Below are 227,075 nucleotides of genomic sequence, written 5' to 3'. Positions count from 1 at the left end.
AGCCAGTCGTGCACCGCCTCCAGCCAGCGCAGCTTGTAGGCGTACTTTTCCGTGCCCACGTCCTGGCCGTTGACCACGTACAGGTTGACGACGCGCACCTCGCCCACGGTCGCCGCGATCACCCGTTTCTGTTCGTCCTCGAATCCGGGAATGCCCACCTGCACGTCGCCGATGGACTCGCGCGATAGGAGCGCCACGCCGTTGTAGGTCTTCTGTCCGGCGAACACGCTGCGGTAGCCCAGCTCCGCCAGCGCCGTGTCCGGGAAGCGGTGGTCCTCCAGTTTTGTTTCCTGCAGGCCCACGATGTCCGGCGCGAACGCGCCCAGCCACTGGGTGAGGTGCGGCAGGCGCACGTTGAGCGAATTGACGTTCCAGCTGGCGATCTTCATGGCGGCGATTCTAAGCCAGGTCCGCCGATCAGGCGCCCGAAGCTTCGTCGGCCAGCGCGGCGCCGTGCGCTTCGCCCTCGCCATCGCGCATCAGCCGCGCGGCCATCCAGGCGGCCAGCAGCATCATCGCCATGCCGAACACGGCGATCGCACGCATCGCGCCGGTGAACGCGGTCCGCGCGGTGTCGACGACGGTCGCGCCGGCGGCCCCGCCGAGTTCGCCACCCACCGTCACCGCACCGCCCAGCGTGGACAGCGCGCGTGTCGTATCGGCGGCGCCGATTGTCGCCGGCAAGGCGGGGTCCAGCCACAGGCGATACGCCAGCATGCCGGCGCTGCCGAGCACGGCGATGCCGAGCGCGCCGCTGAGTTCGGCGCTGGTCTCGGCCAGTGCGGAGGCCGCGCCCGCGCGTTCCGGCGGCGCGGTGGTGATGATGAGTTCGTTGCCGACGGTGAACACCGGCGCCATGCCCAGGCTCATCGCCAGCATCCCGGCGATCAGGATCCACAGCCCGTACGGCGGCACCACCCATGCGGTGATCCCGAAACCGACGGCAGCGAGCAGAAGGCCGCGCACCATCACCCGGCGCGCCCCCCAATGCCGCGCCAGTCTTGGCGCCAGCAGCGAGCCGAAAGTGAAGCAGAGCGACCACGGCACCGTCGCGATGCCGGCCTGCAGCGGGGTCAGGCCCAGCACCAGTTGCAGGTACTGGGTCATGAAGATGTACACCCCCATCATCGACAGGCCGGCGAGCGCATAGGCCACGATGGCCGCCGAGAACGCCGGCCGCCGGAACAGGGTCACGTCGAGGAACGGATAGGCCAGATGTTTCTGCCGGCGCACGAACAGCATGCCCAGCAAGAGGCCGACCAGCAGCACCACGATCCCGCGCATATCGGCGCCGTACTCGGCGATGCGCTTCAGTCCGTAGACCACGGCCAGCACCGCGAACAGCGACTGCACCATGCTCAGCGGATCGAGCGCGCCGGCGTCCGGGTCGCGGTATTCGGGAAGCAGCTTCGGCCCCAGCACCAGCAGCAGCACCATCACCGGCACCGCCGCCAGGAACGCCGCGCCCCACCACCACCATTGCAGCAGCAGGCCGCCGACGAGCGGGCCGATCGCACCGCCGACCGAGAAGGCCGCGATCCACACGCCGATCGCGAACTGGCGCTCGTGTTCGTCATGGAACATGTTGCGGATCAGCGACATCGTCGACGGCGCCAGCGTCGCGCCCGCCACGCCGAGCAGGGCGCGCATCGCGATGAGCATCTCCGCGCTGCGCGAGAACGCCGCGATCACCGAGGCCGCGGCGAATGCCGCCGCGCCGATCAACAGCAGCTTGCGCCGGCCGATCCGGTCGCCCAGCGTGCCCATCGTGATCAGGAAGCCGGCGACGAGGAAGCCGTACACGTCGACGATCCACAGCAACTGGCTGGCGCTGGGGTCCAGTTCGGCGCTGATCGCCGGCAGCGCGAGGTTCAGCACGGTCAGGTCCATCGCATAGACCATGCAGGGCAGGGCGATGATGGCCAGCCCGATCCATTCGCGGCGGGTGGCTCTGGCAGGCGGGTTCGGGGTCGACATGGCGGTCCGTCAGGTGGGCGTCTTCCCGTCCGACGAACGGGAAGGGCGATTCTCGACGAGGTCGCGGACAGTCGCCGCCCGCGATGTCCGCGATGCGGTCAGCGGATGATGAAGTCGATGAACCGGGCGACCTTCGAGTACGGCGGCTTCAGCAGGTCGCTGCCCGCGCGCCGCGGTTGCCACAGCACCGGCAGCGCCTTGCTCATCGCATCGAAGCCCGCCCGCCCGTGGTAGGCGCCCATGCCGCTGGGACCGATGCCGCCGAACGGCAGCGCATTGATACCGAAGTGCAGCACGGTGTCGTTGACGGTCACGCCGCCGGCGAGCGTGGTCTGCAGGATCTTCTCGATCCGCGCGCGGTCGTGGCTGAACGGGTACAGCGCCAGCGGGCGATCGTGCGCGTTGACGTAGGCGAGGGCCTCGTCCAGCGAGCCGACCGTGCGGATGGGCAGGATCGGGCCGAAGATCTCGTCCTGCATCACCTTCGCATCGTCGCCGGGCTCCAGCACCAGCGCGGGGGCGAACAGTCGCTGCGCGCGGTCGTGGGTGGCGGCCAGCGGGATCACCTCGTGGCCGCGCTGGCGGGCGTCGTCCAGGTAGCTTTCGAGCCGGGCGAACTGGCCGTCGTTGATGATGCGGGTGTAGTCGCCGGCATCGGACAGGTCGCCGTAGCGCGCCGCCACTTGCTCGCGCAACGCCTGCACCAGCGCATCGCGCCGGCTGCGGCCCACCAGCAGTACGTAGTCCGGGGCGATGCAGGTCTGGCCGCCGTTGAACCACTTGCCGGTGGCCAACCGCGCGGCGGCCTGTTCCACGGGGAAATCGTCGCAGACGATGGCGGGCGATTTGCCACCCAGTTCCAGCGTCAACGGCGTGAGATTCGGCGCCGCGGCCGCCATCACCTTGCGGCCCACGGCGGTGGAGCCGGTGAATACCAGGTGGTCGAACGGCAGTGCGGCGAATGCTGCGGCTACCTCGGCACCGCCGGCGGCCACGGCGACGCGTTCCCGCGGGAATACCTCCGCCAGCAGCGAGCGCAGGAACTCGGTCGTGCGCGGCGTGTGCTCCGACGGCTTCAGGTAGACGTGGTTGCCAGCCGCGATCGCGGTGGCCAGCGGGATCAGCGCCAGATTGACCGGATAGTTCCAGGGCGAGATCACCCCGACCACACCGACCGGCGCCTGCCGCACTTCGGCGCGTGCCGGCCAGAAGCGCCAGCCCACGCCCACGCGGCGCGGCTTCATCCAGCGGCGCAGGTGCGAAGCCAGGTGGTCGATCTCGTTGAGCACCGTCATGCCGTCGGCGATCAGCGACTCGTGGCGCGAACGGTGGCCGAAATCGGCGGCGACGGTGTCGGCCATCTCCGGCAGCCGGCGCTTCAGTGCATCGCGCAGCCGCTGCAGGTCGTCGCGACGCTGCGCGTAGTCGGGCTTGCGGGCCTGCCAGGCCTGGCGCAACCGGTCCAGCGTCGGCGCGAGGTCGGCCGCGGGCGTGTCGCGCGCGGGCTCGCCGCCTTGCGATGGCGACGCGTGGGCGGGCTGCTCGCCCGCCGCAGCGGCCGTGATCGCGGCATTGGCGGCGGTGATGGCGGCGTTCGCGGCGGTGGTGGCGGCATGCGGGAAGGTCGTCATGGCCCGAGTGTATGCCTTCCCTTGCGAGCGGGCGCACTACAATCCGGGCATGACCGACACTCTGACCGCCCTGCGCCCCTATCTTGGCCGCTTTCCCGTCCTCGGCCCGCGGGTCTACGTCGATCCGGCCGCCACCGTGATCGGCGATGTCGAACTGGCCGAGGATGCTTCGGTCTGGCCCGGCACGATCCTGCGCGGCGACGTCAACTTCATCCGTGTCGGCGCGCGCACCAACGTGCAGGACGGCACCATCGTCCATGTCAGCCACCACAGCCCGTACAACAAGGCCGGCTATCCCACGCTGATCGGCGCCGACGTCACCATCGGCCACGGCACCATCATCCATGCCTGCACCATCGAAGACCTGTGCCTGATCGGCATGGGCGCCTGCATCCTCGACGGCGCCAAGGTGAAGAAGTACGGCTTCCTCGGCGCCGGCGCGGTGCTCGGCCCCGGCAAGGTGGTGGGCGAGGGCGAGCTGTGGCTGGGCAATCCGGCCCGCTTCGCCCGCATGCTGACCGAGAAGGAAATCGAGAGCCTGCATTATTCGGCAGGCCACTACGTCCGGCTGAAGGACCAGTACCTGCAGCCGCCGCCCATCGCCTGAGCATCACCGGCGCCTGTCGCGCCGCGGGAGAATCCACATGGCCTGGAAACCGCAGGGCTACACCTCGGCCGCACCGTACCTGGTCGTCGATGGCGCGCAGCGCACGATCGATTTCCTCGTCGCCGTCTTTGGCGCCGAACCCTTGCGCATGCATCCGATGGGCGATCGCCTCGGCCACGCCGAAGTGCGCATCGACGACACCGTGCTGATGCTGGCCGACGGCATGGAAGGCTGGCCCGCCATCGCCAGCCATGTGCACATCTACGTCCCCGATGTGGACGCCACCTGGGGGCGCGCGCTGGCCGCCGGTGCCGAACCGGTGCAGGCGCCCGAGGAGAAGGGCGATGGCGATCGACGCGGCGGCTTTCGCGATGCCGGCGGCACCACCTGGTGGATTTCCACGCAGGTGGCGTGAGCGGCAGCGGTCAGCGCGTCGGCGGCAGCCAGCGCTCGATGGTTCGCAGCAAGAAGGCGGTGGCGAGCGCGGCGCCCAAGATCACCACCAGGGTGATGCCCACCTGGCCGTACCCAAGCTTGTCCGCATTGAGGAAGGGGTAGGGATACCAGCCCGTCAGCGCGCCATGCGCCATCGTGTACGCCAGCCACGCCACCGGCCACGCGAAGGCCCAGCCGAGGGTACGCAGGTCGATGCGTGGCCGAGGGCCCAGCAGCAGCCAGCCCACCAGCGTCCACACCGGCGAAAACTGGTGGAAGCCGGCGTTGATCCACACGCCGATGCCGACATGCTGCACCAGCCCTGCCAGCAACGTGGCCGACACCACGCCCGTGACCGCGATGCCGAGCAGCGCATCCAGCCTGAGCACCCGCCACACCGCGCCGTCGCGCCGGGGGTCGATGGCCAGGCTGATCGCGGCGGCCAGCACCAGCAGATTGCTCTGCACGGTGAAGTAGCTGAAGAACCGCAGCAGCCGGGTCGGCAGCGCGACCGGGGCCGCCGCCGATGCGGTGTTCACGTCCTGGCCGCCGGACAGGAGCACCACGAGCTGGGCGACGATCGTCGCGCCGACGACCAACGCCAGGATCAGGTTCCAGGTCCGCTGCATGCAGTGTCTCCGTGGGGAGGGGTGTGTGCGGCGGGTGCGGTCGCGCGTTCGAGCGCCGCCAGCAATGCCATCGCGTCCTGCCGGCTGGCGCCGCACATGTCGGGTCCGGGCTTCAGCGTGCCGCAGAACGCCGGGCGCTCCGGATGCCCGAACAACCGGCAGCGCAGCGCTTCATCCAACTGCACGCACGGCACGCCCGCCGGCTTGCCCTGCGGCATGCCGGGGATCGGCGAGGTGATCGACGGCGCGGTACAGCACGCTGCGCAGCCCGATCGGCAGGAAAAGGCCGTGTCCACGAGGGCGGAGTGTAGTGCGGCTGGGCAAGCGTGGCGCGTCCGGCTAAAGTCGGCGGGTACAGGGGATCACGCATGGAAAGCGCCGACGAGCAAGGCAATCCGTATGCCGCGCCCGCGACCGTCGCCGAGACGATCGTGGACACGTTGCCGCGCGTGCTCGCTGGCCGAGCGGAGCGCTTGGGAGCGGTCATCGTGGACAACCTCATGGTCGGCAGCCTGTTGTTGCCGGGGTACATGCTGTTGCTGGAGCCGACGCCCCCCTGGGTGCGCTGGCTGGCGCCCGTGGCCTGGGTGACCACGCCGCTCGCCGTCGCACTGATTGGCTTCAACATCTTCCTGCTGGTCAGGGACGGACAGACGCTGGCCAAACGATGGTTCGGCGTGCGGGTGGTCCGCGCCGACGGCTCGCACTGCGCCGCCGCGCGCCTGCTGGGACTGCGCTACGTGCTGCCGACGCTGATCGGCGCGCTGCCCTGCATCGGCCCATTGTTCTCGTTAGTGGATGCGCTGACGATCTTCCGCGACGGGCGGCGCTGTCTGCACGACGATATGGCCGACACGATCGTGGTGCGCGCCTGATGCTGGACACCTACCGTGAAGTCGTCACGCCCGAGGGCGTTCCCCTCCACCTGCCCGCCGCCGGTCCGGTGCCGCGCGCGCTGGCGTGGAGCATCGACCTGATGGTGCGCTTCGGCCTGCTGAGCGTGCTGGGCATGGTGCTGGCGCTGCTGGGCAAGACCGGCGAAGGCCTCTACCTGATCGGGCTGTTCCTGCTGTTCTGGGCCTATCCCATCGTCCTCGAGGCGGTGTGGCAGGGGCAGACCGTCGGCAAGAAGGCGCTGGGGCTTCGGGTGGTGGCGGCCGACGGTGCGCCGGTGGGCTGGCTGGCGGCGATTACCCGCAACCTGCTGCGCACTGTGGACATGCTGCCCTTCGGCTATGCCGCCGGGCTGGTGTCGTGCCTGGCCGACACGCATGCACGCCGCCTCGGCGACATGGTCGCCGGCACGCTGGTGGTGCATGCGACCGGCGAGCGCGAGCACGCGCCGGCGCCGGCGAACGACGTCTTCGCGCCACCGGCCGGCCTGCGGCCGGAAGAGCAGGGTGCGGTCGTCGCCTTCGGTGAGCGTGCGCCGCACCTGACGCCGTCGCGGCAGGAGGAACTCGCCAACCTCGTGGCGCCGGTCACCGGCGCGCGCGGCCAGGTCGGTGTGCAGCGCCTGTACGGCATGGCCAACTGGTTGCTGGGGCGGCGATGAGGCAGGAACAGTTCGTCGCCCGCCACCAGGCCGAATGGGTGGCGTTCGAATCCTGGCTGCTGGCCCGCGGCGAAAGCGCGCGGCGCGCGCGCAAGGAGCGCAACACCGGCACGCTGACCGACGACGACGTGCCCGCGCGCTACCGCCGCATCTGCCAGCAGCTGGCGCTGGCCCGTGCGCGCGGCTACAGCCCGGTGGTGGTGGATCGCCTGCAGGCGTTGATGCAGCAGGGCCACGGCGTGCTGTACCGCACGCCCGCGCCGCGCTGGCAGCGGGCCGCACGCTTCCTGCTGGCGGACTTCCCGCGGTTGGTGCGCAGCGAAGCCGGGTGCATGGCCGTGGCCGCGGTGGCGTTCGTGTTCCCGCTGGTGCTGATGTTCGTGCTGCTGCAGCTGCGCCCGGAACTGGTGTACAGCCTCGCATCGCCCGAACAGGTCGCGATGTACGAGCGCATGTACGACCCGAGCGATCCGCGCCACGCGCTGGGCCGCGAGAGCGGCTCGGACTGGCAAATGTTCGGCGTCTACATCTGGAACAACATCAGCATCGGCCTGAAGACGTTCGCCGGCGGGCTGGTGGCGGGCGTCGGTGCGTTGTTCGTGCTGATCGCCAACGGCATCGGCATCGGTACCGTGTTCGGCCACCTGCAGCAGATCGGGTACGGCGATCCGCTGTGGCGCTTCGTCTGCGGGCACGCGCCGTTCGAACTCACCGCGCTGGTGCTGGCCGGTGGCGCCGGCCTGCGGCTGGGACTGGCGCTGATCGCGCCCGGCCGCCACCGGCGCATCGACGCGCTGGCCATCGCCGGCACGAAGGGCGCGCGGCTGTGCCTGGGCGTGGCCTTCATGCTGCTGGTCGCGGCCTTCATCGAGGCGTTCTGGTCCTCGACGCAATCCATCCCGGCGGTGGTGAAGTACAGCGTGTCCGGCGTGCTGTGGACGCTGGTGGCGCTGTGGCTGTCCCTCGGCGGGCGCGGGGTGGCCGATGAGGATTGAGGAACTCACCGTCCGCCTGCGTGCGCGCTCGGGCTGGGAGGCCATCGAGCTGGGCATGGCGCTGGTGCGGCGCCACGCCGGTGCGATCTGGGCACCCTGGTTGTGGCTGACGATGCCGGTCTTCGTCGTGCTCAACCTGGGCGCGTGGCTGATCGACGCGTTCTGGCTGGCCGCGCTGCTGATGTGGTGGCTGAAGCCCGCGTTCGACCGCGTGCCGCTCTACGTCATCTCGCGCGCGGTGTTCGGCAGCGTGCCCGGCACGCGCGAGACGTTGCGCGCGCAGCGCCAGTGGGGCGTGCGCACGCTGCTGCATCTGCTGACCTGGCGCCGGCTGAGCCCGGTGCGTTCCCTGTACATGCCCATCGACCTGCTGGAAGGCGTGCAGGGCGAGCGCCTGGGGCAGCGCCGCCGCGTGCTCGGCGGGCAGGCGTACGGCACGGCGTTCCTGCTGACGCTGATCTGCCAGTTGTTCACCGTCGCGCTGGTGCTCGGCGGCGTGGTGGCGGTGCTGGTCTACCTGCCGCAGGACCTGCTGCCGGACAGCATGCAGGCGGCGTTCCGCATCATGGCCATCGAGTGGCCCGTGTGGCTGCACGTGGCGTGGAACGCCTTGTTGTGGGCGGCGATCAGCGTGACCGAGCCCTTCTTCGTCGGCGCAGGCTTCGGGCTGTACCTCAATCGCCGCACCGAGATCGAAGCCTGGGACGTGGAGATCGTGTTCCGCAAGCTGCGCGCGCGGCTCGCTGCCGCCGTGCCGGTGCTACTCGCCGCGGTGCTGCTGGCAGGCCTGCCCGGTCACGCGGGCGCGCAGGAACGTCACGGCGGGCCGCCGCCGACGGTGCCGGCGAAGGAAGCGCCCGCCCCCGAGAAACCGACACCGCCCACGCTGCCGATCGTGTTCGGCGAGCAGCGTGTCGATGATCGCGCATTCCGCGATGCCGCCGACCGCGCCTACAAGGACCCGCTGCTGGATCGCAAGCGGACCGAGGGCAGCTGGGAACGGCGGAAGAAGCAGGAGCGGAAGAAGAGCGACTTCTCACTGAACGGCAACCCGTTCCTGATGGCCCTGGCCAACGTGTTCGCCTTCATCGGCGAGTGGGGCCTGTGGCTGGTGGCCGGCGTGCTCGTCGTCGCGCTGCTGGCCACCGCACGCTATTGGTGGCCGTGGATGCGCGGCATGTCGCGCGCACCCGCGCCGCACCGGGACAGCCCGCAGGTCGATGCGCTGGTGTTGCCGGAGACCTTGCCCGACGACATCGCCGCCGCCGCCCGCGCGCTGTGGCGCGACGGGCGTCCGCGCCACGCGCTGGCGCTGCTCTACCGTGCGAGCGTGGAGAGCATGAGCGCGCGCGCCGAGATCGCCTTGCCGCCGGGCGCGACGGAAGCCGAATGCCTGCGGGCGTCGCGGCGCATGCCCCGGGCCGAGGACCGGCAGGCGTTCGCGCTGATGGTCCGCGTGTGGCAGTACGCGGCCTACGGACAGCGCCTTCCGGCCCACAACGAATTCGATGCGCTGGTGGGCGAACTGCAGCAGCGCTACGGGTGGGCGGCATGACCGCCGCGCGTCGCAACGGGCGCATCGTCGGCGGCGGCCTGGTCGTGGCGTTCGTCGTGCTGGCGTTGGTCGTGGCGTGGTTCCACCACACCTATGTCCGCGTGGAGAAGACGTTGTACCTCCCGCCGAACGGCGAAGCCGCGTACAACCCGCTGTATGCGCTGGCACGAACGCTCGAAGCCGACGGCGTGAAGGTGAATGCGCGCCAGCGCCTCATGCTGGACGACAACGCCCTGGGCGCGCGCGACACGTTGCTGCTCTTCAACGACCCGCGTGCGTTGTCGCCGCCGGAGGCGGAGGCGCTGCTGGCGTGGGTGGAGCGCGGCGGGCACCTGATCGTGCGTACGCCGCTGCGCACCAACGACGAGGCCCTCGTCGAGGAAGAGTCGCCGCACGCCGAGCTGCTGGACCGTCTCTCCGTCTGGTTGGTAGAGGAAACCCCCGACTGCGAGGCGTTCCAGGTCGAAGGCGAGGACCACCACGTCGAGTTCTGCCGCGGGCGTCGCTTCGCCTTCGACGGCGTCGTGCCCGATCTGTCGTGGGGCGACCTGCAGGCCGGCTTCGTCTACGCGCGGCTGTCGCAGGGGCGCGGGCACGTCGACGTGCTGGCCGACGTCGATTTCCTGATGAATGCGGAGCAACGCCCGCCGCTCGGCGACGCGCTCGGCGCCGCGCCGAAAGGCGGCCTGCGCGACGGTCCGCATCGCGCGCTGGCGCGGCAGGTGCTGGCGCCCAACTACGGCCACGGCACGGTGCACCTCGTGTACGCGGCGGAGATGCCCACGCTGTGGCGCACCCTGCTGGTCCGCGGCTGGATGGTATGGATTCCGCTGGTGCTCGCGCTGGCCGCCTGGTTGTGGATGCGCATGCAGCGCTTCGGCCCGCCGGTACCTGCGCCGGCCGGCGAACGGCGTTCGTTGCTCGAACACGTGCGCGCCAGCGGCGAACACCTCTACCGCTACGGGCGCGGCGTCATGCTGTATTCCGCGGTGCGCCAGGCGTTCCTGGCCCGGTTGCGCCGCCGCGACCCGGTCGCCGCGGCCCTGTCGGGCGAACCCCAGGTCGCCGCCATCGCTGCGCGCACCGGCGTGCCTGCCGAACGCATCCGTACCGCGCTCAACGCGCCTGCTTCGCACGACCGGCCGGCGTTCCGCGACCGCATCTCCCTGCTGATCCAACTGAGAAACCGCCTATGAACGACGAGACCGCCGCCGCGCCCCCCGCGCTCCCGCCGACGCCCGGCAATGCGTTGTCGGCCCGCGCCGATGCCGTGCGCGACGAGGTATCCAAGGCCTTCATCGGCCAGGCCGACGTGCTGGACCAGATCCTGATCGCGCTGCTCGCCGGCGGCCATGTGTTGATCGAGGGCGTGCCCGGCCTCGGCAAGACGCTACTGGTGCGCGCGCTGGCGCAGGCGCTGGAACTGACCTACGCGCGCGTCCAGTTCACCCCCGACCTGATGCCGAGCGATGTCAGCGGGCACGCGGTCTACGATCCGAAGACGGAGAGCTTCAAGATCCGCCGCGGCCCGGTGTTCACCAACATCCTGCTCGCCGACGAGATCAACCGCGCGCCGGCGAAGACCCAGGCGGCCTTGCTGGAAGTGATGCAGGAGGGTCAGGTGACCATCGAGGGCAAGTCCTTCGAACTCTCGCCGCCCTTCATCACCCTGGCCACGCAGAACCCGGTGGAACAGGAGGGTACGTACCCACTGCCCGAAGCGCAGCTGGACCGCTTCCTGCTGAAGGTGCTGATCGACTACCCCGCGCTGGAGGACGAGAAGCGCATGGTCGACGCGATCACCACCGGCCGCACCGCCGCCGACTTCGACCTGTCGAAGGTGAAGCGCGTGCTGGGGCCGGACGACATCATGGCGATGCAGCGCGACACCGCCGCCGTGCAGGTGGACGAACAGGTGATCGATTACGCCGTGCGCATCGTCGCGGCGACGCGCAAATGGCCGGGTATCGCGCTCGGCGCGGGTCCGCGCGGCAGCCTCGCGCTGGTCCGTGCGGCACGTGCGCAGGCGGTGCTCCAGGGGCGCGATTTCGTCACCCCGGACGATGTGCGCGACATCGCCCGGCCGGCGCTGCGCCATCGCATCACCCTGGCGCCGGAACTGCAGATCGAAGGCCAGTCGCCCGATGACGCACTACGCGCGTTGTTGGCGAAAGTGGATGCGCCCCGCAAATGATCCTGCCGTGCGCCCCTGACGCCGCACCGCGCGCACCGGAGGAATCGCGCGCGTGAGGCCTGCACCGCTCCTGATCCTGCTGCTCGCGGCCTGGGGCCTGGCCGGGCTCGCCGTGCCGTTCCTGGCCTGGCCGCTGTGGCAGTGGCAGTTGGTGGGCGCGTCGATCGCGGCGATGGCCGTTCTGGACGGCGTGGGGTTGCATCGGCGGCCGACGCCCGACGTGGTGCGCGAAGTACCGGACGCCTTGCCGCTGGGGATCGAGCGCGAGGTCGGGTTGCAACTCGAGTCGCGGGTGAAGCAGCGAGTGGAGGTGTTCGACCTGCACCCCGGCGGATGGCCCTCGTCGGGCCTGCCGCGCCGCCTGCACCTGGCGACGCTGTCGGCCACGCGCTTCACTTACCGCTTGCAGCCCATCGCACGCGGCGATGCCACGTTCGAGGGCGTGCACCTGCGGCTGCGTTCGCGGCTGTGGCTGTGGCGGCAGGCGCGCGTGGCCGGCGTGCCGCAGCGCGTGCGCGTCTATCCGAATTTCGCCCCGCTGACGCGCTTCGCGCTGTTCAGTGCGGAACAGGCCTCGCGCCTGGTCGGCGCGCACCTGAAGCGGCGCCGCGGCGAAGGCACCGACTTCCACCAGATGCGCGAATACCGCGTCGGCGACAGCCTGCGCCAGATCGACTGGAAGGCGACCGCGCGCTCGCGGAAGCTGATCTCGCGCGAGTACCAGGACGAGAAGAACCAGCAGTTGGTGATGCTGATCGACACCGGCCGCCGGATGATGGCGCGCGAGGACGCGCTCGGCCACTTCGACCACGTGCTCAACGCCTCGCTGGTGGTGTCCTACCTGGCGCTGCGGCAGGGCGACGGCGTCGGCCTGCTGGCTGCCGGCGGCGACCGTCGCTGGGTGGCGCCGCAGCGCGGCATGGGCGCCATCGACACGCTGCTGCGCGCCAGTTACGACCTGCAGCCGCGCGCCGTCGCTACGGATTACCTGGCCGCTGCGACCGAGCTGAGCCTGCGCCAGCGTCGCCGCGCGCTGGTGATGCTGGTGACCAACGTGCGCGACGAGGACATCGAAGACCTGCTGGCGGCCGTGCGATTGCTGCAGCGTCGCCATCTGGTCTGCGTGGCCAGCCTGCGCGAGACCTCGCTGGACGATGCCCTCGGCCACGACGTGCGCGATCTGCAGGGCGCGATCCACGCCGGTGCGGTCGCCCGCTACCTGGAGCAGCGCACGGCGGCGCACGAAGCCCTGCGCAGCCATCGCGTCATGGTGCTGGACGTGACCACCGACGAGCTGCCGGGCGCGCTGGTGGAGCGCTATCTGGCCGTGAAGCGGGACGGCGCGCTGTAGCGCCGCGCATGCGCACGCACGCGACCCTCGCCGTGATGCTGGCGCTGTGCCTGGACGCGTCCGGCGCCCGCGCCGCCGAGGTCGAACGCATCCGCCTGCATTCGCGCGAGGCAGCGGTCGAGATCACCCCCGCGCTCGGCGGCCGCGTGCTGGCGTTCGGCCGGATCGGCCATCCGAACCTCATCAAGATCGGCGACCCGGTCGCGTCCCAGCCGACCCCGGCTGTGTCGGCGACGGCCGACGACATCGGCTACCTCGGCCACGACGTGTGGCTGGGTCCGCAGGGTGGCTGGTGGTCGGATCAACACGTCAATCCTGCGCGTCGCGACACGAAGGCTGTGTGGCCGCCGGACCCCTACCTGGCGTTCGCGCAGACGCGCGTGGTGGCGCGGACGCCGGACCGGCTGGTGCTGGAAGGCGTGGACAGTCCGGTCACCGGCGTGCGGCTGCTGAAGTCGTTCGCCTTCGATCCTGCGGATCCCGCCACCCTGGAGGTGACCGCGCTGGCCCGCAACATCCGCGAACGCCCGGTCGCGCGCGACCTATGGTTCAACACGCGCACCTCGGCCACCACGCGCGTGTACGTGCCGGTCGCCCACGCACGCGATGTGCGCATCGACGGGGTACAAGGCCAGACGCCCGCGTGGCACATCGTGGACGGTGTGTTCGCGTTCCTGCCGGCGGACGGCACCACGACCCGACGCGGCAAGGCGTTCCTGCAGCCGTCGGCAGGGTGGATGGCCGGCTTCGCGCAGGGCCAGGCATTCGTGATCCGTTTCGATCACCAGCCGCGCGCGGCGATCCATCCCGATCAGGGCCAGGTGGAGCTCTATCTCGACCATGGCACCGATGTCGACGCCGGCCTGCTGGAGATGGAGGTGCACGCGCCGTTCCGCACGTTGGCGCCGGGCGAAGCGATGCAGGCACGCGAGCGCTGGACGGTACTGCCTTACGGCGGCGCGGATACCCCACAGGCGCATATGGCCTTCCTCTGCGCGGAGCTGAGGTTGTGCGCCACGTCGACGACGGACTGACGCGTCAGCGCGGGGTGTCGATGCCCTTGCCGGTCGCGGTCCACCACAGGCCGCCATACAGGTGTTCGAGGTAGAGCGGTTCGTCGTACAGCGCGGGCGTGTGGCCCAGCGCGGTCACGAATACGCGACCGCCGTCGTACGCGTGGTACCACGCCACTGGATGGTGCTCGCCCATGCCGTTCGCGGTCTGACCCGGCCAGATGCGCGTCGGGTCGTACGTGCGTTCGTCCACGCTGAGCACGGTGCGCAGGCCGCGCGTGACCGGGGCGTTGAACTCGTACCACTCATCCGTCCATACCCAGTTCGCCGGCAGGCCGAACGCCGCGGGAAACGCGGCGTCCTCCACGCGCACCGTGGCCGTCTGCACCATCGGATGAATGCGGAACGTGCGTCCGATCAGGCGCTCGAACCAGGGCCACTCGCCGGGCGGGTTGAAGATCAAGGCGCGATGCACCGCGACCACGCCGCCGCCCTTGCGCACGTACGCTTCGAAATTCGTGCGCTGCGCGCCTTTCAGTTCGTCGCCCGGCGTGTTGAGCAGGACGATGGCGGCGTACGGCGACAGGTCGCCATCGAATGGCGTGCTGTTCCATGACCAGGTCAGGTCGAAGCCATGCCGCTGCGCCATGCGTTCGAACTGCGGCTTGGCGACCACGGCGTAGTCGTGGTGATAGCGGTTGGGAATGGCGACCACCAGCACCTTAAACTGGCCCTGCGCGAGGGCGATACCCGGCAGCAGGGTTGCGAGGCAGAAAAACAGGATCAGCAGGCGTCGGGTCATGCCGCGATGCTACCGGTCGGCATCGCGCGCGGCACGCGTGGAGCTATTCCGATTCACGCCGCGGGTATGCGGTTATCGCCTACGCGGTCGCGCGCGCCGCCTGCATCGCCTTGCTGGCGCCCCAGGCCAGCATCACCAGGCCGGCGGCGGACACTATGCCGAGCAGCATGCCGACCGCGCCGAACAGCGACATCATCCCGCTGATCGACGCGTAGCCGTCGGCGGCGCTGTTGATCAGCCAGGCCTGCCAGACGCTCATCGCGGCGCGCAGCACCGTGGCGGCCAGCATCAGCCCCGTGCCGGTCAACGCAAGCGAGCGGCCGGGGGCCGCGGGCGCCCACATCGCCAGCATGGCGACGCCGGCCACGCAGGCCAGCAGTTCGGGCAGCTGGTAGCCCAGCATCGTCAGCAGTTGGGTGAGGAAGCCGTCCATGGATCGCTCCGTTCGGTGATGAGGGAAGGGTATCGCGCGCGATGCATGGGTGGCCTCAATCCGCCGTCACCAGCACCTTGTCCTTGTCGCGCAGCGCGGCGTAGACCGCGTCGGTTTCCGGGCGCACGCCGTGCCAGTGTTCGAAGGCTTCGGCGGCCTGCTCGACCAGCATGCCCAGGCCGTCGACCGCGTCGTGGCAGCCGGCGGCGCGCGCCCAGGCGAGAAAGGGGATCGCGGCTTCGCCGTAGTTGAGGTCCACCGCCAGCGTGCGTGGCGTGGCCAGGGTGAAGGGCAGGGTGAACTCGCCCTGGTCTTGGCGGGCGGCGGACGTCGCATTGATGATCAGCGAGAAATCGCCGAGGTTGCGCAGGTCGTCCCAGTAGCGCGAGTGCGCGCGGTCCGGTTCGCCTAGCGCATCGGCGAGTGCGTCGGCGCGCTCCGGCGTGCGATTGACGATGATCAGTTCGCTGACGCCGGCATCGAGCAGGGCGGGTGCGACGCCGCGCGCTGCACCCCCGGCGCCGATCATCACCGCGCGCCGCGCACGCAGGTCCAGGCCGTGGCGGCCGGTGAGGTCGCGCACCAGGCCGGCGCCATCGGTGTTGTCGCCGTGCCACTGGCCGTCGTTGCGGGTGAGCGTGTTGACCGCCCCGGCGCGGCGCGCGCGGTCGGTCGCCTGCGCGCAGATCGCGAACGCGGCTTCCTTCAGCGGCAGGGTGACGTTGGCGCCGGCGCCACCCTCGCCGGCGAACCGGTCCAGCGTGGCGACGAAGTCGTGCGGCGCGGTGTCGATCGCCGTGTATTCCAGCGCGATGCCGACCTGCCGCGCGAAGGCCGCATGGATGCGCGGCGATAGCGAATGGGCGACGGGATGGCCGAATACGGCATAGCGATGGCTGGACATGGCGCAGGACCCCGTCGACAGGAAGAAAGGAATGCCGCTTCGTCCCGAGTCTACCGCGCACGGCTGCCGGCTTGACAGGCGGTGCCTCCGGCCTTCACTGTGCCGCCGCCGAAAGGGGGCGCCAGGGATCAGGCGACAAGCAGGCCGGACTGGGGGGTCGGGCCGCCATCCATCGAAACCTGCTGCTGCACGGGTGCTCGCCGACCGCGAACCGGTCGGATCGGGCACCACGCGTGCGTCTCCGTCCGGTTGCTTCCGCACCACACCATCGCCCCGCCGGTACCGCAAGGACGCGGGGACATCACCATCACCGAAAGGGGAAACTCGATGAAACCGTTGTTCCGTTGCCTGCCGTTGGCGCTGATCGCTTTCGCGCTGCACGCCCAGGCCCAGTCCGTCTCGCCCGCCTACGACGCCTTCCGCAAGAAGGAAACGCCGGCGCCCGCACCCGCCCAGCCCGCGCCATCGCCGACGCAGGCCACGACTGCACCGCCGGCCCCCGCGCCGGTCGCTGCGCCGGCACCGGCGCCTTACGTCGCGCCGGCCGCGCCCGCACGCGAGCAGGACAACGGGGGCTTCTTCGTGGGCGCACAGGTCGGCCAGGGCTGGATCTATGACGACGTCGAACAGGACGCGTTGGCCGTGAATGCGGGCTACCGCTGGCAGGCGGGTCCGTGGGCGCAGGTGGGCGTGGAACTGTCCAGCGGCCGACTGGACGAAACGACCGATGGCGGCTTCCGCTTCCCGAAGGCGACCTACAAGGCCGCGGGCGCCAACGCGCGCATGAACTTCGGCGATAGCCCCTGGTTCGCCGTGGTCCGCGGTGGTTACTTCGATGCGGAGCAGGACTTCCCCGGCGGCGGCGACTTCTCCACCGACGGCGGTTATGCGGGCCTGGCCATCGGCGTGGACATCAACCGCCACTTCAATGTCAGCCTGGGCTACACGGCCTTCATCTACGCCGACGAGTACTACTACGACGACTGCGATGACTACAGCGACTGCGAGTTCAACCGGGCCGACACGGTGATGCTCGGCGTGGAAGCGCGATTCTGACCCTGGAACGAAAACGGGAGCCCGCAGGCTCCCGTTGCTTCATGCGGCCGGCGCGCGTCAGCCGCCACGGAGCCAGCGCGCCGCGTCCAGCGCGAAGTAGGTCAGCACACCGTCGGCACCGGCGCGCTTGAATGCGGTCAACGCTTCCAGCGCGCACGCCTTCTCGTCCAGCCAGCCGTTCGCGGCAGCGGCCTTGATCATCGCGTACTCGCCACTGACCTGATAGGCGAAGGTCGGTACGCCGAACTCGTCCTTCACCCGGCGGATCACGTCCAGGTACGGCAGGCCGGGCTTCACCATCACCATGTCCGCGCCTTCGTCCAGGTCCAGTGCGATCTCGTGCAGGGCTTCGTTCGAGTTCGCCGGATCCATCTGGTAGGTGAACTTGTTGCCCTTGCCCAGGTTGCCGGCGCTGCCCACCGCGCTGCGGAACGGGCCGTAGAACGCGCTGGCGTACTTGGCCGCGTACGACATGATGCGCGTGTTGATGAAGCCGGCTTTCTCCAGCGCCTCGCGGATCGCGCCGATGCGGCCATCCATCATGTCGCTGGGCGAGAGGATGTCGACGCCCGCGGCGGCATGCGCCAGCGATTGCTTGACCAGGGCCTCGATCGTCTCGTCGTTGAGGATGTAGCCGGTGTCGTCGATCAGTCCGTCCTGGCCGTGCGTGGTGTACGGGTCCAGCGCCTGGTCGCTCATCACGCCCAGTTCGGGGAAGCGCGCCTTCAGGGCGCGGATCGCACGCGGGATGATGCCGTCCTCGTCCCAGGCGATGCGGCCGTCGGCGGTCTTCGCCGACGGGTCCGGCACGCCGAACAGGTCCAGCACCGGCACGCCCAGTTCCAGCGCCTCTTCGCCGACACGCAGCAACTCGTCGATCGAGAGGCGCTCCACGCCCGGCATCGAGGCCACCGGCGCCCGGCCCTTCTCCTCGTGCACGAACACGGGATAGATCAGGTCGTTGCTGGTCAGCACGTTCTCGCGCATCAGGCGGCGGGAGAATTCGTCGCGGCGCATGCGGCGCGGGCGGGTGTAGGGGTAGGCCATCGCGGGCTCCTGGCAGAGCGCCGCATGATACGCCCGTGGGGCCGGGCCCGGCCTGCGACCGGCGGTCGCAGCGCGGAACGCAGCGTCCGATGGGCCTTTAGACGACTCCGCCGCCCAGCGACAGGCGGACGATACCGACGATGATCACGATGCCGTTGAGCACCAGCCCCGCCTTCGCGCGGCCGCGGTTCTCCGTGCGGGTGAACAGGATGCCGATCGCCGCGATGACCGCGCCGACGGCGGCGAAGGGAATCAGGAACCAGTTGCCCCATCCCAGCAGGGGAATCAGCGCCAGCACCATCCACAGCATCGCCACGATGCCCCACAGCAGGCTGATCAGTCCCATCGAACGTCCTCCGCAACGGGGCGCGCGATGCGGCGCCTCATGCCCCCACTATGCGGATGCGGCGTCGGTGCTTCAAGCGCCGACGCCGTGCATGCCCTCGATCTCCACCAGCAATTCGCGGCGGCAGACGTCGGCATGCAGCATCAGCCACGGCACGCGGGTGCCCAGGCGGGCTTCCAGCTGCGCGGCGACCGCGTCGGCATCCGCCGCGTCGCGCACGTAGATCTTGAGCCGCGACGTGGCGTCCAGGTGCGGCGGCAGCGTCGACGCGCGCTCACGCGCGGCGCCAAGCAGGCTGTCGAGGTTGGTCAGCGTTTCGTCCAGCTGGGCGCGCAGCGAATCGGCGTGCTGCGAGGCGTGCCCGACGATGCTGGCCGTGCCCGACAGCAACAGCGGCACCTGCGGCGAAGGCGGCAGCAGGGCTCGCGCGAAACTCGGCGATTGCGGGCCGTACTCGCGCGGATAGCGGTAGGCGCTGACCTGGCGCGGATTCTCCAGCGGGATGCCGGGCTCGCGCGCGGCCAGCCAGTACACCTGCAGTACACGGCGACCGTCGCGGCTTCCTATCGCGGTCGCGGCGGGCAGCGTGCGCGTATCGACATCGCCCAATCCCTGCACGCGGCCGACGCAGAACTGCCGGTAGCGCTCGGTGTCGCCGTCGCCCAGGGTGATGGCATCGAAGTAGTTCCAGATGCGCAGCAGGTGCGGATAGCCGCAGTCGCGCCAGAACGCCACCATGGCCGCGTAGGCATGGGCGCTGGCATGCAGGATGCCGCCTTCCGGCTCTTCCCATTCCAGCACGCCGAACAGCAGCGCGCCGTCATGGCTGTAGCGGATGGCGCCTTCGCGCCCGGTCGACACCGGCCCCGCCGACCGCCACACCTCGTAGGGTGCCGCAGCCTCGCGCAATGGCGACAGGGGCACGTGCAGATAGCGGGCGTCGTCGATGGCGGCCGAAGAAGGCGCCAGCGTGCCGAAACCGAACACGGCCAGCGTCTCGGGCATGCCGAGCAGCGCCTGGGGGCCGGGCGCATGGATGTAGTCGACCGCCAGCCGCTGCGGCGCGGGCGGGAGGTCGGGGGCGGCGCTCATCGTGCGGGAAACAGATGCATGGTCAGGGTGAAATGATAACCCGCCGTCCCGTGACGCCGCCGTGCTACGGGATATGCCAGTATTCAGCCGGTGCGGCGGAAGATCGCTGCAGGCCACCGGAGAAGCCGCCATGTCGTTCCGCATCGCCGCCATCGTGTTCGCCGTCCTGCTCGTCGCCGGGTGTGCCGGCAGTTCCAAGGTCATGCTGGGCCAGGCGCGTGCGCCGATCGATCCTGCCCAGGTGCAGGTCTATCGCACTCCGCCCGCAGGCGCGCTGGAAATCGCCCAGCTGGAGTCCAAGAGCGCGGTCGGCTTCGGCACCCAGGGCCAGACCGATGCCGCCGTGGCGCGCCTGAAGCGCGAAGCCGCCGCCCTCGGCGCCAACGGCGTCGTGTTGCTCGGCGTGGGCTCCAGCGGCTCGCCGGTAGGCATGTCCGTGGGCGCAGGCAGCTACGGCCGCCACTCGGGCGGCGGCCTGAGCATGGGCATTCCGACCACCCAGAAGCAGGCCGCAGGCGTGGCGATCTACGTACCGCCGGGCACGCCGGTCGATCCGTCCATCGTGGTACCGGAACCGGCGCCGAAGAAATGAGCGCGCGGTCGTCCTGACCTGCTCAGAAGGCGGCCGTCGACCGCCTTCTCCGTCACGGACTCAAGGAGAGGCGGAGGTGCCGTCCTCCTCCAGCACGATCCGCTCGCCACCGTCCACGTTCACTGCCAGCGTCTCGTAGCGCCATTCGCCTGCGTGCTTCTTCGCCACCACGAACAGCGTGCCGTCTGCCTTCGCGCCGTCCAGCGGGATGGCCAGGTTGGCTTCGCCGTCGGGGCCGTTGCTGCTGAAGTTTCCCTGCACCAGCCAGCCGGCCCGGACCGGCGTGCCGAGCGCCGCGTTCACCGCAGGGTCGGCCTGGGCTTCCCGCATCGCATGCAGGTAGGGTTCCGAGGATTTCATCGCACCAAAGACCAGCGCCAGGATCCCGAAGATGAAGGCGGCGAACAGGGCGAGCAGCAGCGCCGCCACGACCGGCACGCACCACTTCCAATTGCGGCTTAGCCAGGTAGAAGAGGCTGAGGTCGTCGAGTGCATGCGCGGGCTCCGGTCGTTCCCCGTTGAACGCTTACGGCTTCAGGCAGCGGCCAAAGAAATCCTCGGTCAGGCGGTAGCGATGCAGCAGGTCGCTGCCGCGCAGGCCGTGCTTGGCGCCGGGATAGGTCATCAGCTCGAACGGCGTGCCGCGCTTCTGCAGCTCGCTCATCAGCTTGGTGGAGTTGGTGAACAGCACGTTGTCGTCGGCCATGCCGTGGATCAGCAGCAGCTTGCCCGCACCGACGCCGTCGACGTGGGTGAACACGCTGGCTTCGCGGTAGCCTGCCTCGTTCGCCTTGGGGAGGTCCATGTAGCGTTCGGTGTAGTGGGTGTCGTACAGCGCCCAGTCGGTGACCGGTGCGCCCGCCACGCCGCAGGCATAAGCCTCGTCGTGCTTGGCCAGCAGCATCAGCGTCATGTAGCCGCCGTTGGACCAGCCGTACACGCCGATGCGCGCCGGATCGACGAAGGGCTGCGACTTCAGCCACGCGACGCCGCGCAGCTGGTCGTCTACTTCCACGGTGCCCTGCCTGCCGTACAACGCGCCGCCGAAGGCCGCGCCGCGGCGCGGCGTGCCGCGGTTGTCCAGCGAGAACACCACGTAGCCCTGCTGGGCCAGGTACTGGTTGAAGAAGGCATCGCTGCGGCCGGGCCAGGCGCGGGTGACGGTCTGCGCGGCGGGGCCGCCGTAGACGAACACGACGACGGGATACTTTTTCTTCGGATCGAAATTGGCGGGCTTGATCAGGCTGTAATGCAGTGGCGTGGTGCCGTCGGCCGCCGTCAGCGTGCCGTAGGTCGTGGTCTGATGCGCCGCGCGATACTTCGCGTAAGGGTGCGAGGCGCTGGTTACGTCATTGGCGAGCAGGGTCGCCAGCTTCGTGCCATCGGCCTTGAACAGCTCGATCTGCGGGAGGGTGGTGTCGCTGGACCAGCTGTCTACATAGACGCTGGCGTTGCGCGCGAAGGCGGCGGCATGCATGCCGGGCGCCTGCGTCAGCCGGCGCGGTTCGCCACCGGCCAACGGCACAGCGTAGACGTGCGTCTCGGTGGCGCCGTCGCGGGTGCCGCTCACGTAGGCCAGACCGGCGGCTTCATCGATCGCCAGCAGGCCGTCGACGACCCATTCACCCTGCGTCAGCGCGGTCAGCTTCGCCCCGTCTTCCGACGCGATGTACAGGTGCTCGAACCCGCTGCGCTCCGACGACCACAGGAAGCGGCCGTCTTTCAGGAAGCGCAGGTCGCTGTGCAGCGGCACCCAGGTCTTCGAGGTTTCGGTCACCAGCGTGCGCTGCTGGCCCGTCGCCAGCGTGGCCTCGATCAACTCGAGCGTCTTCTGGTCACGCGACTGGCGCTGGAAGGTCAGGCGCTGCGGATCACGCCAGTCCACCCGGGCCAGGTAGATATCCGGATTCTTGCCGAGGTCGATCCAGCGCGGCGTGGCGCCGGTCTTCGGCGCGATCACGCCCAGTTGCACCAGCACGTTGTGGTCGCCGGCCGCCGGATAGCGCTGTTCCACCACGTCCGTGCGGTCGGGATAGACCTCGTAGCGCTTCTGCACCGGCACCGGGGTTTCATCGATGCGGGAGAAGGCGATGGCCGAATCGTCCGGCGCCCACCAGTAGCCGGTGTGGCGGTCCATTTCCTCGTCGGCGACGAACTCGGCCACGCCGTTGCCGATCGTGTCGCTGCCGTCGCGGGTCAGCTGCACTTCCTTCCCGTCGGCCAGGGCGATGACCCACAGGTTGCGGTCGCGGATGAAGCTGACGTAGCCGCCCTTCGGCGAGAGCTTCGGGTCGGTGGCGAAGCCGCCACCGTTCGTGAGCTTGCGCACGGCGGCCTTGCCGGTCTTCGCCAGGTCGTAGACGTACAGCTCGCCGCCGAGCGGGAACAGCAGTGCCTTGCCATCGGGCGACCACTGGTAGTCGACGATGCCGGACAGCGCAGCGATGCGCTGGCGTTCGCGGCGTGCCTTTTCCTCGTCGCTCAGCACTTCCTCGCCGGGCAGCACCACCGAGGAGTCCACCAGCAGGCGGGTCTGTCCGCTGGCGACGTCGTATTCCCACAGGTCCAGCCGGTTGCGGTCGCTGTCCTTGCCGCGCAGGAAGGTCACCCTTGTGCCGTCCGGTGCGATCTGCGGCTTGGTCAGCGTGGGACCCGACAGCGGCGCGCTGCCGGTGATGGCTTCCAGGGTGAGCTTCTCGGCGTGGGCGGGCAGGGCGGTGGCGACGGTCATCAGGGCAAGCAGGGCAAGGCGCATGGGACTTCTCGGGCGGCAGGGCCGGTCAGTCCCGGATTATGACGCGAACGCCGCCGGTTCTCAGGCCTTCGGCGCGCCCTGCCCGAACAGGTGCTTGCGTTCCTCGTCGCTGAGCGGCTGGCCCGCGTTCGGATTGACTTCCGACTTCAGCGCGTACGCGCGCTGCACGGCCGGGCGCGCCGCGATCTCGGCGTGCCAGCGCTGCAGGGCGGGATAGGGCGACAGGTCGAGCGGCGACTTGTCGTAGGCGTTGATCCAGGGATGCGTGGCCATGTCGGCGATGCTGTAGTCCTCGCCGGCGATATGGGCGTGCTTCGCCAACTGCTTGTCCAGCACGCCGAGCAGGCGCTGCACCTCGCGGGTGTAGCGATCGATCGCGTACGGAATCTTCTCCGGCGCGTAGACGGTGAAGTGGCCGTACTGCCCCGTCATCGGTCCCAGGCCGCCCATCTGCCACATCAGCCACTGGTTGACCGCCACTTTCTGGCGCGTGTCCGTGCCGAAGAAGCGGCCGGTCTTGTTGGCCAGGTACAGCAGGATGGCGCCGGATTCGAACACGCTTATCGGCTCACCGCCGTCGGCGGGGGCGTGGTCGATGATCGCCGGCATCTTGTTGTTCGGCGAAAACGCGAGGTACTCGGGCTTGAACTGGTCGCCCTTGCCGATGTTGACCGGGACGATGCGGTAGTCCTGCTTCGCGCCTGCCTCCGCCAGCTCTTCGAGCATCAGGGTGATCTTGTGGCCGTTCGGCGTAGGCCAGTAGTACAGGTCGATCATGGGAGTTCCTCGCGGGGGAGAGCCGCAGTCTAGCGGCGGCCACGGACTTGGCAGCGTCAAATTCGGCCGTTACCCTGCGCCATCCTTGGAAAACACTGTTCCCGGCCCATGTCGCAGCCCTCCAACGCCCGTATCGGCTTCCTGCCCAACCTGATCTTCGCTTCGCGCTGGCTGCAGCTGCCGCTCTACCTGGGCCTGATCGTGGCGCAGTGCGTGTACGTGTTCCTGTTCGGCAAGGAGCTGTGGCACCTGATCCATCGCGCCCCCGGCCTGGGTGAGCAGGAGATCATGCTGATCGTGCTGGGCCTGATCGACGTGGTGATGATCTCGAACCTGCTGGTCATGGTGATCGTCGGCGGTTACGAGACCTTCGTCTCGCGCCTGCGCCTGGAAGGCCACCCGGACCAACCGGAGTGGTTGAGCCACGTCAATGCGTCGGTGCTGAAGGTGAAGCTGGCGATGGCGATCATCGGCATCTCCTCGATCCACCTGCTGAAGACGTTCATCGCCGCCGGTGCGCTGACCGGACTGCCGTTCTGCAAGCCCGAACAATTGGCGCAGATGAAGGCCGAGATGGCGATCACCAGCACGCAGTGCACGCAGATGACGCCGGATGGCGTGCTGTGGCAGACCATCATCCACTGCGTGTTCATCCTGTCGGCCATCGGCATCGCCTGGACCGACAAACTGATGAACGGCGGCCACGCGTCGAAGCACGCCGCGCACTGACGCCATGGCGGCGGTCGTGCCCGTGATCCGCGATGCGGTCGAGGCCGACATCGCGGACATCGTCGCCCTGAACGCGGCCGAAGTCCGCCACACCAGCCCGATGGATGCGGACAGGACGCGCCAACTGGCGTCCCTGGCGGCTTACCACCGCGTGGCCGTGATCGACGACCGCGTCGTGGCCTTCCTGCTGGCGATGCGCGCCGGCGCGGACTACCGCAACGACAACTTCGGTTGGTTCGCCGCGCGCTACCCCGATTTCCTGTACGTCGACCGCATCGTCGTCGATGCCGCCGCGCAGGGGCACCGGCTGGGGTCCGCGCTGTACGGGGACCTGTTCGGGTTCGCCCGCCGGCAGGGCATCCCGCGCATCACCTGCGAGTTCAACGTGGTGCCGCCGAACGAGCCCTCGCGCCTGTTCCACGCCCGCCACGGCTTCGTCGAAGCGGGCAGCCAGTGGCTCGACGAGGGCCGCAAGCAGGTCTCGATGCAGGTGGCGGAGCTGGGCTGAGCCGCACGCCGTCTCAGGGCCTGGGCGGCGCAGGCCGTAAAATGGGCGGATGGATGTCTCCCACCTGCTCGACCACCTGAATCCGGCCCAGCGCGAAGCCGTCTCCGCCCCGCCCGGCCACTACCTCGTCCTCGCCGGTGCCGGTTCCGGCAAGACCCGCGTGCTGACCCACCGCATCGCCTGGCTGAACGAAGTGCACGGCGTGCCCGCGCACGGCATCCTCGCGGTGACCTTCACCAACAAGGCCGCCGGTGAGATGCGCGCGCGCGCCGACACGCAGCTGCGCACCGGCAGCCGCGGCATGTGGATCGGCACCTTCCACGGCCTGGCGCACCGCCTGCTGCGGCTGCACTGGCAGGAAGCGAAGCTGCCGGAGACCTTCCAGGTCCTGGACAGCGACGACCAGCAGCGGCTGGTCAAGCGCGTGGTGCAGGCGATGGAACTGGACGAGGGCAAGTACCCGCCCAAGCAGATCGCTTGGTGGATCAACGAGCAGAAGGACGAAGGGCGTCGCCCGGAACACCTGCAGCCCGCGCCGAACGACGACTGGCTGGACGTGCGCCGGCAGGTCTACGCCGGCTACCAGGAACGCTGCGACCGCGCCGGCCTGGTGGATTTCGCCGAACTGCTGCTGCGCGCCCACGAAGTGCTGCGCGACACGCCGGCGCTGCTGGCGCACTACCGCGCGCGCTTCCGCCAGATCCTGGTGGACGAGTTCCAGGACACCAACGCCATCCAGTACGCCTTCATCCGCGTGCTGGCCGGCGACACCGGTCAGGTGTTCGTGGTGGGCGACGACGACCAGAGCATTTACGGCTGGCGCGGCGCGAAGGTCGAGAACATGCAGCAGTTCCTGCGCGATTATCCAGCGGCGCAGACCATCCGTCTGGAACAGAACTACCGCTCCAGCGCCAACATCCTCGGTGCGGCGAACGCGGTGATCGCGCACAACCCGGGACGGATTGGCAAGCAGCTGTGGACCGACACGGGCGACGGCGAGCCGATCGACCTGTACGCGGCCTACAACGAGATGGACGAGGCGCGCTTCGTCGTCGAGCGCATCCGCCAGTGGGTGCGCGAAGGCGGCAGCCTGGGCGACGCCTCCATCCTCTACCGCAGCAACGCGCAGTCGCGCGCGTTCGAAGAAGCGCTCTTGTCCGAACAACTGCCGTACCGCGTCTACGGCGGCATGCGCTTCTTCGAACGTGCCGAAATCAAGGATGCGCTGGCTTACCTGCGCTTGGTGGCGAATCGCGCGGACGACGCCGCATTCGAACGTGCGGTCAACACACCGGCGCGCGGTATCGGCGAACGCACGCTGGACGAAGTGCGCCGCATGGCGCGCGGCGCGCGCGTGTCGCTCTGGGGTGCGGCGATGCTGGCCACGCAGGGCACGGAACTGGCCGGGCGCGCGCGTAACGCGCTGGCCGCGTTCCTGTCGCTGGTGGAACAGTTGGCGGGCGAGACCGCCGAGATGGACCTGGCCGAACGCGTGGACCACGTGCTGGTCCGCTCGGGTCTGCGCGAGCACTGGGCGAAGGAAAGTCGCGGTGGGCTGGATTCCGAATCCCGCACCGAGAACCTGGATGAACTCGTCTCGGTGGCCTCGCGCTTCGTGCGCCGCATCGACGACGACGAGACCACAGAGGGCATGAGCGAACTGGTCGCCTTTCTGTCCTACGCCGCGCTGGAGGCCGGCGAGGGCCAGGTGGAGGCCGGCGAGGACGGCGTGCAGCTGATGACGCTGCATTCGGCCAAGGGCCTGGAGTTCCCGCTGGTATTCCTGGTGGGGCTGGAAGAAGGCCTGTTCCCGAGCAACCGGTCGCTGGACGAGAGCGGCCGGCTGGAAGAGGAGCGCCGCCTGGCGTACGTGGGCATCACCCGTGCGCGGCAGAAGCTGGTGCTGACGTTCGCGGAGGCGCGCCGGCTGCACGGCCAGGACATGTACGGCATCCCGTCGCGGTTCCTGCGCGAGATCCCGGCGTCGCTGGTCAACGAAGTGCGTCCGCGCGTGCAGGTCAGCCGCGCGGCCTCCGGGTTCGCCACGCGGCCCGTGGCGGGCCATGCCAGTCTGGAAACCCCCGGGCTCAAGCTGGGCCAGACGGTCACCCATGCCAAGTTCGGGCATGGCGTGGTCACCGACTACGAAGGCAGCGGCGCGCATGCGCGCGTGCAGGTGAATTTCGACAACGAAGGCAGCAAGTGGCTGGTGCTGGCCTACGCGAACCTGCAGGCGGTGTAGCGCGGCCGATTGATCCAGATCACGGCGTACTAAGCCCGCCGCGCGTGTAATGGACGCATCCCATCGTCATGAGGTGCGGCATGTACCGACATATCCTGATCGCGACCGACGGCTCCGAGCTCGCCGGCAAGGGCGTGGAGCACGGCCTGACGCTCGCGGCGCGCCTCCAGGCGCGCGCCACCGTGCTGACCGTCAGCGAGCCCATCAACACCGGTTTCGACGATGCGCTGGGCTGGAGCGCGGTGGGCACGTCGCTGCCGGAGTTCCAGACCGCCCGCGAAGAAGCCGCGCGCAAGGTGCTGGCCGGCGCATCCGTCCAGGCCGGCACCATCGGCGTCGACGCGGCCACGCTGCACGTGGCCGACCGCTATGCCGCCGAGGCCATAGTGGAGGCGGCGGAACGCGAGGGCTGCGATCTGATCGTGATGGCGTCGCATGGACGGCGCGCACTCGGGCGCCTGCTGCTGGGCAGCCAGACCAGCGAGGTGCTGGCCCGTTGCGGCGTACCGGTGCTGGTGATCCGCTGAAGGCGGCGCCTCACCAGCCGTAGAGCTTCCAGTACACCGGCGAGATGTCGCTGTTGTCCTTGCTCTTGTCCAGGCGGCCGTCGCCGTCGGAGTCGTACAGGTAATACGGCGCGCCGCGCGACGGCGTGACCTTGACCATGCGCAGGTTGCCCGCCACCCGGTACTCCTCGATGGTGTCGCCGTTCTTCTCGGTGCGCACGGCCACCTGGGCGCTGGCGAGATCCACGCCGGGCGGCGCGCTGGCGCCGCCGGTCGAGGCGCAGCCGGCCACGGTGATCACGCAGGACAGCAGCAGGGCGCGTTTCAGCGAGCGGGTCATGGTGGAGTCCTGGCGGGGGCAGTGGCCGGATTATGCGCCCAACGCGTAGTGCGCGCGTGACGCCGTTCCCGGGGCGCGGCGTAGAATGCGGGCATGACACGACTCGTACTGATCGACGGTTCCAGCTACCTGTTCCGCGCGTTCCACGCGCTGCCTCCGCTCACCAACGCGCAGGGCGAGCCCACCGGTGCGCTGTTCGGCGTGGTGAACATGCTGCGCGCGACGCTGAAGGAGAAACCGGACTACGTCGCCTTCGTCCTGGACGCCAGCGGCCCGACGTTCCGCGACGATCTCTATCCCGACTACAAGGCGAACCGGCCGCCCATGCCGGAGGAGCTGCGGGCACAGGTCGAGCCGATGCGGCGCATCGTGCAGGCGCTCGGCTTCCCGTTGCTGTGCGTGGATGGCGTGGAGGCCGATGACGTGATCGGCACGCTGGCGCTGCAAGGTGCGGCCAAGGGGATGGAGGTGACGATCTCCACCAGCGACAAGGACTTCGCCCAGCTCGTGCGTCCCGGCGTGGCGCTGGTCAACACGATGAGCGGGAGCCGGCTGGATTCCACCGAATCGGTGATGGAAAAGTTCGGCGTGCGGCCGGACCAGATCGTCGATTTCCTCGCCCTGATGGGCGACACCGTGGACAACGTGCCCGGCGTTGAGAAATGCGGACCCAAGACCGCGGCGAAGTGGCTGGGCGAATACGGCACGCTCGCTGCGATCATCGACAGGGCCGGCGAGATCAAGGGCAAGATCGGCGACAACCTGCGGGCCGCGCTGCCGCGCCTGCCGTTGAACCGCACGCTGGTGACGATCAAGACGGACGTGGCGCTGGAGGGCGGCCCCGAGACGCTGCCGTTGCGGGATCGCCATGTCGACGAGTTGCGCGAACTCTACGCGCGCTACGGCTTCAACCAGGCCTTGAAGGAGCTAGACGGCGGCGTGTCCGACGCGACCTCCATCGCCGAGAAGGAGCCGGGCCGGGCCCGAGGCACCGGGCGCGTGACGGCGGCATCGGTCGACGAAGGTCCCGTGGATGCGTCGCTGGGCGTCGCCGGCGAGTACGCCGCCGTGACTGAATCCGCGCAGCTCGAGGCGCTGGTCGCGCAGCTGCACGCAGCGGATGAGTTCGCGTTCGACACCGAAACCGACAGCCTGGATCCGATGCAGGCCCGTCTGGTCGGCCTGAGTTTCGCGACCGAAACAGGCAAGGCCGTCTACGTGCCGGTCGGGCACGACTATCCGGGCGCGCCGCAGCAACTCGAACGTATCCACGTGCTGGACGCACTCGCGCCCGTCCTGGCCGATCCGGCGAAGCGCAAGCTGGGCCAGCACGGCAAGTACGACTTGCACGTGCTGCGCCGTCATGGCGTGGACGTGCAGGGCTACGCCGACGACACGATGCTGGAGAGCTTCGTGCTGAATTCGGGCAGCAACCGCCACGACATGGACAGCCTGGCCAAGCGCTTCCTCGGCTACGACACGGTCAAGTACGAAGACGTGGCGGGCAAGGGCGCCAAGCAGATCCCGTTCTCGCAGGTGGCCATCGACGACGCCACCCGCTACGCCGCCGAAGATGCCGACATCACCCTGCGCCTGCATCGCGCGATCGCGCCGAGGCTGGCCGCGGAACCAGGCCTGGAGAGCGTGTACCGCGAGATCGAGATGCCGCTGGTGCCGGTGCTGGCGCGCATCGAGGCCAATGGCGTGATGATCGACGGCGACGAACTGCGCCGGCAGAGCGCCGACCTGTCCAAGCGCATGCTGGCCGCGCAGCAGAAAGCCACGGAGCTTGCCGGGCGCACCTTCAATCTGGATTCGCCGAAGCAGCTGCAGGCGTTGCTGTTCGACGAACTCAAGCTGCCGGTGCTGGTGAAGACGCCGACCGGCCAGCCCAGCACGAACGAGGAGGCGCTGGAGGCCATCGCCGACCAGCACGAGCTGCCGCGCGTGATCCTGGAATACCGCGGACTGGCCAAGTTGCGCAGCACCTACACCGACAAGCTGCCGGAGATGGTGAATGCCGACACCGGTCGCGTGCACACCAGCTACCACCAGGCCGGTGCGGCCACCGGGCGTCTGTCTTCGACCGACCCCAACCTGCAGAACATCCCGATCCGCACCGAGGACGGCCGCCGCATCCGCAAGGCCTTCGTCGCGCCGCCGGGCCGCAAGCTGGTGGCCTGCGACTACTCGCAGATCGAGCTCCGCATCATGGCCCACCTGTCGCAGGATCCCGGGCTGGTGCGCGCGTTCGAATCCGGTGCCGACATCCACAAGGCGACGGCGGCGGAAGTGTTCGGCCGCGCGCTCGACGAGGTGACCGGCAACGAACGTCGCGCGGCGAAGGCGATCAACTTCGGGCTGATGTACGGCATGAGCGCGTTCGGGCTCGCGCGCCAGCTGGGCATCGGACGCGGCGAGGCGCAGGACTACATCGCCCTGTACTTCAGTCGCTACCCCGGCGTGCGTGACTACATGGAGCGCACGCGCCAGCAGGCGCGCGAGCTGGGCTATGTGGAGACCGTGTTCGGGCGCCGGCTGTACCTGGAGTACATCAATAAAGGCACCCAGGGGCAGCGCGCAGGCGCGGAGCGCGCGGCGATCAACGCGCCGATGCAGGGCACCGCGGCGGACATCATCAAGCGCGCGATGATCGGCGTGGATGCCTGGCTGGCCGGGCACCGCGACCAGGCGCTGATGATCCTGCAGGTGCACGACGAACTGGTGTTCGAGGCCGATGCGGACTTCGTGCCCACCCTCCTGCAGGAAGCGACCGCCCGAATGGCGGCGGCGGCGCAATTGAGCGTTCCGCTGGTGGTCGACAGCGGGGTCGGCGACAACTGGGAAGAGGCCCATTAGCGCGGCCTGAAAACGTTTTCCCTTCCGGAACATGGGCTTGCGGAACGTTCAGGGAAATCCTGTCAGGTATATTTGTATACCGACGAGTTCAATAAACTGAATTCCTCCTGAATCTTACGGTTTTTTAACCGGAATCTTCACGAACCATCCATGTGCAGAGTGGTCATATAGCTCGCGACAGATGCAACGTCTGTCGCTGATCTCTCCCATCCCCTGGAGCGATCTCCCCCGGAGCGACGACCCCTCCCCAGGTCCCGCTCCCCTGGCCCCGCCGATCTCCCCCTGGTCTGCGGGGCTTTTTATTGCCTGTCGTTTGCCCCGGCGTGCGCTACCGTGCGCGCACTCCCTCCTGCCGGGTGACGCATGAGCGCTCCGTTCGACCAGATGTTCCAGCTGGCCATGCCCTGGTGGGCCTTCGTGCTCCGCGCGTGCGTGGTGTACTTCATCCTGCTGGGGATGATCCGTCTGTCGGGCAAGCGGACGATGGGCCAGTTCACCCCGTTCGACATGCTGCTGGTCGTGCTGCTCGGCAACGCGGTGCAGAACGCACTGCTGGGCGAGGACACGTCGGTGGGCGGTGGCCTGTTGCTGGCGGCGACCCTGATCGCGCTGAACTGGCTGGTCGGCCTGCTGTCCGCGCGTTCGCCGCGGGTGGAGCGCTGGGTGGAAGGTGCGCCGGTATTGCTGGCGCGCGACGGACAGGTCTATCGCGACGTGTTGCGGCGCGAGCTGATCAGCCATGAGGACTTCGAGAAGGCCATGCGCGAGTCCGGATGCCTGGACATGGCGGACATCCAACTGGCGGTGCTGGAGAACACGGGGCACATCACGCTGGTGCCGCGCCAGAAGCCTTCACCTTAGGGGCGACGTCAGGCGGATTCGGCCAGCCAGTCGCGCGGCCGCAGGTAGTCGGACAGGCGCTGCTCGTCGCTGCCGTCCTCCGGCGCATAGCCGTATTCCCAGCGGACCAGCGGCGGCAGGCTCATCAGGATCGACTCGGCGCGTCCGCCGCTCTGCAGGCCGAACAGCGTGCCGCGGTCGTACACCAGGTTGAACTCGACGTAGCGCCCGCGCCGGTACAGCTGGAAATCACGCTCGCGTTCACCGTAGGGCGCGTCCTTGCGGCGCGCGACGATGGGCAGGTAGGCATCGAGGAAGCCATCGCCGACAGCGCGCAGGTAGCCGAAGTCGCGCTCGAAATCCTCGCTCAGGTCGTCGAAGAACAGGCCGCCGACGCCACGCGTCTCGTTGCGGTGCTTGAGGAAGAAGTACTCGTCGCACCAGCGCTTGTGCGCGTCGTAACGCGCCTGGCCGCCGAACGGTTCGCACAGATCGCGGGCGGTGTGGTGCCAGTGGCGGACATCCTCGTCGACCGGGTAGAACGGAGTGAGGTCGAAGCCGCCGCCGAACCACCACGCCACCGTTTCGCCATCGCGCTCGGCGCGGAAATGGCGGACATTCGCGTGCGTGGTGGGCAGGTGGGGGTTGCGCGGATGGAACACGAGCGACACGCCGACCGCGCGCCAGGACGCGCCCGCGAGTTCCGGACGATGCGCGGAGGCGGACGGGGGCAGGCGATCGCCGGACACGTCGGAGAAGCCGATGCCGGCCTGCTCGAACACGGCGCCGTCGCGGAGGATGCGGGTGCGCCCGCCGCCGCGGATCGGCGACGCATCGCCCGGCGGGCGGCTCCATGCATCTTCGCGGAACCGGGCCGTGCCGTCGGCCGCTTCGATGGCGGCGCAGATGCGGTCCTGCAGGTCGGTGAGGTAGTCGCGGACGGGCGAGATGTCGTTCATGCCGCGCATTCTACCGGGGCGGCTGCGCCCATCCGAATTCGGCGCGCACGTTCGGCCGACACAGTTGCCACACGATCAGCGCGTGCAGCGCGCCGAACACCACCGCCGTCGCCCAGGCCAGGGCCAACGACAGCGAACGCAGCGTGGCCAGTTCGGCCAGCAGGGGCGCGGTGTCGGGCGTCTGCGGCAGACGGTCGACCCAGGCGAACAGCGCATCGATCACCGCGATGCCGGCGAAGTTGGCCAGCGCGCCCAGCACCATGAACGCGACGAAGCCCCACCAGCCCCAGGCGCGACGACGCAGCAGGCCCACCGACACCGCCAGGAACGCCGCGCTCACCAGCAGGAAGCCGACGGCGATCGCGGTCAGGTGCGACAACATCCACACCAGGCCCGCTGGCACCGACTGCGCCGCGACGAAGTCGATGAAACGCGATACCTCCTCGCCCCGCAGGATGACCAGCGCCGCCAGCACCTGCAGTGCGGCATAGAGCGTGGCGCCGATGCCCACGACGATCGACACCTTCGCCGTCACGGTGACGAAGGCGGCGCCGCTCGCAGTGGGCGAAGAAGCGCGCACGGCTTACTTCAGGTTCTGCTCGAACAGCTTCAGCACGCGCTTGTACTCGTCCAGCCAGGAATCCGAGCGCGTGAAGCCGTGCCGTTCCAGCGGATACGCCGCCAGCTCCCAGTTGTCCTTGCGCAGTTCGATCAGCTTCTGCGAAAGCACCACCGAGTCCTTGAAGAACACGTTGTCGTCGATCATGCCGTGTGCGATCAGCAGGTGGTCCTGAAGGCCGTCGGCGTATTCGATCGGCGAGGAGGCCAGGTAGGCCTGCGGGTCGAGCTCCGGAGTGTTGAGGATGTTGCTGGTGTACTCGTGGTTGTACTGCGTCCAGTCGACCACCGGACGCAGCGCGGCGCCGGCCTTGAACACACCCGGTGCGCGGAACAGCGCCATGAACGTCATGAAGCCGCCATAGCTGCCGCCGTAGATGCCGGCGCGGTCGCGGTCGCCCTGCTTCTGCGCGACCAGCCATTCCAGACCGTCCAGGTAGTCTTCCAGCTCCGGGTGGCCCATGTTGCGGTAGATGGCCGTGCGCCAGTCGCGGCCGTAGCCTTCGCTGGCGCGGTAGTCCAGGTCGAGCACGATGTAGCCGCGGTCCACCAGCAACTGGTGGAACATCTGTTCGCGGAAGTAGTTGGGATAGCGCGCGGTGACGTTCTGCAGGTAGCCCGCCCCGTGCACGAACATGACGATGGGATAGCGCTTGCCGGCCTCCATCGTCTTCGGCCCGTAGTACTTGCCCCAGACCACGCCGGCGCCGTGCTTCGACGGTACCTGCACGTACTCCGGTTCGATCCATGCGCGCGCCTTGAACGCCGCGGTACGGGTGTCGGTGAGGGCGCGCGCGTCGCCGCCGTCCACGCCCGTCACCGAGAGCTGGACCGGCGTGTAGCTGCGCGAATGGCGCACCAGCAGCTGGCGTCCGTCCGGCGACAGGCTGAAGTCCTCCACGCCGTCCAGCGCGGTGACTTCCTTCAGCTGGTTGCTGGCCAGGTCGAGCTTGCAGACCTCGTAATCGCCCGGCCATGCGCGGTTGCACAGGAACAGGAAGCCGTTGCCATCGGCGGTGACGTCCGCCGCGGACACTTCCCACTTGCCGGAGGTGCGCGCGCGCGGCTTTTCGTTGCCGGTGGCGGTGTACAGGTGCGAGTAGCCGGATTCTTCCGAGAGCAGCCACAGCGTGCGGTTGTCGGGCAGCCAGCCGAACTGGTTGAAGCCCCAGTTGATCCACGCGTCGTCGGTCAGCCGGTGGCGGGGCTGCAGGCGCGCCGCCGGCAGGTCGACGGTGGCGATCCAGCGGTCCTTGTTGTCGACGGCGTGCACCTGCACGGCGACCTGGGTGCCGTCGTTCGTCCAGGCGATCGCGTTGCCATCGCTGTCGTTCTCCACGCGCACGTCGCGCGGTCCCTTCAGCGGATCCTTGCCTGCCTGTTTGCGCAGCGCGGCGAGCGGATCCTTGTCGATGCCGGGCAGGCCTTCGAACGGGATTTCCTTGACGCTGCCGTCGGCCATGTCGACACGCCACAGGGCGTGCGGCACCGGCGCATTGCGGCCGACGCGCGTGCGGACTTCCTGGAATTCCTCGTACCCGGATTCGGTCACGTACTTCGGCATCTTGCCGGCCTGGCCGGCATCGGCGCCTTTCTTGCGCGTCACCACCAGCAGCCAACGGCCGTTCGGCGACAGCGAGCTGCCTTCGATCTCCACCTCCGTGCCGAGGTAGATCGGTGCGGGTGCGCGGCTCGGGTCGGCCTTGCGCCAGGCTTCCGCCTGCTTCTGCGCGGCTTCGCGCTGGGCGCGGTCGTCGGCCAGGGTGCGGATCGTGCGCATCTGCTGGTCGCGCAGCGCATCCGCCTTGGGCGGCGCCAGCGGATCGCGCTCGGCCTTCAGTTCGGCCACGGTGACCGCACCGGTGCCGGAGGTCCAGCGATTCCACGTGGCGCCAGTGCGCCAGATCACCGCGCCGTCCTGGGCGAAGCGGGCCTGCTGCTCGGCCTCGTTGGTGCGCGTGATCTGGGCCAGCGTGCCGCTGCGAAGGTCACGCACGAAGAGGTCGCCGTTGCGCGAGAGCAGCATGCGCTGGCGGGTCGCGTCGTAGACGGGGTTGATGGCGTCCAGGCGGGCGCGCTGGTCGTCGCCGACGCGGCGCGCCGCGGCGCCATCGATGCTCTGTTCGAAGGTGTCGCGGACCACGCTGCCGTCGCGCTTCAGTTCGTACTGCACCTGCTTGCCGTCCCATGCCCACCAGGCGCGCTCGACCGGCGGACCGATCCAGTCCGGCTCGGCCATCACCTGCTCCAGCGTGAGCGGTGCGGGCGTCTGGGCGTGCGCGGCCGGCGCGAGGGCGAGCGGCAGCAGCAGGGCGAACAGGGCAGGGCGCATCGGAGGTCCGTTAGTGCGAGGTGAAGAGGCCAAGGGTACCAGCCCCTTCCGATGCATCCCGCCGCCGATCGTCATGCCCGGCGTGATCGCGATGCGGGTTTCGCGCATGGGGCATTTCCCGCACAATCCCCGCTTGTCCACTGGCAGGGCGCAACGCGCGCGGATGCAAGCCTACGTCTACAAGAGCCAGCGCAAGGCCGACACGTTCGTCTACCTGGCGGCGCGCGATGATTTCGCCCGACTGCCCGAACCGCTGCGCACCCAACTGGGTGACCTGTCGTTCGTCCTTGAGGTCGCCCTGACGCCCGAGCGGAAACTCGCCCGCGAGGATGCCGACGTCGTCCGCACCAATCTCGCCTCGCGCGGGTTCCACATCCAGTTCCCGCCGCAGCCCGATCCCGCCATCCGTCCCGATGCCTGAGCCCCGGCTGCAGACCCGCCATGTCGCCCTGATCGCCCTGCTGGCAGGCCTCCTGCTGGCCGGCGTCGGTGCGTGGCTCGGTGGCGTGGCGGCAGCCCTCGGTGCCTGGCTGGCCCAGCCGGCCGCCGCGATGGGCGTGTCGTGGCTGCGCGGCACCCGCGTGCTGGCGCCCGGCCGGGCCTGGCGCGAAGACCTGCCGGCCTTGGCGCTGGCCTGGGCGGCGGCGTTCGCGGGCAGTGCGTTGCTGCTGGCCTGGCCGCTGGCCTCGCTGCATGACAGCGGCAGCCTGCTGGCGGCGCTGGGCGTGAGTGCGGTGATCGGCGCGGTGATCGTCGGCCTGTGGCGAACGTGGCCCCTGTGGCATGGCCTCGAGCGCGACGGCGGCGGGCTCGCGGCCCATTGGCGCGGCCTGCTCGAACACGACTTCCACGCCTGGCGCGGCCTGGCCGTCGCCACGGCGCTTGCGGTCGCCATCGGCGGTGGCCTGTGCCTGGCGTGGCCGGGACTGGTGCCCGCGTCGGCCCGGACCGCCCTGGCGATCGCGTACGCCCTGCTGCTGCCGGTGCTGCACCTGGGCGTGCAACGTGTGGCGGGCGCCGGCGTGCTGCCGGTGGTGGAGATGCCGGAACGCGAGGTGGACGCTTTCGACCCACCGGCCGTCGAAGCCGACGCGGTAGCCGATGTCGATCTGGAGCAGGCGCTGTTCGAGGCCGCACGCGCCGGGCGCGTCGATCGCGCGCTGTCATTGCTCGAAGCCGGTGCGGATGCGCATGCGCTGCCGGCGGACGGCTCGCGCGACCAGCGCAGCCTGGGCGCATTGGCGGCGGTGCTGCCGGATCTGCGCCTGCTGCGCACGCTGATCGCGCACGGCGTGGACCTCAACCACGCCCATGCCGGCGTCACGCCGCTGCTGGCCGCCACCCGCGACAGCTGGCACGGCCGGCCGGACGCGGTGACCACGCTGCTGGCCAACGGTGCTGATCCCCGCATCGCCGATGCCGAAGGCAACACGCCGCTGCATCACGCCGCACGCAGTTCGGACCCCGGCGTGGTCGCGCTGCTGCGCGATGCCGCGGCCGAACTGGATGCGCTGAACCATGACGGGCTGACCCCGCTGGGCGTGGCCTGCATGGCGGGCAACTGGCGGTTGGCGAAGTTCCTGCTGGAACGCGGTGCGCGCCCCGACCCGCAGGGCGGGCAGCCCGTGCTGCTGGCCGCCGCCGCGACCGAAGAGGACGACCCCGCCGGCGTGCAGTTGCTGCTCAAGCACAAGGCGAAGGTCGACGCGCGCGACGCGCAGCGCCGCAGCGCCCTGCACGAGGCCGCCTTCGCCGGCCATGCCGAAGTGGCCGCCACGCTGCTTGCCGCCGGTGCCGACGTGCATGCGCGCGACGCGCAGCAGCGCACGCCGTGGCTCGACGCCGCGCGCGGCGCACGGACCGCGGTGCTGGAGAAGCTCGCCGACGCCGGCGCGGACCGCCTGGCCACCGATGCGGAACGGCGCAACGCGCTGATGCTGGCCTGCGGCGCGGAGCAGGTGTCGCCCGCGCTGGTGCGCCGCCTGCTGGAGTGGGGCATCGATCCGGCCGACACCGATGCGGCCGGCCGTCGTCCGGTCGATGCGGCCGCCGAAGCAGGCCGCTGGGCGCTGGTCTCCGCGCTCGATCCCGCGTACGCCCTGCCCAACGCCGTGGCGGCCGCCGAGGACGAAACGCCGCCCGATCGCGCACCGTCCGCGTTGCTGCGCGAAGGCCTGGCCAGCGGCCAGTTCGACGGCCTGGAGGCGCTCGCGCGCCTATGCTCGCGCGAGGAACTCGGCGCGCTGCTGCACGAGCCTGATCTGCAGCGGCCCGCCCGCCTGGCGTGGCTGCTCCGCCAGGGCGCCGATCCTGATATCCGCACTGCGCAGGGCGACACGCTCGCCTTCGCGTTGCTGTCGCAGGGCGCGTCGGGCGTTCCCGCGTTGGCGGTGGTGCTCGCGCGTGCGGTATCGCCCGCCGGCGCCGGCGGCCTGTCGCGTTTCCTGGCCGCCTGCGCGGCCGACGACCAGGCCGCGCGCACGCTGGAGTCCTGCGCGCTGGACCTGCTGGATCGCGGCGCCGATCCGTTCGGTGCCTCCCCGCAGGGCGATCCTGCGCTCTCGCTCGCGGTGCGTCTGGGATGGCAGCGCGTGCTCGATCGCCTGCTCGACATCGGCGTGGACCGCGAGGCACGCGACAGCCACGGCATGACCGCGCTGCACCTGGCGGCCGTGCTCGGCCGCGAGACCGCGCTGAAGCAGCTGATCGCGAAGGGCGCCTCGCCCGACGCACGCGCCGCCGACGGACAGACCCCGCTCGGCGTGGCGCTGGCCTGCGGGCGCCGCGACCTGGCCGACTGGCTGGACTGGCGGACCTGGCCGTTGCCGAAACGCGCGCTGCGCCCGGCCGACCTGCCGTCGGCGGCGATGGTCGGCGATCGCGATGCGGTGCGTCGCCTGCTCGACCTCGGTTTCGATGTCGATTCGCCGGATGCGCAGGGCTGCACCGCCCTGCTGCGCGCGGCGGGTGGCGGCTTCACCACCACCGTGGAACTGCTGATCGCGCGCGGCGCCGATCCGCAGCGCGCCGCACATACGGGCGCGACGCCGTTGTCGGCGGCGGTGAGCATGCGCCAGGCCGAGATCGTCGGCGCGTTGCTGACCGCCGGTGCCGATATCGAATACCGCCTGCCCGGCGGCGTGACCGTGCTGATGCTGGCGGCGGCGTTGGGTCTGCCGGAGATCGCCGCGCGCCTGATCACCGCGGGTGCCAATGTGCATGCCGGCGATGCGCAGGGCCTCACGCCGCTGCATTGCGCCACGCTCTACGGTTTCACCGCGCGCGAGAAGCCGCGCCTGGTCGCGTTGCTCGACACGCTGCTGCTGTCGGGGGCGGAATCCGAACAGGTGGCGTCCGGTTCGGTCACGCCGTTGCTCCTGCTGCTCGGCGCGCGCGCCGAACCGGGCACCGCGTGCGATGAGGAAGTCGTGCTGGCCGGGCTGGAACGCCTGCTCGACGAAGGCGTATCGCTGGACGTGCAGGATCCGCGCGGCTTCGGTCCGCTGCACCTGGCGTCGTTGCACGGTTTGCTGCGCGTGGTCAGCCGCCTGCTGCGCGCCGGCGCCGATCCGGAACTGCGCGATGCGCTGAATCGCACGCCGCGCGAGATCGCGGTGATGCGCGGCTTCATCGACGTGGCGGCCGAGTTCGTGCCGGCCACGCCCGGTGCGGGTGCCTCGATGGCCCGCTTCCTGCGCGACCGCGGCTAGCGCCCCCTATCGCGCCGGTGGCGTGTCCTCGCCGGTCGCGTCGGCTTCGAACAGTTTCTCCAGGTCGGTGACGGCGTCACGCGCGGTCTGGATCACCGCGCCGTCGTCGTCGTAGACCAGGTACTGCGCACGCAGCAGCTTCTCGTCGTGCTGGCGGAAGCGGTGCGCATGTTCGGCCGCGGTATCGGCCGGCATGCCCAGTTCGACCAGCACCTGCTGCGCCATCTCCAGGCTCGAGCCCAGCGTCTCCCGGTAAGCTTCCGCGCTTAGGTCCATCAGCCGCCACGCATGCTGGCGGTTGCGCGCGCGCGCCAGCACGCGCGCCTCGGGGTACATGCGCCTGATCAGCCGCGTCGCCTTGATGTTGGTGTCGGGATCGTCCATCGCGATGACGAACACCTTGACGTGCTGCGCGCCGGCCGAACGCAACAGGTCGGGACGCGTCGGGTCGCCGTAGTACAGGCGGATGTTGCCGAAGCGCCGCAACGTGTCCACGGTTTCGGGGCTGTGCTCCAGCGCGACGAAGGGAATGCGCTGCGCCGTCAGCAGGCGCGCGACGATCTGGCCGAAGCGGCCCATGCCGGCGATCAGCACCTGCGGCTGATCGTCGGGGATCTCGTCGAACGTGCGGGTGTCCGGCTTGGGTCGCTTCACGTCGGCCAGCACGCGATGCAGCCCCAGCAGCAGGATCGGCGTGAGCGCCATCGACACGCCGACGATGGCGGTCAGCTGGTTGCGCAGTTCCGCATCGATCAGGCGCACGCGCGCGGCCTCGCTGAAGACGACGAAGGCGAATTCGCCGCCAAGCCACAGCGTGCCCGCCATCATCAGGGCGCCACGCGGGTCGAGCCTTCCGGGCCAGCGGCCGACGCCGAACAGCACGCTGAACTTCACCGCCAGCAGGATCAGCACGCCGGCGGTGATCAGTTCGGGCTGTTTCACCACCGCGTCGAGGTCGATGTCCATGCCGACGGCGATGAAGAACAGGCCGAGCAGCAGACCCTTGAACGGGTCGATCTGGGATTCCAGTTCGTGGCGGAACTCCGAATCCGACAACAACACGCCAGCCAGGAACGCACCCAGGCCGGCGCTCAGGTCGGCCAGCTGCATGAACCAGGCGATGCCCAGCACCACCAGCAATGCGGTGGCGGTGAACACTTCCGGCATGCGCGTGCGCGCGACGACCCGGAACAGGTGGCGCAGCACGAGCCGGCCGCCGAGGATGACGATCGCGATGGCGCCCACGGCATGGAACACCATCGTCCACGTCAGCGTTTCGTTCTTCGCGCCGCCGAGCAGTGGAATCGCGGCCAGCAAGGGGATCGCGACCAGGTCCTGGAACAGCAGGATCGCGAAGCCCAGGCGCCCGTGCTCGCTGGTCAGTTCCTTGCGCTCGGACAGCAGCTGCAGGCTGACGGCGGTGGACGAGAGCGCCAGGCCCAGGCCGACCACGAGCGCGGTTTTCCAGTGGTGCTCGAACAGCAGGCCGATCCCGCCCAGCAACAGCGCACTGAGCAGCACCTGCAGGCCGCCCGCACCGAACACCGGCTTGCGCATCACCCGCAGGCGCGAGGGCGAGAGCTCCAGGCCGATGACGAACAGCATCATCACCACCCCGATCTCGGCGGCATTGAGGATGCGGTCGGCGTCGCGCACCAGCGCCAGCCCGTCCGGCCCCAGCACCACGCCGGCGACCAGGTAAGCCAGCACCGCCCCCAACCCGAAGCGCTTGAACACCGGCACCGCGATCACCGCGGCCAGCAGGAACACCAGCGCCAACTCCAGACCGCTACCGTGCATGGTTCACCTCGTGGGGATAGTATGCGGCGGACGGGGCCCGACCGGCCCGCTTCCAGGGATAGAGGAGGGCGTATGTGGCACTGGATCAGGGGGTGCTGTGCGTGGGCGTTCGGTGTGTTGTTGCTGGCGTGTATGGATTCGAGTCTGGCCCAGAGCCCGCAGGCGATCCGGAAGCAGGCCGAAGCCAGCATGCTGGTCACCGGTTCGATCCTCATCGAGCGCGACGGCAGCGTCAGTGAGCTCGAGGTGGACGACCGCGACAAGTTGCCGGACGTCGTGGCGTCACTGGTGGAGAATTCCGGGCCTGCGTGGCGGTTCGAGCCCGTACTGGTGGACGGCAACCCCAGGCGGGTCAAGGCGAGGATGAGCTTGTTGGTGGTGGCGAAGAAGCTGGAGGACGGCGGGTACCGCGTCGGCATCCGTGGCAGTTACTTCGGCAAGGACGCGATGACGGCAGAAGAGCGTCAACAGGAACCCGATGCCGTCAAGGCGTTGGACCTGAAGCCGCCGTCGTATCCGCTCAGTGCGGCGGAGGTTGGCGCGCGCGGCACGGCGTACGTCGTTCTCAAGATCGGGGCCGATGGCAAGGTGATCGATGCCGCGATCGAACAGGTCAACCTGCGGACAGTCGGCGACGCCAACCAGATGAAGCGGATGAGGAGCGCTTTTTCGCGTTCCGCACTCACGGCCGCGAGAGGGTGGTCATTCTCCGTGCCTGCCGGAGCGACGGATGAGCACGGATTCGTATCGGTGCGCGTGCCGGTCGACTACGAGATGGCGGGCAACACACTGCCGACCTATGGCCAATGGAATGCGTACATTCCTGGGCCGAGGGAGACGGTGCCTTGGGTGCAGGACGACCAGGCGACGAACGAAAGCCCCGAGGCCATGCTCGCGGGTGGGCTGTATGAGGTGGGCAAGGGCTTGCGGCTTCTGACGCCGCTGGGCGGCGAGGATTCCTGATCCGCGTACAGGCGTGCGCGGCGAGCACGATGCTCATCCGCCGCCGAAGACCCGCAACAGGTGCTTCCCGTACTTGCCTGAGTCGGTGGCGGTCACCATGACCACCGCATAGGCGAACACGCCACCGGCCACCGCGAATCCCGCGATGGCCGACCACGCCAGGCGGCGTGGCGATGCGATGCGCCTGTGCAGGTGGCGGATGAAGCACTCCGCGACCAGCAGGTTGGGGACGAAGAACAGATAGAGGATGGCGTAGTCGAATGGGCCGCGGGTGTTGCCTGCGCCCATGCCGAGGCCGCCGGTCAGGTCCTTCCAGGCGCGGATCTCCAGGTCGAACACCCATGAGCCCAGCACCATCGCGAACAGGCGGATCGCCCACGCGCGATGCCGGTCGAACCGCTTCGCGCGGGCATGCACGAAGGCCATGACCGCGCTCAGCACCATCACCGCGCCCCAGACCGCGAAGGCGACCGACGCCGCGGGCGTGTACGCGCCGTGGGTGAGGATGAACGACAGGCCGCCGGTGCCGGCCAACACGGCCGCCGTCACGTAGAGGCGACCCGTCCAGCGATGCACCGCACGGTGGCGGCTGCGGATGCGCGACGACAGCAGGATCGGCCAGGCCAGCACCAGGATCGTGCCCATCACGAAATGCAGGCCGATGCCGAGGTTGGCGATCCAGTCCTGCAGGGTCGGCATCGGCAGCCCGTCCACCAGCGTGCGCCACTGTTCGAAGTTCCGGGGCGTAGCGCCCACCGCCCGGAGCGCGATGTAGGCGCCGAAGGCCAGCAGTCCGGCAAAGGCGATGGCCTGGAAGGCGCGTCCGATCCCGCCGAACAGACGCTGCCCGACGGACGGCACGGGGGTATGAAGGCGCACGCGCGAGAGGTTCATGGGGTCCTTCCTGGGTCGGCCGCGGATCGTTTCCGCGACCGCCAGCGTCTGCCGGGGTGAGGTCCAGGTCGTTAGGCCAGCCGCAGGAAGTGGTGAGGCCGCACCTATACTTGAGCGCGCGGGCCCCGCCCCGCGGGGGAGCGCATGCCGCAGCCGGATCCGGATCGCCTGGCTTTCGACGACGTGGTCATCGACTTCGCCGGCCGGCGGCTGCTGCGCGGCGGCGCCGAACAGGCGCTCGAGCCCAAGGCCTTCGCCGTGCTGGCCGTGCTGGCGGGTTCGCCCGGCCGGGTGTTCACGCGGGACGAGATCCTCGACGCGGTGTGGGGCCACCGGCACGTCACCCAGAGCGTCCTCAACCGGATCATGAGCCTGCTGCGCCAGGCCCTGGGCGAAGAGGCCCAGCGACCGCGCCTGCTGCATACCGTGTACGGCATCGGCTACCGCTTCGACCTGCCCGCGGCCGATGGCGCTGTCGCCATGCCTGGCGAACCGAAGGGTGCGCCGCGTGGATGGCGGCCCTGGCTCATCGCGTCGGCGGGCGCGATGGTGCTGATCGTGGGCGCGCTCGTCTGGACGCAACGGGACGCCACGCGCGCAGCGCCCAGCGAAACGCAGGCCCGCCCTTCGCTCGCAGTGCTGCCTTTCGCCGACCTTTCGCAGGCCCGCGACCAGACGTACCTCGCCGAAGGTCTCGCCGAAGAGATCCGCAACCAGTTGGCGCAGTCGCCTGCGCTGCGCGTGGTGGGACGCACGTCGAGCGACGCGTTCAGGGACACCCACGACCTGCGCGCCATCGGTCGCGCGCTGGGCGTGGCCTATCTGCTGGAAGGCAGCGTGCGTCGCGAAGACGGCGCATTGCGGGTCACCGCGCAGCTGATCCGCGCCGACGACGGCTTTCACCTCTGGTCGAAGATCTATGCGCGCGAACTGCGCGATGTGTTCGCGGTGCAGGACGCGATCTCCCGCGACGTCGCGCTCGCGCTGAGCGTCAAGCTGGATGTCGCCGCCTTCAATCGCGAGCAGGGCGGCACCACCCAGATCGATGCCTACGAGCGCTTCCTGCGCTGGCGCAGCATCGGCATGCGCGAAGAGTTCGATGTCGAGCACGACCGGCTGCGACTGCAACTCGCGCGCGAGATGGTCGTGCTGGATCCGCAATGCGTGTTGTGCCGGGACGCGCTGGCATCTTCGCTCATCGCGATGGCGCAGGCGCTCGACGGGCCGCAGGCAGACAAGGTGCGTGCCGAAGCCGCGCAGGTCCGGAACGATATCGCCCGCATCGCGCCGGACAGTTGGGTCGCCAGGCGCGATCGTGCGAACGCGTTGTGGCGCGAGGGCAGGCGGGCCGAAGCCCTCGCCCTGGCGAAACAGGTCGCCGAAGCCGGCCCATTGACCAAGGAGCGCGCCTGGGACTACGCCTACATGCTGTATGCGATGGGGCACCTGGACGAGACCATCGCGCTGGTCGAGCAGGTGCGCGCCAGCGAGCCCCGGGCCTTGTTCCTGTCGCGCGACCTGCAGTACGACTACACCGCCGCGCGTCGCTACGCGGATGCGGAAGCCGAGTACCGGCGCGGCCTACAGATGGAAGGCCGCCAGCGCGAGACGGACTCCGTGGCGTTCTTCCGGCAACTGGCGGGCAAGCGGGGCGGCGGTCTGCGCGAACTGACCGATCTGCACCGGCGATTGCAGCAGCACGAAGGATTCGACACGCCGTTCTTCCACGATCTCGGCGCGTTGCTCGATGACCGCGCCGCGATGCTCGCGCTTGTCCGCAAGGCGCTGACGGACGACGTCTATGCGGGCGGGCAGGATGCGGCCTATGTGCAGACCGGCGTCGCCGATGCACTGGGCGATACCGCGCTGGCGATCCGCGCGCTGCGCCGCGACCTGGAGATGCAACCCGGTTTTCGCGACGGGCGCATGCCGCAGTACCCGTACGTGGCGTTCTGGAACGCGCCGTATTCGGGCGTGCGCGCGCATCCCGAGTTCAAGGCGTTGCTCGCGCAAGCGGGCGTGGTGGCGTACTGGCGGCAGACCGGTCGCTGGGGCGACGGGTGCGCGCCGGTCGGCGCCGGCGATTTCCGGTGCCGCTAACGAAAACGCCCCGCATCGCGGGGCGTTCGTCGATCGCGCGCCGGATCAGCGCTTCATCGAACTGAAGAACTCGTCGTTGGACTTGATGTTCTTCATCTTGTCCAGCAGGAACTCCATCGCCGCGATCTCGTCCATCGGGTGCAACAGCTTGCGCAGGATCCAGATCTTCTGCAGCAGTTCCGGTTCGATCAGCAGGTCTTCGCGACGCGTGCCCGAGCGGTTGATGTCGATGGCCGGGTAGACGCGCTTCTCGGTGATGCGGCGGTTCAGGTGCACTTCGCTGTTGCCGGTGCCCTTGAACTCTTCGTAGATCACCTCGTCCATCTTGCTGCCGGTCTCGACCAGCGCGGTGGCGATGATGGTCAGCGAGCCGCCTTCCTCCACATTGCGCGCGGCGCCGAAGAAGCGCTTCGGGCGGTGCAGGGCGTTGGCGTCCACGCCGCCGGTCAGCACCTTGCCGGAGCTGGGCACGACGTTGTTGTAGGCGCGGGCCAGGCGGGTGATCGAGTCCAGCATGATCACCACGTCTTTCTTGTGCTCGACCAGGCGCTTGGCGCGCTCGATCACCATTTCGGCGACCTGCACGTGGCGCGCGGCCGGCTCGTCGAACGTCGAGCTGACCACTTCGCCGCGCACGGTGCGCTGCATCTCGGTCACTTCTTCCGGACGCTCGTCCACCAGCAGCACGATCAGGTGCACGTCCGGGTGGTTGGTCGTGATGGCGGTGGCGATCTGCTGCATCATGATCGTCTTGCCGGCCTTGGGCGGCGACACGATCAGGGCGCGCTGGCCCTTGCCCTGCGGCGCCATCAGGTCGAGGATGCGGCCGGCGATGTCTTCAGAGGAACCGTTGCCGCGCTCAAGGGTGAAGCGGCGGCGCGGGAACAGGGGCGTCAGGTTTTCGAACAGCACCTTGTTCTTCGACGCTTCCAGCGGCTCGCCGTTGATCGTGTCGATGGTCGACAGCGCGAAGTAGCGCTCACCGTCCTTCGGCCAGCGGATGCGGCCGGCCAGGTGGTCGCCGGTGCGCAGGTTGAAGCGGCGGATCTGGCTGGGGCTGATGTAGACGTCGTCCGGGCCGGCCAGGTAGCTGGCTTCGGCCGCGCGCAGGAAGCCGAAGCCGTCCGGCAGGATTTCCAGCACGCCGTCGGCGGCGACGCCTTCGCCGTGGCGGGTCAGCACCTTCAGCAGGGCGAAGATCACGTCCTGCTTGCGGGCGCGGGCAACGCCTTCCTGGATGTTCAGCTGCTCGGCGATGTCCAGCAGCTTGGGCGCCGGCATGCGCTTGAGGTCGCCCAGCGAGTACTGCGGGAAGCCTTCCGGCACGTTGGGCATCACGCGCGGGGCGAAGTTCTCCTGGCCGCCGCCGTTGCCGTCCTGCGGCATGCCGTCCTGGCCCTGCCGATCGCGATTGCGTTCGCGGCGATTGCGGAAGCGGTCGCGGCGGTTGTTGTTATTGTTGTTGAAGCGGTTGCTGTCGCGCTGCTCGCGCGCATCCTGGCCGCCGTCCTGGTCTTGCTGGCCGCCGCCATGCCCGGATTCACCGCCTTCACGGGAGGCGGGCGCGGGTGCGGAGGCGGGCGCCGGGGCAGGCGCTTCGTTCACCGGCGGCAGCGGGAGCTGCGGCGCGGCATCGGCCTGGGGGGCGGAGGTGTCGGCGGAGGCCTTCGGGACGCGGGCTTTGCGCACGCGCTTCTCGGCGGGAGCGCCGGTTTCGTTGCTGCTGTCGGACAAGTTGCGATTCCTCGCTAGGTGGCGAGCGCGCCGGCGTTGCGGCGGCGGGTGAGTAAAGAGAAGTGGGGCTTCAGATGGGTGCGGCGCATCCCCTGCGCCGGATTCGGATTCGACACTATCACCGGCCTGCGGCGGCGGCAAGCCGGGCCGCCGCGGCGGGTTCAAGCGGATTCAGCCAGCCTCCCCGGGACGCCCGGGGCCGCCGGTCAGGCGGCCTGGGTACCCAGGGCCTTGTCGATCATCTGGGTCAGCTGGCCCTTGCCGACGGCGCCGATCTGGGTCGCCTGGATCTGGCCGTCCTTGAACAGCAGCAGCATCGGGATGGAGCGCACGTGGTACTTGATGGCGGTCGCGCGGTTCTCGTCCACGTTGACCTTCGCCACCTTCAGCTTGCCACCGTAGGTCTCGGCCAGCTCGTCCAGCACCGGGGAAATCATCTTGCACGGGCCACACCATTCGGCCCAGAAATCCACCAGTACCGGCTCGCCGGACTGGAGCACGGCGGCATCGAAATCGGCATCGCCGACGTGGGAAACTTTATCGCTCACTGGGGTCTCCTGCGGGGTCCGCGGGGTCCTGCGGACGGGTTCGGGCCGGGTCGGCCGTCTGTTTGGGGTAAACTGGGGCGTTCCGCGGCCATTTCAAGGAGCTCCTGGGCGGCCGCGCAGCCCGGCACAGGGAGCGCAGTGTGCGACGCCGGACCCCCCGTTGCAAGCACAGCGACCCGCATTCACACAGCCGCACGCAGAACACTGCGGCGCAAAGAAGATGGCATGAGCGACAAACCTTTAACCGACATTACTTTTTCCTCGTTCGACCTGCATCCGGCCCTGCTCGCAGGCCTTGAAGGCGCAGGTTTTTCCCGTTGCACGCCGATCCAGGCGATGACGCTGCCGGTCGCGCTGGCAGGCGGCGACGTCGCAGGCCAGGCGCAGACGGGCACCGGCAAGACGCTGGCGTTCCTGGTCGCGGTGATGAACCGCCTGCTGAGCCGGCCCGCGCTGGCCGAACGCAAGCCCGAGGATCCGCGCGCGCTGATCCTGGCGCCGACCCGTGAACTAGCCATCCAGATCCACAAGGATGCCGTGAAGTTCGGCGCCGACCTCGGCCTGCGCTTCGCGCTGGTCTACGGCGGCGTCGACTACGACAAGCAGCGCGAGCTGCTGCAGAAGGGCGTGGACGTCATCATCGCGACGCCGGGCCGCCTGATCGACTACGTCAAGCAGCACAAGGTGGTCAGCCTGCACGCCTGCGAGATGTGCGTGCTCGACGAAGCCGACCGCATGTTCGACCTCGGCTTCATCAAGGACATCCGCTTCCTGCTGCGCCGCATGCCGGAACGCACCACGCGGCAGACGCTGCTGTTCTCGGCCACGCTGTCCCACCGCGTGCTGGAACTGGCCTACGAGCACATGAACGAGCCGGAGAAGCTCGTCGTCGAGACCGAGTTCATCACGGCGGCGAAGGTGCGGCAGAAGCTGTATTACCCCGCCGACGACGAGAAGATCCCGCTGCTGATCGGCCTGCTGTCGCGCAGCGAAGGCGCGCGCACGATGGTGTTCGTCAACACCAAGGCCTTCGTCGAGCGCGTGGCGCGCGCGCTGGAGCGCGCCGGTTACCGCGTCGGCGTGCTGTCCGGCGACGTGCCGCAGAAGAAGCGCGAGTCGTTGCTGAAGCGCTTCCAGGCGGGCCAGCTGGAGTTGCTCGTGGCCACCGACGTGGCCGCGCGCGGCCTGCATATCGATGGCGTGTCGCACGTGTTCAACTACGACCTGCCGTTCGACGCCGAAGACTACGTGCACCGCATCGGCCGCACCGCGCGCCTGGGCGCCGAGGGCGATGCGATCAGCTTCGCCTGCGAGCGCTACGCGATGTCGCTGCCGGACATCGAGGCCTACATCGAGCAGAAGATCCCGTCCGAACCGGTCACCGCGGAATTGCTGACCGCGCTGCCGCGGCCGGAACGCCCGAAGCCGGAAGCCGGTGAAGGCGACGAGGAAGAAGAGAGCATCGGCCAGATCTTCCGCGAAGCCCGCGAGCAGAAGGCCGCCGACGAAGAGCGTCGCGGCGGTGGCCGCAAGCCGTCCGGCGGTGGTGCCGGCCGTCGCGAAGGCGGGCGCCGCGAGGGTGGACGCCGCGAAGGTCCGCGTTCGGCCGACGGCAAGCCGCGTCCGCCGCGCGCCCCGCGTCCGGAGGGCGAGGCCGCGAAGCCGCAGGCAACGCAGCCCGCGAACGAGACGCGTCCGGAGGCCGCCGCGGCACCGGAAGGCGACCGCAAGCCGCGCAAGCGTCGCCGTCGTCGTCATGGCCGTCCGCTGGAAGGCGCCGAGGGTGCCGTGGCGAGTGCGGCCGTGCCGACCGTGCCGAAGGCCGCTGCCAAGGCGACGGACGAGAACGCGGGCTTCCTGACGCGCCTCGGCCGCAAGATCCGCTCGCTGGTCGGCGGCTGACCGCCACCGCGAAGGTTCGATCGGAAGCCGGGCACGTCCCGGCTTCTTTTTTGCCCGCGCGCATCGCCAGCGTCTCGGCCGCTCCTGCATAATCGAGGCACATGAGCGTCCTCCGATTCGAAAACGTCAGCAAGCAGTATCCCGGCGGCCATCCGGCGCTGGTCGACGTCAGCTTCGAGGTGGCCGAGGGCGAGATGCTCTTCGTCACCGGCCACTCCGGTGCGGGCAAGAGCACGCTGCTGAAACTGATCCATCTCAGCGAGCGCCCCTCGCGCGGCGCCGTCGTGTTCGGCGGGCGCAACCTGCTGAAGGTGCGCGGCGGGCGCATCCCGCTGCACCGTCGCGACGTGGGCGCGGTCTACCAGGACCACCGCCTGCTGACGGACCGCACCGTGATGGAGAACGTGTCGCTGCCGCTGATCCTGCGCGGCGACCGTCGCGGCGACATCGGCAAGCGCGTGCGCGAGGTGCTGGCGCGCCTTGGCCTGGGCCATCGCGAGAACGCGCTTCCCACGCAGCTTTCGGCCGGCGAGCAGCAGCGCGTGGGCATCGCCCGCGCGATCGTCGCCGAACCGCGTCTGCTGGTGGCGGACGAGCCGACGGGCAACCTCGACCCCACCCTGGCGGCGGAAATCATGTCGCTGTTCGCATCCATGCCCGAGCGAGGCACCAGCGTGCTGGTGGTCAGCCACGACCTGTCGCTGCTCAAGCGCATGAAGAAGCGCGTGCTGATCCTCGACCACGGCAAGCTGGCCGACGACATTTCTCCCGCGGACCTGGCCGAATGAGCGACGCGAAGAACGCCCGGACGCAGGCGCGCTCCGGCATCGGCATCTGGCTGGACCAGCATCTCTACAGTTTCGTCTCCAGTCTGGGGCGCGCCGCGCGTCGCCCGTGGGCGACGTTGCTGACGATCGGGGTGATGGCGATCGCCCTGGCGCTGCCGTTGGGCCTGTGGCTGGCGCTGCAGAACGTCGGCCATTTCGCCGGCGACGTGCAGCAGTCGCGCGAGATCGACCTGTTCCTCAAGCCCGATACACCGGTCGCGCGCGCGCAGGCGCTGGCGCTGGAGCTGCGCGGCCGCGACGACGTCGCCGGCGTGGAACTTCGCACGCCGGACCAGGGCATGGCCGAGTTCCGCGAGCGCAGCGGCCTGGGCGCGTCGCTGGATACGCTGGAAGGCAATCCGCTGCCCAGCCTGCTGATCGTGGTACCGGAGGGCGACGACGCGCGCCTGGTGGCCGCGCTGCAGGCCTTGCCGGAAACCGACCTGCTGCAGCACGACGCCGCCTGGCGTGACCGGTTGGCGGGATGGATGGGCTTCGGACGCCGGCTGGCGTGGGTGCTGGCGGCGCTGTTCGGTCTGGGCGCGCTGCTGGTGGTGGGCAACACCGTGCGGCTGGACATCCAGTCGCGGCGCGAGGAAATCGGCGTGCTGCAGTTGCTCGGCGCCAGCGACGGCTTCATCCGCCGGCCTTTCGTCTATCTCGGCGCCTGGTACGGCCTGGCCGCCGGTGCGCTGGCGCTTGGCCTGCTGACCCTGGCGGCCCTGGCGCTGCGCGAGCCCCTGGCGACGCTCGCGCGCAGCTACGGCAGCACGTTCGCCCTGGCGGGGCTGGATGCCGTGGGCGCCGTCGCCGTGGTCGTTGCCGCGACCGCGATCGGCTGGCTGGGCGCATGGCTGGTGACGGGGCATTTCTTGCGTCAGACTCGCCCCACAGAAACCTGAGACTCGCGTCCTTCATGGCCCAGGAACTCCGCCACCTGATCAGTGACGCCCCCCGCGTGATGGTGGTGGACGGGTCGAAGCTGGTGCGCAAGCTGATCGCCGACGTGCTGCGGCGCGAAGTGCCGGGCGTGCAGGTGATCGGCTGTTCCAGCATCGCGGAGGCGCGCACCGCGCTGGAGCAGGGCGAGGTGCATCTGGTCACCACCGCGCTGGCCCTGCCCGACGGCGACGGCCTGGAGATCGCGCGCAGCGTGCGCGAAGCGGCGGGCCAGGCCTACGTGCCGGTGATCGTGGTGTCGGGCGATGCGCAGCAGCACCTCGAAGAACGGCGCTTCACCGAGTTCGTCACCGACTACTTCGACAAGGCTCTGGGCCACGAAGCGCTGGCCGCCTTCATCCGCGGCTACGTGCAGCCCGAACCGGTCGCCGGCGCGACCATCCTCTTCATCGAGGACAGCCGCGTGGTCGCCGAGACGACGCGGCGCATGCTCGAGCGGCAGTCGCTCAAGGTGGTGCATGTGCTGAAGGCCGAGGATGCCTTCGCCCTGCTCACCGCCGAATCGCTGGGCCTGTCCACGCACAAGTTCGACCTGGTGCTCACCGACGTGATCCTGAAGGGCGAACTGAGCGGCCGCGACATCGTGCAGCGCATCCGCGTCGACTTCGCCTACGGCAAGCGCCGCCTGCCCATCCTCGTGATGACCGGCGACAGCAACCGCGACAATCAGGCCGAACTGTTGCAGGCCGGCGCCAACGACCTGGTGCTGAAGCCGATCGAGGAGCGCCTGCTGGTGACGAAGGTGCTGTTCCAGTTGCGCCTCGCGCGCATGGACGAATCCCGCGCGCTGGTCTGAAGCGCGTGCGTCCTGCATGACCGAAGACGACCGCATCCGGCTGGAGCCTTCCTGGAAGGCGCGCATCGGCGACTGGCTGCAGCGGCCGGAGATGCGCGAGCTGTCCGCGTTCCTGCGCCAGCGCAAGGCTGCCGGCGCGCGCATCTACCCGCCGGGTCCGCAGATCTTCGCGGCCTTCGATGCCACCCCGTTCGACGCGGTGAAGGTGGTGATCCTAGGGCAGGATCCGTACCACGGCGCGGGACAGGCGCATGGCCTGTGCTTTTCCGTGCTGCCGGGCGTGCCGGTGCCGCCGTCGCTGGTGAACATCTACAAGGAAATCAACGCGGACCTCGGCATCGCGCCGCCCGACCACGGTTGCCTGCTGCCGTGGGCACGCCAGGGCGTGCTGCTCCTCAACGCCGTGCTGACGGTCGAGGAAGGCCGTGCGGGTGCGCACCAGGGCAAGGGCTGGGAAGGGTTCACCGACCATGCCATCGAAACGCTGGCACGCGAACGCGAAGGCCTGGTATTCCTGCTGTGGGGCAGTTACGCGCAGGCCAAGGGCAAGGTGATCGACACCCGGCGCCATCGCGTGTTGCGCGCGCCGCATCCCTCACCGCTGTCGGCGCATCGCGGGTTCCTGGGTTGCGGGCATTTCTCGGCGACCAACCATTACCTGGCGCAGCGGGGGCTGCCGCCGATCGACTGGCGATTGCCGTCGAAGGATGCGTTGGACGTCTGATTCGTCCCGGGTCCGTCGGGCCCGGTTTCCGCGTGCGGCGCGATGCCGTGCGCAGCAAAGGGGAGGGGTGCATGAAAGTACTGAAGATGGTGGTGGTGTTGTCGTTCCTGTTCCTGCAGGGATGTGCGTCGTCGTTGATGAAGCCCGCGGATGGCAGCGCGCTGGTGGCGTCGCCGGGGGAGAACAGCCGCGTGGTGTTCCTGCGCCCGTCTTCGTTCGGCGGCGCGATCCAGGCGTCCCTGTTCGACATCACCGGCGACCAGACCCGTTTCATCGGGGTGAGCTCGACCAGCACGCAGGTCGTGCATGACGTCGCGCCGGGCCGCCATCGGTTCATGGTGGTGTCCGAGGCCGCGGACTTCATGGAGGCCGACCTGGCGCCCGGGCAGACCTACTACGCCGTGGTGACGCCGCGCATGGGCGCGTGGAAGGCGCGCTTCTCGCTGTGGCCGATCAAGACGGCCTCGGACAACGAGTTCAACTGGCGGAACGCGGACGTGGCGAAGTGGATCGCGAACGCCAAGCACGTGCAGAACACGCCCGAAGGCGAGGCGTGGTTCAAGGCGAACCAGGCGTCCATCGTCAAGAAGCAGGCGGACTACCTGGCGGTCTGGAACAAGAAGGGCGCCGCGGACCTGGCGCAGCGCACGCTGGCGATCGGGGACGCTGCCGTCGCGAAGCCGTGATCCGGGAGGAGCGTCCGCCCCGGGCGGGCGCTCCTTCATGCCGGGAAGCGTGCGCTCAGCGCGTGCGGCGGCGCTTCTGCGGCGGCGAGACCGGCGGCGCGGTCACCGGAATGTTCTTGATCTCGGCCTGCAGCGCTTCCAGCATCGGCACCATCTTCTGCTGCACGGCCGACATGATGTTCTGCATCAGGGCCGGGTTCTTGTCGAGCATGCGCTGGCCGGCGGCGCTCTCGTAGAACTTCGTGATCGCGCGCACGTCTTCGCGCGTGTAGGTCTTCTTGTAGACGTCCAGGTACACCGGACGCATCTCGTCCCACGACAGCGCTGTGCGCACGATCTCCTGGGTCTTGGCCTGGATGCGGGCGACCTCGGCCTTCTGCTCGTCGGTCATTTCCCGGCCGGCGAAGTGCTTGTCGAACTCCTGCTGCTGCACGGCTTCCATCTGCGGCACCACGCCGGCCAACAGGCTCTCGGCGCGGGACGCCTTGAGCAGGCGGTCGATGTCCGCGTCGGTGGGCTCGGCGGCGAGGGCCGGTACGGACGCCACCAGGGCAAGGGCGAACAGGAGGCGCAGGAGGTGGGACATGCGGCATCGACGGCATGGAGCGGTGTCGTAGGGTGCCTGCCCGGGAGTAAATCTGGTGTTAATCGACGGCGATCGGGGCGCCAGCGCGCTGCGAACGGACCCGCATCCTGACTACAATCCGCGCATGGGGAGCACCGCACTCGAAATCACGCCGACGCTGTCGATACCGGACGACGAACTCGTCGAACGGTTCGTGCGCGCGAGCGGCGCGGGCGGGCAGAACGTCAACAAGGTCGCCACCGCGGTGGAGCTGCGCTTCGACGTGGCGGGCTCGCCATCGCTGCCCGATGCGTTGCGCGAGCGCCTGCTGGCCAGGCGCGACCGCCGCCTGACCGACGAAGGCGTGCTGGTGATCGACGCGCAGCGCTTCCGCACGCAGGACCGCAACCGGCAGGACGCGCGCGAGCGCCTGGCCGCCCTCATCGCCGCCGCGCTGGTGGTGCCGAAGAAGCGCGTCGCCACCAAGCCTTCGCGCGCCGCGAAGGCGCGCCGGCTGGACGCCAAGCGCGAGCGCAGCCAGGTCAAGCGCGGCCGTTCGCAGAAGAACCAATGGGAGTAACCGTTTGAGCCACGACATCGTCCCGCGCATTCCGCCGAACATGCCGCAGGTGCCACCGAACCGCTTCACCCGCTGGATGGGCCGCACCTTCCTGCGCGTGTTCGGCTGGAAGATCGTCGGCACGCTGCCGGACATCCCCAAGCTGGTGATGATCGTGGCGCCGCATTCGTCCAATTGGGACGGCATCTGGGGCATGGCGGCGAAGATCGCGATGGGCTTCCAGGTGCGCGTGCTGGGCAAGGCGCAGCTGTTCTGGTGGCCGCTGTCGCCGCTGCTGCGCAAGCTGGGCGTGGTGCCGGTGGACCGCAGCTCGCCGCAGGGCACGGTGGAACAGGCGGTGCGGATGATCCGCCAGTCGGACAAGATGTGGTTCGCGCTGACGCCGGAAGGCACGCGCAAGCGCGTGGACAAGTGGAAGGGCGGTTTCCTGAAGATCGCCCAGCAGGCGCAGGTGCCGATCCTGATGGCGTACTTTCACTACCCCGACAAGGTCGTCGGCATCGGCGACGTCTACTACCCGACCGGCGACATGGACACCGACATGGCCGCGATCCGCGCGTGGTACCAGCCGTGGCAAGGGAAGAACCGCGGGACCGTGTGATCGTGTCGCCGAACCCGTAACGAGAAACCCCGCCTGACGGCGGGGTTTTCGTTCCAGCTCGATGCCGCAAGATTTACAGCGGCGCACCGCCCAGCTTCCAGGTGACCTGCAGGAAGTAGCTGCGGCCGGTGGAATCGAACCAGGACGTGTCGTAGTACGGGTAGTTCGCCCAGGTCGCGTCCTTCGGCGGCATGTCGTCGAGCAGGTTGTTGACCGTCAGCGAGACGCGCAGGTGGTCGTTGACGTCGTAGCGCGCGCCGGCGTTGAAACGCCAGGTGGACTTCGTCCACGCGTCGTTGTCGTAGTTCGCCACGCGGCCCAGGTAGTTGCCGAACACGCTGGCGCCCCACGCGTTGCGGTCCCAGCTGATGCCCAGGTTGCCCTTCTGGCGCGGCAGCGTGGTGGCGCTGAAGCTGACGTCCAGCATGTCTTCTTCAGGATCGCCCGGGTACTGCTGGCGCGTGTGCTCGTCGGTCCAGGTGTAGCTGCCGGTGAAGCGGAAGTCGCCCGCGCTCGCCGTCTGCAGGCGATAGTTCGCCGTCACGTCGACGCCGGAGGTCTCTTCGTTGGCGATGTTGATCGGCGCGAAACGGACGCTGGTGATGTAGCCGTCGGCGTCGCGGATCACGCGGGCGAGGGCGTCGACGCAGGTCGGCGAGTTGACGTCGACGGTGGCGCCGCTGTCGGTGACGCCGAGGCGGCAGTTGGCCTCGTCGATGCGCAGCTGCTCGCGGCTCTGGCTCTGCACCTGGTTCGACACCTTGATCCGGTAGTAGTCCACCGCCAGGTCGAAGTTGGCGAACGGCGACCAGACGAAGCCCGCGGAGAACGACTTGCTGGTCTCGACATCGAGGTCCATGTTGCCGGTGTAGACGTCGAACGTGTTGATGTCCCAGGTGCCGTCGTCGTAGCACTCGCCGTCGGTGAAGCCCGGCTCGTCGGTGCGGCACTGGTAATAGTCGGTCGACAGCGTGCGGTAGTAGTCGTCGCCGGCGAACAGGTAATGCATGTCGGGCGCGCGGAAGCCGGTGCCGTACGAGCCGCGCACCAGCAGCGTGTCGACCGGGCGCCATTCCAGGCCCGCGCTGTAGGTGAACTTGCCCGGATTCTTGTTGCCGTACTCATAACGGTCGTAGCGGCCGGCCAGGCTGGCCTGCAGCGAGGACAGCAGCGGCAGGCGGAACTCGCCGGCCACGCTCCAGCGGTCGCGGTCGCCCTTGCCGTCGCCGTAGCGCGGACCGTAGTAGGCGTCGGCGGTCAGGGCGAGCGGGTCGGGATTGATCTCGTACGACTGCTGGCCGTACTCGATGGCGGCGGCGAAGCCGACGTCGCCGGCGGGCATCGTGAACAGCGCCGGCGTATCGAGGGTGAAGCTCAGGTTGTCGTTGTCGGCTTTCGGGTGGAAGGTGGACATCGCCGCGATGGTGGCGAACTGGGCCGGCGTCAGCGGCGTGAACAGGCGCGCCGGGTCCGGACTGTAGATCGCGTAGCCATCGGCGTCGTAACCCTGTCGCGGGCCGAGGAAGAGTTCGTTGGCGGCGGCGGCGCGGATGCGCGGCATGCCCACGTCGGCGTTGTACTGCGAGTGGTTGTAGGCCGCTTCCCAGTTCCAGTTGTCGCCGAACGCACCCTGCAGGCCCGTCGTCACGCCGAACGTCTTCTGGGTGGTGGTGTTCATGCGGTTGCCCAGCCCGCCCATTTCCTCGGGCGTGAACTGGCGCGACCACGTTTCGTAGTGGCCGGTGACGGCGTTGTAGAACACCTTGTCGTTGTTGTCGGTCGAGTTCGGGTCGTGGAACTCCCAGCCCATGACGTCGCTGACCACGTCGTTGCCGTTGGTGCCGGTCAGCAGCTTGACCTCCTGGCGGCCGAACTGGACGTCGGCGAACCAGGACAGGCTGTCGGAGAAGCGGTATTCGAACGAACCGTAGGCGTTGAAGCCCTTGCGCTCGTTCTGGATGGTCCGGTACGCGATCGCGCGCTCGCTGCCGCAGTAGGGTTCGCCGAAGCGGTCTTCCGCCAGCACGGTGGTGCCGTCGTTCAGGCCGGCCATGGCCGCGCAGTCGTCGGCGGGCGCGATGTTGACGTCGTCGTCCCAGTCGTAGAGCTGCGCGGTGAGGCGGGGCAGCTGGCGGCGCGCGGTCGGCGCGTCGAGGGTGGAATCCTGGTTGCTGCGCTCGTAGCCCCACAGCGGGCGCTTGTTGAGCAGCTCGATGCCGACGATGCCGCTGAACGCATCGCGCTCGAACCCCGTGGTCAGCGTAAGCTTGTGGGATTCGCCGCCGCCGCGCTCGGTGTCGCCGTAGCGGTAGTCGATGATGGTGCCGTCGGTGGACTTCTTCAGGATGAAGTTGATGACGCCGGCCATGGCATCCGATCCGTAGACCGCCGAAGCGCTGCCGGTCAGCACTTCGATGCGGTCGATCATGCCCAGCGGGATGTTGCCGATGTCGGTGAAGTTGCTGCGGCCGTTGAGCGGCAGCGGGAAGTCGGCGATGCGGCGGCCGTTGATCAGCACGAGGGTGTGGTTGGGGCCGAGACCGCGCAGGTCGACGGCTTGGGCGCCGGGCGTGGACTGGGCGCTGGTGGTGTTCTGCTGGCCCTGCACGCTGCCGCTGTTCTGGCTCAGCGAGCGCAGCACTTCAGCCACGGTGGTCAGGCCGGCGGACTGGATCTGCTCGGCGGTCACCACGGTGATCGGGGCCGGCCCTTCGATCTGCGCGCGCGGGATGCGCGAGCCGGTGACCTGCAGGGTCTCCAGCTGGGTTACGGGTTCTTCGGCCTGTGCGGAGCCGCCTCCGGGAGGCGCCTCCTGAGGCGCGGGACGCGGCGCCGGTGCGCGACGCGGGGTCGCGTCGGCCTGCACGATCAGGACGGCACCGGAGGCATCGCGCTTGGCTTCGAAGCCGCTGCCCTTCAGCAAGCGCTCCAGGGCCTGGTCGGTGGTGGCGGCGCCCTGCACGCCGGTGGTGCGGCGGCCCTTCATCTGGTCGGCGCGGTAGACCAACTGCGTGCCGGACTGCTTGGCCAACGTGTTCAGCGCCGTCGCCAGTTCGCCCGCAGGCAGGTCGATGCGGCCGGGGGCCGCCTGGGCCTGCGCAGCCAGGGCCGCGCTACAGGCCATGCTCAACAGCAGGACTCGCATTGGATACCGCATGGACGACTCTCCCCGGGGGTGCTCGGGATGGCACCTTCTGACATCAGGACGAACGAACCGGACAAATCCCCCCATGACTTTCGTCAGCCGGGCGGCGGTCTAGCGCGCATGCAGCACGATGCGGTCCTCGTGCCGCTCGGCGCGCACCGGGAACCCCTGTTCCAGCAGGCGCACGAAGCCATCGGCATTGGACCAGCGGAAGTTGCCGCCCACCCGCAGGTCGGCCACCGAGGCATCCCCCAGCTCCAGCTTGCGCGTGTTGAAGCGGTTGAACTCGGCGGCCGCGTCGGCCAGCGAGGTGTCATCGAAGGTCAGGAAGCCGTCGCGCCACTCCAGGTAGCGTTCGGCGTCGGCCACCGGGACCGAGCGCACCAGCACGCCGTTGCGTCCGGCGGTGGCCACGCTGCCGGCCGGCAGCAAGGCGACGGGTTGGGCGCGGCCATCGGCGGCCAGGCCGCTGTCCAGGCGCACCTTGCCTTCGGTCACCACCACACGCACGTCGTCGGGGTTGCGGCGCACCGAGAAACGCGTACCCACGGCGGCGACGCGCCGGCCCTGCGCTTCCACGACGAACGGGCGGCGGGTGTCGTGGGCCACGTCGAAGAACGCTTCGCCGCGCGCCAGCGCGAGACGGCGCTCGCTGCGGCTGATCTGCACATCCAGCTGACTGTCGCTGCTGAGCGTGGCGGTGGAGCCGTCCGGCAGCGTCACCGTCTGCACCTGGCCGACCGCGCTCACGTAGTGCGCTTCCTGACGCCCGGTCAGCTGCCAGCCGCCCCAGGCGGCGGAGCCCACGGCGACCGCCGCCAACGTGGCGGCGATGCCGTGCCGCCAGCGGCCGGGGCGTGCGACCACGCCGCGTGGCGCGAAACGGAGATCGCGCAGGTCGGGCCGTGCGGGTGCATCGGTCAGCGCACGCGGTGGTGGGCCCCCGGCCGGCAGGCCCGCAGCGAAGGCCTGCAGGCGACCGGCTTCGGACCACGCGGATTCAAGCCGAAGGAAGGCGACCTTGTGGCGCGCGGATGCCGACAGCCACGCCTCCAGCGCCTGCTGGTCGTGCGGGGCCCAGTCTCCTGCGTCGCGGCGGACCAGCCAGTCGGCCGCCTGTTGTTCAATCTGCCTGCTGTCGGTCATGTCCGTCGTCCTCGTCCATGACGAGGCGGGCATTCCTGCGCCCGCCCGGCGCGTACGCGTCGTCGCCGCCGTAAAGATGGTCGGCGATCAGGCGCATCCCCTTGGCCAGATGTTTTTCCACGGTCTTCTCGCTGATGCCCAGGCGCGCGGCGACCGCCTTCTGCGGCAACTCCTCCACGCGCCGCAGCCACACCACTTCGCGGCAGCGGTCGGGGAGTCGGTCCAGGGCCTCCACCACGCGCTTGAGCGCCTGGCGGGTCCCGGTCCAGCGCTCGGGCGACACCTCGTCGATCAGGTAGACGTTCGAGGACTCGAAATCACCCACCGACTCGATCGACACCACCCGGCTGCGCCGCAGGCGGTCGGTCATCAGGTGGCGCGCGGTGGTGAACAGGAAGGCCTTGGGGGCGTCCGGACGTACCCGGCCGGCCGCTTCGTAGACGCGTGCGTAGACCTCCTGGCGCAGGTCGTGCCACTCGTCGCGGTGCGGCCAGTGGCGTTGCAGGAACAGCGCCAGCGCCCGTTCGTGGACGAGCACCTCGCGGACGAACCACGCGTCGAATTCGGTGGGCATGCCCGCACTCTAGCCCATGCGCCCACCCGAGCGCGCGGAGTCCGGCATGGGGGAAGCGCGCCGCCGCTTCGTCTCCACAAGTCACCGGTGCGTGGCATCCTGCCGCGACCTCGACGTGGAGTGAATGGCATGGTGTCTGTCCTTGGTGCAGTGCGGCGCGGCGCGCTCGGCATGCTGGTGCTCGCGCTGGCGCTGCCGGCGTTCGCGGCCAAGCCCGCCCACTACGTGCTGGGCGATGTCTCGGCGAAGACGCCGGGCAAGGTCGAGCCGGGCCTGCTGCTGATGGGCGGCGGCGACCGCAACTTCGACGCCATGCACTGGTTCATGAAGAAGGCCGGCAACGGCCACATCGTCGTGCTGCGCGCGTCGCAGGCCGGCGAGATCGGCGAGGAGTTCTTCAACGAGGTCGGCGGCATCGCCTCGGTCGAAACCTATGTCTTCAGCGACCGCGAAAGCGCGAGCGACCCCGCCGTGCTGCGCAGCCTCAAGCGCGCCGACGGCATCTTCCTCGCCGGAGGCGACCAGTCGCGCTACGTGCGCTACTGGCGCGGCACGCCGGTGGGCGCGGCGCTGGACGCGCACGTACGCGCCGGCAAACCGCTGGGCGGCACCAGCGCCGGCCTGGCGATGCAGGGGGAGTATCTCTACGGCGCGATGGACGGCGGCAGCCAGATCAGCCCGCGCGCGCTGGCCGATCCGCTCGGCCCGGACAACACCATCGAGACCGGCTTCCTGCAGCTGGCATTGCTGAAGGGCGTGCTTACCGACACGCATTTCAGCGAACGCAACCGCCTGGGCCGCCTGATCGCCTTCGTGGCGAAGGCCGAGTCGATGGCGGGCCGGCCGATCCTGGGCCTGGGCGTGGACGAGGATGCGGCGGTCGCCGTCGAAGGCGATGGCAGCGCGCGCGTCTACGCCACCGCGCCGGGTGCCGGTGCGAGCGTGGTGAAGGGCGGCTTCGCGCAGAAACAGGTCGAAGACGAGGCGATGAACCTGGACCGCGTCGACACCGTGATCGCGGGCGTCAACTCCGTGCTGCACCTGCCGAGCGGCCGCGTCGAGAAGCCCGCCGCCGAGCGTCGTTACGCCGTGCGCAACGGCGTGCTGGTGGCGGTGGACGCGCCGGTGCTGGTGATCCATGGCGGCGCGGGCGTCGAACGTGCCGGTATGACGCCGGCCGACGAAGCCGCCGCGCGCACCGCGCTGGAAGCCGCACTCCGCGCCGGCCATGCGCAGTTGAAGGCGGGCAAGCCGGCACTGGATGCCGTGACCGCCGCCATCACCGTGCTGGAGGACGCCCCGCAGTTCAACGCGGGCCGCGGCGCGGTGTTCACCCACGACGGCAAGAACGAACTGGATTCCTCGATCATGGACGGCGCCACCGGCAAGGCCGGTGCGGTCGCCGGCGTGCACCGGGTCAAGAATCCGATCACCCTGGCGCGCACGGTGATGGACAAGTCGCGCCACGTGATGATGGTGGGCGGTGGTGCCGAAGCGTTCGCGAAGGAGCAGGGCATCACCCTGGTCGATCCGTCGTACTTCCGCACCGAGAAGCGCTGGCAGCAGTTGCAGAATGCCTTGAAGGAAGAGAAACAGGCGCAGGCGAGCAACACCCCGCTGGAACTTCCGGGCAAGGCCTACTTCGGCACGGTCGGCGCGCTGGCGTTGGACGCGAAGGGCCTGCTGGCCGCGGGGACGTCCACCGGCGGCATGACCAACAAGCGCTACGGCCGCGTGGGCGATTCGCCCATCATCGGCGCCGGCACGTGGGCTGACGACCGCTGCGCGGTATCGGGTACCGGCTGGGGCGAGTACTACATCCGCGCGGCGGCCGCGCACGAGATCTGCGCCCGCGTACGCCTGGCCGGCCAGGGCTTGGTCCGCGCCGCGGACGGGGTGATCAACCGCGACATCCCCAAGGCCGGCGGCGACGGCGGCGCGATCGCGCTCGGCGCCGACGGCAGCATGGCCTTCCCGTTCAATACCGAGGGCATGTACCGCGGCTGGATCGGCGCCGACGGCGTGCCGCACGTGGCGATCTACAAGGAAGACCCGCTGCCCGCGCGCTGAGCGGAAGGCGCTATGCTGCGCCTGTCCCTGGGGAGAGACGTCGCCATGCGCAAGGTGTGGGGAATCGGGCTGCTGCTGGTGGCCTTCAACGCGGCGTCGGCCGAGCCGGCGCCCAAGCCGATCCATTTCCGTGCCCAGGCCCGCGTCGCACTGGATGCGCAGGGCGTGCCGCAGCGCGTGGATGTCGATCCGAAGCTGCCGGCCGTGGTCCGCGCCGCGATCGCGCAGCGCGTGGGGCAGTGGCGTTTCGAGCCGGCCCGTGTCGACGACCAGCCGCGCGCGGGCGTCACCACCGTCTTCATGGACGCGTGCGCCGTACCCTCCGAAAACGGCGACATGCGCCTGGCGGTGGACTACGGCTGGAATGGCCCGGGCTACGCCGAGGGGCGATATTTCCATCCAGCGCCGCGCTATCCCGTCGATGCGGCGAGGCGTGGCGCGGAAGGGGACTTCCGCGTTGTGCTGCAGGTCGGTGCTGATGGCCGCGCCGCCGTCGAGACGATCGAAGCCCGCAAGGGGCAGCTCAGGCTGTTCGAAGACGCCCTGCGCACGTGGGTGTCCGTATTGCGTTATGTCCCCGAAGAAATCGACGGCGCGCCCGTCACCACGCGCATCGCGATTCCGGTCGATTTCTCGATGGGTGGCTTCAACAGCCGGGCGTACGAACGGCAGGAGCGCGAAGCCCGGCAGCGTTCGCCCGAATGCAGGGCGGCGATGGGCGAGGATGCCGACGACGCGCCTCAGCGCCCCGTCGTGCTGGATTCGCCGTTCAGGCCGGTCTCGACCGGGTGAGCCGTCGGGCCGCTTGGCCCGAGGTGCCGGTCAGGGCGCCACGTCCATGAAAGGTGGCCCTACTGTTATGTGACGGACCTCTCACAAACCCCCTCCGTAAGCTAAGATACGGATCACATTAGCGCTGTCGGCGGACCGGGATTCCGGCGCCGGAGACGCTGCAGGGGGTGCATCCACGCGATCCGGGCCTGTCTCCGGGTGGCTGTGGGCGCCAGCCAGGAAGGCACTGTCTTTCCGGAAGGTCGTAGGGGAACCGTTCGTCGATGTCGCGCAATGTCTTGGGTGGTCTGCGCCTGCGGGGCGCTTCGTGTCTCTCTCTTCCCCTGGTCTCGATGCGCCGTGCGGTGTCACCGCCGCGTCGCCGGTTGGCGCGCCTGATCGGACGCGCCGGGCTGTTGCTCGTGGGCGTGTCCGCCGCCGGCTCGGCCCTCGCCCTGCTGACGGGCACCTGGACCGCCAACGGATCCAGCTCCGCCACGACGAACGCCAGTGGCATCACGGTGACGTGGACCGGCAACGCCAACCAGAACTACGCCAACGGCACCTTCAACGCCACCAACAACAGCTGGTGGACCGATCCCTACGGCGGCACCGTCAACAACGGTGCGTCGCTGGTGATGCTGCACGACACCGGTACCCGCACCTACACCGTCACCTTCAGCAAGCCGGTCGACAACCCGGTGCTGCACATCGACCGTCTCGGCGGAGCGATCGACAGCGACCCCAACAGTTCGCGCTGGACGTTGACCGGCTCGGCGTCGCAGGGCGGCACGGTCACCCTGAGCCGCCTGAGCGGCAACGCGCAGTTCGTGGTGCAGCCGGCGCAGAATCGGTTCTTCCGCCAGCTCGGCGCATTCTCCGGTGATGCGGATGCGGAATGCCGCACCGGCAATGCCGCATCGGTCGCGCGCGGCACCGCCTGCGGCTCGGTGCAGTTCAACGGCACCGGCGTCACCAGCCTGAGCTTCAGCATCGATCTGACCGGTCCGACCGGCGGCGACGAGCTGGAGATGCGCTGGAGCTTCGACGGCGCGAAGGTGGTGGTGCGCAAGCAGACGGTCGGGGGTACCGGCACCTTCGGCATCACCGCCAGCGACGCGCTGACGCAGGCGTTCAACCTGACCACCACCGCAGCGAACACGCCGGTGGCGTCGAGTACGTACGCGATCACCAACCATGCGGCGCCGATCACGCTCACCGAAGCGCAGGTGGCCGGCTATGTGCTGACCGGCGCCACCTGCATCGACCAGAGCGGTGCCACCGTGACGGCCACGGTCAACGCCACCGCGCGCCAGGTGGTGATTCCCGCCGCGAACTACCGCGCCAACCAGACGCTGACCTGCACGTTGACCAACACGCGGCAGTCGACGCTGGCGCTCGCCAAGCGTTGGGTGAACGCGGCCATCAACGACACCGCCGCGCTGTCGGCGACCGGGGGCACCAACGCCGCCAGCCTGGCGTCCACGGCCAATACCGCGTCCGAAACCGACACCGGTGCCGCGGTCGCGGTGGCGGCGGGCAACGTCATCACGCTGGCCGAGACGCTGGGTGCCGGCAATGCGCGCACCTACACGGCCAGCGCCTGGAGCTGCACCGGCGGCAACCTCAGCGGCAACACGCTGACGCTGGCCGCGGCGCACACCGGGTTGGACATCGTCTGCACGATCACCAACACGGCGCGATTGACGGACCTGTCGATCAGCAAGACCCCGGATGCGCCGAGCGCGGTGTCCGGCGACCTGCGCACGTTCACCGTGCTGGTGACGAACGCGGGCCCGGAGGCGGCCGATGGCGCCATCGTCACCGACACGCCGGGCGCCGGACTGACATGTCCGCCGGCCGGCACGCCGATCACCTGCACTGCCAACGGCGGCGCACAGTGCCCTGCCGGCGCGCTCGCCGGCCTGGTGGGGGGCGGCGTTTCGATACCCGCGCTGCCCGCGGGGGGCACGGTCACCTTCCTGGTGCCCTGCCGCGTCACCGCCACCGGGCAGCCCTGAGCGGCGTCCCGCCTGTCGCGTCGAGGGATGCTTCCTTTCCCTTCGCGCAATGACTATCGTGCGGCGATCTTCTTCGCCGCACCGGTGCAATGAGCCGTCACGCATGGATGTGGGTCGTCGTGGTGCTGACGACCACGGCGATCGCCGCGACCTTCCTGTTCACGCCGCGGTTTCCGGTGCCCGTGCCCGATGCCGGACCGCCGCTGACGCCGTTCGGTTGGACAGCGGACCGGACGCTGGCGGCGGGTGACGGCGTGCGCGGCATGCGCGACGGCACCGCTGCGCAGGCGCGTTTCGATGATCCGTGGGGCATCGTCGTCATGGAGGACGGCACGCGCTATGTCGCCGATGCGGGCGACACCAACCGCATCCGCCGCATCGCCCCCGACGGCACGGTCAGTACGCTGGCCGGTGGCATCGAAGGGTTCTCGGACGGCACCGGCAGCGCTGCCGCGTTCAACACGCCCTCCGCGCTCGCGCGCGATCTCGACGACAACCTGTACGTGGCCGACACCGGCAACCATGCCATCCGGCGGATCACGCCGCAGGGCGTGGTGACCACCATCGCCGGCACGGGCGAGCCCGGCTACCGCGACGGGCCGGGCGCGCAGGCGCAGTTCAACGGGCCGGTCGGCGTGGCCGTGGACGGACGGGGACGCATCCTCGTCGCCGACACCTACAACGACCGTGTCCGCGTGATCGGTCGCGATGGCCAGGTCACGACGCTGGCCGGCGGCGAAACGCCGGGCTTCCTCGACGGCACCGGCACGCAAGCCCGTTTCGACACGCCGACGGCGGTGGCCGTGGATGCGACCGGCATCGTCTGGGTCGCGGACCTCCGCAACGATGCGATCCGGCGCATCGAGCCGCATGGCGGCGTCAGCACGCTGCCGCTGCGTCCCGACTCGGCCACCACGATGGGGCCGCGCCGCCCGCTCGGCCTCGCGCTCACGCACGACGGCAACCTCTACGTCGGTGAGCTGTACACCGGACGGGTGATGCAGGTGATGCGCGACGGCCGCTGGCATGTGCTGTCGGGCCACCTGCCCGGTCAGCGTCTGTCGCGTCCGGCGGGACTGGCGGTGGATGCGGCCGGTCGCGTGCATTTCACCGATGCGGGCAGCCATCGCGTGCACCGGCTTGCGCCGTTGGCCGCAGGCGCAGCGCCGACCGCATCGCCAGTGGGACCTTCGCCGGCCGATCCATTGCCCGACACGGCCGGCCGGTGGCCCCTCGCCCCGCAGGACGGCTGGCACGAGGTGGTCGGCACGCTGGGCGAAGTGCGTGGCGACTACGAGGGCGAGAGTCGCCATCACTTGCACGGCGGCCTGGATATCCGCGGCGATGTCGGTGCGACGGTGCTGGCGATCGCGCACGGCAAGGTCAGCAGTCCGTCCGCGGCGTGGGGATTCGATGGCCTGGGCGAAGGTCTGGGCGTGGGTGCGTTGGACTACATCCACATGAAGGTGGGGCGCACGCCGCGCGGCGACCTGCTCGACCCGGCGCGCTTCCAGCTGCTGCACGATTCCACCGGCGATCCTGCCCGCATCCGCGTGCGCCGCGGCACCCGCTTCGCGCCGGGCGATGCGCTGGGCACGGTGAACCGGATGGCGCACGTGCACCTCTCGATCGGCCCGTCCGGCTACGAGCGCAACGCCATCGGCCTCGGCTTCACCGGCTTCACCGATGCCTATGCGCCCCGCATCGACCAGGTGGCGCTGTTCGACACGCTGGACCAACCCATCGAGGCGAAGCAGGACGGTCGCATCGTCGTGCCGCGCGGGCTTCAGGGCGTACGCATCGTCGTGGAGGCGTGGGACCAGGTGGATCGCAACCTGCCGCGCCGACGCCTGGGCCTGTATGCGCTCGGTTACCAGCTGCTGCATGACGACGGCACCCCGGTCGCCGGGTACGAAGCGCCGCGCATGAACATCGACTTCCAGCGCCTGCCGTCCGACGACGCGGTGCAGATCGCCTACGCCCCGGGCAGCGGCATCACCGTGCACGGCAGCGCCGTCACCCGGTTCCGCTACAGCGTCACCAACACCGTGCGCGATGGCCTGTGGGGTGAAGGCGCCTGGCAGGCCGACGAGGTGCCGGCCGGTGACTACCTGTTGCGCATCTCCGCGCGCGACCACAGCGGCAACGAGGCGCAGGCCCGGCGCGACCTGAAGCTGCGGCTGCCGTAGCAGCGCGGCCGGCCGGATTTTTCTCCCGGCCCGTGTCGATCGCGGCCACACCCGTTCGTCGCACTGGACAAGAGCGACCGGATGGTCCGGTCCGGAAGACAGGAGAACGCCATGAAAGTGATGGTCATCGTGAAGGCCAGCCCCGAATCCGAAGCCGGCGAGATGCCGAGCACCGAATTGCTGACCGAGATGGGCAAGTTCAACGAAGCGCTGGTCAAGGCCGGCATCATGCTGGCCGGCGAGGGCCTGCACCCCACGTCGCGCGGCGCGCGCGTGCGTTTCGACGGCCGCCAGCGCACCGTCGTCGACGGACCGTTCGGCGAAACGAAGGAGCTCATCGCCGGCTTCTGGCTGTGGCAGGTCCGCTCGCTGGACGAGGCCATCGAGTGGATCAAGCGCGCGCCGTTCGATGGCGGCGCCGAGATCGAGCTGCGTCCCGTGTTCGAAGCCGAGGACTTCGGCGACGCGCTGACGCCCGAACTGCGCGAGCAGGAAGCGCGCCTGGCGGCCGATGTGCGCGCCCGTACGCAACCGTGAGGCATGCCATGAGCACCCAGATCTTCGTCAATCTTCCTGTGCGCGACCTCGACAAGGCCAAGGCCTTCTTCAACGCGCTGGGCTATGCGGTGAATCCGCAGTTCACCGATGCCAATGCGGCCTGCCTCGTCATCAGCGACACGATCTACGTGATGCTGCTGGTGGAGCCGTTCTTCCAGGGGTTCACGCGCAAGCCGCTCTGCGACGCGCGCACGCACACCGAAGTGCTGCTCTGCCTGTCGGTCGACAGCCGCAGCAGCGTGGATGCGATGGTCGCCAAGGCGCTGGCGGCGGGCGGTCGCGAGCCGATGGAAGCGAAGGATTACGGCTTCATGTACCAGCGCGGCTTCGAAGATCTCGACGGCCACCTCTGGGAAGTCGTGCACATGGACGAGAGCGGTGCCCCCGCCGAGTGACCCCGGCCGCTGAGGCGTTGATGTAAATGAATGCAGCGCGCGACATTGCTCACATTTGAGCGTCGCGCCTTGCACAGCGCGACGCCGTGCCGTACAGATGGCGCTCGTTCTGGCAGGAGGCCGTGCCGTGATGAGGAGATCGCCAGTCGCGCGTCAGCGCGCGAGAAGTCCGGCGCTACTGTGCATTGTCACGGCTACCATGCTCGGAACGGGCTGCCAGGGGATCGCGATGACGCATCAAGACAGTAACGGCCACGTCGCCGCCACCAGCTCGGCGAGTCGTGAGCCGCTGACGTTCGTGCGGCATAACTTCGGTGCGTTCTGCTATTCGACCTATGGCTGCCGCGTGACCTACAACGGATTCACTCAGGTCTCCGAACCCGACGATGTGCTTCAGCTGTCTTCGGCATCGCTGGGTGAGAAGTACCCGGCGAACCTGGATGCAAGCTATCTCTCGATCGGCAACTTCCCGGAACCCGCAAACGTGGAGTGGAAATCGAAGGATGGCGTGAAGCATTCGGCCTTCGTTGACATCGCAAGCATATTCCGGGACCAGCGGGTCCTTCACCACGTGCCCGAGGGGGGCGTGGAGGGTGACATCGGGGATCCGGGGATCATCCTGGAAGTGAACGACAGGACGATCAACGTCTACATGAAGGCATTCGTGCCCACGCGAGCCGCGCAGGTTCCGGGAAACACGCACAGCCATTTCCGGGATGACCTGATTCTGGCGTGGAGCAGGACCTACTAGCGGGACGTCGCACAAGGAGCGTGAAGATGGGCGGTGGCCGATATCCGGATGGCGTTGCGACGCACCCGGCGACGCAGGAAGATCTGGCGACCTTCGTGCAGGCGCGGGAGCAGATCGCGGCATTCGACGCTCCCATCCTGGTGGATGGTGGGCGGACTCAGGATCGCCTGTTCATCGCGGCATTCGATGGCACCGGCAACAGCGTGCACAAGGATGCGCCGGAGAACCTCACGAACGTAGCGAGGATCCGCGAGCAGGTCGAGGCGCTCCACAAGCGGGGCGAGGCTTCGCAGATCGCGACGGGGTATGTCGAAGGGCCCGGAACCCAGACGGGTTTGCCCGGTGTCGTGGATGCGATGGGAGGCGGCACCTACGAGGCCAGGATGGAGGAGATGTACCTCCAGTTCACCCACAAGGCCGCCGCATGGCTGAAGGAGAACCCCGGTGCCGATATCCGCATCGCCGCCATCGGTTTCAGTCGTGGCGCGGAGCAGGCGGCCGGCTTCACGCGCCTGGTCGAGGAGCGTGGGATCCAGGATCCCGTGGGCATGCAGGTGGTGCGCGATGCACGCGGGTTCATCGAACGGCTGGAGTTCACGCGCCCACCCCTACGCGAACCCGGCACCGTCATCCAGGCCGTCGGCCTGTTCGATCCGGTGGGGACCGGCGAGCCGCGGAACCATGATCGCCGCCTGCCGCCCTCGGTCGTGTCGGGGTTCCAGATCACCGCCGAGGACGAGCGGCGCAACCTGTTCCAGTCCACCCGCGTCCTCGATCCCGGCGTTACCGACGGTGGCCGCTTCCTCAACGTCACCGTGGCGGGTGCGCACAGCGACATCGGCGGCAGCTATACGCTGGACGGCCTGTCGATCCGCAGCGGCAACCTGATGATCGACTACCTCAACGCGCTGAGCGATCCCCCGTTCCTGCAGAAGCGGGAAGAACCCACCGACCCCGCGCGCAACGTCATCCACCGTTCCGAAGACCACCAGTTCTTCTATCGCACCTCCGTGTACGACAAGGAAGGCATCCGCGGGCGGCAGGAAGAACTCGCGCCATCGAACCTGTGCAGGATCGACTGCCTCGACGCCCAGCCGCGCAATGCGGCGATGGCGGAGGGCTTGCGTTGGCGTCCGGTGGAGATCGGACCGACGCCGGTCGCGGCGTCGCCAGCAAGCATGGTCGAGCCGTTGTTGCAGGCGGCGAAGCAGGGCGATGGCACCGCCATCGACCGGATCGGGCGCGAACACCTGCACAGCGAGCAGGGGCAGGCCTGGCTGCAGGCCGGGCAGCACCGGTTGCGGGAGGCTGAGCCGATCGTGCACGCGCCCGTGGAGCCGCAGCGGGAGCCTGCCGCGCTCGCGCGCTGAGCCGGCTTGTCGCGTCCCGCGCGCGTGCGGTTTAATCCGCGCCGGGGACAACGATGCCACGGGAGGCATCCATGGGGTGGGGAACAAGGAGTGTGGGCATCCTGCTGGGATGCCTGATGGCGCCGTGGGCGCAGGCGCAGGTGGACCTGGAGCCGTTCCTCAAGCAGGACGTGCTGGAGACCCTGAAGATCTCGCCCACGGGCGAGTACTACGCACTGACCGTGCCGATGGAGGACCAGACGATCCTGGCCGTGCAGCGGCGCAGCGACCGCCAGATCACCGCCAAGATCCATGCCGGCCGCGACAGCATCATCGACGATGTGTGGTGGGTGAGCGACGAGCGCGTCGTCGTCTCGGTGGCGAAGAAGTACGGGTCGCGCGACCAGCCTTACGCGACCGGCGAGCTGTACGCCACGAATGTGGACGGCACGGTCCGCCGGCAGATCTTCGGTCGCTACGGCCTGGACGGTACCGAGCTGCAGCCGCGGGCGGCGTACCTCGTCGATCCGATGCCGAACGATCCGCGCAAGGTGCTGATCAGCATGTACGCGTTGGACACCTCGATGCCGAACACCCGGCTGATGAGCCTGGATGCCTACAACGGCAACCTCGATGCGCTGGCTACCGCGCCGGTGCGTCGTGCGGACTTCGTCGTGGATGCGGCCGGCCAGGTGCGCTTCGCACGGGGCGCGGGCGAGGACAACGCCAGCAAGCTGTATCACCGGGCCAACGACGAGACGCCGTGGACGCTGATCAACGACGAGAACACGACGCGCCGCGTCGAGGCGCCGCTGGGTTTCGCCGCCGATGGGCGTACCGCCTACCTGCAGGTCGAGCAGCGCGAAGGGCCGGACGCGATCGTGGCGCTGGATACGGTGACCGGCGAGCGCACGCAACTGCTGCGCGACGCGGTGGTCGATCCCTATCGGATCATCCGGGCACCGGGCGGGCGCACGCCGGTGGGCAGCTTCTTCATGCACGACAAGCTCCGCACGGTGTTCTTCGACAACACGTCGGAGACCGCCCGCCTGTACCGCAAGCTGGAGCGGTCGTTCCCGGGCCATTCGATCCTGATCACCTCCGGCACGCGCGACGGCAAGCTGAAGATCGTCCATATCTGGAACGACACCAGCCCCGGCGATTTCTATCTCTTCAATACGGAGACGAACGCCGCCGACCTGATCTTCAGCCGGCGCAAGTGGCTGGATCCGGCAACCATCGCGCCCAGCGAGTCGGTTTCGTTGAAGGCGCGCGATGGCCTGGCGCTGCACGGCTACCTGACGCGTCCCCGCGGCAGCCAGGGTCCGCTGCCGCTGGTGGTCATGCCGCATGGTGGGCCGATCGGCATCTTCGACCGCTGGGAAATCGATGACGAAGCGCAGATGCTCGCGCGCGCCGGCTATGCCGTGCTGCGCCTGAACTTCCGCGGCTCGGGCAATTACGGGCGTGCGTACATGCAGGCCGGCGCGCGCGAGTGGGGCGGTGCGATGCAGGACGACCTGACCGACGCCACGCGCTGGGCGATCGAGCAGAAGATCGCCGACCCGCAGCGCATCTGCCTGTACGGCGCCAGTTACGGCGGCTATGCCGCGCTGATGGGCGTGGCCAAGGAGCCGGACATGTACCGCTGCGCCGCAGGCTACGTGGGCGTCTACGACCTGGAGCTGATGCACCGGCAGAAGTCGCGCAACGCCAAGTGGCTGGGCAACTACATGAACGACTGGGTGGGCGACGACCGTACCGCCCTGGCCGACATCTCGCCCACCTCGCTCGCGTCCAGGATCCGCGTGCCGGTGTTCCTCGCGGCCGGCGGCAAGGACGAGATCGCGCCGCAGGCGCACACCGAGCGGATGGAGAAGGCGCTGAAGGCGGCGGGCGTGCCGGTGGAGACGCTGTACGTGCGCACCGAAGGCCACGGCTTCTATGCCGAAGCCAATCGGCGTACCTACTACACGCAGCTGCTGGGCTTCCTCTCACGCCATCTCGGTGGCGCGAAGGCGAAGTAGGGCGGGATCAGGCGCCCACGCGCCTGCGGACCGCGTCGAAATCGCGCACCGGCCGTACCTCGATGCTGCCGGTGCCGATCCACGGGAATTCCTGCGCGATCCTGACCGCCTCCTCGAGGCTGTCGGCTTCGATCAGGTTGTAGCCGCCCAGGATTTCCTTGGTCTCGGCGAAAGGGCCGTCGACGACGCTGGTCTTGCCGTCGCGCACGCGCACGGTACGCGCGCTGCTGCCGTGTTCGAGCTGCTGCGATTCGATCAGCGTGCCGCCGGCCTTCAGTTCGTCGGCGTGGGTGATGCAGCCGTGCATCATCCGGTCGAACGCGCCGTCGGGCAGCGCTTCGATCAGGGAATCGTCCGTGTAGACCATCAGCAGGAACTTCATGCGCCCTCCCGGCGTGCGTGGCAGGCCGGGATTGTGCCACGGGTCCGTGGCGGCCGATGTTCCGGCAGCGTGACCGCGGTTACTCGGCCGAAGGCGAGCGGAACCAGGCTTCCACGGTGCCCTTGACCTTCATCGTCATCGGGTTGCCCCGACGGTCCTTCGACTTGCCGACCGGCACGCGCACCCAGCCTTCGCTGATGCAGTATTCCTCGACGTTGTCGCGCTCCACGCCGTTGAAGCGGATGCCCACGCCGCGGTCCATCGCCTCGGCGTTGTGGAACGGGCTGCGCGGATCGGAGGACAGGCGGTCGGGAGGCGTGTCGGACATGGCGGTGCGTCGTGCGTGCTTCGGGAGCGCAAGAATACCCGAAGCGCGGCATCACCACGCCACGCGCGGACGGCTGCAGGTGAATGCGGCCGTCAGGCTGAGGCGGCCGGTGCGCGGATCGGCCGCCAGCCGCGCGGGCTCCGCGATGTCCGGGGCGTGGAAACTGGCGCCGTCATGGAAAACCAGGCGGTTCCAGCGCGCCGGCACGTTCAGCGCGTCGGCGAAGTTGGCGCTGGCGCCGTGCGGATAACCGGCGCTCACGCCATGGCGGTGCGAGAACTCGTCCGGCGCCAGCGCTTCGGCGTCGTGCTCCATCCGCTCGATCTGTTGCGGCGACACCCGCGGCACGAAGAACCGCAGGCCACCCAACGCTTCGTCCCGGAACAGGAACAGCTCCGCCAGCACGATGCAGTGGCCGGGTTCGAACGCACGGATGCGCCGCGGACTCCAGTGAGGGGGCGCGAGGGCCTGAGGCGACGAGGTGTACAGCGAAAGCCGGCTCGCGCCGAACAGCGTGCGCCGCGCACCGAGCGGGCGCCGGGCGTGCTCGCGGAAGACGTCGTCCAGCAGGCCGGTGAACTCGTCGGGCAGGCGCAGCTGCACGCCCGGGAACTGGTTCGCATGCGCCTGTTCGAAGTCCTCCCGGTAGGCGTGCGCGAAGGCGGGCAGGCGCTCCGGGCCGACCAGCGCATCGTCGATGACGACACAGTGGCGTCCGTCGCCGATCGGCACCGTCCTGGCCACGGCACGTGGGTTGAACATCGCCGGCTCCGGCAGGCCGGCCCGCGCCGGCGGTGCCACGATAGAACGCCGGGCCCGCGAACACCACGCCGCCGGTCCGCCGGCCACGCCGCCGCCGCCGGCAACGCGTACCATCACACCCGTTCCCTGCCGCACGCGTATCGCCATGCATCCCGACAACGAATTCGATCCCGACGACAACTTCCGCCATGCCTTCGACGACGAAGACGACATGGACCTGGACGATACCGAGGCGCTGGTGTGGAACCTGCTGGTCCTGATCAATCCGGGCGATGAGGAAACCGCGCTGCGTCAGTTCGCGGCCTACCGCGACGCCACCGGCGAGGAAGGCCTGGAGGCGGATCAGGTCCTCTGGGCGCTGAAGGATGCGATCGACTGGACGTCGGGGTTCTACGTGGATGGGAAGGACGCGGAGTCCTTCGTCGATTGCGTCAACCAGCTCGCCGCGCGCTATGCCATCGAGATCGACTGGGGCGGCGACACCAGCGACGAGGACTTCATGGACGAGATCGAGGTGCCGGTGCTGATGGCGACCGCCTACGATCGCCTGCGCGAGCATGGCTACACGCTGTGGAACTGGAACACCGGCGGCGATGCTTATGCCGGCTGGATGGCACTGCGCCGCGACGACGAGGGCATGCAGCAGCTCGCTGCGGTGATGGGCGTGGAGCTCCGGCCCGGTAGCGACGCGTTCTAGCGGATCGGCATCACAGCGTCCGCAGGAATTCGGTGATCGCCTCGAGTTCCGTCTTGTGCAGGTCCAGCGGCTTGAGCAGCGGATCGACCTGCGGGAACAGAGGGTCTTTCGATTGCTCCGGCTTGCGCCCCGGCCGCGGCATGCCGACGTTGTACATGTTCACCACGCCGCGCAGTTCCATGAAGCCACCGCTGTGCATGTACGGTCCGGTCTTGCCGACGTTACGCAAGGTTGGCGTGCGGAACTTGCCGCTGTCGGCGGGATCGCCGGTCACGCGGTAGCGCCCCAGGTCTTCCTTCGAGCGCCCGTAGAAGTGCAGACCGAGATTGTGGAAGCGGTTGTCCGTCAGTGCGGGGCCGCTGTGGCAGTTCATGCAGCGCGCCTGGGTGCGGAACAGGTGCAGGCCCCAGAGCTGCTGGTCGTCCAGCACATCGCGCTGGCCTTCGAGGAAGCGGTCGAAGCGGTTGAAGCGCGGCACCAGGCTGCGCTGGTAACTCGCCAACGCCTGCGCGACACGCACCATCGTGACCTTGCGCTCGCCGAACACGCGCGCGAACGCGACGGCATAGTCGGTCTCGCGGTTGAGGCGCCTCTCCAGTTCGCGCGGGGTGAAGGCCATCTCTGTGGAGTCCTGGATCGGGTGCAGCGCCTGCGCCTCCAGCGTCGCCGCGCGTCCGTCCCAGAACAACGGAGACGAGAATCCCGCCATCGACACATTCAAGGCGTTGCGCTTGCCCGCCTGGCGATCGTGGCCGAACGACACGCTGCGGCCATCGCCCCAGCCCAGTTGCCGGTCGTGGCAGCTGGCGCAGGCGATCTGGCCGCTGCGCGACAGGCGCGGGTCTTCGAACAGCCGCTTGCCCAGCGCGATCTTGTCCGGCGTCTGCGGATTGTCGGACGGTGCCGGCGCGGCGTCGGGCAGCGGTGCGAGTTCCTGCCAGGCCGCGCCGGCATCCACGGTCGGCGCCGGCCATTCGGCGATGGGTCGCGCGTACACCCGACGCAGGCAATCGATATCGATGCGCGGCGCGCTGACGGCGATGCGCTGGCGGCATTCGGCGAGGGTGGGGGCTGTGGGTATCGGAGCGTCGTCGACGCGTGCCTGCGCGATCCCAGCGCCCAGCCACAGGCCGGGCATGGGCAGGAACAGGACGAGGGCGATCAGGCGACGTGTCTTGCGCATGACTAGAACCGGTAACCCAGTTCCAGCCAGTAACTGCGGCCCGGTTCGTACAAGGCGGCGTAAGTCGAGCCGCTGATCCGGTTGGCGCGGTTGAGGGCATTCTGTACTTCGATGCGCGCGTAGATCTGTTGCTCGTGGGGAAGATCGAAGGCGTACTCGACGACGGTGTCCCAGGTGAAGCTGTGGGGGTAATCCACCTGTTCGAAGACCTCGATGCGATCGCCCTGGTAATCCTCGTAGCCCACCTGGCTCACGCCGAGATAGCCGGCGCGATAGCGCAGGAAGTTGCTCCACAGCAGCCCCCAGGCCTCGATCCGGGTCTGCGTGGCCAGTCGTGCCGTCCACGGGCGGTTGAAGCTGTCGGCGGGAATATCGTACGCACGCATGATGTCGCCCTCGTACCGCACGATGGCGTTGTAGTCGGTCTCGTCGTAGTTGGTCGAGTAATCTTGGTACGACCCGGTATAGGCTCGCCGGGTGTCGGTGTAGTCGAACGCGAGTTGCGCGGTGCTGGTGCTGGGCCCCCATTGCCATGGCCGACGGGCGCCGATGCTGAGCGTGTAGGTGTCGCTCTCGGCGCGCCCGACGTTCTGGTACTCGTACACATTGGCCGAGTAGTAGCCACTGGAATCGCCACTGGCGACGCGCACGCGCATGACTTCATCGCGGTTCTCGCGGCGGACGTACTTGGCATTGAGGTCATAGTTCCCCCATGCCTGGTTGAAGCCCAGGCTGAGCTCGTCGCTATGGGGAACGTCGAGTTCCTCAAATCGCGTTTGCGTGGTCGACTGCACCGGCGCGCTCCAGACCAGCGCGTTCCCCCCCGTCGCCACGCGCGACTGGCTGGTCTCGAGGCGTTCACGGCCTTCGCGCAGCTTGTAGGCGAAGAAATTGCGGCCGTAGTAGCGGTTCGCGCCTGCCGTCAGCAACGATTGCTGGTTGCCGAACAGGTCCCACGACATCGCGAAGCGTGGCGCGATGGTGGTCTGCTCGGTCAGCGTGCTCCCGTCCACGCGTACGCCAGGACGGAAGCTCCAGTTGCCGGCGCGGATGTCGTCCTGTGCAAACGCGGCCCAGTCCGTGGATTCGGCCTCGAAGTAGCCTGCGTGGTAGGTCGTCAGGCGGGATAGGAACTGGCCGCGGCCATTGAAGCCGCGTGCCGGCGCCAGCGAGCAGGTGACGGTATCGACGACGCCCCGGGCGTCCGTGCAGGTGGACGTGGCGAGGGGTGAGATCCACGCGTAGTGGTCGTTAAGCCGGCGATACGTGGCTTCGCGTCGGGAGGCCTCCGCGCCGAACTGCAGTCGGTGCTGGGTGTTCCCGAAAGAGATCGCATCACGGTCCGCGATGAACTTGTAGGCCAGGGTGCGATTGGTCTGGTCCACGTTGCCCCAATTGCCCTCGGTACTCAGGCCGGATGCACTGGGATTCGTGCCCCAGTTCTTGTCCTCCGACCAGCGCCAGCTGCGCCAGAAGTCCACGTCGCTACGACGCGAACTGTCCAGGTCGGAGTAGCTGAGGGTGTTGCCCAAGGTCCAGGCGCCGTGGTCCAGCGTAGCGCGCAGGCTGATGATCGGGCCGCCTTGCTTCAGGTCGAACCAGGAATCACGCGCGTTCTCGATGAAGTACGTCTCGTCGGTCGGCGCATAGACGACGCTGCCGCTCAGGGTCAGCCCAGTGTCGTTCTTCCAGTCGCCGCGCAGGCTGTAGCTGGTGTTCTCGCGGATGGTGTCCTTCACGGGCTCGTCGAACTCGGGCGTCCGCCCGCCCGAATGGGCACGCAGCGGGATTTCCGAGCGCGTACGGTTGATCGTGCCGATCAGGCCGATGCCGGAGGCGGTCCGCCCTTCCAGGGTCAGGTTGGCCTGGTGCTTGTCGTAGATGGGCTGGTTCGCGAGGCTCGAGGACTCCTCGAAGACCTGGCGGTAGTCATCGTTCACATGCACTTCGTTCCAGACCGAGCGGGTCATGCGGAATGACAGCTTGCCCGAGAACGCATCCTTGGCCTGGCGGGTCTCCGCATCGACGACGCCACCATTGAAGCCGCCGTAACTCGCCGGCACGTTGCTGTCATAGACGGTGAGGCTGCCGATCAGGCTGGTGTCGATCGCGATGCCCTGCGTATGGCTCGGCGGATCGGCGAAATGGTTCGGGTTGTTGCTGGCGGGGTCGAGGTCGTTGTTGAAGCTTGCGCCGTCGACCACGAAGGCGTTCTGGTAGTACAGGCCGCCGTTGATGCTGATCTCGGCGGGCCGGATCTCGCCCATGTTGCGTGAGTGGGACGCCGTATCGTCGAACTGCACGTTCGGGTTGATCCGCAGCAATGTCGCGATATCGCCATTGCCCTTGGCCTGCTCGTCGATGTAGCGCTCGTCCAGCATCAGGCCTTCCTGATACGGGAACAGGCGCTGGCCGATGACCTTCAGCGTATCGAGCGTCGTGGGCTTGAGATATTCCGGCGTGGTCGCCGGCGGAACGGCGGTGGCCGGAGCGGGCGTGTCGGAGGATGCGGCGTCAGCCGCGTGCGCGCCGGCGGACAACGCCGACAGGATCGCCAGGGTCAGAAGTTTCATCGAGTTCTCGGAGCGAGTGGGGGCCCGGAGGGCACGTTCCGCTGGCGGTGAGAACTTCTATGAAGCGACTCGGTGCTGGCTGATCGGCGCGGATTGTGCGCGCTCCGTTCAGCTGCGTCAACGCCGTGATGTCGCACCCGATGTCGAAATCGCGTCCCCCGGATCGTCGCACCTGCAACCCTCCAGGAGTTGTCTCCGATGACGCGGCCTTTCGAAGTCGAGCGGATCGACCACCTCGTCCTGCGCGTGCGCGATCTCGCGCGCAGCCTCCGTTTCTACGGCGACGTGCTGGGCTGCCAGGTGGTGCGCCAACGCGAACACCTGGGCCTGGTGCATCTGCGCGCGGGCGCTTCGATGATCGATCTGGTCAGCGTCGACGGGACGCTGGGCGCGCGTGGCGGGGCAGCGGCGGGCGAGGAGGGACGCAACGTCGATCACCTCTGCCTGCGCATCGAGCCGTTCGACGAGGCGGCGCTGCGTGCGCATCTGGCGCGCTTCGGCATCACGCCGGCGCCGGTGGCGATCAACTTCGGCGCGGAAGGCGACGGGCCCTCGCTCTATTTCGACGATCCCGATGGCAACACCATCGAGGTGAAGGGGCCTGCTTCGAGATCGCCATGACGTTGCGTACTACGGCTTGCGTGGAGAAGCATGCGGATGCACGCTTCGGGAGGGATGCAGGCCTTACGGAGGGGCGCATGAAAATGAGGGGATGCGTGGCACTGGTCATTCTGTTGGCATCCGGGGCCGCCGTGGGCGAGCGCGGCGGCGTGCTCTCTCCCTACGACATCCTGCCGGGTCAATGGGGTTGGAGCAGCGCGGACTGCAAGCGCATGCCGGCGAAGATCAGCTTCGCCAAGGGTGGGAAGCGGATGCACATACGGCAGCCCACCGAGCTGGAGGGGCCTATCGAATTGAAGCTGACCAGCTACACGGTCACCGGCAGGAATGGCAATGCGCTTGCGATGCGCATGGACGGCGAGGATCGGCGTGACGACGCGGGCAACCTGGTGTCGTGGGACGCGGTTGTCCTGGATCAGGACACCTATTGCTGGCGACGCAGCGACTGGGGACCGCGCGACTGCACCAAGCGTCTTACCCGCTGCCCCGCCGGCTGAGGGTGCGCGGGTCGTAAGTCCATGCGGCGTCAGGGCGCTGCGCTGTCCTGTGCGTTGGCCGCCGGTGTCGGCGCCGGTGCTGAGGTCGCCGTCGCCTGCACCGGCGCGTCGGGCATCGCGGTGTCGGCGTCGGGCTTCGGTGCGCCGGGGGCGAGCAGCTGGCCTTCGCCCTGCATCGCTTCCTCGGCGGCCTTGGTCATCACCACGATGCTGATGCGGCGGTTGATCGGGTTCTGCGGGTTCTGCTTGTCGAACAGTACCGACGACGACAGGCCGACCACGCGCGACACCTTGTCCTCCTGCATGCCACCCACCACCAGCGCGCGGCGTGCGGCGTTGGCGCGCTCGGCGCTGAGTTCCCAGTTGGTGTAGCCGCGGTTGGAGGTGTACTGCGTCGTATCCGTGTGGCCGGTGATGCTGATGTGGTTCGGCACCTGGTTGATGAAGCCGGCCAGCTCGGCGAGGATCGCCTGCGTGTAGGGCTTCAGCACCGTGCCGCCGAGATCGAACATCGGGCGGTTCTGCTGGTCGACGATCTGGATGCGCAGGCCTTCCGGCGTCAGGTCGAGCAGCAACTGGTCCTTGAACGGCTCCAGCGCCTGGCTCTTGCCGATGGCTTCCTGCAGCGCCTGCATCAGCGTCTCGAGCCGCTGCTTCTCCTGCGCCTTCTGCTGTTCCTCGGAAACCTGCTGGGCATCGCCCGGCGGCTTCTCGAACGGGTTGTCGCTCTCGCCCTTCGGCAGGTCCATCGTGCCGCCGAGCTTGATCATCGACGTGCTCGCGCCGCCCGGGCCGGCCGGGCCGGGTGCGGGGGAGAAGCTCTTGCCGCTCAGCGGGCTGGGATTCCGGAAATACTCCGAGATCGCCGCGCGGTCCTTGTTGGTGGTGGCGCCCATCAGCCACATCACCAGGAAGAACGCCATCATCGCGGTCACGAAGTCCGCATAGGCGACCTTCCACGAACCGCCGTGATGGCCGCCGCCGGCGACCTTCTTGACCCGTCGGACGATGATGGTGGGGCGTTGCTCGCTCATCGCCGTGGCTTACTTGTTGGCCTTCAGGTGCGCTTCGAATTCCGCAAACGGCGGACGCACATCGGAGGGCAGGGTCTTGCGGGCGAACTCGAGCGCCACGGCGGGGTTGTAGCCGCGCAGGCAGGCCAGCAACGCCGTCTTCACCGACTCGTACATGCGGCTGTCCTGCTCCACCTGCGCTTCGATCGCGGCGGCCAGCGGCGAGACGAAGCCGTAGGCCAGCAGGATGCCGAGGAAGGTGCCGACCAGGGCGGCCGCGACGTGCGCGCCGACCGCGGCGATGTCGCCGCCGATCGAGCCCATCGTCACGATGATGCCGAGCACCGCGGCCACGATGCCGAAGCCGGGCAGGCCGTCGGACACTTTCTGCAGCGCATGCGCCGGCGCCATCGCTTCGTGGTGGTGCTTCTCCAGTTCCAGCTCGAGCAGCGGCTCCAGCTCGTGCGGTTCGATGTTGCTGCCCACCATCAGGCGCAGGCACTCGGTCAGGAAGTCGAGCAGGTGGTGGTCGGCGAGGATCTTGGGATATTTCTGGAACAGCGGGCTGTTGGTCGGGTTCTCGATGTGCTCTTCCAGCGACATGAAACCGTCGCGGCGGGCCTTGTTGAGCATCTCGTGGATCAGCGTCAGCACGTCGAGGTAATCCGACGACTTGTACTTGGCGCCCTTGAACACCGACAGCGTGGCCGAGATCGTGCTCTTGACCACCTTGGTCGGGTTGCTGGCCATGAAGGCGCCGAGCGCCGCGCCGCCGATGATGACCAGCTCGAAGGGCTGCCACAGGGCGCCGAGCTTGCCGTGCGAGCCGAGGTAGCCGCCGATCACGCTCAGGGTGACGATGATGAAGCCGACGATGATGAGCATGGCGACATTGACGCAGGGGTGGGGTTTCCTCTGGATCGGCCTGTCACCCGGTTTCTTGAGGGGCGACCGTTCGTCGGGGCCGGGCCGGGAGTGACCTTCGGCAGGGTTGACTACAGTTGTCGTCACGGGCATGTTGACGACAACTGTAGTCATGAGGCGATTCCATGCCCGGCAAGGCCCGCAAGTCCATCGGCGACCAGGAACTGGCACTGCTGCAGCACCTGTCCGAACACGGCGAGGCCAGCGTCGGCGAGGTCGCGGGCGCGTTCGGCGAGCCGCGCGGTCTGGCCCGCTCCACCGTGCTGACGATGATGGAACGGCTGAGGGCCAAGGCCTATCTGCGCCGCCGGCCGGTGGACGGCGTGTACCGCTACGCCCCGGTGGCCCAGTCCGACGACGTCATGCGCAGCGCGGTCGGCAGCTTCGTGGAGAAGACCCTGCAGGGCTCGCTGTCGCCGTTCGTGGCGTGGATGTCGCAACGCTCGGAAGTGAGCGACGACGAACTGGCCGAACTGGAGGCGCTGGTCGCCAACCTGCAGTCCAAGCGGAAGGAGAGCTGACATGGGCCTGGAAGCGTTCGCCGACCTGGTCGCCTCGCGCCTGCTCGCCGTCGGCGGGCAAGCCGTCCTGCTCGCGGCCCTGGTCTGGGCGCTGTGCCGGTTCCTGCCGCGGCTCGATGCCCGCACCCGCGCCTGGCTGTGGTGGTTGGTCGCCACGCAGATGGTGGTGGGGCTGTTCTGGCATGCGCCGGTCGGATTGCCGTTGCTGCCCGCCGCGCCTTCCGCGTCCGTCGCGGTGCAGGCGGTTCCGATGACGGTCGATGCTGCGGCAACGACCGCCTCCGTCGCATCGGCGGCCACCGCCACGCTCCCCCCGGTTGCCCAGGACGCCGGACTGCAATTCGGCTGGCCGGTCTGGCTGCTGGCCGCCTGGCTTGCCGGCGTGACGGTCATGCTGCTCAACACCGCGCGACAGTGGATTCGCCTGCGCGGACAGCTGGCGCGCGCGATGCCGTGCACCGATCCGCGCGCGACGGCAGAGTACGCCGCACTCGGTCGCCATCTCGGCCTCGACACGTTGCCGGCACTGCGCGTCAGCGACGACATCGAGTCGCCGATGCTGGCCGGGCCCTGGCGCCCCGTGCTGCTGCTGCCCGCGGCCGGCCTGGCGCGGATGCGCGGCGACGACCTGCGCATGGCGCTGCACCACGAACTCGCCCACCTGCAGCGTCGCGATCTGTGGTGGGCATGGATGCCGGCCCTGGCGCAGCACCTGTTCTTCTTCCATCCCGTCGCCCACCTCGCCGCGCGCGAGTACGGCCTGGCCCGCGAAGTCGCCTGCGACGCCGCCGTGCTGGCCGACGAGCGCCACGCGCCCCACGACTACGGCCGCCTGCTGGTGAAGCTGGGCGTCGCCACCGCACCGTCGCCGGCGCTCGCCGGCGCCTCCCCCACGTTCCGCATCCTCAAGAGGAGACTGCTCATGCTCCAGCACACCGCATCGCCCCTGCGCAGCAGCGCGCTGGCCCTGACCATCGGTCTGGTCCTGTTTGGCGCCGTTCCGTACCAGGTCACCGCCAGTGCACCGGTGGCGCCCGTCGCGCCGGTGCCCGCGGCCGCCGCGACGAACGCAACGGCCCCCGTGGCCGCCACCGCCGCAACGTCGGCCACCCCCGCCGCGGCGCCGGTCGCAGCGACCGCGGCCACGCCGGCCGCTCGCCCGGCCGCCGCACCGCGCGCCATCGTCGCGGCGAATGGCTACGCCGTTCCCGCGCCTCCGCCGCCGCCTGCAGTGCCGGCCGTGCCCAAGGTGGCCCCGCCGGCGCCGCCCACCCCGCCCGCACCCCCGAAGCATCCCGGCCACAGCAGCACGAGCAGCACGCAGGTGATCAACATCGATCGCGAGGGCGGTGGCGATGCCTATGTGCTGATCGACGGCAACGAGGTCACGATGGCCGGCCGCAGCGACGACATCGTCACCGCCCGCAAGCAGCAGCAAGGCAGCGCGCCGGTGCTGTGGGTGCGCCAGGATGGCAAGCAGTACGTGGTACGCGACACGGCCACCCTGAAGCAGATCAAGGCCGCGCACGCACCGATGGAAGCCCTGGGTGCGCAGCAAGGCAAGCTGGGCGAACAGCAGGGCGCGCTCGGCGAACGCCAGGGTGCGCTGGGTGAGAAGCAGGGCGAGCTCGGCGTGAAGATGGCCGCCATCGCCACCGAACAGGCCTCGGCCGCGATGCGGGGTGGACAGGGTCGTCAGGTGGAGTTCGATCGCAAGATGGAAACGCTGGCACGGGAGCAGGACGCCCTGGCGAAACGGCAGGAGGCATTGGCCCGCCAGCAGGAACCGCTCGCGCGCCAGCAGGAAGCGCTTGGCCGTCAGCAGGCGGCCGCCGCGATGCGGATGCAGAGCGATGTGGATCGTCTGGTCGGTGAGGCCATCCGCACCGGCAAGGCCAAGCGTCTCTGAGCCTCGCGGTCAGTCGTCCGCGGGCAGCCCGCTCCACTGGGAGCGGGCGATGCGGATGATCGTGCGGACCTGGTCGCGGTCCTGATGACGGGAAATCGCGACGGCGCCGAGGCGTAGCGCCTCGGCGCGCAGTTCTTCGGTGAGGTCGTAATGCGCGCCGCTGCGCTTGTCCTGGAAGGCGCGGCGCGGCATGCCCAGGCGCGCCGCCATCGCATGCAGCTCGTCCAGCGTGTCGGCCATCATGTGGGCCCAGCGGCGGCCGCGCCAGAACGTGACGGCATCGTCCACGTAGACGCTCATCGCGGCGCGGTGGCTTTCGGCGGCCGCACCATGCGGTCCATCAGGTGTTCGAGCGTGGCCGGCAGGTCGCCGCAGCGGCCCATGTGCACCGGCGAGGTCTGGATGATCGAGCTGCGCTTGGCGGTGAGCCAGTGGAAGCGCGCGCGCGGCGGCAACAGGCCGATCGGCGCCGCCGCTTCGCCGCCGCGGCAGATCGCCGGGATGGTCTCCAGGTGGCGGCGCAGTGATTCGATGTCCAGCCCGGGGTCCAGCATGCGCAGGCGCGCTTCATCGAGTTCGATGCGCGCTTCGAGGAAGCCCGCGCGCTCGCACGACAGGATGATGCCGACGTTGACGAACTCCTCGCGCTCCACGCGCGGGACGACGCGGATCACCGCGTAGTCGTAGGTGTCATGTGCGTGCACGGATCGCCTCCTGCACGAAGGCCTCGCGCTGCGCGAGGCGCTGTACCAGGTACGCGACGTAGGCCGCGCGCTGGGTGGGGGCATCGCCGAAGCGGTCCGGCCCTTCCAGCCACGCATCGGGCACGTCGGCGACGACGTCGGCGATGGTGGCCTCCGTCAGCCTGGCCGCCATGGCGGCGTCGACCTCGGCCAGCCGCGAGGCCCAGCGCAGCAGCACGTGATCGCGGATCAGCGGGAACGGCTTGCCGGCGCCGGCCAGATCGCCGTCCCAGCCGTGGTGGAAGTACAACGCCGCGCCGTGGTCGATCAGGTACAGCTTGCGGTGCCACATCAGCAGGTTGGTGTTGCGCGCGGTGCGGTCGACGTTGCTGATGAAGGCGTCGAACCAGACGATGCGCGAGGCCAGCTCCGGATCGGGCTGTTCGGCGACCGGGTCGAAGTTCACCGCGCCGGGCAGGTAGTCCATCGCCAGGTTGATGCCGGCGCTGGCCTTGATCAGGTCCTGGATCTCCGGGTCGCCTTCGGTGCGGGCGAGGTCGGCATCGAGCGCCATCAGCGCCAGGTCCGGCATCGGCAGCTGCAGGGCGCGGGCCAGGCCGCCGGCGATCACCTCGGCCACCAGCGCCTTAGGCCCCTGGCCGGCGCCGCGGAACTTCAGGACGTAGAGGCCGTCGTCGTCGGCTTCGACCACGGCGGGCATGGAGCCGCCTTCGCGCAGCGGGGTGACGTAGCGGGTGGCGGTGCGGAGGGGAAGCGTCATCAGGCCGCTAGGATAGCGCGGCCGCGCGTCGTGCTCAGGTCGAACGCGCCACGCCCATGCGCCGCAGCAGCAGGTAGACCACCACGCTCGAGGCCGCGCCGAGCAGCAGCGCGAATGCCAGGCCGTGGGTGCTGTGCGCGAACGGCAGCCCGGGCAGGTTCATGCCGAACAGGCCGGCGACCAGGCTGGGCGGCAGCAACAGCGCGGTGATCATCGACAGCACGTAGAGATGCCGGTTGGTGCGTTCGGCGAGCTTGGCCGCCACTTCGTCCTGCAACAGGCGCGCGCGTTCCTGCAGCGTACCGACATCCCCGTCGAGATCGTCGAAACGCTGGTTGAGGCGTGCGATGGCGAGCAGCAGGTCGTCGTCGGCATCGCCCGCATGGCGTTGCTCGAACGGTTTCAGCACGCGCCGCATCGCGGTGAGCGGCCGGTGCAGGCGCACGGTCTGGTGGCGCAACTGGGCCAGGTCGCGGCGCTCTTCGCCGATGCTGTCCGCCAGCACGCGGTCCTCGATGCGGTCCAGCCGCGTCGACAGTCCATCGCTGCTGCGCTCCACCGTATCGGCGAAGCGGCCGGCCACCATCTCCAGCAGGCGGACCGGCGCATCGGCCTGCACGCCGACGATCACCGCACGGCGCGCGGCCTCGACCGAGCGCAAAGCCTGGCGGCGCGCGGTGACCAGCAGGCGCTCCGTCATCGCGAAGTGCAGCCAGCCGATGCCGTCGTCGCCCCGCAACTGGCCTTCGGCCGCGAGATCGACGCCGCGCTGGTGCGTCCAGTCGACGAAGACGCCGTAGGCCGCAGTGTCTTCGCGCTGCAGGTTCACGTGCGAATCCGGCGACAGCAGCGTGTCGCGGGCGTCCTCGGGAATCGGCAGGACCGCCACCACCTGTGCGCTGCGCACATCGCTGAGGTCCAGGTGCAGCCAATGCCAGGCGTCGGTGGACGCATCCAGCATATCGAGGCCGGTGGACGCGGCATCGAGCGCATGGGCGCGGCCTTCGCCGTGGAACCGGTACAACCAGAGCGCGCCCGGCAATCCGGAGAATGTCGGCATGGCGGCGTGCGTATCGGTGGATGCGGCCATGTATGACAGCCGGGCGACGGTTGGGTGACGGTCAGGCTACCGCCGTCATGTGCCCGTCTCGTGACAGGCGGCCGGCATCACCCCGCAGGCTGCGACTCCGCACCGCCGCGCTGCAGCGGGTCGGGCAGGGCGGCGCCGTGCGGCGTGAAGGCCAGCGAGACCGAGTTCAGGCAGTGGCGCTCGCCGGTCGGCGGCGGACCGTCCGGGAACACGTGGCCCAGGTGGCTGTGGCAGCGGGCGCAGACGATCTCGGTGCGGATCATGCCGTAGCTGATATCGCGGATGCGGCCGACGTGCGCTTCGTCCACCGGCTGGAAGAAGCTCGGCCAGCCCGTGCCGGAATCGAACTTGGCGCTGGAGCGGAACAGCGGCAGGCCGCACAGGCGGCAGGTGTAGACGCCGTCCTGCTTGTTGTCCAGGAACACGCCGCAGAAAGGCGCCTCGGTACCGTGCTGCAGCAACACCCGGCGTTCGTCTTCGCTCAGGCCGGCGACCAGCGCCGTGCGTTGCGCATCGGTGGGCGGGGTGAGGTCGAAGGTCGCCATGGACGTGCTCCGCGGAAGAAGGGATGCCATGGATATGGTGCCTCCCCCGGCGTGCCACAAGCCTGGTTTACCATCGCCGCGTTCCCCGGGAGATGCACGGATGCGCTGGATGCTGGCCTTGTTGACGACGTTGGCGCTGCCCCAGTCGGTGCGCGCGCAAGCGCCCGACGCGCCGCCGCGCGTTCCACCCGCCCCCGGCTGCCTGGATGCCCGGCAGATGGGCGAGGTGCGCCAGGCGTCGTCCACGGAACTCGCCGTGCAGGGTCGGGACGGACAGCGCTTCCGCATCACCCTGTCCGAAGGATGTCCCGGTGCCGGCCGGGCCGATGCCGTCCTGCTGGCCCGCGAGGGCTGGGTGTGCGGGACCGGCCAGGAATACGTGCGCATCGGCGAGGCCACCTGCGCGGTGACCGGGATCGCGACGATCGACGCGCGCGAGTACGCCGCCATGGCGCGCGCATCGCAGGGATCGGAGGATGGCGTCGCCACGCTGGAAACGGTGGAAGTACGTGCGCCGCGGCGGCGCGGCTTCGCCGGTTCGTCGAGCTTCTGCTTCAACCCGCGCTACCTGCGCGCGTGGTCGGAGGACAGCGAGGGCATGCTGGTGGAGTTGTCGCCGCGTCGTTCGGGCGGACACCGCTATTACCGGGTCGAGCTCGCGCAGAGCTGCCCCGACCTGGACTCCGCACCGGCCATCGTCTTCCGGTCCGGCGTCGGCATCGGGCTCATCTGCGGCAATCCCGGCGACCGCGTGGTGGCGCAGGACAGCGGCGGCAACAGCCTCTTCGATTCCGGCAATGCGGATGCGTGGATGCCCGGCGACGAACGGCGCTGGTCTCGCCGCGGCATACGCGTGCAGTGTTCGGTGTCGGCGGTCTACCCGCACGAGCCGGCGCCGCGCGGGGCGGCACCGGCACCCTGAGTCACTGCATCAGGGCGTGGACGTCAGCGCGGCGTTGGCCTTGAACTCGCGACGCAGCCAGTCGTCGATCATGCGCTTCTCGTAGCGCAGGGTGTCGGTGCTGTTGAGGTTGGAACCCATCAGGAAGCCGTGGTCGACCAGCTTGCGCTCGCCTTCCGCGACCACCTGCCCATCCGCGCCCTTCACGACGAAGTTCAACGTCATCCGCGGCGGGTAGATGTCCTTGACGATGCGGATGTCTTCCATGCCGGGGCGAACCGCAGGTTCGTAGCGGCCGGCACGGTCGATGTCGGTGATGGTGACGTCCAGCGTCTGGCCGCGGGCGAGCCGCTGGCCGGCTTCATCGCGCAGGTACTCCGCCAGGTCGGTCACCCAGGTGCCGCGCTTCGATTCCCAGCGGTTGCCGCTGAACTTGATCTCGCTGAACTGCCCGGGGTCGGTCCACTGGACGCTGACGGCGCCGCCTTCGGTGGGCAGGCTGCGCGGGATCTCGGGATCGGTGACGTTCTTCTGCCGCGCCTCGGCGGGCATCGCGGCCGTGAGCGCGACGAAGGAGGCGAGCAGCAGGGCGGAGGCTTTCATGACCGTTCCTCGGGAGATATCCGAGAGGATTGTGCGCCGCGTACGGGGGTGCGGCAACGGCGCACGACGCCGGGCTTACGGCATGTTCAGCGCCGGTTTCCGGCCCGTTCAGAGGCTGCGCAGGCGCTCCACGTCGCGGACCGGCGGGGCGCCGAACATGCGGCTGTATTCCCGGCTGAACTGCGACGGGCTTTCGTAGCCCACGCGGTGGCCGGCGCTGGCGGCGTCCATGACCTCGCTCAGCATCAGTCGGCGAGCCTCCTGGAGGCGCAACTGCTTCTGGTACTGCAGCGGACTCATCGCGGTCACGGCCTTGAAGTGGTGGTGCAGCGCCGACGCGCTCATGTGCACCTCGCGGGCGATGTGGTCGATGCGCAAAGGCTGCGCGTAATGCTGCCGCAACCAGTGGATCGCCTTGGCCACGCGCTGGCCCTGGCTGTCGGCGATGCCGATGTGGCGCAGCATCGCGCCCTGCGGGCTGCACAGCACGCGGTACAGGATCTCGCGTTCGATCAACGGCCCGAGCAGCGGGATGTCGTGCGGCGTATCGAGCAGCTTCACCAGGCGGATCGCGGCGTCCAGCATCTCCACGCTACTGGGTTGCAGGAACAGGCCGCGCGATGGCGGCGGCAGCGGCGCACGGGCCGATTCGGCCTCGGTGACCAGCTCGGCGATGGTGGAGGGCGACAGCTTCAGGATCAGGCACAGGTAGGGGGCCTCCGCGGAAGCCCGGGTGACCTGCCCGGTCACCGGCAGGTCGACGGATGCGACGACGAAACGGCTCGCGTCGTAGTCGTAGACCTCGTCGGCGAGGATCGCGCGCTTGGCCCCCTGGACGATCAGGCACAGCGCGGCTTCCTGCACGCCGCGCATGGGCAGCGCCATGGGCGCGCTCAGGCGGGAGAACTGCAATGCCTGGATCGCGGTCGTGTGGACGCCATCCTGGCCGGTGGATCGTTCAATCAAGCCGGCGAGCTCGCGCAGGCGGGCGTCATGGGCGGAAGCGGTAGCGGACATGGGAAGGGCCGGGAATACGGGCGTGGGGGATGGAAACGAGTCTACGCAGCGCGCCGCTGGATGGAATGGCCTGGACGGGGGCAGCGCAGGATCAGGCAAGGATCGCGGAGGAACCGGATATCGACGCTGGGGGCGGCGGGCCGAGACTGCGCCCCGTTGCGGCACAGCCCGTGCCGCGCATTCCCCCACGAGGTACCCCATGTCCGGAATCCAAGGAAAAGTCATCGCCATCACCGGCGCCAGCAGCGGCATCGGCGAGGCCGCCGCGCGCGAACTCGCCCGTCGCGGTGCCCATGTCGTCCTGGGTGCGCGCCGCACCGACCGGCTGGAGCGGCTGGTCGCGGAGATCGCCGCAACGGGCGGCAGCGCCCGCTTCCAGGCGCTGGACGTCACCCGCCTGGACGACGTGCAGGCGTTCGTCGCGTTCGCCCAGGCGTCGTTCGGCCGGCTCGACGTGATCGTCAACAACGCCGGCGTGATGCCGCTGTCGCCGCTGGCCGCGCTGAAGATCGACGAATGGAACGCGATGATCGACGTCAACATCCGCGGCGTGCTGCACGGCATTGCCGCGGCGCTGCCGGTGATGCAGGCGCAGGGCGGGGGCCAGGTGATCAATGTCGCCTCCACCGCGGGCCATCGCGTGTGGCCGAGCGCCTCGGTGTACTGCGCCACCAAGCATGCGGTGTTGGCCATTTCGGAGGGCCTGCGGCAGGAGCACGACAGCCTGCGCGTCACCGTGGTGTCGCCGGGCGTGACCACCAGCGAACTGGCCGAAACCATCAGCGACGCCGGCATCAAGGCGTGGATCGAGGACTTCCGCCAGGTCGCCATTCCCGCCGAGGCCATCGCCCGCGCGATCGCCTACGCCATCGAGCAACCGGACGATGTGGATGTCAGCGAAGTGATCGTGCGGCCCTCCGCCAGCGCGAACTAAGCGTTCCATCGCGAGGGGTTGCCGCTGCGGCGACGGGGGAGTGCAATGGCGCACTCCCCCGCTTCTGGATCGTCCCCATGGAATACCGCTATCTCGGCGCATCGGGCCTGCGCGTCCCCGTCCTGTCCTTCGGCACCGGCACGTTCGGTGGCCAGGGAGCCCTGTTCAGCGCCTGGGGCAGTACCGACGTGGCCGAAGCACGCCGGCTGGTCGACATCTGCCTCGACGCCGGCCTCACCCTGTTCGACAGCGCCGACGTCTATTCGAAGGGCGCGGCCGAAGAAATCCTCGGCGAGGCGATCAAGGGACGTCCGCGCGACTCGCTGCTCATTTCCACCAAGGCCACCTTCCGGTTCGGCGACGGCGAGAACCAGGTGGGCTCTTCGCGTCACCACCTCATCAACGCCGTCGATGCCGCGCTCAAGCGCCTCGGCACCGATTACATCGACCTGTTCCAGCTGCATGGCTTCGATGCGCGTCCGCCGGTCGAAGAGGTGCTGTCCACGCTCGATACGCTGGTGAAGGCCGGCAAGATCCGTTACCTGGGCGTGTCGAACTTCTCCGGCTGGCACCTGATGAAGTCGCTGGCTGCCGCCGATCGCCACGGCTGGACGCGCTACGTGGCGCACCAGGCGTACTACTCGCTGGTCGGCCGCGACTACGAATGGGAGCTGATGCCGCTGGCCGCCGACCAGGGCGTGGGCGCGGTGGTCTGGAGTCCGCTGGGCTGGGGTCGCCTCACCGGCAAGATCCGCCGCGGCCAGCCGCTGCCGGAAAACAGCCGCCTGCAGTCGCAGACCGCGCACGATGCCGGTCCGCAGGTCGACCTCGAGTACCTGTACGACGTGGTCGATGCGCTGGACGAGGTCGCGCAGGAAACCGGCAAATCGATCCCGCAGGTCGCGTTGAACTGGCTGCTGCAGCGGCCGACGGTCAGCACCGTGGTGATCGGGGCGCGCAACGAGGAACAACTGAAGCAGAACCTCGGCGCGGTGGGCTGGAACCTGACGGCCGAACAGGTGGCGAAACTGGATGCGGCGAGCCAGCGGCCGAAGCCGTATCCGTACTGGCACCAGGCAGGCTTCGCCTACCGCAATCCCACGCCGGTCTGATGCGCGTGCAGGGCGGGATCGTCCGCCCTGCTTCGTCATCGCATGCGTGCGGCTGCTAGAGTCGCGCGGCCCTTTCCTGCCCGGAGTTCCGATGCGCCTACGCGTCCTTGCCGTCGTCCTGTCCCTTGCGTGCGCGCCCGCATTCGCGGCAACCACCTACGTGAAAGCCGGGCGCCTGCTCGATGTCGAATCCGGGCGGGTGCTGACCGACCAGGCCATCGTCATCGAGGATGCGCGCATCACCGCCATCGGTCCGGCCGCGACGACGCCGGTGCCCTCGGGCGCGACCGTGCACGACCTGTCCGGCAAGACCGTGCTGCCGGGCCTCATGGATGCGCACGTCCACCTGCACGGCGACGCCGACCTGCAGGGTTACCGGCGCCTGGCCATCTCGCTGCCGGCCGCCGCCATCAAGGGGGCGAAGAACGCGCGCACCACTCTGCTGGCGGGCTTCACCACCGTGCGCGTGCCGGGCTCGCCCGGCTACGCCGACGTGGCGCTGCGCGATGCGATCGCGAACGGTGAAGTCGAAGGCCCGCGCATCCTCGCCGGCGGCGTGTCCATCGGCATCACCGGCGGCCATTGCAGCGACAACAACCTGCTGCCCGCCGAGTACAAGGCGGTGGGCGAAGGCGTGGCCGACGGCCCGTGGGCCGCGCGGCAGAAGGTGCGGCAGAACGTCAAGTTCGGCGCCGACTTCATCAAGACCTGCTCCACCGGCGGCGTGCTGTCCAAGGGCACCGAGGTCGGCGCGCCGCAGTACTCGCTGGAGGAGCTGACGGCGTTGGTGGACGAAGCGCACGCCCTGGGCCGCAAGGTCGCCTCGCACGCGCATGGCGCCACCGGCATCCGCAACGCGCTATTGGCCGGCGTGGATTCCATCGAACACGCCAGCTTCATCGACGACGAAGGCATCGCCCTGGCGAAGAAGAACGGTGCGGTGCTCGTGATGGATATCTACAACACCGAGTACATCCTCGGCGAAGGCGAGAAGGCCGGGTTCCTGCCCGAATCGCTGGAGAAGGAGCGCCGCGTGGGCGCCAACCAGCGCGAGAACTTCCGCAAGGCGCACCAGGCCGGCGCGATCATGGGTTTCGGCACCGACGGCGGCGTCTACCCGCACGGACTCAATGCACGCCAGTTCTCGCGCATGGTGCAGTTCGGCATGACGCCGCTGCAGGCGATCCGCTCGGCCACCGTGGTCAATGCGCGTCTGTTCGGCATCGACAAGGACGTGGGCGTGCTCAAGCCGGGCTACTCCGCCGACCTGATCGCCGTGGATGGCGATCCGCTGCAGGACGTCGCGGTGCTGGAGAACGTCGGCTTCGTGATGAAGCAGGGCCGCGTGTACAAGAACACCGAGAACGAGTGAGGCGCACCGCATGTCGAAACCCGTGAAGATCGATTTCGTCTCCGACGTCGCCTGCCCCTGGTGCGCGATCGGCCTAGCGTCGCTCGAGCGCGCCATCGCCGCCATCGGCGGCGACCTGCAGGTCGAACTGCACTTCCAGCCGTTCGAACTGAATCCGGACATGGGGCCCGATGGAGAGTCCATCGCCGATCATCTGGGTCGCAAGTACGGGTTGTCGCCGGAGCAACTGGCGCAGAACGGCGAGGCGCTGCGTCTGCGGGGCGAAGCCCTGGGCTTCCACTTCGACCTCCGGAAGCGCGACCGCATCTACAACACCTTCGATGCCCATCGACTGCTGTACTGGGCCGGCGAGCTCGGCGGTACGCAGCAGCATGCGCTCAAGCGCGCGCTGCTGCAGGCGTACCACGGGGAGGGTCGCAATGTGTCCGATCGCGACACGCTGGTCGCGATCGCCAGCGCAGCGGGACTGGATGCGACCGGGGCGCGCGGCGTCTTGGAAACGGACCGCTTCGCTGCCGAGGTCCGCGAGCGGGAGCGCTTCTACCAGCAGCACGGTATCCAGGCCGTGCCGTCGGTGATCCTCAACGACCGTCATCTCGTCCAAGGCGGGCAGCCGCCGGAGACCTTCGAGCAGGCGCTGCGGCAGCTGTCGGGCATCACTGCCTGAGCCGGGTCACCCGTGCCGGGCGAGCAGGATGGCCTCGTTGCTCGGCATCTCAATGACGACGGCGGTCGGGATGCCGTGGTGCTGGTGCAGGGTGGCGGCGAGCAGTTTGGCGTTCTCGCGGGCGTCGCAGAGGTTGTCGAACCAGTTACGGCCGTATTCGCCCTCATAGAGCTGCCAGCCGCTGGCGGCGGCGGCGATGGTGAAGAGCAGGCGAGGCATGGGGTACTCCAATCAGCAATGCCGGGCAGGGAACCGGCAGGGCTACTGTGCGTGAATGTGTCAGCTATCACATTCGGCGGAATCCCCGGCTTCGCGTAGGAAAATTCCTACGTACCGCTCAGCGCAGCAGCGGTTCCAGCGCCTTCCAGACGTGGTCGCGCAGCTTGGGCTGCGCACTGGCGACCGGGTGCAGGTTGTCGGCCTGGTAGGCGTTGCGGTCCAGTGCGATGGGTTCCAGCAGGAAAGGCAGCAGGGCGGTACGGTACTGCCGGGACAGCGCGATGTAGTTCTGTTCGAAGCCGCGGGTGTAGTCCGGGCCGTAGTTCGGCGGCATGCGCATGCCGACCAGCAACACCTTGGCCTTGCCCGCCTGTGCGGCCTTGATCATCTTCTCCAGGTTGGCGTGCGTCTGCGCCAGCGGCAGGCCGCGCAGGCCGTCATTGGCGCCCAGCGCGATGACGACGACCGCCGGCTTGTGGCGCTGCAGCTCTGCGGCGATGCGCGCCGCGCCGCCCGCGGTGGTCTCGCCGCTGATGCTGGCGTTGACGACCCGCCAGCCTGGTCGGGTCTTGCCGATGCGGTCCGCGGTCAGCGCGACCCAGCCCTGCGCCGGCGACAGGCCGTAGGCGGCGGACAGCGAATCGCCCATCACCAGGACGGTGCGCGCGCCCTTCGCGGCTGCGGCCTGCGCGGTTTGCGCTGCGACGGGCCGTGCGAATACCGCGACGAGCAGAAGCAGGGCCACGCCGATGGCCCATTGCATGCGTGCGCGCCCGGCCCCATACCTGCTTGAATTAAGAAACATTTAATCCGTGCTCCCGATGATTCACGAAATGACCGACGAGACGATCATGGCCGACGCCAGCAGACTGCACACTGAAGCCCGCACCACCGAACGCGCCGTCCTCGACGTGCAGGGGCTGGGCAAGCACGTGCCGCTGCCCGGTGGCGAACTGACGATACTCGAGGACATCGGCTTCCGCATCGGCCACGGCGACACGGTGGCGATCGTCGGCGCGTCGGGCTCGGGCAAGAGCACGCTGTTGTCGTTGCTGGCCGGGCTGGATGTTCCCAGCGCGGGCGCGGTGACGCTCGATGGCGAACGCATTTCCGACATGGACGAAGACGGCCGTGCGCGCGTGCGCGGCGAGAAGGTCGGCTTCGTCTTCCAGAGCTTCCAGCTGCTGCCGTCGCTGACGGCGCTCGAGAACGTCATGCTGCCGCTGGAGTTGCGCGGCGATGCCGACGTGGACGGTCCCGCGCGCCAGATCCTGGAGAAGGTCGGCCTGGGCCAGCGACTGGGCCACTATCCGCGCCAGTTGTCCGGCGGCGAGCAGCAGCGCGTGGCGTTGGCGCGCGCGTTCGTCACGCGCCCGTCGCTGCTGTTCGCCGACGAACCCACCGGCAACCTCGACACGCATACCGGTCAGGCGATCATCGAACTGCTGTTCGCCTTGAACGCCGACGCGGGCACCACGCTGGTGCTGGTCACCCACGACGACCATCTGGCGGCACGCTGCCAGCGCCTGCTCCGGCTGGACGCCGGCCGCCTGCAGAGCGGCGGCGCATGAAGACGCTCGCGCTGGCCTGGCGCCAGTTGCGCCGTGATCTGGTCGCGGGCGATGTCCGCATCCTGTTCGCCGCGCTGGTGCTGGCGGTGGTGGCGGTGACGTCGGTGGGCTTCGTCACCGATCGCGCGGAGCGCGCACTCGCCATCGAAGCGAACCGCCTGCTCGGCGGCGACGTGGTCGTGCGCGGCGACACGCCCCCGACGGCGGCACTGCGCGCGCTGGCGGCCGGCCCGGGCCTGCGCGTGACCGAGACGCAGGAGATGCAGAGCATGGTCCGCGCCGGCGAGGCGCTGTCGCTGGGCGACCTGCGCGCGTTGGGCGAAGGCTTTCCGTTGCGTGGCAGCTTCCGCGTCATCGACGCGGCGGGCGGCCCCGAGCACGATGCTGCCGGCGTTCCCGCGCCCGGCACGGTATGGATCAGCCAGGCCGGCGCCGAAACCCTGGGCGCGAAGCTCGGAGACGAGATCGGCATCGGCACGCGTGCACTGAAACTTGCGGCCCTGGTCACGCAGGAGCCCGACGCCGCGCTGGACTATTTCAACGTCGCGCCCAAGGTCTTCCTCAACCTTGCCGACCTTCCTTCCACCGGCCTCGTGCAGGAAGGCAGTCGCCTCCGCTACCGCCTGGTCGTCGCGGGCGATGCCGGCGCGGTCGAAACCTTCACCGCGGCGGTCAAGCCGCAGCTCGCGCGCGGCCAGCGGATGGAGACGATCCAGGACGCGCGGCCGGAGGTGCGCTCCGCGCTGGACCGTGCCAGCCGCTTCCTGGGCCTGGCCGCACTGGTGTCGGTGGTGCTGGCCGCCGTCGCCGTGGCGATGGCGGCGCGCCGGCACAGCGAGCGCCATCTCTCCGGCACGGCGGTGATGCGCTGCCTCGGCGCGCAGCAGCGCACGCTGGTCGGCATCCATGTCGGCGAATTGGTGTTGCTTGGCCTGGCCGCCTGCACGGTGGGCGTGCTGATCGCCTTCGGCCTGCAGTGGGGCATCGGCAGCTGGCTGCAGCAATCGTTGAAGATCGACATCCCGCCGGCGGGCGTACTGCCCGCCTTGCAGGGCTACGGCGTGGGCATGATCGTGCTGCTCGCCTTCGGCGCGCCGCCGGTGCTGGCGCTGCGGCGCGTTCCCGCGTTGCGCGTGCTGCGTCGCGATCTCGACCGGACCGAACCCAGCGCCTGGCTGGTCGCGCTGACCGGCTTCGTCGGCCTCGGCGCGCTGCTCTGGTGGAAGGCGGGTTCGCCGGCGCTGGGCACTGCGATGCTGGTCGGCATCATCGGCACGCTCGCCGTGCTCGCCGGGCTGGCCTGGCTGTTGATCCTGCTGGTGCGCCGCGTGCGCTCGCGCTTGCGCGGCAGCCTGCGCTATGGCCTGGCCAACGTCAGCCGACGTGCCGGTACGTCGATCGCGCAGGTGTCGGCGCTCGGCCTCGGGTTGATGGCGCTGTTGCTGCTGACCTTCGTGCGCACCGACCTGCTGGACCGTTGGCAGCTGGCGCTCTCGGCCAATGCCCCGAACCGTTTCATCATCAACGTGCAGCCGGACCAGGTGGATCCGGTGAAGACGTTCATGCAGGCGCGCGGACTGTCGGCGGTCGACCTGTATCCGATGATCCGTGGCCGGCTGGTCGAATTGAACGGCAAGCCGAGCAGCGGCGCGGACTATGAAGACGCCGACGAGCGCACGCAACGCCGGGCCGATCGCGAGTTCAACCTGTCGATGGCTGCGACACTGCGCGACGACAACAAGGTGACCGCGGGCGAGTTCTGGACCGATCGCACGCCTTCGTCGCCGGAGCTGTCCGTGGAAGAGGACTTCGCCGACGCGTTGGGCTGGAAGTTGGGCGATCGCGTCGCCTTCGACATCGCCGGCCAGCGCTTCGAGGGCCGGATCACCAGCCTGCGCAGCGTGGACTGGGAAAGCTTCCGTCCCAACTTCTTCGTCGTCGCCTCGCCCGGCGCGCTCGACGGCTATTCCGCCAGCTACATCACCGCGGTCAGCGTGCCGACCGGCGATGCCGCGTTCACGCGCGAGCTGGTGGGCCGGTTCCCCAACCTGTCGGTGATCGACGTGGAGGCGGTACTGAGCCAGGTGCGCAGCACGGCCGAACAGGTTTCGCAGGTTGTGCAGGTGGTGTTCTGGTTCTCGTTGGCCGCCGGCCTGCTGGTCCTGATGGCGGCGGTGAGCGCCAGCCAGGACGAGCGCCTGCTGGAAGGCGGTGTGATGCGCGTGCTCGGCGGCAGCCGTCGCCAGCTGCGTCTCGCGCAGGCCTCGGAGTTCGCCGCGATCGGTCTGCTGGCGGGTCTGGTCGCGGCGATCGCGGCCTCGGTGCTGTCGGGCGTCGTGGCGACGCAGGTGTTCGACCTGCCGTGGAAAGCGAACTGGCAATTGGCCGCCATCGGCGGTGGCCTGGGCATGGTGGCCGCGCTCGGTGCGGGGCTCTTCGCCACGCGCAAGGTGCTGGATGCGCCGCCGTCGGTGACGCTGCGCGAACTACAGGGCTGACACCATCCGGCTAGTGGCGGCTGTCGCCGTCTTCGCTGGCGAGGTCTTCGGGCCGCATCGGCGTCGCTTCGAAGCGACGGCCGTAGGCCCGTTCCTCGATCACGCGTTCGATCTCGTCCTCCGGCAGGCCGGGCGCGCCGTAGACGGCGTACGCGATGCTCCCGTCCGCGCGTTCGCCGACCTGGTGCAGGCGGTAGCGGGCATGGCCGCCGCCGCCGTCCTCGGGGTAATGGACCGGCGGGCGTCCGCCTTCCATGTCCATCTCGCTGTTGTCCACCACGCCTCCCACGAACAAGGCTCTCATCTGCGATCTCCGGCGACACGATGCGGCCGAGTCTGGCAGCCGCGATGTTCGCGCAGGGTCAAGCAAACATTGCGCGCGCGCGAACAACGGGCATTGCAAAGCTGAACAAAAAGAGGGGCGAGCCGAAGCTCACCCCTTGATGCACACCACCTGGCGCAGCGTGTGGACCACCTCCACCAGGTCGCTCTGCGCGGCCATCACGGCGTCGATGTCCTTGTAGGCCGCCGGTGATTCGTCGATCACGCCGGCGTCCTTGCGGCATTCGACGTGTGCGGTGGCCTCGCGGTGCTGCGACAGCGTGATCTGCTGGCGCGCGGCGGTACGGCTCAGCACGCGGCCGGCCCCGTGGCTGCAGCTGTGGAAGCTGTCCGCGTTGCCCTTGCCGCGCACGATGAAGCTCTTCGCGCCCATGCTGCCGGGAATGATCCCCAGCTCGCCGGCACGCGCGCTCACCGCACCCTTTCGGGTGACCAGCAGGTCCACGTCCCCGTGCGTCTCCTTCTGCACGTAGTTGTGGTGGCAGTTGACCGCCATCTTCTCCAGCTGGAACTTCGGCAGGCGGTGACGCATCTCGGCGAGCACCCGCGACATCATCGCCTCGCGGTTCTCGCGCGCGTAGTCCTGCGCCCATGACACCGCTTCCACGTAGTCGTCGAACAGGGGCTCGCCTTCCATGAAGAAGGCCAGGTCCTTGTCCGGCAGGTGGAAGCCGAGCACGCGGTGCGCCAACTGCTCGCGTGCGCGCTCGATGAAGTACGTGCCGATCAGGTTGCCGGTGCCGCGCGAACCGCTGTGCAGCATCACCCACACCGCATCGGCCTCGTCCAGGCAGATCTCGATGAAGTGGTTGCCGCCGCCCAGCGTGCCGATCTGACGGTCCAGCTTGTCGGTGCGGATCCTGCGGTGCTTCTGCTTGATCGCCTCCAGGCGTGGTTCCAGCCCCGACTGCGCGATGCGCGTGCGGATGCTGTCCGGCAGCTTCCAGTGCTCGCCGCCGCGGCCGTTGCCGACCGGCACGCTGCGCTCGATGCTCGAGCGCAGCTGCGCCAGGCTGTCCGGCAGGTCCTTCGCGCGCAGCGTGGTCCGCACCGCGGCCATGCCGCAGCCGATGTCCACGCCGACGGCGGCCGGGATGATGGCACCGCGGGTCGGGATGACCGAACCCACGGTGGCGCCCTTGCCCAGGTGCACGTCGGGCATCACCGCGACCCACGGGCCGACGAAGGGGATCGCCGCGATGTTCCGCAGCTGCTCGTGGGCGCCCTGGTCCAGGGGCACGCCGCGCACCCAGCCCTTGATCGGCGTGGTGCTGCCCTCGGCGTGCAGCAGTTCGAAGTGTGTTTGCGTACTCATGTGGTCATTCCATTGAAGCCGGAAGCGGTGGTTCCGTCCACCGTCCCGGCTGTACTACTTCAACGTCACCAATTGCTTCAGCACGCCATCCAGGCCGCCGAACACGGTGAACTTGTCGATCTTCTCGGTGACCTTTTCAAGGGCCTCGAGCTCCTTCAGGCGCATCAGCACCGGCGACTCGTCGATCAGCTTCGCGGTGTTGAGCAGGGAACGCGTGGCGTTCGCCTCCTCGCGGCGGCGGATCACGTTGGCCTGCGCCGTCTTCTCCGCCTGCACCACCCCGTTAAGGATCTCCTTCATCTCGCCCGGCAGGATCACGTCCTTCACGCCGACGCCCAGCACTTCCACGCCGAAGCCGGTCACCTGGCCACGCACGTACGCGAAGATGTCGGCGTCCAGCGAGGCCTTGTCGCCCAGCAGTTCGTCCAGCGTCTTGGCGGAAACCGCCTTGCGCAGGCCGTACTGCAGTTCGCGGTAGACGAAGTCGCCGACCTTCGCAACCTTGGTCCGCGCCGCCACCACGTCGGTGACGCGGGTGCTGGCGGCCAGGTTCACGCGCAGGCTGACCTTGTCGCGGGTCAGCAGTTCCTGGCCCGAGACTTCGATCGACTGCACGCGCAGGTCGACCACATCCACCACCACGTTCTTCTGGAAGTTCCAGAAGGCGTAGCTGCCGGGTGCGAGCGTGCGCTCGAGCTTGCCGTCGATGAAGACCAGGCCGGCGAACTCCGCCGGCACATCGGCCACCACCGCCAGCTTCGACAACACACCCAGCTGGCGCAGGCGCCGCGCGACGGCAACGTCCACGTCCGGCGTGGCGAGCGACACGGACTGCACCTCGACCTTCACCAGGCCGATCCAGTACAGGCGCCGCGTGCCGGGCGGCAGCACGTCTTCCAGCTTGCCGTTCTTCAGCACCAGGCCGACCTGGTCCACCCCGATGTCGGCGAGCACGAAGACCTCGCCCAGACGGTCGCCCAGGCGCGCGATCAGCGCGTCGACGTCGTGGCCGGCGTACTCCGGCGCGGCGATGTTGAAGGTGCGTACCTCGATCCGACCCATCGGGTCGAACCAGCGGTACACGCCGGGCGCGAGCAGTTGCTCGAACCGACGGTTGCGATACACCAGGCCGCGCTCGCCGTCACCGATCACGACCCTCTTGGTCCAGAACATGGCGTTGTTCTCCTTGTTGGCTCTGGTGGTTCGATCCGGATTCAACGGATCGCCGCGGTGGATCGAATCCCGCGACGAAGGGTGCCCATCGCGATTCGCGATCGGCAAAAGAAGGTGGAAACGCCCCTGCACGGCGGCGAGGCGGGCGGCCGGCGCTGTCGGCGGAGGCACCGCAACGAGGGCGCGGTCCGTGGACCGCGTCGAACGCTGCGCGCTTCCGCGTCGAGGGCGCGGTGCCGGCGTCGTCCCCGCTGCGCCGCGCCGTCTTCCGCGTTCCATCGCGGAAGGACGACACGCCGCACGGGGCGTTTCCTGAGTGGGACTTGCGTCCCGATGTCATGGCGTGACAGGCCATGGTGCTTGGAGCGGGATTCGAACCCGCGACACTCGGATTAGAAGTCCGATGCTCTACCCATCTGAGCTATCCATTGCTGGCGGGCCGGAATCGAACCGGCGACTTCGGGCAGCGCCCGCTGCTCTATCCAACTCGAGCTAACGCCATTGTGGAACGCCGTCTCCCACGCTTCGGCATACGCCACGGCAACGCCGCGCGCACCGGACGGGACACAAGCCCGCACCGCTGTAGCGTGTTCGATCGATGCTCCCCATTGCCGGCTGTCGCCAACCGGCAATCCGTTCGGGCGCCATGCGCCCTGGTCGATGTTCTTCCCACATGCAGCCCGCGTCAGGGCATCACGACGCAGCGCACATGCGCCGGTCGCAGCCGCGCCCCTACCTCGGGGCGCGCGGACGCGCTACCCGGATGCCCCAGGGCGGAAAAGAATTTCCGTGGTGGAAAGAAACGAACCTGTTTGATGCATGCGCATCCTCCGCGAACGCCGAAAACAAAACGCCCCCGGGTGTTGCGACCCGAGGGCGTTCGCGTTCCTCGGGAGATCGGGGTGGCCGATCTCCCAGGGAGTCAGCCGGATGTCAGAAGTCCAGGTGCCGTGCGCGTTCGATATCGCGCAGGTCGCCGCCGTTCGCACGCAGCACCAGGCCGCAGCGCGAGAGCTGCAGGGCGGGCTTGCTGTCGAAGGAATAGGCGGGCTTCATGGGAAGAATTCGATTGATGAAAAAACGGCCACTGGGCCGACGGGCGCGCACAATACGCCGCTTGATTGCGAAGCGCAACACTTTTTTCATTTTATTTTCGATGCCCGACCGACGGCAGTGGAAGTGACCGTCAGTGGCTGCCGCTAGAATGATGCGCATCCTCCCTTCGTACTTCGCGCCGTGGCTTCCAAGTTTTCCGATCCCGCACTCGATGCGTTGATGCTGCCCTTCGCGCAGGGGCTGCTCGCCTGGCCGCAGGGGCCGGTGTTGTTCCTGCGCGCGCGCGATGGCGCGGCACTGCGCCAGTTCCCGCTGTCGCAGCTGGTGTGCGAGCAGAGTTTCCGGCCCGATGCCGACCTGCTGGAGCGCGCCGGCCTGCGCGTCGTGGCCGATGCCGCGGTCGAGGGCATGCGCTATCCGCTGGTGCTGGTGTTGCCGCCCCGCCAGCGCGAGGAAGCACGCGCATTGCTGGCTCGCGCGGTGCAGCTCGCGGCGCCCGGCGGCATCGTCGTCGCCGCGATGACGAACAACGAAGGCGCAAAGTCGGGTGAAGCCGACCTCAAGCAGCTCACCGGCCTGGCCGGCACGCTGACCAAGTTCCATTGCCGCACGTTCTGGACGCGCCCGCTCGAGGGCAACGGCGACGGCGCCCTGCTCACGCAGTGGGCATCGCTGGATGCGCCGCGCCGCATCGAAGGCGGACGCTACCTCAGCCGTCCCGGCGTCTTCGCCTGGAATCGCGTCGATCCCGCTTCGGCCCTGCTGGTCGAGAGCCTGCCGACCGACATCGCCGGGCACGGCGCCGACCTGGGCGCGGGATGGGGCTTCCTGTCGCTGTCGCTGCTGGCGCGCAATCCCGGCATCGCCGCGCTCGACCTGTACGAAGCCGAGGCGCGCGCGCTGGCGCTGGCGAAGCAGAATCTTGCCGACGTCGCATCGCCTGTCGCGCTCGATTACCAGTGGCACGACGTGACCGCCGGGTTGCCGAAACGCTACGATTTCATCGTCAGCAACCCGCCCTTCCACACGCAGAGCCGCGCGGACCGTCCCGACATCGGCCAGCGTTTCATCGCCGCGGCCGCGGAAGCGCTGAAGCCGGGCGGCCGCCTGTGGCTGGTCGCCAATCGCCACCTGCCCTACGAGCAGACCTTCAACGAGCGCTTCGGCGAGGTGCGCGTGGCGGGCGAGCGCGATGGCTTCAAGGTCATCGCGGCGACCAAGGCACGGCGGTGAGCGCATGAAGATCGTCAAGCACATCGCCAACCTCGGCTACGGCAGCCGCAAGGACGTGCAGTGGATGTTCCGCGAAGGCCGCATCACCGACGCCGACGGCGAGGTGCTGTACGCCGACGACCCGGTCGACCATGACAACATCCGCGTGGATGGCGAACCGCTCGATCCCGCGCCCGGCCTCGCGATCCTGCTGCACAAGCCGGTCGGCTACACCTGTTCGACCAAGGACACCGGCCGCATCGTCTACGACCTGTTTCCTTCGCGTTTCCGCGAGCGTTCGCCGGTGCTGTCCACGGTGGGCCGGCTGGATCGCGAAACCAGCGGCCTGCTGCTGCTCACCGACGATGGCGGGCTGCTGCATCGGATCATCTCGCCGAAGGCGAACCTGCCCAAGGTCTACGACGCCACCCTGGCCCAGGACCTGCGCGGCGACGAAGGCGCGGTGTTCGCCAGCGGCACGCTGATGCTGGAGTCGGAGCAGACGCCGTTGGCACCCGCGGGATTGCAGGTCATCGATCCGCGCCATGCGCAACTCACGCTCACCGAGGGCCGCTACCACCAGGTGCGGCGCATGTTCGCCGCGGTCGGCAACCACGTCGAAGCGCTGCATCGCAGTCGCATCGGCGGACTGACGCTGGACGACCTGGCGCCCGGGCAGTGGCGCGTGCTCGGCGAGGACGATCTTCGCCAGCTGTTCGAGACGGCCGCGTGAGTCACGTGGGCCTGCCGTTTACGCCGGTCGCGGTGATCTTCGACATGGACGGCCTGATGCTCGACAGCGAGCGCGCGATCATCGGCTGCCTGGCCGAGGCTGCACGCGAGCGCGGGCACGATCTGCCCGAGCTGCTCTGGCTGTCGATGGTCGGTCACAGCGAAGCCGTGTGCCGCCACCTGCTGGACGAGGCAGTCGGTGAAGCGGAGCGTGAACATATCCTGCGACGCTCGCACGCGCTTTACGACGCGGTCGTCGCGGCCGGCGTGCCGCACCGGCCGGGCATCATCGAGATGCTGGATCTCCTGCAGGCGCGCGGCATTCCGCGGGCGGTGGCTACCTCGACGCGCCGTCCGCTGGCGCTGAAGAAGCTGGAGGCCGCGGGCCTGCTGCCGCGCTTCGATGCCATCTGCACCAGCAGCGACGTGGCGCACCCGAAGCCCGCGCCGGACGTCTATCTGTTGGCGGCGCGCTCGCTCGGCGTCGCTCCGGCGCGTTGCCTGGTACTGGAGGATTCGCCGACCGGCGTGCGCGCCGCGCTGGCGGCCGGCATGTATCCGATCCAGATCCCCGACCTGCTGGAGCCCGACGACGCGGTCCGCGCCTTGGGCCACACCATCCTGCCGTCGCTGCACGATGCGCGCGCGTTGCTGGAGCGACGGCTGGCTGCGTACCCGAATGCCTGATGTGGGAGCGACGTAAGTCGCGAGGCTGTCCCGTGAAACGCCGATACCCCGGCGAGCGGTTCTCCGATGGCGCTTTACGTTGTGCTTGCCATGCTCACCTTCTTCCACGGGAGGTGAGCGATGTCGGGCTATTCGGAACTGAGGAAAGGCCGCTCTTCCGAGGCGGGTCAGGCCTACATGGTGACCTTCACGACGGTGGATCGCCGACCGCTCTTCCTTGATCCGGAACGTGCCATGGATGCGTGCCGGGCGATGACCTCCTCGCGCCTGTGGTATCGCTCAAGGCTGTTGTGCTGGGTACTGATGCCGGACCATTGGCACGGCGTGATCGAGCTGGGTGCGCTGGATAGCCTGTCGACGACAGTGCAGCGATTGAAATCCAATAGTGGCCGTAGCATTCGCTTGCATCACCCCGAGTCCGGCCCCGTGTGGGACAAGGGATTCCACGATCACGCATTGCGCAGTGGACCATCGATCCTCGCGGCAGGACGCTACATCGTGGCCAATCCCTTGCGCGCCGGACTGGCGCGAAGCGTCGCCGACTATGCATGGTGGGACGCGGTCTGGCTCTGATCGCCGTTGTGCGAGGCCGTGGAAGGAAAAGCATCGCGACTCACGTCGCTCCCACACCGGGCTGCGCGGGTTGGCTCTGTCAGTCCGCGAACAGCTTCGTCCACCCCGCATGCCCCAGCGCATCCAGCGTCTTCACGTTGCGCTCGACGATGATGTCCGGATCCGGGAAGGCCTCCACCGCGCGGTCGATGCTCGCTTCGCGCAGCAGGTGCAGGGTGGGGTAGGGCGAACGGTTGGTGTAGTTGCTGATGTCGTCGGGCATGGTGCCGGCGAACTGGTAGTCGGGGTGGAAGCTGGCCACCTGGATGACGCCCTGCAGGTCCAGCGCCTCGACCGCGGCGTCGGCGTTGTCGAGAAAGTCGTTGTAGTCGAGGAAGTCCGTCAGCACGTCCGGGTGCACGATCAGCGTGGTGTCGACCTGCTCGGGATTGGTGTCGCGCAGCAACACCAGTTCCTCGGCCAGTTCCTCGAGCAGGGCCTCCGGGGTGCTGGCGTCGCTCAGCACGAGGCGCACCTGCTGCTTGACGTACACCGCCTTGGCGAACGGGCACAGGTTCAGGCCGATCACCGCGCGTTCCACCCAGCGACGCGTGGCGTCGATGGGGTCGCTTGCGTCGCCCGGAACGTCAGGCGTATCAGTCACGGAAGTTGTCGAACTGCAGCGGCAGCTCGAACTCCGTCTTCTTCAGCAGGGCGATGACGTCCTGCAGGTCGTCGCGCTTCTTGCCGGTGACGCGCAGCTTGTCGCCGTTGATCTGCGCTTCCACCTTCAGCTTGGCGTCCTTGATGGTCGAAACGATCTTCTTCGCCAGCTTCTGTTCGATGCCCTGCTGGACGGTGATCTTCTGGCGCGCGCCGGCGAGGTTGGTCTCCACGTCGCCGAAGTCCAGGCAGCGGGCATCGATCTGGCGGGCGATCAGGCGCGAGCGCAGGATGTCGGTCATCTGCTTGAGCTGGAAATCGCTGGGCGCGGACTGGGTGATCAGCTTCTCTTCCAACACGAATTTTGCGTCCACGCCCTTGAAGTCGAAGCGGGTGGAGAGTTCGCGGTTGGCCTGATCCACGGCGTTGGTGAGCTCGTGGACGTTGACTTCGGAAACGACGTCGAAGGAGGGCATGGGGGTTCTTCCTGGCGGTACGGCGCCAATTCTACCTTGCCGCCCTTCGCGGCTGCGTGCCGGGCGGGGATAATGGCGCATGGCCGCGCCCCGCCCCTCGCTCACCTCCGCCGTCCTGCTGATGCTGGCCGCGGTGCTGTTGTTCGCATTGATGGACGCGGGACTGAAGCTGCTTTCGTCGCAGTACCCGCCACTGCAGGTCGCGGCCCTGCGCGGACTGTCCTCGCTGCCGCTGGTCGCGATCTGGGTGCTGGCGACGGTGCCGGCACGTTCGCTGTTGCGCGTGCACTGGCCGCTGCACCTGCTGCGCGGCGTGCTGGGCATCGCGATGATGGCCGGGTTCGTCTACGGCCTGCGCACGATGCCGTTGTCGACGGCGTACGCCATCACCTTCGTCGCACCGCTGCTGGTGACCGCGATGGCCGGGCCGCTGTTGAAGGAGAAGGTCGGCGCCGGCCGCTGGGCCGCGATCGGCATCGGCCTGGTCGGCGTGCTGGTGATCCTGCGGCCGACCGGCGAGGGCATGCTGACCGGGGGTGGCCTGGCCATCCTCATCGCGGCGATCTGCTACGCGCTGGGCGCGGTCACCGTGCGCATGCTGGCGCAGCGCGACAGCACGCAGGCGCTGGTGTTCTGGTTCGTCGTCCTGCTCTCGCTCGGCGCGTGGCTGCTCGCGCTGCCCGCCTGGGTGCCGCTGCAGGCCGCGCACGGGTGGATCATCGCCGGCGTAGGCGTGTCGGGCTCGCTGGCGCAGGTGGCGCTGACCGAGGCCTTCCGTCGCGGCGAGGCCTCGCTGATCGCACCGCTCGAATACACGGCGCTGGTGTGGGGCGTGATCCTCGATGTCGCCCTGTGGTCGGTGCTGCCGGACGGCGTCACCTGGATCGGCGCCGGCATCATCGTCGCCAGCGGGCTGTACCTGCTGCGCCGCGAGAAGGTCCACGTGGAAGCCGAGCATCCCTGACACGCCCTGCATTTCGGGCATCATGCGGCCATGCCCATCGTGATCGCCCTGCTCATCCTGTTCCTGCTGCTTGCCCTGTGGGTCGTGGCGCTGCCCCTGACGCTGTGGCAGCGCTATCGCTACGGACGTGCGCGGCGAATGGCGCGCGACTGGTTGCTGGCACTCAATGCATGGAGCCTGCTGGTGTCGGTGGCGATCTTCGTCGCCGTCAGTGCGCTGGGCTTGTTCTGGTGGCCCGACAGCCTGGTCGGCGCGGGTATCGGCCTGGCGGCGGGCGCAGTGCTGGGCCTGTTCGGGCTGTGGCTCACGCGTTGGGAAGTCGCGCCGCAGGGCGTGTTCTACCAACCCAATGCATGGCTGTCGCTGCTGCTGGTGGCGATCGTGGCGGGCCGCATCGTGCTGGGGTTCGTGCAGATGGTGCAGTACTGGCAGGCCGGCGCGGTGGCGCCGACGCATGCGCTGTTGAGCGGCCATGGCAGCCTGCTCGCCGTGGCCGGCGTGCTGCTGGGCCACTACCTGGTCTACGCCTGGGGCGCGAAATGGCGCGTGGCGCGCCTGCGCCGCCTGCAGGGGCGAGGCGGCCGCTGACAGCAAAAGGCGGCGGGCCCGGAAGCCCGCCGCCGTATCGACGCGATGGAGCGATGGATCAGAAGCGCGCGCCGATACCCACACCCACGACCCACGGGTCGATCGTCAGTTCTTCACCGGTGCCCTGGCCGGCGACGCGCACGCCGGCGTCGCCCTTCAGGTAGCGGGCATCCGCGCGGGCGAACCAGGTCTGGTTGATGTTGAAGTCCACACCAGCGGTCGCGATGGCGCCCTTGGCGGTTTCGAGGCCCACGTGGGCATCGTCGGTGCCGATGCTCTCGTTGCTGAAGTTGGACTCGTAGTAGCCCAGGCCCACGAACGGACGCATCACCTTGTCCGGCGTGCCGAAGTGGTACTGGCCGCTCAGCGCGATCGGCTGCTGGTCGACGGTGCCGATCTTGCCGGCGCCATCCGCCTTCACGCGGTGGTTGAACTTGTCCGCCGCGCCCCACAGCTCGACGGCGATGTTGTCGGTCGCGTACCAGCTGGCGCTGATCACGGGCGCGACGTCGCCGTCGACCTTCAGGCCCGGTGCCGGGTCGCCGTCGGGCTTGAGGATGGCGGCGCCGCCGACCACGGCAAAACGCTTGCCGCTGGTCGAAGAGGACGACGCGGTGTCGGTCGAGGTGTCCTGGGCAAAGGCCGCCGGGACGGCCAGCAGCGAAGCAAGGGCGATCGTGAGGGTGCGGATCGAAGTCATGCGGGCATCTCCTGTTGTGTTCTTATCGCCCCGGTGCATCACGCGGAACACGTGCGGCATCGAAGGCGTGGGCACCGTAACCAGCGCGGGATGAACCTTGTCCGCCCCTCGACGTGAACCGAACGCAACGCGGGCGATATCCAGCGTGGGTTCATCGGCTTTTCACCGCGCGTCGACATCGACGCAGCGATGCGTCGGATCGACGCAGGCGCCGATGCCGCATGACGTGGCGGCACGGCTGCGCTAATGTCGCGCCGAACGGGAGGCGATCATGGCCAGCAGCAAGGCGAAGACGGTGGAGGAGTACCTCGCGGAGTTGCCGGAGGATCGCCGCGCGGTGATCGCATCGGTCCGCGCGCTGGTCAACCGGCACCTACCGGACGGCTACGTCGAGGCGATGAGCTGGGGCATGATCGCGTGGGAGGTGCCGCTGTCGCGCTATCCGACCACCTACAACAAGCAGCCCTTGCCGTACGTCGCATTGGCGGCGCAGAAGCAGTACTACGCGCTGTACCTGACCGTGTGCTACGCGAATTCCGCGCAGGACGTGGTGTTGCGCAACGCTTACGCGGACGCCGGCAGGAAGCTGGACATGGGCAAGAGCTGCCTGCGCTTCAAGTCCACGGACGACCTGTTGCCGGAGGTGATCGGCGGCGTGATCGCCTCGACGCCGGTGGACACGCTTATTGCACAATACGAAGCCAGCCGCGCACGGACGTGACCCGCATGCCCCCTGCCAAACGCAAGAGCCGCACCGGTCGCGCCACGGCGGCGCTGCCGTCGCCCGGCGACCACCTGACGATGGCGGATCTGGCGAAAGTGGCCGGCGTATCGGCGATCACCGTCTCGCGCGCGCTGCGCGACAGCCCGCTGGTGAATGCGGAAACGCGCGCCCGCGTGCGCGAGGTGGCGCAGCAGTATGGTTACGCGTTCAACGTCAGCGCGCGCAATCTCAAACTCCGCCGGAGCATGACGGTGGCGGTGGTGGTGGAGATGAAGCCCACCGTCGAACGGCAGATGTCCGGGCCCTATCCGCTCGACCTGCTGGGCGGCATCACCCAGGAACTCACCTCCACCGGTTACAGCGTGCTGCTGACCTCGCTGCAGGGCGGCTCGCTGCCGAACGTGCAGGCGGCCGATGGCGTGATCCTGCTCGGCCAGGGTGCGCACGAAGATGCGATGCACGCCGTACAGCGCTGGGGCCGCCCGATGGTGGTCTGGGGCGCCGTGAGCCGGCACGAATCGCAGGTGGTGGTGGGCAGCGACAACCGCCGTGGCGGTGCGCTGGCGGCCGAGCGGTTCATCGCGCTGGGGCGCAGCCGCCCCGCGTTCCTCGGCGATCCCGCGCACGGCGAGTTCGCCGAGCGCCTGGAGGGGTTCAGCACGGCCCTCGCGCGGCACGGCATCACGCCGATCGCGCCGACGGTCTCCAGCTTCACGGTCGGTGCCGGCGCCGATGCGGTGCATGCGCTGCTGCAGGCGCATCCGCAGGTCGATGCCCTGTTCGCGGCCAGCGACCTGCTGGCCATCGGCGCGATCCGGGCGCTGATCGAGCGCGGCCGGCGGGTGCCGGAGGATGTCTCGGTAATCGGCTACGACGATTCCCCGCTGGGCGCGACCTACGTGCCGCCGCTGACCTCGGTGCACCAGAACTTCATCGACGCCGGCGTCCTCCTGGCCCGCAAGGTGCGCGCCCTGATCGAAGGCGACGACGCGGTCTCCGAGACCCTGCCGACCCATCTGGTCGTCCGCACGACGTAAGCGCAGCGGGCTGCTGCATCGCAGCGTCCACCCGGTGGACATCCGGCCGCGCTTGCGTGCGCGAGAAGCTGGCTAACTGATTGAATGAAAAGGCCGAAGTCGCGAGCCGGCGGATGCGCTGCATACCCTGACGTCTCGCTAACCGGTGTTTTGACATCGATAACTTGACATCGATAACAACGACTCCTAGCGTGCCCCGGCCCGTGGCGTTCCCACGGCATGCAAGGGCTCAGCACGAGGATGTCGGTGGAACAGCAGCAGGCGAAAACAACAGGCGGGGGCGCGGAGCGGGACGACGGCCGGTCCGATCCGTGGCGGCTCACCCAGCGGGCCTTCGACCCCGCGCGTGCGGCGCGCGATGAAACCCTGTTCGCCCTCGCCAACGGCACGCTGGGCGTGCGCGGTGCGCTGGAGGAGGACGACAGCCCCAGCGACGGCACGTTCCTGTCGAGCGTGTTCGAACAGAATCCGATCCACTACCACGAGCGCTTCCCCGGCTTCACCCGCAGCACCGATACCCGCGTGCCGGTGGCCGAGGGCAAGCACATCCGCCTGCGCCTGGGCGATGCGCCGTTGCGCCTGCGAGACGCCGAGTGGCTCGACTTCGAGCGCACGCTCGATCTTGCCGCCGGTGCGCTGGACCGCCGCCTGCGCCTGAAGACCGCGCAGGGTCATACGCTGGAGATCCGCGCGCGGCGCGTGGTGCCGCTGGCCGAGCGCGCGCTGCTGGCGATCTGCTTCGAGGTGGCGTCCATCGATTACGCCGGCCCGCTGACGCTGGGGTCGTCGATCGAGACCGGGCGCCAGGCCGTTGAGCAGGGCGACGATCCCCGCATCGGCGTGCATGGCGGCAAGGACCTGCGGGTCGCCGACGAGCAGGCCGATGCCGAAGGTGCGCAGCTCACCCAGCGGACCCACCACAGCGGGGTCGCCCTGGTCTGCGCGCAGCGGCACCGGTTGTCGCCGGGCCTGGTGTTCGTCGGCGCGGAGGTGGGCCAGGGCCGGGTAGAGCAGCGCTTCAGCGCCACCCTGTCGCCAGGTGCGTCGGTGGTGATCGAGAAGTACGTGGCTTACGACGACGGCAACGGCCGCGCGCAGGACGGCGCGGGCGCGGTGCTGGCGCGCGCGCAGCGCGACGGCTTCGACCGCATCGCCGCGACGCAGGCCGATGCGATGCAGGGCTTCTGGCAGCGTGCCGGCCTGTCCGTCGACGGCGATCCCGCGGCCGAGTTGGCACTGCGCTTCAACCTGTTCCACCTGCTGCAATCGGCCGGCCGCGACGGCATCAACGGCACGGCGGCCAAGGGCATCACCGGCGAAGGCTACGAAGGGCACTGCTTCTGGGACACGGAAGCCTTCGTGTTGCCCGTCATGGCGTACACCGCGCCGGACGTGGCGCGGGCGATGCTGATGTACCGCTTCCGCACCCTCGACGGCGCACGCGACACCGCGCGCGCGATGAATCACCCGCGTGGCGCGCTGTACCCCTGGCGCACCATCGCCGGCCGCGAATGTTCCGCGCACTATCCCAGCGGCTCGGCGGCGTACCACATCAATGCCGCCATCGCCTACGGGATCGGGCTTTATCTCGACGCCAGCGATGATCTCGACTTCCTCAGCGAGGCTGGCGCCGAGATTCTTTTCGAGACCGCGCGCATCTGGCCGCAGGCCGGGCACTTCAATCCGCGGCTCGGCGGCGCGTTCTGCATCCACGAAGTGACCGGGCCCGACGAATACACCACGCTGGTCAACAACAACTGGTACACCAACCGGATGGCGCAGCGGCACCTGCAGCGCGCCATCGACGCGTGGCGCCGCCTGTCGGCGGACCGGCCGGACGCGCTGCGCGCGCTCGCGACGCGCATCGGGCTCGATGCCGCCGAGGTGGCGCTGTGGCAGCGGGCCGCCGATGCGATGCACCTGCCGGTCGACGATGCGCTGGGCATCCACCCGCAGGACGACGACTTCCTCGCCAAGCCGCGCTGGCCGTTCCCGCGTCGCGAAGGGCCGCACCGCCCGCTGCTGCTCGACTACCACCCGCTCACGCTGTACCGCCACCAGGTCTGCAAGCAGGCCGACGTGGCGATGGCGATGGTGCTGGCCGGCGACGGCGTGGACCTGGCGACGAAGCGGCGCGACTTCGATTACTACGACGCCGTCACCACCCACGATTCCACGCTGTCGGCGCCGGTGTACGGCATCCTCGCCAGCGAAGTCGGCCAGGACGGCAAGGCCTGGGACTACTTCGACGCGAGCCTGCGCGTGGACCTGGACGACCTGCACGGCAACACCGACCACGGCGTGCACATGGCGGCGATGGCCGGCAGCTGGCTGGGACTGGTGCAGGGCTTCGGCGGGCTGCGCGTGGTGCAAGGGCGGCTGGAGTTCGCACCGACGCTGCCGGCCGCCTGGCGCGGCTACGGCTTCAATCTGCGGTGGCGCGGTTGCGCCCTGCGCGTGGACGTCGATGCGCGCGGCGTGCGCTACCGGCTCGACGAAGGCGACGCGCTGGCCTTCGGCCACGTCGGCAGCGAGGTGGTGCTGAAGCCCGGCCTCGATGTGGTGCTGCCGCTGGCCGTGCCGTCGCCGCCCAAGCAGCCGTTCCCGCGCGCCTGTGAAGCACTGATCTTCGATCTCGACGGCGTACTGACCGATACCGCGCACACGCACTACCGCGCGTGGAAGCGCCTGGCCGACGAGATCGGCGTGCCGTTCGACCTGCAGGTCAACGAGCGCCTGAAGGGCGTAGACCGCATGGCGTCGCTGGAGATCATCCTCGAACGCGCCACGCGCACGTACTCGGCCGAGGAGAAGCGCGCGCTGGCGGGCACCAAGAACGGTTACTACGTGCAGGAGATCGCCAGCGTCGGGCCGCAGGATCTCTTCGATGGCGTGCGCGAGGTGCTGGACGCCGCGCGCGCCGCCGGCCTGAAGCTGGGCCTGGCCTCGGCCAGCCGCAATGCGCCGGCGTTGCTGGAGAAGCTCGGTATCGCCGGCTGCTTCGACTACATCGCCGACGCCGGCCGCATCGTCCGGGCCAAGCCCGATCCGGCCATCTTCCTCGACGTCGCCGCCGCTTTGGGCGTGCCGGCGCACCGCTGCATCGGCGTGGAAGACGCCGCGGCCGGCATCGAGGCCATCCATGCGGCGGGCATGGCCGCGATCGGCATCGGCGACGCGCGCGCGCTGCGCCACGCCGACGCCGTCATCCCGCACATCAACGCGTTCGACCTGAGGACATTCGTATCGCCCTGACCGCACGCGGCCACAGAAGCCGCGGCGGGCACCCAGCCAACAACACGACAACAATGCAAGTGGAGGGAGAGACCATGCAACACACCAAGCACCCGATGCGCTACGCCCTGTCGGCCGCCATCGCGCTGGCGCTATCGCCGGCCCTGGCGAGCGCACAGGAAGCCGCACCCGTGGCGCCGGCCGAGCAGGAGGCCAAGACGCTGGACGCCGTGGTCGTCAGCGGCACGGCCAAGTTCAAGGGCCTGCGCAAGCGCGACGCCAGCTTCTCGATCAGCACCGCCACGCCGGAACAGATCCAGGAAACCGCGCCGACCAGCACCGCCGACCTGCTGAAGATCGTGCCCGGCGTCTGGGCCGAGGCCAGCGGCGGCGGCACCGGCGCCAATGTCTTCGTGCGCGGCATGCCCTCCGAGGGCGACGCGCCGTTCTTCACCCTGCAGCTGGACGGTTCGCCGATCTTCCCGCCGCCGACGCTGTCGTTCCTCGAGAACACCACGCTGTTCCGCATCGACGACACCATCGCGCGCGTCGAAGGCCTGCGCGGCGGCCCCAGCCCGATCTACTCGAACGGCCAGCCCGGCGTCACCGTCAACTTCATCCAGAAGAAGGGCGAGGACACGCCTGAAGGCCTGGTCCGGCTGACCGTGGGTACCGACGACCTGCGTCGTCTCGATTTCTACAGCGGCGGCCCGCTGGGCACCGACACCGGCTGGTACTACAGCGTGGGCGGTTTCTACCGCGAGACCGACGGCGTGCGCGAGACCGGTTTCCCGGTGGAGAAGGGCGGCCAGCTCAGCGCCACGCTGACCAAGCGCTGGGCCGAGGGCGAGTTCAACCTCTACGCGCGCCACACCGACGACAAGAACACGTTCTATACCGCAGTGCCGCTGGTATCGCGCAACAACGGCGAGGACATCTCCAACTTCCCGGGCCTGGACGCGACCACCGGCACGCTGGTGGGCGACGACTTCCGCCGCGTTACCCTGCCCACCGGCGTCGGCAACCAGACGATGACGCGCGACCTGGCCGATGGCCGTGGCGTGGACATCGACGTGTTCGGCGGTTCGCTGGACTGGTATGTCGGCAACTGGACGATCAGCGACAAGTTCAACTACCTCAAGGGCTATGCGCCGACCTATGCGCTGTTCACCGGTGCCAACCCGCAGACGCTGTCGTCCTACATCACCGACACCTACGGCGCGGGCGTCACCGGCACCGGTACCTTCGTCAACGGCGGCGGTGCCGTGGATCCGAACCAGCAAGTGCTGACCGCCGGCTTCTGGGTGGTGGAGAAGGAGATCAGTTCGTTCACCAACGATCTGCGCTTCAGCATCGACCTGACCGAGCGCAATGCGCTGACCTTCGGCGTGTACTACGCGGACTATTCGTCCAAGGACCGCTGGTGGCTGGGCAACAACATGCTGCTCACCGCGCAGGACAACGCGCGCCGGGTGAACCTGGCGCTGTCCAACGGGCAGGTCGCCACGCGCGACGGCTTCGTGGGCACGGCGTTCTACAACATCCGGGGTGACTACGACGGCCAGAACACGGCCTTCTTCATCGCCGACGAGTGGACCGTCAACGATCGCATCCGCCTGGATGCCGGCGTGCGCTACGAGCGGCAGGAAGTGAACGGCACGGTGTGGGATCCGATCACGGTCGACCTGGACGGCAACCCGAACACGCTGTACGACAACACCACCTCGGTCTCGACCACGCCGCGCAGCATCGACCAGAACGACAGCGACGTGTCCTGGACGGCCGGCCTGAACTACACGCTCAACGACAGCGTCAGCCTGTTCGGCCGCGTCAACTCGGGCTTCACGTTCCCGCAGTTCGACAACCTGCGCGACGGGGCCAACAACAAGACCGAGATCGACCAGTACGAGCTGGGCCTGAAGGCCGGCGGCGAGACGTACGAGATGTACCTCACCGCGTTCTACAACGACTTCACCGGCCTGCGGTACCAGGCGTTCGACAACAACGGCAACAACGTCGTCATCATCGGCGACTCGAAGGCGCGCGGCCTGGAGTTCGAGGGTGCATGGCGGCCGGCGGGCGGCTTCGAACTGGCGTGGAACGCGACCTGGCTGCGCGCCAAGTACGGCGACTTCGCGACCTACGACGGCAACCAGGTGGTGCGCCAGCCGAAGTTCCGCGCGCGGCTGACACCCAGCTACTACTGGTCGCTGCCGTGGGGCGACCTGAAGGTGTTCACCACCTACACGCACGTCGGCGATCGCTACTCCGATCCGGCCAACGGCCAGGTGCTGCCGAAGTACGACACCTGGGACGTCGGTGCCAGCGCGCACATGGGCGACCACTGGGAGTTCACCTTCTCGGGCCGCAACGTCACCGACGAGATCGCGCTGACCGAGGGCAACGCCCGCGTGCTCGGTAATGCGACCAGCGGCGGCGTCTTCATGGGCCGCCCGCTGGAAGGCACGTCGTACCAGGCCTCCGTCGCCTACCGCTGGTGACGTACCGCGGCCCGCGTCACCGCGGGCCGTCTTCCGCCGCCGCGCCGCCTCTCCCCGGCGCGGCGGCGGATATCCTCTTGGCACTGGGCGTCGCGCGGCAGGGCCGCGCCGACGCCGCGCACGAACCGACCGGTACCGCCCATGACGCGCACCCGCATGATCCTGGCGATGATCCTGACCTACATGATCTTCGCCATGCTGTTGAACTCCGTGGGCACGGTGATCCTGCAGTCCATCCAGGGGTTCGGCATCAGCAAGGCCGATGCGAGCCTGCTGGAAGCCTTCAAGGACCTGCCCATTGCGATCACCTCGTTCCTGGTGGCGTCGTTCCTGCCGCGCCTGGGCTACCGCCGGGCGATGATGCTCGGCCTGTCGCTGGTCGCGCTGGCCTGCGCGGCGATGCCGTTGCTGCACGCGTTCTGGGCGACCAAGCTGCTGTTCACCACGGTCGGCGTGTCGTTCGCACTGGTGAAGGTGTCGGTGTACTCCAGCATCGGCCTGCTGACCGATGATGCGAAGGCGCACGCTGCGCTCACCAGTACGGTGGAAGGGTGGTTCATGGTCGGCATACTGGGCAGTGCGTGGCTGTTCGCCGCCTTCATCAATGCCGACGCGCCGGGCGATCCGGTCTGGCTGGATGTCTACTGGGTGCTGGCGGCGATGTGCGTGGCGGTGATCGTCCTGCTCGCGACCTGCACGCTGGACGAGCGCGCCGCCCAGGACGGCCATGCGGCCGGCGAATCCTTCGCCGACATGTTCCGCCTGCTGGCGCTGCCGCTGGTGGTGGTGTTCCTGATCTCAGCCTTCCTCTACGTGCTGATGGAGCAGGCGATCAACACCTGGCTGCCGACCTTCAACCGCGAAATCCTGCACCTGCCGACCACGCTCAGCGTGCAGGCGGCGGGGATCTTCGCCGGCTCGCTGGCGCTGGGACGGCTGGGCGGCGGCGTGCTGTTGCGGCGCGTGCCCTGGTTCTGGTTGCTGGCCGGCTGCGTGGTCGCGATGGCGGCGCTGGTGCTGGTAGCGCTGCCGCTGGCCGCCAACGTGCAGCCGCGCGACGGCATGACGTGGTGGAACGCGCCGCTGGCGGCGTATGTGTTCCCGCTGATCGGCCTGCTGATGGCGCCGATCTACCCGGCGATCAATTCGGTGGTGCTGAGCGCGCTGCCGAAGGCGCGGCATGCGGCGATGACGGGCCTGATTGTGGTGTTCTCCGCGCTGGGCGGGACCACGGGCTCGTACATCACGGGCCAGCTGTTCGCGCATTTCGACGGATCGCGGGCGTTCTACCTGCTGCTGGCGCCGATGGCGATGCTGCTCGTGTCGATGGCATTGCTGCACCGCGCGGTGGCCCGGCGCGATGGCGCGGTGGCGCCGGCCTGAGCGCAGGGGGCTTGGCGTATCGTGTCGTTCTTTCCCGGCACGAGACCCGACATGAACGCGACCGGCGTCGCCCTCGCCCTCTTCATCGGCATGCTGTTGCCGCTCCAGGCACTGATCAATGCTTCGCTCGGCAGGCAGTCGTTCGGCCCGGTGTTCGCTTCGCTCGCCTCCTTCATGGTGGGCACCGGCGTGCTGCTGGCGTGGTGGCTGCTGACGCGACCGGTATTCGTGCCTGCAGCCCTGGGCAAGGTGCCGTGGTGGGCATGGACCGGCGGTGTGATCGGCGCTGTGTTCGTCGCGTCCGCGACGCTGCTGGTGCCACGGCTGGGGGCCGCTTCGCTGATCTGCCTGGTGGTGGCGGGGCAACTGGTGGGTTCGGTGCTGCTCGACCATTTCGGCGTGCTGCACGCGCGCCAGCCGGTGGACACGCTGCGCGTCGTCGGCCTGCTGCTGGTCGTGGCCGGCGCGACGCTGGTGGTGCGGCCCTGGCAGTCCGCAGGCGGCTGACGCGTGTCCGAACTGCTGGTCGGCTTGCCGCCGCGTGCCGACGCGCACTGCCGCGTGCTGGTGCTGGGTTCGATGCCCGGCAACGCGTCCCTGCGCGGGGCGCAGTACTACGCGCATCCGCGCAACCGCTTCTGGCCGGTGATGGGCGCGCTGTGCGGCTTCGCTCCGGAGGCGCCCTACGAAGATCGCCTCGAGGCACTGGCGCGCGCCGGCATCGGCGTGTGGGATGTGATCGGTCGCTGTGAGCGCCAGGGCAGCCTGGATGCAGCCATCGTGCGCGGCAGCGAAGTACCCAATGCCATCGGCGACTGGCTGGCGGCGCATCCCGGTGTCGCCGCGATCGCGCTCAACGGCGGCAAGGCGGCGGAGGCGTTCCGCCGGCATGTCCGGCCGACCTTGGCGGATCCGCTGCCGGCATTGCTTGCATTGCCCTCCACCAGCCCCGCGCATGCGGCGATGGGATTGCCCGCGCTGGTGGAAGCCTGGGGCGCGATCACGCCGTTCCTGCGCCGCGCCGCCTGACAATGCGGCGGCGTATCGTGCGTTCGCGCATCGGCGAACCAAAGCGATACCAATGGGATCGTGCGGCAGCGGGCGAGCGGCGACGGGGCCATCACGGCAGGCATTGTCCCGGCGGGGACAGCAATTAACACCAAGGGATGGTTGGCGCATCGCGCCACTGCGGACACAATAGGGGTTCCCCTCTTCACGCCCGCACCGGAGTAACGCCATGTCCGACATCAAGGAAGCCAAAGTCCCCGATATCGGGGACTACGACGGCGTACCGGTGATCGAGATCCTGGTCGCCGTGGGCGACACGGTGAAGAAGGACCAGGGCCTGGTCACGCTGGAATCGGACAAGGCGACGATGGAAGTGCCGTCGCCGTTCGCCGGCGTGGTGAAGGAGATCAAGGTCAAGCTGGGCGACGAGATCGCCGAGGGCGCCGTGGTCGCGCTAATCGAAGCCAGCGAAGGCGCCGCCGATGCGAAGCCCGCTGCGGCACCCGCCCCGGTGCCCGCTGCCGAGACCGGCGCGAAGGTGGAGCCGGTCGCCGTGTCCCCGACGCCGGACAAGCTGGCCCAGCGCGAGATCGCGCAGGAGCGCGCCGCGCCGGCCGTGGCACCCGCGGCCTCGCGCGTGCTGGACGACAAGCCGGGCATCGATCCGGAAGCCTCACCGCCGCGCACGCCGCCGGTCGAGTTCAACGCCGACCGCGTGCTGCCGGAGAAAGTGGCCTACGCCAGCCCCACCGTGCGCCTGTTCGCCCGCGAGCTGGGCGTGGACCTCAACCAGGTGAAGGGCACCGAGCGTGGAGGCCGCATCAGCAAGGAAGACGTGCAGAAGTACGTCAAGGGCGTGCTGGGCGGCGGCGTGGCGGCGCCCGCATCCACGGGTGCGCCGGCTGCCGCGGGCGGCGGGCTCAACCTGCTGCCCTGGCCGAAGGTGGACTTCAGCAAGTTCGGCGAGACCGAAGTCGTCGCGCTGTCGCGCATCAAGAAGATTTCCGGCGCCAACCTGGCGCGCAACTGGGCGATGATCCCGCACGTCACCCAGCACGACCACGCCGACATCACCGATCTGGAAGCGCTGCGCGTGGCGCTGAACAAGGAGAACGAGAAGGCCGGCATCAAGCTGACCATGCTCGCCTTCCTGATGAAGGCCAGCGTTTCGGCGCTGAAGAAGTTCCCCGACTTCAACGCCTCGCTCGACGCCAGCGGCGAGAACCTCACGCTGAAGAAGTACTTCCACGTGGGCTTCGCCGCCGACACGCCGAACGGCCTGGTCGTGCCGGTGATCCGCGACGTCGACAAGAAGGGCGTCAACGAGATCGCGCAGGAAAGCGGCGATCTGGCGAAGAAGGCGCGCGATGGTAAGCTGGGCCCGGCCGAGATGTCCGGCGGCTGCTTCTCGATCTCCTCGCTGGGCGGCATCGGCGGCGTGGCGTTCACGCCGATCGTCAATGCGCCGGAAGTCGCCATCCTGGGCGTGTCCAAATCGTCGATCCAGCCCGTCTGGGACGGCAAGCAGTTCCAGCCGCGCCTGATGCTGCCGCTGTCGCTGAGCTACGACCACCGCGTGATCGACGGCGCCGCCGCCGCGCGCTTCACCGCCTATCTCGCCCAGCTGCTCGGCGACATGCGCCGCGTGCTGCTGTAAGGAGACCGAGACCATGGCGAACACGATTGAAGTCAAAGTCCCCGACATCGGCGATTACAGCGATGTACCGGTCATCGAGATCCTGGTCGCCGTCGGCGACACGGTGAAGAAGGACCAGGGCCTGGTCACGCTGGAGTCGGACAAGGCCACGCTGGAAGTGCCGTCCTCGGCCGCCGGCGTGGTGAAGGAGATCAAGGTCAAGCTGGGCGATGCGCTGTCCGAAGGTAGCGTGGTGGCCGTGCTGGAAGCCGAAGGTGCTGCCGCGTCCACGCCGGCACCGGCACCGGCACCGGCTGCGCCGCCGGCTCCCGCCGCGCCTGCGCCGACACCGGCGGTTGCACCCGCGCCTGTGGCTGCCACGCCCGCCGCCGCTGGCGGCGGCCTGATCGAGGCCAAGGTGCCCGACATCGGCGACTACGACGGCGTGCCGGTCATCGAGATCCTGGTGGCCGTGGGCGACACGGTGAAGAAGGACCAGGGCCTGGTCACGCTGGAGTCGGACAAGGCGACGATGGAAGTGCCGTCCCCCGCCGCCGGCGTGGTGAAGGAAATCAAGGTCAAGCTCGGCGACGAGTTGGCTGAAGGCAGTCTCGTCGCGATCCTGGAAGGCGAGGGCGCCGCTGCGGCGCCGTCCAAGCCCGCCCCGGTCGCCGCCTCGCCGGCCGCGCCCGCGGCACCGGCGACCTCGGCACCGAAGCCGGCGCTGGGTACCGGCAAGCCGGCGGACATCGAATGCCGCATCGTCGTGATCGGTTCCGGTCCGGGCGGCTACACCGCGGCGTTCCGTGCTGCCGACCTCGGTCTGGATACGGTGCTCATCGAGCGCTACGAAACGCTGGGCGGCGTCTGCCTCAATGTCGGCTGCATCCCGTCGAAGGCGCTGTTGCATGCCGCGGCGCTGATCGAGGAAGCGGCCCATTCGGACGAGATCGGCATCAGCTTCGGCAAACCGAAGATCGACATCGACAAGCTGCGCGGCTTCAAGCAGGACAAGGTGGTCGGCCAGTTCACCAAGGGCCTGGCCGGCATGGCCAAGCAGCGCAAGGTGCGCACGGTCACCGGCGTGGCGAAGTTCGTATCGCCGAACGAACTGGAGATCGTGGGCAGCGACGGCAAGACGCAGCTGCTGCGCTTCGAGCAGTGCATCATCGCCGCCGGTTCGCAGGCGGTGAAGCTGCCGAACTTCCCGTGGGACGATCCGCGCGTGATGGATTCCACCGATGCGCTGCAGCTGGCCGAGGTGCCGAAGAAGCTGCTCGTCGTCGGCGGCGGCATCATCGGCCTGGAAATGGCGACCGTGTATCGCGCGCTGGGCGCCGAAGTCACCGTGGTCGAGTTCATGGACCAGCTGATGCCGGGCGCCGACAAGGACCTGGTGAAGCCGCTGGCCGACCGCCTGAAGAAGCAGGGCGCGGTCGTGCACCTGAAGACCAAGGCCGCCAAGGTCGAGGCCTCGAAGAAGGGCATCACCGTGCACTTCGAGAGCGCCACCGAAGGCCAGAAGCCGGAGTTGGAAACGGGCACCTGGGATCGCGTGCTGGTCGCCGTGGGCCGTTCGCCGAACGGCGGCAAGCTGGATGCCGGCAAGGCCGGCGTCACCGTCACCGACCGCGGTTTCATCCCGGTCGATGCGCAGATGCGCACCAACGTGCCGCACATCTTCGCCATCGGCGACCTGGTGGGCCAGCCGATGCTGGCGCACAAGGCCACGCACGAGGGCAAGCTGGCGGCGGAAGTGGCGGCCGGCGAGAAGAAGGAATGGGTGGCGCGGGTGATTCCGTCGGTGGCCTATACCGATCCGGAGATCGCCTGGGTCGGCGTGACCGAGACCGAAGCCAAGGCCAAGGGCCTGAAGATCGGGGTGGGCAAATTCCCGTGGTTGGCGTCCGCGCGCGCGGTCGGCATCGGTCGCGGCGAAGGCTTCACCAAGCTCATCTTCGACGAACACACCCACCGCATCATCGGCGCCGGCATCGTCGGCGTGCATGCGGGCGACCTGATCAGCGAACTGGCGCTGGCGATCGAGATGGGTGCGGAAGCCGGCGACATCGGCGCGACCATCCATCCGCACCCCACGCTCAGCGAGTCCGTGGCGATGGCGGCCGAAGTCTACGAAGGCACGATCACCGACCTGTACATCCCGAAGAAAAAGTAAGCGCCGCTCGCGAGCGCACAACGAAAAGGCCGCGCATCAGCGCGGCCTTTTCCATTCGGAGGAATCGGCGCATCAGGCGGGCAGGGGCATCGCCTTCGCCGCGCGGCGCGCTTCGATCCGCTTCCACACCTTTTCATGGAAGTGGAACACCACGGTATTGGTCGCCGGCTCGATCAGCGCCAGCATGCCGCCCACCAGCAGGCTGCCGGTGAACAGATAGCCCAGGGTGAAGGCCACTGAGAAGTGCAGGATCGCGAAGCTCAGCGTCTTGTTCATGGCGGGGTCCGGGACGGCTACAGATGAGAATTGATCTCATTGTGGCGCTTTCCATTGGCAAGTCCAATGGATTGATCAATTCGGATTGATAGCGCCTGACTATCGACGCGCTTCCGGCCCGCAAAAGGCGAAGCCCCGGGGGCAGCCGGGGCTTCGTGAGGCCTGCGACGGAGCATCGGACGAGGAAGTTGAGCAGCAGGCCTTGTAGGGACTGACACAGGGTTTTCGTCAAAGTTCCGGAAAATCGTCAGGAAAATTCTGAATAGGGGAAACGGTTACACGCAGTCAGGCCAAGGGATTGCGGGCGAACGCGCCGTCGCCCGCGTTTTCGACCTTTGGCGGTTGTCCCGGAAATTGTCCCGCTGCTATACTTTTGCGGCTCGGCGAGGCGCTTTACCGCCTTGTACCCCGCCAATTCCGTAGGGCTTTCGTGTGCTGAATTCCGTCGCTGCGGGCCGGCGGCTAGTGTTGCGCGCCGCCGTCTGGCAGACGGTCGCGGTACTGCTGGTCGCGCTGTTGTTCCTGCTCCGGGGCGTGCCCCAGGCAGTCGCGGCGGCCGTCGGAGGGTTGGCGATCGTGGCTGGCGCACTGCTGGCGGCCTGGATGGCCTTCGGCGGTGGCGTGCTCGGCGCCGTCTCGGCGGTGCTGAGGCTGGTCGCGGGCATGGTGGTGAAGTGGGTCGTGGTGATCGGCGTGCTGGTGATGGGCGCGGGGCTGTACAAGCTGCCCCCGCTGCCCCTGATGGCAGGCGTGGTCGCCGGACTGGTGGCACAGATGCTGGTTGCGGTTGGCAAGCAGCGATAAACCCAATCTAGACGAAAGGTTTCCGACACATGGCGGGCGAGGCTCTTACTCCCACCACCTATATCCAGCACCACCTGAAGAACCTCACGGCCCAGGTGGGCGGCGACGGTCCTTTCTGGACGATCAACGTCGACACCTTCGTGACGGCCGTGCTGATGGGTCTGCTGATCGTGTTCGCGTTCTGGCTGGCGACCCGCAAGGCGACCGCCGGCGTGCCGGGCAAGTGGCAGGCCTTCGTCGAGATCATGCTGGAGTTCGTCGACAAGCAGGCCCGCGACACCTACCACGGGACCAGCAAGCTGGTGACGCCTATCGCGATCACCATCTTCTTCTGGATCCTGATGATGAACCTGCTGAAGATGATCCCGGCAGACTTCATCGCCAAGCCGCTCGAGCTGCTGGGCATCCACTACTGGAAGCCGGTCCCCACCGCCGACGTCAATGCCACCCTGGGCATGTCGATCAGCGTGTTCTTCCTGATGATCGTCTTCGCGTTCCGCTCGAAGGGCTTCGGTGGCTTCGCCCACGAGTTCCTGACGGCGCCGTTCGGCAAGTGGATGATGCCGTTCAACCTGATCCTCAACATCGTCGAATGGGTCAGCAAGCCCATCTCTTTGGCGATGCGACTGTTCGGCAACATGTTCGGCGGCGAGATCGTCTTCCTGCTGATCTGGGTGCTGGGCGGCGCGGGCATCGTCGGCATGTTCGGCGGCGCGGTATTCGGCCTGGGCTGGATGCTGTTCCACCTGCTGGTCATCCCGCTGCAGGCGTTCATCTTCATGATGCTGTCGATCGTCTACCTCAGCTTGTCGGAAGACAGCCACTAAGTTTCCGCTTCACCCTTGTCCCTTTCGTACCATCCACTCTTTAGCAACTAAGTTCCGGAGATCACCATGGAAAGCATCCTCACCAACCTCGCCCAGGTCCAGGCTTCGACCGCCCTCGCCATCGGCATCATGATCGGCCTGGCCGCGCTGGGCGCCGGTCTGGGTCTGGCCATCATGGCCGGCAAGTTCCTGGAATCGGCTGCCCGCCAGCCGGAGCTGATCCCGGTCCTGCAGGTCCGCATGTTCATCACCGCCGGCCTGATCGACGCCGCGTTCATCATCTCGGTCGCCGTCGGCCTGCTGTTCGCCTTCGCCAGCCCGTTCATCACGATCTTCACCGAGCAGCTGGCCAAGCTGGCCGGCGGCTGAGAAGCCGCGTGAAGCCTGGCCGCGGCGGTTCGCCTCCGCGGTCGGCCATCAGGCGTCGCTGGGCGCGCGCATCGTGCGCGGGCCCTTCCTCACCGGCAGGTTACCGATGAATATCAATCTCACTCTGTTCGCCCAGGCGCTGGCCTTCGCTGGCCTGATCTGGATCATTGCGACCAAAATCTGGCCGCCGCTGCTGGCTGCCATCGAAGAACGCCAGCAGAAGATCGCCGAAGGCCTGGCCGCGGCCGATCGCAGCCAGAAGGATCTGGCGCAGGCCCAGGAAAAGGTCAACGAGGCGCTGAAGGAAGCCCGCGTCAAGGCCAACGACATCATCGACCAGGCCCACGCGCGCGCCAACCAGATCGTCGACGCCGCGAAGAACGAGGCCATCGCCGAAGCCAACCGCCAGAAGGCGCTGGCCGAAGCCGAGATCGACGCCGCCGCCACGCGTGCCCGCGAAGACCTGCGCAAGCAGGTGTCGTCGCTGGCCGTCAGCGGTGCCGAGAAGCTGCTGAAGCGCGAGATCGACGCCAACGCCCACAAGGCGCTGCTCGACGAACTCGCCGCCGAAATCTGATCCGGATGATCTGATCGATGAGCCAGGCCCTTACCGTCGCCCGTCCCTACGCCCGCGCCGCCTTTGCGACGGCGCATGGCGAGGGCAATCTCGCCGCCTGGTCGCAGGCGCTGGGTTTCGCCGCGCATGCCGCGGCGGACCCGCGCGTGGCCGCGCTGCTGCCCAACCCGCGCCTGCTGCCCGCTGAGGCCGTGAAGCTGCTCGCACCGGAAGGCGCGGCTGAGTCGTTCACGCGCTTCCTTGCGGTGCTGGCCGATGCCCGCCGGCTGCCGCAGCTGCCGGAGATCGCCGGCCTGTTCGAGGAGCTGCGCGCCGAGGCCGAGCATGTCGTGAAGGCCAAGGTCACCTCGGCCACCGCCCTGCCGTCCGCCGAACTGGACCAGATCAAGGCCGCGCTGAAGAAGCGCTTCGGCCGCGAGGTCGAGGTGGAGACGGCGGTGGACGCGTCGCTGATCGGTGGCGCCGTGATCGATGCTGGCAGCGTGGTGATCGACGGCTCGCTGAAAGGCAAGCTGGCGCGCCTGCAGTCGGCGCTGACGCACTGAATTCCCATTGAACCGCCGCGCGCAAGCCGGCACACAGGACTTACCCATGGCTACCACGCTCAACCCCTCTGAAATCAGCGACCTGATCAAGACCCGCATCGAGAAGGTCAAGCTGGCCGCGGAGTCGCGCAACGAAGGCACGGTCACCAGCGTGTCCGACGGCATCGTGCGCATCTTCGGCCTGGCCGACGTCATGCAGGGCGAAATGATCGAGCTGCCGAACAACACCTACGCGCTGGCGCTGAACCTCGAGCGCGATTCGGTCGGCGCCGTGGTCCTGGGCGACTACGAGCACCTGCGCGAAGGCGACGTGGCCAAGACCACCGGCCGCATCCTGGAAGTGCCGGTCGGTCCGGAAATGCTCGGCCGCGTGGTGAACGCGCTGGGCGAGCCGATCGACGGCAAGGGCCCGCTGGGCACCTCGCTGACCGCGCCGGTGGAGCGCGTGGCCCCGGGCGTGATCTGGCGCAAGTCGGTCGACCAGCCGGTGCAGACCGGTTACAAATCGGTCGACGCGATGATCCCGATCGGCCGCGGCCAGCGCGAGCTGATCATCGGCGACCGCCAGACCGGCAAGACCGCGATGGCCATCGACGCCGTGATCAACCAGAAGGGCACCGGCATCAAGTGCGTGTACGTCGCGATCGGCCAGAAGGCTTCGACCGTGGCCAACATCGTGCGCAAGCTGGAAGAGAACGGCGCGCTGGCCCACACCGTGGTCGTCGCCGCCACCGCCTCCGAGTCGGCCGCGATGCAGTACATCAGCGCCTACTCCGGCTGCACCATGGGCGAGTACTTCATGGACCGCGGCCAGGACGCCCTGATCGTGTACGACGATCTGTCCAAGCAGGCCGTGGCCTACCGCCAGATCTCGCTGTTGCTGAAGCGTCCGCCGGGCCGTGAAGCCTACCCGGGCGACGTGTTCTACCTGCACTCCCGCCTGCTCGAGCGCGCCGCTCGCGTGTCCGAGGAGTACGTGGAGAAGTTCACCGAAGGCAAGGTCACCGGCAAGACCGGTTCGCTGACCGCGCTGCCGATCATCGAAACGCAGGCCGGCGACGTGTCCGCGTTCGTGCCGACCAACGTGATCTCGATCACCGACGGCCAGATCTTCCTGGAAACCGACCTGTTCAACGCCGGCATCCGCCCGGCCGTGAACGCCGGTATCTCGGTGTCGCGCGTCGGTGGCGCCGCCCAGACCAAGATCATCAAGAAGCTGTCGGGCGGCATCCGCATCTCGCTCGCCCAGTACCGTGAGCTGGCCGCGTTCGCGCAGTTCGCCTCGGACCTGGACGAAGCCACCCGCAAGCAGCTGGAGCGCGGCCAGCGCGTCACCGAGCTGATGAAGCAGAAGCAGTACGCGCCGATGTCCATCGCCCTGCAGGCGCTGTCCATCTACGCGGTCAACGAGGGTTACCTGGACGACGTGCCGGTCGGCAAGATCCTGGCGTTCGAAGACGCGCTGCACGCGCACTTCACCAACACCCAGGGCGCGCTGGTCGACACGATCAACAACACCGGCAACTGGAACGACGAGATCGAAGGCGCCTTCAAGAAGGGCATCGCCGAGTTCAAGCAGACCGGTACCTGGTAATACGACGTGTAGAGCGGAGCTTGCTCCGCTGATCGGACAGAAAGCGGAGCAAGCTCCGCTCTACGGGAAGAAGAGATGGCAGGCGGACGCGAAATCAAAACCAAGATCAAGAGCGTGCAGAACACCCGCAAGGTGACGCGCGCGCTCGAGATGGTCTCGGCCTCCAAGATCCGCAAGGCCCAGGACCGCATGAAGACCTCGCGCCCGTACGCGCGCGCGATGAAGCAGGTGATCGGCCACCTGGCCCAGGCCAACACCGATTACCAGCATCCCTTCATGGTGGAGCGCAAGGACGTCAAGCGCGTCGGCTTCATCATCGTGTCGTCCGACCGCGGCCTGGCCGGCGGCCTGAACAACAACCTGTTCCGCAAGATGCTCGGCGAGATCCGCCAGTGGAACGAGAAGGGCGTCGAAGTCGACGTGGTCACCATCGGCCAGAAGGCCTCGGTGTACTTCCGCCGGGTCAAGGTCAACATGCTGGCCAGCGTGTCGCACCTGGGCGATGCGCCCAAGCTCGACCAGCTGATCGGCGTGATCAAGGTGATGCTGGACGCCTACACCGAAGGCAACCTCGATCGCGTGTTCGTGGTCTACAACGACTTCGTCAACACGATGACCCAGCGCGCCGCGTTCGACCAGCTGCTGCCGCTGCCGGCGGCGGAGACGCAGGTCGCGCACCACGACTGGGACTACATCTACGAACCCGATGCCGAGACCGTGCTCGACCACGTGATCACGCGCTACATCGAGTCGCTGGTGTACCAGGCCGTGCTGGAGAACATCGCCTCGGAACACGCGGCGCGCATGGTGGCCATGAAGGCCGCCAGCGACAACGCCAACAAGCTCATCGGTACCCTGCAGCTGGTCTACAACAAGGCCCGCCAGGCGGCGATCACCCAGGAAATCTCCGAAATCGTCGGCGGCGCGGCGGCAGTCTGACGCGCGTAGTCACAAGAATTCATCTAGAGGAATGCAGCAATGAGTCAGGGCAAGATCGTTCAGATCATCGGCGCGGTGGTTGACGTCGAATTCGCGCGCAACGAAGTGCCGAAGGTGTACGACGCGCTGAAGGTGGAGAACACCGCCATCACGCTCGAAGTGCAGCAGCAGCTCGGCGACGGCGTCGTGCGCACCATCGCCCTCGGTTCCACCGACGGCCTGAAGCGCAACCTGGTCGCCGTGAACACCGACAAGGCCATCTCGGTGCCGGTCGGCGCGGGCACGCTGGGCCGCATCATGGACGTGCTGGGCAACCCGATCGACGAAGCCGGCCCGGTGCAGGCGACCGATCATTGGGAAATCCACCGTTCGGCCCCGTCGTACGAGGACCAGTCCTCGGCCAACGACCTGCTGGAAACCGGCATCAAGGTCATCGACCTGATGTGCCCGTTCGCCAAGGGCGGCAAGGTCGGCCTGTTCGGCGGCGCCGGCGTCGGCAAGACCGTCAACATGATGGAACTGATCAACAACATCGCCAAGGCGCACTCGGGCCTGTCCGTGTTCGCCGGCGTGGGCGAGCGTACCCGCGAGGGCAACGACTTCTACCACGAGATGAAGGACTCCAACGTCCTCGACAAGGTCGCGATGGTGTACGGCCAGATGAACGAGCCGCCGGGCAACCGCCTGCGCGTCGCCCTGACCGGCCTGACCATGGCCGAGTACTTCCGCGACGAGAAGGACGCGTCCGGCAAGGGCAAGGACGTGCTGCTGTTCGTCGACAACATCTACCGCTACACGCTGGCCGGTACCGAAGTGTCGGCGCTGCTGGGCCGCATGCCGTCGGCCGTGGGCTACCAGCCGACGCTGGCCGAGGAAATGGGCGTCCTGCAGGAGCGCATCACCTCGACCAAGACCGGTTCGATCACCTCGATCCAGGCCGTGTACGTGCCCGCGGACGACCTGACCGACCCGTCGCCGGCCACCACGTTCGCCCACTTGGACGCGACCGTCGTGCTGAGCCGCAACATCGCCTCGCTGGGTATCTACCCGGCCGTGGATCCGCTCGACTCGACCAGCCGCCAGCTGGACCCGAACGTCATCGGCCACGAGCACTACGACACCGCGCGCCGCGTGCAGTCGACGCTGCAGAAGTACAAGGAACTGAAGGACATCATCGCCATCCTCGGCATGGACGAGCTGTCCGAAGAAGACAAGCAGGCCGTGTCGCGCGCCCGCAAGATCGAGCGCTTCTTCAGCCAGCCGTTCCACGTGGCCGAAGTGTTCACCGGCTCGCCGGGCAAGTACGTCTCGCTGAAGGACACGATCCGCGGCTTCAAGGCGATCGTCGACGGCGAGTACGACCACCTGCCGGAGCAGGCGTTCTACATGGTCGGCGGCATCGAAGAAGCGGTCGAGAAGGCCAAGAAGCTCGCCGAAAAGGCGTAAGCACGTAGGGTGGGCCCAGGCCCACCTTCGCGGCAACCGGCGGCGGGCCCAGGCCCGCCCTACACGGCAAAGAGAGTTCCATGAGCACCATCCGTTGCGACATCGTCAGTGCCGAGCAGGAGATCTTCCACGGTGAAGCCACCCTGGTCGTTGCCACCGGCGAACTGGGCGAACTCGGCATCGCGCCGAAGCACGCGCCGCTGATCACCCGCCTGAAGCCGGGCAAGGTGGTGGTGACGCTGGCCAATGGCGAGCAGCTGGACTTCGCCATCTCCGGCGGCATCCTCGAAGTGCAGCCGCAGGTCGTCACCGTGCTGGCCGACACCGCGATCCGTGCGTCGGACATCGACGAGGCGCAGGTCCGCAAGGCCAAGGAAGAAGCCGAGCGCATCCTGGCCAAGCAGGATCCGAAGATGAGCGTGGAAGAAGCCCAGGCCCAGCTGGCCATGAGCATCGCCCAGCTCAGCGCGCTGGAGCGCCTACGCAAGAACCTCAAGCACTGAGGTCCACGCACGCACGCTTCATCGAAAACGCCGGCCTCGCGCCGGCGTTTTCATTCCAGCTAGCGGTAGACCACGTGCCGCCAGAGGAAGAAGGCCACGATGGCCAGCACGCCTTCCACCAGCGGCTTGGCCAGCCAGGCATGCGCCAGGCCCAGCGACGAGGCGACCCATGCGACCGCCACGGTGCTGATCACCGTCAGCGGCACCCACACCAGCAGGAACTTGGCGAAGCGCCGCCAGCCCAGCCGCGCGGCGCCGTCGCGGGCGAAGGTCACGCGTCCGTTCAACCAGAAGCCGAGCAGCGCGCCACCGATGCGACCCGCGAGATTGCCGGGCGCCGCCGGCACGCCGAGTGCGGTCAACGCCACGAACAGCGCCCAGTCCACCAGCAACTGGAGTGCGCCGATGACGAGGAAACTGCCGCCCTGGCGCAGCAGGGTGTGCCTGGAAGAAGAGGGTGCCATGTGGCGATGGTAACCCCGGCCATGCGGGGGTTGCCGTGTAAGATGCGGGCGCCCGTCGCCGACCCGGATTGTCGCCTTGCGCATCGCCGTCTTGATTCCCTGCCACAACGAAGCGCCGACGGTGCAGAAGGTCGTCGCGGACTTCCGCCAGGCGCTGCCCGAAGCGGACGTGTGGGTCTTCGACAATGCCAGCGCCGACGCCACGGCGCATCTGGCCGCGCAGGCGGGCGCGCATGTGCGGCACGTGCTGGCCAAGGGCAAGGGCAACGCGGTGCGCGCGATGTTCCGTGATGTCGATGCCGACATCTACGTCATGGTGGATGGCGACGACACCTATCCGGCATCCGCCGTGAGGTCGCTCATCGAAGACGTCGCGGAAGGACGGGCCGACATGGTCGTGGGGACGCGGCTGGAATCCCATGAAAACGCATCCTTCCGCCGATTCCACGGCGTCGGCAACCGGCTGGTCCGTGGCTGCATCAGCGCCCTGTTCGGCCACCCGGTCCGCGACGTGCTATCCGGCTACCGGGTGTTCTCCCGCCGCTTCGTCAAGTCCATGCCCGTGCTTTCCCGTGGCTTCGAGATCGAGACCGAGATGACGGTGTTCGCGCTGGCCAACGGTTTCGTGTTGTCGGAGCGGACCATCGACTACGGCACGCGGCCCGATGGCAGCGAGTCCAAGCTCCACACGTACCGCGACGGCATCCGCGTCCTGAAGACGATCCTGTTCCTGTTCAAGGACATGCGCCCGCTCCTGTTCTTCGGAACGCTCGCCGTACTTTGCGTGCTGTTGAGCCTGGGTTTCGGCGCCATCGTCATCCATGAGTTCGCGCGCACGGGCTTGGTCACCCACCCGTCCACCGCCGTCCTGGCGGTGGCGTTCGCGTTGGTCGGCGTGGTGTCGATGGCGACGGGACTCATCCTGGATACGGTCAACCGCCGCTCGAACGAGATCCAGCGGCTGATCACGGACCAGGTGCTGGCGCAGCGCAGACCGTCGGCGTAGGCGTGCCGCGCGCCAGCGGGCAGAGCTCCAGTTCGTCCAGGCTCGTCGGCATCGCCAGGCAATTACCCCCGGACGCCAGTCCGTAGGCGAGGATCGCCGCAGGTGCTCCCGTCGAAGACGACTGGCGCAGCAGGAAGATCGGGCCCGCATGTCGCCGCACGCGCCGTTCGGCAGCGGCCTGCAGCCGCGTGCAGCGTGCAGGTGTCATGAAGTTGTTCTGTATCGATATCGCCGGCACGGTACGTGGCAGGAAAGCGACGGCATAGGCCATGGGATTGTCGTCCGCCAGCACCACGAGGCTGTCGTGGGGCAGCGCGGGTACCTGCACGGATATCATCGGCGTGCGGAACGGCGCCCGTCCCCAGTTCGGCCGGTTGGCGCCCGCCACCAGCATCACGGCCGTTGCCACCATCGCGATGCGTACGTAGCGCGGCGGCACCCATGCCGACACCACGCCCAGGATGGCGACGGAGCACACGAGCTCCAGTGCGAAAAGATAGCGGTAGATGCCGTACAGCTTCGCCCAGACGGCGAAACTGAGCAGCGCGAACACGATCAGTGCGTTGGCGATGGCGATGGTGGCGACGTCCTCTCGGCGCCTGCGCCAGGCCGAGATCCACCAGGCACCCAGCGCGGCGAGGCCGAGCAGCGCGCGCGGATCCGACAGCTTTCCTTCCGAGAAGCGGCTGCTGTCGGTCAGCAGATGGAACGGAGCCAAGAGGGCATCAATGCCGTGCGGTATGAACCGTGCGTCTTTGTGCGCATGCGCCAGCGCGTCGGGCGACCTGAACCATTCGTTGAAATAGGGAAAAAGCGGGTTGCCGTATTCGTGCCAGAGATGGAAGGCCCATGGGCCGGCGGTCAGCAAGGCGCCGGCGATGCCACCCGCAGCGAGCGCCATGATCCGCGACGGGGCGGCGCGCATCGGTCCGCACACGAGGGCGGCGCCGATGAAGCCGATGCAGTACAGCGCACCGGTGAGCTTCAGGCCGGCGCACAGCCCTGCCATCAAGCCTGCCGGCAGCCACGTGGCCCACGCATGGCGGCGACCTTGCGAGTCCGCGATCCACCACAGCGCCGCCATCATCCCGGCTGCCACGGTCGCGTCGTTGAATGTCGTGCCGATGCTGGGCATCACGGCGGCGCCCGTCACCGCCGCCAGGCCGGCCATCGTCGTGCGCATCGCGCTGCGCCCCTCCGGCCATGCCAGGTCGAGCAGGCGTAGCGCAAACAGGATGGCGAGGAAGGCGGGCAGCGCCAGCCACAGCGATATCGCCCATCCGGGCAGACCTGCCTTCACCGACCAGGCGAAGGGGATGTCGAGCGCCGGGTTGTGCCAGGTCTGGAGCTGCGCCGCCGCGATGTCGTCGGCGAAACGGCCGTCCAGCAGCGCGGATGGCGTATAGAGGTGGTAGTTGCGCAGGTCCCAGTTCGCGTCCTGGCCCTGCTTGAAGAGCGCCAGCAGCACCAGCAGCAACGCCACGACCGAAGGGAGCCCCCAATGGCGGATGCGGGTGGCGTCGGTGCGGTCGGTCATGGGCGAGGTCTTGTGGCGGACTGAGTTGATACCATCGCACCAGGGGCGAAGGCCGCCATCATCGTAATGGGAAACCACATGAAGCCACTACACGTCGTCATCCTCGCTGCCGGTGAGGGCAAGCGCATGAAGTCCGCACTGCCGAAGGTCCTGCAGCCGATCGCCGGGCGGCCGATGCTGGCGCATGTGATCGAGGCGGCGCGCGCGCTATCGCCGGCGGGCGTGCACGTGGTCTACGGGCACGGTGGCGACCAGGTGCAGGCGGCGTTCGCCGATCAGCCCGATCTGTACTGGGCGCACCAGGCGCAGCAGCTGGGCACCGGTCATGCGGTCGCGCAGGCGATCCCCGCCATTCCGGACGGCGCACGCGTGCTGGTGCTGTACGGCGACGTGCCGTTGACCCGCAGCGAGACCCTGCAGCGCCTGCTGGACGCGCCGGGTCGCCTAGCGGTGCTGGTCGCCGAACCCGTCGATCCGACCGGCTATGGCCGCATCGTCCGCGATGAAGCGGGCCGTGTGGCCGCCATCGTCGAGCACAAGGACGCCGACGAGGAGCAACGCCGCATCCGCACCATCAACACCGGCATCATCGCCGCCGACGGCAGTGCCCTGAAGGGCTGGCTGGCGCGGCTGTCCAACAACAATGCGCAGGGCGAGTACTACCTGACCGACGTGTTCGCGATGGCGGCCGAAGAATTCACCCCCGCCGAAATGGTCCTCGTGGGCGAACCGATCGAGGCCGAAGGCGCGAACGATCCCTGGCAGCTGTCGCAGCTCGAGCGCGCCTACCAGTTGCGTGCCGCGCGCGCGCTGTGCGTGCAGGGCGCGCGCCTGGTCGACCCGGCGCGCTTCGACCAGCGCGGCACGGTAACGGTGGGTCGCGACGTGCAGATCGACGTGGACGTGGTGCTGGAAGGCAAAGTCGAGCTGGGCGATGGCGTCGTCATCGGCCCCTTCACGCGTCTGAAGGACGTGACGCTGGCCGCCGGCACGCAGGTGCGCGCGCACTGCGATCTGGAAGGCGTCGCCAGCGAAGGTGCGGCGCTGATCGGCCCCTACGCGCGCCTGCGCCCGGGCACGGTGCTCGCCGATGGCGTGCATGTGGGCAACTTCGTCGAGACGAAGAACGCGCGCATCGGCGTGGGCAGCAAGGCCAACCACCTGACCTATCTCGGCGACACGGTGATCGGCACCGGCACCAACATCGGCGCCGGCACCATCACCTGCAACTACGATGGCGTTAACAAGTCCACCACGACGATCGGCGACCGCGTCTTCGTCGGCTCGAACTCGTCGCTGGTCGCACCGGTGACCCTGGCGGACGGCGCCACCATCGGCGCGGGCTCGGTGATCTCGAAGAATGCGCCCGCCGACAAGCTGACGGTCGCGCGTGCGCGCCAGATGACGGTCGAGGGTTGGCAGCGACCGGTGAAGAAACCGAAGTGACGTAGGGCGGGCTTAAGCCCGCCACGGGTCGCGTATCTGAACGAAAGCCCGTTGAATGCGGGTCGCGGCTGCCAGCCCTCACCCCTTGCCCTCTCCCGGTAGGAGAGGGGGAGTCGGTGCCATGCGGGTTCGGCTTCGGGTACAGCGCGGTGATGCCGTCGCGCCGCCATCGGACAGATCAGTTTTCGGGCAACTGGATGGCCACGCACAGCCCGCCACCGTCGCGGTTGTGCAGCGACAGCCGTCCGCCGTGCGCTTCGACGATCTCGCGGGTCAGCGCCAGGCCCAGGCCGGTGCCGTTGCGCTTGGTCGAATAGAACGGCACCAACGCGTTCTGCAGCACCGCATCGTTCATGCCCGTGCCGCGGTCCATCACCTCGATACGGACCCAGCCGGGCAGGCGGGTGACACGCACCGACACGCCGTCGGCGGTCGTGCCGGATTCGTGCGCGTTCTTCAGCAGGTTCAGCAGCGCCTGCTCGACCTGCGCCAGGTCGATGCGGCCATCGATGTCGGCCTCCTGCATCGCCAGTTCGAACCCGATCTGCCGCTGCAGGCCTTCGAGGAAGGCCCGCCAGTGCACCGTATGCAGCTGCGGCTGCGGAAGCTTGGCGAAGCGCGCGTATCCGCGGATGAAGCCCTCCAGGTGGCGGGCGCGGTCCTCGATGGTGCCGAACACTTCTTCCAGCCGCTCGTGCTTGCCGCGGCGGACCAGTTCCGCGCCGGAGTGCGCCAGCGACGCCACCGGTGCCAGCGAGTTGTTGAGTTCGTGACTGATCACGCGGATGACCTTCTTCCACGTCATCACTTCCTGCCGACGCAGTTCGTTCGTCAGCAGCCGCAGCAGCAGCAACTCGTGCGGGCGGCCGTTGAGGCGGAAGTTGCGGCGTGCGAGATGGTAGACCTGCTCTTCCTCGTCGTCCTCCTCGCTGCCGATGGCGAACAGGCTGTCGCCGCTGCGCGCGAGCGCTTCGCGCATCTCCACCGGCGAGGCGGCCAGCAACGAGTCGTAGTCCTGTCCCTCCAGCTTCCAGCCGCTGTGCAGCAGCTTGCGCGCGGCGACGTTGGCGAACACCACCCGGCGCACGCCATCCCCGCCGGGCGCCACCAGCAGCATGGCCACCGGGGTGTTCTGCACCATCGTGTCCAGCAGCAGTTCACGCTGCACCAGGGTCTGCCGCTGCTCGCGCAGGACGTCGCCCAGCGCGCCGTGCGAACGGACGAGTTCGGCAAGTTCGTCGCTGCCCTGCCAATGGATGCCGAAGTTGTACTCGCCGTCGCGATAGCTGTTGACGCTGCCGGCCAGCGCACGGAACAGCGAGCGCGTGCTGCGCAGGCCACGATGGATCGCCCAGCCCGCCAGCGGCAGCACGACCAGCGCGGACAGCAGCACCGCCAGCAGGTCGTCCTGCAGCCAGTGCGACAGCGCGACCGGCAGCACCAGCGCCACCGCCAGCAACGGCAGCAGCCAGGACAATACGCGGCCGGCGAGCGAGCGGCGGATCATGTGGCCTTGATGCCGAAGCGTTCCATGCGCCGGTACAGCGCCTGGCGGCTCATGCCGAGGTCGGTGGCGGCTTGCGCGATCACGCCGCCGGCGCGGGCGATCGCGGCCTCGATGTCGGCGCGCTCCGGTTCGGCGACGATCGTCGTGCGCACCGATGTCGGTCGGGGCAGGTTGAGGTCCGTGGCCTCGATCCGCTCACCCATCGCCAGCAGGCCGGCGCGCTGGATGACATTGCGCAGCTCGCGCACGTTGCCCGGCCAGGCATGGCGCAGCAGCGCGGCGCGCGCGCTTTCGCCCAGCGGCTTGTCGTCGGGCCGGAAGCGCTCGGCCAGCGGCAGGATGTCGCCGGGCCGTTCGGCCAGCGGCGGCAGCGCGAGCTCGATGGCATTGAGCCGGTAGTAGAGGTCCTCGCGGAAACTGCCGTCCCGGATCATCGTGGGCAGGTCCGCGTTGGTGGCGCTGATCACGCGCACCGCGACCTTGCGCTCGCGATTGGAGCCCAGCCGCTCGAAGCGGCCGGTCTCCAGCACGCGCAGCAATTTCATCTGCCCGGTGAGCGGCAGGTTGCCGATCTCGTCGAGGAACAGCGTGCCGCCGTCGGCCGCTTCGAACTTGCCCTCGCGTGCCTTGTTCGCGCCGGTGTAGGCGCCGGCATCCGCGCCGAACAGTTCCGCCTCGATCAGTTCGGACGGCAGCGCGCCGCAATTCAGCGTCACGAACGGCCCCTGCTTCACGCTGGAATTGGCCTGGATGATCTCGGCGATCTTCTCCTTGCCCGCACCATTGGGCCCGGTGATCAGCACCGGCAAGTCGGAGCGCGCGACCTGGCAGGCGAGCGCGATCACGCGTTCGCTGGCCGGGTCCTCGAACACGAGGTTGCGCAGGTCGTACTTCTGCTCGAGCTGGTGGCGGCTGCGTCGCTCGCGGCTGCGCCGGCGGTCGAGTTCGCGACGGGTCTCCGTCAGCTCCAGCAAGGTGTTGACGGTGGCCAGCAGCTTGCGGTCGTCCCACGGCTTGGCGACGTAATCGGCCGCGCCCGCCTTCACCAGGTTCACCGCCGCTTCCAGATGCGTCCATGCGGTCAGCAGGATCACCGGCATGTCCGGCCATTCGGCGCGCAGGTCGATGAACAGCTGCTCGCCTTCGATGCCGGACGTCGTGTCTTCGCTGAAGTTCATGTCCTGGATGACCAGGTCGACCGGATGTTCGCGCAACATCGCCAGGCCCGCCGCCGGTGATTCGGCGTGCAGGGTGTCGATGTCGTGCAGGGAAAACAGGACTTCCAGTGCCGTACTGACGGCCAGGTTGTCGTCGATCACGAGGATGGTAGGCATGCGCTATAGCCTAACCGAAGGGCTGCGGCTGACGAGGTGCGGCGGGATGCGGCGGGCCAGGCGTGCGGGCCATGTCGCGGCGAACTGCACCGCCAGCGTCGCCCATGCGGCGGCCGCGAGCATCGCGCCCATCGACGGCGTGCTGACCAGCCCGTCCGGGGCGACGCGCGGCAGCAACCAGCCACCGCAGGTCAGGCCCGCCATCACCGCCATGCATGCCAGTCCCAGGTATTCGCAGCGCAGGCGGCGTGCGAGCTGGCGACCGGTCGCACCGGCGGCACGGCGCAGGCTGAACTCCTGCGCGTGCGCCTGCACCCAACGCTCGCCGCCGAGCATCAGCAGGCCGAGGGTGGAGAACCACCACGCGACGCACGCGCCTACAGACCAGCGTGCGCGCATGCGCGGCGCATGCAGCGAGGCCTCGCGCAGCGAAGTCATGCCGACCGGATCGGCGACCGCCATGGACGGATAGGCGGCGGCCAGCGCGGTGCGGATCCGCGACGCCACGCCATCCGCATCGCCCGTGTGCCGGACGAGGAACTGCGCATCGCCGGCGCGCACCATCCGCACCGGCAGCAGCATGGCCAAGTCTCCCGTGTCGCGCGCGCTGGCCGGCGGAGGTACGCGATCGATCACACCGACCACGTGCAGCCGAGCGCCCGGTGCCGTCCACACCGTGCGGCCGAGCGGGTCCGCATCGCCATACAGCCGTCGGGCCAGGGCCGACGAGATGATGGCCGGCCCGAGCGCGGCATGCAGATCGGTCTGGTCGCCGGCATAGTCGCGGAACTCGTCGGGAAGGAACTCCCGACCCCGCACCGTCGCCAGTCCGAGCGTCCAGGCGAACCGCTCGTCACCGAGGAATACCGACACGACGTGCCGCTCCGCGGGTCGCGCCGACATCCACACATGCATGCTCCAGGCGCTGTTTCCGTAGGGCGCCTGATTGGCGGCCGTGGCCGACTGCACGCCCGGCACGTTGCGCAGGCGGCGGACGACATCGGCGACGCCCGGATCGCTTCCCGGTGTCATCTGCAGCCAGGGCACCAGCAGCAGTCCCGCGTCATCGATGCCGTCGGGCATCGCGCGCGCGGCGTGCAGACCGGTGACCGCCTGCCAGGCCTGCAGGCACAGCACCACGCCGATCGCCAGTTGCAGCGCGATCAACCAGGTGCCCGCATGGTGGCGTCCCAGCAGCAGGAAGGGAGGAGACATGGGAACCCCGTCGGACCGCGCACGCCGGTGGGCGTGCGCGGCAGGAAGCGGAGGAATCAGGCGGTGCGGGTGGCGACCGCGGGCGGCACCGAGGCGGCCTTGCGCGCCGGACCGTACACCGCCACCTGGCCGAGCAGCCACAGCAGCACGGCACCGACCGGCAGGTAGAGCAGCGGCAGGCGCGGCAGTTCGTACTTGCCCATCAGCAGCTGGTTGATGCCGTAGGCCAGGATCATGCCGATCACGATGCCCAGCGTGGCCAGCAGGAAGTTCTCCGTCTGGAAGTAGCGCAGGATCTGGCCCTTGGTGGCGCCCAGCGCACGGCGGATGCCGATCTGCTTGGTGCGTTGCTGCACCCAGAAGCTGGCCAGGCCGACGATGCCGAGCGCAGTGACGACCAGCAGCGAGATGATCACGGTGATCAGCAGCCAGGCCATCGCGCGATCACCGCGGTAATAGTCGCTCTTGATGTCGCTGAACGTGCCATCGCGCAGCACCAGCCGGCGGGCGCTGTTCTTCTCCAGCGTCGCGAGCGCGGCCTTCAGGACTTCCGCGCGCCGTTCGGGCGTGGTCCGCAGGACGAAGGTGCCCATGGTGAGGTCCCTCGCCGGCAGGATCATCGTGAAGCCGGCTTCGGCGGGGCCGCCGTTGTCGTTGGTGCGGATCAGACGGTCGACCACGCCGACCACGCGGTGCGGGACGTTGTCGGTGTTCCATGCATAGATGTTCTTGCCGACCGCACTCTCGCCCGGGAACAGCTTGTTCGCCAGCTCGCGGCTCAGGATCACCGCCGGCATCACGTACTTGGCGTTCTGCTTGTTGATGTCGGTCCAGTTGACGTATTCCTCCGGGGTGAAGTCCCGGCCTTCGGCCAGCTTCAACCCGAGGGTTTCGATCACGGCGTCGCCCAGATAGACGTTCGCCTGCGCGCTGGGGCGTTCCTGCTCGGGTGCGAGCTGGATGGAACTGTTCCAGGACGAATTGTCGAACGGCACATGGTTGATGCTGCCGGCGGACTTGACCCCCGGCAGTGCGCGCAGGCTGGCGACATCCTGCTTCACCAGGGCGTCGGCTTCGGGGTTCTCGCCGAGGTTGCCCATGCTGATGCGCACGATCTCCTCGTTCGTCATGCCGGTGGGCCGGTCGATGCGCTCGAGCCGCTGGGTGATCAGGAACACGGCGTTGCAGATGATGGCGCACGACAGCGCCACTTCCAGCACGATCAGTGCGGCAGCCGTCTTGTGGCGGGCCAGGGTGGAGAGGATGGGGCGGATGTCCATGACGTGCCTCTTGAATGGATGGGTCACTGGCTCTTGAGCTGGATGGCGGGCGTCACCTGCATCGCGCGCCAGGCAGGCAGCATCCCGGCGAGCAGGCTGGCGACGATCGCCAGGGCAAACGTGGCCAGCAACATCTTCACGTCCATGTGGGCGAGATCGGCGTAGCCGGCGGGCTGGTGACGCACGGCCCACAGGCCCAGCCAGGCGAGGGCGAGACCGAGTACGCCACCGACCAGCCCCACGGTGCCCGCTTCGACCAGGCACTGCGCGAAGATGGCGCGACGGGTGGCGCCGAGCGCACGTCGCACGCCGATCTGCGAGGCGCGCCCCAGGAACTTCGCCAGCAGCAGGCCCACCGTGTTGAGCAGGCACACCGCGAGGAAGCCGAAGGCCAGCCACACCTGCAGGCGGACGTCGCCGGGCACCGCGCCCTGCTTGTCCAGCCACTGCATCACGTTGTGCAGGTCCACGTTGGCGGGGCGCTCGAAACGACCGGCCGCGCGCTGCTGGTCGGAGTAGTTCTTCAGGTACTGCTTGTAGGCCTCGACCTTCTCCGGCGTGCCCAGCTCGACCCAGTACTGCAGCCACGAGCACGGCGCGTTCGGTCCCTGCGAGCCTTCCTCTTCCGCGCTGGAATCGCCCCAGCAGTTCATGTTGCCCTGGGTGCCCATCTTCAGCGTGCGCGACGTCCAGAACGGGACGAACAGCTGCTCCACCTCGGTGAAGCGGTCCTGGGTCATGTCGTAGAACTTCGGCGCCGGACGCCATTCGTCCAGCACGCCGATCACGCGGAACGTCGCGCCGGAGGCCTTGATGTCGCGGCCCACGCTGTTGATGCCGCCGAACAGTTTCTCGTTCAGCGCCTTGGAGATGACGGCCACGCGCGCGCGCGATTCGTCGTCGGCGGCCGACCAGCCGTTGCCGTAGCGGAACGGCACCTCGAACATCGGGAAGAAGTCGGCGGTGGTGTAGCGCGCATCGATGCGGAACGGTTCGATCCGGCCGTCCTCCGTCTCGATCGACGAGGCGCCGCCGGTCATGAAGGCCTGGCGGTCGCCCTTCTTGTCGCGCAGCATGCGCTCGGCGTCGTGGCGGGTGAACTGGTCCTCCGGCTCGTCGCCGGGTGCGAACCCGTTCGCCGAACGCGGGTCGATGCGCGGGTAGAACAGCTTGTCGCTCTTCTGCGGGATCGGATCGCCCGACAGCACGTAGAACACGGTCAGCGTGGTCATGCTGGCGCCGATGCCGAGCGCGATGGCCAGCACCATCAGGAAGGTCAGCGCCTTGTTGCGCTTGAAGCTGCGCAGCGCGAGGGTGAAGTAGTAGCCGAACATGTCGGGTCTCCTCAGGCGGAGGCGCTGGTTTCGGCGGCGTGCGCCGCGCGGATCAGCGCGGGCTCCACCGACAGGTCGGTGGCCATGCCGTCCACGATGTGCACGTTGCGCTGCGCGCGCGCGGCGAGCTCCGGGTCGTGCGTGACCATGATGATGGTCGTGCCCTGACGGTTGATCTCCTCCAGCAGTTCCATCACGCCGCGGGCCATCTGCGAGTCCAGGTTGCCGGTGGGTTCGTCCGCCAGCAGCAGGCGCGGGCTGCCGGCCAGGGCGCGCGCGATCGCCGTGCGCTGCTGCTGGCCGCCCGACAGTTCGGCCGGATAGTGCTTCATGCGCGAGCCCAGGCCCACGCGGGCCAGCGCGTCCTCGATGCGCTGCTTGCGCTCGGACGCGGGCATGCCGCGATAGCGCAGCGGCACGTCGACGTTGTCGAACAGGTTGAGGTCGGGGATCAGGTTGAAGCCCTGGAAGATGAAGCCGATCTTCTGGTTGCGCAGGCGCGAGCGGGCGTCGTCGCCCAAGTGGCTGACGTCCTGTCCGTCGAGCAGGAACTGCCCGCCGGTGAAGGTCTCCAACAGGCCGGCGATGTTGAGGAACGTGGTCTTGCCGGAACCCGACGGACCGGTGACCGCGACGAACTCGCCCTCGCGGACATGCAGATCGAGGGAACGCAGCGCATGCGTTTCCACCTGTTCGGTGCGGTAGACCTTGGCGACTTGGCGCATCTCAAGCATGGCGGGTTCCTTCTTCGGGTTCTGGTGCGGAGTGGGAGACGTGGGGGAGGACGCGTGGGGGAGGTGGGGAATCAGTTGACCGAGACGCGCTCGGCATCGCCGAACAGGTCGCTGCCGGAGACGACGACCTTGTCGCCGGGCTGCAGGCCGCTGAGCACTTCGACGTTGCTCAGGCTGCTGACGCCCAACTGCACCGGACGGCGTACCGCGGAGCTGCCATCCATGACATAGGCGTACCGACCGCCGCCCTGCTCGACGAACGGGCCGCGCTCCACCATCAGCACGTTGCGGCGCGTATCCATCAGGATGCGGGCGGACAGGCGCTGGTTCTGGCGCAGGCCGGGCGGTTGCTTGTCGGAGAAGCGCAGGCGGGTGACGACTTCGCCGTTCACCACTTCCGGCGACACCGCGGAGATCTCGCCGGCGTACGGCTGACCGGCGCTGGTCAGGGTGGCCGGCATGCCGATCGCGAGATCGCGCGCGAAGCTCTCGGGCACCTTGATCTCGACTTCGAACACCGACAGGTCCACCACACTCAGCACCGGTGCGTTTATCGCCACGTTGGAGCGCTGCACGGCCTGCACCTGGCCGACCTGGCCGTCGAACGGCGCGCGCAGGGTCAGTGCATCGACCTGGCGCTGCACTTCGGCCACCACCGCGCGCTGGCGCTCGGCCAGCAGCTGCTTGTTGCGGGCGTCCAGGCCGGCGCCCTGGCCCTGCAGGCCCGCGTCCTTGCGCGCGTGGGACAACGCGATCTCGGCCTTGCGCAGGTTGTCCTGGGCTTCCATCACGTCGACCTGCGGCACCGCGCCGCCGTCGTAGCCGCGCTGGTAACGCTGCAGGGTGCGCTCGGCGGCCTGGCGTTCGATTTCGGCCTGGTCCAGCGCCTTCTGCGCATTGGCGCGGGTGACGCTGGCATCCAGGTTGGCGCGGCTGGCCTCGGCTTCCAGGCCGGCCAGGGTGGTCTGCTCCTGCGCCAGCTTGCTGCGCAGCTCGGGGCTGTCGATCTCGGCCAGCGGCTGGCCCTTGGCGACCTTGTCGCCGGCCACGACCTTCAGCGTGACCACGCCACCTGCGATGGCATACAAGGTGGGGCTGTTGGCGGCGATGACGCGCCCATCGGCGGCGATGTCGCGGACCAGGTCGCCGCGGGTCACTTCGGCGAACCGGAGGCGGGCGCCGTCCACCGACGTGGTGCCGGACAACCAGCCGCGGGCGGCGAAGACGATGCCGGCCAGCAGCAGGGCGCCACCGGCGGCGGGCCATACCCAACGGCGCCAGGCGGGGCGGGCCTGGGTGGAGCTGAGCACTCGGTCTTGCGCGGAGGTGTCCCGAATCATCGGCGGCATGCGTTCTTTGGAATGACCGGCTGGTAACAGCAGGATGCGTGCCAAACGCAAGCGGTTGATTCACAAGGGGGTTGTCCGGCGCAGCAGGCTGTCCGGGTGTCCGCGGACACTCGCCGGACAGGGCCTGTCCAGTGCCGGACACGTAGAATGTCCACACGACTTATCCAGAAGGAAGGCGCAGGCCTATGTGCGGAATTGTGGGCGCGATCGCCGATCGCGACGTGGTGCCGGTACTCATCGAAGGACTGAAGCGGCTGGAATACCGGGGCTACGATTCCGCGGGCATCGCGGTGGTCGACCAGCAGGATGTCCGTCGCGTGCGCCGCACGGGCCGCGTCGCCGAAATGGAAGGCGCCGCCGCCGCCGAGGGCTTCAACGCGAGCCTGGGCATCGGTCATACCCGCTGGGCCACCCACGGCGGCGTCACCGAAGCCAACGCGCATCCGCACATCAGCCACGGCGTGGCGCTGGTGCACAACGGCATCATCGAGAACCACGAAGAACAGCGCGAGCGCCTGCGCGCGCTGGGCTACGTGTTCGAGTCGCAGACCGACACCGAAGTCATCGCCCACCTGATGCACTACCACCTCAAGGGCGGCGACGACCTGTTGGCCGCGCTGCAGCGCACGGTGAAGGAACTGACCGGCGCTTACGCGCTGGCCGTGGTGAGCCGCAAGGAACCCGAGCGCATGGTCTGCGCCCGCATGGGCTGCCCGCTGCTGATCGGCCTGGGCGAAGGCGAGAACTTCATCGCCTCGGACGTGTCCGCGATCATCCAGGCCACGCGCCGCGTGATCTTCCTGGAAGAAGGCGATACCGCCGAAGTCACCCGCCAGGCCGTGCATGTGTTCGACGACAAGGACCAGCCGATCGAGCGCGACGTGCATGTGTCCGACGTGTCGCTGGCCTCGCTGGAGCTGGGCCCGTACCGCCACTTCATGCAGAAGGAGATCCACGAGCAGCCGCGTGCGATCGCCGACACCATCGAAGCGGTCATCGACGGCGGCTTCCAGCCCACGCTGTTCGGCGCCAATGCGGAAGCCGCATTGAAGGACATCGAAGGCGTGCAGATCCTTGCCTGCGGCACCAGCTACTACGCCGGCATGACCGCGCGTTACTGGCTCGAAGCCATCGCCGGCGTGCCGTGCAACGTCGAGATCGCCAGCGAATACCGCTATCGCGCCGCGTACGCCAATCCCAAGCACCTCATCGTCACCATCTCCCAGTCCGGCGAAACCCTGGACACGATGGAGGCACTGAAGTACGCCAAGTCGTTGGGCCACCAGCACACGCTGTCGATCTGCAACGTGCCCGAGAGCGCCATCCCGCGCGCTAGCGAGCTGGTCTGCTACACGCGCGCCGGCGCCGAGATCGGCGTGGCATCGACGAAGGCGTTCACCACCCAGCTGGCCGCCCTGTTCCAGTTGACCGTCGTGCTGGGCAAGTTGCGCGGCAAGGTCACGCCGGCGCAGGAAGCCGATTACCTGGAGCAGTTGCGCCACCTGCCGGGCAGCGTGCAGCACGCGCTGAACCTGGAGCCGCAGATCGCCGCGTGGGCCGAACGCTTCGCACCGAAGTCCGATGCGCTGTTCCTCGGCCGCGGCCTGCACTACCCGATCGCGCTGGAAGGCGCGCTCAAGCTGAAGGAAATCTCCTACATCCACGCCGAGGCCTATCCGGCCGGCGAGCTGAAGCATGGGCCCTTGGCGCTGGTGGATGCCGACATGCCGGTGGTGGTGATCGCGCCCAACGACGTGCTGCTGGAGAAGGTGAAGTCCAACATGCAGGAAGTGCGCGCGCGCGGCGGCGAGCTGTTCGTGTTCACCGACCAGGACAGCCATTTCAGCGAATCGGAAGGCGTGCACGTCATCCGCACCCCGCGCCATGTCGGCGTGCTCAGCCCCATCGTGCACACCATTCCCGTGCAGCTGCTGGCGTACCACACCGCGCTGGCGCGCGGCACCGACGTGGACAAGCCGCGCAATCTGGCGAAATCGGTGACGGTGGAGTGATGCCGTGACGCCCGAGCGGTCCACCTGGCGAGCAGGTGGGCCGTCGGCCGCGTCTCCGGATCCGGGCTGTACTGGATCGATTTAAATGAGATGATTCCGGTGTCGATTCAACGGCTCCTTGCTGGAAGCGTCCTCGATGGATCCCCTCCGAAGCACCCCCCAAGCCTGCCTGGTGGCTGACGTCGGCGGCACGAACGCGCGCCTGGGCTGGACCCGCGACGGCAGGGACGTGCAGCAGGTGGTCTCCTACCGTTGCGCTGATTTCGTATCGCTGGCCGACATCCTTCTTCATTACGCCGACGCAGTCGCCGTGCAGCATGCCGGCCTGCGGCTCCGCGATGCGGTGGTGGCGATCGCGGGATATCTCGACCAGGATCGTCTGGTGAACGCCAACCTGCCGTGGGACGTGTCGGTGGCACTGACTACCGAGGCGGCCGGGCTGGGATCGCTGGCCCTCATCAACGATTTCGGCGCCGTCGCGCACGCCATTCCCGGCGTGCCGCGGCATGCGCTGGTATCGCTCGCGCCGCCACGGCAGGATCAAGGCCTGCAGGTGCCGGCGCTGGTGCTGGGGCCGGGCACCGGCCTGGGTGCGGCCCTGTGCCTGGATCAGACAGGTGCCGCCGTACTGCTGAGCGAAGCCGGCCACGCGGCGCTGGCGGCGAACAACGAGAAGGAGTGTGATGTGCTGAGCATCCTCTCGAAGCGTTGGCAGCATGTGGACAGCGAGCGCGTGCTCTCGGGTCCGGGACTGATGAATCTCGCCGAAGCCCTGTGCGGCCTGGCGGGAGAGTCGCCGTGCTACGAACGGCCGGAACACGTGGTGTCGGCCGCGCGAGCGGGCGATGCGATCGCGCAGGAAACGCTGGAGATCTTCTGCGGATGGCTCGGCAGCCAGGTGGCGAATCTGGCGTTGACGCTCGGCGCGCGCGACGTCTACCTGGCGGGAGGCGTGACCACCCACATCGCGCCGTTCCTGCATGCGGGACATTTCCGCCAACGGTATGCGGGAACGTTCATCGCAGGCCGCGTGCCGCCGCCGGTCTGGCGCATCGAGCACGGCCAGCTTGGCCTGGTCGGCGCCGCGAGCTACTGGCACGCGCATCGTGGTCTCCGTAGCAAGACAGCCGTGAAGGACGACGCATGAACGACAGAAGACGATTCCTCGCGCAGGCCGCCCTGTCCGCGGGCGCGCTGGCGATTCCCCGCGGCTGGGCATCCGACCCCTCTGACCCGCGCGCTGACGCCGGTGCACGCGTCGTGTCCACCTGGGATTTCGGCGTCGGCGCCAATCAAGCCGCATGGAAACACCTGTCGACGGGTGCCAGCGCGCTGGACGCCGTCGAACAGGGTGCGCGATGGGCGGAAAGCGAACTGTGCAATCCCACGGTCGGCCGCTGCGGCAACCCCGACCGCGACGGCGTGCTCACGCTGGACGCGAGCATCATGGACGGCGATGGCCGCTGCGGTGCGGTGGCGGCGATCGAGGACATCGATCATCCGATCAGCGTGGCGCGGCTCGTGATGGAGAAGACACCGCACGTGATGCTGGTCGGCGAGGGCGCACAGCAGTTCGCGATGGCCCAGGGCTTCAGGAAGCGCCGTCTGCTGACACCCGAGGCCGAGCAGGCGTGGCGCGAATGGCGTGCGCGCGCCGAGTACCAACCGCAGATCAATGCCGAACGCAGCGTCCGGCCCGGCAACAAGGACAATCACGACACCCTGGGCATGCTCGCCATCGACCGGAATGGCCGTCTGGCAGGCGCCTGCACGACCAGCGGCATGGCGTGGAAGATGCATGGACGCGTAGGCGACAGCCCTATCGTCGGTGCGGGACTGTACGTGGACAATGAGGTGGGCGCCGCGACCGCGTCGGGCGTGGGCGAGGAGATGATCCGCAACGCGGCGAGCTTCCTGGTGGTGGAGCTGATGCGGCAGGGGCGTGCGCCCGCGGACGCGTGCCGCGAAGCCATCGAACGCGTGGTGCGCAAGCGACCGGAAGCGAGCAAGTCCCTGCAGGTATGTTTCCTGGCCTTGAACCGTCACGGTGAAGTGGGCGCCTTCGCCCTGCACGCGGGTTTCGAATATGCCGTCTGCGATGCCAAGAAGCAGGACGTTCTGCACGCCTCGGGTTCGATCTATGGCGGGGGCGCATGAGTGTTCCCGTGCCGCGCGTTCTCGAGATAGCGGCGGGGTCGCTTTCCTCCGCGCTGACCGCGCAGCAGGCCGGGGCGGACCGTGTGGAGCTGTGCGGCACGCTCGAGGCGAGCGGCACCACGCCTTCTTACGGGGCCGTGGCGCTCGCCCGTGAGCGCCTGCACATTCCCTTGTTCGTACTCGTGCGCCCGCGCGCGGGGGATTTCCTCTACAGCGTTCGGGAGGCGGAGGTGATGCTCCGCGACATCGAGTGCTGCGTCCGGTTGGGCTGCGATGGCATCGTCATCGGCGCGCTCGATGCCGATGGCGACGTCGACCTGTCGTTGTGCCGCCAGTTCGTTTCCGCCGCGGGGACGCTGCCGGTGACGTTCCACCGGGCATTCGATGCTGTACGGGATCCTGAAACGGCGCTGGAGCAGGTGATCGAAGCGGGCTTTGCGCGCGTGTTGACCTCGGGTGGGTGCAGCACCGCCGTGGAGGGTGCCGAATCCATCGCGTTACGCGTGCAGCAGGCCGCAGGGAGGATCGTGGTGATGCCGGGCGCGGGCATCACGGGAGGCAATGTCGCGGCGCTCGCGGTGACTACCGGTGCCCGCGAGTTCCATGCCTCCGCCAAGGCGCCGCGCGCATCCGCGATGCGCTTCCGCGGCACTCCGCTACAGGGGCTTTCTCCCGACTGGACGGAGACCGATCCGGAGCGCGTCCGTGCGCTGCGTGCGGCGCTGGATGCCGGCGCGTCGACGTAGCGGTGCCGCATCGCCTTAGTGCGACATCGAATACGGCAGTACCCACTGGCCGGCGCGCGACGTGTCGGGCGTCGCCTGCATCGTGAAGCGCAGTTCACCGCCGGCAAGAATCTCCGCGTGCTCCAGATACGTGCGCTCCAGCGGCTTGCCATTGAGCGTGACGCCGCCCACATAGGCATGCGCATCGTCCAGGCCGTCGGCGATGACGGTGAAACGCTGGCCATTGGGGAGATGCAGCGTGGCGCGCGGCAGGAAGGGACGGCCCAGCACGTACTGGTTGCTGCCCGGCGCGACCGGATAGAAGCCAAGGGTCGTGAATACGTACCACGCCGACATCTGGCCCAGGTCGTCGTTGCCCGCCAGGCCGTCCGGTCGCGGCGCGTACTGGGTGTCCATGATCTGCTTCAGCCGCGCCTGCGTACGCCAGGGCTGGCCCGCGTACGCGTACAGATAGGCGACATGGTGGCTGGGTTCGTTGCCGTGCGCGTACCAGCCGATCAGGCCGGTGATGTCCTCCATGTGCTCGAACACCGCCGGATCGACCTTGGCATCGAACACGGCATCGAGTCGTGCCAGCAGCTTGTCGCTACCGCCATGCGCGTCCGCCAGGCCGGCGACATCCTGCGGCACGTACCAGGAGTACTGCCACGCGTTGCCTTCCGTGTAGTCGGTGCCGTAGCCACTGGCGGCCGGATCGAACGGCTCGCGGAATGCGCCATCCCGCTTGCGCGCGCGCATGAAGCCCGTGGCGGGGTCGAAGGCGTGCTTCCAGTTGGCTGCGCGGCGGGTGAATTCCTCCGCCACCTCCTTCTTGCCCATCGCCTGCGCCATCCGTGCGATGGTCCAGTCGTCGTAGGCGTACTCGAGGGTCTTGCTAGCGGCTTCGCCTTCCTCGTCGATCGGCACGTAGCCAAGCTCGCGGTACGCCGCGATGCCGTCGTAGGGACCGTAGTTGGCGCTGGCCACCATGGCTTGAAGGGCTTCATCGGCATCGTAGCCGCGGATGCCCTTCATGTAGGCGTCCGCGATCACGGGAACGGCGTGGTAGCCGATCATGCACCACGTCTCCAGCCCGTGGAACGACCACACGGGCAGTACGCCGTATGCGCTTTCCCTGCGTGAAGCGAGCAGCGAGTTGACGAAGTCGTTGGTGCGTTGCTCCGGTTGGACCAGGGTGGTCAACGGGTGCAGCGCACGATAGGTGTCCCACAGGGAGAAGGTCGAATAGTTCGTCCATCCCTTGGCCTGGTGCACCGCATTGTCGGGGCCGCGATAGCGTCCGTCGCTGTCCATGAAGAGGGTGGGACCCAGCAGCGTGTGGTACAGCGCGGTGTAGAAACTGGTGCGCTGGGCAGGGGTGCCGCGAGCCTCGACGGCGCCTAGCGCATCGCTCCATTGCCGCCTGGCGGCAGTGCGCATGCCGTCGAAGTCCCAGCCAGGCGCTTCCGCGTCGAGGTTTGCGATGGCGCCCTCCTCGCTGACGGGCGAGATGGCCACCTTCACGAGCAACGGCCGGCCGGCGGTTGGCGCGACGTCGAAGGCGGCCACCAGCTGGCGCCCTTCGATCTGCACGCGCTGCCGGGGATCTTTTTCTCCCGGCGGCGGGAATCCCTTGTAGGGGATGTCCTGCTCGGTGTTGTGCAGTTGATGGCCGGTCAGCGGCTGGGAGAAGCGAACCGCGAAGTAGAGCTGCCGACCCGGCGCCCAGCCGCGTGTTTCGCGGAAACCCGTCACCGTGCCGTCGGGCCTCACGCGCACGCGCGACCAAGACACCTTGCCGGGGTAGTCGTACATGCTGGTGCGCAGATCCAGCACGACGTGCGCAGGCTGGCCCTTGGGAAAAGCGTAGCGATGCATGCCCACGCGCAGGCTGGCGGTGAGTTCGGCACGCACCTGGTGATCGTCCAGCGTGACCGCGTAGTAGCCGGGCTGCGCGGTCTCGGTGGCATGACGGAACCGCGAGGTGTATCCGCTGCCGGGCTTGTCGGGGTCGCCGCGCTCCAGCTTCAGCTCGCCGGTCGTGGGCATCAGCAACAGGTCGCCCAGGTCCGAGTGTCCCGTGCCGGAGAAGTGCGTATGCGAGAAGCCGGCGATGGTCGTGTCGTCGTAGCGGTATCCCGCGGCCCAGCCGTAGCCATCTTTCCGTGGTTGGATGCGGGTGTCCGGCGAGAGTTGCACCATCCCGTACGGCACGGTCGCGCCGGGGTACGTGTGGCCTTCACCTCCGGTGCCGATGAAAGGATCCACCGCCTGGTAGGCCGCGTCGCCCGGCGAGGCCGGCGCCGCGAGTGCGCCACCCGACACGGCGATGCATGCCCCCACGACGCCCATCAGCACTGCCGCCAACGCACCCGGTTGCTTCATTGCCGCACCTTTTGGATCGGTCGAATTCGGGAAAAGCTAGCACAGGCAAGGAACGCGGAGCATCGGGTACGGACGGAGCGTGCGCTCGATCATCGTGCCCTCGAGGCGCCGATCGGCTGCTGCGGAGCAACATGCAAGATGGCGGAGGGCATGGTAAATCTACGCGTGAATTGGATCGATCCAAAACCCTGCCTGCCGGCATTGCCGGATGGTGCGCAGGGACGCGGCATCGCCCAACCCTTGCTGGCCTCGATACTGGAACCCGCATGCAGACCAGGCCCCCGACGTTCCCCGCATGTCGCGTGCGATCCAGCCTGGAAGGGGTGCGATCGCTCTGCTTCCTCGCGTTGCTGGTGGTGGCCGCGGCGGCCCATGCGGTGGACCGGCATCGCGTGGACCAGGGCTGGCAGTTCCGGCAGGTGCCTTCGACGGGGAGCGCCGTCAGCCCGGAAGTCGATTTCACGGTATGGCGTACCGCATCGATGCCAGGCACCGTGCACACCGATCTGCTCGCGCACAACCTGATTCCCGATCCCTATGTCGGTGCGCCCGAGGCGGATCTGCAGTGGATCGGCCTCTCCGACTGGGAATACCGCACCACCTTCGAGGCGACCGCCGCCATGCGCGGTGCGCCGCGCAGCGAGCTGACGTTCGAAGGCCTGGACACGTTCGCCGAGGTCTTCCTCAACGGCGAAAAGGTGTTGGACGCCGACAACGCGTTCCGCACCTGGCGGATACCGGTGCAAGGCCGGTTGCGCGAGGGCTCCAACGAAGTGCGCGTGGTGTTGCGATCGCCGATCGGGCGCCTGCTGCCGCGGGTGCAGGCCATGCCGCATCGCATCGCCGGCAACTACCCTTCGCCCTACGGTGACGAACCCAAGGATGTGCTGACGGCGAACTTCGTGCGCAAGCCCGGCTACCACTACGGCTGGGACTGGGGGCCGCGTTACGTCACGGCCGGCATCTGGCGAGACGTGCAGCTGACCAGCTGGGACATCGCGCGCGTGCAGGACCTGCAGATACGCCAGGACCGCGTGACGGCGGACGTCGCTGAAGTCACGGCGATCCCGACGGTGGATATCGCTACGCCGGGCGACTATGCGATCCGTACGTGGCAGGTCGCGCCCGGGGGACGCAGGACGGTCGTCGCCACCCGTCGCATCGCGCTGCCCGCGGGCATCAACCGCATCCCCCAGGCCGTCCGCATCGAACGGCCGCAGCGCTGGTATCCGGCCGGATACGGCGCGCAACCGCTGTACACGTTCGAGGTCGAAGTCCTGCAGGGGGAGCGCGTCGTCGATCATCGCGCCGTGCGCACCGGCCTGCGGAGCGTCCAACTGCGGCGCGAACGCGACGCGGGCGGGCGCGAGTTCGCCTTCGTCGTCAACGACATCCCGATCTTCGCCAAGGGCGCGAACAGCATCCCGTTCGACATGTTCCCGTCGCGGGTAACGTCCGCACAGCTGCGGCGCGTCCTGCAGTCGGCGGTGGATGCCAACATGAACATGGTGCGCAGCTGGGGTGGCGGCTATTACGAAAGCGACGCGTTCTACGACATCGCCGACGAGCTCGGATTGCTGGTGTGGCAGGACTTCATGTTCGGCGGTGGCATGCAGCCGGCCTACAACCCCGCTTTCCGGGCCAACGTGGTCGCCGAGGCGCACGATCAGATCAGGCGCCTTCGCAATCATCCCAGCCTCGTAGTGTGGTGCGGGAACAACGAAGAAGAGATCGCCTGGAAATACTGGGGCCACGGCAAGACACTGAAGGAAGCCGACCCCGCGTTCGCCGCCCGGGTCTGGGACGGATACGTGCAATTGTTCGATCGCGACCTGCGCCGCGTCGTGGCCGAGGAGGGTGGCGGCATCGCGTACTGGCCAAGTTCGCCCAGCGACGACATGGCGGAGGTGGCGAACACGCCCGCCAGCGGCGACATGCATTACTGGGAAGTCTGGGGCAATCCGGCGCGGCCGCCGTCGGCCTATCTCGACATCACGCCGCGATTCATGTCCGAGTACGGCCTGCAGGCCTGGCCGGTGCGCAGCACGATCGATCGCGTGATCGGCCGCGATGACCAGCGCGTCGATTCGCCCACGGTCCAGGCGCATCAGAAATTCATGGCGGGCAAGGGCAACGAACGCCTGCTGCACTACATCCGCATGGAATTCGGCGAGCCGAAGGATTTCGGCGATTTCGTATACCTGAGCCAGGTGATGCAGGCGGAGGGCATCGGGCTGGCCGCGCGGCACCATCGCGCCAGCCGACCCCACACGATGGGCTCGCTGTACTGGCAGCTCAACGATGTCTGGCCGGGCGCATCCTGGTCGGGGATCGACTGGTTCGGGCGATGGAAGGCGCTGCAGTTCCATGCCCGACGGTTCTTCGCGCCGGTGGCTGTCGCGGCATTGCGCAAGGAAGCACGCACCACGGTCAGCGTGGTGTCGGACCGCACCACGTCGCGTCGGGGCGAATGGCGCATGCGGGTCATGGACCTGCATGGCCGCGTGCTGCGCGAGGAGCGAAAGCCGATCGATGTGCCGCCGCTGTCGGCCTTGCGCCTGGGCGCCTACGATGATGCGGACCTGCTCGGCGACGCCGACCCCGCGCGCACGGTGGCGGTCTTCGACCTGAGCGTGGATGGCGAGCCGGCTTCGCGCGACGTGGTGTACTTCACCGAAGCCAAGCACGTCGCATGGCCCTCGTCCCCCGTGCAGACACGGCTCCGCCATGATCGGCAGGGTGCGACGCTCGACCTGACCGCCGACGCGTTGGCGCGCGCGGTCTGGATCGACTTCGGCACCCTCGATGCCGAGATCTCCGACAACGCGATGACGCTGCTGCCCGGCGAGCGTGTCACCGTGCGCATCGCCTCCGGCGCCGCGCCCGACGCCCTGCGTGACGCCCTGCATATCAGCACCCTGGCGGATGCCTTGTCCGCGCCTTCCTCTCCCCGGAGTACCGCCACCCCATGAGCCCGACCATTCCCGCGCACGACGATTTCCGCAGCGAGTCCTTCCTGCGCGACCACATACGCCGCACGATGGCCTTCTACCACCCGCGCTGCATCGATCCGGCAGGCGGCTTCTTCCACTACTTCAAGGACGACGGACGCGTCTACGACGCTTCCCATCGCCACCTGGTCAGCAGCACGCGCTTCGTCTTCAACTACGCAACGGCGGCGCTCGAGTTCGGTGGCGAGGACGCGGCATTGCGCGCGACGTACATGGACGCGGTGCGCCACGGCCTGGCGTTCCTGCGCGACAGGCACCTGGACCCCGCGAGCGGCGGGTATTTCTGGACGCTGCGCGATGGCCAGCCGGAAGACGCCACGCAGCATTGCTACGGTGCGGCCTTCGTGCTGTTGGCGTACTCCATCGCCCTGAAGGCCGGAGTCGAAGCCTGCCGTCCGTGGATGGATGCGCACTGGGACCTGCTGGAAACCCGCTACTGGGAACCGGAGCACGGCCTGTACCGCGACGAAGCCACGCGCGACTGGCAGTTCAGCGACTACCGCGGCCAGAACGCCAACATGCACATGTGCGAGGCGATGCTTGCCGCGTACGAGGCAAGCCACGAGGTGCGGTATCTGGATCGTGCCCTGCAACTGGCGGACCACATGACGCGCCGCCAGGCGGCCCAGACCGAAGGTCTCGTCTGGGAGCACTACGACGCCCGCTGGCGTGTCGACACCGACTACCACCGCGACGATCCGAAGCACCTGTTCCGTCCCTGGGGCTTCCAGCCGGGCCACCAGACCGAATGGGCCAAGCTGCTCGTGATCCTCGATGGACATCTGCGCCGCGCCGGCACGCCGGCGGACTGGCTGCTACCGAAGGCCGGCGCGTTGTTCGACCGGTCGATGGAGGCATCCTGGGACACGGAGTCCGGCGGTCTGGTCTACGGCTTCGCGCCGGAGACGCTGCGCAAGGACATCGAAGGCCCGTCGCTTCCCGACGGTCGCCATTTCATCTGCGACGACGACAAGTACTTCTGGGTGCAGGCCGAGTCGCTGGCGTGTGCGGCCCGGTTGGCCGCCGCCACCGGCGAGGAGCGCTACTGGCAGTGGTACGACCGGCTGTGGGACTACGCTTGGACGCACATGGTCGACCACGTCCATGGTGCCTGGTTCCGCATTCTCGACCGGCGCAATCGCAAGTACGACGACAACAAGAGCCCCGCGGGGAAGACCGACTACCACACCATGGGAGCCTGCCATGACGTCCTGGCCGTACTGCGCGCGCATGGCTGATCCGGCCCTGGTTCGCGGCCGGATCCTCCCGGCGGCTCTCGTGCTGTTGTTGGCCTCTCCTGTGGCGTCTGCGCGCGATACGCGCTTCGCCACCTCGTTCGAAGTGGGGGAGCCGGCGCCCGCAGAGGCGCAGGTGGGCGACGTGCGCGCGACGATCGGCGGTGGGCCGGAGGCGCCGTATGCCGCCAAAGCCGGGATGGGCTACACCGGCAGCCGTGCGCTGGGCTATCGCGGCAGTGCGGGCGGGCACGTGTCCCTGTTCGCGGTCGACATCGAAGTGAAGAAAGACACGGCGCTGTCGTGGATGGTGCTGCCCGAGATCGTCGCGGGCGACACGGCAGCGTCCACGGGCGTGTCGTTGGACCTGGTCTTCGATGACGGCCAGCGCCTGTCCGGGCTCGGCGTGTCCGACCAGCATGGCGCGCTTGTTACCGCGGCCGGGCAGGCGGCATCGATGACGCTCTATCCGCAGCAGTGGGCGCGGAAGCAGGTGCGCGTGGGCGAGGTGCCCGCGTTGCGAGGCAAACGCATCCGCGCCATCGAGTTGCAACTTCAGCCGGGAGCGCACGGCACGTCGTCCGGCTGGATCGACGACATCGCCATCGGCCCTGTCGAGCCCGGCGACAAGCGAAGCCCCAGCGACTACGTGCTCACCACCCGCGGGACGCAATCCAACAGTACGTTCTCGCGGGGAAACAACATTGCGGCCACCGCGATGCCGCATGGCTTCAATTTCTGGGTGCCCGTCACCGACGCCGGTTCGCTGAGCTGGCTGTACCGCTGGAACGAGCAGAACGGCCCCGACAACCGGCCGCGACTGCAGGCGCTGTCGATCAGCCACCAGCCGAGCCCGTGGATGGGCGATCGCCAGACTTTCCAGGTCATGCCATCGGCGACCAAGGGCGTGCCCGAGGCCGACCGTCAGAAGCGGGCGCTGTCCTTCTCCCACGACCGCGAAGAAGCCCGACCGCACACGTATCGCGTGGATTTCGACAACGGCATCCGTGCCGAGATCGCGCCGAGCGAGCGGGCCGCGATCTTCCGCTTCCGTTTCCCGGAAGGGGGCGACGCCAACCTGCTGTTCGACAATGTCGACGCACGCGGCGGGCTGACGCTGGATGCCTCGACGCAAACCCTGCAGGGCTATACCGACACCCGCAGTGGCCTGTCCAATGGCGCGACGCGGATGTTCGTCTATGCGCGCTTCGACCAGCCCTGGCGGGACAACGGCAAGATCGCGACCGGACGACCCACCGGCTACGTGAAGTTCGCGCCGGAGGGAGACGGCGAGGTGACCATGCGGATCGCCACGTCGCTGATCTCGGTGGAGCAGGCGCGCCGCAATCTGGACCAGGAGATCGGCGCCGCCGGATTCGAGGGCGTCCGATCGCGCGCGCAGGCAGCATGGGACGCACTCCTCGGCCGGGTGCGGGTCGACGGCGCCAGCGACGACCAGCGGGTGACGGTGTACTCCAACCTGTATCGCCTGTTCCTGTATCCGAATGTCGCGCACGAGAACGTCGGCAGCATCGACCGGCCGGACTGGCGGCATGCCGACCAGAACAGCTGGTCCAAGGACAACAGCGGCGGCGACGCGCTGCGCACCTCCGCGACCGTCCGCGCGGGAAAGATCTACGTCAACAACGGGTTCTGGGACACGTTCCGCACCAGTTGGCCCGCATATTCGCTGTTCGCGCCCGAGCGTGCGGGCGAGATGGTCGACGGGTTCCTGCAGCAGTACCGAGATGGCGGCTGGATCGCGCGCTGGTCCTCCCCCGGTTACGCCGACCTGATGGTCGGCACCAGTTCCGACGTCGCCTTCACCGATGCGTGGCTGAAGGGTGTCCGCGGCTTCGACGCGCACGAAGCCTACGAGGCCGCGCTGCGCAATGCGACGGTCGTGCCTCCGGTGTCGAATGTGGGTCGGAAGGGGCTGGTACGCTCCATGTACCGTGGCTACGCCGACAGCAGCGTGCACGAAGGCCTGTCGTGGACCTTGGAAGGCGCGCTCAACGACTTCGGTCTGGCGCAACTGGGCCTCGCGCTCGCGGCCGACGAGAAGGATCCGGCCCGCGCGCGGCGCTATCGGGAAGAAGCCGAATACTTCCGGGCCCGTGCCACCGACTACACGCATCTGTTCGATCCGGCGACAGGCTTCTTCCGTGGCCGCACGGCGGGCGGCGACTGGCACACGCCGGCGAGCCGGTTCGATCCGCGTGTATGGGGTGGCGACTACACGGAGGCCAACGCGTGGACGTTCGCCTTCACCGCGCCTCACGACGGCGCAGGCCTCGCTTCGCTGTACGGCGGCGAGGAGGCGTTGGCCAAGCGCCTGGACGCATTCTTCGCCACGCCGGAAACCGCGGAAAAGCCGTTCTCCGGTTCCTACGGCGACGTCATTCACGAGATGACCGAGGCGCGGGACGTGCGCATGGGCATGTACGCCCACAGCAACCAGCCGTCGCACCACATCCCCTGGATGTACGTCGCGGCGGGACAGCCATGGAAAACGCAACGCATCACCCGCGAGCTCGTGGACAGGCTGTACCTGGGCAGCGAGATCGGGCAGGGCTACCCCGGCGACGAAGACAATGGCGAGATGTCGGCGTGGTACCTCTTCGGCATGCTCGGGTTGTATCCGCTGAGGATGGGAGCGCCGGAATACATCATCGGTTCACCGGCCTTCCCTCGCGCCGAGGTCGACCTGGGCGGCGGACGCACGCTCACCGTGATCGCCCGGAACAATGGCGCACGCAACGTCTACGTCCAGTCGTTGAAGGTCAACGGCCAGCCATGGGACAAGGCCTGGATCCCGCATGAGGACATCGCCGGCGGCGCCACCCTGGAGTTCGTCATGGGCGATACGCCCTCCACGTGGGGCAGCGGTGTCGATGCATTGCCGCCGTCGCTGACAGCGGTCGGTGTCGCGCCGCGCGGCCTGGTCGACGTGGCATCACGCGCCCGCGTCGCGGTGCAGGGTATGCCGCGACGGGCGGCGGAGTTGATCGACGACGATGCGGGCACGTCGCGCGTGCTGCCGGCGCGTGCGGAGGTCGACTTCCGCTTCCCCACTCCTGTGCGCGTGAGCCACTACACGCTCTCCAGCGCGGAGACGGCCATCACGGGCGTCTCGTGGACGCTGGAAGCGCGCAGTGGCGAAGGTGCCTGGGTGGAACTGGACCAGCGCCACGACCAGGCGTTCCCATGGGCCCGACAACTCCGGCCTTTCCGCATCGAACGGCCGGGCGACTACACCGGGTACCGCCTGCGGATCGACGGCGGTGGCGACGTGGCGTTGTCCGAGGTCGAGTTGCTGCAGCCCGAGGTCGGGCAGTCCGCACACTGAGCGTGCGGTACGGCGGGCGGCGCCCGGTGCGCCCGCCGAACGTTGACGGTGTACTGCCGCGTCGGCGGCGCCCCGGGGATGCTGCGAGGCAGCATGCATCCAGGGAAGTGCTGTGCTAATTATGCAATCCGTCGAATTAGACCGATCTAATTCGATCCGGAAGCAGGGAGGAGGCGAGGCCGCCACGGAGTGCCGTTTCAGGAACCCGGAGCGTCTCGCAGCAGCGGTTCTTTTTTATTTTCCGCAAATTTAGATCGATACAAAAATCCATCGCGTCAGCAGCCGATCAATCTTGGGAGAGGGTGATTGAAATGAAATGCACGCCACACGCACGCAATCGCAGCACGTTGTACGTCGGGATCGCCATCGCGTTGTCCGCCGCCGCCGTTTCCGGCAGCACGTTCGCCCAGCAGGCTGACGCCGCGCCGGCCGCGTCCGACCAGGCGTCGACGCAGGCCACGGACCTGGACACGGTGACGGTGAAGGGCTACCGCTACTCGATCGAGCAGAGCCTGGAGCAGAAGCGCAACGCCAACGCCGTCGTCGAGGTGATCACGGCGGAAGACGTCGGCAAGTTCCCCGACAAGAACGTGGCCGATGCGTTGCAGCGCGTGCCGGGCGTGCTGATCAGCCGCGACGGCGGCGAGGGCAAGAACGTCAGCGTCCGCGGCCTGTCCTCGGAACTCGTTCTGACCGAATTGAACGGCAACTACATCGCGAGCGCCGAATCCAACGGCGATCCGACCCGTTCGTTCAACTACACCCTGCTGCCTTCGAACATGTTGGGTAGCGCCGAGCTGTTCAAGACGCCGGAAGCGCGCATCGACGAAGGCGGCATCGGCGGCACGGTGATCCTGCACACCCGCCGTCCGCTCGAACTGGAGCCGAACTCCGGCTTCGTCAACATCGAAGGCACGTGGGCGGACACCACCAAGAAGACCGATGGACAGATCTCCGGCTCCTACTCGTGGCACGACCAGGAAGACCGCTTCGGCGTCTTCGTCGGCTACACGCAGCAGAAGCGCACCACGCGGACCATGGGGGCGAGCACCGAAAGCTGGCAATGGTACGGCCGTGACGAAGGTGGCACCGCGGTCGACGTCAACGGCAGGCCCTCCGACTTCAACTCGAACTGGTGGGGCGGCACGGGTTTCTGGGACCAGAACGGCAACTACTACACCGGCTTCATGATGCCGACGTCGGTCAACTTCAACGTCAAGGAAGAAGAACGCGAGCGCAAGGGTGGGCAGCTGACATTCCAGTTCAAGCCGACCGACAACCTGACCCTGACCGCCAACTACTTCCGCTTCGACCTGTCGCAGGACTCCCAGACCAATACGCTGAAGGTTCCGGAATGGAACATCGCGCGCTACTACGGCGACGGCAACTGGCGCGGCGGACGCCTGCTCGACGGCCTCACCTTCGATCCGAGCGGCACCATCGTCACCGGCGCGAACTACAGCCTGCACCCGAACAAGCCCTACTACTGCAGTGAGGACGAAGCCGCCGCCGCCGGCATGGCGCCGGGTGGCTGGGGTTCGGACGACTGCACCGTGCCGACGCCGCAGATCACCGGCAGCTACAACATCGAGAAGTCGCTGTCGCAGACCGCCGATTTCGGCGGCGAATGGCAAGGCGAGAAGCTGGATGTGTCCTTCAAGGTGGGTCGCACGTGGGCCAAGGGCGGTCCCGAGCTGCAGTTCTCGCTGCCGATCAAGCCACGCCTGCAGAACGCGGATGGCAGCTGGACGAACGGCAACTACGCCAGCGCGTGGGACCTGACCGGCACGCCGACGATGACGTTCTCGCCGGAGCTGATGCAGAACCTGCAGAACGGTATCCTGCAGGTCGATCTCGGCTCGACCGGTTCGTCCTGGACCCGCAACGACACCCAGCAGAAGTACGCCCAGGTCGACGGCACCTGGCACTTCGATGGCGATGTCTTCGAATCGCTCCAGTTCGGCATCAAGGGTCGTGACGGCGGGATCCACCGCAGCACCGGCAACAGCTACTGGGTGTGCCCGGGCACCGACGCCAGCGACTACGACAATCGCTACTGGGCCGGTCGCTGCAACAGCGTCGCCACCCAGTTCTCGCCGAGCCTCATCAACCCGTTGGGCAACCTGCCGGGTGGCATCCGCGCGAGTGCTTACCCGGCGATCAACTTCCCGGGCTACATCGCCTACCTCAACAGCACCTACGGTGCCATGCAGACCCGTGAAGAAGAGAACTTCGTCTACAACGTGGACGAGAAGATCTACTCCACCTATCTGCAGGCCAACTTCCGTACCGACCGCCTGCGCGGCAACGTCGGCGTGCGTATCGCGCGCACGAAGCAGCATGCCGATTCGACGGACAAGATCACCTCTTACGACGACTACTTCTTCGATGGCGCCGACGGCAATCCGCTGGCCTGCGTGCAGGGTGCCGCGACGCCGGTCGGCGCGCCCGCCGACACGTACTGCGGCAGCGAAGGATTCTGGAGGCTCCACGAACGAGTGGCGCGGCCGGAGTCGTACGAGGTCGCCTCGCTCGATCGCACCTACACCGATATCCTGCCGAGCTTCAACCTCGCCTACGACCTCACCGACGACCTGGTGCTGCGCGCGGCCGCGTCGAAGGTCATGTCGCGCCCGAGCTACGGCGACATCGCCTCGCCCGGCAGCCTGGAGTACTACAGCCAGGAATATGTCGACGACCGTCGTTTGACCGGCGGTGCGGGCGAGCTCGGCTGGTACGGTTCGGGCAGCAACAAGGGGCTGGAGCCGTACAAGGCCACCCAGTTCGACCTGGGCCTGGAGTGGTACTTCCGTCCGGGTTCGGTCGCGGGCGTGGGGCTGTTCCGCAAGAATGTCCAGAACTTCGCCGTCAATGTGATCACCGACGTGAACATGGTCGTCGGCGGCCAGACCGTCACCGTGCAGAACTACAGCACCCAGGCCGGCGGCCAGGATGCGGTCTCGCAGGGCGTCGAACTGTATGCGCAGCACACGCTGGACTTCGGTCTCGGCTTCCAGTTCAACTACACCTACAACGACGCCAGCAAGGCGGCCGTGTCGCTGGAAGACGGCACCGAAGTCGGCAAGACCTCGATGCCGGGCAGCGCCAAGAACCAGACGAACTTCACGGTGTTCTACGAAACCCAGGACCTGTTGCTGCGCGCCTCGTACAACCGCCGCGGCGAAGTGGTGCAGGGTCTGGTCAACGGCCTGAACGTGTACGACGAGCCGTACTACCAGATCGACCTCAATGCGGCCTACAACATCACCCCGGCGCTCACGATCAGCGCCTCGGTGCTGAACCTGACCGAGGAAGAGACGCGCTCGCACCTGGGCAACGACACCAAGGACCGTTTCTACACGAACGGTTATGCCGGCCGCATGGCGTACCTGGGGCTGACGTACAAGTTCTGAGGTCGTGCTTCGTGTTTTGGCCCCATGCTTTCTCTCCCGCCCGGAAACGGGCGGCGTGGGGCCGACGGCCCGGCTCAGGCCGGGCCACTTTTCCCTTCGCATGCGACGATCGGTCCGCTGTCGCGTGCGGTGAATCAAGGCAGGTCAAGAACGTATGAAACCCGGCTCGCTCCTTCCCCTTTTCCGTGCATTGCCGCTGCTGTTCGTCCTGGCGGTCCCGGCGACGGCCGCCACGCAGGGGCCGAGCGCCGAGGTCAACACGTTCATCGGCAGCAAGGACGACGGCAACACGTTCCCCGGCGCATCCGCGCCGTTCGGGATGATCCAGGTCAGTCCGATCGGTTCGCACTACTCGGGTTGGCGCTACGACGATCCGCAGATCCGTGGCTTCGGACACTCGTTCCTGTCCGGTGCCGGATGCTGGGAACAGGGCGGTCAGGTGTCGGTGTTGCCGGTGACCGGGCGCATCGGCCCGGGGGGGGATTTCGATACCGCCGATCCCAAGGCGTTCGACCACAAGCGTTATGGGTCGCGCTACCGGCATGACGGCGAGAGCGGCCAGGCCGGTTACTACAAGGTTCGACTGACCGACTACGGCGGCATCGATGCCGAAGCCACCGCGCTGACCCGGGCCGCGGCCGAACGCTACACCTTCACCGCGACCGGCGAGGGCCATGTCCTCGTCAACATCGGGCAGGCCAACGAGCGCCACGCGGTGACGGGAAGCACGCTGACGGTGGTGGGCGATCGCGCGGTGGAAGGCAAGGTGGTCACCCAGAGCTTCTGCGGCGGCCATCAGTACACGACCTGGTTCCGCCTCGAGTTCGACCGTCCCTTCGAGACGTTCGGTACCTGGGGCGAGGCGGGGGGCGTGCCGGGTTCGCGCCATGGCATGGAAGGCGAGGGCAAGCCCAGCGGTGCGTGGCTGACCTTCGATCTCGGCAAGGACCGCGCCGTCACCGCCGTTTCGGCGATCTCGCACGTGGACGCCGAAGGTGCACGCAACAACCTGCGCAGCGATGGGATGTCCGGCGGTGCGCTGCTCGGATTCGATGCGATGCGCGCACGCGCGCAGAAGGTCTGGGACACCGAGCTCTCGAGCGTACGCGTGCAGGGCGGTACCGGCGACGACCGGGCCGTGTTCTATACCGCGCTGTACCACGCCTTGCTGCAGCCGTTGACCGGCAGCGATGCCGACGGGCGCTACCGGGGCTACGACGACCTCATCCACCGCGCGGAAGGGTGGACCTACTACGAATATTTCTCGTTGTGGGACACCTACCGTTCGCAGAACCAGCTGATCGCGCTGCTGCGCCCGCAGCGCGCCGCCGACATCGCGCGTTCGGTGCTGGCGATCGACGAGCAGGGCGGTTGGTTGCCGCGCTGGGGCTACGCCAGTTTCGAAACCAACATCATGACCGGCGACCCGGTCACGCCGTTCCTGGTGGACCTGTGGCGCTTCGGCGCGCTGGAGGGGCGCGAAGCCGACGCGTACGCCGCGCTGCGCAGGAATGCGTTCGGCGTGCCGCCGTTGAATTCCCGGCATGCCGGCCGCTCCGGCAATCCGAACTATCTTGCGCAGGGCTACGTGCAGTACGACCGTGCATTCCCGTCCAAGGGCATGGATGTGGATCCGCACCATGGCGGCTCGGCGACGCTGGAATACGCACTGGCCGATTGCTCGCTGTCGGTGATGGCCGACGCGTTGGGGCATGGCGACGATGCCGCCGTGCTGAAGCGCCGCGGCCGCAACTGGCGCACGTTGTGGGATGCGACGGTACGCGACGAGGAGGCGGGCTTCAGCGGCTTCCCGCGCCCCCGCACCGAGGATGGCCAGTGGTACACGCCCTCCGACGGCCACTACAGCCCGCGCTCGCACCATGGGTTCCATGAGGGCACGGCGTGGCAGTACCAGTGGCTGGCGCAGCAGGATGTGCCGGGATTGGTACAGGCGATGCACGGCCCGCAGGAAGCCGCGCGCCGGCTGGACGACTTCTTCGCTTACGAGGCGCTGCTGGCGGACCCCGCCGGCGCGGCGCGCAAGGCGTGGGTCGTCGGGCCTTACAGCTACTACAACCAGTTCCGCTACAACCCCAACAACGAGCCCGACCTGCATGTGCCCTGGATGTACACGCTGATCGGCCAGCCCTGGAAGACGTCCACCGTCCTGCATGCCGCGCAGCAGCTGTTCACGAACGCGCCGAATGGCGTCACCGGCAACGACGACCTGGGCACCATGTCCGCCTGGTATCTCTTCAGCGCGATGGGCCTGTATCCGGTGGTGCCCGGCACGGGCCAGTTCGTCCTGCATGCGCCACGCTTCTCCCGCATCGACGTGGACGTGGCCCCCGGCCGCACCCTGCGTATCGAGGCGCCGCAGGCCGGCGACGGGAAGCCACGGTACATCCGGGGCGTGTCGCTGGACGGCAGCGCGCACCCGGCCGTGTGGCTGGACTGGAACCGCCTCCGCCAGGGCGGCCGCCTGCGGTTCGATCTGACCGATGCGCCGCAACCGCAGGGCTGGGGCACGCGTCCGCAGGACCTGCCGGCATCGCCCTGCGCTGCGGACGCGGCGACGGCATCCGGGGCGGGCCATTGAGTCCACTGGGCGCCATGGCATCGAGGTCAACGTGATGGTTTACGCTGGGAGCACCATCGCAATGGATCGATCCATATGAGCTCGAAGCGCCCGCCCCGTCCGGGATCCGCACGCACGTCCAAGGCCGCTGCTTCCAAGGCCGCCAAGGGGACAGCCGCTGCATCCCGGGCCAAGGCCGGCAAGCCGGCCGAGAGCGAGCGCAAGCGCGATCCCCAACGCGTGGTGACCGTTACCGACATTGCCAACGCGATCGGTGTCTCACGCGCCACCGTGTCCCTGGTGTTGCGCGGCAGTCCGCTCGTGCACGTGGACACGCGGGCGAGGGTGGAGGCCGAGCTGAAGCGGCAGCGCTACGTTTACAACCGGGGCGCGGCCAATCTGCGCAGGCGCACGTCGTCCAGCGTGGCGCTGGTCATCAACGACCTGGCCAATCCGTTCTTCGCGGAGTTCGCGGCCGGCGTCGACGAGGCTTTGGGCGAGAAGGGCTACGTGACGCTGCTCGGCAGCACGGGCGAATCTCCCGAGCGCCAGCAGGCGGTACTCACCTCGCTGATGGAGCATACGCCGGCAGGCGTGATCCTTTCGCCCGCCGAGGGCAGCAGCGCCGCGCAACTCCACAAGGTCCTGGACGCGCGGGCCAACGTACTGCTCTTCAATCGCGAACTCTCGGGCGCGGACGATTGGGGCTTCCTGGGCCTGGACAACCAGAACGGCGCGCAGCTCGCCACGGAGCACCTGATCTCGCTGGGCCATCGGCGCATCGCGTTCTACGGCGGTCATGCCGACTCGAGTTCGTGCCGCCAGCGCCGCGCCGGGCATGCGCTGGCGATGAAGAAGGCGGGTCTGCCCGTCGATGCGGCGTGGCTGATCGAATCCGCGCCCAATCGACTCGAAGCGGCCGCACGCACCGGCGAATTGTTCGGCGACCACGCGGCGCCGACGGCGGCGGTCTGCTACAACGACACGGTCGCGCTGGGCCTGATGCTGGGCCTGCTGGCGCGCGGCATCCAGCCCGGCAAGGGCTTCGCGGTCACCGGCTTCGACGACATCCCCGAAGCGGCCGTAACGACGCCGCCGCTGACCACGCTGGCCGCCAACCCGCGAGAGCGCGGGCGGCAGGCGGCGCAGCTGGTGCTCAGGCAACTCGACGACGGCGCCGCGCCCGGCAGGACGATCGCGCCGGTGGCGTTGTCCGTGCGCGAGAGCAGCGGGGCGCGGCTGAAATGAGCCGACCCGCATCCCCGCCAGTCATCGTATCCGTGCGACGACGACCCTTCCCGATCTCCTTTCCATCGTCCTACTCTCCATGAATCCGATCGCTCCGCACACTCGACTCCCTCGCCGCGCCGATGCCGCGGTGCCATCGCCTGCCCGTACGCCAGGGGGCATGGCATGAGCACTCGGGCGCGCAAGATCGTGTGTTTCGGCGAGGTGTTGATCGACATGCTGGCGGAGCCGCCGGCATCGCCCGACGCACCGCGCAGCTTCCTGCAGTACGCCGGCGGGGCGCCAGCGAACGTCGCGGTGGCCGTGGCGCGATTGGGGGCCGACGCGCACTTCGCAGGCATGCTGGGCGAAGACATGTTCGGCGATTTCCTGTTCGACAGCCTGGCATCGGCGGGCGTGGCGACGGACTGCATCGTGCGCACGAACGAAGCCAAGACGGCGCTGGCGTTCGTCGCGCTGGACGAGCATGGCGAACGCAGCTTCAGTTTCTACCGTCCGCCCGCGGCCGACCTGCTGTTCCGCGCCGCCCATTTCGCGCCGGCGTGCTTCGAGGGGACCCGCGTTTTCCACGTCTGTTCCAACAGCCTTACCGAGGCGGGCATCGCCGAGGCCACGTACGACGGCATGCGGCGCGCGCGCGCCAGTGGTGCGATCGTCAGCATCGACCTGAACCTGCGTCCCGCCTTGTGGCCGCAAGGCGAGGATCCTTCTCCGCGGCTGTGGCAGGCGCTCGCCGAGGCCGACCTCGTGAAGCTTTCGCGCGAAGAGTTCGAGTACCTCGCTCGACCACTGGGCGGCGAGGCGGCGGTCATGGCGCGCCTCTGGCAGCACCATGCGAAGATCCTGGTGGTGACGGACGGCGACAAGCCGGTCAACTGGCATACGCCTTCAGCGCATGGCGCCGTGGACACCTTCCGCGTCACGGCCCTGGACACCACGGCGGCAGGGGATGCGTTCGTGGGGGGCTTGCTGTTCCACCTCGGCAAGTCCGACATGGATCCCGCGGGCTTCGTGCGCTTCGTTTCGCGTGCCGACGACATCGCCGAGGCCATCCGGTTCGCCGCGGCCGTCGGCGCGCTGGCCGTCACGCGCAAGGGCGCGTTCGCGGCCATGCCGAACGTGGACGAAGTGAACGCTTTGTTGTCGTAAGACCTCCCGAACGCATCGCACGCCAGGACCAGGAGTTTCCATGACGGCCAGCCACCACCGGATCAGGTCCGTCGTCGTCGTGGGCGGAGGCAGTGCGGGCTGGATGGCGGCCGCCGCGCTGGCGACCTACCTCGGCAAGCAGGCATCGATCCGCCTCGTCGAATCCGAAGAGATCGGGATCGTCGGCGTCGGCGAAGCCAGCGTGCCCTACATGAAGCAGTTCAACAGCGGCGTGCTGGGCATCGACGAGTTCGAGTTCGTCGCTCGCACGCAGGGGACCTTCAAGCTCGGCATCCAGTTCAACGACTGGGGCAGCCTCGGGGAAAGCTACGTCCACGGTTTCGGCAAGATCGGCCAGGGCGTCGGGCCACTGCCTTTCCACCAGTTCTGGCTCAAGCTCTTCCTGGCCGGCCATGCGCGGCCGATCGGCGAGTACTCGCTGCCGACGCTGGCCGCGCCGCGCGGGAAATTCATGGCGAGCCCGGCCAACGCACCGCCGGAATCGCCGCTGGCCGATATCGCCTACGCGTATCACTTCGATGCCGCGCTCTATGCGGGCTTCCTGCGCGAGCTGTCGGAACGCAGGGGCGTCCAGCGCACGGAAGGAAAGATCACCGGCGTGCTGCAGCGGAGCGAAGACGGGTTCATCGAAGCCGTCGTGCTCGACAGCGGGGAGCAGGTGACGGGCGATCTGTTCATCGATTGCTCCGGCTTCCGCGGCCTGCTGATCGAGCAGACGCTGAAAACGGGCTATGTCGACTGGACCCACTGGTTGCCGTGCAATCGGGCGATGGCGGTACCGTGCGCCACCGTGGGGCCGCCTACGCCCTATACCCGCTCCACCGCGCTTGCGGCCGGCTGGCAGTGGCGCATCCCCCTGCAGAGCCGGGTCGGCAACGGCTATGTCTATTCCAGCGAGCACATCAGCGACGACGAGGCCGCCGCCACCCTGCTGGCGAACCTCGATGGCCGCGCCCTTGCCGATCCGCGCCCGCTGCGGTTCACCACCGGCATGCGCAGGAAGCTGTGGAACAAGAATGTCGTCGCGCTCGGCCTCGCCAGCGGCTTCATGGAACCGCTGGAATCGACCAGCATCTATCTGGTGCAATCGGGCATACAGCGCCTGCTGGGCCTGTTTCCCGGCCGCAACTTCGATCCCCTGCTCGAGCGCCAGTTCAACGAGGAGTCCGCTTTCGAGTACGAGAGCACGCGCGATTTCCTGATCCTCCACTACTGCGCCACCCGCCGCAGCGACAGCGCGTTCTGGGACTACTGCCGGACGATGCGGATTCCCGCCACGTTGCAGCGCAAGATCGAGATGTTCCGCGAAGGCGGTCGCTACTTCCGCACGGGCGACGAGTTCTTCGCACTGCCGAGCTGGGTGCAGGTGATGCTGGGGCAGGGCATCGTGCCCACCGGCTACCATCCGATCGTCGACGACATGCCGGAGCAGGCGCTGATCGAGCATGTCGCCCGGGTACATCGCGCCATCGCCGGCAGCGTGGAGGCGATGCCCCTGCACCAGGACTTCATCGATCGTCACTGCAGGGCGCCGGCCGTATGACGTCGGTGCCTTTGTCGCGCCCCTGTAACAGTCGGCGCCGACAATGGCAGCCGCAACGAGGATCCTCTCTCCTCCCGCGTTGCTCCAAAGCCCGGTCCCTGCCGGGCTTTGTGCTTTCATGATGCCGATCCGCGCAGCGCGCGCCGGCGCGATGAGGAATCGTCCATGCTGCTCCTTCGCCTGTTGCCGTTCCTGGTCGCCCTGATGAGCTTCTCGTCCGCCATGGCCGGCGAACCGCCGGCGACGCCCCTGGTCATCGGCCACCGCGGGGCCAGCGCGCACCTGCCGGAACACACGCTGGCTGCCTATGCGCGCGCCATCGAGGACGGCGCCGACTACATCGAGCCGGACCTGGTCGCCACCCGTGACGGTGTGCTGGTCGCCCGTCATGAGAACGAGATCGGCGGTACCACCGACGTCGCGCAGCGGCCCGAGTTCGCCGCGCGCAAGCGCCGGCAGGTGATCGATGGCGACGTGTTCGAAGGCTGGTTCACCGAAGATTTCACCCTTGCGGAGCTGAAGACCCTGCGCGCCCGCGAGCGCCTGCCCGAGCTGCGTGGCACTGCGAACGATGGTGCATTCCAGATCGCCACGCTGGACGAGATCATTGCGCTCGCTGCGGAGCACGCATCACGCAGCGAGCGCATGGTGGGCCTGATCCCGGAGATCAAGCATCCCACCCATTTCCGCCGCATCGGCCTGCCGATGGAGGAGCGCCTGCTGGAGACGCTGGCGGCGCACGCCTATGCACGCGAAGCGCCGGTGGTGATCCAGTCGTTCGAACAGGACAACCTGCGCATGCTGCGGACACGCCTCGGCGACACGCATGCGAACATCCGCCTGCTCCAGTTGCTCGGTCCTGCCGAAGCAGTGCCGGGCGATGCGCTGGCCGCGGGCGTTGCCCGGCGCTACGCCGACCTGATGACGCCGGCGGGGCTGAAGGACATCGCGACGTATGCGGACCTGCTCGGGCCGTGGACGCGCAGCCTGATGCCGGAAGCGGCGGACGGCACGCTGGGTAAGCCGACCGATCTGATGCGCGATGCACGCGCGGCGGGACTGCCGGTGTGGCCGTACACGTTCCGGCCCGAGAACGCGTTCCTGCCGCGTGCGCTGCGTCGCGGCGAAGATCCGCGCGCACGGCACGAGGACGGTGCGATCGACGAGATCCGCGCCTACCTGGCGCTCGGCATCGGCGGCTTCTTCACCGATGACCCGGCCGTGGGCCGGCGCGCCGTGGACGGTCGCTGATCTCAGGCCGTGGTGCAGGCGGCGCGTGTCGCTTCCATCGTGCCGGCCAGCCGATCCGCCGGCACCGGCTCACCGAGCAGGTAGCCCTGGTAGAAGTCGCAACCCAACTGGCGCAGTTGTTGTTGCTGGCCCGGCGTTTCGACCCCCTCGGCGACGACCTTGAGGTTCAACGTGCGGCCCAGGGCGACGATGGAGGCCACGATCGCGGCATCGTCGGCGTTGGACTCCAGTTCGCGGACGAAGGCGCGGTCGATCTTCAGCTCGGTGGCGGGCAGGCGCTTGAGATACAGCAGGCTGGAATAGCCGGTGCCGAAGTCGTCGATGGAGATGCGGATGCCCATGCGCGTCAGTTCGTCGAGGATGCCGACGCTGGCATCCGCGTCGCGCATGGCGGTGGTCTCGGTGATCTCCAGGGTGAGCCGCGTGGGGTCCAGGGCGTGCCGCGCCAGCGTGTCGCGTACGGTGTCCACCAGCGCGGGCGAGGAGAACTGCAGCGGCGACAGGTTCACCGCGACCGTGGACACGTCGTGGCCGGCGTCGTCCCAGGCGCGCAGCTGACGGCAGGCTTCGTCCAGCACCCACTCGCCCAGGCTCAGGATCAGTCCGCTGCGCTCGGCCGCGGCGATGAACGCGCCCGGCGGCAGCAAGCCCATCTCGGGATGCTGCCAGCGCAACAGGGCTTCCACGCCCGCCATGCGGTAGTCGGGTGCGGCGAACTTGGGCTGGTAGTGCAGCAGGAGTTCGTTGCGCTCCACCGCGCGGCGCAGGTCGTTGAGCAGTTTCAGCTGCTGGTGCGCGCTGATGTTCATCGAGGGCGCGAAGAACGTGTAGCCGTTCCGGCCGTTGTCCTTGGTGTGGTACATCGCGGCGTCCGCGTGCGCCATCAGGTCGCGTTCGGTGGTGCCATCGGACGGGTACATGGCGATGCCGATGCTGGCGGTCACCTGCACGTCGATCCCCTGCGTCCGGATCGGCAGCGCCACCGCATCGAGAAGGCGCTGCGCGACCACCGCCGCATCGTCGGGGTCGCTGGATGGCGCGACCAGCACGAATTCGTCGCCGCCGAGCCGCGACAGCGTGTCCTGGCTGCGCAGCAGGCCGCGCACGCGGGTGGCGACGTCGGCCAGCAGCGCATCGCCGGCCTGGTGGCCGTAGGCGTCGTTGACGCTCTTGAAGCCATCGAGGTCCAGGAACATCACCGCGAAGGATTCCTGCTTGCGCTTGGCCTTCTCGATGGCCTGCTCGATGCGGTCCTGCAGCAGCACGCGGTTGGGCAGGCGGGTGAGCGGGTCGTGCAGCGCAGCCTGCACCAGTTCCTCGTTGGCGCGGGCCAGCGAAATGGCCAGGTGGCGCGTGCGCAGGTGCATCTGCCGATCCAGCACGGAGACGATCAGCGCGATGCCCATGATCGCCACCGTGGCCACCACCACCAGCACCGCCAGCCACTGCGCAGGGACGCCGCCGTCGCGGGCGGCCCCGCACCAGCTGTCGGCCGGGAAGCGCGCGGCGGCCATGCCCGTGTAATGCATGCCGACGATGGCGAAGCCCATCACCACCGCGGCGGTCAGACGCATCCAGTGGCGGCGGTGACCGCGTCGCAGATGGAAGGCGATCCAGAGCGCCGCGCCCGACGCGACCACGGCGATGACGATGGACAGGCTGAACCACAGCGGGTCGTAGTCGATGCCGGGCTGCATGCGCAGCGCGGCCATGCCGATGTAGTGCATCAGCGCGATGCCCGCGCCCATCAGCACGGCGCCGACGCACAGCAGGCGCCGGGGCAGGTCCGGGCGGGACACCAGCCACAACGCGAAGGCGGACACGCCCAGCGCGGCGAGCATCGAATAAAGCGTGATGGCGAGGTCGTAGCCCAGCGGGATGGGCAGGTCGAAGGCCAGCATGCCGACGAAGTGCATCGACCAGATGCCCAGGCCCATCGCCATCGCACCGCCCGCCAACCACCAGCGCGCCGCGGCGGTGCCGCGGGTGGTCGTCACGCGGCTGGCCATGTCCAGCGCCGTATAGGACGCCAGGATGGCGACCAGCAGCGAGAAGAGGACGAGGACCTCGTTGTAGGTTCCGGACATGGGGGGGCGCACCGATGCCCAGTAAGGGCTGTCGGAACTGTATCGGCCGCTACGCTTCGGACTTGAGCCCCCCCACGATCACGCGCGGGAGGGACGTTCAGCCCCCGACAGGATCAGGCGCGCCCGAACACCAGGCTGGCGTTGGTGCCGCCGAAACCGAAGCTGTTCGACATCACGGTGTTCAGCGTCGCGTCGCGGCTCGTCTGCACGATGGGGAACGCCGCCGCGCCCTCATCCAGCGTCTCGATGTTGGCCGAGCCCGCGATGAAGCCATCGCGCATCATCAGCAGGCAATAGATCGCTTCGTGCACGCTGGCCGCGCCCAGTGAGTGGCCCGACAGCGCCTTCGTCGAGGAGATCGGCGGCAGGGTGTCGCCGAGCGCGGTGCGGATCGCCTCGAGTTCGATAACGTCGCCCAGTGGCGTCGAGGTGCCGTGCGTGTTGAGGTAGTCCAGCGGCGCGGTGACGCCTTCCAGCGCCATCTGCATGCAGCGCACGGCGCCTTCGCCGGACGGCGCCACCATGTCGGCGCCATCGGACGTCACGCCATAGCCCAGCAATTCGGCGTGGATGCGCGCGCCGCGCTTCACCGCGTGGTCGTAATCCTCCAGCACCAGCATGCCGCCGCCGCCGGCGATGACGAAGCCATCGCGGTCCGCGTCGTACGGCCGCGAGGCATGGGTGGGGTCGTCGTTGCGCTTGCTCGACAGCGCGCCCATCGCGTCGAACATCATCGTCAGCGCCCAGTGCAGTTCTTCGCCGCCGCCGGCGAACACGATGTCCTGGCGTCCTGCGCGGATCAGATCCGCGGCGGCACCGATGCAGTGCGCGGAGGTCGCACAGGCCGCGGAGATCGAATAGCTCACGCCCTTGATCTTGAACGCGGTTGCCAGCGTCGCCGACACCGTCGAGCACATCGTGCGCGGCACCATGTACGGCCCGACCTTGCGGATACCGCGCGCGCGCAGCAGGTCAGCGGCTTCGATCTGCCATTCGGCCGAGCCGCCGCCGGAACCGGCGATCAGGCCGGTGCGCGGCTGGCTGACCAGCGCCTCGTCCAGGCCGGCATCGGCGATCGCATCGCGCAGCGCGATGTGCGCGAACGCCGCGGCATCGCCCATGAAGCGCTTCTGCTTGCGGTCGATCTGCGCGTCGAGGTCGATCTCGGGCGCGCCGCCCACCTGGCTGCGGAAGCCGAGTTCGGCGTATTGCGGGATATGACGGATGCCCGAACGGCCTTCGCGCAGCGCGGCCGACACGGTATCCGCATCGTTGCCCAGGCAGGAGGTGATGCCTAGGCCGGTGATGGCGATACGGCGCATGGTCAGAAGCTCTCCGTCGAAGTGAACAGGCCCACGCGCAGGTCGCGCGCGGTATAGATCTCGCGTCCGTCGACGAGCATGCGGCCGTCGGCCACCGCCAGCACCAGCTTGCGGTTGACCACGCGGCTGACGTCGATCTCGTAGCTCACGCGCTTGGCGGTGGGCAGTACCTGCCCGGTGAACTTCACTTCGCCGGAACCGAGCGCGCGACCGCGGCCGGGCGCGCCGATCCAGGTGAGGAAGAACCCGGTGAGCTGCCACATCGCATCCAGGCCCAGGCAGCCGGGCATCACCGGATCGCCGAGGAAGTGGCACTGGAAGAACCACAGGTCGGGATGGATATCGAGTTCGGCGCGCACCATGCCCTTGCCGTGCGCACCGCCGTCCTGGCGGATCTCGGTGATGCGGTCGAACATCAGCATCGGGTCGTTCGGGAGACGGCCGCTGTCGGGGCCGAAGAGTTCGCCGCGTGCGCTGGCCAGCAGCTGTTCGCGCGAGAAGGAAGCGGGGGCGTTCATTGCATGGTCCGTTCTGCGAAGCCGTAAATAATGCACACATGTGCATACGCTTGTCTTGATGCAAATCAACCGGGTTTTTCCATACGCCGGCGTACCATCGACAAAGTGCAATCGCGGCAAGGGTTTCGCGCTTTCTGCCCTCGACTCCACACGCGTGCGTATCGTGCGCGCATGCATCCATGCGATCGCGTACGGCGGCCGATATCATCGCGTGATGCGCAAGATCATCCACATCGACATGGACGCGTTCTACGCGTCGGTGGAACAGCGCGACGATCCTTCACTGCGTGGACGGCCGGTGGTGGTGGCGTGGCGCGGCGAGCGTTCGGTGGTCTGCGCGGCGTCGTACGAAGCGCGCGTGTTCGGCGTGCGCTCGGCGATGCCGGCGGTGCGCGCGGAACGATTGTGTCCGCAGGCGGTGTTCGTGCCGCCGGACTTCACCCGCTACAAGACGGTGTCGCGGCAGGTGCGCGAGATCTTCCTGCGCCACACCGACCTGGTCGAACCACTGTCGCTGGATGAGGCCTATCTCGATGTCACCGCGCCGAAGACCGACCTGCCGACCGCCACCGCCGTGGCCGAGACGATCCGCGCGCAGATCCGCGAAGAAACGCAGCTGACCGCATCCGCCGGCGTGGCGCCGAACAAGTTCCTCGCCAAGATCGCGTCGGACTGGCGCAAGCCCGATGGGCAATTCGTGCTCCGGCCGCACCAGGTGGAGGCCTTCCTGACGCCGCTGCCGGTGGAGCGCATCCCCGGCGTGGGCAAGGTGATGCAGGGCAAGCTCAATGCGGACGGCATCCGTACCGTCGGCGATCTGCGTCTGCATGCGCAGCACGAACTGGAGGCGCGCTACGGCAGCTTCGGCGGCAGCCTGTACCGGCGCGCGCGCGGCATCGACGAGCGGCCGGTGGAGCCGGACCAGCCGGTGCAGTCGATTTCGTCCGAAGACACGTTCGCGACCGACCTGCTGCTGTCCGAACTGGAGCCGCACATCGTGCGCATCGCAGAGAAGGCGTGGCAGGCCAGCCGCAAGACCGAGCGCGTGGGCCGCACCGTTGTGCTGAAGCTGAAGACCGCGCAGTTCCGCATCCTCACCCGCAGCTTCACGCCGGAAGCGCCGCCGGCGTCGGCCCAGGAGTTCATCGACATCGCGATGGCCCTGCGCGAGCGCGTGGACCTGCCGGCCTCGACCCGCTACCGGCTGGTGGGCGTGGGCCTGTCGGGCTTCCGTGACCGGGACGAGGGGGCGACCCAGCCGGGCCTGTTCGACGGGACCGAGCTGGCCGCCGGTTGAACGAGGTGGGCCTGGGGATTGGAAAAGACACACTCAAGATATATCTTGAGTGTGTCTAGAGATAACGAAGAAATCCCCCCATGTCCCCTTTTTCCTCCTCCCACGGCCGCGGCGGCCGGCACGGCCATCCGGGCCACCACGGTACCGAGGCTGATGGGTCCGGCCGCGGTCGCCGGGGCCGCATGTTCGACCAGGGCCAGTTGAAGCTGCTGGTCCTGCACGTGCTCGATGCGCAGCCGAGCCACGGTTACGAGGTGATCCGCGCGATCGCCGACCTCGCCGGTGGCGACTACAGCCCCAGCCCCGGCACCGTCTACCCAACGCTCACCTGGCTGGAGGACATGGGCCTGGCCGAGGCCCTCGCCGAAGACGGCGGGCGCCGCCAGTACCGCATCACCTCCGAGGGGTGCGTGCAGCTGCAGTCGCGGCGCGAGCATCTCGATGCGCTGCTGATGCGCCTGCGCGAAGGCCGCCGCCACGCGCTCGCCCGGCGCGCGCCCGAGATCGAGCGCGCGATGGAGAACCTGAAGACCGCGCTGCGCCTGCGCTTCACCGACGGCACGCCCGACACCGAGGCCCTGCAGCGCATCGCCGATGCGATCGACCGTGCCGCGGTGGACATCGGTCGCGACACTGGCGCCCCTGCGCGCGCCACGGAGGACACGCCATGAAGCAGCACCGCTACCGCGTCACCCTCGAGCACCTGGCGGATGCGAAAGGCGCAGCGTCCACCTACGACGCACCGCTGCGCTTCGAGGTGGGCAACCACGACGACGTGTTCGCCATCGTCGCGCGGTTGCGCCAGCGCGACGATCTGCCCCCGGATGCGGCCACGCCGTTGGCGGTGGGCCTGAAGCTCTTCAGCGAGGTGATGCTGGAGAACCGCGGCCATCCTCTCTTCGCCGAGTTCGCCCCGCATTTCCGCGATTTCATGAAGACACTCAAGCAAGGCCCATCCGCACCTGCGGAACCTGCATGAAAAAAGCCCGGCATCGCCGGGCTTTTTTCGTTTCAAGCGCCGTGGCGGCGTATTACTCGGTCGGCTGGTAGCGCAGGCTCAGGCCGTAGGTGCGACCGGCCTGGTTGTACCAGGCGACGGTTTCGTACGCGCGGTCGAACACGTTGCCCACCTTCGCCTGCAGCGTCCAGGCCGGTGCGATGGCGTACTCCAGGCGCAGGTCCAGCGTGCTGTAGCCGCCCAGGCGATCGGTGTTGGCCAGGTTGTCATAACGCTCGCCCGCGGCGTTGAACGTCACGCCGGTGCGGAACGCACCGAACGCGCGGTCCACGTCGATGCGCGCGGTGTTGCGCGGACGGCGCGCCAGCAGGTTGTCGTGGTTGGCGCCCGCCGACCGGTTGCGCGGATCGGTGTGGCTCAACTGCGTAGCGACGTCGAAACCGGCCAGGGTGACGTCGACGGTGAACTCGGCGCCGCGGATGCGGGCTTCGTCGATGTTGTTGGGCAGGAAGATCGACGCGTCGTACGAAATCAGCTGGTCCACCTTGTTCTGGTAGACGTTGAACGTCCAGTTCCAGGTGTCCGCGTACTGCGCGATGCCGACGTTGACGCTTTCGGATTCTTCCGGCTTCAGGTCCGGGTTGCCGAAGAACGGGTAGTACAGGTCGTTGAAGCTCGGTGCCTTGAAGCCTGTCGCGACGCTGGCGGTCAGCTTCAGGCCGTTGCCGAAGCCGAAGCCGTAGCCCAAGCTGCCGGTGGTGTGGTTGCCGAACTGTTCGTTGTCGTCGTTGCGGACGCTGGCCTGCAGCTGGTGCGCGCCGAAACGGCCCTGGTACTCGACGAAGCCGGCCAGGTTGTCGCGCTGGGTGACGTCGAAATCGGTGGCGCTTTCCACCTTGTCGTCCTGCCAGTCGATGCCGGCGGTCAGCAGCTGGTTCGCCGCCACGCTGAAGTCGCCCTGCAGCGAGGCCACGTAGCGACGCGTCTCGAAGTAGCCGGACTGCACGTCGTCGAGGAAGTCATCGGACTTGTCGTCGTTGCGGCCCAGGCTCAGCAGCAGGTTGACCTTCTCGCTGGGCGCATAGCGCAGCTTGGTGCCCAGCACCTGCTGCACGGTCTCGGAGCGGTTGGTGAAACTGCCGTCGAATTCGCTCTCGCCGTCGGCGCGAAGCGCGTTGGCTTCCAGCGTCAAGGTGTCGGTGAACGAATAACCGCCGCGCAGGTTGGCCGAGGTATTGCGGTAGCCGTCGCGGTCGGGCTCGTCGGTGAAGCAGCCGGCGCCGAAGTCGAACGGGATGCTCGGGTCCGGCCCGCGTCCGCGGCAGGCGTTGAAGCCGTCGGTGCGCGTGTACGCCACGTCGGCGCCGAACCAGCCGCGCGCGTTGCCGCCGCCGATGCCGGCGCTGGCTTCACGGGTGCTGTCGCTGCCCACGCCGATGCGGAAGTTCGGGCGCACCTTGCCGGTGTTACGGCGGGTGAACACCTGGATCACGCCACCGATCGCCTCCGAGCCCCACAGGCTCGAACGCGGGCCGCGCACGATTTCGACGCGGTCGATCTGGTCGATCGGCAGGTCCTGCAGCGCGGGCAGGCCGGCGGTCGCCGAGCCCATGCGCACGCCGTCCACGAGCACCAGCACGTGGTCGGACTCCGCGCCGCGCAGGTTGAGCGTGGTGATCTTGCCGGCGCCGCCCTGGTTGGCGATCGAGATGCCGGCGCGGCCCTGCAGCAGTTCGCCCAGCGAGCGCGCCTGGCTGCGCTGGATCGCATCGCGGCCGATCACCTGGGCCGGGACCAGGCTGTCTTCGACGGACACCTCGGTGCGCGTGCCCGAGACGACGACCTCGTCGAGGTTGGTGGCGTCCTGCGCCTGCGCCGCGAACGGCAGCGCCATCGCGACCGCGAGGGCCAACAGGGAAGGGGAGGAAACACTACGGCTCTGCATCGGAACAACTCCATCGCGCGCCCCGCGCGCATTCTTCGGCGTGGAGTCGCGATGGAAAGGGAAGCGGAGCGGACAGCGCGGGCGAAGCGGCGCGGCACGCCGCGACGCCCTCCGCATCGCAACCAGTGGACTCCCAGGCCGGTCTCCGGGCTTGCGAACGAGTGCAGGGCACTCCGCCGTGGCGCCTTCCCATGCGTCGTGGACGCACAGTGGCCGATGCCGCGGCTGTCTTCGCCTACCGTTGCGGGGGCAGCGCCGGAATGCCGCCATGGGGCGGGTCACCGGCTTCCCGTTTCAACCCGGCACGAGGCGCGGGTCACCTGAAAGCGCGCGCAGTATACGGGAAGCATCCGTCCGCCACGTAGAGCGGAGCTTGCTCCGGTGCTTTCCGGCAACGGAGGGTGTGCGGCGTCGAGCAAGCGCGACGCTACGACGTGCGATCAGTCGTCGCCGCGCGAATCGAACAGGTTCAGCGAAGGACCGCTGTCTTCTTCCGGCTCGGTGTGGGTCGTGGTCACCGGACCGGCGGCCGGGCGGCCGCGCGGCGGCGGCAGCAGGGCGGCGGCGGCATCGTAGGCCACCAGCAGTTCGCCGCGACGCGCCTCGGGCAGCTGCTGCCAGTGGCAGTCCAGCAGCGCGCCTTCCAGCGCGTACAGCAGGTTGAGGCTGGGCCGGAACCCCGCGCGCTTGACCCGGATGAAGGCCTCGACCGCGCCCACCGACTCCAGGTCCTCCTGCGTACGCAGGCCGACCTGGCGGAGCCAGGCGGCGGATTTGGGGCCGATGTTGCGCAGCTTGGTGCCTGTCATGTCAGTGAATCCAGGAAGATGGCGGCGATGCGTTCCATGCCCTCCTGGTCGTCCGCATCGAACCGGGCCAGGCGGGGGCTGTCCAGGTCGAGCACGCCGACGAGTTCGCCCCCTTTCACCAGCGGGACCACCAATTCCGAGCGCGATGCGGAGTCGCAGGCGATGTGGCCCGGAAAGGCGTCCACGTCGTCCACGCGCTGGGTCTGGCGGGTGCGTGCGGCGGCTCCGCAGACCCCCTTGTCCAACGGGATCCGCACGCAGGCTGGTAGTCCTTGGAACGGACCGACCACCAATTCCCGGCCATCGAAGAAGTAGAAGCCCACCCAGTTGAAGTCGGGCAGGGCGTGGTAGACCAGTGCGGCCAGGTTGGCGGCGTTGGCGATCCGGTCCGGTTCGCCGGCCAAGAGGGCACGGGCCTGTTCGGCCAGCTGTGCGTATTGTTCCGGCTTGCTGCCGGTGAGCGTCTGGGAGGCGAATGACATGTCGTCGATTCTACTCCCGGCCCCTCGCGGCGGCCCGATATGATGCATTCCAGCGGCGGACCCGACGGGGAGAAGGGTGAGCATGAAGGCAGGCGATGACGAAGCCGCGTGGCGCGGCCACGGTGTGACCCGGTTGGAAGCGTTCGTGGACGCGGCCTTCGCGTTCGCGGTGACCCTGCTGGTGATCTCGGTGGACCGCATCCCGGACAGCATCGGCGCGCTGCTGCAGGCGTTGAAGAACGTGCCCGCATTCGCCGCCAGCTTCGCGATGGTGGCGATGTTCTGGTACGCGCACGTGCGCTGGAGCCGGCGCTACCGCCTCGGCACGGTGCCGGCCACGCTGCTCAGCCTGCTGCTGGTGTTCCTGGTGCTGGTCTATGTGTATCCGCTGCGCCTGCTGCTGGGCACCTTCTTCGCGTGGATCACCAACGGCTGGCTGCCGATGCCGTTGAACGACGCCAATGGCGCCCGCCCGCTGGCCTTCATGTTCACCTTCTACGGGCTGGCGTTCGCATCGATGTCCGCCTGCATCGGCGGCCTGTACGCGCTGGCATGGCGCGCGCGCGCGCGGCTGGGGCTGGATGGCGACGCCGCCGCCAACGCCGCGGGCGAGTTCGCCTCGCATGCGTACTTCGTCCTGGTCGGGCTGCTGTCGGTGGCGATCGCCGGCCTGCTGACCGAAGACTCGCGTTCCTGGCAGGTCGCCATGCCGGGCAGCGTGTACTTCCTGCTGTCGTTCACCGGGTTCGTCCACGTGTGGGGCCAGCGTTTCGGCACACGCCGTTGGCCGGAACGCGTGGAGGGCTAGGCCGGTGGACAGGCTGTTCGTCACCGGCACCGACACCGGCGTGGGCAAGACCGTCGCCAGCGCTGCGCTGCTGCACGCGTTCCGCGCCCGCGGGCTGCGCGCGGTAGGCATGAAGCCGGTCGCCAGCGGCTGCGAGGCGACGCCGGGGGGATGGCGAAACGAGGACGCGCTCGCGTTGCAGGCCGCCAGCGATCCCGTGCCGCCGTACGAGGACGTGAACCCCTATGCGCTGCCCGCGCCGCTCGCGCCGGAGATCGCCGCGCGCGACGCCGGCGTGGACGTGCAGCTGGGCGTATTGGTGTCCGCCTTCGAGCGGCTGCATCCGCTGGCCGACATGGTGCTGGTGGAAGGCGTCGGCGGCTGGGCCGCGCCGCTGACCGCCACGTTGGACCAGCGCCACCTGGTGCAGGAACTGCGTCTGCCGGTGGTGCTGGTGGTGGGCATGCGGCTGGGCTGCATCAACCATGCGCGCCTCAGTGCGCGCGCGATCCAGGACGACGGTGCGCGCCTGGTGGGCTGGATCGCCAACGAAGTCGATCCGGAGATGGCGCGTCGCGACGAGAACTTCGCGCTGCTGTCCGCGCGCATGCCCGTGCCCTGCTGGGGACGCCTGCCGCATGCGCCGGACATCGACCCCACGCTGCTCAGCCGGCACATCGCGATTCCCGTGTAGGAAGGCGGCGCGGAAAATAAAAAACCCGGCAGCGTGGGGGCTGCCGGGTCGGGTTTGCGCGGAGGGAGGGGAGGGCCGCGCAATAACCGGTTGAAGCGGGCTTACTTGGCCTTCGCGGCCTTGGTCGCCTTGGCCACGGAGGCCTGGACGTTGTCGGTCGCGGTTTCGAACTGGGTCTTCACCAGCTGGCCGAAGGCCTCACCGGTCTTGAGGCTCAGGCCGAACACTTCCTGGCTGGCGGCGACGACGCGCTCGGCGTTGTCCTTGGCGACCTGCAGGCCCTTCGGCCACAGGTTCTTGTAGCCGTCCAGGTCGCGGGTCTCGGCCAGCTCGCCGAAGAAGGCGGTGGTGGCGTCGATGTTCTTTTCGAAGGTCTTCAGCTGCACGCCGAACACGGTCTCGGCGCTTTCCAGGGCCAGGCGATTGGCGCGCGAGGCGGCAGCGGCGAACTGGTGCGTGAACTGGCTGAAGCTTTCGTTGAATTGCGTGGTCATGGCGTGCTCCTAAAAGGGGATTCCCATCTGTTGCGGCGCAGCATAAGACGATCCATGTTGCGGTGCAATAACTGGCGTATGGAAATCCGACGAACGGTCAGGAGCCGTTAAAAATCAAACGCTTGTAGGAAGTGGTATGAAACCGGTTACACGCCTCAGGGGCCGGCGTAACGGCTGCCGGAGGTACAGGTTTCATGCACCACGACGGCGCTGAGCAGCGGCAGCACCGGCTTGGCCTGCTCCCAGACCCAGATGGCCAGCCGCTCGCTGGTGGGGTTGTCCAGGCCCGGGATGTCGTTGAGGTAGTGGTGGTCCAGCCGGTCGTAGATCGGCTTGAAGGCCGCTTTGACGTCGGCGAAGTCCATCACCCAGCCGGCGTGCGGATCGACCGGGCCGGACAGGTGCAGCTCGATGCGGAACGAGTGCCCGTGCAGGCGCGCGCACTTGTGGCCTTCCGGGACGTGCGGCAGGCGGTGCGCGGCTTCGACGGTGAAGACCTTGAAGATGTCCATGCGACGGTTCCTGGAACGTGGAAGCGCGCGGCACCCGCGAAGGTGCCGCGCGTACGGGACGGCTTAGCGGGCCGGGCGCGACTGGCCCTGGCGCGCGCCGCCGGAGCGGCCGCCGTCGCGGCGCTGGCCGCCGTGCTTCTTCGGGCCGGCGTGCGCGTGGCGCGGCGCATCGCCGTGCGGGCGGCGCGCGTGCTTCTGCGGGCCGTTGCGGCGCGGGGTGCGTTCGCCACCCGGCTGGTCGGCCTTGCCCGGGGCGCTGTTGCCCCAGCGGATCGGCGTCTGCGGCTCGAAGCCCGGCACGTCGCGCAGGTCCATGTCGCGGTTGAGCAGGCGGACGATGGCGCGCAGGTACTTGGCTTCGTCCTGCGCGACCAGCGAGATCGCCTGGCCGGTCGACCCGTTGCGGCCGGTGCGGCCGATGCGGTGCACGTAGTCCTCGGCCACCATCGGCAGGTCGAAGTTGATCACCTGCGGCAGCTGGTCGATGTCGATGCCGCGCGCGGCGATGTCGGTGGCGACCAGCACGTTGATGCGGCCGGCCTTGAAGTCGCTGAGCGCGCGCTGGCGGGCGCCCTGCGACTTGTTGCCGTGGATGGCGGCGGTCTTGATGCCGCTCTTCTCCAGGAACGTCGCCAGCTTGTCGCTGCCGTGCTTGGTGCGGGCGAACACCAGCGTCTGCAGGCGGCTGTCCTGGGCCAGCAGGTGCAGCAGCAGGTCGCGCTTGCGGCTGCCGTCCACCGGATGGACGCGGTGGGTGATGGTCTCGGCGACGGTATTGCGCGGGGTCACCTGGATCTGCTTCGGCTCGCGCATGAACTCCAGCGCCAGCTCGCGGATCGGATCGGCGAAGGTCGCGGAGAACAGCATGGTCTGGCGGTTCTGGCGCGGCAGCTTGGCGAGGATGCGCTTGATCGACGGCAGGAAGCCCATGTCGAGCATGCGGTCGGCTTCGTCCAGCACCAGGATCTCGATGCCCGACAGGTCCACGCTGCGGCGCTCGAGGTGGTCGATCAGGCGGCCCGGGCAGGCGATCACCAGGTCCACGCCACGGCGCAGCGCGTCCAGCTGGTTGCCCATGCCGACGCCGCCGTAGATGGTGGTGCTGGGGATGCGCAGGTACTTCCCGTAACCGCGCAGGCTGTCGTGCACCTGCACGGCCAGTTCGCGGGTGGGGGTCAGGACGAGGGCGCGCGGCTTGCGCGGCCCGCCCCGCTGCACTTCCTGCGGGGTGGTGGCCAGGTACTGGATCAGCGGCAGGCCGAAGGCCGCCGTCTTGCCGGTACCGGTCTGCGCGCCGGCGAGCAGGTCATGGCCGGCCAGGGCCAGCGGAATGGCCTGTTCCTGCACGGGGGTGGGCTGGGTGTAGCCCTGTTCGTCCAGCGCGCGCAGCAGGGCGGGCGCAAGGCCAAGGGTTTCAAACGTCATGGATGAGGCTCCAAAGCGGGTCGGCCGAACACGCACGCAACGCCGGCACAGCGATGTGCGGCAACGTAGGACGCGCGGAATGCGGCAAGACCGTGACTCGAAGCGTTCCCTGAAACCGCGCTGCGAGAAGGGGTGCGGAGGCGCCAAAACGGCGCTACCGAGCTTGCGCAACGAAAGAAGTCGGAGCGGGGCGGGCGCGGGAACTCGCGGGGAATTCCCTGCGCCGGCGGACCATCGGGGAAACGAACGGCCGCAGGCAAGCGGCGCGCACTGTACCCGAATCCGGGCCTGAATGGGGGAATCCCCGCTGAAAGACCCTGCTGCGACCGATTGTCGCACTACGGAAATCAAGGGTTTGCGGGCGTATCATGGCCCGTGAAGACCCACGTAGCCGACCGCCATGAGCCTTCGCATCCTCCGCCAGAACGACGCCCCCGTGACCGGTTCCGCCGGCAGCGAGGCCGTGGTGTGTCAGGCCTCGCGCGGCTGCAGCGGCTGCCTGGTCCGGCATCTGGCCGTCTGCGCGGCGCTGCCGGTCCAGAAGGCGCATGCGATGGAATCGCTGGCCGACGACGTCCGCCTGGGGGCCGGCGAGGCCCTGGTCCGCGAGGGCGAGCCGCGCCGCGGCGTGTTCACGGTGACCAAGGGCGCGCTGCGCCGGATCCGCCTGCTGCCCGACGGGCGCCGGCTGGTGGCCGGTTTCCTGATGCCGGGCGACTTCATCGGCTTCAGCGGCACTTCGCACTACCGGCACACCATCGAGTCGATCACCGACAGCGCGCTGTGCGAATTCTCGATGGCCGACATGCGCAGCCTGTGCAACGACCACCCCGAACTCGAGCGCGAACTGCTCGAGCGTGCCTGCGTGGAGCTGGACGCCACCCGCGGCAACCTGATGTCGCTCGCCCGCCTGAACCCGATGGAGCGGCTGGCCGGCTTCCTCGTCGACATGGCGCAGCGTCGCCGCCGGCAGGGCCAGGACGACACCGAAGTGATCCTGCCGATGACGCGCACCGACATCGCCGACTACCTGGGCCTGACCGTGGAAACGGTGAGCCGCAGCTTCACCCGCCTGCGCCAGGAAGGCAGCATCGCCACCGAAGACCCGCATCACGTGCGCCTGCTGAACCGCACGCGCCTGGATGCCCTGGCCGAAGCGCGGGCCTGAGAGCTGCTGAAGTTTCTTGTGGGAGCGACGTAAGTCGCGATGACCCACCTGGAATGCCTCATCGCGACTTACGTCGCTCCCACTGCAGCGTTCGCCTTACTCGCGCACCAGCGTCCCACCCTGCAACCGGTAGCGCGCATCCGCCACACCGTCCGGCAACACCGCATGGCTGATGATCAGCGCGCTGCGTCCGCGCGCGGCGTCGGCGAAGTCGCGCATCAGTGCATCGGCGGTGTCCTGGTCCAGGCCCTCGGTAGGTTCGTCGAGCAGCAGCAGCGGGGCATCGCGCAGCAGGGCGCGCGCCAGCGCGAGTCGGCGCGCCTGGCCGGCCGAGAGCGTGGCGCCATTCTCGCCGACCCACGCGTCCAGGCCGTCGGGGAGGCTGCGCACGTGCGCTTCCAGCCGCACCTGGGCGAGCACGGACCACAGTCGCGCGTCATCAGCGGTCGGATCGCCGAGCTGAAGGTTCCCGCGCACGCTGCCGGAGAAAACCGGCGCATCCTGCGGCAGCCACGCGATGCGTGCATGCCAGTCCGCGGGCGAGAGCGTGCGCAGGTCGGCGCCCGCGAACGACACCGCGCCCGCCTGGGGTTCGCACAGGCCCAGCACCAACGCCACCAGCGACGACTTGCCCGCGCCGCTGTCGCCCGCGATGACCACGTGCTCGCCCGGCGCGATGCTCAACTCTGCTCCGTCGAGCACCGGGCGCGATGCTCCCGGCCATGCGAACGTCATCGCCTGCAGCACCAGCGCGCCCTGCGCATCCGGCACGCGCGTGCCCGCAGGCGAGGTGCGCGCAGGTGCATCGGCGACGCCTTCCAAGCGGCGCGCGGCAACGGAGGAAGCGTGCCACGCCTGCCACGCGGGCACGACGGCGGTGCATGCGTCCAGCACCGCGATTGTCATGAAGAACAACGCACCGGCCAGGGCCGCGTCGAGCCGGCCCGCATCCACCGCGGACAGCAACACCCACAACATCGCAGGCAGCGCGAACGCAGCGACCAGCGCCTGCAGCCCGGTGGCATCGGCAATCCGCCGCCTGCGCGCGCCGTCCCAGCGCGCGACGTCATGGCTGCGCGCGTCCAGCGCCCTCAGCCAAGCCGTGGTGGCATCCATCGCCGCGAGATCCGCCTGGCCCTCGATGCCTTCCTGTACGCTCGCGCGCAGCTGGGTGCGGGCCTGCGCACGCGCGTCTTCGAGCGCCGACGCGCGACGGACCGACCACCCGGGGACCACGACGCCGAGCAGCAGCAGCGCCGCCAGCAGCAGCGCGCCGGCAACGGGCAGCACGCAGACCGCGATGCCGACCGCGAGTACGCCCAGTGCCAGCACCGCGAGCAGGGGACCGATCGCGCGCACCAGCCGACCATCCACGGCATCGATGTCGGCCAACAGTCGCGTGACCAGTTCGCCGACGCGGTAACGGCCCAGTCCCAGCGGAGCGAGCGGCAGGGCGCGGCGGAAGAACCACACCCGCAGATCGCGGGCGATGCGCAGCGTGGCATCGTGGCCCACCAGCTTTTCCGCATACCGCGACAGGATGCGCACGAAGGTCAGCGCGCGGATGCCAGCGGACGGGCCGAAGAAGTTGAAGCCGAGCGCGCCGGTGCCTGCGAGCGCGGCCGCGGTCAGGAAGTGCCCCGACACCGCCAGCAGCGCCGTGCCCGCCAGCAGCGTGAGCAGCAACAAGGCCACGGCCAGGACCGTGCGGCGCCGATGCGCGCCCAGCGCGTCGCGCAGGCGGGCGTCATGCGTGCTCATGCGGGTGCCTCCAGCGCGCGCATGCGACCCTCGTCGATGCGCCGGATCGCGTCCATCGCCGCCATCGCGGCCGCGCTGTGCGTCGCCATCACCACGCAGCGCCCTTCGGCGAAGCGGACGATCGCCTGCAGCACCGCGGCTTCGGTATCGGGGTCGAGGAAGGCGGTGGGTTCGTCGAGCAGCAGCAGATCCGGTGCGCGCAGGAACACGCGCGCCAGCGCCACGCGCCTCGCTTCGCCTCCCGAGAGCCCGAACCCGCGCTCGCCGATCACGGTGTCCAGCCCGTCCGGCAGCCGGTCGGCGAAGCGCAACACCTGCGCGGCGTCGGCGGCGGCCCGCAGGTCCTCGTCGCTGGCGTCGGGCCTGGCCATCCGCAGGTTCTCGCGGAGGCTGCCGGCGAACAGGAACGGCCGCTGCGGTGCGTAGCCGATGCGCAGGCCGGGCGCGCGGGTCAGCTCGGCCCCGGTCGGAGGCACGAGGCCGGCCAGGGCATCGAGCAGCGTGCTCTTCCCGCCGCCGCTGGGGCCGACCAGCGCCACGCACTGACCGCGGCGCAGCTCGATGTCCGCGTCGTGCAGGGCATCCCGCGCTGCGCCGGCGTGCCGTACCGTCAGTCCGCGTGCCACGACCAGGGAGGCCGGATCGGGATCGTGCTGCGCGCGCGCGGTACGCGTATCTTCAGGCGTATCGAGCAGGGGCGCGAGTTCGTCCATCGCCGCACGCGCCGCGGCGCGGTCGTGGTAGTGCGTCGCCAGCCGGCGCAGCGGCGCGTAGAACTCCGGTGCGAGCAGCAGGCAGAACACGCCCATGCCCAGGGTGAGCGGCTGCGTGCGCAGGTCGATCATGCCCAGGTAGCTCAGGCCCAGGTACAGCGCGACCATTGCCACGCTCAGCGACGCGAAGAACTCCAGTACCGCCGACGAGAGGAAAGCGATGCGCAGCACGCGCAAGCTACGCACGCGCAGCGCCTCGGCGGCGGCGCGGATGCCGCGCAGTTCGGCCTCGCCACGTCCGTACAGGCGGATCAGACCCAGGCCGCGCAACCGATCCGCGAAATGGCCGCCCATGCGCGCCAGCGCCTGCAACTGCTGGCGGCTCGCCGCTTCGGCGCCCCAGCCGACCAGCATCATGAACACCGGTACCAGCGGCATCGTCAGCAGCAGCACCAGCCCGACCGCGCGATCCACGGCGAACACCGCCAGCAGGATCGCCAGCGGCACGCCGACGACTTCCGCCCGCAACGGCACGAAACCACCGTAGTAGCCCTCGACCGCATCGACGTGTGCGCCCAGGTGCTCGGCCAGTGCGCCGCTTTGCTGCGTGCGTACCCAGGCCGGCCCGCGTGCGACCACCGCATGCGCGACGCGCGCGCGCAACGCCACCCGGATCCGCTCCACGGCCTGGTCCGCCCAGCGCCGGCCGGCCCAGCCGAGCAACGCGCGCAGCAGCAGCGTGCCGAGCAATGCGGCCAGCAGCGGGGCCTGCGCCGCGGCGGATTCGCCGGCGACGAACACGCGCTGGATGCACAGCGCGATCAACGCCGCCTGCGGCACCACCAACACACCGGCGAGCACGGCGCAGCCGCTCGCGCCACGCAATGGCAAGGCGGCTTCGCGCCCCAGGCCCGCGAGCCGCGCCTGGGGCGTCAGCGTTGGCGATGCCGGGCGCGCGCCGGCGGCAGGCGCGTCGCTCATGCGGGCAGCGGACGACAGCCGAGCGCCGCCAGGATGCCGTGCAGCGCGGGATGCTGCATCAACCAGGGCGACGCGATCGTCAGCAGGCCGGCCGCCAGCACGAAGCCCGCGGCGATGCGTCGGAACGCCGGCTGTTGCCAGCGTCGCCCCAGGCGTGCGCCCGACCAGGTCAGAGCGACCATCATCGGCAGCGTGCCCAGGCCGAACGCGGCCATCGTCAGCGCGGCGTCGCGTGCGTTGGCCTGCAGCCACGCGACGGTCAGCAGGCTGAGGCTGAGGCCGCACGGCAACCAGCCCCACAGCGCGCCCGCTGCCAGGCGGCGCGGCAGCGTGTCCGCGGGCAGCACGCGCGCATGCAGCGGGCGCAGCGCCTGCCAGACCTTCGCGCCGGGACGGGCGAGGAAATCCAGCCGCCCGCGCTGGTCGAGCAGGCGCAGCGCGAGCACCACCAGGGCGAGCCCCACGCCGACACGCATCGCCAGCACGGCCGTTTCTTGGCGCGCCAGCGCCAGCAGGCCCCCGCCGAACGCGCCCACCAGCGCGCCGGCGAGCGCGTAGCCACCGACGCGACCCAGGTTCAGCTGCAGCGCTTCGCGCCAGCCCTGCCGGGTCGACATGGCCGAAAACCCGGTGGCGATGCCGCCGCACATCACGGCGCAGTGCGTGCTGCCCACGAGCCCCGCGAGCAGCGCGGCGAGCAGGACGGGAACATCAGGCCCCATCGTCGCCTTCGCGCGGGGCGGAGGCCGGCGGTGCCGAGGGGCGCGGCGGCGCATCGTCGAGGATGTCCAACGCCGGCGTGTCGAGGTCGTCGAACTGGCCCTTGCGCACTGCCCAGGCGAACGCGGCGATCGCCAGTCCCAGCAGGAGCAGGCTGATCGGCAGCAGCATCAGCAGGATGTTCATGCGGCGAGTCTCCTGTCGTCGCGCGCCAGTCGCAGCGCGTTGACCGTCACGGCCAGCGAGGATACCGCCATGCCCAGCGCGGCGATCCACGGCGTGACCAGGCCGGCGGCGGCGAGCGGCACGGCGAGGAGGTTGTAGCCCGCGGACCAGGCGAGGTTCTGCTTCACCAGGCGACGCGCGAGCCGGGCCACGCGCATGGCGTCGGCGATGCGCAGCAGCGAGGGGCCTGTAGCGACCAGGTCCGCGGCCTGCTGCGCGAGCGGCGCGCCTTCGCCCATCGCGATGGAGACGTCGGCACCGGCGAGCACCGGCGCGTCGTTGAGGCCGTCGCCGACCATCGCCACGATGCGCCCTTCCTGTTGCAACTGGCGCACCCACGCCAGCTTGTCCTCGGGCGACTGGCGCGCGCGCGGCGCGTCGATGCCGAGCGCATGCGCGAGCCGCTGCACGGCGCCTTCGCTGTCGCCGCTGGCCAGGTGCAGCTGCAGCCCCTGCGTGCGCAGCGCATCGAGCGCGGCGGCCGCATCCTCGCGCGGGCGCTCGCTCAGCGTGAAGCGCGCCACGCCGTGCGTGCCGTCGCCGAGCCACAGGCCTCCGTCGTCCACGCGTCCCGCCGCCCAGTCCGCGCGGCCGAGGCGCCAGCGCCGGCCATCGATCTCGCCTTCCACGCCGTGGCCAGGATGCGCCACCACCGCCAGCGCGGTCGCGCGGACGTCGACGTCGGAAAAGGCGGCGGCGATGGGGTGGCCGCTGTCCTTCTCCAGCGCGGCTGCGATGCGCGTGGCGGCCTCCGCGTCCACACCGTTGAACACATCGACCGCCACCCGCGCCGGACGGCCGTCGCTGAGCGTGCCGGTCTTGTCGAACACCATGTCGGTGGCCCGCGCCAGCGTGTCCAGCGCTTCCGGTCGCGTCGCGAGCACGCCGCAGCGCGCCAGCGCACCGTGCGCCGCAGCGAGCACCGCCGGCACCGACAGCGACAGCGCGCAGGGGCAGCTGATCACCAGCAGGGCGAGGGTCACTTCGAACGCGCGCTCCGGCTGGTAGACGCGCCAGCCGATGTAGACGGCGACCGCGAGCACCAGCAGGCTGACCACGAAATGGCGGCCGACCCGGTCGGCCATGCGCGCCAGCGGTGGCCGATGGCCTTGCGCACGGTCGACCAACTCGGCCAGCTGCGACAGGCGCGTGGCCGTGCCGGTGGCGGTGGCGCGCAACCGCGCCGGACGCTCGCGGCAGGTCGTACCCGCATACACCGTCTCGCCCGCGCGCCGCCGCACGGGGCGCGATTCGCCGGTCAGCAACGCCTCCTCGAAATCCGCGTCCTGGTCGAGCAGTACGCCATCGGCGGGCACGCCATCGCCGGCGGCCACGCAGACGGTGTCCCCGATGCGCAGCGCCGACGGCGGCACGGATTCGCGGGTGCCGTCTTCGCGCTCGCGGGTGGCGAACACCGGCTGCGCCCGCGCCAGCGCATCGACCTGCGCGGTCGCGACGTTGCGCGCGCGCTGTTCCAGCATGCGTGCGGCCAGCAGCAGGAACACGAACATCACCGCGGCGTCGTACCAGACGTGGGTGCCGCCGCGGATCGTCTCCACCAGGCTGGCGAAGTAAGCCAGCAGCGTGGAGCCCGCGATCAACGTGTCCATGCCGAGGTGGCGGGCGCGCAGCTCGCGCGCCATGCCGGCGAGGAACGGCCAGCCGCTGTAGAACACCACCGGCGTGCTGACCAGGAAGGTCAGCCAGCGGAACAGGTCGCGCGTCGGTAGCGGCATCGTCGCGTTGACGTCGAGGTACAGCGCCTCGGCCAGCATCATCGCCTGCAGCGATCCCAGGCCGGCCACGCCCAGCCGCAGCAGCCAGCGGCGGCGTTCGGACAGGCGTGCCTGTTCGCGCGCATCGCCGGTCGCCAGATAGGGCCGGTAGCCGAGCATCGCCAGGCGATGCAGCAGTGTGGAGAGTGTCGTGCGGGCGGGATCCCAGGCGATGCGGATGCGGCCGGTGACCGCGTTCGCGGTGGTGTCGAGCACGCCGGCTTCGCGCGCCAATGCGCGATCGATCAGCCAGGCGCAGGCCGCGCAGCGCATGCCGTCGGTGAGTAGCACGATCTCGCGGCCGCCGTCGACGTCGCGGCTGTGTTCGTCCAGCAGTTCAGTGCGGTCCCAGCTTGCGAGATCCAACCGGTCGGCCTGCACGCGGTTGGCGCTGGCACTGCGCAGGCGGTAGTAGCTGCCGAGGTCGGCATCCTCGATCCACGCGGCGGCGGCGGCGCAGCCTTCGCAGCAGAAGACATGGCTGCCCGCCGTGACCGGGTGCCCGCTGGCGACCGGTTCGCCGCAGTGATGGCAGGGCACCACGGGCGCGTCCATGGCAGGACTCAGCCGCCCCCGAGCGACGGCGCCAGGCGCGAGGCCTGCGTGTCTTTCTGCAGGCGGCCGCGGATGCGCCACTGGTCGTTGTCGGGCGTCAACTGCAGGTTCCAGTCGTGGCGCGTGTCGATCTCGGCGGGCGCGGTCCAGCCGGTGGTGGTGCGCGCTAGCGGCAGGCGCACGTCCTGCGCGGCCTCGGTGGGGTGCGTCATCACGAGGACGAGCCCGGTCTCGCGACCGAACTCACCGGTCACCGCGGTCAGCTCCACGTGATCGGGGCGTACCTGCAGGATCGCGCTGAGTTGGCGCTGCGCGGCGCGTTCGTCGGGTCCCAGATCGGTGGTCTGGATCTGCGACACGCGCTGCACGTCGTCGATGACGGGGTCGGCGCCACCCGCGCGCACGGCAGTCACCACCAGCCAGATGCCGGCGACGACCGAGGCCAGTGGCAGGCCCCACACCAGCCACACCATCGGTTCCTTCCAGAACGGGCGGGCGGTGCCGGCAGGGGCATCGCTGGCGGGAGCAGCGGATTTCATGGTCATTGGATCGGTCCGAAGTAACTGCTGTCCACGGTCTTCTCGGTGCCGGTGTCGACGTCGCGGACGGTGAACGTCACGGCATGGCGGCCGCGCAGGGTGGCGGGAGCGGCGGCGGTGACCGCCAGCGAGAGCACTTCCTCGGGCTCGGCGCGCACCGACAGGTCGCCATCACGCAGGCGGATGCCGGGTGAGCCCGAGGCCAGCGTCACCCGGTAGCGGTGCGCCTGTTGATCCTTGTTCACCAGCTTGAGCGTGTAGCTGTTCTCGACCTGCGCACCCGCGACCTCGCGGTACAGCGCATTGCGGTCGCGCAGCACCTCGGCGATCAGCACGTCGCGGTTGAACACGCCCCAGCCCCATGCCGTCACCAGTGCCAGCAGGATCGCGCCGTACACGAAGATGCGGGGGCGCAGCACCTTCGACGGCTTGCCGTCGATGGCGTTCTGGGTGGTGTAGCGGATCAGGCCTTTCGGGTAGCCCATCTTGTCCATCACGTCGTCGCAGGCGTCGATGCACGCGCCACAGGCGATGCATTCGTACTGCAGGCCGTTGCGGATGTCGATGCCGGTGGGACAGACCTGCACGCAGATCGTGCAGTCGATGCAGTCGCCCAGCTGCTCGGGGACGAACTTCGGCAGCGGCTCGATCACCGCGCCGGCACCGGCGAAGGTGATGGTGCCGTGCGCGCCGAGCCGCTGGTCGGCGAGGCTCGGATGCGCGGCGGCGCGCATCACGTAGTCGTACGCGGTGGTGTTCTCCAGCAGGCCGCGCGCGCGTTCCAGCACGCTGCCGAGGCCGCGCTTGCGCGGGCCGCGCGGCTCGCCGCGCATCGGGTCGTACGCGATGATCAGCGTGTTGCGGTCGAACATCGCCGCCTGGAAGCGCGCGTACGGACACATGTACTTGCAGACCTGCTCGCGCAGGACGCCGGCGAAGCCCCACGTGGCCAGGGCGTAGAAGAACACCCAGAAGGTTTCCCAGCCGCCCCAGGCGAACGGCCACAGGCGTGCGCCGAGATCGAGGATGGGGGTGAAGAAGCCGACGAAGGTGAAGCCCGTCCACAGGGCGAACACGGCCCACAGCACGTGCTTGCTGCCCTTGCGCAGCAGCTTGTTCGCGCTCCACGGCGCCGCGTCCAGCTTGATGCGCGCGCTGCGATCGCCCTCGGTCCAGCGCTCCATCCACAGGAACACTTCCGTCCACACCGTCTGGGGGCAGGCATAGCCGCACCACAGGCGTCCCGCCAGCGCGGTGAAGAAGAACAGCGCCATCGCCGCGATGATCAGCAGCACGGCCAGCAGCAGGAAATCCTGCGGCCAGAAAACCAGCCCGAACACGTAGAACTTGCGGGCCGGAAGATCGAACAGCACCGCCTGGCGGTCGTCCCACTTCAGCCACGGGAACACGTAGTACATGCCCAGCAGCCACCAGACCGCTGCCACGCGCAGCCGGTTGAGCGTGCCCGCCACATCGCGCGGGTAGACCTTGCGCTCGCTGACGTAGAACGAGTTGCCCTGCGCGTCGACCACATCCAGCGGGATGCGGCGCTTGCTGTCGGGAGCGGGGGAAGGGGACGAGGCTGGCGTGGACATGGCAGTGTCTGTCTTGGCTGGCGTCATGCTCGCGCTGCGCGCGTGCGCGAGGGAGCGACGGTTTGTCGCAGGCGCGCTCAGTCGGGCGGCAGCGCGCGGTTGAAGCGGCTCGCGGGACGCAGCAGGATCCAGGTGAAGAGACTGCTGGCGGCGGTGGCCAGCCAGAACATGAAGAAACCCAGCGTGTAGCCGAGTTCGCGGCTGATCGCCAGGTCGGGGAAGGTCATGTCGCGCAGCGTCAGCGGATCGACGAAGGCGAAGAACACCATCGTCGCCACGCCGGCGGCGAAGAAACTGGGCCAGAGCACCGCCCCGACGCGCTGCGCGAGCGGCCGGGGCGGGTGGTCGAGGCGGGGCTCGGTGAAATCGGTCATTGCGCGCCGGCTGCCGCCTGACCCTCCTTGTGCGAGAGCGACCAGACGTACGAGGCCACGAGGCGCGCGCGGGTCTCGCCCAGCAGCTCGCGGTGGGCGGGCATCACGCCATGACGACCCTTCGTGATCGTGGTGCGCATGCTCTCCTTGCTGTTGCCGTACAGCCAGTAGTCGTCGGTCAGGTCGGGCGCGCCCAGTTCCGGATTGCCCTTGCCGTTCACGCCGTGGCAGGCCACGCAAAGGCCATCGTACAGCGGCTTGCCCTGGGCGGCCATGAAGTTGTTCTTCATGCCTTCCTCGGGATTGCCGAGCACGTTGACGTACGCGACCACGTAGTCGACCGCGTTCTCGCCGCCCATGTTGGTGAGCGCGGTGCCCCATTCCGGCATCACGCCGTCGCGGCCATCCAGCACCGTCTGCAGCACGAGGTCCGGCGTGCCGCCCCAATGCCAGATGTTGTCGGTCAGGTTGGGATAGCCGATGGCGCCCTGGCCCGACGAGCCATGGCAGGTGGCGCAGGTGTTGTTGAAGATCGAGCGGCCCAGCGCCAGCGCCTTCGGATCCTTGGCCAGTGCGTCGATCGACTGCCCGGCGAAGGGCGCGAAGGTCGCTTCCAGCTTCTTGTCTTCCACGGCCTTCTGCTGGTCGTGCTCGCCGTTGGACGACCACTTGGCGTAGCCGGGAATCACGCCCAGGCCGCCGTACCAGGCGATGTAGCCGATGCTGAAGACGATGGTGATGTAGAAGAGGTTGATCCACCACTTCGGCAGCGGCTTGTTGTACTCGGTGAGGTCGCCATCCCACACGTGGGAGGTGTCCTCCGGCGCGGGGTCGCCGGGACGGCGGCGGCCGGTCCACCACAGCAGCCACACGCAGCCCAGGATGTTCAGTACGACCAGCGCGACGATGAACCCGATCCAGCCTGCGCTCATGGGTTGTTCTCCCCGTCCTCACCCAGCGGCATGCGAGCCGCGTCCTCGAAATCAGCCTTGCGGCGCGGGCTCCACGCCCACGCCCAGCCGGCGATGAAGAGCACGATCAGTGCTCCGGTCACGATCCCCGATACCATGGCTCAGCCTCCCCTCGGCGCGGCCTTGCCCAGCCCTTGCAGGTAGGCGACCACGGCGTCCAGTTCTGTGCGGCCTTCGACATCGGAGGCGGCGTTGTTGATCTCTTCGTCCGTGTACGGGTCGCCGATGCGCTGCAGCGTCTTCATGCGCTGGGCCACTTCGGCGCCGTCGACGCTGGCGTTTTCCAGCCAGGGGAAGGACGGCATGTTCGATTCCGGCACCACGTCGCGCGGGTTCAACAGGTGCACGCGGTGCCAGTCGTCGGAGTAGCGACCGCCGACGCGGGCAAGGTCCGGTCCGGTGCGCTTGCTGCCCCACTGGAACGGGCGGTCGTAGACCGATTCGCCGGCCAGCGAGTAGTGGCCGTAGCGCTCGGATTCGAAACGCAGCGTGCGGACCATCTGCGAGTGGCAGTTGTAGCAGCCCTCGCGGATGTAGATGTCGCGGCCGGCCAGTTGCAGCGCCGGGTAGGGCTTCACGCCTTCCAGCGGTTTGATCGCCTCGGCTTGGAACATCAGGGGGACGATCTCGGCCAGGCCGCCAAATGACACCGCCACCGCGATCAGCACCGCCATCAGGCCGACGTTCTTCTCGACTTTCTCGTGCGAATTTCCGTTACTCATGTCGTCGGCTCCTCAGGCGCGCGCTTGGCTGGCATCGGGCTGCAGGATCGGCTGCGGCGCGACGGACTTGGCTGCCTGGAAGGTCTTCCAGGTGTTCCAGGCCATCAGCAACATGCCGCAGAAGACCAGCAGGCCGCCGCCCAGGCGGACCAGGTAGTAGGGGTAGGTGGCGTTCAACGCCTCGACGAAGCTGTAGGTCAGCGTGCCGTCGGCGTTGGTGGCGCGCCACATCAGGCCCTGCATGACGCCGGCGATCCACATCGAGGCGATGTAGAACACCACGCCCAGCGTGTGCAGCCAGAAGTGCGTGTCGATGGCCTTGACCGAATGCATCTGCTCGCGGCCCAGCAGCTTGGGCAGCATCGCGTAGACCGAGCCGATGGTGATCATCGCCACCCAGCCCAGGGCGCCGGCGTGCACGTGGCCGATGGTCCAGTCGGTGTAATGGCTCAGCGAGTTGACCGTCTTGATCGACATCATCGGACCTTCGAAGGTCGACATCATGTAGAACGACAGCGAGACGATCAGGAACTTCAGGATCGGATCGGTGCGCAGCTTGTGCCACACGCCGGATAGCGTCAGTACGCCGTTGATGGCGCCGCCCCAGCTGGGGGCCAGCAGGATGAGCGAGAACACCATGCCCAGGCTCTGCGCCCAGTCCGGCAGCGCGGTGTAGTGCAGGTGGTGCGGGCCGGCCCACATGTAGATGGCGATCAGCGCCCAGAAGTGGACGATCGACAGCCGGTAGGAGTAAACCGGGCGGCCGGCCTGCTTCGGCACGAAGTAGTACATCATCCCGAGGAAGCCGGCGGTCAGGAAGAAGCCCACCGCGTTGTGGCCGTACCACCACTGCACCATCGCATCGACCGCGCCGCTGTAGACCGGGTAGGAATGCAGCAGGCCGCTGGGCAGGGCGAGGCTGTTGACGATGTGCAGCAGGGCCACGGCGATGATGTAGGCGCCGAAGAACCAGTTCGCCACGTAGATGTGCTTCACCGCGCGCTTGGCGATGGTGCCGAAGAACAGCACGGCGTAGGAGACCCAGACCACCGCGATCAGCACGTCGATCGGCCAGATCAGTTCGGCGTACTCCTTGCCCTGGGTCAGGCCCAGCGGCAGGGACACTGCGGCGGCCACGATGACCAGCTGCCAGCCCCAGAACACGAAGGCCGCCAGCTTGTCCGAGATCAGCCGCACGTGGCTGGTCCGCTGCACCACGTGCAGGCTGGTGGCGAACAGCGCGCAGCCGCCGAACGCGAAGATCACCGCATTGGTGTGCAGCGGCCGCAGCCGACCGTAGCTCAACCACGGCAGGTCGAAATTCAGGGCCGGCCAGTACAGCTGGGCGGCGATCAGCACCCCCACCAGCATCCCCACGATGCCCCAGACCACGGTCATCACCGTGAACTGGCGCACCACCTTGTCGTTGTAAGTCCCCTGGACGCCTTGCATGCGGCCTCTCCTATTCTGGTACGGTGGATTCTCCGGCCCGGTCGGGCGGGCCGCATTGATCAGGATCAACCCCTCCCGGAGCCGGTGGCCGCGGGGCGCGCAGGATGCCGCAGGTCGGGGCGCCGGGGGGTGCGACAGATGGTCGCCCCTGCCCATGACAGCGGCGGGGCTAGAATCCCCGTCAGACAACCGGGAGCCGCATCCCCATGCCGGACATGACCGTCGTCGAGCTGTCCCGTCTGCAATTCGCGCTGACGGCGATGTACCACTTCCTTTTCGTGCCGCTGACCCTGGGGCTGTCCTTCATGATCGCCATCATGGAGAGCGTCTACGTCATGACCGGACGCGACATCTGGCGGCGCATGACCCTCTTCTGGGGCACGCTGTTCGGCATCAACTTCGCCATGGGCGTGGCCACCGGCATCGTGATGGAGTTCCAGTTCGGCATGAACTGGTCCTACTACAGCCACTACGTGGGCGACATCTTCGGGGCGCCGCTGGCCATCGAGGGCCTGATGGCGTTCTTCCTGGAGGCCACGTTCATCGGCCTGTTCTTCTTCGGCTGGGACAAGCTGTCGCGGGTCAAGCACCTGATGGTGACCTGGCTGGTGGCGTTGGGCACCAATTTCTCCGCGCTCTGGATCCTGATCGCCAACGGGTGGATGCAGTACCCCGTGGGGGCGGAGTTCAATCCGGCCACCATGCGCATGGAAGTGACCGATTTCGCCGCGGTGCTGTTCAATCCCGTGGCGCAGGCCAAGTTCGTGCACACGGTCAGCGCCGGCTACGTGCTGGGTGCGGTGTTCGTGATGTCGATCAGCGCGTTCTACCTGTTGCGGGGACGGCACGTGGAGCTGGCCAAGCGCTCGATGGCGGTGGCCGCCAGTTTCGGCCTGGCCGCGGCGCTGTCGGTGGTGGTGCTGGGCGACGAAAGCGGCTACGTGGCCGGCGAGAACCAGAAGATGAAGTTGGCCGCCATCGAGGCGATGTGGGAGACCGAGCCTGCACCGGCGGGATTCACCGCGTTCGCGATCCCCAACCAGGAGGCGCGCGCCAACCACTATGCGGTGCATATCCCGTGGGTGATGGGCCTGATCGGCACGCGCTCGTTCAATACGGAGATCCCGGGCATCGGCGAACTGGTCGAACGGGCGGAGGGCCGGATCCGCAATGGCCAGCTCGCGTACGCGGCGCTGCAGCAGCTGCGCGCCGACCGCGGCGACGTGCAGGCCAAGGCCGTGTTCGACCACCACTGGCGCGACCTGGGGTATGCGCTGCTGCTCAAGCGCTATCGCGAGGACATCGGCAACGCCACCGAGCAGGAGATCGCACGCGCCGCGGCCGACACCATCCCGCGCGTGGCGCCGCTTTTCTGGAGTTTCCGCCTGATGGCGGGCATCGGTTTCTATTTCATCGCCTTCTTCGCCGTGGCGTTCTGGCTGGCCACGGTGCAGAAGCTGGACCGCTACCGCTGGTTCCTGAAACTCGCGCTCTACAGCCTGCCGCTGCCATGGCTGGCGATCGAGGCGGGCTGGCTGATCGCCGAGTACGGACGGCAGCCCTGGGCCATCGATGGCGTGCTGCCGACCTTCCTGGCGGCGTCCGGACTGAAGCTGCACCAGGTCGTCATTTCGTTGACCGGCTTCGTGCTGGTGTACACGACCCTCGCCGTCATCGACGTGTACCTGCTGCGCAAGGTGATCCTGAAGGGGCCGGACGACATCCCGGGCGGCGGGCGGCACCCGGACCAGGCCGGCGCACCGCTCGCCCCCGCGTCCACGACCGCACCCTGACAGGAGGACGACATGGACACGATTCCCCTCGACTACGCCACGCTCCGCCTCATCTGGTGGCTGCTGCTCGGCGTCCTGCTGATCGGTTTCGCGGTGATGGACGGTTTCGACCTGGGCGTCGGCACCCTGCTGCCCGCCGTCGCGCGCACCGATGCCGAGCGCCGGCTGGTGCTGAACGTGGTGGGGCCCGTGTGGGAAGGCAACCAGGTCTGGCTGATCCTCGGCGGCGGCGCGATCTTCGCGGCGTTCCCGGCGCTGTACGCGGTGAGCTTCTCCGGCTTCTACCTGGCGATGTTCCTGATCCTGTTCGCCTTGATCCTGCGGCCGGTCGGCTTCAAGTTCCGCAGCAAGGTGGAGGACCCGCGCTGGCGTGCGGCGTGGGATTGGGCGCTGTTCGTCGGCGGCTTCGTGCCGGCGCTGGTGTTCGGCGTGGCGATGGGCAACGTGTTGCTGGGCGTGCCCTTCCATTTCGACGAGACCTTGCGTATCCACTATTCCGGTGGATTCTTCGCGCTGCTGTCCCCGTTCGCGGTGCTGTGCGGGCTGGTCAGCGTGGCGATGCTGGTGGCCCATGGCGCCAGCATGCTGGTGATCAAGACCGAGGGGCCGGTTGCGGCGCGGGCACGCCGGTTCGGCGCGTGGGCGGCGCTGGCGACGGTCGTGCTGTTCGTATCGGCCGGCGCGTGGCTGGCGCTGGGCCTGGATGGCTACGCCGTGGTGGCGGCGCCGGCGGCCGACGCAGCGTCCAATCCGCTGTTCAAGGAGGTGGCGCGCACGCGTGGCGGATGGATGGCCAACTACCAGGCCATGCCATGGACCTGGCTCTTCCCCGTCCTCGGCGTGGCCGGCTCGCTCGCCGCGGCATGGCTGCTGCGCGCCGGCCGCGGCATGGCCGCGTTCCTGGCCTCCGCGCTGGCGATCGCTGCCATCATCCTGACCGAGGGCCTGGCGGTGTTCCCGTTCCTGCTGCCCTCGTCCACCCATCCCGGCTCCAGCCTCACGCTCTGGGATGCGTCGTCCAGCCACATGACGCTGTTCGTGATGCTGCTGGCGACCTGCGTATTCCTGCCGCTGATCCTGTTCTACACCGCCTGGGTGTACCGCGTGCTGCGCGGCAAGGTGAGTGCGGAAAGCATGGAACAGAACCACAACGCCTACTGAGGAACGACCATGTGGTACTTCTCCTGGATACTCGGCGCCGGCCTCGCCGCGAGCTTCGCCATCCTCAACGGCATGTGGTACGAGATGCGCGAGAACGATCGCGAGGCGGCCGAACGCGACGCCTGACGGCGCGCCTGTTCCGCTGTACGGCAAAGTCCTGCCCCGCCCCGGGGCGCTTCGTTGCCGGGCCCGTTCGCGCCGCGTAGGCTTGGGCGGCGCCGCCCGGGAACCCGGGTTGCGGCGTGACCACCACCGACGGGAACGCCATGCCGAGCACCGCCATTCCCCTTGAGCGCGCCCATGCGCTGCCCGCCCGTTACTACACCGGCGAGGCGACGCTGGCGATGGAGCAGGCGGCCGTGTTCCAGCGCAGTTGGCAGCTGGTCGCCCACCAGGAGCAGCTGGCGGACCCCGGCGACCACGTCGTGGAGCGCGTCGGCGGAGTGCCGGTGCTGGTGGTGCGCGGCCAGGACGGCGTGCTGCGCGCCTTCCCCAACGTGTGCCGCCACCGCGCGGGCCCGCTGGCCCTGTGCAACGGCAAGGGCGCACGCGCGCTGCACTGCAAGTACCACGGCTGGACCTACACGCTGGACGGGCAGCTGCGCAGTGCGCCCGAGATGCAGGGCGCCGTGGATTTCGACGTCGCCGACATCCGCCTGCCGCCGCTGCGCGTGCACGCCTGGCAGGGACTGGTGTTCGTCGCCCTGCACGAGAACGTTCCGCCGTTCGAGGACGTCTACGCCGGCATCGCAGAGCGCATCGCGCCGATCGACCTGGCCGCGATGCGCTTCCACCGCCGTGACAGCTACGACATCGCGTGCAACTGGAAGGTCTACGTGGACAACTTCCTCGAGGGCTACCACCTGCCGCACGTGCACCCGGGCCTGTCCAAGGTGCTCGACTACCGCGCCTACGACACGGAGCTGTTCCCCTGGCATTCGCTGCAGCACTCGCCGCTGCGCGGCAGCGGCGACGTCTATGGCGATGGCGATGCGTTCTATTACTTCGTCTTTCCCAACGTGATGCTCAACATCATGCCGGGGCGCCTGCAGACCAACCGCATCCTGCCCCTGGGGCCGGAGCGCTGCCGGGTGGAGTTCGACTACTACTACGCGCAGGACGAGGCGGCGCTGGCGCGCATCGCCAACGACCAGGCCTTCAGCGATGAAGTGCAGGACGAGGACATCCGCATCTGCGAAGCGGTGCAGCAGGGATTGGCGTCCGGTTTCTACGACGCAGGACGCTTGTGCCCGAAGCGGGAAAGCGGCGTATGGCATTTCCACACCCTGCTGAGGGCCGCGTATTGAAGCCGCCCACGCCGCCGCGCGACGGAAGGACGATCGGCTTCTGGACCTGCACCGCGCTGGTGGTGGGCAACACCATCGGCATGGGCATTTTCGTGCTGCCGGCCTCGCTGGCGCCGTTCGGCTACAACGCGCTGCTGGGCTGGGGCATCACGGTGCTGGGCTGCCTCGCGCTGGCCCGGGTGCTCGCCCGCCTGGCGCGCCTGCTGCCCGGTGCGGACGGGCCCTACGGCTACGTGGAGCACACGCTGGGCGGCCTGCCGGCGTATGCGGTGCTGTGGTCGTACTGGGTGTCGAACTGGATCACCCTCGCGGCGCTGGCCACCGGTGTGGCCGGCTACGCCGCGGCGATCTTCCCGCCGCTGGCGCGCGTGCAACCGGCCGTGCTGGGCCTCGGCGTGCTGTGGCTGTTCGTGGGGGTCAACCTGCTGGGCGTGCGCAGCGGCGGCCGCGTGCAGGTGGTGACCACGGTCATGAAGCTGCTGCCGATGCTGGCCGTGGCGGTGCTGGGCGCCTGGATGCTGATCGAATCGCCGGCGTCGTATGCCGCGCACCCGCCGGCGAAGCCGATCAGCCTGGGCGATGCGATGGCGGCCTCCACGCTGGCGCTGTTCGCGATGTTGGGCATCGAATCGGCGACGATTCCCGCCGCGAAGGTCGACGACCCGGGTCGCACCATTCCGCGCGCGACGCTGACCGGCACCGGCATCACCGCCGCCATCTACCTCGTGGTCTCCGCCGTGCCGTTGCTGCTGCTGCCGCATGCCGAACTCGCCCAGTCGAGCGCGCCGTTCGCGCTGGTGATGGAGCGTTTCGCAGGTGAGGGCACGGGCCGGTGGATCGCGTTGTTCGTCGTCGTCAGTGGCCTCGGGGCCCTGAACGCATGGACGCTGCTGAGTGGCGAAATGATGCGCACGATGGCCGACAACGGCACGATGCCGAAGGTCTTCGCGCGCACCAACGCGTTTGGCGCACCCACGGCGGCGCTGGTGCTGACGGCCTCGCTGGCCAGTGCGATGGTGCTGATGAACTACAGCGAATCCGCGGTGGCGGGCTTCACCTTCCTCAGCACCGTGGTCACCGCCGCGAACCTGCCGCTGTACCTGGGCTGTTCGCTGGCCCTCGGCGTGCTGTGGTGGCGCGGCCAGCGCGATGCGGGGCGCGACCTGCTGGTCGCCGCGGTGCTGGGCACGGCCTATACGGTCTTCGCCTTCATCGGCATGGGGTCGCAGCCGTTCTGGCTGGCGCTGGCGCTGACGGTGGCCGGCCTGCCGTTGTACTTCCTGCTGCGCCGTCGTCATGGCCGGGCGGTACGGAATGCGTGATCCGCGCTACGACATCCTGTTCGAACCGGTGCGCATCGGGCCGGTGACGACGAAGAACCGCTTCTTCCAGGTGCCGCACTGCAACGGCATGGGCCATGCGATGCCGCTGGCGCACGCGGCCATGCGCGAAGTGAAGGCCGAAGGCGGCTGGGGCGTGGTCTCGACGGAAGAGTGCGAGATCCATCCCAGCAGCGACCTGACGCCCTATGTCGAGGCGCGGCTGTGGGACGACCGCGACATCCCGGCGCTCGCCCTGATGTGCGACAAGGTGCACGCGCATGGCGCGCTGGCGGCGGTGGAGCTGTCGCACAACGGACCGACCGCGTCCAACCTGTATTCGCGCGAAGTGCTGCTGGCGCCCTCGCACCAGCCGTCGAAGTACGGCTACCCGGCGCAGGCGCGCGCGATGGACCTGCGCGACATCGCCGAGTACCGCCGTTGGCACCGCGAGGCGGCGGTACGCGGCATGAAGGCCGGCATGGACATCGTCTATGTCTATGCCGCGCACGACCTGTCGTTGCCGATGCACTTCCTGCAGCGGCGCCGCAACCAGCGCAGCGACGCCTACGGGGGCAGCCTGGAGAACCGGGTGCGCCTGCTGCGCGAGGTGTTGCAGGATACGCGCGAGGCGGTCGGCCATCGCTGCGCCGTGGCGCTGCGCTTCGCCACCGAAGAACTGCTGGGTCCGGGCGGCGTGGAACTGGCCGAGGCGCAGGACATCGTCGGCCTGCTGGCCGAGCTGCCGGACCTGTGGGACGTCAACCTCGCGGCCTGGTACAACGATTCGGTGCCGTCGCGCTTCGCCCGCGAAGGTGCGCAGGAACCCTTCATCGATTTCGTCCGCAAGGCCACCACCAAGCCGGTGGTCGGCGTGGGCCGCTTCACCTCGCCGGACACGATGGTGTCGCAGATCCGTCGCGGCGTGATCGACCTGATCGGCGCGGCACGCCCCTCCATCGCCGACCCCTACCTGCCGCGCAAGATCGAGGAGGGGCGCGTCGACGACATCCGCGAATGCATCGGCTGCAACATCTGCGTGTCCGGCGACATGACGATCTCGCCGATCCGCTGCACCCAGAATCCCAGCATGGGCGAGGAGTGGCGCAAGGGCTGGCATCCGGAGCGCATCGCCGCGAAGGCGAGCGAGGCGCGCGTGCTGGTGGTCGGCGGCGGTCCGGCTGGACTGGAGGCGGCGCGCGCGCTGGGCCAGCGTGGGTACGAGGTGCATCTGGCCGAAGCACGGCGCGAACTGGGTGGGCGTGTCACCCGCGAAGCGCGGCTGCCGGGCCTGGCCGAATGGGCGCGCGTGCGCGACTGGCGGCTGGGGCAGATCGGCAAGCTGGCGAACGTCAGCACCTACCTCGACTCCGCACTCACCGCGCAGGACGTACTCGACTTCGGCGCCGACCATGTCGTCATCGCCACCGGCTGCCAGTGGCGGCGCGATGGGTTCGGCCGCACGCATGGCTTGGGGGTCGCCGACTTCGTCGGCAACCCGCGCATCTTCACCCCGGACGACCTGATGGACGGGCGTTGGCCGGAAGGCCGCGTGGCGGTCTACGACGACGACTATTTCTACACCGCCAGCGTCGTCGCCGAGGCGCTGCGCCAGCGTGGTTGCGAGGTCACGTACCTCACCCCGGACGACACCATCGCCTCGTGGAGCGCGAACACGCTGGACTACCGCCATATCCAGTGGCGGATGGCCGAACTCGGCGTGGCGCAATGTGTCTCGCACATGGTCACGGGCTACGCCGACACCACGCTGGCGCTGGAGCACGTGTGGAGCGGTGCCGCCGCGTCGCTCACGTGCGATGCCGTGGTGCTCGTGACCGCGCGCCTACCGGACGATGCCCTCTATCAGGCGCTCCGGCAGCGCGAAGCCGAGTGGGAGGGGGCCGGCATCCGCACCGTGTCCTGCATCGGCGACGCGCTGGCGCCCGGCCTCATCGCGCACGCGGTGTACGCCGGCCATCGCTATGCGCAGGAACTGGACGCACCGAAGCACGACGAGGTGCCGTTCAAACGGCACTTCCACCACGACACACCGGGGGCCTGACGCGTCAGGCGAGAGCGCGGTAGCGGAAGTCGCTGAACTCGACGGTCCCCGCACCGGCGCTGTACAGCGCCACCCGCAGGCTGAGGAAGCCACCGAACACGTTGTGGTGCAGGCCGGACACTTCCATCCGGGTGTCCAGACGCTTCCAGGTGCGGCCTTCATCGTGCGAGTGATGCCAGGTCACGACGTGGTGATCGTAGGTCAGGCGGAGGCGCACGCGCCGCGTCGGCATCGCTCGCCGTGCCCAGGTCTGCTCTTCCGCGTACTGGAAGACGCGCAGGCCCTCGGGCGCAAAGCCAAGGCCGACGAAGGCCTTCGGGCTGTAGAAGAGCAACAGGCCGCCTTCGCCGCCGTCGATCAACGTCAGCGTGACCTCGGCCTGATAGGCGCGGTCGCCGACGATGCATGCCAGCGCACTGCCGTCGGCAGGCGACGTGCCCGCACCGGCGAGGCGAAGCGATTTCGTGCCATACCGCACGCGTCGCATCTCGTCCGGTCGCGGCGCTTGGAAGGCCCACTGCGTGCCGAGCCGGTCGCGCGAGAAATCATCCGACAGCGCGATGCCGGCGACGCCTGCTTTGCCACCGCGCGGCACGGGCAGGGGGCGCGACAGGTCGCCGCCGCGCGCGCGGAACCAGCCATCGTCCGTCCATTCGATCGGTTCCAGCAGCGTCTGCCGGCCGAGCGTGCGATAGCCGTTTTCGTAGCCGTGGTAGACCATCCACCAGCCGCCCGCGGGGCCTTCGACCAGCGTCGCGTGCCCGCGCGACCACCAGGGCTCGGCCTCGTTCTGCGTGCGCACCAGCGGGTTGTGCGGGCAATGCTCCCACGGGCCGTGGATCGAGCGCGAACGCGCGGCGATCACCATGTGGCCGGTCACGGGACCGGCCGTGCCGCCGACCGCGGTGACCAGGTAGAACCAGTCGCCGCGCCGCGTCAGCTTGGGGCCTTCCGGGGCGAAGTTCTCGGTGATCCAGTCGTCCGGATAGCGCCACGGTTGGTACGCAGGTTCGAGCGCCCCGTCCGTCGCCAGACCATCGTCGGTGAGGCGCACCTTGCGGATGCCGTTGACGAACAGGTAGCGCCGGCCGTCTTCGCCCACGGCATGGCCGGGATCGATGCAGCCGTCGATGTGCAGGTCGACCGGTGCGCTCCAGGGGCCACGGATAGCGTCGGCCCAGATGACGTGGATCTTCCACGCGCCGCCCTGCGCCAGCGCCGGCAGGTAGATGAAATAGCGATCGCCGTGCTTGCACAGGTCGACCGCCCACACGGTACCGACCGGCGTGCGCAGCGCGGGCGCGAGCGGCGTCCAGTTGACGAGGTCGGTCGAGTGCCAGATCACCAGGCCGGGATAGGCGTCGAACGACGAGAACGTCATGTAGTAGTCGTCGCCGTCCTTGAGGATCGTGGGGTCGGGACGATCGCCGGCGACGATGGGGTTGAGGTAGGTGCCGTCGCCGAGATCGGCCTTGCGCTGGCCTTCCACGCCGGTGGCCTGCGAGGCGTGCGTTGGCGCGCGGAGGGTCGCTGCCGCGCGCGACGACAGCGGCCAGGTGGCCAAGCCGGCAAGTCCGGCCTTGATGAGTGCGCGACGCGACGTGCCTGGCATGCCGATCTCCTGCGTGCGCTCAGCGGCGGACGGCGTAAGGGCCGAACGTGTTGCCGATGAAGCCACCCGCGGTTTCCACGCTCAACAGGCTGGCATCGAGGCCCGTCGCGACCGACGTCCATTCACCGGGGGCCAGCGCGTACGCGGCATCCAGGCGCGGACCGTCGACGCGGAAGCGCAGCGATACCGGACCGTGGCCTTCGTCCAGCGGAATGCGCGCCAGGCGATCTCCTTCCTTCGCGCCCTCGCGACCGCTGCGCCGGTACAGCGACACGGCCAGCCCGCGTTCATCGCGTTCGACGCCGAGCACGTAGTGCCCGTATTCGTTCTGCAGCAGGACGAGGCCCGCCAGTTCGCCGGTAGCGGGCTCGAACGATGCCAGCGTGGTTTCAAGCGTGGCTGCGTGATGCTGCAAGCGATGGGCGATGTACGACGGCTGGCCAGGCGCCGTGCCGAAGGCGCCCAGCGGCATCGCGCCCGGCGTGATCGTCAGGCCGTCCTTGCCGGTGGCATACCAGCGGCTCTGCGGCGGATGCAGCGTCATCCACGCCAGCGGCAGCGTGGGCGCCTCAAAGCGCTCCGTCCACGTGATCGGTCCGCTGGTCGGCAGCGGTTGCGGGTTGCGCGGCAGGTCCGGGCGCTTCGCGACCATCGGCACGCGTTCGCCGCGTGGCAGGATCACCGGCCAGCCGTCCTTCCAGGTGACCGGCAGCAGGAAGGTCTCGCGGCCCAGGTTGTATTGATTGCCGCGATAGGGTCGCGTGGCGAGGAACACCGCCCACCAGGTGCCATCCTTGAGCTTGACGAACTGCGCATGACCGGTGGAGGTCACTGGATCGGCGCGCTTCGGGTCGAGGTCGCGCTGGGTCAGCGAGGGGTTGGAGGGTGCGGGCTGATACGGGCCGGCGAGCGCACGGCTGCGCCAGACCATCTGCGCATGCTGCTCACCGGTGCCGCCTTCCGCGGCGGTCAGGTAGTACCAGCCGTCGTGCTTGAAGATGTGCGGGCCTTCGACATGTTCCGGGTTCGTCGCCGGATCGGCGCCGCCGTCCACCAGCAGCAGGCGCGTGCCGACGCGTTCGCGCTTCGCGAAGTCGAAGCGCTGCAGCCAGATCGCGCGATGGCCGTCGTAGCGGAGCTTCCCGTCGGGCACGTCGTTATGGACCACCCATGCGCTGCCGTCGTCGTCGAAAAACAGCGAGGGATCGATGCCGCTAACGCCGAGCCAGATCGGGTCAGACCACGGTCCGGCGGGATCCTTCGCCGTCACCACGAAGTTGCCGCGGTCGCAGTAGAAGCAGGTGTTGGCGATGTAGAACGTGCCGTCGTGATGGGCGAGGGTGGCGGCGAACAAGCCGCGCGTCAGTTCTTCCTTCTCGCCGTAGTTGATCTGCCCGGGACGGTGGATCGCGTTGCCGACCTGCGTCCACGACACCAGGTCGGTGCTGCGGAAGATCGGGAGCCCCGGGAAATAGCCGAACGTCGATGTCACCAGGTAGAAGTCGTCGCCGACGCGGATCGCGGATGGGTCGGGGTAGAAGCCCGCGACGACCGGATTGCGATACGCGTCCGCTCCCACGGCCGGGCCGCCATCGTCGCCGTGGTAGCGCACCTCGCGGAAGACCGCATCGCCCGCCCATGCGGGATCAATCGTCAACCATGCCGCCAGGATCCACGCGCAGTGCTTCAGCATCCGGTTTTCCTCTACTAGTAGGGGGCGGTCGCGGTCCGCCGGGCCCACAGCGCGTGCAGGCCGCGCGCGGACAGGTCTTCGGGATGGCGCTGCACGCCCACGCCCAGGGTGGTCAGTGCGTGCGCGTAGGACGCGAGCAGGCGATCGTTGCCGATCAGGTGCACCTGTGCCGGACGCGGCGCGTGCGAAAGCAGACCCGACGCCCGCAGCTCGTGGCCTATCAGCAGGCCGGACAGGTACGACGGCAGTGCCGGTTCGGCGAACTGCTGGAACAGACCCGTCGTGCGTACGCCGAAGAGATGATGGAGCAGGCCGCCGCCCTCCGCGCTGCGCTTCAGGCCGGCGTCGAAGGCGTAACCGTCGAAGCGCGCATCGCCGGCGGGCATCAGCCGGCCGAGGATGCTGTGCTGGCGCAGCAGGGCGAAGAGTTCGCCGGTCATCGCGGTGGCGATGCGCTGTACCTGGCCGTCGCGCACCGTCACCCACTTGCTGTGGGTGCCGGGCAGGCACACGACATGGGTGCCGCCGGGCAGGGCATCGAGCAGGGCGGCCAACTGCGTTTCCTCGCCGCGCATCACGTCGGGCACGCTGTCCGAATCGCTGTCGCGCAGGCCGGGCACCAGCCACAGCGCGCGGTCGTCGAAGCCGGGCGGATGGAAGCGCTGCATGCCCATCGCCAGCGCATGGTTGCCGGCCGGGCACGGGAGATACGGCATCTCGTGCCAGCCGCCGCGTCCGCCGACCATGCCGCACAGCAGGATGTCGGCATCGTCCCAGCCGGCGATTTCCTGCGCGAGCACATCGCCGAAACGACCAGCGCACGCCAGCACGCCCTGGTCGCTGCGGCGGCGCTCGCGCACCTGGCCGTCGTCGGCCATCCGGTACAGGCGCAGGCTGCTGGTGCCCCAGTCGACGGCGATCATGGCAGGCGCACCCGGTCGGTCGCGCGCGCCAGCGCGCGCGGGAGGCAGTGGGCGAACACGCCGCCCGACAGCGGCGCCGCGGCGAGCGCCACGGCGTCGAGTCCGACGCGTGCGCTGGTCACGTACAGCGTGTCGTCGCGCAACACGCAGCACGACGGCTGCGGGGCCGGCACCGTCACGATGCGGTCGATGCGGCCGTCCGCCAGATAGCGCACCACGCGACCAGCGCCCCACTGCGCGTTCCACACGGCGTCCTCGGCATCGACGATCGAGCCGTCGGGCTCCGCGCCGGGCACGTCGAGGTCGACGAATACGCCGACGTCGGACACGGTCGCGGTCGCGGCGTCGTAGCGGCAATGCAGGATCCGCGGCGTCACCGAATCGCAGAAGTACAGGCGCGTGCCGGTGGCGTCGAAGCAGATCGAATTCGGGATCGCGGCGCGCGGCAATGCGAGTTCGCGCAGGCCATGCGCCGCGGTGTACTGATGGAAGCGGCCGGTCGGCCGCAGGTCGGCGTGCTCGCTCTTGGTGCCGAACACGAAACCGCCATGGCGGTCGGCGCGGCCGTCGTTGACGCGGCTCATCGGGTCGTCGGCGTCGACGTCAGCCAGGCGCTCGAGGGCGAGTTCTCGGCTGGTGAGCTGCGCTTCGACATCGCTTGCGTACAGGCCCTTGGCCAGGCCCAGCAGCAGGCGCCCGTCCTCGGCCAGCGCCAGGCAGCCCAGCGGGGCGGGCAGCGACCACGTGTGCGTGTGGCCACTGTCGGGATCGTGCCGCCACAGCTCGGCGGCGAGGATGTCGGTCCAGTACAGGACGCGCCGGCGATCGCACCACAGGATGCCTTCGCCCAGCGTGCAGCGGCTGTCGACGGCCAGGGTCGCCAGCGCCGTGGTCACGGCATCACCACTCGGCCACGCTGCCATCGGCATGCCGCCACAACGGGTTGCGCCAGCGCGGCGGATGCCGGTGCGCTTCGACCAGGCGGTCCTCGTCGATCTCCACGCCCAATCCGGGCTTCGGCAGCGCGGCGATGCTGCCGGTGTCGTCGCAGCGGAAATCCTCCTGGTTGAGCACGTAGTCCAGCAGGTCTGCGCCCGTGTTGTAGTGGATGCCGATGCTCTGTTCCTGGAGCATCGCATTGTGCGCGACGAAGTCCACCTGCAGGCAGGCGGCCAGTGCGATCGGGCCCAGCGGGCAATGCGGCGCCAGCGCGACGTCGTGCGCTTCGGCCATCGCGGCGATCTTCACGCACTCGGTGATGCCGCCGGCGTGCGACAGGTCGGGTTGCAGGATGGCCAGCCCGCCGGCCGCGAGCACCGGCTTGAACTCCGCGCGCGAGTACATGCGCTCGCCCGCGGCGAGCGGGATCGAGGTCGCATCGGACAGCGGGCGGTAGTACTCCCACTGTTCCGGCAGCACCGGCTCTTCGACGAACAGCGGCTTGAACGGCGCCAGTTCGCGCAGCAGCACGCGCGCCATCGGCGCGCTGACGCGGCCGTGGAAGTCGATGCCGAAATCCACGCGGTCGCCCATCGCCTCGCGTATCGCCGCGACCTTCGCCACCGCCGCGTCGATCGCGCGCGGGCTGTCGATCAGCTTCAGCTCCTCGGTGCCGTTGAACTTGAACGTATCGAAGCCCTGCGCCTGGTAACGCTGCATTTGCGCGACGATGTCCGCCGGCCGGTCGCCGCCCACCCAGCGGTAGGTCTTCATGCGGTCGCGCACGCGGCCACCGAGCAGCTGGTACACCGGCACGCCCAGCGCCTTGCCCTTGATGTCCCACAAGGCCTGGTCGATGCCGGCGATGGCGCTCATCAGGATCGCGCCGCCGCGGTAGAACCCGCCGCGGTAGAGCACCTGCCACAGGTCGTTGATGCGCGCCGGATCCTGGCCGATGAGGTAGTCGGCCAGTTCGTGCACCGCGGCTTCCACCGTGCTCGCCCGCCCTTCGATGACGGGCTCGCCCCAGCCGGTGACGCCCTCGTCGGTCTCCACCTTGAGGAAGAGCCAGCGCGGTGCGGCGTGGAAGGTGCTGACGCGGACGATCTTCATGCGGCGTGGTCCAGGTAGGCCTGGCGGAAGCGTCGCGCGTGCTCGCGCGTGCGCTCGACCGGCTGGCCGGGCTTGTAAAGTTCGCCGCCGATGCCGGCGCCCTGACAGCCGGCTGAGAGGTAGCCGGAGAGGGTGTCGGGCGTGACGCCACCGACGGCGAATAGGGGAACCGGCGGCAGCACGCTGCGCAGGGCACGCACCATGGCCGGTCCGTAGACGGAAGCGGGGAACAGCTTGAGCATCTGCGCACCGGCGTCGAGCGCATCGAAGGCTTCGCTCGCGGTGGCGACGCCGGCGGCGACCTGCAGGCCGCGCTCGACCGCATGCCGGATCACCGGCGGGCGTGTGTTCGGCGTGACCGCCAGGCGGCCACCCGCGGCCACCAGCGCATCGACATCCGCGGTCGTCAGCACGGTACCGGCGCCGATCAGCGCGTGGCCGCCGAACGCATCGGCAGCGACGCGCACGCTGCGCGTCCACTCCGGCGAGTTCGTCGGGATCTCGATCGCGTCGTAGCCTTCCTCCACCAGCGCGCCGACGTGCGCGGGCACGTCGTCCGGCGTGATGCCGCGCAGGATCGCGATCAGCGGCAGGGCGAAGGGAAGGGTGGGCGCGTCCATGCGGGTCAGTCGTGGTAGACCTGCGAACGGCCGCCATCGATGGTGATGTCGGTGGCGTTGATGAAGCGCGCTTCGTCGCTGGCGAGGAACAGCGCGGTGTAGGCGACTTCCTCCGGCGTGCCGATGCGCTTGGGCGGCAACAGCTCGGCCTGGCGCTCGCGCGCACCGTGTTCGCGTGCGAACCAGGCTTCGATGCGCGGCACCAGGATCAGGCCCGGCGAGATCGAATTCACCCGGATGCCGCGCGCGGCGTACTCGATGCCGAGCGCGCGCGTCAGTCCCACCAGCCCGTGCTTGGCGACCGGATACGGGAAGCAGCCCGCGATGATCTTGTGCCCGTGCACCGAGGCGATGTTGACGATGCTGCCGGCGCCCTGCGTCTGCATCGACGGCAGCACCGCGCGGCACACATGCCATGCGCCCTTGAGGTTGAGGGCCAGGCAGCGCTCCCAGTCCTCGTCGGACAGCGTGAGCGGATCCGAGAACACATCCGCGCCGGCGTTGTTGACCAGCACGTCGATGCGTCCGTGCGCGGCGAGCACCGCCTGCACGGCGGCATCGACCGCAGCGGCGTCGGTGATGTCGGCGATGTGGTGCTGCACGCCGTCATCGGCGGCAGGGGCGGTCTGCCTGTCCAGGCCCACGACCGTGGCGCCCTCGCGTGCGAACAGCTGCGCCGTGGCCGCACCGATGCCGCTGGCGGCGCCGGTGACCAGTGCGATCTTGCCTGCCAGGCGTCCGCTCATGGACGCACGGCTCCACGTGGCGTGGACGCGACGATGGCGGCGGCACGCGACGTGCCGTCGGACTGCGATGTCGCCATGGGGCCCTCCTCCCGGCGGTGATCGGATGCGGGAACCCCCGCGGCGGACCTGTGCCGGCCGTCGCCGGGACCTCCCCTCGCGGACGGTCAGGCATGGCCGCCGACCCGCGTTCGAAGCGTGGCATAGCCTCGCGTGGGCATCTATGTACGACAAATGAAATTTTTGTCATAGGCTATTCCGCACACGAATAGCTCGTGTTCCCGGAGGCGACCATGGTCCACCCCACCACCGGCTGGTTCGGCGCCACGCGCCTGAAGACCCGCCATTTGTCCCTGTTGCTGCACCTCTACGAACAGCGCTCGGTCCTGCGCGCGGCCGAGGCCGCCAACATGACCCAGCCGGCGGCATCCAAGCTGCTGGCGGAGATGGAAAGCCTGTTGGGCGTGCCCTTGTTCGAGCGCCACGCGCGCGGCGTGGAGCCGACCTGGTACGGACAGGTGCTGATCCGCCGCGCCCGCTCCGCGCTGTCGGAGATCGGCCGCGCCCATGACGAGATCGCCGCGCTGCGCAGCGGGCGGATGGGCCAGGCGGCGATCGGCACCGTGGTCAATCCCGGTACCACCCTGGTGCCGCAGGCGATCGCCGCGGTGAAGCGCGATTTCCCCGACATCCTGATCAAGGTCGAGATGGACTACAGCCGGCCGCTGGTGGCCAAGCTGCTGGACGGCCAGCTGGATATCGTGGTCGGCCGCATCATGGGCCCGGAAGGCGCCGGCGAGCTGGATTTCGAGCCGCTGGCCGACGAACCGCACGCGGTCATCGTGCGTGCGGGGCACCCGCTCACCCGGCGTCCGCGCATCACCCATGCCGATCTCGCCGACTACGGCTGGATCATGCCGCCGGCCGCCAGCGTGCTGCGTTCGCGCCTGGACGCGGTGTTCCTCGAGCACGGCCAGCCGCCGCCGCAGAACATCGTGGAAACCGCATCGCTGCCGGTGATCATCCACCTGCTGCGGCACAGCGACCTGCTGACCGCGCTGCCGGCCGAATCGGTGGGCCCGTACCTGCAGACGGGGCAGATGTGCGTGCTGCCGATCGAACTGGGCGTGCGCATGGAGTTCTTCGGCATCGTCCGTCGCCGCGACCAGTTGCTGTCGCCGGGCGCCGAGCGGGTGCTGGACGCATTGCGCGCCACAGCCCGTCGCCTGTATGCCGACCTGGAGCCCTCCCCGACAGGCACGGTGCCGCCCGGTCGCGGCGACGGGGCCGACTGAGCCCGAAGACCTATTCGGGTTGGATATAGCTGGTGATCAATATTTCATTGGTACGGCATGTCAGCGCCGCCTATGCTCCCGCCGCAGTCACAGGAAGGCGGTCCCACGGCCGCCAGGTGATCGCCAGGCACCGGCCGCAAGGCCCCGGATGCCGCGGCGTCCCACGGGAAAGACCGATGTAACGACACCGCAGCCGGGCGCTGCCGGCGTCACCGCTTCATCCGGCCACAGGGCGCGAAGACGCCCCGGCGGGACCACAACTCAATCGTTTGTCATGTGTCCTGGGAGGGAACATCCATGTCAACGCGTCAGCGCCGCACCGCGGCTGGGCCCCGTGCGGGCCGTTCCGCCGGCCGCCCCCTGCAACCCACCGTCCTCGCCCTCGGCATCGCCCTGTTGCTGTCCGCGCCCGCGTTCGCGCAGGAAGCCGCGCCGGAAGCGAAGGACGGCGAGAAGACCACCGAACTCGATGCGGTCGTCGTCACCGGTATCCGCGGCTCCGTCTACAGGGCGCAGGACATCAAGCGCGACGCCGACACGTTCGTCGACTCGGTCACCGCGCTCGACATCGGCGCGTTGCCGGACCGCAGCGTCACGGAAACGCTGTCGCGTATTCCCGGCGTGACCATCGACCGCTTCCTGACGGTCGGCGATCCGGAGCATTTCTCTGCCGAAGGCGGTGGCGTGCAGGTGCGCGGCCTGACCCAGGTGCGCTCCGAATTGAACGGCCGCGACAGCTTCTCCGCGTCCGGTGGCCGCAGCCTCAGCTTCCAGGACGTGCCCGCCGAGCTGATGGCCGGCGTGGACGTGTACAAGAACCAGAAGGCCGACATGATCGAAGGCGGCCTCGGCGGCACCGTCGACCTGCGCACCTTCATGCCGTTCGACATCGAGGGCAGCCGGTTCGGCATGTCGTTCAGCGCCAACCAGGGCGATTTCGCCGACCAGCTGAAGCCCTCGGGTTCGGTGCTCTTCAGCAACCGCTGGGACACCGAAGCAGGGGAGTTCGGCATCCTGGTCAACCTCGCCCACTCCGAACTGGCCACCCGCACCGATGGCATGTTCGTGCGGCCGTTCTTCAATACCGCCAACTCCGACCTCAACAACGACGGCACCAACGAGAACCTGTGGCTGCCCCGCGGCGCCGACTGGCGCACGCTGGAGTACGAACGCGAGCGCCAGGGCGCCTACGTCGCCCTGCAATGGCGGCCGAGCGACCGCCTGGAGCTGTTCGCCACCGCCTTCCAGAGCCGCTACGACGAACTCTGGTACGAAGACGCGATCTTCGTCTCCAATGATCCGCTGCAGGTGCGCGTCGATGCCAGCCAGCCCTACGAACTCGACGGCAACGTCTTCGTCTCGGGCCGCCTGCGCTCGAACGGCGACATCCCGATGGGGACGGACATCCGCGCCTCGCACCGCAAGTCCGACACCACCGATTACTCGTTCGGCCTGAAATGGCTGTTCAGCGACCGCACCGAGTTCTCGACCGACCTGCAGTACATCAAGGCGAATACCGAAGCGCTGGATTCCACGGTATCGCTGGGCCTCAACGTGCCCTACATCGACATCGACCTGGGCCATGGCGTTCCGCGCATCGGCGTCGACAACCAGTTCACCGCCAACCCCGCGAACTACTATTGGGGGTTCACGATGGACCACCAGGACGACAACACGGCCGATGAAGTCGCCTGGCGCGCGGACCTGAAGCACAGCTTCGACAGCAATTTCTTCGATTCGGTGAAGTTCGGCGTGCGCGTCACCGACCGCGATGCGCACAGCATCGATACCGGCTACGACTGGCAGCCGGTCTTCCAGCCGTGGATGCAATGGTGGGCGCTGCCGGGCGGCGTGCCGCTGCCGGGCCTGGACCTCAACGGCACGGTCAATTCCAGCCTGACCAACCTGATCACCTTCGACAACTTCTACCGTGGCGGCGCTTCGACGCCCGGCTCGTTCTACTCGCCCGTGCTGGCGACGGCGCTCAATTTCCCGAACAGCTACCTCGACATCCACGGCGCGGCCATTCCGTACTATCTGCCGGGCGCGCCCTACGGGCAGATCACGCCGCGCAACCTCGCCGATCCGCAGTGGGGCAACGTGCAGAACGAGCGCACCTACGCCGCCTACGCGATGCTGAACTTCGCGATGGACGATGCGCGCATCGACGGCAACGTCGGCGTCCGCGTCGTGCGCACCGAGAACAGCGCCAGCGGTTACCTGGTCTATCCGAACAATGCCTTCGCGCCGTATCTGGGCACGGGCCAGTCGGAGCCGATCTCCGCGGAGAACTCGTACACCGACGTGCTGCCCAGCGCCAACCTGAAGTGGGAGCCGGCGGATAACTGGATCGTCCGCTTCGCCGCGTCCAAGGCCATCGCGCGCCCGGCCTTCAGCGACATGCAGGCCTATCAGGTGCTCAGCGTGGCCGTACGCGACGGCGTCAATCCGCAGCCGGGCGACGAACTCGGCCCCGAGGATCTGGAGCTCACCGGCAGTTCCACCGACAACCCGTACCTGACGCCGATGAAGGCCAACCAGTTCGACCTGTCGCTGGAGTGGTACTTCGCGCCGGAAAGCGGCGGCATGGCCTGGGTGAACTTCTTCTACAAGGACATCAAGGACTACTTCCGCCAGCAGACCGAGCTGCTCGCCTATCCGGGCGTCGACGGCAACGACTACGACTATCGCGTGTCACGCCTGGTCAACGTCGGCAAGGCGAAGATCCAGGGCGCGGAAATCGGCTGGAACCAGTTCTTCGATTTCCTGCCCGCGCCGTTCGACGGCCTCGGCATGTCCGCCAACTACACCTACATCGACAGCTCCACGAGGATTCCGGCCGCGTCCAACGCGGTGCCCGTCGACACCGACGGGTCGCTGTTCGACGACCTGCCGGCCGATGGCCTCTCGAAGAACTCGTACAACGTCGCGGCGTTCTACGAGAAGGGTCCCTGGCAGGTCCGCTTGGCCTACAACTGGCGCAGCGAATACCTGCTGTCGATCGGGCCCAACGGCTACAACGGCGGCGACGGCGGCATCCCGTGGAAACTGCCGGTGTACAGCGACAGCTTCGGCCAGCTCGACGGATCGATCTTCTATCGCATCTCCGACAACGTGCAGTTCGGCCTCGAGATGAACAACCTCAACAATGCCGAGCAGCGCACGCTGATGGACCAGAACGGTGCCGGGAAGCGCATCACCTCCTGGTACGTCAACGATCGCCGCTACGCCGCGACGCTCCGCTTCACGTTCTGATGCAGCCCATGGAACGGCCGGTGCGCCGGCCGTTCCATCGATGGACCGGTGCACGCCTGGTGCGGCGCCCGAGGTGTGCTTCCTGCCGGCGCACCGTTGTTCCCCGACAGGAGATTCCGTGTCCATGCTTCGCCTGACCCTAGCGCTCTTCGCTTTCCTGCTGGTGCCCGGTGCGGCGGCGAAGGACGACGTCACCGGCTACCGCTGGCGCAACGTCGCCATCGGCGGTGGCGGCTTCGTCAGCGGCCTGGTCTTCCATCCGCACGAGCAGGGGCTCCTCTACGCCCGTACCGACATCGGCGGCGCCTACCGCTGGCAGCCCCGCGAACAGCGTTGGCAACCGCTGATGGACTGGATGGGCCATGAGGACAGCGGGCGCTTCGGCGTCGAAAGCCTCGCCCTGGATCCGTCCGATCCCGACCGCCTCTACCTGGCCGTCGGCACCTATCTCCATGAGCGCGGGCAGGACGGCGCCCTCCTGCGGTCGACCGACCGGGGTACGACCTTCAAGCGCACGCCGCTGCCGTTCAAACTGGGCGGCAACGAACAGGGGCGCGGCAATGGCGAGCGCCTCGCCGTCGATCCCCACGACGGCCGCGTGCTGCTGTTCGGCACGCGCGCCAATGGCCTGTGGCGCAGCGACGATGCCGGCGCCAGCTGGCGTGAAGTGGCGGGCTTTCCCGCCATCGCGAAGGACCGTTCGGCCTGGGCGATGGGTTGGCGCGAATTGCGGCCGGTCGGCATCGCCTTCGTGGTGTTCGACCCGGTCGACGGCGCGGCGGGCACGCCGACGAAGACGATCTACGCGGGCGTGTCGACGAACCAGACCAGCCTCTATCGTTCGCGCGACGGCGGCGCCAGCTGGCAGGCGGTACCCGGGCAGCCGGTCGGCCTGCGTCCCAGTCATATGGTGCGCGACGCGCGCGGCCGCTGGCTGCTGAGCTACGGCGACGAGCCCGGGCCCAACAACATGGCCGACGGCGCGGTGTGGCGCTTCGACCCCGCCGGCGATCGTTGGGACGACATCACCCCGGTACGCCGCTCGAAGGCCGATGCCGGCTTCGGCTGGGGCGCGGTGGCCGTGGATGCGTCGAACCCCGACATCCTCATCGCCAGCACGTTCCGTCGCTACCAGCCGCACGATGACATCTACCGCAGCACCGATGGCGGGCGCAGCTGGACCGCGCTGTTCCCGCGCTCGTCGTTCGACCACGCCTCCGCGCCCTGGACGCAGGACGCCAAGCCGCACTGGATGGCAGACATCGAGATCGATCCGTTCGATCCCAACCGCCTCCTGTTCGTCACCGGCTATGGCGTCTGGGCTTCGACCAATGCGAAAGCGTTCGATGCCGGCGCCGGGATGACGTGGCGTTTCGAGCAGGCCGGCTTCGAGGAAACGGTGCCGCTCGCGCTCGCCAGTCCGCCGCAGGGCGCGCACCTGGTGAGCGGCCTCGGCGATGTGGACGGCTTCGTCCACGACGATCTCGATGTTTCGCAGCAGCGCTTCGCAGGCGTGCGTTTCTCCAACACCGAAAGCCTGGCCTTCGCTGGCCGCGCGCCGCAGGTGACGGTGCGCACGGGCTACTTCCACAACCGGCCCGAAGGCGCCGTGCGCGGGGCCTGGTCGAACGATGGTGGGCGGACCTGGACGGCGTTCGCCAGCGAGCCGCCGGACGGCGAGGGCGCGGGACAGATCACCCTCGCGGCCGACGGCAAGCGCGCGATCTGGCATCCGCGCAACGGCGAACACCACTGGATCACGGCCGATATGGGCGGGCGCTGGCAGCAGGTGAAGGGGCTGCCGAAGACGGCCGTGGTGGAGGCCGACCGGGTCGACGAAGGCGTCTACTACGCCTTCGATGCGATCAGCGGGAAGCTCTATGTCAGCGGCAACGGCGGCGTCGCCTTCGAGGAAGTACGCGCGCCGGTCGGCGAGATCGGCACCTGGTATCGCGCCGAGATCAAGCCGCATCCGGACAAGGTCGGCGAAGCGTGGATCGCGGCCTCGTGGCGCGGCCTGCTGCATCTTTCGCCAGGCAAGCTGCAGCGCGTGCCCGGCGTGGACAACGTCATGTCGGTGGGGTTGGGCAAGGCGGCGAAGGCGGGCGACCCGCCGGTGCTGTTCGTGTTCGGCGAGGTGCGCGGACTGCGTGGCCTGTTCCGTTCCGACGATGGCGGACGGCAGTGGCGCCGTATCGACGATGACGCACTGCGATTCGGCGGCATCATCCGCCATGTGACAGGCGATCCCCGCCTGCATGGCCGCGTCTACTTCGGCACCGAAGGGCGCGGCATCTGGTATGGAGATCCGCAATGATTCGAGCTGTCCCGCTGTTGTTGGGCCTGTTGGCCGTCCCTGCCGCGCAGGCGGTCGAGATGCCACGCATCTTCGCCGACGGCATGGTCGTGCAGCGCGACCAGCCGGTGCGCGTGTGGGGCGACGCCGCGCCGGGCGCGCGCGTGCACGTGAGCTTCGCCGGGCGCGATGCCACCGCGCAGGCCGGGGCGGACGGACGCTGGTCGCTGGCGCTGCCCGCGCAGACTGCCGGTGGCCCGCACGTGATGCGCATCGACGACGGCACCCAGCCACGCGTGCTGCGCGACGTGCTGGTCGGCGACGTGTGGCTGGCCAGCGGCCAGTCGAACATGGAGTGGCCCATCGCGCAGTCGGCCGATCCGGAGGTCGAAGCCGCGCGCGCGACCGATCCGCAGATCCGCCATTTCAAGATTCCGAAGTCCTGGGCCGGCGCACCGCAGGCGCAGCTGGAAGGCGGCGAGTGGGTCGCGTCGTCGCCGAAAGCGGCGCCCAAGTTCTCCGCCGCCGCGCACTTCTTCGCGCGCGAACTGCGCAAGGTCACCGGGGTGCCGATCGGCATCATCGACAGCACCTGGGGCGGCAGCCGGATCGAGGCCTGGACCGATGCCGCTACCCAGGGCCTGGATGCCGCCGCGCTGAAGGCCCAGGCCGAGCGTTTGCGCGACAGCGATGAGCGCGCCCTGGTGCAGACGCGCGCGAACCTGGCGCATTGGAACCCCGGGCCAGCAGACGACGCGGGCTGGCAGGCCGCCGATCTCGATGCCGGCGACTGGCTGCCGATCACGGTGCCGTCGTTGTGGGAGAAGGCGGGCTGGACGGGCATGGACGGCGTGGCGTGGTACCGCGCCACGTTCACCCTGACCGCCGCGGAAGCGAAAGCGGGCATCACCCTCGGCGTGGGCCGCATCGACGACTCCGACACCACCTGGGTCAATGGCACCCAGGTCGGGCAGACGCGCATGCAGTACAACCTGCCGCGCCGCTACACCGTGCCGGCGTCGGCGTTGCGCGCGGGCGTCAACCAGGTCGCCGTGCGCGTGTCCGATACCGGTGGCGGTGGCGGTATCCATGGGCAGGACGAGGAAGTGTTCGTGCAGCCGGCGGGCGCGGCCGCGCGCGCGCTGACAGGCTGGACCTTCCGGCCGGCGAACGTGACCGTGGCGCTGATCGACGACAAGAACCAGCATCCCGCGCTGCTGTACAACCGGATGATCCATCCGCTGCAGCCCTACGCCGTGCGTGGCGTGATCTGGTATCAGGGCGAATCGAACGCGAACACCGTCGCCGACGCGCTGAAGTACCGCACCCAGTTCCCGGCGATGATCGAACAATGGCGCCGCCAGTGGCAGGCGCCCGCGTTGCCGTTCCTGTGGGTGCAGCTGGCCAATTTCTCGTCCGGCGTCGACCAGGGCGACCAGAGCCCGTGGGCGGTGCTGCGCGAATCGCAATCGGCGACGCTGTCGCTGCCGGCCACCGCGCAGGTGGTGACCATCGACATCGGCAATCCGGCCGACATCCATCCGCTCAACAAGCAGGACGTCGGCAAGCGACTCGCGCTGGCGGCGCGGCATGTCGCGTACGGCGAAGCGGTCATCCACCAAGGCCCGGTGTTCTCGGGCATGCATTCAGAGCATGGTCTGGCGTTGCTCAGCTTCAATGTCGGCGATGGAGCACTGGCCGCGCGTGGCGGGGGAGAGGAACTACGCGGTTTCGAGCTCGCTGGCTCAGACGGTGTATTCCATCCTGCTGACGCGACGATCAGCGGCGACAAGGTCGTGGTTCACGGCAAGTCAGTGCCAATCCCGGTCGCCGTGCGCTACGGCTGGTCCGACAACCCGGTCGATGCCAACCTGATCAACGCCGCGGGCCTGCCGGCCTCGCCCTTCCGCACCGATGCGTGGTGAACCCCGGATGCCTTCGATGATGCCCCTGCGTTCCCTGATCTTCTCGCTCGCCGCGCTGTGCGCGCTGGTCGCGTGCCAGCCTGCCGGAAAGGAAGGCGCACCCGCCACCGCGCAGGACGGCGCCGCGACGGAGGCGGCCGGTGCGAAGCCGATCCCGCAGATCGTCAGCAAGGAGGGCCGCCATGCGCTGATGGTCGACGGCGCACCGTTCCTCATCCTCGGCGCGCAGGTCAACAACTCCAGCAACTGGCCGCAGGCGCTGGACGACGTGTGGCCGGCGATCGACGTGGTCAAGCCGAACACGGTGATGGTGCCGGTCGCCTGGGAGCAGATCGAAGCGAAGGAGGGGACGTTCGACTTCTCCTTCGTCGACGTGCTGCTCAAGCAGGCGCGCGAGAAGGACGTGCGGCTGATCCTGCTGTGGTTCGCCACCTGGAAGAACAACGGGCCGAACTACGCGCCGGCGTGGGTGAAGCTGGACAATGTCCGCTTCCCGCGCGTGATCACCGCAGACGGTCGCACGTTGAACTCGCTGTCGCCGCACGCGCAGGCCACGCTGGACGCCGACCGCAAGGCCTTCGTCGCTCTGATGACCCACCTGAAGGCCGCGGATCCGCAGCGCACCGTGATCATGGTGCAGCCGCAGAACGAGCCGGGTACCTATGGCAGCGTGCGCGACTTCTCGCCGCTGGCGCAGAAGGTGTTCGAAGGCCCGGTGCCCGACGCGCTGGTGAAGAAACTGGGCAAGTCGCCGGGCACATGGCGCACGGTGTTCGGTGCGGACGCGGACGAGTACTTCCACGCCTGGCACATCGCGCACTACATCGACCAGGTGGCCGAGGCGGGCAAGGCGGTCTATCCGCTGCCGATGCTGGTCAACGCGGCGCTGCGCGGACCGTTCAATCCCGGCCAGCCCGGGCAGTACGCCAGCGGCGGCCCGACCGACAACGTGCTGGACGTGTACAAGGCCGCCGCGCCGCACATCGACCTGCTGGCGCCGGACATCTACATGCCGGAGTACACCCACTACACCACGGTGCTGGACCGCTACTCGCGTCCGGACAATCCGCTGTTCGTCGCCGAGACCGGCAACCGCGAGGAGTACCCGCGCTACTTCTTCTCCGCGCTGGGCGAGCAGGCCATCGGTTGGTCGCCGTTCGGCATCGACTACTCGCGCTACTCCAACTGGCCGCTCGGCGCCAAGCACCTGGACGAGAAGGCGCTGGAATCGTTCGCGCTGAACTACGCCATCGTGCGGCCGGCCGCGCGCGTCATCGCCCAGGCCAGCTTCGAAGGCAAGGTGCGCGGCACCGCCGAGCAACCGGGGCAGGCGGTGCAGACGGTGAAGATCGACGACCGCTGGAACATGGTGGTCACCTACGGCGTGCCGCAGTTCTGGTTCCAGGGCGAACCGCCCGGCAATCCGGAGCCGATCGGCCGCGCGCTGGTCGTGCAGCTGGGGCCGGACGAGTTCCTGGTCGCCGGCGCGCACGCGCGCATCAACATCAACGCCGCCGATCCGGCAGTGGCCGCGCGGCAGATCTATGACGTCGTCGACGAGGGCACGTACGTCGACGGCAAGTGGGTCTTCCGTCGCCGCTGGAACGGCGACCAAACGGACTACGGGCTCAATTTCTCCAGCGTCCCGCAATTGCTGCGGGTGAAGCTGGCGACCTACTGATCGATCCGCGGACCGGTCGTACCGGTCCCAGAACCCGGGTGCCCACGCGCCCGAACGAGGAGCAAGCGATGGGTTACTTGAAGACGTTGACGGTGCCGCTGCTGGCCCTGGCCGCAGCGGGCGCCAACGCCGCAGGCCAGGAGGCCGTCGAGAAGATCGATCACGGCGTGATCGTGCGGCCGGCGGATACGGCGGCTGCCGACGTGAAGATCGAAGCGGTCGCACCGGGGATCCTGCGGGTGATGGCCGATCCCGATGGCGACTTCGCCCGCACGCCCAGCCTGATGCGCGCGAAGACCGGGGCACCGCCCGCCGTCAAGGTGGGCGAGGCCGGCGGCGAGGTCACGGTGAGCACGTCGGGCATCTCGGCGAAGGTCGATGCGCGCACCGGCCGCGTCAGCTTCTTCGATGCGGCCGGCAAGCCGCTGCTCGCTGAGCGCGCACGCACGTTCGCGCCGACGAAGGTCGAAGGCAAGGACTACTACAGCATCCGCCAGCGTTTCGAATCGACGGACGACGAGGCCTTCTACGGCACCGGCCTGCACCAGCAGGGCTGGATGAACCTCAAGGGTCGCGATGTCGAGCTGCTCCAGCACAACATCGACAAGGCCATTCCCTACCTGGTCTCCACCCGCCACTACGGCATCCTGTGGGACAGCAACGCCATCACCCGCTACGGCGATCCGCGCGGCCTGCAGCCGTTGGGCGCATCGCTGGACCTGTTCGACGCGCAGGGCAAGCCGGGCGCGCTGACGGCGCGCTATACCGTCAACGGCAAGCAGGTGGTCGAGCGTCGCGAAAGCGAAGTGAACTACCAGTACATCAAGGATCTCGCCAACTTCCCCGCCGCCGGCAAGAACCTGGCGCAGGGTGGCCGCAGCGACGTGGTGTGGGAAGGCGAGATCGCCGCGCGCAGCGACGGCCGGCATACGTTCTCGCTGTACAACAGCGAATACGCCAAGCTCTACGTCGACGGGAAGCTCGTGCTCGACCGCTGGCGCCAGAACTGGAACCCGTGGCACCACGAGTTCGCCCTGGACATGAAGGCCGGCCAGCGCCACAAGGTCAAGCTGGTGTGGGACCGCATCGAGCCGGCCTACATCGCGTTGCTGCATCGCGATCCGCTGCCGGCCGATGAGGCGAAGGACCTGTCGATCTGGTCCGAAGCCGCGCAGGCCATCGACTACTACGTGGTCGCCGGCGACGACGCCGACCAGGTGCTGGCCGGTTACCGTACGCTGACCGGCAAGGCCGTGCTGCTGCCGAAGTGGTCGTACGGGTTCTGGCAGAGCCGCGAGCGCTACAAGACCCAGGCCGAGCTGACCGGCGCGCTGGACGAGTACCGCAAGCGCAAGCTGCCGATCGACGCCATCGTGCTCGACTGGTCGTACTGGCCGGAGGACGCCTGGGGGTCGCACGACTTCGACACGAAGAACTTCCCCGATCCGGACGGCATGGTCGAGCACGTCCACGACCAGCACGCGCAGATCATGATTTCGGTGTGGCCGAAGTTCTATCCGACCACGGCGAACTACAAGGAACTCGACGCCGCCGGCCACATGTACCACCGCAATGTCGAGGTGGGCGAGCTGGACTGGATCGGCAAGGGCTACCTGAACTCCTTCTACGATCCATACTCGAAGGAAGCGCAGGACATCTTCTGGCGTCAGGTCAACGGCAAGCTCAACACCAAGGGCTTCGACGCCTGGTGGCTGGACGCCAGCGAGCCCGACCTGCACAGCAACATCGACATCGGCGAACGCAAGGCGCGCACCACGCCGACCGCGCTGGGGCCGTCGGTGGAATTCTTCAATTCCTATCCGCTGGTGCACTCCGAGGGCGTCTACCGCGGCTCGCGCGAGCAGGATCCGGACAAGCGCGTCTTCATCCTGTCGCGCGCGTTCTTCGCGGGGCAGCAGCGCGCCGGCGCGGCGTTCTGGAGCGGCGACATCGTGCCGCGCTGGGACGACCTGCGCGAGCAGATCTCCGGTCTGGTGAACGCGTCGATGGCGGGCGCGCCGAACGTCAGCTTCGACATTGGCGGCTTCTCGCCGGAGCGTCGCTACGAGACGAAGGACCCGGCGCACCTGGCCGAATGGCGCGAGCTGAGCCTGCGCTGGTTCCAGCACGGCGCGTTCGTGCCGATCTTCCGCCTGCACGGGCAGTTCCCGTACCGCGAGATCTGGGAGATCGCGCCGGAAGGCACGCCGCACTACGACAGCTTCGTCCACTACCTGAAGCTGCGCTACACGTTGCTGCCCTACATCTACACGCTGGCCGGTGACACCTACCATCAGGACGGCACCTTGCTGCGCACCCTGGCGATGGACTTCCCGTCCGATCCGAAGGTGCGCGACATCGCCGACCAGTACCTGTTCGGCCCGGCGTTCCTGGTCGCACCGGTCACCACGTTCAAGGCGTCCACGCGCCCGGTCTACCTGCCGGCGGGCACCAGCTGGATCGACTTCGAGACCGGCAAGCGCTACGACGGCGGCCAGACCGTCCAGGCCGCCGCGCCGCTGCAGCGCATGCCGCTGTTCGTCCGCGCCGGTGCCATCGTGCCGCGCACGGTGGTACAGCAGTACGTGGACGAGAAGCCCGATGCGCCGCTGACGATCGAGGTCTACACCGGTGCCGACGGCGCGTTCTCGTTGTACGAGGATAACGGCCGCAGCTACGGCTACGAGCGCGGCGAATCCAGCCGCATTCCGCTGGCGTGGAACGAGAAGGCCGGCGAACTGCGGATCGGTGCGCGCGAAGGCCGCTATCCCGGCATGGTCGCGTCGCGCGAGGTGCGCGTGCGCTTCATCGACGGACCGCGCGCCGATGCCGGCACGCTGGAGCCGGAGGGCGATGTCACCGTGCGCTACGACGGCAAGGCGCAGGTCGTGCGGTTTCCCCGCAGTGCAAGATGACAGGCGGGCGGTCGGGCGGCACCATGGTAACCGGTAGACAAAACCTGTCCGGGAGGGCCGGATGATGCAGTCCCCGCGCCCGGACACGTCGCCGGTCGCCGTCGACGCCGGGCCGCGCGATCCGGGCCGCCGCACCCTGTTCAAGGGTGTGGCGGGCGGCGCGCTGGTGGCGGGATTGCCGTGGCAGGCTGGCGCGGCGTCGCGCACGACGACGGCGCAGGACCTGCGCCTGTGGTATCGCCAACCGGCGCGGGTCTGGGTGGAGGCCTTGCCGGTGGGCAACGGCCGGTTGGGCGCGATGGTGTTCGGCGGCGTGGCGCACGAGCGCCTGCAGCTCAACGAGGACACGCTGTATTCGGGCGGTCCGTACTCGGCAGTGAATCCGGACGCGCGCGACGGCTTGCCGCGGGTACGCGAGCTGATCTTCGCCGGCCGCTACGCGGAGGCCGCCGCCCTGGCCGACGAGACCCTGATCTCGCGGCCGGTGAAACAGATGGCCTACCAGCCGCTGGGCAACCTGTGGCTGCAGTTCGACCGCCTGGACGGCGTCGCGGACTACCGGCGCGAACTCGACCTCGACGCGGCCACCGCGCGCACGACGTTCCGCGTCGGCAACGGCGTACACCGGCGCGAGGTCTTCGTCTCGCCGGTCGACCAGTGCATCGTCGTGCGCTACACCGTCGAAGGCGGCGACGCGATGATCGGCCGGATCCGCACCGGCAACGAACATGCGACGAGCACGCGCGTCGTCGACGGCGGCTGGCACGTCAGCGGCCGCAACGTCGGCAAGCACGGGATCGAGGGACGCCTGCGCTTCGCCTTCCGCGTGCATGTCGCACATCGGGACGGCCAGCTGCGGGTGGAGCAGGATCAGATCGCCTTCGACGGCGTGCGCGAACTGGAACTGCGCATCGTCGCGGCGACCAGCCATGTGGCCTGTGACGACGTCAGCGGCGATCCCGACGCGATCACGGCCGCCCAGTGGGCGCGAGTGAAGGACAAGGCCTTCGACGCCGTGCAGGCCGACCATCTGGCCGAGCACCACCGGCTCTTCCATCGCGTGCGGCTGGATCTGGGCCGCACCGTCGCCGCCGATCTGCCTACCGACGAGCGTATCGCCGCCTTCGCGCAGGGCGACGATCCCGCGTTGGTGTCGCTGTACCACGCTTATGGCCGCTATCTGCTGGTGTGCAGCTCGCGGCCGGGCAGCCAGCCGGCCAACCTGCAGGGGATCTGGAACGACCTGATGGATCCGCCGTGGGAGAGCAAGTACACGGTCAACATCAACACCGAGATGAACTACTGGCCCGCCGAGGCGAACGGCCTGGGCGAGTGCGTCGAACCGCTGCAGCGCATGCTGGAGGAACTGGCGAAGACCGGTGCAGACGTCGCCCGCGACATGTACGGCGCCGGCGGCTGGATGCTCCACAACAACACCGACCTGTGGCGCGCGGCCACACCGCCGGACGGCGCGCGCTGGGCGTTGTGGCCGACCGGAGGCGCGTGGCTGCTGCAGGCGCTGTGGGACCGCTGGGACTACGGGCGCGATCCGGATTACCTGAAGCAGGTCTGGCCGCTGTTCAAGGGCGCGGCGCAGTTCTTCGTCGACACGCTGCAGGACGATCCGCAGACCGGGCACAAGGTCACCGTACCGTCGCTGTCGCCGGAGAACGAACATCCCTTCGGTGCGGCGATCTGCGCCGGCCCGACGATGGATGCGCAGATCCTGCGCGACCTGTTCGGCCAGTGCATCGAAGCGGCGCGCGTGCTCGGCATGGACGCGGACTTCGCCACGCGGCTCGCCGCGCTGCGGGAGCAGCTTCCGCCCAACCGGATCGGCAAGGCCGGCCAGTTGCAGGAATGGCAGCAGGACTGGGACATGCAGGCGCCCGAGATCCACCACCGCCACATTTCGCACCTGTACGGCCTGCATCCCAGCGCGCAGATCAACCTGCGCGACACGCCCGAGCTCGCCCGCGCCGCGCAACGCACGCTGGAGATCCGCGGCGACGAGGCCACCGGCTGGGGCATCGCATGGCGGCTGAACTTCTGGGCGCGCCTGTGGGACGGCGAGCACAGCTTGAAGATCCTGCGCATGCTGCTGTCGCCGCAGCGCAGTTACCCGAACCTGTTCGACGCGCATCCGCCGTTCCAGATCGACGGCAACTTCGGTGGCGCCGCCGGCATCGTCGAGATGCTGGTACAGAGCTGGGGCGGATCGATCTTCCTGCTGCCTGCGCTGCCGTCGTCATGGCGCGACGGCGAACTCGAAGGCGTGCGCGTGCGCAATGCCGCACGACTGGACCTCAACTGGAAAGCAGGACGGCTGGCGCACGCGACGCTGCACTCGGACAAGGGTGGCCGCTATCAGCTGGTCCACGCGGGCCACACGCTCGATCTCGAACTCGCCGCCGGGGCATCGGCCACGGTGCGACTGCGCAATGGCGCGCTGGTGAAAGCATGAAGAAGGCAATCCGATGAGTCTGTTCGCCGGCATCGACGCAGGCACGCAGAGCCTGAAGGTGGTGGTCTACGACCCGGCCACGCGCACGCTCGTGGCCACGGCCAGCGCACCGCTGGGCCTGATGAGTGGCGAGGACGGCAGCCGCGAGCAGCACGCGGCCGACTGGGTCGCGGCGATGCAGAGCTGCTTCGATCGCATCGATCCGGCCGTGCGCGCGCGCATCGCCGCGCTGGCGGTGTCCGGCCAGCAACACGGCTTCGTGCCGGTGGATGCCGATGGCAATGTGCT

The 227,075-nt window shown here is 68.7% G+C and carries 196 protein-coding genes, 1 tRNA gene, 3 pseudogenes and 1 riboswitch (1 of these 201 running past the window's edge); of the genes and pseudogenes, 111 read left to right on the top strand and 89 right to left on the bottom strand.

Features of this window, described 5'->3' with window-relative positions:
• The 3 genes from xth to BLT45_RS17860 all read right to left on the bottom strand — a co-directional run.
• Nucleotides 1–389 carry the 5' portion of an exodeoxyribonuclease III gene (gene xth, locus BLT45_RS17870; RefSeq protein ID WP_093304243.1) on the bottom strand. Its footprint begins 382 nt before the window's first position, so only the first 389 of its 771 coding nucleotides appear in the window; the start codon lies at nt 387–389; its stop codon lies off the left edge, out of view.
• Between the two features lie 28 nt (nt 390–417).
• Nucleotides 418–1,977: an MFS transporter gene (locus tag BLT45_RS17865; protein ID WP_093304239.1), complete on the bottom strand. Its 1,560-nt coding sequence runs from the start codon at nt 1,975–1,977 to the stop codon at nt 418–420.
• Between the two features lie 98 nt (nt 1,978–2,075).
• On the bottom strand, nt 2,076–3,608 hold the full coding sequence (locus BLT45_RS17860) for a coniferyl aldehyde dehydrogenase (RefSeq protein ID WP_093304235.1): 1,533 nt from the start codon (nt 3,606–3,608) through the stop codon (nt 2,076–2,078).
• Nucleotides 3,609–3,669: 61 nt separating this feature from the next.
• Here BLT45_RS17860 and BLT45_RS17855 point away from each other — a divergent pair, with 61 nt between their 5' ends.
• Both BLT45_RS17855 and BLT45_RS17850 read left to right on the top strand, forming a co-directional pair.
• The gene (locus BLT45_RS17855; RefSeq protein ID WP_093304387.1) at nt 3,670–4,215 is read left to right on the top strand and encodes a gamma carbonic anhydrase family protein; all 546 of its coding nucleotides are present in this window, start codon (nt 3,670–3,672) and stop codon (nt 4,213–4,215) included.
• 37 nt (nt 4,216–4,252) lie between these two features.
• The gene (locus BLT45_RS17850) at nt 4,253–4,630 is read left to right on the top strand and encodes a VOC family protein (RefSeq protein WP_093304231.1); all 378 of its coding nucleotides are present in this window, start codon (nt 4,253–4,255) and stop codon (nt 4,628–4,630) included.
• A 10-nt stretch (nt 4,631–4,640) separates the two neighbouring features.
• On the opposite strand, the gene BLT45_RS17845 is transcribed toward BLT45_RS17850, so the two are convergent.
• Nucleotides 4,641–5,279: a Pr6Pr family membrane protein gene (locus tag BLT45_RS17845; protein ID WP_093304227.1), complete on the bottom strand. Its 639-nt coding sequence runs from the start codon at nt 5,277–5,279 to the stop codon at nt 4,641–4,643.
• Nucleotides 5,258–5,575, bottom strand: a complete 318-nt coding sequence (locus tag BLT45_RS17840) for a YkgJ family cysteine cluster protein (RefSeq protein ID WP_093304224.1) — start codon at nt 5,573–5,575, stop codon at nt 5,258–5,260. The genes BLT45_RS17845 and BLT45_RS17840 overlap by 22 nt, the downstream gene beginning before the upstream one ends.
• Nucleotides 5,576–5,647: 72 nt before the next feature.
• On the opposite strand from BLT45_RS17840, the gene BLT45_RS17835 reads away from it, so the two are divergent.
• Genes BLT45_RS17835 through BLT45_RS17800 form a run of 8 tightly spaced genes read left to right on the top strand, consistent with a single transcriptional unit; the run spans nt 5,648 to nt 13,963 of the window.
• Complete coding sequence (locus BLT45_RS17835) at nt 5,648–6,154, top strand: RDD family protein (RefSeq protein WP_093304220.1); 507 nt, start codon at nt 5,648–5,650, stop codon at nt 6,152–6,154.
• On the top strand, nt 6,154–6,834 hold the full coding sequence (locus BLT45_RS17830) for an RDD family protein (RefSeq protein ID WP_093304217.1): 681 nt from the start codon (nt 6,154–6,156) through the stop codon (nt 6,832–6,834). The genes BLT45_RS17835 and BLT45_RS17830 overlap by 1 nt, the downstream gene beginning before the upstream one ends.
• A complete protein-coding gene (locus tag BLT45_RS17825; protein WP_093304212.1) occupies nt 6,831–7,829 on the top strand; it encodes a stage II sporulation protein M in 999 nt (332 codons plus the stop codon). The genes BLT45_RS17830 and BLT45_RS17825 overlap by 4 nt, the downstream gene beginning before the upstream one ends.
• Nucleotides 7,819–9,384 (top strand): DUF4129 domain-containing protein, encoded by a 1,566-nt coding sequence (locus BLT45_RS17820; RefSeq protein WP_093304207.1) that lies wholly within the window; start codon nt 7,819–7,821, stop codon nt 9,382–9,384. The genes BLT45_RS17825 and BLT45_RS17820 overlap by 11 nt, the downstream gene beginning before the upstream one ends.
• On the top strand, nt 9,381–10,580 hold the full coding sequence (locus BLT45_RS17815; protein WP_093304383.1) for a DUF4350 domain-containing protein: 1,200 nt from the start codon (nt 9,381–9,383) through the stop codon (nt 10,578–10,580). Before BLT45_RS17820 ends, BLT45_RS17815 begins: the two co-directional genes overlap by 4 nt.
• Nucleotides 10,577–11,578 (top strand): AAA family ATPase, encoded by a 1,002-nt coding sequence (locus tag BLT45_RS17810; RefSeq protein ID WP_093304202.1) that lies wholly within the window; start codon nt 10,577–10,579, stop codon nt 11,576–11,578. Before BLT45_RS17815 ends, BLT45_RS17810 begins: the two co-directional genes overlap by 4 nt.
• A gap of 52 nt (nt 11,579–11,630) precedes the next feature.
• Nucleotides 11,631–12,929 (top strand): DUF58 domain-containing protein, encoded by a 1,299-nt coding sequence (locus BLT45_RS17805; protein WP_093304197.1) that lies wholly within the window; start codon nt 11,631–11,633, stop codon nt 12,927–12,929.
• Between the two features lie 8 nt (nt 12,930–12,937).
• Entirely contained in the window at nt 12,938–13,963 is a 1,026-nt protein-coding gene (locus BLT45_RS17800) for a DUF4380 domain-containing protein (RefSeq protein WP_093304191.1), read from the top strand.
• Nucleotides 13,964–13,967: 4 nt separating this feature from the next.
• On the opposite strand, the gene BLT45_RS17795 is transcribed toward BLT45_RS17800, so the two are convergent.
• From BLT45_RS17795 to aroE, 3 genes are all read right to left on the bottom strand, one after another.
• On the bottom strand, nt 13,968–14,744 hold the full coding sequence (locus BLT45_RS17795) for a ThuA domain-containing protein (RefSeq protein WP_093304186.1): 777 nt from the start codon (nt 14,742–14,744) through the stop codon (nt 13,968–13,970).
• A 79-nt stretch (nt 14,745–14,823) separates the two neighbouring features.
• Nucleotides 14,824–15,177, bottom strand: coding sequence for a hypothetical protein (locus BLT45_RS17790; RefSeq protein WP_093304181.1), 354 nt, complete (start codon nt 15,175–15,177; stop codon nt 14,824–14,826).
• A gap of 55 nt (nt 15,178–15,232) precedes the next feature.
• Nucleotides 15,233–16,081 (bottom strand): shikimate dehydrogenase, encoded by an 849-nt coding sequence (aroE, locus tag BLT45_RS17785; RefSeq protein ID WP_093304177.1) that lies wholly within the window; start codon nt 16,079–16,081, stop codon nt 15,233–15,235.
• A gap of 327 nt (nt 16,082–16,408) precedes the next feature.
• Here aroE and BLT45_RS17780 point away from each other — a divergent pair, with 327 nt between their 5' ends.
• Nucleotides 16,409–17,137: an outer membrane beta-barrel protein gene (locus BLT45_RS17780; RefSeq protein ID WP_093304173.1), complete on the top strand. Its 729-nt coding sequence runs from the start codon at nt 16,409–16,411 to the stop codon at nt 17,135–17,137.
• Nucleotides 17,138–17,194: 57 nt separating this feature from the next.
• On the opposite strand, the gene hemB is transcribed toward BLT45_RS17780, so the two are convergent.
• The 3 genes from hemB to BLT45_RS17765 form a co-directional block, all read right to left on the bottom strand.
• Nucleotides 17,195–18,184 (bottom strand): porphobilinogen synthase, encoded by a 990-nt coding sequence (gene hemB, locus BLT45_RS17775; RefSeq protein ID WP_093304168.1) that lies wholly within the window; start codon nt 18,182–18,184, stop codon nt 17,195–17,197.
• 97 nt (nt 18,185–18,281) lie between these two features.
• Nucleotides 18,282–18,530: a hypothetical protein gene (locus BLT45_RS17770; protein WP_093304162.1), complete on the bottom strand. Its 249-nt coding sequence runs from the start codon at nt 18,528–18,530 to the stop codon at nt 18,282–18,284.
• A 72-nt stretch (nt 18,531–18,602) separates the two neighbouring features.
• Nucleotides 18,603–19,535 carry a chorismate transformation FkbO/Hyg5 family protein gene (locus BLT45_RS17765; RefSeq protein WP_254771957.1) on the bottom strand — a complete coding sequence of 311 codons (933 nt, stop codon included), beginning with the start codon at nt 19,533–19,535 and terminating at the stop codon, nt 18,603–18,605.
• Between the two features lie 217 nt (nt 19,536–19,752).
• Between BLT45_RS17765 and BLT45_RS17760 the strand changes: the two genes are divergently transcribed.
• Nucleotides 19,753–20,214 carry a hypothetical protein gene (locus BLT45_RS17760; RefSeq protein WP_093304152.1) on the top strand — a complete coding sequence of 154 codons (462 nt, stop codon included), beginning with the start codon at nt 19,753–19,755 and terminating at the stop codon, nt 20,212–20,214.
• Nucleotides 20,215–20,274: 60 nt separating this feature from the next.
• On the opposite strand, the gene BLT45_RS17755 is transcribed toward BLT45_RS17760, so the two are convergent.
• The 3 genes from BLT45_RS17755 to BLT45_RS17745 are packed head-to-tail and all read right to left on the bottom strand — an operon-like array spanning nt 20,275 to nt 23,746.
• Nucleotides 20,275–20,709: a cytochrome c oxidase assembly factor Coa1 family protein gene (locus BLT45_RS17755; protein ID WP_093304149.1), complete on the bottom strand. Its 435-nt coding sequence runs from the start codon at nt 20,707–20,709 to the stop codon at nt 20,275–20,277.
• Between the two features lie 31 nt (nt 20,710–20,740).
• Nucleotides 20,741–22,969, bottom strand: coding sequence for a S9 family peptidase (locus tag BLT45_RS17750; RefSeq protein ID WP_093304146.1), 2,229 nt, complete (start codon nt 22,967–22,969; stop codon nt 20,741–20,743).
• A gap of 60 nt (nt 22,970–23,029) precedes the next feature.
• Nucleotides 23,030–23,746 (bottom strand): glutathione binding-like protein, encoded by a 717-nt coding sequence (locus BLT45_RS17745; RefSeq protein WP_093304141.1) that lies wholly within the window; start codon nt 23,744–23,746, stop codon nt 23,030–23,032.
• Between the two features lie 108 nt (nt 23,747–23,854).
• Here BLT45_RS17745 and BLT45_RS17740 point away from each other — a divergent pair, with 108 nt between their 5' ends.
• From BLT45_RS17740 to BLT45_RS17725, 4 genes are all read left to right on the top strand, one after another.
• Nucleotides 23,855–24,475: a TIGR00645 family protein gene (locus BLT45_RS17740; RefSeq protein WP_093304136.1), complete on the top strand. Its 621-nt coding sequence runs from the start codon at nt 23,855–23,857 to the stop codon at nt 24,473–24,475.
• Between the two features lie 4 nt (nt 24,476–24,479).
• Entirely contained in the window at nt 24,480–24,983 is a 504-nt protein-coding gene (locus BLT45_RS17735) for a GNAT family N-acetyltransferase (protein WP_254771949.1), read from the top strand.
• A gap of 49 nt (nt 24,984–25,032) precedes the next feature.
• Complete coding sequence (gene uvrD / locus BLT45_RS17730; protein WP_093304131.1) at nt 25,033–27,225, top strand: DNA helicase II; 2,193 nt, start codon at nt 25,033–25,035, stop codon at nt 27,223–27,225.
• Nucleotides 27,226–27,305: 80 nt separating this feature from the next.
• Complete coding sequence (locus BLT45_RS17725) at nt 27,306–27,752, top strand: universal stress protein (protein WP_093304127.1); 447 nt, start codon at nt 27,306–27,308, stop codon at nt 27,750–27,752.
• A gap of 10 nt (nt 27,753–27,762) precedes the next feature.
• Here the strand turns inward: BLT45_RS17725 and BLT45_RS17720 are convergent, their stop codons facing one another.
• Nucleotides 27,763–28,071: a DUF2782 domain-containing protein gene (locus tag BLT45_RS17720; RefSeq protein WP_093304122.1), complete on the bottom strand. Its 309-nt coding sequence runs from the start codon at nt 28,069–28,071 to the stop codon at nt 27,763–27,765.
• Between the two features lie 93 nt (nt 28,072–28,164).
• Between BLT45_RS17720 and polA the strand changes: the two genes are divergently transcribed.
• Complete coding sequence (gene polA, locus BLT45_RS17715) at nt 28,165–30,930, top strand: DNA polymerase I (RefSeq protein ID WP_093304119.1); 2,766 nt, start codon at nt 28,165–28,167, stop codon at nt 30,928–30,930.
• 363 nt (nt 30,931–31,293) lie between these two features.
• Entirely contained in the window at nt 31,294–31,791 is a 498-nt protein-coding gene (locus BLT45_RS17710; protein ID WP_254771948.1) for a DUF421 domain-containing protein, read from the top strand.
• A gap of 8 nt (nt 31,792–31,799) precedes the next feature.
• Here BLT45_RS17710 and hemF read toward each other — a convergent pair whose 3' ends face one another.
• The 3 genes from hemF to BLT45_RS17695 are packed head-to-tail and all read right to left on the bottom strand — an operon-like array spanning nt 31,800 to nt 35,655.
• Entirely contained in the window at nt 31,800–32,729 is a 930-nt protein-coding gene (gene hemF / locus BLT45_RS17705) for an oxygen-dependent coproporphyrinogen oxidase (RefSeq protein WP_093304370.1), read from the bottom strand.
• Nucleotides 32,730–32,739: 10 nt separating this feature from the next.
• The gene (locus BLT45_RS17700) at nt 32,740–33,309 is read right to left on the bottom strand and encodes a hypothetical protein (protein ID WP_093304114.1); all 570 of its coding nucleotides are present in this window, start codon (nt 33,307–33,309) and stop codon (nt 32,740–32,742) included.
• Between the two features lie 3 nt (nt 33,310–33,312).
• Nucleotides 33,313–35,655, bottom strand: coding sequence for a S9 family peptidase (locus BLT45_RS17695; protein WP_175455901.1), 2,343 nt, complete (start codon nt 35,653–35,655; stop codon nt 33,313–33,315).
• Nucleotides 35,656–35,842: 187 nt separating this feature from the next.
• Between BLT45_RS17695 and BLT45_RS17690 the strand changes: the two genes are divergently transcribed.
• Nucleotides 35,843–36,100 (top strand): YcgL domain-containing protein, encoded by a 258-nt coding sequence (locus BLT45_RS17690; RefSeq protein ID WP_093304107.1) that lies wholly within the window; start codon nt 35,843–35,845, stop codon nt 36,098–36,100.
• Nucleotides 36,093–39,389: an ankyrin repeat domain-containing protein gene (locus BLT45_RS17685; protein WP_093304104.1), complete on the top strand. Its 3,297-nt coding sequence runs from the start codon at nt 36,093–36,095 to the stop codon at nt 39,387–39,389. The genes BLT45_RS17690 and BLT45_RS17685 overlap by 8 nt, the downstream gene beginning before the upstream one ends.
• A 6-nt stretch (nt 39,390–39,395) precedes the next feature.
• Here BLT45_RS17685 and BLT45_RS17680 read toward each other — a convergent pair whose 3' ends face one another.
• Nucleotides 39,396–41,189, bottom strand: a complete 1,794-nt coding sequence (locus BLT45_RS17680; RefSeq protein ID WP_093304100.1) for a monovalent cation:proton antiporter-2 (CPA2) family protein — start codon at nt 41,187–41,189, stop codon at nt 39,396–39,398.
• Nucleotides 41,190–41,321: 132 nt separating this feature from the next.
• Between BLT45_RS17680 and BLT45_RS17675 the strand changes: the two genes are divergently transcribed.
• Nucleotides 41,322–42,152 carry an energy transducer TonB gene (locus BLT45_RS17675; RefSeq protein ID WP_139188054.1) on the top strand — a complete coding sequence of 277 codons (831 nt, stop codon included), beginning with the start codon at nt 41,322–41,324 and terminating at the stop codon, nt 42,150–42,152.
• Nucleotides 42,153–42,185: 33 nt separating this feature from the next.
• Here the strand turns inward: BLT45_RS17675 and BLT45_RS17670 are convergent, their stop codons facing one another.
• The gene (locus BLT45_RS17670) at nt 42,186–43,046 is read right to left on the bottom strand and encodes a DUF2306 domain-containing protein (protein WP_093304092.1); all 861 of its coding nucleotides are present in this window, start codon (nt 43,044–43,046) and stop codon (nt 42,186–42,188) included.
• 144 nt (nt 43,047–43,190) lie between these two features.
• On the opposite strand from BLT45_RS17670, the gene BLT45_RS17665 reads away from it, so the two are divergent.
• Nucleotides 43,191–45,146, top strand: coding sequence for a winged helix-turn-helix domain-containing protein (locus tag BLT45_RS17665; RefSeq protein ID WP_093304089.1), 1,956 nt, complete (start codon nt 43,191–43,193; stop codon nt 45,144–45,146).
• Between the two features lie 45 nt (nt 45,147–45,191).
• Here BLT45_RS17665 and rho read toward each other — a convergent pair whose 3' ends face one another.
• Nucleotides 45,192–46,880: a transcription termination factor Rho gene (gene rho / locus BLT45_RS17660; RefSeq protein ID WP_093304085.1), complete on the bottom strand. Its 1,689-nt coding sequence runs from the start codon at nt 46,878–46,880 to the stop codon at nt 45,192–45,194.
• Nucleotides 46,881–47,086: 206 nt separating this feature from the next.
• A complete protein-coding gene (trxA, locus tag BLT45_RS17655) occupies nt 47,087–47,428 on the bottom strand; it encodes a thioredoxin TrxA (RefSeq protein ID WP_093304080.1) in 342 nt (113 codons plus the stop codon).
• Between the two features lie 225 nt (nt 47,429–47,653).
• Here trxA and rhlB point away from each other — a divergent pair, with 225 nt between their 5' ends.
• The 6 genes from rhlB (at nt 47,654) to BLT45_RS17625 (ending at nt 53,323) form a co-directional block, all read left to right on the top strand.
• Nucleotides 47,654–49,330: an ATP-dependent RNA helicase RhlB gene (gene rhlB / locus BLT45_RS17650; RefSeq protein ID WP_093304074.1), complete on the top strand. Its 1,677-nt coding sequence runs from the start codon at nt 47,654–47,656 to the stop codon at nt 49,328–49,330.
• 101 nt (nt 49,331–49,431) lie between these two features.
• Nucleotides 49,432–50,118 (top strand): cell division ATP-binding protein FtsE, encoded by a 687-nt coding sequence (ftsE, locus tag BLT45_RS17645; RefSeq protein WP_093304069.1) that lies wholly within the window; start codon nt 49,432–49,434, stop codon nt 50,116–50,118.
• Nucleotides 50,115–51,059, top strand: coding sequence for a permease-like cell division protein FtsX (ftsX, locus tag BLT45_RS17640; RefSeq protein WP_093304065.1), 945 nt, complete (start codon nt 50,115–50,117; stop codon nt 51,057–51,059). The genes ftsE and ftsX overlap by 4 nt, the downstream gene beginning before the upstream one ends.
• Before the next feature lie 14 nt (nt 51,060–51,073).
• Nucleotides 51,074–51,913, top strand: coding sequence for a response regulator (locus tag BLT45_RS17635; protein ID WP_175455899.1), 840 nt, complete (start codon nt 51,074–51,076; stop codon nt 51,911–51,913).
• Nucleotides 51,914–51,929: 16 nt separating this feature from the next.
• Nucleotides 51,930–52,637, top strand: coding sequence for a uracil-DNA glycosylase (ung, locus tag BLT45_RS17630; RefSeq protein WP_093304060.1), 708 nt, complete (start codon nt 51,930–51,932; stop codon nt 52,635–52,637).
• Nucleotides 52,638–52,708: 71 nt separating this feature from the next.
• Nucleotides 52,709–53,323, top strand: a complete 615-nt coding sequence (locus tag BLT45_RS17625; RefSeq protein ID WP_093304056.1) for a hypothetical protein — start codon at nt 52,709–52,711, stop codon at nt 53,321–53,323.
• 55 nt (nt 53,324–53,378) lie between these two features.
• Here the strand turns inward: BLT45_RS17625 and BLT45_RS17620 are convergent, their stop codons facing one another.
• Nucleotides 53,379–53,909, bottom strand: a complete 531-nt coding sequence (locus tag BLT45_RS17620) for a DUF2059 domain-containing protein (RefSeq protein ID WP_093304052.1) — start codon at nt 53,907–53,909, stop codon at nt 53,379–53,381.
• A 124-nt stretch (nt 53,910–54,033) separates the two neighbouring features.
• On the opposite strand from BLT45_RS17620, the gene arfB reads away from it, so the two are divergent.
• Together arfB and BLT45_RS17610 are read left to right on the top strand one after the other, a co-directional pair.
• Complete coding sequence (gene arfB / locus BLT45_RS17615; protein WP_093304047.1) at nt 54,034–54,468, top strand: alternative ribosome rescue aminoacyl-tRNA hydrolase ArfB; 435 nt, start codon at nt 54,034–54,036, stop codon at nt 54,466–54,468.
• Nucleotides 54,469–54,508: 40 nt separating this feature from the next.
• The gene (locus tag BLT45_RS17610; RefSeq protein ID WP_093304361.1) at nt 54,509–55,069 is read left to right on the top strand and encodes a lysophospholipid acyltransferase family protein; all 561 of its coding nucleotides are present in this window, start codon (nt 54,509–54,511) and stop codon (nt 55,067–55,069) included.
• 73 nt (nt 55,070–55,142) lie between these two features.
• On the opposite strand, the gene BLT45_RS17605 is transcribed toward BLT45_RS17610, so the two are convergent.
• The 3 genes from BLT45_RS17605 to BLT45_RS17595 form a co-directional block, all read right to left on the bottom strand.
• Nucleotides 55,143–58,193: a TonB-dependent receptor gene (locus tag BLT45_RS17605; protein WP_254771956.1), complete on the bottom strand. Its 3,051-nt coding sequence runs from the start codon at nt 58,191–58,193 to the stop codon at nt 55,143–55,145.
• Between the two features lie 132 nt (nt 58,194–58,325).
• A complete protein-coding gene (locus BLT45_RS17600) occupies nt 58,326–59,360 on the bottom strand; it encodes a FecR family protein (RefSeq protein WP_093304039.1) in 1,035 nt (344 codons plus the stop codon).
• Nucleotides 59,338–59,934: an RNA polymerase sigma factor gene (locus BLT45_RS17595; protein WP_093304035.1), complete on the bottom strand. Its 597-nt coding sequence runs from the start codon at nt 59,932–59,934 to the stop codon at nt 59,338–59,340. Before BLT45_RS17595 ends, BLT45_RS17600 begins: the two co-directional genes overlap by 23 nt.
• A gap of 129 nt (nt 59,935–60,063) precedes the next feature.
• Between BLT45_RS17595 and BLT45_RS18585 the strand changes: the two are divergent.
• The 10 genes and pseudogenes from BLT45_RS18585 to BLT45_RS17550 form a co-directional block, all read left to right on the top strand.
• A pseudogene (locus tag BLT45_RS18585) lies at nt 60,064–60,822 on the top strand (cyanophycinase); the annotation flags it as partial.
• 201 nt (nt 60,823–61,023) lie between these two features.
• Complete coding sequence (locus BLT45_RS18580; protein WP_254771955.1) at nt 61,024–62,004, top strand: isoaspartyl peptidase/L-asparaginase family protein; 981 nt, start codon at nt 61,024–61,026, stop codon at nt 62,002–62,004.
• Between the two features lie 12 nt (nt 62,005–62,016).
• A complete protein-coding gene (locus tag BLT45_RS17585; protein ID WP_139188053.1) occupies nt 62,017–62,796 on the top strand; it encodes an energy transducer TonB in 780 nt (259 codons plus the stop codon).
• 263 nt (nt 62,797–63,059) lie between these two features.
• Nucleotides 63,060–64,796, top strand: coding sequence for a prealbumin-like fold domain-containing protein (locus tag BLT45_RS17580; RefSeq protein ID WP_093304025.1), 1,737 nt, complete (start codon nt 63,060–63,062; stop codon nt 64,794–64,796).
• Between the two features lie 89 nt (nt 64,797–64,885).
• Nucleotides 64,886–66,985: an NHL repeat-containing protein gene (locus BLT45_RS17575; RefSeq protein WP_093304022.1), complete on the top strand. Its 2,100-nt coding sequence runs from the start codon at nt 64,886–64,888 to the stop codon at nt 66,983–66,985.
• Nucleotides 66,986–67,096: 111 nt separating this feature from the next.
• Entirely contained in the window at nt 67,097–67,522 is a 426-nt protein-coding gene (locus BLT45_RS17570) for a YciI family protein (RefSeq protein ID WP_093304018.1), read from the top strand.
• Between the two features lie 8 nt (nt 67,523–67,530).
• On the top strand, nt 67,531–67,938 hold the full coding sequence (locus tag BLT45_RS17565; protein ID WP_093304014.1) for a VOC family protein: 408 nt from the start codon (nt 67,531–67,533) through the stop codon (nt 67,936–67,938).
• A gap of 229 nt (nt 67,939–68,167) precedes the next feature.
• On the top strand, nt 68,168–68,689 hold the full coding sequence (locus BLT45_RS17560; RefSeq protein ID WP_093304354.1) for a hypothetical protein: 522 nt from the start codon (nt 68,168–68,170) through the stop codon (nt 68,687–68,689).
• Nucleotides 68,690–68,715: 26 nt separating this feature from the next.
• On the top strand, nt 68,716–70,059 hold the full coding sequence (locus BLT45_RS17555; RefSeq protein ID WP_093304011.1) for a phospholipase effector Tle1 domain-containing protein: 1,344 nt from the start codon (nt 68,716–68,718) through the stop codon (nt 70,057–70,059).
• Nucleotides 70,060–70,151: 92 nt separating this feature from the next.
• A complete protein-coding gene (locus BLT45_RS17550; RefSeq protein WP_343123881.1) occupies nt 70,152–72,065 on the top strand; it encodes an alpha/beta hydrolase family protein in 1,914 nt (637 codons plus the stop codon).
• A 7-nt stretch (nt 72,066–72,072) separates the two neighbouring features.
• Here BLT45_RS17550 and BLT45_RS17545 read toward each other — a convergent pair whose 3' ends face one another.
• From BLT45_RS17545 to BLT45_RS17535, 3 genes are all read right to left on the bottom strand, one after another.
• A complete protein-coding gene (locus tag BLT45_RS17545) occupies nt 72,073–72,447 on the bottom strand; it encodes a YciI family protein (protein ID WP_093304003.1) in 375 nt (124 codons plus the stop codon).
• Between the two features lie 79 nt (nt 72,448–72,526).
• Entirely contained in the window at nt 72,527–72,775 is a 249-nt protein-coding gene (locus tag BLT45_RS17540) for a DUF3297 family protein (RefSeq protein WP_093304000.1), read from the bottom strand.
• Between the two features lie 51 nt (nt 72,776–72,826).
• The gene (locus BLT45_RS17535; protein WP_139188052.1) at nt 72,827–73,537 is read right to left on the bottom strand and encodes a DUF6445 family protein; all 711 of its coding nucleotides are present in this window, start codon (nt 73,535–73,537) and stop codon (nt 72,827–72,829) included.
• A 145-nt stretch (nt 73,538–73,682) separates the two neighbouring features.
• Between BLT45_RS17535 and BLT45_RS17530 the strand changes: the two genes are divergently transcribed.
• Nucleotides 73,683–74,234, top strand: a complete 552-nt coding sequence (locus BLT45_RS17530; RefSeq protein WP_093303994.1) for a DUF6630 family protein — start codon at nt 73,683–73,685, stop codon at nt 74,232–74,234.
• A gap of 10 nt (nt 74,235–74,244) precedes the next feature.
• Here the strand turns inward: BLT45_RS17530 and BLT45_RS17525 are convergent, their stop codons facing one another.
• Together BLT45_RS17525 and BLT45_RS17520 are read right to left on the bottom strand one after the other, a co-directional pair.
• Nucleotides 74,245–75,417: a cytochrome-c peroxidase gene (locus BLT45_RS17525; protein ID WP_254771947.1), complete on the bottom strand. Its 1,173-nt coding sequence runs from the start codon at nt 75,415–75,417 to the stop codon at nt 74,245–74,247.
• Between the two features lie 2 nt (nt 75,418–75,419).
• Nucleotides 75,420–77,990, bottom strand: coding sequence for a TonB-dependent receptor plug domain-containing protein (locus tag BLT45_RS17520; protein ID WP_093303991.1), 2,571 nt, complete (start codon nt 77,988–77,990; stop codon nt 75,420–75,422).
• 198 nt (nt 77,991–78,188) lie between these two features.
• Here BLT45_RS17520 and BLT45_RS17515 point away from each other — a divergent pair, with 198 nt between their 5' ends.
• Both BLT45_RS17515 and BLT45_RS17510 read left to right on the top strand, forming a co-directional pair.
• Nucleotides 78,189–78,611: a VOC family protein gene (locus BLT45_RS17515; protein WP_093303987.1), complete on the top strand. Its 423-nt coding sequence runs from the start codon at nt 78,189–78,191 to the stop codon at nt 78,609–78,611.
• A 95-nt stretch (nt 78,612–78,706) separates the two neighbouring features.
• A complete protein-coding gene (locus BLT45_RS17510) occupies nt 78,707–79,108 on the top strand; it encodes a hypothetical protein (RefSeq protein ID WP_139188051.1) in 402 nt (133 codons plus the stop codon).
• A 32-nt stretch (nt 79,109–79,140) separates the two neighbouring features.
• Here the strand turns inward: BLT45_RS17510 and motB are convergent.
• Nucleotides 79,141–80,142, bottom strand: a pseudogene (gene motB / locus BLT45_RS17505) (flagellar motor protein MotB); the annotation flags it as partial.
• A 9-nt stretch (nt 80,143–80,151) separates the two neighbouring features.
• Nucleotides 80,152–81,006, bottom strand: a complete 855-nt coding sequence (gene motA / locus BLT45_RS17500; protein ID WP_056880755.1) for a flagellar motor stator protein MotA — start codon at nt 81,004–81,006, stop codon at nt 80,152–80,154.
• 164 nt (nt 81,007–81,170) lie between these two features.
• On the opposite strand from motA, the gene BLT45_RS17495 reads away from it, so the two are divergent.
• Nucleotides 81,171–81,566, top strand: a complete 396-nt coding sequence (locus BLT45_RS17495) for a BlaI/MecI/CopY family transcriptional regulator (protein WP_093303974.1) — start codon at nt 81,171–81,173, stop codon at nt 81,564–81,566.
• Between the two features lies 1 nt (nt 81,567).
• Nucleotides 81,568–83,475 carry a M56 family metallopeptidase gene (locus tag BLT45_RS17490; protein ID WP_093303967.1) on the top strand — a complete coding sequence of 636 codons (1,908 nt, stop codon included), beginning with the start codon at nt 81,568–81,570 and terminating at the stop codon, nt 83,473–83,475.
• A 9-nt stretch (nt 83,476–83,484) separates the two neighbouring features.
• Here BLT45_RS17490 and BLT45_RS17485 read toward each other — a convergent pair whose 3' ends face one another.
• The 5 genes from BLT45_RS17485 to msrB all read right to left on the bottom strand — a co-directional run bounded on the left by BLT45_RS17485 (nt 83,485) and on the right by msrB (nt 86,574).
• The gene (locus tag BLT45_RS17485; protein WP_093303962.1) at nt 83,485–83,775 is read right to left on the bottom strand and encodes a DUF4031 domain-containing protein; all 291 of its coding nucleotides are present in this window, start codon (nt 83,773–83,775) and stop codon (nt 83,485–83,487) included.
• Complete coding sequence (locus BLT45_RS17480) at nt 83,772–84,179, bottom strand: DUF3037 domain-containing protein (protein ID WP_093303958.1); 408 nt, start codon at nt 84,177–84,179, stop codon at nt 83,772–83,774. The genes BLT45_RS17485 and BLT45_RS17480 overlap by 4 nt, the downstream gene beginning before the upstream one ends.
• Nucleotides 84,166–84,939: a HipA family kinase gene (locus tag BLT45_RS17475; RefSeq protein WP_093303954.1), complete on the bottom strand. Its 774-nt coding sequence runs from the start codon at nt 84,937–84,939 to the stop codon at nt 84,166–84,168. The genes BLT45_RS17480 and BLT45_RS17475 overlap by 14 nt, the downstream gene beginning before the upstream one ends.
• A gap of 34 nt (nt 84,940–84,973) precedes the next feature.
• On the bottom strand, nt 84,974–86,029 hold the full coding sequence (locus BLT45_RS17470) for a CorA family divalent cation transporter (RefSeq protein ID WP_093303950.1): 1,056 nt from the start codon (nt 86,027–86,029) through the stop codon (nt 84,974–84,976).
• A gap of 77 nt (nt 86,030–86,106) precedes the next feature.
• Complete coding sequence (gene msrB / locus BLT45_RS17465; RefSeq protein WP_093303946.1) at nt 86,107–86,574, bottom strand: peptide-methionine (R)-S-oxide reductase MsrB; 468 nt, start codon at nt 86,572–86,574, stop codon at nt 86,107–86,109.
• Nucleotides 86,575–86,683: 109 nt separating this feature from the next.
• Here msrB and BLT45_RS17460 point away from each other — a divergent pair, with 109 nt between their 5' ends.
• Nucleotides 86,684–87,496, top strand: coding sequence for a hypothetical protein (locus tag BLT45_RS17460; protein WP_254771946.1), 813 nt, complete (start codon nt 86,684–86,686; stop codon nt 87,494–87,496).
• Nucleotides 87,497–87,505: 9 nt separating this feature from the next.
• On the opposite strand, the gene BLT45_RS17455 is transcribed toward BLT45_RS17460, so the two are convergent.
• Together BLT45_RS17455 and BLT45_RS17450 are read right to left on the bottom strand one after the other, a co-directional pair.
• Nucleotides 87,506–88,078, bottom strand: coding sequence for a DUF3016 domain-containing protein (locus BLT45_RS17455; RefSeq protein ID WP_093303937.1), 573 nt, complete (start codon nt 88,076–88,078; stop codon nt 87,506–87,508).
• A gap of 108 nt (nt 88,079–88,186) precedes the next feature.
• Entirely contained in the window at nt 88,187–89,095 is a 909-nt protein-coding gene (locus tag BLT45_RS17450; RefSeq protein WP_217629588.1) for an AraC family transcriptional regulator, read from the bottom strand.
• 199 nt (nt 89,096–89,294) lie between these two features.
• Between BLT45_RS17450 and BLT45_RS17445 the strand changes: the two genes are divergently transcribed.
• The 4 genes from BLT45_RS17445 to BLT45_RS17430 all read left to right on the top strand — a co-directional run bounded on the left by BLT45_RS17445 (nt 89,295) and on the right by BLT45_RS17430 (nt 93,180).
• The gene (locus tag BLT45_RS17445; protein WP_093303924.1) at nt 89,295–90,029 is read left to right on the top strand and encodes an SDR family oxidoreductase; all 735 of its coding nucleotides are present in this window, start codon (nt 89,295–89,297) and stop codon (nt 90,027–90,029) included.
• Nucleotides 90,030–90,106: 77 nt separating this feature from the next.
• Nucleotides 90,107–91,141: an aldo/keto reductase gene (locus BLT45_RS17440; RefSeq protein WP_093303919.1), complete on the top strand. Its 1,035-nt coding sequence runs from the start codon at nt 90,107–90,109 to the stop codon at nt 91,139–91,141.
• Nucleotides 91,142–91,232: 91 nt separating this feature from the next.
• Nucleotides 91,233–92,513 carry a Xaa-Pro dipeptidase gene (locus BLT45_RS17435; RefSeq protein WP_093303916.1) on the top strand — a complete coding sequence of 427 codons (1,281 nt, stop codon included), beginning with the start codon at nt 91,233–91,235 and terminating at the stop codon, nt 92,511–92,513.
• Between the two features lie 10 nt (nt 92,514–92,523).
• Nucleotides 92,524–93,180 carry a DsbA family oxidoreductase gene (locus BLT45_RS17430; RefSeq protein ID WP_093303912.1) on the top strand — a complete coding sequence of 219 codons (657 nt, stop codon included), beginning with the start codon at nt 92,524–92,526 and terminating at the stop codon, nt 93,178–93,180.
• 6 nt (nt 93,181–93,186) lie between these two features.
• On the opposite strand, the gene BLT45_RS17425 is transcribed toward BLT45_RS17430, so the two are convergent.
• Both BLT45_RS17425 and BLT45_RS17420 read right to left on the bottom strand, forming a co-directional pair.
• Nucleotides 93,187–93,399 carry a hypothetical protein gene (locus BLT45_RS17425; RefSeq protein ID WP_093303908.1) on the bottom strand — a complete coding sequence of 71 codons (213 nt, stop codon included), beginning with the start codon at nt 93,397–93,399 and terminating at the stop codon, nt 93,187–93,189.
• A gap of 118 nt (nt 93,400–93,517) precedes the next feature.
• Complete coding sequence (locus tag BLT45_RS17420) at nt 93,518–94,162, bottom strand: arylesterase (RefSeq protein ID WP_093303904.1); 645 nt, start codon at nt 94,160–94,162, stop codon at nt 93,518–93,520.
• 88 nt (nt 94,163–94,250) lie between these two features.
• On the opposite strand from BLT45_RS17420, the gene BLT45_RS17415 reads away from it, so the two are divergent.
• A complete protein-coding gene (locus BLT45_RS17415; protein WP_093304347.1) occupies nt 94,251–94,970 on the top strand; it encodes an ABC transporter ATP-binding protein in 720 nt (239 codons plus the stop codon).
• Nucleotides 94,967–97,468 carry an ABC transporter permease gene (locus BLT45_RS17410; protein WP_093303900.1) on the top strand — a complete coding sequence of 834 codons (2,502 nt, stop codon included), beginning with the start codon at nt 94,967–94,969 and terminating at the stop codon, nt 97,466–97,468. Before BLT45_RS17415 ends, BLT45_RS17410 begins: the two co-directional genes overlap by 4 nt.
• 10 nt (nt 97,469–97,478) lie before the next feature.
• Here the strand turns inward: BLT45_RS17410 and BLT45_RS17405 are convergent, their stop codons facing one another.
• The 5 genes from BLT45_RS17405 to BLT45_RS18640 form a co-directional block, all read right to left on the bottom strand.
• On the bottom strand, nt 97,479–97,772 hold the full coding sequence (locus tag BLT45_RS17405) for a hypothetical protein (protein WP_093303897.1): 294 nt from the start codon (nt 97,770–97,772) through the stop codon (nt 97,479–97,481).
• 129 nt (nt 97,773–97,901) lie between these two features.
• Complete coding sequence (locus BLT45_RS17400) at nt 97,902–99,125, bottom strand: RtcB family protein (protein ID WP_093303892.1); 1,224 nt, start codon at nt 99,123–99,125, stop codon at nt 97,902–97,904.
• Nucleotides 99,126–99,179: 54 nt separating this feature from the next.
• Complete coding sequence (locus BLT45_RS17395) at nt 99,180–100,298, bottom strand: slipin family protein (protein WP_093304345.1); 1,119 nt, start codon at nt 100,296–100,298, stop codon at nt 99,180–99,182.
• A gap of 432 nt (nt 100,299–100,730) precedes the next feature.
• Nucleotides 100,731–100,801: transfer RNA gene (locus BLT45_RS17385), tRNA-Ser, on the bottom strand.
• Between the two features lie 430 nt (nt 100,802–101,231).
• A complete protein-coding gene (locus BLT45_RS18640) occupies nt 101,232–101,354 on the bottom strand; it encodes a hypothetical protein (RefSeq protein ID WP_256385852.1) in 123 nt (40 codons plus the stop codon).
• 219 nt (nt 101,355–101,573) lie between these two features.
• Here BLT45_RS18640 and BLT45_RS17380 point away from each other — a divergent pair, with 219 nt between their 5' ends.
• From BLT45_RS17380 to BLT45_RS17365, 4 genes are all read left to right on the top strand, one after another.
• On the top strand, nt 101,574–102,587 hold the full coding sequence (locus BLT45_RS17380) for a class I SAM-dependent methyltransferase (RefSeq protein ID WP_093304341.1): 1,014 nt from the start codon (nt 101,574–101,576) through the stop codon (nt 102,585–102,587).
• A gap of 4 nt (nt 102,588–102,591) precedes the next feature.
• Nucleotides 102,592–103,299: a pseudouridine synthase gene (locus BLT45_RS17375; protein ID WP_093303887.1), complete on the top strand. Its 708-nt coding sequence runs from the start codon at nt 102,592–102,594 to the stop codon at nt 103,297–103,299.
• Nucleotides 103,296–103,985 (top strand): HAD family hydrolase, encoded by a 690-nt coding sequence (locus BLT45_RS17370; RefSeq protein ID WP_175455898.1) that lies wholly within the window; start codon nt 103,296–103,298, stop codon nt 103,983–103,985. Before BLT45_RS17375 ends, BLT45_RS17370 begins: the two co-directional genes overlap by 4 nt.
• A gap of 120 nt (nt 103,986–104,105) precedes the next feature.
• Nucleotides 104,106–104,558 carry an REP-associated tyrosine transposase gene (locus BLT45_RS17365; protein WP_093303883.1) on the top strand — a complete coding sequence of 151 codons (453 nt, stop codon included), beginning with the start codon at nt 104,106–104,108 and terminating at the stop codon, nt 104,556–104,558.
• 79 nt (nt 104,559–104,637) lie between these two features.
• On the opposite strand, the gene BLT45_RS17360 is transcribed toward BLT45_RS17365, so the two are convergent.
• Together BLT45_RS17360 and BLT45_RS17355 are read right to left on the bottom strand one after the other, a co-directional pair.
• Nucleotides 104,638–105,201, bottom strand: coding sequence for a DUF1415 domain-containing protein (locus BLT45_RS17360; protein WP_093303879.1), 564 nt, complete (start codon nt 105,199–105,201; stop codon nt 104,638–104,640).
• The gene (locus BLT45_RS17355; protein WP_093303876.1) at nt 105,194–105,676 is read right to left on the bottom strand and encodes a YajQ family cyclic di-GMP-binding protein; all 483 of its coding nucleotides are present in this window, start codon (nt 105,674–105,676) and stop codon (nt 105,194–105,196) included. Before BLT45_RS17355 ends, BLT45_RS17360 begins: the two co-directional genes overlap by 8 nt.
• 79 nt (nt 105,677–105,755) lie before the next feature.
• On the opposite strand from BLT45_RS17355, the gene BLT45_RS17350 reads away from it, so the two are divergent.
• Both BLT45_RS17350 and BLT45_RS17345 read left to right on the top strand, forming a co-directional pair.
• A complete protein-coding gene (locus BLT45_RS17350; protein ID WP_254771944.1) occupies nt 105,756–106,640 on the top strand; it encodes a DMT family transporter in 885 nt (294 codons plus the stop codon).
• A 30-nt stretch (nt 106,641–106,670) separates the two neighbouring features.
• Complete coding sequence (locus BLT45_RS17345; RefSeq protein WP_093303873.1) at nt 106,671–107,228, top strand: CcdC protein domain-containing protein; 558 nt, start codon at nt 106,671–106,673, stop codon at nt 107,226–107,228.
• A gap of 58 nt (nt 107,229–107,286) precedes the next feature.
• Here BLT45_RS17345 and BLT45_RS17340 read toward each other — a convergent pair whose 3' ends face one another.
• A complete protein-coding gene (locus BLT45_RS17340) occupies nt 107,287–107,928 on the bottom strand; it encodes an OmpW/AlkL family protein (protein WP_093303870.1) in 642 nt (213 codons plus the stop codon).
• A 271-nt stretch (nt 107,929–108,199) separates the two neighbouring features.
• Here BLT45_RS17340 and BLT45_RS17335 point away from each other — a divergent pair, with 271 nt between their 5' ends.
• The 9 genes from BLT45_RS17335 to lpdA all read left to right on the top strand — a co-directional run bounded on the left by BLT45_RS17335 (nt 108,200) and on the right by lpdA (nt 121,627).
• Nucleotides 108,200–108,649, top strand: a complete 450-nt coding sequence (locus tag BLT45_RS17335; RefSeq protein WP_093303866.1) for a DUF1801 domain-containing protein — start codon at nt 108,200–108,202, stop codon at nt 108,647–108,649.
• A 5-nt stretch (nt 108,650–108,654) separates the two neighbouring features.
• Complete coding sequence (locus BLT45_RS17330; RefSeq protein WP_343123880.1) at nt 108,655–109,689, top strand: LacI family DNA-binding transcriptional regulator; 1,035 nt, start codon at nt 108,655–108,657, stop codon at nt 109,687–109,689.
• Between the two features lie 240 nt (nt 109,690–109,929).
• Nucleotides 109,930–112,944, top strand: a complete 3,015-nt coding sequence (gene pgmB / locus BLT45_RS17325) for a beta-phosphoglucomutase (protein WP_093303861.1) — start codon at nt 109,930–109,932, stop codon at nt 112,942–112,944.
• A gap of 74 nt (nt 112,945–113,018) precedes the next feature.
• Entirely contained in the window at nt 113,019–115,424 is a 2,406-nt protein-coding gene (locus tag BLT45_RS17320; RefSeq protein WP_093303856.1) for a TonB-dependent receptor, read from the top strand.
• 141 nt (nt 115,425–115,565) lie between these two features.
• Nucleotides 115,566–116,807 carry an MFS transporter gene (locus BLT45_RS17315; RefSeq protein WP_254771943.1) on the top strand — a complete coding sequence of 414 codons (1,242 nt, stop codon included), beginning with the start codon at nt 115,566–115,568 and terminating at the stop codon, nt 116,805–116,807.
• A gap of 51 nt (nt 116,808–116,858) precedes the next feature.
• Nucleotides 116,859–117,314 (top strand): DMT family transporter, encoded by a 456-nt coding sequence (locus BLT45_RS17310; RefSeq protein ID WP_093303853.1) that lies wholly within the window; start codon nt 116,859–116,861, stop codon nt 117,312–117,314.
• Nucleotides 117,315–117,317: 3 nt separating this feature from the next.
• The gene (locus tag BLT45_RS17305) at nt 117,318–117,836 is read left to right on the top strand and encodes a DNA-deoxyinosine glycosylase (protein WP_093303851.1); all 519 of its coding nucleotides are present in this window, start codon (nt 117,318–117,320) and stop codon (nt 117,834–117,836) included.
• 208 nt (nt 117,837–118,044) lie between these two features.
• Complete coding sequence (locus BLT45_RS17300; protein ID WP_093303848.1) at nt 118,045–119,472, top strand: dihydrolipoyllysine-residue acetyltransferase; 1,428 nt, start codon at nt 118,045–118,047, stop codon at nt 119,470–119,472.
• 13 nt (nt 119,473–119,485) lie between these two features.
• Nucleotides 119,486–121,627, top strand: coding sequence for a dihydrolipoyl dehydrogenase (lpdA, locus tag BLT45_RS17295; RefSeq protein WP_093303845.1), 2,142 nt, complete (start codon nt 119,486–119,488; stop codon nt 121,625–121,627).
• A 72-nt stretch (nt 121,628–121,699) separates the two neighbouring features.
• Here the strand turns inward: lpdA and BLT45_RS17290 are convergent, their stop codons facing one another.
• Nucleotides 121,700–121,903 carry a DUF2061 domain-containing protein gene (locus BLT45_RS17290; RefSeq protein ID WP_093303842.1) on the bottom strand — a complete coding sequence of 68 codons (204 nt, stop codon included), beginning with the start codon at nt 121,901–121,903 and terminating at the stop codon, nt 121,700–121,702.
• Between the two features lie 432 nt (nt 121,904–122,335).
• Here BLT45_RS17290 and BLT45_RS17285 point away from each other — a divergent pair, with 432 nt between their 5' ends.
• From BLT45_RS17285 to BLT45_RS17245, 9 genes are all read left to right on the top strand, one after another.
• Entirely contained in the window at nt 122,336–122,707 is a 372-nt protein-coding gene (locus BLT45_RS17285) for a hypothetical protein (RefSeq protein ID WP_093303839.1), read from the top strand.
• Nucleotides 122,708–122,736: 29 nt separating this feature from the next.
• On the top strand, nt 122,737–123,534 hold the full coding sequence (gene atpB / locus BLT45_RS17280) for a F0F1 ATP synthase subunit A (protein WP_093303835.1): 798 nt from the start codon (nt 122,737–122,739) through the stop codon (nt 123,532–123,534).
• A 66-nt stretch (nt 123,535–123,600) separates the two neighbouring features.
• A complete protein-coding gene (atpE, locus tag BLT45_RS17275; RefSeq protein ID WP_056880791.1) occupies nt 123,601–123,903 on the top strand; it encodes a F0F1 ATP synthase subunit C in 303 nt (100 codons plus the stop codon).
• Between the two features lie 106 nt (nt 123,904–124,009).
• On the top strand, nt 124,010–124,480 hold the full coding sequence (locus tag BLT45_RS17270) for a F0F1 ATP synthase subunit B (protein WP_093303832.1): 471 nt from the start codon (nt 124,010–124,012) through the stop codon (nt 124,478–124,480).
• A 17-nt stretch (nt 124,481–124,497) separates the two neighbouring features.
• Nucleotides 124,498–125,025: a F0F1 ATP synthase subunit delta gene (locus BLT45_RS17265; protein ID WP_093303828.1), complete on the top strand. Its 528-nt coding sequence runs from the start codon at nt 124,498–124,500 to the stop codon at nt 125,023–125,025.
• 46 nt (nt 125,026–125,071) lie between these two features.
• Complete coding sequence (gene atpA, locus BLT45_RS17260) at nt 125,072–126,619, top strand: F0F1 ATP synthase subunit alpha (RefSeq protein ID WP_093303824.1); 1,548 nt, start codon at nt 125,072–125,074, stop codon at nt 126,617–126,619.
• Nucleotides 126,620–126,694: 75 nt separating this feature from the next.
• Complete coding sequence (gene atpG / locus BLT45_RS17255; protein ID WP_093303818.1) at nt 126,695–127,558, top strand: F0F1 ATP synthase subunit gamma; 864 nt, start codon at nt 126,695–126,697, stop codon at nt 127,556–127,558.
• Nucleotides 127,559–127,597: 39 nt separating this feature from the next.
• Entirely contained in the window at nt 127,598–129,004 is a 1,407-nt protein-coding gene (gene atpD, locus BLT45_RS17250) for a F0F1 ATP synthase subunit beta (protein WP_093303813.1), read from the top strand.
• 80 nt (nt 129,005–129,084) lie between these two features.
• Nucleotides 129,085–129,507 carry a F0F1 ATP synthase subunit epsilon gene (locus BLT45_RS17245; RefSeq protein ID WP_093303810.1) on the top strand — a complete coding sequence of 141 codons (423 nt, stop codon included), beginning with the start codon at nt 129,085–129,087 and terminating at the stop codon, nt 129,505–129,507.
• Between the two features lie 59 nt (nt 129,508–129,566).
• Here the strand turns inward: BLT45_RS17245 and BLT45_RS17240 are convergent, their stop codons facing one another.
• Nucleotides 129,567–129,971 carry a GtrA family protein gene (locus BLT45_RS17240; protein ID WP_093303807.1) on the bottom strand — a complete coding sequence of 135 codons (405 nt, stop codon included), beginning with the start codon at nt 129,969–129,971 and terminating at the stop codon, nt 129,567–129,569.
• Nucleotides 129,972–130,047: 76 nt separating this feature from the next.
• On the opposite strand from BLT45_RS17240, the gene BLT45_RS17235 reads away from it, so the two are divergent.
• On the top strand, nt 130,048–130,977 hold the full coding sequence (locus BLT45_RS17235) for a glycosyltransferase family 2 protein (protein WP_093303802.1): 930 nt from the start codon (nt 130,048–130,050) through the stop codon (nt 130,975–130,977).
• Here BLT45_RS17235 and BLT45_RS17230 read toward each other — a convergent pair.
• Nucleotides 130,937–132,514, bottom strand: coding sequence for a glycosyltransferase family 87 protein (locus tag BLT45_RS17230; RefSeq protein WP_093303797.1), 1,578 nt, complete (start codon nt 132,512–132,514; stop codon nt 130,937–130,939). The two genes, BLT45_RS17235 and BLT45_RS17230, sit on opposite strands and share 41 nt — an antisense overlap.
• 78 nt (nt 132,515–132,592) lie before the next feature.
• Here BLT45_RS17230 and glmU point away from each other — a divergent pair, with 78 nt between their 5' ends.
• Nucleotides 132,593–133,960, top strand: a complete 1,368-nt coding sequence (glmU, locus tag BLT45_RS17225) for a bifunctional UDP-N-acetylglucosamine diphosphorylase/glucosamine-1-phosphate N-acetyltransferase GlmU (protein WP_093303792.1) — start codon at nt 132,593–132,595, stop codon at nt 133,958–133,960.
• Nucleotides 133,961–134,138: 178 nt separating this feature from the next.
• On the opposite strand, the gene BLT45_RS17220 is transcribed toward glmU, so the two are convergent.
• The 7 genes from BLT45_RS17220 to BLT45_RS17190 form a co-directional block, all read right to left on the bottom strand.
• Entirely contained in the window at nt 134,139–135,467 is a 1,329-nt protein-coding gene (locus BLT45_RS17220) for a sensor histidine kinase (RefSeq protein WP_093303788.1), read from the bottom strand.
• The gene (locus BLT45_RS17215) at nt 135,464–136,801 is read right to left on the bottom strand and encodes a sigma-54-dependent transcriptional regulator (protein ID WP_093303784.1); all 1,338 of its coding nucleotides are present in this window, start codon (nt 136,799–136,801) and stop codon (nt 135,464–135,466) included. Before BLT45_RS17215 ends, BLT45_RS17220 begins: the two co-directional genes overlap by 4 nt.
• 3 nt (nt 136,802–136,804) lie before the next feature.
• Nucleotides 136,805–138,016: an ABC transporter permease gene (locus BLT45_RS17210; protein WP_093303780.1), complete on the bottom strand. Its 1,212-nt coding sequence runs from the start codon at nt 138,014–138,016 to the stop codon at nt 136,805–136,807.
• Between the two features lie 56 nt (nt 138,017–138,072).
• A complete protein-coding gene (locus tag BLT45_RS17205) occupies nt 138,073–139,296 on the bottom strand; it encodes an ABC transporter permease (RefSeq protein WP_093303775.1) in 1,224 nt (407 codons plus the stop codon).
• Nucleotides 139,297–139,319: 23 nt separating this feature from the next.
• A complete protein-coding gene (locus BLT45_RS17200) occupies nt 139,320–140,630 on the bottom strand; it encodes an ABC transporter permease (protein ID WP_093303771.1) in 1,311 nt (436 codons plus the stop codon).
• An 11-nt stretch (nt 140,631–140,641) separates the two neighbouring features.
• Nucleotides 140,642–141,364 carry an ABC transporter ATP-binding protein gene (locus tag BLT45_RS17195; RefSeq protein WP_093303766.1) on the bottom strand — a complete coding sequence of 241 codons (723 nt, stop codon included), beginning with the start codon at nt 141,362–141,364 and terminating at the stop codon, nt 140,642–140,644.
• Between the two features lie 71 nt (nt 141,365–141,435).
• On the bottom strand, nt 141,436–142,704 hold the full coding sequence (locus BLT45_RS17190; RefSeq protein ID WP_093304323.1) for an efflux RND transporter periplasmic adaptor subunit: 1,269 nt from the start codon (nt 142,702–142,704) through the stop codon (nt 141,436–141,438).
• 194 nt (nt 142,705–142,898) lie between these two features.
• On the opposite strand from BLT45_RS17190, the gene glmS reads away from it, so the two are divergent.
• The 4 genes from glmS (at nt 142,899) to BLT45_RS17170 (ending at nt 147,628) form a co-directional block, all read left to right on the top strand.
• Nucleotides 142,899–144,725: a glutamine--fructose-6-phosphate transaminase (isomerizing) gene (gene glmS, locus BLT45_RS17185; protein WP_093303763.1), complete on the top strand. Its 1,827-nt coding sequence runs from the start codon at nt 142,899–142,901 to the stop codon at nt 144,723–144,725.
• Between the two features lie 136 nt (nt 144,726–144,861).
• Nucleotides 144,862–145,872: a glucokinase gene (locus tag BLT45_RS17180; RefSeq protein ID WP_093304320.1), complete on the top strand. Its 1,011-nt coding sequence runs from the start codon at nt 144,862–144,864 to the stop codon at nt 145,870–145,872.
• Nucleotides 145,869–146,882 (top strand): N(4)-(beta-N-acetylglucosaminyl)-L-asparaginase, encoded by a 1,014-nt coding sequence (locus BLT45_RS17175; protein ID WP_093303758.1) that lies wholly within the window; start codon nt 145,869–145,871, stop codon nt 146,880–146,882. Before BLT45_RS17180 ends, BLT45_RS17175 begins: the two co-directional genes overlap by 4 nt.
• Nucleotides 146,879–147,628 carry a copper homeostasis protein CutC gene (locus BLT45_RS17170; RefSeq protein WP_093303754.1) on the top strand — a complete coding sequence of 250 codons (750 nt, stop codon included), beginning with the start codon at nt 146,879–146,881 and terminating at the stop codon, nt 147,626–147,628. Before BLT45_RS17175 ends, BLT45_RS17170 begins: the two co-directional genes overlap by 4 nt.
• 15 nt (nt 147,629–147,643) lie before the next feature.
• On the opposite strand, the gene BLT45_RS17165 is transcribed toward BLT45_RS17170, so the two are convergent.
• Complete coding sequence (locus BLT45_RS17165) at nt 147,644–149,992, bottom strand: GH92 family glycosyl hydrolase (protein ID WP_093303749.1); 2,349 nt, start codon at nt 149,990–149,992, stop codon at nt 147,644–147,646.
• A gap of 302 nt (nt 149,993–150,294) precedes the next feature.
• Between BLT45_RS17165 and BLT45_RS17160 the strand changes: the two genes are divergently transcribed.
• From BLT45_RS17160 to BLT45_RS17120, 9 genes are all read left to right on the top strand, one after another.
• The gene (locus tag BLT45_RS17160) at nt 150,295–152,964 is read left to right on the top strand and encodes a beta-mannosidase (protein ID WP_254771942.1); all 2,670 of its coding nucleotides are present in this window, start codon (nt 150,295–150,297) and stop codon (nt 152,962–152,964) included.
• On the top strand, nt 152,961–154,241 hold the full coding sequence (locus BLT45_RS17155; RefSeq protein ID WP_093303741.1) for an AGE family epimerase/isomerase: 1,281 nt from the start codon (nt 152,961–152,963) through the stop codon (nt 154,239–154,241). The genes BLT45_RS17160 and BLT45_RS17155 overlap by 4 nt, the downstream gene beginning before the upstream one ends.
• Entirely contained in the window at nt 154,234–157,587 is a 3,354-nt protein-coding gene (locus BLT45_RS17150; RefSeq protein WP_093304317.1) for a GH92 family glycosyl hydrolase, read from the top strand. Before BLT45_RS17155 ends, BLT45_RS17150 begins: the two co-directional genes overlap by 8 nt.
• Before the next feature lie 257 nt (nt 157,588–157,844).
• Nucleotides 157,845–161,000 (top strand): TonB-dependent receptor, encoded by a 3,156-nt coding sequence (locus BLT45_RS17145; RefSeq protein ID WP_175455900.1) that lies wholly within the window; start codon nt 157,845–157,847, stop codon nt 160,998–161,000.
• A gap of 154 nt (nt 161,001–161,154) precedes the next feature.
• Nucleotides 161,155–163,599: a GH92 family glycosyl hydrolase gene (locus tag BLT45_RS17140; protein ID WP_093303738.1), complete on the top strand. Its 2,445-nt coding sequence runs from the start codon at nt 161,155–161,157 to the stop codon at nt 163,597–163,599.
• Nucleotides 163,600–163,674: 75 nt separating this feature from the next.
• Nucleotides 163,675–164,826 (top strand): LacI family DNA-binding transcriptional regulator, encoded by a 1,152-nt coding sequence (locus BLT45_RS17135; RefSeq protein WP_093303733.1) that lies wholly within the window; start codon nt 163,675–163,677, stop codon nt 164,824–164,826.
• Between the two features lie 165 nt (nt 164,827–164,991).
• Complete coding sequence (locus BLT45_RS17130; RefSeq protein WP_093303729.1) at nt 164,992–165,975, top strand: carbohydrate kinase family protein; 984 nt, start codon at nt 164,992–164,994, stop codon at nt 165,973–165,975.
• Nucleotides 165,976–166,015: 40 nt separating this feature from the next.
• On the top strand, nt 166,016–167,539 hold the full coding sequence (locus tag BLT45_RS17125) for a tryptophan halogenase family protein (RefSeq protein WP_093303726.1): 1,524 nt from the start codon (nt 166,016–166,018) through the stop codon (nt 167,537–167,539).
• Nucleotides 167,540–167,743: 204 nt separating this feature from the next.
• Nucleotides 167,744–168,790 carry a glycerophosphodiester phosphodiesterase gene (locus BLT45_RS17120; RefSeq protein WP_254771951.1) on the top strand — a complete coding sequence of 349 codons (1,047 nt, stop codon included), beginning with the start codon at nt 167,744–167,746 and terminating at the stop codon, nt 168,788–168,790.
• 2 nt (nt 168,791–168,792) lie between these two features.
• Here the strand turns inward: BLT45_RS17120 and BLT45_RS17115 are convergent, their stop codons facing one another.
• The 3 genes from BLT45_RS17115 to fabA form a co-directional block, all read right to left on the bottom strand.
• Nucleotides 168,793–170,877 (bottom strand): putative bifunctional diguanylate cyclase/phosphodiesterase, encoded by a 2,085-nt coding sequence (locus tag BLT45_RS17115; RefSeq protein WP_093303718.1) that lies wholly within the window; start codon nt 170,875–170,877, stop codon nt 168,793–168,795.
• Nucleotides 170,878–170,990: 113 nt separating this feature from the next.
• Nucleotides 170,991–172,199 (bottom strand): beta-ketoacyl-ACP synthase I, encoded by a 1,209-nt coding sequence (gene fabB / locus BLT45_RS17110; protein ID WP_093303712.1) that lies wholly within the window; start codon nt 172,197–172,199, stop codon nt 170,991–170,993.
• A 2-nt stretch (nt 172,200–172,201) separates the two neighbouring features.
• Nucleotides 172,202–172,717: a 3-hydroxyacyl-[acyl-carrier-protein] dehydratase FabA gene (gene fabA / locus BLT45_RS17105; RefSeq protein ID WP_093303705.1), complete on the bottom strand. Its 516-nt coding sequence runs from the start codon at nt 172,715–172,717 to the stop codon at nt 172,202–172,204.
• 214 nt (nt 172,718–172,931) lie between these two features.
• On the opposite strand from fabA, the gene dinB reads away from it, so the two are divergent.
• From dinB to BLT45_RS17090, 3 genes are all read left to right on the top strand, one after another.
• The gene (gene dinB, locus BLT45_RS17100; protein WP_093304311.1) at nt 172,932–174,014 is read left to right on the top strand and encodes a DNA polymerase IV; all 1,083 of its coding nucleotides are present in this window, start codon (nt 172,932–172,934) and stop codon (nt 174,012–174,014) included.
• An 80-nt stretch (nt 174,015–174,094) separates the two neighbouring features.
• Nucleotides 174,095–174,685: a PadR family transcriptional regulator gene (locus tag BLT45_RS17095; protein ID WP_093303700.1), complete on the top strand. Its 591-nt coding sequence runs from the start codon at nt 174,095–174,097 to the stop codon at nt 174,683–174,685.
• Nucleotides 174,682–174,993: a DUF3861 domain-containing protein gene (locus tag BLT45_RS17090; RefSeq protein ID WP_093303695.1), complete on the top strand. Its 312-nt coding sequence runs from the start codon at nt 174,682–174,684 to the stop codon at nt 174,991–174,993. Before BLT45_RS17095 ends, BLT45_RS17090 begins: the two co-directional genes overlap by 4 nt.
• A gap of 52 nt (nt 174,994–175,045) precedes the next feature.
• On the opposite strand, the gene btuB is transcribed toward BLT45_RS17090, so the two are convergent.
• From btuB to BLT45_RS17075, 3 genes are all read right to left on the bottom strand, one after another.
• Nucleotides 175,046–176,917, bottom strand: coding sequence for a TonB-dependent vitamin B12 receptor (gene btuB / locus BLT45_RS17085; RefSeq protein WP_093303690.1), 1,872 nt, complete (start codon nt 176,915–176,917; stop codon nt 175,046–175,048).
• Nucleotides 176,918–177,035: 118 nt separating this feature from the next.
• Nucleotides 177,036–177,256: riboswitch (cobalamin riboswitch) on the bottom strand.
• A gap of 101 nt (nt 177,257–177,357) precedes the next feature.
• Complete coding sequence (locus tag BLT45_RS17080; RefSeq protein WP_093303684.1) at nt 177,358–177,726, bottom strand: TfoX/Sxy family protein; 369 nt, start codon at nt 177,724–177,726, stop codon at nt 177,358–177,360.
• Entirely contained in the window at nt 177,723–178,208 is a 486-nt protein-coding gene (locus tag BLT45_RS17075; protein ID WP_093303679.1) for a GAF domain-containing protein, read from the bottom strand. The genes BLT45_RS17080 and BLT45_RS17075 overlap by 4 nt, the downstream gene beginning before the upstream one ends.
• 82 nt (nt 178,209–178,290) lie before the next feature.
• Between BLT45_RS17075 and BLT45_RS17070 the strand changes: the two genes are divergently transcribed.
• Nucleotides 178,291–179,016 (top strand): TMEM175 family protein, encoded by a 726-nt coding sequence (locus tag BLT45_RS17070; protein WP_093303675.1) that lies wholly within the window; start codon nt 178,291–178,293, stop codon nt 179,014–179,016.
• 4 nt (nt 179,017–179,020) lie between these two features.
• Nucleotides 179,021–179,689, top strand: coding sequence for a dethiobiotin synthase (gene bioD / locus BLT45_RS17065; protein ID WP_093303671.1), 669 nt, complete (start codon nt 179,021–179,023; stop codon nt 179,687–179,689).
• A gap of 101 nt (nt 179,690–179,790) precedes the next feature.
• Here the strand turns inward: bioD and BLT45_RS17060 are convergent, their stop codons facing one another.
• The 3 genes from BLT45_RS17060 to BLT45_RS17050 all read right to left on the bottom strand — a co-directional run bounded on the left by BLT45_RS17060 (nt 179,791) and on the right by BLT45_RS17050 (nt 182,120).
• Nucleotides 179,791–180,183: a phasin family protein gene (locus BLT45_RS17060; protein WP_093303668.1), complete on the bottom strand. Its 393-nt coding sequence runs from the start codon at nt 180,181–180,183 to the stop codon at nt 179,791–179,793.
• Nucleotides 180,184–180,338: 155 nt separating this feature from the next.
• The gene (queD, locus tag BLT45_RS17055; protein ID WP_093303665.1) at nt 180,339–180,695 is read right to left on the bottom strand and encodes a 6-carboxytetrahydropterin synthase QueD; all 357 of its coding nucleotides are present in this window, start codon (nt 180,693–180,695) and stop codon (nt 180,339–180,341) included.
• Between the two features lie 63 nt (nt 180,696–180,758).
• Nucleotides 180,759–182,120, bottom strand: coding sequence for a DEAD/DEAH box helicase (locus BLT45_RS17050; RefSeq protein ID WP_093303662.1), 1,362 nt, complete (start codon nt 182,118–182,120; stop codon nt 180,759–180,761).
• A gap of 400 nt (nt 182,121–182,520) precedes the next feature.
• On the opposite strand from BLT45_RS17050, the gene BLT45_RS17045 reads away from it, so the two are divergent.
• A complete protein-coding gene (locus tag BLT45_RS17045) occupies nt 182,521–183,288 on the top strand; it encodes a Crp/Fnr family transcriptional regulator (RefSeq protein WP_093303657.1) in 768 nt (255 codons plus the stop codon).
• Between the two features lie 96 nt (nt 183,289–183,384).
• On the opposite strand, the gene cydC is transcribed toward BLT45_RS17045, so the two are convergent.
• The 12 genes from cydC to ccoN all read right to left on the bottom strand — a co-directional run bounded on the left by cydC (nt 183,385) and on the right by ccoN (nt 195,671).
• Nucleotides 183,385–185,049, bottom strand: coding sequence for a thiol reductant ABC exporter subunit CydC (gene cydC / locus BLT45_RS17040; RefSeq protein ID WP_093303653.1), 1,665 nt, complete (start codon nt 185,047–185,049; stop codon nt 183,385–183,387).
• A complete protein-coding gene (gene cydD, locus BLT45_RS17035) occupies nt 185,046–186,743 on the bottom strand; it encodes a thiol reductant ABC exporter subunit CydD (RefSeq protein ID WP_093303648.1) in 1,698 nt (565 codons plus the stop codon). The genes cydC and cydD overlap by 4 nt, the downstream gene beginning before the upstream one ends.
• Nucleotides 186,740–187,465: a sulfite exporter TauE/SafE family protein gene (locus BLT45_RS17030; protein WP_093303643.1), complete on the bottom strand. Its 726-nt coding sequence runs from the start codon at nt 187,463–187,465 to the stop codon at nt 186,740–186,742. The genes cydD and BLT45_RS17030 overlap by 4 nt, the downstream gene beginning before the upstream one ends.
• Nucleotides 187,455–187,649, bottom strand: coding sequence for a cbb3-type cytochrome oxidase assembly protein CcoS (gene ccoS / locus BLT45_RS17025; protein ID WP_093303639.1), 195 nt, complete (start codon nt 187,647–187,649; stop codon nt 187,455–187,457). Before ccoS ends, BLT45_RS17030 begins: the two co-directional genes overlap by 11 nt.
• On the bottom strand, nt 187,646–190,018 hold the full coding sequence (locus BLT45_RS17020; RefSeq protein ID WP_093303634.1) for a heavy metal translocating P-type ATPase: 2,373 nt from the start codon (nt 190,016–190,018) through the stop codon (nt 187,646–187,648). The genes ccoS and BLT45_RS17020 overlap by 4 nt, the downstream gene beginning before the upstream one ends.
• Before the next feature lie 8 nt (nt 190,019–190,026).
• A complete protein-coding gene (locus BLT45_RS17015) occupies nt 190,027–190,557 on the bottom strand; it encodes a FixH family protein (RefSeq protein WP_093303628.1) in 531 nt (176 codons plus the stop codon).
• A gap of 2 nt (nt 190,558–190,559) precedes the next feature.
• Entirely contained in the window at nt 190,560–192,152 is a 1,593-nt protein-coding gene (locus tag BLT45_RS17010) for a 4Fe-4S dicluster domain-containing protein (protein WP_093303624.1), read from the bottom strand.
• Between the two features lie 77 nt (nt 192,153–192,229).
• Nucleotides 192,230–192,526, bottom strand: coding sequence for a hypothetical protein (locus BLT45_RS17005; RefSeq protein WP_056880835.1), 297 nt, complete (start codon nt 192,524–192,526; stop codon nt 192,230–192,232).
• Nucleotides 192,523–193,458 (bottom strand): cytochrome-c oxidase, cbb3-type subunit III, encoded by a 936-nt coding sequence (ccoP, locus tag BLT45_RS17000; protein ID WP_093303621.1) that lies wholly within the window; start codon nt 193,456–193,458, stop codon nt 192,523–192,525. Before ccoP ends, BLT45_RS17005 begins: the two co-directional genes overlap by 4 nt.
• Nucleotides 193,455–193,580 (bottom strand): cbb3-type cytochrome oxidase subunit 3, encoded by a 126-nt coding sequence (locus BLT45_RS16995; RefSeq protein ID WP_254771941.1) that lies wholly within the window; start codon nt 193,578–193,580, stop codon nt 193,455–193,457. Before BLT45_RS16995 ends, ccoP begins: the two co-directional genes overlap by 4 nt.
• A gap of 18 nt (nt 193,581–193,598) precedes the next feature.
• Nucleotides 193,599–194,219, bottom strand: a complete 621-nt coding sequence (ccoO, locus tag BLT45_RS16990) for a cytochrome-c oxidase, cbb3-type subunit II (protein WP_093303609.1) — start codon at nt 194,217–194,219, stop codon at nt 193,599–193,601.
• A gap of 12 nt (nt 194,220–194,231) precedes the next feature.
• The gene (gene ccoN / locus BLT45_RS16985) at nt 194,232–195,671 is read right to left on the bottom strand and encodes a cytochrome-c oxidase, cbb3-type subunit I (RefSeq protein ID WP_093303606.1); all 1,440 of its coding nucleotides are present in this window, start codon (nt 195,669–195,671) and stop codon (nt 194,232–194,234) included.
• Nucleotides 195,672–195,877: 206 nt separating this feature from the next.
• Between ccoN and BLT45_RS16980 the strand changes: the two are divergent.
• The 6 genes and pseudogenes from BLT45_RS16980 to BLT45_RS16955 all read left to right on the top strand — a co-directional run.
• Nucleotides 195,878–197,389: pseudogene (locus BLT45_RS16980) on the top strand (cytochrome ubiquinol oxidase subunit I); the annotation flags it as partial.
• Between the two features lie 87 nt (nt 197,390–197,476).
• Nucleotides 197,477–198,625: a cytochrome d ubiquinol oxidase subunit II gene (gene cydB / locus BLT45_RS16975; protein ID WP_093303599.1), complete on the top strand. Its 1,149-nt coding sequence runs from the start codon at nt 197,477–197,479 to the stop codon at nt 198,623–198,625.
• 9 nt (nt 198,626–198,634) lie between these two features.
• Nucleotides 198,635–198,751: a cytochrome bd-I oxidase subunit CydX gene (gene cydX / locus BLT45_RS16970; protein WP_093303594.1), complete on the top strand. Its 117-nt coding sequence runs from the start codon at nt 198,635–198,637 to the stop codon at nt 198,749–198,751.
• A 140-nt stretch (nt 198,752–198,891) separates the two neighbouring features.
• Entirely contained in the window at nt 198,892–199,932 is a 1,041-nt protein-coding gene (locus tag BLT45_RS16965; RefSeq protein ID WP_093304308.1) for an aromatic ring-hydroxylating oxygenase subunit alpha, read from the top strand.
• Nucleotides 199,896–201,254, top strand: coding sequence for an APC family permease (locus tag BLT45_RS16960; RefSeq protein WP_093303591.1), 1,359 nt, complete (start codon nt 199,896–199,898; stop codon nt 201,252–201,254). Before BLT45_RS16965 ends, BLT45_RS16960 begins: the two co-directional genes overlap by 37 nt.
• A complete protein-coding gene (locus BLT45_RS16955) occupies nt 201,247–203,313 on the top strand; it encodes an oxidoreductase (protein ID WP_093303588.1) in 2,067 nt (688 codons plus the stop codon). The genes BLT45_RS16960 and BLT45_RS16955 overlap by 8 nt, the downstream gene beginning before the upstream one ends.
• A 4-nt stretch (nt 203,314–203,317) precedes the next feature.
• Here BLT45_RS16955 and BLT45_RS16950 read toward each other — a convergent pair whose 3' ends face one another.
• Genes BLT45_RS16950 through BLT45_RS16920 form a run of 7 tightly spaced genes read right to left on the bottom strand, consistent with a single transcriptional unit; the run spans nt 203,318 to nt 210,959 of the window.
• A complete protein-coding gene (locus tag BLT45_RS16950; RefSeq protein ID WP_093303584.1) occupies nt 203,318–204,925 on the bottom strand; it encodes a family 43 glycosylhydrolase in 1,608 nt (535 codons plus the stop codon).
• Nucleotides 204,926–204,944: 19 nt separating this feature from the next.
• A complete protein-coding gene (locus BLT45_RS16945) occupies nt 204,945–206,618 on the bottom strand; it encodes a glycoside hydrolase family 43 protein (RefSeq protein WP_093303581.1) in 1,674 nt (557 codons plus the stop codon).
• A 14-nt stretch (nt 206,619–206,632) separates the two neighbouring features.
• Complete coding sequence (locus tag BLT45_RS16940; RefSeq protein WP_093303578.1) at nt 206,633–207,541, bottom strand: 2-dehydro-3-deoxygalactonokinase; 909 nt, start codon at nt 207,539–207,541, stop codon at nt 206,633–206,635.
• Complete coding sequence (locus BLT45_RS16935; protein WP_254771939.1) at nt 207,538–208,437, bottom strand: SMP-30/gluconolactonase/LRE family protein; 900 nt, start codon at nt 208,435–208,437, stop codon at nt 207,538–207,540. The genes BLT45_RS16940 and BLT45_RS16935 overlap by 4 nt, the downstream gene beginning before the upstream one ends.
• Nucleotides 208,438–208,441: 4 nt before the next feature.
• A complete protein-coding gene (dgoD, locus tag BLT45_RS16930) occupies nt 208,442–209,593 on the bottom strand; it encodes a galactonate dehydratase (protein ID WP_093303570.1) in 1,152 nt (383 codons plus the stop codon).
• Nucleotides 209,590–210,213, bottom strand: a complete 624-nt coding sequence (locus tag BLT45_RS16925) for a 2-dehydro-3-deoxy-6-phosphogalactonate aldolase (protein ID WP_093303566.1) — start codon at nt 210,211–210,213, stop codon at nt 209,590–209,592. The genes dgoD and BLT45_RS16925 overlap by 4 nt, the downstream gene beginning before the upstream one ends.
• A 5-nt stretch (nt 210,214–210,218) precedes the next feature.
• Nucleotides 210,219–210,959 carry an SDR family oxidoreductase gene (locus BLT45_RS16920; RefSeq protein ID WP_093303562.1) on the bottom strand — a complete coding sequence of 247 codons (741 nt, stop codon included), beginning with the start codon at nt 210,957–210,959 and terminating at the stop codon, nt 210,219–210,221.
• A 290-nt stretch (nt 210,960–211,249) separates the two neighbouring features.
• Here BLT45_RS16920 and BLT45_RS16915 point away from each other — a divergent pair, with 290 nt between their 5' ends.
• The 8 genes from BLT45_RS16915 to BLT45_RS16880 all read left to right on the top strand — a co-directional run.
• Nucleotides 211,250–212,251: a LysR substrate-binding domain-containing protein gene (locus tag BLT45_RS16915; RefSeq protein WP_093303559.1), complete on the top strand. Its 1,002-nt coding sequence runs from the start codon at nt 211,250–211,252 to the stop codon at nt 212,249–212,251.
• 297 nt (nt 212,252–212,548) lie between these two features.
• The gene (locus BLT45_RS16910) at nt 212,549–215,506 is read left to right on the top strand and encodes a TonB-dependent receptor (RefSeq protein ID WP_093303554.1); all 2,958 of its coding nucleotides are present in this window, start codon (nt 212,549–212,551) and stop codon (nt 215,504–215,506) included.
• Between the two features lie 124 nt (nt 215,507–215,630).
• Nucleotides 215,631–217,823: a WD40/YVTN/BNR-like repeat-containing protein gene (locus tag BLT45_RS16905; protein ID WP_254771950.1), complete on the top strand. Its 2,193-nt coding sequence runs from the start codon at nt 215,631–215,633 to the stop codon at nt 217,821–217,823.
• Nucleotides 217,820–219,727, top strand: coding sequence for a sialate O-acetylesterase (locus tag BLT45_RS16900; protein ID WP_093303544.1), 1,908 nt, complete (start codon nt 217,820–217,822; stop codon nt 219,725–219,727). Before BLT45_RS16905 ends, BLT45_RS16900 begins: the two co-directional genes overlap by 4 nt.
• Nucleotides 219,717–221,408 carry a GH35 family beta-galactosidase gene (locus tag BLT45_RS16895; protein WP_139188050.1) on the top strand — a complete coding sequence of 564 codons (1,692 nt, stop codon included), beginning with the start codon at nt 219,717–219,719 and terminating at the stop codon, nt 221,406–221,408. The genes BLT45_RS16900 and BLT45_RS16895 overlap by 11 nt, the downstream gene beginning before the upstream one ends.
• A 68-nt stretch (nt 221,409–221,476) precedes the next feature.
• Nucleotides 221,477–224,323, top strand: a complete 2,847-nt coding sequence (locus BLT45_RS16890; protein WP_093303536.1) for a TIM-barrel domain-containing protein — start codon at nt 221,477–221,479, stop codon at nt 224,321–224,323.
• 64 nt (nt 224,324–224,387) lie between these two features.
• Entirely contained in the window at nt 224,388–226,787 is a 2,400-nt protein-coding gene (locus BLT45_RS16885; RefSeq protein WP_093304304.1) for a glycoside hydrolase family 95 protein, read from the top strand.
• A gap of 13 nt (nt 226,788–226,800) precedes the next feature.
• On the top strand, nt 226,801–227,075 hold a 275-nt coding region (locus BLT45_RS16880; protein ID WP_254771938.1), incomplete at its 3' end, for an FGGY family carbohydrate kinase.

Origin of the sequence: Pseudoxanthomonas sp. CF385 (genome assembly GCF_900104255.1) — a bacterium.
In the GTDB taxonomy this organism is placed as follows: Bacteria; Pseudomonadota; Gammaproteobacteria; order Xanthomonadales; family Xanthomonadaceae; genus Pseudoxanthomonas_A.
The sequence above is the reverse complement of the archived record's forward strand: the minus strand, read 5'-3'. Positions and strand labels throughout refer to the sequence as shown.

Excerpts from the sequence above, each read along its gene's own strand:
- BLT45_RS17865 (WP_093304239.1), bottom strand. The coding sequence starts at position 1,977 with ATGTCGACCCCGAACCCGCCTGCCAGAGCCACCCGCCGCGAATGGATC.
- BLT45_RS17860 (WP_093304235.1), bottom strand. The coding sequence starts at position 3,608 with ATGACGACCTTCCCGCATGCCGCCACCACCGCCGCGAACGCCGCCATC.
- BLT45_RS17850 (WP_093304231.1), top strand. The coding sequence starts at position 4,253 with ATGGCCTGGAAACCGCAGGGCTACACCTCGGCCGCACCGTACCTGGTC.
- BLT45_RS17845 (WP_093304227.1), bottom strand. The coding sequence starts at position 5,279 with ATGCAGCGGACCTGGAACCTGATCCTGGCGTTGGTCGTCGGCGCGACG.
- BLT45_RS17835 (WP_093304220.1), top strand. The coding sequence starts at position 5,648 with ATGGAAAGCGCCGACGAGCAAGGCAATCCGTATGCCGCGCCCGCGACC.
- BLT45_RS17830 (WP_093304217.1), top strand. The coding sequence starts at position 6,154 with ATGCTGGACACCTACCGTGAAGTCGTCACGCCCGAGGGCGTTCCCCTC.
- BLT45_RS17825 (WP_093304212.1), top strand. The coding sequence starts at position 6,831 with ATGAGGCAGGAACAGTTCGTCGCCCGCCACCAGGCCGAATGGGTGGCG.
- BLT45_RS17820 (WP_093304207.1), top strand. The coding sequence starts at position 7,819 with ATGAGGATTGAGGAACTCACCGTCCGCCTGCGTGCGCGCTCGGGCTGG.
- BLT45_RS17815 (WP_093304383.1), top strand. The coding sequence starts at position 9,381 with ATGACCGCCGCGCGTCGCAACGGGCGCATCGTCGGCGGCGGCCTGGTC.
- BLT45_RS17810 (WP_093304202.1), top strand. The coding sequence starts at position 10,577 with ATGAACGACGAGACCGCCGCCGCGCCCCCCGCGCTCCCGCCGACGCCC.
- BLT45_RS17800 (WP_093304191.1), top strand. The coding sequence starts at position 12,938 with ATGCGCACGCACGCGACCCTCGCCGTGATGCTGGCGCTGTGCCTGGAC.
- BLT45_RS17795 (WP_093304186.1), bottom strand. The coding sequence starts at position 14,744 with ATGACCCGACGCCTGCTGATCCTGTTTTTCTGCCTCGCAACCCTGCTG.
- BLT45_RS17790 (WP_093304181.1), bottom strand. The coding sequence starts at position 15,177 with ATGGACGGCTTCCTCACCCAACTGCTGACGATGCTGGGCTACCAGCTG.
- aroE (WP_093304177.1), bottom strand. The coding sequence starts at position 16,081 with ATGTCCAGCCATCGCTATGCCGTATTCGGCCATCCCGTCGCCCATTCG.
- BLT45_RS17780 (WP_093304173.1), top strand. The coding sequence starts at position 16,409 with ATGAAACCGTTGTTCCGTTGCCTGCCGTTGGCGCTGATCGCTTTCGCG.
- hemB (WP_093304168.1), bottom strand. The coding sequence starts at position 18,184 with ATGGCCTACCCCTACACCCGCCCGCGCCGCATGCGCCGCGACGAATTC.
- BLT45_RS17770 (WP_093304162.1), bottom strand. The coding sequence starts at position 18,530 with ATGGGACTGATCAGCCTGCTGTGGGGCATCGTGGCGATGCTGTGGATG.
- BLT45_RS17765 (WP_254771957.1), bottom strand. The coding sequence starts at position 19,535 with ATGCCCGAGACGCTGGCCGTGTTCGGTTTCGGCACGCTGGCGCCTTCT.
- BLT45_RS17760 (WP_093304152.1), top strand. The coding sequence starts at position 19,753 with ATGTCGTTCCGCATCGCCGCCATCGTGTTCGCCGTCCTGCTCGTCGCC.
- BLT45_RS17755 (WP_093304149.1), bottom strand. The coding sequence starts at position 20,709 with ATGCACTCGACGACCTCAGCCTCTTCTACCTGGCTAAGCCGCAATTGG.
- BLT45_RS17750 (WP_093304146.1), bottom strand. The coding sequence starts at position 22,969 with ATGCGCCTTGCCCTGCTTGCCCTGATGACCGTCGCCACCGCCCTGCCC.
- BLT45_RS17745 (WP_093304141.1), bottom strand. The coding sequence starts at position 23,746 with ATGATCGACCTGTACTACTGGCCTACGCCGAACGGCCACAAGATCACC.
- BLT45_RS17740 (WP_093304136.1), top strand. The coding sequence starts at position 23,855 with ATGTCGCAGCCCTCCAACGCCCGTATCGGCTTCCTGCCCAACCTGATC.
- BLT45_RS17735 (WP_254771949.1), top strand. The coding sequence starts at position 24,480 with ATGGCGGCGGTCGTGCCCGTGATCCGCGATGCGGTCGAGGCCGACATC.
- uvrD (WP_093304131.1), top strand. The coding sequence starts at position 25,033 with ATGGATGTCTCCCACCTGCTCGACCACCTGAATCCGGCCCAGCGCGAA.
- BLT45_RS17725 (WP_093304127.1), top strand. The coding sequence starts at position 27,306 with ATGTACCGACATATCCTGATCGCGACCGACGGCTCCGAGCTCGCCGGC.
- BLT45_RS17720 (WP_093304122.1), bottom strand. The coding sequence starts at position 28,071 with ATGACCCGCTCGCTGAAACGCGCCCTGCTGCTGTCCTGCGTGATCACC.
- polA (WP_093304119.1), top strand. The coding sequence starts at position 28,165 with ATGACACGACTCGTACTGATCGACGGTTCCAGCTACCTGTTCCGCGCG.
- BLT45_RS17710 (WP_254771948.1), top strand. The coding sequence starts at position 31,294 with ATGAGCGCTCCGTTCGACCAGATGTTCCAGCTGGCCATGCCCTGGTGG.
- hemF (WP_093304370.1), bottom strand. The coding sequence starts at position 32,729 with ATGAACGACATCTCGCCCGTCCGCGACTACCTCACCGACCTGCAGGAC.
- BLT45_RS17690 (WP_093304107.1), top strand. The coding sequence starts at position 35,843 with ATGCAAGCCTACGTCTACAAGAGCCAGCGCAAGGCCGACACGTTCGTC.
- BLT45_RS17685 (WP_093304104.1), top strand. The coding sequence starts at position 36,093 with ATGCCTGAGCCCCGGCTGCAGACCCGCCATGTCGCCCTGATCGCCCTG.
- BLT45_RS17680 (WP_093304100.1), bottom strand. The coding sequence starts at position 41,189 with ATGCACGGTAGCGGTCTGGAGTTGGCGCTGGTGTTCCTGCTGGCCGCG.
- BLT45_RS17675 (WP_139188054.1), top strand. The coding sequence starts at position 41,322 with ATGGATTCGAGTCTGGCCCAGAGCCCGCAGGCGATCCGGAAGCAGGCC.
- BLT45_RS17670 (WP_093304092.1), bottom strand. The coding sequence starts at position 43,046 with ATGAACCTCTCGCGCGTGCGCCTTCATACCCCCGTGCCGTCCGTCGGG.
- BLT45_RS17665 (WP_093304089.1), top strand. The coding sequence starts at position 43,191 with ATGCCGCAGCCGGATCCGGATCGCCTGGCTTTCGACGACGTGGTCATC.
- rhlB (WP_093304074.1), top strand. The coding sequence starts at position 47,654 with ATGAGCGACAAACCTTTAACCGACATTACTTTTTCCTCGTTCGACCTG.
- ftsE (WP_093304069.1), top strand. The coding sequence starts at position 49,432 with ATGAGCGTCCTCCGATTCGAAAACGTCAGCAAGCAGTATCCCGGCGGC.
- ftsX (WP_093304065.1), top strand. The coding sequence starts at position 50,115 with ATGAGCGACGCGAAGAACGCCCGGACGCAGGCGCGCTCCGGCATCGGC.
- BLT45_RS17635 (WP_175455899.1), top strand. The coding sequence starts at position 51,074 with ATGGCCCAGGAACTCCGCCACCTGATCAGTGACGCCCCCCGCGTGATG.
- ung (WP_093304060.1), top strand. The coding sequence starts at position 51,930 with ATGACCGAAGACGACCGCATCCGGCTGGAGCCTTCCTGGAAGGCGCGC.
- BLT45_RS17625 (WP_093304056.1), top strand. The coding sequence starts at position 52,709 with ATGAAAGTACTGAAGATGGTGGTGGTGTTGTCGTTCCTGTTCCTGCAG.
- BLT45_RS17620 (WP_093304052.1), bottom strand. The coding sequence starts at position 53,909 with ATGTCCCACCTCCTGCGCCTCCTGTTCGCCCTTGCCCTGGTGGCGTCC.
- arfB (WP_093304047.1), top strand. The coding sequence starts at position 54,034 with ATGGGGAGCACCGCACTCGAAATCACGCCGACGCTGTCGATACCGGAC.
- BLT45_RS17610 (WP_093304361.1), top strand. The coding sequence starts at position 54,509 with ATGCCGCAGGTGCCACCGAACCGCTTCACCCGCTGGATGGGCCGCACC.
- BLT45_RS17605 (WP_254771956.1), bottom strand. The coding sequence starts at position 58,193 with ATGGCCTGTAGCGCGGCCCTGGCTGCGCAGGCCCAGGCGGCCCCCGGC.
- BLT45_RS17600 (WP_093304039.1), bottom strand. The coding sequence starts at position 59,360 with ATGACCGACAGCAGGCAGATTGAACAACAGGCGGCCGACTGGCTGGTC.
- BLT45_RS17595 (WP_093304035.1), bottom strand. The coding sequence starts at position 59,934 with ATGCCCACCGAATTCGACGCGTGGTTCGTCCGCGAGGTGCTCGTCCAC.
- BLT45_RS17585 (WP_139188053.1), top strand. The coding sequence starts at position 62,017 with ATGCTGCGCCTGTCCCTGGGGAGAGACGTCGCCATGCGCAAGGTGTGG.
- BLT45_RS17580 (WP_093304025.1), top strand. The coding sequence starts at position 63,060 with ATGTCGCGCAATGTCTTGGGTGGTCTGCGCCTGCGGGGCGCTTCGTGT.
- BLT45_RS17575 (WP_093304022.1), top strand. The coding sequence starts at position 64,886 with ATGAGCCGTCACGCATGGATGTGGGTCGTCGTGGTGCTGACGACCACG.
- BLT45_RS17570 (WP_093304018.1), top strand. The coding sequence starts at position 67,097 with ATGAAAGTGATGGTCATCGTGAAGGCCAGCCCCGAATCCGAAGCCGGC.
- BLT45_RS17565 (WP_093304014.1), top strand. The coding sequence starts at position 67,531 with ATGAGCACCCAGATCTTCGTCAATCTTCCTGTGCGCGACCTCGACAAG.
- BLT45_RS17560 (WP_093304354.1), top strand. The coding sequence starts at position 68,168 with ATGACGCATCAAGACAGTAACGGCCACGTCGCCGCCACCAGCTCGGCG.
- BLT45_RS17555 (WP_093304011.1), top strand. The coding sequence starts at position 68,716 with ATGGGCGGTGGCCGATATCCGGATGGCGTTGCGACGCACCCGGCGACG.
- BLT45_RS17545 (WP_093304003.1), bottom strand. The coding sequence starts at position 72,447 with ATGAAGTTCCTGCTGATGGTCTACACGGACGATTCCCTGATCGAAGCG.
- BLT45_RS17540 (WP_093304000.1), bottom strand. The coding sequence starts at position 72,775 with ATGTCCGACACGCCTCCCGACCGCCTGTCCTCCGATCCGCGCAGCCCG.
- BLT45_RS17535 (WP_139188052.1), bottom strand. The coding sequence starts at position 73,537 with ATGTTCAACCCACGTGCCGTGGCCAGGACGGTGCCGATCGGCGACGGA.
- BLT45_RS17530 (WP_093303994.1), top strand. The coding sequence starts at position 73,683 with ATGCATCCCGACAACGAATTCGATCCCGACGACAACTTCCGCCATGCC.
- BLT45_RS17525 (WP_254771947.1), bottom strand. The coding sequence starts at position 75,417 with ATGCGCAAGACACGTCGCCTGATCGCCCTCGTCCTGTTCCTGCCCATG.
- BLT45_RS17520 (WP_093303991.1), bottom strand. The coding sequence starts at position 77,990 with ATGAAACTTCTGACCCTGGCGATCCTGTCGGCGTTGTCCGCCGGCGCG.
- BLT45_RS17515 (WP_093303987.1), top strand. The coding sequence starts at position 78,189 with ATGACGCGGCCTTTCGAAGTCGAGCGGATCGACCACCTCGTCCTGCGC.
- motA (WP_056880755.1), bottom strand. The coding sequence starts at position 81,006 with ATGCTCATCATCGTCGGCTTCATCATCGTCACCCTGAGCGTGATCGGC.
- BLT45_RS17495 (WP_093303974.1), top strand. The coding sequence starts at position 81,171 with ATGCCCGGCAAGGCCCGCAAGTCCATCGGCGACCAGGAACTGGCACTG.
- BLT45_RS17490 (WP_093303967.1), top strand. The coding sequence starts at position 81,568 with ATGGGCCTGGAAGCGTTCGCCGACCTGGTCGCCTCGCGCCTGCTCGCC.
- BLT45_RS17485 (WP_093303962.1), bottom strand. The coding sequence starts at position 83,775 with ATGAGCGTCTACGTGGACGATGCCGTCACGTTCTGGCGCGGCCGCCGC.
- BLT45_RS17475 (WP_093303954.1), bottom strand. The coding sequence starts at position 84,939 with ATGACGCTTCCCCTCCGCACCGCCACCCGCTACGTCACCCCGCTGCGC.
- BLT45_RS17470 (WP_093303950.1), bottom strand. The coding sequence starts at position 86,029 with ATGGCCGCATCCACCGATACGCACGCCGCCATGCCGACATTCTCCGGA.
- msrB (WP_093303946.1), bottom strand. The coding sequence starts at position 86,574 with ATGGCGACCTTCGACCTCACCCCGCCCACCGATGCGCAACGCACGGCG.
- BLT45_RS17460 (WP_254771946.1), top strand. The coding sequence starts at position 86,684 with ATGCTGGCCTTGTTGACGACGTTGGCGCTGCCCCAGTCGGTGCGCGCG.
- BLT45_RS17455 (WP_093303937.1), bottom strand. The coding sequence starts at position 88,078 with ATGAAAGCCTCCGCCCTGCTGCTCGCCTCCTTCGTCGCGCTCACGGCC.
- BLT45_RS17450 (WP_217629588.1), bottom strand. The coding sequence starts at position 89,095 with ATGTCCGCTACCGCTTCCGCCCATGACGCCCGCCTGCGCGAGCTCGCC.
- BLT45_RS17445 (WP_093303924.1), top strand. The coding sequence starts at position 89,295 with ATGTCCGGAATCCAAGGAAAAGTCATCGCCATCACCGGCGCCAGCAGC.
- BLT45_RS17440 (WP_093303919.1), top strand. The coding sequence starts at position 90,107 with ATGGAATACCGCTATCTCGGCGCATCGGGCCTGCGCGTCCCCGTCCTG.
- BLT45_RS17435 (WP_093303916.1), top strand. The coding sequence starts at position 91,233 with ATGCGCCTACGCGTCCTTGCCGTCGTCCTGTCCCTTGCGTGCGCGCCC.
- BLT45_RS17430 (WP_093303912.1), top strand. The coding sequence starts at position 92,524 with ATGTCGAAACCCGTGAAGATCGATTTCGTCTCCGACGTCGCCTGCCCC.
- BLT45_RS17425 (WP_093303908.1), bottom strand. The coding sequence starts at position 93,399 with ATGCCTCGCCTGCTCTTCACCATCGCCGCCGCCGCCAGCGGCTGGCAG.
- BLT45_RS17420 (WP_093303904.1), bottom strand. The coding sequence starts at position 94,162 with ATGCAATGGGCCATCGGCGTGGCCCTGCTTCTGCTCGTCGCGGTATTC.
- BLT45_RS17415 (WP_093304347.1), top strand. The coding sequence starts at position 94,251 with ATGGCCGACGCCAGCAGACTGCACACTGAAGCCCGCACCACCGAACGC.
- BLT45_RS17410 (WP_093303900.1), top strand. The coding sequence starts at position 94,967 with ATGAAGACGCTCGCGCTGGCCTGGCGCCAGTTGCGCCGTGATCTGGTC.
- BLT45_RS17405 (WP_093303897.1), bottom strand. The coding sequence starts at position 97,772 with ATGAGAGCCTTGTTCGTGGGAGGCGTGGTGGACAACAGCGAGATGGAC.
- BLT45_RS17400 (WP_093303892.1), bottom strand. The coding sequence starts at position 99,125 with ATGAGTACGCAAACACACTTCGAACTGCTGCACGCCGAGGGCAGCACC.
- BLT45_RS17395 (WP_093304345.1), bottom strand. The coding sequence starts at position 100,298 with ATGTTCTGGACCAAGAGGGTCGTGATCGGTGACGGCGAGCGCGGCCTG.
- BLT45_RS18640 (WP_256385852.1), bottom strand. The coding sequence starts at position 101,354 with ATGAAGCCCGCCTATTCCTTCGACAGCAAGCCCGCCCTGCAGCTCTCG.
- BLT45_RS17380 (WP_093304341.1), top strand. The coding sequence starts at position 101,574 with ATGCTGCCCTTCGCGCAGGGGCTGCTCGCCTGGCCGCAGGGGCCGGTG.
- BLT45_RS17375 (WP_093303887.1), top strand. The coding sequence starts at position 102,592 with ATGAAGATCGTCAAGCACATCGCCAACCTCGGCTACGGCAGCCGCAAG.
- BLT45_RS17365 (WP_093303883.1), top strand. The coding sequence starts at position 104,106 with ATGTCGGGCTATTCGGAACTGAGGAAAGGCCGCTCTTCCGAGGCGGGT.
- BLT45_RS17355 (WP_093303876.1), bottom strand. The coding sequence starts at position 105,676 with ATGCCCTCCTTCGACGTCGTTTCCGAAGTCAACGTCCACGAGCTCACC.
- BLT45_RS17350 (WP_254771944.1), top strand. The coding sequence starts at position 105,756 with ATGGCCGCGCCCCGCCCCTCGCTCACCTCCGCCGTCCTGCTGATGCTG.
- BLT45_RS17345 (WP_093303873.1), top strand. The coding sequence starts at position 106,671 with ATGCCCATCGTGATCGCCCTGCTCATCCTGTTCCTGCTGCTTGCCCTG.
- BLT45_RS17340 (WP_093303870.1), bottom strand. The coding sequence starts at position 107,928 with ATGACTTCGATCCGCACCCTCACGATCGCCCTTGCTTCGCTGCTGGCC.
- BLT45_RS17335 (WP_093303866.1), top strand. The coding sequence starts at position 108,200 with ATGGCCAGCAGCAAGGCGAAGACGGTGGAGGAGTACCTCGCGGAGTTG.
- BLT45_RS17330 (WP_343123880.1), top strand. The coding sequence starts at position 108,655 with ATGCCCCCTGCCAAACGCAAGAGCCGCACCGGTCGCGCCACGGCGGCG.
- pgmB (WP_093303861.1), top strand. The coding sequence starts at position 109,930 with ATGTCGGTGGAACAGCAGCAGGCGAAAACAACAGGCGGGGGCGCGGAG.
- BLT45_RS17320 (WP_093303856.1), top strand. The coding sequence starts at position 113,019 with ATGCAACACACCAAGCACCCGATGCGCTACGCCCTGTCGGCCGCCATC.
- BLT45_RS17315 (WP_254771943.1), top strand. The coding sequence starts at position 115,566 with ATGACGCGCACCCGCATGATCCTGGCGATGATCCTGACCTACATGATC.
- BLT45_RS17310 (WP_093303853.1), top strand. The coding sequence starts at position 116,859 with ATGAACGCGACCGGCGTCGCCCTCGCCCTCTTCATCGGCATGCTGTTG.
- BLT45_RS17300 (WP_093303848.1), top strand. The coding sequence starts at position 118,045 with ATGTCCGACATCAAGGAAGCCAAAGTCCCCGATATCGGGGACTACGAC.
- lpdA (WP_093303845.1), top strand. The coding sequence starts at position 119,486 with ATGGCGAACACGATTGAAGTCAAAGTCCCCGACATCGGCGATTACAGC.
- BLT45_RS17290 (WP_093303842.1), bottom strand. The coding sequence starts at position 121,903 with ATGAACAAGACGCTGAGCTTCGCGATCCTGCACTTCTCAGTGGCCTTC.
- atpB (WP_093303835.1), top strand. The coding sequence starts at position 122,737 with ATGGCGGGCGAGGCTCTTACTCCCACCACCTATATCCAGCACCACCTG.
- atpE (WP_056880791.1), top strand. The coding sequence starts at position 123,601 with ATGGAAAGCATCCTCACCAACCTCGCCCAGGTCCAGGCTTCGACCGCC.
- BLT45_RS17270 (WP_093303832.1), top strand. The coding sequence starts at position 124,010 with ATGAATATCAATCTCACTCTGTTCGCCCAGGCGCTGGCCTTCGCTGGC.
- BLT45_RS17265 (WP_093303828.1), top strand. The coding sequence starts at position 124,498 with ATGAGCCAGGCCCTTACCGTCGCCCGTCCCTACGCCCGCGCCGCCTTT.
- atpA (WP_093303824.1), top strand. The coding sequence starts at position 125,072 with ATGGCTACCACGCTCAACCCCTCTGAAATCAGCGACCTGATCAAGACC.
- atpG (WP_093303818.1), top strand. The coding sequence starts at position 126,695 with ATGGCAGGCGGACGCGAAATCAAAACCAAGATCAAGAGCGTGCAGAAC.
- atpD (WP_093303813.1), top strand. The coding sequence starts at position 127,598 with ATGAGTCAGGGCAAGATCGTTCAGATCATCGGCGCGGTGGTTGACGTC.
- BLT45_RS17245 (WP_093303810.1), top strand. The coding sequence starts at position 129,085 with ATGAGCACCATCCGTTGCGACATCGTCAGTGCCGAGCAGGAGATCTTC.
- BLT45_RS17240 (WP_093303807.1), bottom strand. The coding sequence starts at position 129,971 with ATGGCACCCTCTTCTTCCAGGCACACCCTGCTGCGCCAGGGCGGCAGT.
- BLT45_RS17230 (WP_093303797.1), bottom strand. The coding sequence starts at position 132,514 with ATGACCGACCGCACCGACGCCACCCGCATCCGCCATTGGGGGCTCCCT.
- glmU (WP_093303792.1), top strand. The coding sequence starts at position 132,593 with ATGAAGCCACTACACGTCGTCATCCTCGCTGCCGGTGAGGGCAAGCGC.
- BLT45_RS17220 (WP_093303788.1), bottom strand. The coding sequence starts at position 135,467 with ATGATCCGCCGCTCGCTCGCCGGCCGCGTATTGTCCTGGCTGCTGCCG.
- BLT45_RS17215 (WP_093303784.1), bottom strand. The coding sequence starts at position 136,801 with ATGCCTACCATCCTCGTGATCGACGACAACCTGGCCGTCAGTACGGCA.
- BLT45_RS17210 (WP_093303780.1), bottom strand. The coding sequence starts at position 138,016 with ATGTCTCCTCCCTTCCTGCTGCTGGGACGCCACCATGCGGGCACCTGG.
- BLT45_RS17205 (WP_093303775.1), bottom strand. The coding sequence starts at position 139,296 with ATGGACATCCGCCCCATCCTCTCCACCCTGGCCCGCCACAAGACGGCT.
- BLT45_RS17200 (WP_093303771.1), bottom strand. The coding sequence starts at position 140,630 with ATGTTCGGCTACTACTTCACCCTCGCGCTGCGCAGCTTCAAGCGCAAC.
- BLT45_RS17195 (WP_093303766.1), bottom strand. The coding sequence starts at position 141,364 with ATGCTTGAGATGCGCCAAGTCGCCAAGGTCTACCGCACCGAACAGGTG.
- BLT45_RS17190 (WP_093304323.1), bottom strand. The coding sequence starts at position 142,704 with ATGATTCGGGACACCTCCGCGCAAGACCGAGTGCTCAGCTCCACCCAG.
- glmS (WP_093303763.1), top strand. The coding sequence starts at position 142,899 with ATGTGCGGAATTGTGGGCGCGATCGCCGATCGCGACGTGGTGCCGGTA.
- BLT45_RS17180 (WP_093304320.1), top strand. The coding sequence starts at position 144,862 with ATGGATCCCCTCCGAAGCACCCCCCAAGCCTGCCTGGTGGCTGACGTC.
- BLT45_RS17175 (WP_093303758.1), top strand. The coding sequence starts at position 145,869 with ATGAACGACAGAAGACGATTCCTCGCGCAGGCCGCCCTGTCCGCGGGC.
- BLT45_RS17170 (WP_093303754.1), top strand. The coding sequence starts at position 146,879 with ATGAGTGTTCCCGTGCCGCGCGTTCTCGAGATAGCGGCGGGGTCGCTT.
- BLT45_RS17165 (WP_093303749.1), bottom strand. The coding sequence starts at position 149,992 with ATGAAGCAACCGGGTGCGTTGGCGGCAGTGCTGATGGGCGTCGTGGGG.
- BLT45_RS17155 (WP_093303741.1), top strand. The coding sequence starts at position 152,961 with ATGAGCCCGACCATTCCCGCGCACGACGATTTCCGCAGCGAGTCCTTC.
- BLT45_RS17150 (WP_093304317.1), top strand. The coding sequence starts at position 154,234 with ATGGCTGATCCGGCCCTGGTTCGCGGCCGGATCCTCCCGGCGGCTCTC.
- BLT45_RS17140 (WP_093303738.1), top strand. The coding sequence starts at position 161,155 with ATGAAACCCGGCTCGCTCCTTCCCCTTTTCCGTGCATTGCCGCTGCTG.
- BLT45_RS17135 (WP_093303733.1), top strand. The coding sequence starts at position 163,675 with ATGAGCTCGAAGCGCCCGCCCCGTCCGGGATCCGCACGCACGTCCAAG.
- BLT45_RS17130 (WP_093303729.1), top strand. The coding sequence starts at position 164,992 with ATGAGCACTCGGGCGCGCAAGATCGTGTGTTTCGGCGAGGTGTTGATC.
- BLT45_RS17125 (WP_093303726.1), top strand. The coding sequence starts at position 166,016 with ATGACGGCCAGCCACCACCGGATCAGGTCCGTCGTCGTCGTGGGCGGA.
- BLT45_RS17120 (WP_254771951.1), top strand. The coding sequence starts at position 167,744 with ATGAGCTTCTCGTCCGCCATGGCCGGCGAACCGCCGGCGACGCCCCTG.
- BLT45_RS17115 (WP_093303718.1), bottom strand. The coding sequence starts at position 170,877 with ATGTCCGGAACCTACAACGAGGTCCTCGTCCTCTTCTCGCTGCTGGTC.
- fabB (WP_093303712.1), bottom strand. The coding sequence starts at position 172,199 with ATGCGCCGTATCGCCATCACCGGCCTAGGCATCACCTCCTGCCTGGGC.
- fabA (WP_093303705.1), bottom strand. The coding sequence starts at position 172,717 with ATGAACGCCCCCGCTTCCTTCTCGCGCGAACAGCTGCTGGCCAGCGCA.
- dinB (WP_093304311.1), top strand. The coding sequence starts at position 172,932 with ATGCGCAAGATCATCCACATCGACATGGACGCGTTCTACGCGTCGGTG.
- BLT45_RS17095 (WP_093303700.1), top strand. The coding sequence starts at position 174,095 with ATGTCCCCTTTTTCCTCCTCCCACGGCCGCGGCGGCCGGCACGGCCAT.
- BLT45_RS17090 (WP_093303695.1), top strand. The coding sequence starts at position 174,682 with ATGAAGCAGCACCGCTACCGCGTCACCCTCGAGCACCTGGCGGATGCG.
- btuB (WP_093303690.1), bottom strand. The coding sequence starts at position 176,917 with ATGCAGAGCCGTAGTGTTTCCTCCCCTTCCCTGTTGGCCCTCGCGGTC.
- BLT45_RS17080 (WP_093303684.1), bottom strand. The coding sequence starts at position 177,726 with ATGACAGGCACCAAGCTGCGCAACATCGGCCCCAAATCCGCCGCCTGG.
- BLT45_RS17075 (WP_093303679.1), bottom strand. The coding sequence starts at position 178,208 with ATGTCATTCGCCTCCCAGACGCTCACCGGCAGCAAGCCGGAACAATAC.
- BLT45_RS17070 (WP_093303675.1), top strand. The coding sequence starts at position 178,291 with ATGAAGGCAGGCGATGACGAAGCCGCGTGGCGCGGCCACGGTGTGACC.
- BLT45_RS17060 (WP_093303668.1), bottom strand. The coding sequence starts at position 180,183 with ATGACCACGCAATTCAACGAAAGCTTCAGCCAGTTCACGCACCAGTTC.
- queD (WP_093303665.1), bottom strand. The coding sequence starts at position 180,695 with ATGGACATCTTCAAGGTCTTCACCGTCGAAGCCGCGCACCGCCTGCCG.
- BLT45_RS17050 (WP_093303662.1), bottom strand. The coding sequence starts at position 182,120 with ATGACGTTTGAAACCCTTGGCCTTGCGCCCGCCCTGCTGCGCGCGCTG.
- BLT45_RS17045 (WP_093303657.1), top strand. The coding sequence starts at position 182,521 with ATGAGCCTTCGCATCCTCCGCCAGAACGACGCCCCCGTGACCGGTTCC.
- cydC (WP_093303653.1), bottom strand. The coding sequence starts at position 185,049 with ATGAGCACGCATGACGCCCGCCTGCGCGACGCGCTGGGCGCGCATCGG.
- cydD (WP_093303648.1), bottom strand. The coding sequence starts at position 186,743 with ATGAGCGACGCGCCTGCCGCCGGCGCGCGCCCGGCATCGCCAACGCTG.
- BLT45_RS17030 (WP_093303643.1), bottom strand. The coding sequence starts at position 187,465 with ATGGGGCCTGATGTTCCCGTCCTGCTCGCCGCGCTGCTCGCGGGGCTC.
- ccoS (WP_093303639.1), bottom strand. The coding sequence starts at position 187,649 with ATGAACATCCTGCTGATGCTGCTGCCGATCAGCCTGCTCCTGCTGGGA.
- BLT45_RS17020 (WP_093303634.1), bottom strand. The coding sequence starts at position 190,018 with ATGGACGCGCCCGTGGTGCCCTGCCATCACTGCGGCGAACCGGTCGCC.
- BLT45_RS17015 (WP_093303628.1), bottom strand. The coding sequence starts at position 190,557 with ATGAAATCCGCTGCTCCCGCCAGCGATGCCCCTGCCGGCACCGCCCGC.
- BLT45_RS17010 (WP_093303624.1), bottom strand. The coding sequence starts at position 192,152 with ATGTCCACGCCAGCCTCGTCCCCTTCCCCCGCTCCCGACAGCAAGCGC.
- BLT45_RS17005 (WP_056880835.1), bottom strand. The coding sequence starts at position 192,526 with ATGACCGATTTCACCGAGCCCCGCCTCGACCACCCGCCCCGGCCGCTC.
- ccoP (WP_093303621.1), bottom strand. The coding sequence starts at position 193,458 with ATGAGCGCAGGCTGGATCGGGTTCATCGTCGCGCTGGTCGTACTGAAC.
- ccoO (WP_093303609.1), bottom strand. The coding sequence starts at position 194,219 with ATGAGTAACGGAAATTCGCACGAGAAAGTCGAGAAGAACGTCGGCCTG.
- ccoN (WP_093303606.1), bottom strand. The coding sequence starts at position 195,671 with ATGCAAGGCGTCCAGGGGACTTACAACGACAAGGTGGTGCGCCAGTTC.
- cydB (WP_093303599.1), top strand. The coding sequence starts at position 197,477 with ATGGACACGATTCCCCTCGACTACGCCACGCTCCGCCTCATCTGGTGG.
- cydX (WP_093303594.1), top strand. The coding sequence starts at position 198,635 with ATGTGGTACTTCTCCTGGATACTCGGCGCCGGCCTCGCCGCGAGCTTC.
- BLT45_RS16965 (WP_093304308.1), top strand. The coding sequence starts at position 198,892 with ATGCCGAGCACCGCCATTCCCCTTGAGCGCGCCCATGCGCTGCCCGCC.
- BLT45_RS16960 (WP_093303591.1), top strand. The coding sequence starts at position 199,896 with ATGGCATTTCCACACCCTGCTGAGGGCCGCGTATTGAAGCCGCCCACG.
- BLT45_RS16955 (WP_093303588.1), top strand. The coding sequence starts at position 201,247 with ATGCGTGATCCGCGCTACGACATCCTGTTCGAACCGGTGCGCATCGGG.
- BLT45_RS16950 (WP_093303584.1), bottom strand. The coding sequence starts at position 204,925 with ATGCCAGGCACGTCGCGTCGCGCACTCATCAAGGCCGGACTTGCCGGC.
- BLT45_RS16945 (WP_093303581.1), bottom strand. The coding sequence starts at position 206,618 with ATGCTGAAGCACTGCGCGTGGATCCTGGCGGCATGGTTGACGATTGAT.
- BLT45_RS16940 (WP_093303578.1), bottom strand. The coding sequence starts at position 207,541 with ATGATCGCCGTCGACTGGGGCACCAGCAGCCTGCGCCTGTACCGGATG.
- dgoD (WP_093303570.1), bottom strand. The coding sequence starts at position 209,593 with ATGAAGATCGTCCGCGTCAGCACCTTCCACGCCGCACCGCGCTGGCTC.
- BLT45_RS16925 (WP_093303566.1), bottom strand. The coding sequence starts at position 210,213 with ATGGACGCGCCCACCCTTCCCTTCGCCCTGCCGCTGATCGCGATCCTG.
- BLT45_RS16920 (WP_093303562.1), bottom strand. The coding sequence starts at position 210,959 with ATGAGCGGACGCCTGGCAGGCAAGATCGCACTGGTCACCGGCGCCGCC.
- BLT45_RS16915 (WP_093303559.1), top strand. The coding sequence starts at position 211,250 with ATGGTCCACCCCACCACCGGCTGGTTCGGCGCCACGCGCCTGAAGACC.
- BLT45_RS16910 (WP_093303554.1), top strand. The coding sequence starts at position 212,549 with ATGTCAACGCGTCAGCGCCGCACCGCGGCTGGGCCCCGTGCGGGCCGT.
- BLT45_RS16905 (WP_254771950.1), top strand. The coding sequence starts at position 215,631 with ATGCTTCGCCTGACCCTAGCGCTCTTCGCTTTCCTGCTGGTGCCCGGT.
- BLT45_RS16900 (WP_093303544.1), top strand. The coding sequence starts at position 217,820 with ATGATTCGAGCTGTCCCGCTGTTGTTGGGCCTGTTGGCCGTCCCTGCC.
- BLT45_RS16895 (WP_139188050.1), top strand. The coding sequence starts at position 219,717 with ATGCGTGGTGAACCCCGGATGCCTTCGATGATGCCCCTGCGTTCCCTG.
- BLT45_RS16890 (WP_093303536.1), top strand. The coding sequence starts at position 221,477 with ATGGGTTACTTGAAGACGTTGACGGTGCCGCTGCTGGCCCTGGCCGCA.
- BLT45_RS16885 (WP_093304304.1), top strand. The coding sequence starts at position 224,388 with ATGCAGTCCCCGCGCCCGGACACGTCGCCGGTCGCCGTCGACGCCGGG.